Source organism: Mesorhizobium sp. WSM4312 (assembly GCF_002294875.1).
In the GTDB taxonomy this organism is placed as follows: domain Bacteria; phylum Pseudomonadota; class Alphaproteobacteria; order Rhizobiales; family Rhizobiaceae; genus Mesorhizobium.
Window position 1 is genome coordinate 56,624 of the sequence record NZ_NSFU01000003.1, and the last position, 226,644, is coordinate 283,267.

Annotated in this window: 207 protein-coding genes, 1 tRNA gene, 1 other RNA gene and 1 pseudogene (1 of these 210 running past the window's edge); 100 read left to right on the top strand and 110 right to left on the bottom strand. The window is 64.0% G+C overall.

The window, feature by feature from the left end:
- Positions 1-83 precede the first annotated feature (83 nt).
- From CK228_RS05565 to CK228_RS05600, 8 genes are all read right to left on the bottom strand, one after another.
- Positions 84-653, bottom strand: coding sequence for a NifU family protein (locus tag CK228_RS05565; RefSeq protein ID WP_095771677.1), 570 nt, complete (start codon positions 651-653; stop codon positions 84-86).
- Positions 654-799: 146 nt separating this feature from the next.
- A complete protein-coding gene (locus tag CK228_RS05570) occupies positions 800-1,291 on the bottom strand; it encodes a universal stress protein (RefSeq protein ID WP_010913128.1) in 492 nt (163 codons plus the stop codon).
- Positions 1,292-1,572: 281 nt separating this feature from the next.
- The gene (trpS, locus tag CK228_RS05575) at positions 1,573-2,640 is read right to left on the bottom strand and encodes a tryptophan--tRNA ligase (protein WP_095771678.1); all 1,068 of its coding nucleotides are present in this window, start codon (positions 2,638-2,640) and stop codon (positions 1,573-1,575) included.
- A gap of 150 nt (positions 2,641-2,790) precedes the next feature.
- Complete coding sequence (locus CK228_RS05580) at positions 2,791-4,092, bottom strand: glycosyltransferase (RefSeq protein WP_095787176.1); 1,302 nt, start codon at positions 4,090-4,092, stop codon at positions 2,791-2,793.
- Positions 4,093-4,094: 2 nt separating this feature from the next.
- Positions 4,095-4,625: a dTDP-4-dehydrorhamnose 3,5-epimerase family protein gene (locus tag CK228_RS05585; RefSeq protein ID WP_095771680.1), complete on the bottom strand. Its 531-nt coding sequence runs from the start codon at positions 4,623-4,625 to the stop codon at positions 4,095-4,097.
- A gap of 165 nt (positions 4,626-4,790) precedes the next feature.
- Positions 4,791-6,371, bottom strand: coding sequence for a murein biosynthesis integral membrane protein MurJ (gene murJ, locus CK228_RS05590; RefSeq protein WP_095771681.1), 1,581 nt, complete (start codon positions 6,369-6,371; stop codon positions 4,791-4,793).
- A 150-nt stretch (positions 6,372-6,521) separates the two neighbouring features.
- Positions 6,522-9,323 carry a [protein-PII] uridylyltransferase gene (locus tag CK228_RS05595; RefSeq protein WP_095787177.1) on the bottom strand — a complete coding sequence of 934 codons (2,802 nt, stop codon included), beginning with the start codon at positions 9,321-9,323 and terminating at the stop codon, positions 6,522-6,524.
- Positions 9,324-9,413: 90 nt separating this feature from the next.
- Entirely contained in the window at positions 9,414-10,211 is a 798-nt protein-coding gene (locus CK228_RS05600) for a glycosyltransferase family 25 protein (protein WP_095787178.1), read from the bottom strand.
- 418 nt (positions 10,212-10,629) lie between these two features.
- On the opposite strand from CK228_RS05600, the gene CK228_RS05605 reads away from it, so the two are divergent.
- From CK228_RS05605 to CK228_RS05615, 3 genes are all read left to right on the top strand, one after another.
- Complete coding sequence (locus tag CK228_RS05605; protein ID WP_095787179.1) at positions 10,630-13,149, top strand: heavy metal translocating P-type ATPase; 2,520 nt, start codon at positions 10,630-10,632, stop codon at positions 13,147-13,149.
- A 58-nt stretch (positions 13,150-13,207) separates the two neighbouring features.
- A complete protein-coding gene (locus tag CK228_RS05610; RefSeq protein ID WP_095787180.1) occupies positions 13,208-13,600 on the top strand; it encodes a DUF305 domain-containing protein in 393 nt (130 codons plus the stop codon).
- 90 nt (positions 13,601-13,690) lie between these two features.
- Positions 13,691-14,536, top strand: a complete 846-nt coding sequence (locus CK228_RS05615; RefSeq protein ID WP_095787181.1) for an aldo/keto reductase — start codon at positions 13,691-13,693, stop codon at positions 14,534-14,536.
- Here the strand turns inward: CK228_RS05615 and mutS are convergent, their stop codons facing one another.
- A complete protein-coding gene (gene mutS, locus CK228_RS05620) occupies positions 14,537-17,266 on the bottom strand; it encodes a DNA mismatch repair protein MutS (protein ID WP_095787182.1) in 2,730 nt (909 codons plus the stop codon).
- Positions 17,267-17,481: 215 nt separating this feature from the next.
- Here mutS and CK228_RS05625 point away from each other — a divergent pair, with 215 nt between their 5' ends.
- Together CK228_RS05625 and CK228_RS05630 are read left to right on the top strand one after the other, a co-directional pair.
- Positions 17,482-19,761 carry an NADP-dependent malic enzyme gene (locus tag CK228_RS05625; protein WP_095771688.1) on the top strand — a complete coding sequence of 760 codons (2,280 nt, stop codon included), beginning with the start codon at positions 17,482-17,484 and terminating at the stop codon, positions 19,759-19,761.
- Positions 19,762-19,937: 176 nt separating this feature from the next.
- Positions 19,938-21,023, top strand: a complete 1,086-nt coding sequence (locus CK228_RS05630) for a sensor domain-containing diguanylate cyclase (RefSeq protein WP_095787183.1) — start codon at positions 19,938-19,940, stop codon at positions 21,021-21,023.
- Positions 21,024-21,076: 53 nt separating this feature from the next.
- Here CK228_RS05630 and CK228_RS05635 read toward each other — a convergent pair whose 3' ends face one another.
- Positions 21,077-21,769, bottom strand: coding sequence for an antitoxin Xre/MbcA/ParS toxin-binding domain-containing protein (locus CK228_RS05635; RefSeq protein ID WP_095787184.1), 693 nt, complete (start codon positions 21,767-21,769; stop codon positions 21,077-21,079).
- Positions 21,770-22,000: 231 nt separating this feature from the next.
- Positions 22,001-22,993 carry an adenosine kinase gene (locus tag CK228_RS05640; RefSeq protein WP_095771691.1) on the bottom strand — a complete coding sequence of 331 codons (993 nt, stop codon included), beginning with the start codon at positions 22,991-22,993 and terminating at the stop codon, positions 22,001-22,003.
- 246 nt (positions 22,994-23,239) lie between these two features.
- Here CK228_RS05640 and CK228_RS05645 point away from each other — a divergent pair, with 246 nt between their 5' ends.
- Both CK228_RS05645 and CK228_RS05650 read left to right on the top strand, forming a co-directional pair.
- Positions 23,240-24,142, top strand: coding sequence for an EamA family transporter (locus CK228_RS05645; protein ID WP_095787329.1), 903 nt, complete (start codon positions 23,240-23,242; stop codon positions 24,140-24,142).
- 88 nt (positions 24,143-24,230) lie between these two features.
- Complete coding sequence (locus CK228_RS05650; protein WP_095787185.1) at positions 24,231-24,929, top strand: sulfate transporter family protein; 699 nt, start codon at positions 24,231-24,233, stop codon at positions 24,927-24,929.
- 27 nt (positions 24,930-24,956) lie between these two features.
- On the opposite strand, the gene CK228_RS05655 is transcribed toward CK228_RS05650, so the two are convergent.
- The 5 genes from CK228_RS05655 to CK228_RS05675 all read right to left on the bottom strand — a co-directional run bounded on the left by CK228_RS05655 (position 24,957) and on the right by CK228_RS05675 (position 28,471).
- Positions 24,957-25,760, bottom strand: a complete 804-nt coding sequence (locus tag CK228_RS05655) for an oxaloacetate decarboxylase (protein WP_095771694.1) — start codon at positions 25,758-25,760, stop codon at positions 24,957-24,959.
- Positions 25,761-25,833: 73 nt separating this feature from the next.
- On the bottom strand, positions 25,834-26,688 hold the full coding sequence (locus CK228_RS05660) for a hypothetical protein (RefSeq protein ID WP_095787186.1): 855 nt from the start codon (positions 26,686-26,688) through the stop codon (positions 25,834-25,836).
- Between the two features lie 71 nt (positions 26,689-26,759).
- Entirely contained in the window at positions 26,760-27,419 is a 660-nt protein-coding gene (locus CK228_RS05665) for an HAD family phosphatase (protein WP_179295825.1), read from the bottom strand.
- A complete protein-coding gene (gene dut, locus CK228_RS05670; RefSeq protein WP_095787188.1) occupies positions 27,419-27,904 on the bottom strand; it encodes a dUTP diphosphatase in 486 nt (161 codons plus the stop codon). The genes CK228_RS05665 and dut overlap by 1 nt, the downstream gene beginning before the upstream one ends.
- Positions 27,905-28,000: 96 nt before the next feature.
- Positions 28,001-28,471 carry an Lrp/AsnC family transcriptional regulator gene (locus CK228_RS05675; RefSeq protein WP_095771948.1) on the bottom strand — a complete coding sequence of 157 codons (471 nt, stop codon included), beginning with the start codon at positions 28,469-28,471 and terminating at the stop codon, positions 28,001-28,003.
- A 113-nt stretch (positions 28,472-28,584) separates the two neighbouring features.
- Here CK228_RS05675 and CK228_RS05680 point away from each other — a divergent pair, with 113 nt between their 5' ends.
- The 3 genes from CK228_RS05680 to CK228_RS05690 all read left to right on the top strand — a co-directional run bounded on the left by CK228_RS05680 (position 28,585) and on the right by CK228_RS05690 (position 31,202).
- Positions 28,585-28,833 carry a DUF6356 family protein gene (locus tag CK228_RS05680; RefSeq protein WP_095787189.1) on the top strand — a complete coding sequence of 83 codons (249 nt, stop codon included), beginning with the start codon at positions 28,585-28,587 and terminating at the stop codon, positions 28,831-28,833.
- Between the two features lie 15 nt (positions 28,834-28,848).
- Positions 28,849-29,649, top strand: coding sequence for a class II glutamine amidotransferase (locus CK228_RS05685; protein ID WP_095787190.1), 801 nt, complete (start codon positions 28,849-28,851; stop codon positions 29,647-29,649).
- Positions 29,650-29,828: 179 nt separating this feature from the next.
- The gene (locus CK228_RS05690) at positions 29,829-31,202 is read left to right on the top strand and encodes an amidase (protein WP_095787191.1); all 1,374 of its coding nucleotides are present in this window, start codon (positions 29,829-29,831) and stop codon (positions 31,200-31,202) included.
- Here the strand turns inward: CK228_RS05690 and CK228_RS05695 are convergent.
- Positions 31,196-32,269 (bottom strand): FAD-binding oxidoreductase, encoded by a 1,074-nt coding sequence (locus tag CK228_RS05695; RefSeq protein ID WP_095787192.1) that lies wholly within the window; start codon positions 32,267-32,269, stop codon positions 31,196-31,198. The genes CK228_RS05690 and CK228_RS05695 overlap by 7 nt on opposite strands.
- 128 nt (positions 32,270-32,397) lie before the next feature.
- Here CK228_RS05695 and CK228_RS05700 point away from each other — a divergent pair, with 128 nt between their 5' ends.
- From CK228_RS05700 to CK228_RS05710, 3 genes are all read left to right on the top strand, one after another.
- Positions 32,398-32,994, top strand: a complete 597-nt coding sequence (locus CK228_RS05700) for a TetR/AcrR family transcriptional regulator (protein ID WP_095787193.1) — start codon at positions 32,398-32,400, stop codon at positions 32,992-32,994.
- Positions 32,991-33,920, top strand: coding sequence for a haloalkane dehalogenase (locus tag CK228_RS05705; protein ID WP_095787194.1), 930 nt, complete (start codon positions 32,991-32,993; stop codon positions 33,918-33,920). The genes CK228_RS05700 and CK228_RS05705 overlap by 4 nt, the downstream gene beginning before the upstream one ends.
- 100 nt (positions 33,921-34,020) lie before the next feature.
- A complete protein-coding gene (locus CK228_RS05710; protein ID WP_095787195.1) occupies positions 34,021-35,613 on the top strand; it encodes a peptide chain release factor 3 in 1,593 nt (530 codons plus the stop codon).
- Between the two features lie 48 nt (positions 35,614-35,661).
- Here CK228_RS05710 and CK228_RS05715 read toward each other — a convergent pair whose 3' ends face one another.
- Entirely contained in the window at positions 35,662-36,132 is a 471-nt protein-coding gene (locus tag CK228_RS05715; RefSeq protein WP_095787196.1) for a VOC family protein, read from the bottom strand.
- Positions 36,133-36,399: 267 nt separating this feature from the next.
- Here CK228_RS05715 and ilvD point away from each other — a divergent pair, with 267 nt between their 5' ends.
- Positions 36,400-38,244, top strand: a complete 1,845-nt coding sequence (gene ilvD, locus CK228_RS05720; protein WP_095787197.1) for a dihydroxy-acid dehydratase — start codon at positions 36,400-36,402, stop codon at positions 38,242-38,244.
- 163 nt (positions 38,245-38,407) lie between these two features.
- On the opposite strand, the gene CK228_RS05725 is transcribed toward ilvD, so the two are convergent.
- Positions 38,408-40,162 (bottom strand): ABC transporter ATP-binding protein, encoded by a 1,755-nt coding sequence (locus tag CK228_RS05725; RefSeq protein ID WP_095787198.1) that lies wholly within the window; start codon positions 40,160-40,162, stop codon positions 38,408-38,410.
- Positions 40,163-40,314: 152 nt separating this feature from the next.
- Here CK228_RS05725 and CK228_RS05730 point away from each other — a divergent pair, with 152 nt between their 5' ends.
- The 3 genes from CK228_RS05730 (at position 40,315) to CK228_RS05740 (ending at position 43,365) form a co-directional block, all read left to right on the top strand.
- A complete protein-coding gene (locus tag CK228_RS05730; protein ID WP_095787199.1) occupies positions 40,315-41,595 on the top strand; it encodes an amidohydrolase family protein in 1,281 nt (426 codons plus the stop codon).
- A 107-nt stretch (positions 41,596-41,702) separates the two neighbouring features.
- Positions 41,703-42,626, top strand: a complete 924-nt coding sequence (locus CK228_RS05735) for a DMT family transporter (protein ID WP_095771710.1) — start codon at positions 41,703-41,705, stop codon at positions 42,624-42,626.
- Between the two features lie 265 nt (positions 42,627-42,891).
- Positions 42,892-43,365: a DUF805 domain-containing protein gene (locus CK228_RS05740; RefSeq protein WP_095787330.1), complete on the top strand. Its 474-nt coding sequence runs from the start codon at positions 42,892-42,894 to the stop codon at positions 43,363-43,365.
- Positions 43,366-43,393: 28 nt separating this feature from the next.
- Here CK228_RS05740 and CK228_RS05745 read toward each other — a convergent pair whose 3' ends face one another.
- Positions 43,394-44,296, bottom strand: coding sequence for a phosphotransferase family protein (locus CK228_RS05745; RefSeq protein WP_095787200.1), 903 nt, complete (start codon positions 44,294-44,296; stop codon positions 43,394-43,396).
- Positions 44,297-44,399: 103 nt separating this feature from the next.
- On the opposite strand from CK228_RS05745, the gene CK228_RS05750 reads away from it, so the two are divergent.
- Positions 44,400-45,032 carry a class I SAM-dependent methyltransferase gene (locus tag CK228_RS05750; protein WP_095787201.1) on the top strand — a complete coding sequence of 211 codons (633 nt, stop codon included), beginning with the start codon at positions 44,400-44,402 and terminating at the stop codon, positions 45,030-45,032.
- Here the strand turns inward: CK228_RS05750 and CK228_RS05755 are convergent.
- On the bottom strand, positions 45,029-47,482 hold the full coding sequence (locus tag CK228_RS05755) for an FAD-dependent oxidoreductase (protein ID WP_095787202.1): 2,454 nt from the start codon (positions 47,480-47,482) through the stop codon (positions 45,029-45,031). The genes CK228_RS05750 and CK228_RS05755 overlap by 4 nt on opposite strands.
- On the bottom strand, positions 47,479-48,366 hold the full coding sequence (locus CK228_RS05760; RefSeq protein WP_095771714.1) for a phosphotransferase family protein: 888 nt from the start codon (positions 48,364-48,366) through the stop codon (positions 47,479-47,481). The genes CK228_RS05755 and CK228_RS05760 overlap by 4 nt, the downstream gene beginning before the upstream one ends.
- A 412-nt stretch (positions 48,367-48,778) precedes the next feature.
- On the opposite strand from CK228_RS05760, the gene CK228_RS05765 reads away from it, so the two are divergent.
- A complete protein-coding gene (locus tag CK228_RS05765) occupies positions 48,779-49,555 on the top strand; it encodes a DeoR/GlpR family DNA-binding transcription regulator (protein ID WP_095787203.1) in 777 nt (258 codons plus the stop codon).
- On the opposite strand, the gene CK228_RS05770 is transcribed toward CK228_RS05765, so the two are convergent.
- From CK228_RS05770 to CK228_RS05785, 4 genes are all read right to left on the bottom strand, one after another.
- The gene (locus CK228_RS05770) at positions 49,552-50,451 is read right to left on the bottom strand and encodes an NAD(P)/FAD-dependent oxidoreductase (protein WP_095787204.1); all 900 of its coding nucleotides are present in this window, start codon (positions 50,449-50,451) and stop codon (positions 49,552-49,554) included. The genes CK228_RS05765 and CK228_RS05770 overlap by 4 nt on opposite strands.
- Positions 50,441-50,890: an Rrf2 family transcriptional regulator gene (locus tag CK228_RS05775; RefSeq protein WP_095787205.1), complete on the bottom strand. Its 450-nt coding sequence runs from the start codon at positions 50,888-50,890 to the stop codon at positions 50,441-50,443. The genes CK228_RS05770 and CK228_RS05775 overlap by 11 nt, the downstream gene beginning before the upstream one ends.
- Positions 50,891-50,958: 68 nt before the next feature.
- Positions 50,959-52,320, bottom strand: coding sequence for a HAMP domain-containing sensor histidine kinase (locus CK228_RS05780; RefSeq protein ID WP_095787206.1), 1,362 nt, complete (start codon positions 52,318-52,320; stop codon positions 50,959-50,961).
- Between the two features lie 10 nt (positions 52,321-52,330).
- Positions 52,331-53,005 carry a response regulator transcription factor gene (locus tag CK228_RS05785; RefSeq protein WP_095771717.1) on the bottom strand — a complete coding sequence of 225 codons (675 nt, stop codon included), beginning with the start codon at positions 53,003-53,005 and terminating at the stop codon, positions 52,331-52,333.
- A 291-nt stretch (positions 53,006-53,296) separates the two neighbouring features.
- Between CK228_RS05785 and CK228_RS05790 the strand changes: the two genes are divergently transcribed.
- The 3 genes from CK228_RS05790 to CK228_RS05800 all read left to right on the top strand — a co-directional run bounded on the left by CK228_RS05790 (position 53,297) and on the right by CK228_RS05800 (position 55,490).
- The gene (locus tag CK228_RS05790; RefSeq protein ID WP_095771718.1) at positions 53,297-53,896 is read left to right on the top strand and encodes a methyltransferase domain-containing protein; all 600 of its coding nucleotides are present in this window, start codon (positions 53,297-53,299) and stop codon (positions 53,894-53,896) included.
- On the top strand, positions 53,893-54,510 hold the full coding sequence (locus CK228_RS05795) for a DedA family protein (RefSeq protein WP_095771719.1): 618 nt from the start codon (positions 53,893-53,895) through the stop codon (positions 54,508-54,510). Before CK228_RS05790 ends, CK228_RS05795 begins: the two co-directional genes overlap by 4 nt.
- A gap of 74 nt (positions 54,511-54,584) precedes the next feature.
- The gene (locus CK228_RS05800; protein ID WP_095771720.1) at positions 54,585-55,490 is read left to right on the top strand and encodes a LysR family transcriptional regulator; all 906 of its coding nucleotides are present in this window, start codon (positions 54,585-54,587) and stop codon (positions 55,488-55,490) included.
- 4 nt (positions 55,491-55,494) lie between these two features.
- Here the strand turns inward: CK228_RS05800 and CK228_RS05805 are convergent, their stop codons facing one another.
- Positions 55,495-55,977, bottom strand: coding sequence for a helix-turn-helix domain-containing protein (locus CK228_RS05805; RefSeq protein ID WP_095771950.1), 483 nt, complete (start codon positions 55,975-55,977; stop codon positions 55,495-55,497).
- A 31-nt stretch (positions 55,978-56,008) separates the two neighbouring features.
- Here CK228_RS05805 and CK228_RS05810 point away from each other — a divergent pair, with 31 nt between their 5' ends.
- From CK228_RS05810 to CK228_RS05835, 6 genes are all read left to right on the top strand, one after another.
- Positions 56,009-56,899 (top strand): class I SAM-dependent methyltransferase, encoded by an 891-nt coding sequence (locus CK228_RS05810; protein ID WP_245437977.1) that lies wholly within the window; start codon positions 56,009-56,011, stop codon positions 56,897-56,899.
- A 214-nt stretch (positions 56,900-57,113) separates the two neighbouring features.
- Positions 57,114-58,268 (top strand): ABC transporter substrate-binding protein, encoded by a 1,155-nt coding sequence (locus CK228_RS05815; RefSeq protein ID WP_095787331.1) that lies wholly within the window; start codon positions 57,114-57,116, stop codon positions 58,266-58,268.
- Positions 58,269-58,468: 200 nt separating this feature from the next.
- Positions 58,469-59,467, top strand: a complete 999-nt coding sequence (locus CK228_RS05820; protein WP_095771722.1) for an ABC transporter ATP-binding protein — start codon at positions 58,469-58,471, stop codon at positions 59,465-59,467.
- Between the two features lie 14 nt (positions 59,468-59,481).
- Positions 59,482-60,432, top strand: a complete 951-nt coding sequence (locus CK228_RS05825; protein ID WP_179295831.1) for an ABC transporter permease — start codon at positions 59,482-59,484, stop codon at positions 60,430-60,432.
- Positions 60,422-61,237, top strand: a complete 816-nt coding sequence (locus CK228_RS05830) for an ABC transporter permease (protein ID WP_095771724.1) — start codon at positions 60,422-60,424, stop codon at positions 61,235-61,237. Before CK228_RS05825 ends, CK228_RS05830 begins: the two co-directional genes overlap by 11 nt.
- A gap of 26 nt (positions 61,238-61,263) precedes the next feature.
- Complete coding sequence (locus CK228_RS05835) at positions 61,264-62,691, top strand: gamma-aminobutyraldehyde dehydrogenase (RefSeq protein ID WP_095771725.1); 1,428 nt, start codon at positions 61,264-61,266, stop codon at positions 62,689-62,691.
- A 171-nt stretch (positions 62,692-62,862) separates the two neighbouring features.
- Here CK228_RS05835 and CK228_RS05840 read toward each other — a convergent pair whose 3' ends face one another.
- The 10 genes from CK228_RS05840 to CK228_RS05885 all read right to left on the bottom strand — a co-directional run bounded on the left by CK228_RS05840 (position 62,863) and on the right by CK228_RS05885 (position 73,031).
- Entirely contained in the window at positions 62,863-63,177 is a 315-nt protein-coding gene (locus CK228_RS05840; protein WP_010913185.1) for a hypothetical protein, read from the bottom strand.
- A gap of 37 nt (positions 63,178-63,214) precedes the next feature.
- On the bottom strand, positions 63,215-63,577 hold the full coding sequence (locus CK228_RS05845; protein ID WP_095787332.1) for a nuclear transport factor 2 family protein: 363 nt from the start codon (positions 63,575-63,577) through the stop codon (positions 63,215-63,217).
- A 75-nt stretch (positions 63,578-63,652) separates the two neighbouring features.
- The gene (locus tag CK228_RS05850) at positions 63,653-64,132 is read right to left on the bottom strand and encodes a carboxymuconolactone decarboxylase family protein (RefSeq protein WP_095771726.1); all 480 of its coding nucleotides are present in this window, start codon (positions 64,130-64,132) and stop codon (positions 63,653-63,655) included.
- Positions 64,133-64,240: 108 nt separating this feature from the next.
- Entirely contained in the window at positions 64,241-65,833 is a 1,593-nt protein-coding gene (locus CK228_RS05855) for an alpha/beta fold hydrolase (protein ID WP_245437978.1), read from the bottom strand.
- 77 nt (positions 65,834-65,910) lie between these two features.
- Entirely contained in the window at positions 65,911-66,219 is a 309-nt protein-coding gene (locus tag CK228_RS05860) for a formate dehydrogenase subunit delta (RefSeq protein ID WP_095787208.1), read from the bottom strand.
- Complete coding sequence (gene fdhD, locus CK228_RS05865) at positions 66,209-67,039, bottom strand: formate dehydrogenase accessory sulfurtransferase FdhD (RefSeq protein ID WP_095771729.1); 831 nt, start codon at positions 67,037-67,039, stop codon at positions 66,209-66,211. The genes CK228_RS05860 and fdhD overlap by 11 nt, the downstream gene beginning before the upstream one ends.
- Before the next feature lie 2 nt (positions 67,040-67,041).
- Complete coding sequence (gene fdhF, locus CK228_RS05870; protein ID WP_095787209.1) at positions 67,042-69,954, bottom strand: formate dehydrogenase subunit alpha; 2,913 nt, start codon at positions 69,952-69,954, stop codon at positions 67,042-67,044.
- 10 nt (positions 69,955-69,964) lie between these two features.
- Positions 69,965-71,521: an NADH-quinone oxidoreductase subunit NuoF gene (locus CK228_RS05875; RefSeq protein WP_095787210.1), complete on the bottom strand. Its 1,557-nt coding sequence runs from the start codon at positions 71,519-71,521 to the stop codon at positions 69,965-69,967.
- Positions 71,518-71,997, bottom strand: coding sequence for a formate dehydrogenase subunit gamma (locus CK228_RS05880; protein WP_095787211.1), 480 nt, complete (start codon positions 71,995-71,997; stop codon positions 71,518-71,520). The genes CK228_RS05875 and CK228_RS05880 overlap by 4 nt, the downstream gene beginning before the upstream one ends.
- 134 nt (positions 71,998-72,131) lie before the next feature.
- The gene (locus CK228_RS05885; protein WP_095771952.1) at positions 72,132-73,031 is read right to left on the bottom strand and encodes a LysR family transcriptional regulator; all 900 of its coding nucleotides are present in this window, start codon (positions 73,029-73,031) and stop codon (positions 72,132-72,134) included.
- Between the two features lie 169 nt (positions 73,032-73,200).
- Between CK228_RS05885 and CK228_RS05890 the strand changes: the two genes are divergently transcribed.
- Together CK228_RS05890 and CK228_RS05895 are read left to right on the top strand one after the other, a co-directional pair.
- On the top strand, positions 73,201-73,842 hold the full coding sequence (locus CK228_RS05890) for a DUF47 domain-containing protein (protein ID WP_095771953.1): 642 nt from the start codon (positions 73,201-73,203) through the stop codon (positions 73,840-73,842).
- Between the two features lie 3 nt (positions 73,843-73,845).
- Entirely contained in the window at positions 73,846-74,850 is a 1,005-nt protein-coding gene (locus CK228_RS05895) for an inorganic phosphate transporter (protein ID WP_095787212.1), read from the top strand.
- 16 nt (positions 74,851-74,866) lie between these two features.
- Here the strand turns inward: CK228_RS05895 and CK228_RS05900 are convergent, their stop codons facing one another.
- Positions 74,867-75,244: a VOC family protein gene (locus tag CK228_RS05900; protein ID WP_095771734.1), complete on the bottom strand. Its 378-nt coding sequence runs from the start codon at positions 75,242-75,244 to the stop codon at positions 74,867-74,869.
- 211 nt (positions 75,245-75,455) lie between these two features.
- Between CK228_RS05900 and CK228_RS05905 the strand changes: the two genes are divergently transcribed.
- Positions 75,456-76,625 (top strand): Mrp/NBP35 family ATP-binding protein, encoded by a 1,170-nt coding sequence (locus tag CK228_RS05905; protein WP_245437985.1) that lies wholly within the window; start codon positions 75,456-75,458, stop codon positions 76,623-76,625.
- Between the two features lie 99 nt (positions 76,626-76,724).
- Here the strand turns inward: CK228_RS05905 and CK228_RS05910 are convergent, their stop codons facing one another.
- Positions 76,725-77,174 (bottom strand): carbon monoxide dehydrogenase subunit G, encoded by a 450-nt coding sequence (locus CK228_RS05910; RefSeq protein WP_095787214.1) that lies wholly within the window; start codon positions 77,172-77,174, stop codon positions 76,725-76,727.
- A gap of 149 nt (positions 77,175-77,323) precedes the next feature.
- On the opposite strand from CK228_RS05910, the gene CK228_RS05915 reads away from it, so the two are divergent.
- Positions 77,324-79,129, top strand: coding sequence for an IlvD/Edd family dehydratase (locus tag CK228_RS05915; RefSeq protein WP_095787215.1), 1,806 nt, complete (start codon positions 77,324-77,326; stop codon positions 79,127-79,129).
- 161 nt (positions 79,130-79,290) lie between these two features.
- On the opposite strand, the gene CK228_RS05920 is transcribed toward CK228_RS05915, so the two are convergent.
- From CK228_RS05920 to CK228_RS05930, 3 genes are all read right to left on the bottom strand, one after another.
- Positions 79,291-80,418 (bottom strand): MFS transporter, encoded by a 1,128-nt coding sequence (locus CK228_RS05920; RefSeq protein WP_245437986.1) that lies wholly within the window; start codon positions 80,416-80,418, stop codon positions 79,291-79,293.
- Positions 80,419-80,812: 394 nt separating this feature from the next.
- A complete protein-coding gene (locus CK228_RS05925; protein ID WP_095787216.1) occupies positions 80,813-81,283 on the bottom strand; it encodes a chromate resistance protein ChrB domain-containing protein in 471 nt (156 codons plus the stop codon).
- The gene (locus CK228_RS05930) at positions 81,280-82,245 is read right to left on the bottom strand and encodes a Fe-Mn family superoxide dismutase (RefSeq protein WP_095787217.1); all 966 of its coding nucleotides are present in this window, start codon (positions 82,243-82,245) and stop codon (positions 81,280-81,282) included. The genes CK228_RS05925 and CK228_RS05930 overlap by 4 nt, the downstream gene beginning before the upstream one ends.
- A 108-nt stretch (positions 82,246-82,353) precedes the next feature.
- Between CK228_RS05930 and CK228_RS05935 the strand changes: the two genes are divergently transcribed.
- From CK228_RS05935 to CK228_RS05945, 3 genes are all read left to right on the top strand, one after another.
- Positions 82,354-83,340: a chromate resistance protein ChrB domain-containing protein gene (locus CK228_RS05935; RefSeq protein WP_179295826.1), complete on the top strand. Its 987-nt coding sequence runs from the start codon at positions 82,354-82,356 to the stop codon at positions 83,338-83,340.
- A 17-nt stretch (positions 83,341-83,357) separates the two neighbouring features.
- Positions 83,358-84,773: a chromate efflux transporter gene (gene chrA, locus CK228_RS05940; RefSeq protein WP_095787218.1), complete on the top strand. Its 1,416-nt coding sequence runs from the start codon at positions 83,358-83,360 to the stop codon at positions 84,771-84,773.
- 102 nt (positions 84,774-84,875) lie between these two features.
- Positions 84,876-85,274 carry a hypothetical protein gene (locus CK228_RS05945; protein ID WP_095787219.1) on the top strand — a complete coding sequence of 133 codons (399 nt, stop codon included), beginning with the start codon at positions 84,876-84,878 and terminating at the stop codon, positions 85,272-85,274.
- A 40-nt stretch (positions 85,275-85,314) separates the two neighbouring features.
- Here CK228_RS05945 and CK228_RS05950 read toward each other — a convergent pair whose 3' ends face one another.
- On the bottom strand, positions 85,315-86,904 hold the full coding sequence (locus CK228_RS05950; RefSeq protein WP_095787220.1) for a trimethylamine methyltransferase family protein: 1,590 nt from the start codon (positions 86,902-86,904) through the stop codon (positions 85,315-85,317).
- 192 nt (positions 86,905-87,096) lie between these two features.
- A complete protein-coding gene (locus tag CK228_RS05955) occupies positions 87,097-88,590 on the bottom strand; it encodes a PLP-dependent aminotransferase family protein (protein WP_010913204.1) in 1,494 nt (497 codons plus the stop codon).
- Positions 88,591-88,893: 303 nt separating this feature from the next.
- On the opposite strand from CK228_RS05955, the gene pgi reads away from it, so the two are divergent.
- Positions 88,894-90,537 (top strand): glucose-6-phosphate isomerase, encoded by a 1,644-nt coding sequence (gene pgi, locus CK228_RS05960; protein ID WP_095787221.1) that lies wholly within the window; start codon positions 88,894-88,896, stop codon positions 90,535-90,537.
- Positions 90,538-90,542: 5 nt separating this feature from the next.
- The gene (locus CK228_RS05965) at positions 90,543-91,265 is read left to right on the top strand and encodes an HAD family hydrolase (protein WP_095787222.1); all 723 of its coding nucleotides are present in this window, start codon (positions 90,543-90,545) and stop codon (positions 91,263-91,265) included.
- Here CK228_RS05965 and CK228_RS05970 read toward each other — a convergent pair.
- Positions 91,249-92,079: a methyltransferase gene (locus tag CK228_RS05970; RefSeq protein ID WP_245437987.1), complete on the bottom strand. Its 831-nt coding sequence runs from the start codon at positions 92,077-92,079 to the stop codon at positions 91,249-91,251. The genes CK228_RS05965 and CK228_RS05970 overlap by 17 nt on opposite strands.
- A 17-nt stretch (positions 92,080-92,096) precedes the next feature.
- Positions 92,097-94,115 (bottom strand): long-chain fatty acid--CoA ligase, encoded by a 2,019-nt coding sequence (locus tag CK228_RS05975; RefSeq protein WP_095787224.1) that lies wholly within the window; start codon positions 94,113-94,115, stop codon positions 92,097-92,099.
- A gap of 466 nt (positions 94,116-94,581) precedes the next feature.
- Here CK228_RS05975 and CK228_RS05980 point away from each other — a divergent pair, with 466 nt between their 5' ends.
- The 5 genes from CK228_RS05980 to CK228_RS06000 are packed head-to-tail and all read left to right on the top strand — an operon-like array spanning position 94,582 to position 99,822.
- Positions 94,582-96,180 carry an ABC transporter substrate-binding protein gene (locus CK228_RS05980; protein WP_038651939.1) on the top strand — a complete coding sequence of 533 codons (1,599 nt, stop codon included), beginning with the start codon at positions 94,582-94,584 and terminating at the stop codon, positions 96,178-96,180.
- Between the two features lie 45 nt (positions 96,181-96,225).
- Positions 96,226-97,233, top strand: coding sequence for an ABC transporter permease subunit (locus tag CK228_RS05985; RefSeq protein ID WP_095771743.1), 1,008 nt, complete (start codon positions 96,226-96,228; stop codon positions 97,231-97,233).
- Positions 97,234-97,259: 26 nt separating this feature from the next.
- Entirely contained in the window at positions 97,260-98,144 is an 885-nt protein-coding gene (locus tag CK228_RS05990; RefSeq protein ID WP_245437747.1) for an ABC transporter permease subunit, read from the top strand.
- Complete coding sequence (locus CK228_RS05995) at positions 98,144-98,995, top strand: ABC transporter ATP-binding protein (protein WP_095771745.1); 852 nt, start codon at positions 98,144-98,146, stop codon at positions 98,993-98,995. The genes CK228_RS05990 and CK228_RS05995 overlap by 1 nt, the downstream gene beginning before the upstream one ends.
- Positions 98,992-99,822 (top strand): dipeptide ABC transporter ATP-binding protein, encoded by an 831-nt coding sequence (locus CK228_RS06000; protein ID WP_095771746.1) that lies wholly within the window; start codon positions 98,992-98,994, stop codon positions 99,820-99,822. The genes CK228_RS05995 and CK228_RS06000 overlap by 4 nt, the downstream gene beginning before the upstream one ends.
- Before the next feature lie 121 nt (positions 99,823-99,943).
- Here the strand turns inward: CK228_RS06000 and CK228_RS06005 are convergent, their stop codons facing one another.
- The 4 genes from CK228_RS06005 to CK228_RS06020 all read right to left on the bottom strand — a co-directional run bounded on the left by CK228_RS06005 (position 99,944) and on the right by CK228_RS06020 (position 104,045).
- Entirely contained in the window at positions 99,944-101,218 is a 1,275-nt protein-coding gene (locus tag CK228_RS06005; RefSeq protein ID WP_095787226.1) for a cysteine desulfurase-like protein, read from the bottom strand.
- 48 nt (positions 101,219-101,266) lie between these two features.
- Positions 101,267-101,941 carry an amino acid ABC transporter permease gene (locus CK228_RS06010; protein ID WP_095771748.1) on the bottom strand — a complete coding sequence of 225 codons (675 nt, stop codon included), beginning with the start codon at positions 101,939-101,941 and terminating at the stop codon, positions 101,267-101,269.
- 148 nt (positions 101,942-102,089) lie between these two features.
- Positions 102,090-102,887, bottom strand: a complete 798-nt coding sequence (locus CK228_RS06015) for an ABC transporter substrate-binding protein (protein WP_019862988.1) — start codon at positions 102,885-102,887, stop codon at positions 102,090-102,092.
- Positions 102,888-103,283: 396 nt separating this feature from the next.
- On the bottom strand, positions 103,284-104,045 hold the full coding sequence (locus CK228_RS06020; protein WP_095787336.1) for an HpcH/HpaI aldolase/citrate lyase family protein: 762 nt from the start codon (positions 104,043-104,045) through the stop codon (positions 103,284-103,286).
- Positions 104,046-104,168: 123 nt separating this feature from the next.
- Here CK228_RS06020 and CK228_RS06025 point away from each other — a divergent pair, with 123 nt between their 5' ends.
- Positions 104,169-105,263, top strand: a complete 1,095-nt coding sequence (locus CK228_RS06025) for an LLM class flavin-dependent oxidoreductase (RefSeq protein WP_095787227.1) — start codon at positions 104,169-104,171, stop codon at positions 105,261-105,263.
- Here the strand turns inward: CK228_RS06025 and CK228_RS06030 are convergent.
- The 13 genes from CK228_RS06030 to CK228_RS06095 all read right to left on the bottom strand — a co-directional run bounded on the left by CK228_RS06030 (position 105,260) and on the right by CK228_RS06095 (position 119,217).
- On the bottom strand, positions 105,260-105,673 hold the full coding sequence (locus tag CK228_RS06030; protein ID WP_095787228.1) for a RidA family protein: 414 nt from the start codon (positions 105,671-105,673) through the stop codon (positions 105,260-105,262). The two genes, CK228_RS06025 and CK228_RS06030, sit on opposite strands and share 4 nt — an antisense overlap.
- A 65-nt stretch (positions 105,674-105,738) precedes the next feature.
- Complete coding sequence (locus tag CK228_RS06035; RefSeq protein ID WP_095787229.1) at positions 105,739-106,887, bottom strand: acyl-CoA dehydrogenase family protein; 1,149 nt, start codon at positions 106,885-106,887, stop codon at positions 105,739-105,741.
- Between the two features lie 236 nt (positions 106,888-107,123).
- Positions 107,124-107,936 carry an enoyl-CoA hydratase family protein gene (locus CK228_RS06045; RefSeq protein WP_095771753.1) on the bottom strand — a complete coding sequence of 271 codons (813 nt, stop codon included), beginning with the start codon at positions 107,934-107,936 and terminating at the stop codon, positions 107,124-107,126.
- On the bottom strand, positions 107,933-108,403 hold the full coding sequence (locus CK228_RS06050) for a MarR family transcriptional regulator (protein WP_010913223.1): 471 nt from the start codon (positions 108,401-108,403) through the stop codon (positions 107,933-107,935). Before CK228_RS06050 ends, CK228_RS06045 begins: the two co-directional genes overlap by 4 nt.
- On the bottom strand, positions 108,397-109,170 hold the full coding sequence (locus tag CK228_RS06055; RefSeq protein WP_095787230.1) for an SDR family NAD(P)-dependent oxidoreductase: 774 nt from the start codon (positions 109,168-109,170) through the stop codon (positions 108,397-108,399). The genes CK228_RS06050 and CK228_RS06055 overlap by 7 nt, the downstream gene beginning before the upstream one ends.
- Complete coding sequence (locus tag CK228_RS06060; RefSeq protein WP_095787231.1) at positions 109,167-111,461, bottom strand: bifunctional salicylyl-CoA 5-hydroxylase/oxidoreductase; 2,295 nt, start codon at positions 111,459-111,461, stop codon at positions 109,167-109,169. Before CK228_RS06060 ends, CK228_RS06055 begins: the two co-directional genes overlap by 4 nt.
- Positions 111,462-111,603: 142 nt before the next feature.
- Positions 111,604-112,203, bottom strand: a complete 600-nt coding sequence (locus tag CK228_RS06065; protein WP_095771756.1) for a VOC family protein — start codon at positions 112,201-112,203, stop codon at positions 111,604-111,606.
- A 77-nt stretch (positions 112,204-112,280) separates the two neighbouring features.
- Complete coding sequence (locus CK228_RS06070; RefSeq protein ID WP_095787232.1) at positions 112,281-113,117, bottom strand: ATP-binding cassette domain-containing protein; 837 nt, start codon at positions 113,115-113,117, stop codon at positions 112,281-112,283.
- On the bottom strand, positions 113,110-113,988 hold the full coding sequence (locus CK228_RS06075) for an ABC transporter ATP-binding protein (protein WP_095787233.1): 879 nt from the start codon (positions 113,986-113,988) through the stop codon (positions 113,110-113,112). Before CK228_RS06075 ends, CK228_RS06070 begins: the two co-directional genes overlap by 8 nt.
- Positions 113,985-114,833 (bottom strand): ABC transporter permease, encoded by an 849-nt coding sequence (locus tag CK228_RS06080; protein WP_095787234.1) that lies wholly within the window; start codon positions 114,831-114,833, stop codon positions 113,985-113,987. Before CK228_RS06080 ends, CK228_RS06075 begins: the two co-directional genes overlap by 4 nt.
- A complete protein-coding gene (locus tag CK228_RS06085) occupies positions 114,826-115,833 on the bottom strand; it encodes an ABC transporter permease (protein ID WP_095787235.1) in 1,008 nt (335 codons plus the stop codon). The genes CK228_RS06080 and CK228_RS06085 overlap by 8 nt, the downstream gene beginning before the upstream one ends.
- 168 nt (positions 115,834-116,001) lie before the next feature.
- Entirely contained in the window at positions 116,002-117,531 is a 1,530-nt protein-coding gene (locus CK228_RS06090; protein WP_095787236.1) for an ABC transporter substrate-binding protein, read from the bottom strand.
- Between the two features lie 111 nt (positions 117,532-117,642).
- Complete coding sequence (locus CK228_RS06095) at positions 117,643-119,217, bottom strand: NAD(P)/FAD-dependent oxidoreductase (RefSeq protein WP_095787237.1); 1,575 nt, start codon at positions 119,215-119,217, stop codon at positions 117,643-117,645.
- Between the two features lie 118 nt (positions 119,218-119,335).
- Between CK228_RS06095 and CK228_RS06100 the strand changes: the two genes are divergently transcribed.
- The 5 genes from CK228_RS06100 (at position 119,336) to CK228_RS06120 (ending at position 126,123) form a co-directional block, all read left to right on the top strand.
- Complete coding sequence (locus CK228_RS06100) at positions 119,336-120,127, top strand: cyclase family protein (RefSeq protein ID WP_095787238.1); 792 nt, start codon at positions 119,336-119,338, stop codon at positions 120,125-120,127.
- 174 nt (positions 120,128-120,301) lie between these two features.
- Entirely contained in the window at positions 120,302-121,873 is a 1,572-nt protein-coding gene (locus CK228_RS06105; RefSeq protein ID WP_095787239.1) for an NAD(P)/FAD-dependent oxidoreductase, read from the top strand.
- A complete protein-coding gene (locus CK228_RS06110; RefSeq protein ID WP_095771765.1) occupies positions 121,873-122,355 on the top strand; it encodes a MarR family transcriptional regulator in 483 nt (160 codons plus the stop codon). The genes CK228_RS06105 and CK228_RS06110 overlap by 1 nt, the downstream gene beginning before the upstream one ends.
- A 44-nt stretch (positions 122,356-122,399) precedes the next feature.
- On the top strand, positions 122,400-124,553 hold the full coding sequence (locus CK228_RS06115; RefSeq protein WP_095771766.1) for an indolepyruvate ferredoxin oxidoreductase subunit alpha: 2,154 nt from the start codon (positions 122,400-122,402) through the stop codon (positions 124,551-124,553).
- Positions 124,546-126,123 carry an indolepyruvate oxidoreductase subunit beta family protein gene (locus CK228_RS06120; RefSeq protein ID WP_095787240.1) on the top strand — a complete coding sequence of 526 codons (1,578 nt, stop codon included), beginning with the start codon at positions 124,546-124,548 and terminating at the stop codon, positions 126,121-126,123. The genes CK228_RS06115 and CK228_RS06120 overlap by 8 nt, the downstream gene beginning before the upstream one ends.
- A gap of 60 nt (positions 126,124-126,183) precedes the next feature.
- On the opposite strand, the gene CK228_RS34635 is transcribed toward CK228_RS06120, so the two are convergent.
- Positions 126,184-126,402, bottom strand: coding sequence for a hypothetical protein (locus tag CK228_RS34635; RefSeq protein ID WP_143750573.1), 219 nt, complete (start codon positions 126,400-126,402; stop codon positions 126,184-126,186).
- Between CK228_RS34635 and CK228_RS06125 the strand changes: the two genes are divergently transcribed.
- The gene (locus CK228_RS06125; RefSeq protein WP_095787241.1) at positions 126,391-129,798 is read left to right on the top strand and encodes an acyl-[ACP]--phospholipid O-acyltransferase; all 3,408 of its coding nucleotides are present in this window, start codon (positions 126,391-126,393) and stop codon (positions 129,796-129,798) included. The genes CK228_RS34635 and CK228_RS06125 overlap by 12 nt on opposite strands.
- Before the next feature lie 67 nt (positions 129,799-129,865).
- On the opposite strand, the gene CK228_RS06130 is transcribed toward CK228_RS06125, so the two are convergent.
- From CK228_RS06130 to CK228_RS06175, 10 genes are all read right to left on the bottom strand, one after another.
- On the bottom strand, positions 129,866-130,084 hold the full coding sequence (locus CK228_RS06130) for a hypothetical protein (RefSeq protein ID WP_095787242.1): 219 nt from the start codon (positions 130,082-130,084) through the stop codon (positions 129,866-129,868).
- The gene (locus CK228_RS06135) at positions 130,081-131,340 is read right to left on the bottom strand and encodes a DUF1501 domain-containing protein (RefSeq protein WP_095787243.1); all 1,260 of its coding nucleotides are present in this window, start codon (positions 131,338-131,340) and stop codon (positions 130,081-130,083) included. Before CK228_RS06135 ends, CK228_RS06130 begins: the two co-directional genes overlap by 4 nt.
- A gap of 39 nt (positions 131,341-131,379) precedes the next feature.
- Positions 131,380-132,861 (bottom strand): DUF1800 family protein, encoded by a 1,482-nt coding sequence (locus tag CK228_RS06140; RefSeq protein ID WP_095787244.1) that lies wholly within the window; start codon positions 132,859-132,861, stop codon positions 131,380-131,382.
- Between the two features lie 115 nt (positions 132,862-132,976).
- Complete coding sequence (locus CK228_RS06145) at positions 132,977-133,255, bottom strand: hypothetical protein (protein ID WP_095787337.1); 279 nt, start codon at positions 133,253-133,255, stop codon at positions 132,977-132,979.
- Positions 133,256-133,364: 109 nt separating this feature from the next.
- Positions 133,365-133,820, bottom strand: a complete 456-nt coding sequence (locus CK228_RS06150) for a periplasmic heavy metal sensor (protein WP_095771770.1) — start codon at positions 133,818-133,820, stop codon at positions 133,365-133,367.
- Positions 133,817-134,263: a hypothetical protein gene (locus CK228_RS06155; RefSeq protein ID WP_245437733.1), complete on the bottom strand. Its 447-nt coding sequence runs from the start codon at positions 134,261-134,263 to the stop codon at positions 133,817-133,819. The genes CK228_RS06150 and CK228_RS06155 overlap by 4 nt, the downstream gene beginning before the upstream one ends.
- Positions 134,264-134,382: 119 nt before the next feature.
- On the bottom strand, positions 134,383-134,919 hold the full coding sequence (locus CK228_RS06160) for an RNA polymerase sigma factor (RefSeq protein ID WP_095787246.1): 537 nt from the start codon (positions 134,917-134,919) through the stop codon (positions 134,383-134,385).
- Between the two features lie 45 nt (positions 134,920-134,964).
- A complete protein-coding gene (locus tag CK228_RS06165) occupies positions 134,965-135,423 on the bottom strand; it encodes an acid-shock protein (protein WP_095787338.1) in 459 nt (152 codons plus the stop codon).
- Positions 135,424-135,645: 222 nt separating this feature from the next.
- On the bottom strand, positions 135,646-135,834 hold the full coding sequence (locus CK228_RS06170) for a YodC family protein (RefSeq protein WP_019863018.1): 189 nt from the start codon (positions 135,832-135,834) through the stop codon (positions 135,646-135,648).
- A 142-nt stretch (positions 135,835-135,976) separates the two neighbouring features.
- A tRNA-Thr gene (locus CK228_RS06175) sits at positions 135,977-136,052 on the bottom strand.
- Positions 136,053-136,341: 289 nt separating this feature from the next.
- Between CK228_RS06175 and CK228_RS06180 the strand changes: the two genes are divergently transcribed.
- Complete coding sequence (locus CK228_RS06180) at positions 136,342-137,487, top strand: hypothetical protein (protein ID WP_095787247.1); 1,146 nt, start codon at positions 136,342-136,344, stop codon at positions 137,485-137,487.
- A gap of 3 nt (positions 137,488-137,490) precedes the next feature.
- On the opposite strand, the gene CK228_RS06185 is transcribed toward CK228_RS06180, so the two are convergent.
- Positions 137,491-139,092 (bottom strand): cisplatin damage response ATP-dependent DNA ligase, encoded by a 1,602-nt coding sequence (locus CK228_RS06185; protein WP_095787248.1) that lies wholly within the window; start codon positions 139,090-139,092, stop codon positions 137,491-137,493.
- A gap of 241 nt (positions 139,093-139,333) precedes the next feature.
- Positions 139,334-140,341 carry a ligase-associated DNA damage response exonuclease gene (locus tag CK228_RS06195; RefSeq protein ID WP_095787249.1) on the bottom strand — a complete coding sequence of 336 codons (1,008 nt, stop codon included), beginning with the start codon at positions 140,339-140,341 and terminating at the stop codon, positions 139,334-139,336.
- A 123-nt stretch (positions 140,342-140,464) separates the two neighbouring features.
- Between CK228_RS06195 and CK228_RS06200 the strand changes: the two genes are divergently transcribed.
- The 3 genes from CK228_RS06200 to CK228_RS06210 all read left to right on the top strand — a co-directional run bounded on the left by CK228_RS06200 (position 140,465) and on the right by CK228_RS06210 (position 142,447).
- Positions 140,465-141,382: a class I SAM-dependent methyltransferase gene (locus CK228_RS06200; RefSeq protein WP_095787339.1), complete on the top strand. Its 918-nt coding sequence runs from the start codon at positions 140,465-140,467 to the stop codon at positions 141,380-141,382.
- Positions 141,383-141,490: 108 nt separating this feature from the next.
- On the top strand, positions 141,491-141,853 hold the full coding sequence (locus tag CK228_RS06205; protein WP_095787250.1) for a hypothetical protein: 363 nt from the start codon (positions 141,491-141,493) through the stop codon (positions 141,851-141,853).
- 66 nt (positions 141,854-141,919) lie between these two features.
- Complete coding sequence (locus tag CK228_RS06210; RefSeq protein WP_095787251.1) at positions 141,920-142,447, top strand: AAA family ATPase; 528 nt, start codon at positions 141,920-141,922, stop codon at positions 142,445-142,447.
- Between the two features lie 9 nt (positions 142,448-142,456).
- Here the strand turns inward: CK228_RS06210 and CK228_RS06215 are convergent, their stop codons facing one another.
- The 7 genes from CK228_RS06215 to CK228_RS06245 form a co-directional block, all read right to left on the bottom strand.
- On the bottom strand, positions 142,457-143,398 hold the full coding sequence (locus tag CK228_RS06215) for a glyoxylate/hydroxypyruvate reductase A (RefSeq protein ID WP_095787252.1): 942 nt from the start codon (positions 143,396-143,398) through the stop codon (positions 142,457-142,459).
- A gap of 30 nt (positions 143,399-143,428) precedes the next feature.
- Complete coding sequence (locus CK228_RS06220) at positions 143,429-145,060, bottom strand: ABC transporter ATP-binding protein (RefSeq protein WP_095787253.1); 1,632 nt, start codon at positions 145,058-145,060, stop codon at positions 143,429-143,431.
- A complete protein-coding gene (locus tag CK228_RS06225) occupies positions 145,057-146,202 on the bottom strand; it encodes an ABC transporter permease (RefSeq protein WP_095787254.1) in 1,146 nt (381 codons plus the stop codon). Before CK228_RS06225 ends, CK228_RS06220 begins: the two co-directional genes overlap by 4 nt.
- Complete coding sequence (locus CK228_RS06230; protein WP_095787255.1) at positions 146,202-147,296, bottom strand: microcin C ABC transporter permease YejB; 1,095 nt, start codon at positions 147,294-147,296, stop codon at positions 146,202-146,204. Before CK228_RS06230 ends, CK228_RS06225 begins: the two co-directional genes overlap by 1 nt.
- Before the next feature lie 30 nt (positions 147,297-147,326).
- Positions 147,327-149,195: an extracellular solute-binding protein gene (locus CK228_RS06235; RefSeq protein WP_095787256.1), complete on the bottom strand. Its 1,869-nt coding sequence runs from the start codon at positions 149,193-149,195 to the stop codon at positions 147,327-147,329.
- Positions 149,195-151,072 carry an extracellular solute-binding protein gene (locus CK228_RS06240; protein ID WP_095787257.1) on the bottom strand — a complete coding sequence of 626 codons (1,878 nt, stop codon included), beginning with the start codon at positions 151,070-151,072 and terminating at the stop codon, positions 149,195-149,197. Before CK228_RS06240 ends, CK228_RS06235 begins: the two co-directional genes overlap by 1 nt.
- A 170-nt stretch (positions 151,073-151,242) precedes the next feature.
- Positions 151,243-151,896 carry a cytochrome c family protein gene (locus CK228_RS06245; protein ID WP_095787258.1) on the bottom strand — a complete coding sequence of 218 codons (654 nt, stop codon included), beginning with the start codon at positions 151,894-151,896 and terminating at the stop codon, positions 151,243-151,245.
- 193 nt (positions 151,897-152,089) lie between these two features.
- Here CK228_RS06245 and CK228_RS06250 point away from each other — a divergent pair, with 193 nt between their 5' ends.
- Positions 152,090-152,818 carry a 3-deoxy-manno-octulosonate cytidylyltransferase gene (locus CK228_RS06250; protein ID WP_010913277.1) on the top strand — a complete coding sequence of 243 codons (729 nt, stop codon included), beginning with the start codon at positions 152,090-152,092 and terminating at the stop codon, positions 152,816-152,818.
- A gap of 37 nt (positions 152,819-152,855) precedes the next feature.
- Positions 152,856-153,719, top strand: a complete 864-nt coding sequence (locus CK228_RS06255) for a prephenate dehydratase (protein WP_064984594.1) — start codon at positions 152,856-152,858, stop codon at positions 153,717-153,719.
- Positions 153,720-153,749: 30 nt separating this feature from the next.
- On the opposite strand, the gene CK228_RS06260 is transcribed toward CK228_RS06255, so the two are convergent.
- From CK228_RS06260 to CK228_RS06280, 5 genes are all read right to left on the bottom strand, one after another.
- Positions 153,750-154,175, bottom strand: coding sequence for a type II toxin-antitoxin system VapC family toxin (locus CK228_RS06260; protein WP_095787259.1), 426 nt, complete (start codon positions 154,173-154,175; stop codon positions 153,750-153,752).
- Positions 154,175-154,426, bottom strand: coding sequence for a type II toxin-antitoxin system Phd/YefM family antitoxin (locus tag CK228_RS06265; RefSeq protein ID WP_095787260.1), 252 nt, complete (start codon positions 154,424-154,426; stop codon positions 154,175-154,177). The genes CK228_RS06260 and CK228_RS06265 overlap by 1 nt, the downstream gene beginning before the upstream one ends.
- A 162-nt stretch (positions 154,427-154,588) precedes the next feature.
- Positions 154,589-154,894 (bottom strand): Dabb family protein, encoded by a 306-nt coding sequence (locus CK228_RS06270; protein WP_095771792.1) that lies wholly within the window; start codon positions 154,892-154,894, stop codon positions 154,589-154,591.
- 21 nt (positions 154,895-154,915) lie between these two features.
- Positions 154,916-155,863, bottom strand: coding sequence for an NAD(+) diphosphatase (nudC, locus tag CK228_RS06275; protein ID WP_095787261.1), 948 nt, complete (start codon positions 155,861-155,863; stop codon positions 154,916-154,918).
- Between the two features lie 69 nt (positions 155,864-155,932).
- Positions 155,933-156,352: an HIT family protein gene (locus tag CK228_RS06280; protein ID WP_095771794.1), complete on the bottom strand. Its 420-nt coding sequence runs from the start codon at positions 156,350-156,352 to the stop codon at positions 155,933-155,935.
- A 144-nt stretch (positions 156,353-156,496) separates the two neighbouring features.
- On the opposite strand from CK228_RS06280, the gene ffs reads away from it, so the two are divergent.
- The 12 genes and pseudogenes from ffs to CK228_RS06340 all read left to right on the top strand — a co-directional run bounded on the left by ffs (position 156,497) and on the right by CK228_RS06340 (position 168,066).
- An RNA gene (gene ffs / locus CK228_RS06285) (signal recognition particle sRNA small type) lies at positions 156,497-156,593 on the top strand.
- A 105-nt stretch (positions 156,594-156,698) separates the two neighbouring features.
- Positions 156,699-158,516: a DNA polymerase III subunit gamma/tau gene (locus CK228_RS06290; RefSeq protein WP_095787262.1), complete on the top strand. Its 1,818-nt coding sequence runs from the start codon at positions 156,699-156,701 to the stop codon at positions 158,514-158,516.
- A 23-nt stretch (positions 158,517-158,539) separates the two neighbouring features.
- The gene (locus CK228_RS06295) at positions 158,540-158,863 is read left to right on the top strand and encodes a YbaB/EbfC family nucleoid-associated protein (protein ID WP_095787263.1); all 324 of its coding nucleotides are present in this window, start codon (positions 158,540-158,542) and stop codon (positions 158,861-158,863) included.
- A gap of 76 nt (positions 158,864-158,939) precedes the next feature.
- Entirely contained in the window at positions 158,940-159,347 is a 408-nt protein-coding gene (locus tag CK228_RS06300) for a hypothetical protein (protein WP_095787264.1), read from the top strand.
- Positions 159,348-159,575: 228 nt separating this feature from the next.
- Complete coding sequence (locus CK228_RS06305; protein WP_095787265.1) at positions 159,576-160,571, top strand: cell wall hydrolase; 996 nt, start codon at positions 159,576-159,578, stop codon at positions 160,569-160,571.
- A 90-nt stretch (positions 160,572-160,661) separates the two neighbouring features.
- On the top strand, positions 160,662-161,267 hold the full coding sequence (gene recR / locus CK228_RS06310) for a recombination mediator RecR (RefSeq protein WP_095771799.1): 606 nt from the start codon (positions 160,662-160,664) through the stop codon (positions 161,265-161,267).
- A 26-nt stretch (positions 161,268-161,293) separates the two neighbouring features.
- A pseudogene (locus CK228_RS06315) lies at positions 161,294-162,588 on the top strand (lytic murein transglycosylase).
- A gap of 261 nt (positions 162,589-162,849) precedes the next feature.
- On the top strand, positions 162,850-164,493 hold the full coding sequence (locus tag CK228_RS06320; protein WP_095787266.1) for an ABC transporter substrate-binding protein: 1,644 nt from the start codon (positions 162,850-162,852) through the stop codon (positions 164,491-164,493).
- An 18-nt stretch (positions 164,494-164,511) separates the two neighbouring features.
- Entirely contained in the window at positions 164,512-165,573 is a 1,062-nt protein-coding gene (locus tag CK228_RS06325) for an ABC transporter permease (protein ID WP_095771802.1), read from the top strand.
- Entirely contained in the window at positions 165,570-166,490 is a 921-nt protein-coding gene (gene nikC / locus CK228_RS06330) for a nickel transporter permease (RefSeq protein ID WP_095771803.1), read from the top strand. The genes CK228_RS06325 and nikC overlap by 4 nt, the downstream gene beginning before the upstream one ends.
- Positions 166,487-167,323, top strand: coding sequence for an ABC transporter ATP-binding protein (locus CK228_RS06335; RefSeq protein ID WP_095771804.1), 837 nt, complete (start codon positions 166,487-166,489; stop codon positions 167,321-167,323). Before nikC ends, CK228_RS06335 begins: the two co-directional genes overlap by 4 nt.
- Complete coding sequence (locus CK228_RS06340) at positions 167,320-168,066, top strand: ABC transporter ATP-binding protein (protein WP_095787340.1); 747 nt, start codon at positions 167,320-167,322, stop codon at positions 168,064-168,066. Before CK228_RS06335 ends, CK228_RS06340 begins: the two co-directional genes overlap by 4 nt.
- A 39-nt stretch (positions 168,067-168,105) precedes the next feature.
- Here CK228_RS06340 and CK228_RS06345 read toward each other — a convergent pair whose 3' ends face one another.
- From CK228_RS06345 to CK228_RS06355, 3 genes are read right to left on the bottom strand one after another with little or no spacing between them, the layout of a single operon-like run.
- On the bottom strand, positions 168,106-171,201 hold the full coding sequence (locus CK228_RS06345) for an efflux RND transporter permease subunit (protein WP_095787267.1): 3,096 nt from the start codon (positions 171,199-171,201) through the stop codon (positions 168,106-168,108).
- Positions 171,201-172,271, bottom strand: coding sequence for an efflux RND transporter periplasmic adaptor subunit (locus tag CK228_RS06350; protein ID WP_095787268.1), 1,071 nt, complete (start codon positions 172,269-172,271; stop codon positions 171,201-171,203). Before CK228_RS06350 ends, CK228_RS06345 begins: the two co-directional genes overlap by 1 nt.
- A complete protein-coding gene (locus tag CK228_RS06355) occupies positions 172,268-173,404 on the bottom strand; it encodes an efflux RND transporter periplasmic adaptor subunit (protein ID WP_245437979.1) in 1,137 nt (378 codons plus the stop codon). Before CK228_RS06355 ends, CK228_RS06350 begins: the two co-directional genes overlap by 4 nt.
- 236 nt (positions 173,405-173,640) lie before the next feature.
- On the opposite strand from CK228_RS06355, the gene CK228_RS06360 reads away from it, so the two are divergent.
- Positions 173,641-174,918, top strand: a complete 1,278-nt coding sequence (locus tag CK228_RS06360) for a 4-aminobutyrate--2-oxoglutarate transaminase (protein WP_095787270.1) — start codon at positions 173,641-173,643, stop codon at positions 174,916-174,918.
- 118 nt (positions 174,919-175,036) lie between these two features.
- On the opposite strand, the gene CK228_RS06365 is transcribed toward CK228_RS06360, so the two are convergent.
- Positions 175,037-176,290, bottom strand: coding sequence for an FAD-dependent oxidoreductase (locus CK228_RS06365; RefSeq protein WP_095787271.1), 1,254 nt, complete (start codon positions 176,288-176,290; stop codon positions 175,037-175,039).
- A gap of 435 nt (positions 176,291-176,725) precedes the next feature.
- On the opposite strand from CK228_RS06365, the gene CK228_RS06370 reads away from it, so the two are divergent.
- The 18 genes from CK228_RS06370 to CK228_RS06460 all read left to right on the top strand — a co-directional run bounded on the left by CK228_RS06370 (position 176,726) and on the right by CK228_RS06460 (position 193,990).
- Positions 176,726-178,015, top strand: coding sequence for an imelysin family protein (locus tag CK228_RS06370; protein ID WP_095787341.1), 1,290 nt, complete (start codon positions 176,726-176,728; stop codon positions 178,013-178,015).
- Positions 178,016-178,127: 112 nt separating this feature from the next.
- Complete coding sequence (locus CK228_RS06375) at positions 178,128-178,439, top strand: (2Fe-2S)-binding protein (protein WP_095771809.1); 312 nt, start codon at positions 178,128-178,130, stop codon at positions 178,437-178,439.
- On the top strand, positions 178,405-178,890 hold the full coding sequence (bfr, locus tag CK228_RS06380; protein WP_019863056.1) for a bacterioferritin: 486 nt from the start codon (positions 178,405-178,407) through the stop codon (positions 178,888-178,890). The genes CK228_RS06375 and bfr overlap by 35 nt, the downstream gene beginning before the upstream one ends.
- 12 nt (positions 178,891-178,902) lie before the next feature.
- On the top strand, positions 178,903-180,507 hold the full coding sequence (locus tag CK228_RS06385; protein WP_095787272.1) for a di-heme oxidoredictase family protein: 1,605 nt from the start codon (positions 178,903-178,905) through the stop codon (positions 180,505-180,507).
- Positions 180,507-181,586, top strand: coding sequence for an imelysin family protein (locus tag CK228_RS06390; protein ID WP_095787273.1), 1,080 nt, complete (start codon positions 180,507-180,509; stop codon positions 181,584-181,586). Before CK228_RS06385 ends, CK228_RS06390 begins: the two co-directional genes overlap by 1 nt.
- A 2-nt stretch (positions 181,587-181,588) precedes the next feature.
- A complete protein-coding gene (locus tag CK228_RS06395) occupies positions 181,589-182,692 on the top strand; it encodes a DUF1513 domain-containing protein (RefSeq protein ID WP_095787274.1) in 1,104 nt (367 codons plus the stop codon).
- A 96-nt stretch (positions 182,693-182,788) separates the two neighbouring features.
- Positions 182,789-183,466 (top strand): tRNA (adenosine(37)-N6)-threonylcarbamoyltransferase complex dimerization subunit type 1 TsaB, encoded by a 678-nt coding sequence (gene tsaB / locus CK228_RS06400; protein WP_095787275.1) that lies wholly within the window; start codon positions 182,789-182,791, stop codon positions 183,464-183,466.
- Positions 183,466-183,960 (top strand): ribosomal protein S18-alanine N-acetyltransferase, encoded by a 495-nt coding sequence (gene rimI, locus CK228_RS06405; protein WP_010913305.1) that lies wholly within the window; start codon positions 183,466-183,468, stop codon positions 183,958-183,960. Before tsaB ends, rimI begins: the two co-directional genes overlap by 1 nt.
- A gap of 27 nt (positions 183,961-183,987) precedes the next feature.
- The gene (locus CK228_RS06410) at positions 183,988-184,788 is read left to right on the top strand and encodes a 1-acyl-sn-glycerol-3-phosphate acyltransferase (RefSeq protein WP_095771814.1); all 801 of its coding nucleotides are present in this window, start codon (positions 183,988-183,990) and stop codon (positions 184,786-184,788) included.
- Positions 184,789-184,863: 75 nt separating this feature from the next.
- Positions 184,864-186,273 (top strand): tRNA (N6-isopentenyl adenosine(37)-C2)-methylthiotransferase MiaB, encoded by a 1,410-nt coding sequence (gene miaB / locus CK228_RS06415; protein WP_095771815.1) that lies wholly within the window; start codon positions 184,864-184,866, stop codon positions 186,271-186,273.
- Positions 186,274-186,356: 83 nt separating this feature from the next.
- Positions 186,357-187,349, top strand: coding sequence for a PhoH family protein (locus CK228_RS06420; RefSeq protein WP_245318074.1), 993 nt, complete (start codon positions 186,357-186,359; stop codon positions 187,347-187,349).
- A gap of 19 nt (positions 187,350-187,368) precedes the next feature.
- Complete coding sequence (gene ybeY, locus CK228_RS06425) at positions 187,369-187,869, top strand: rRNA maturation RNase YbeY (protein WP_095771817.1); 501 nt, start codon at positions 187,369-187,371, stop codon at positions 187,867-187,869.
- A 27-nt stretch (positions 187,870-187,896) separates the two neighbouring features.
- Positions 187,897-188,991, top strand: a complete 1,095-nt coding sequence (locus CK228_RS06430) for a hemolysin family protein (RefSeq protein ID WP_095771818.1) — start codon at positions 187,897-187,899, stop codon at positions 188,989-188,991.
- Between the two features lie 13 nt (positions 188,992-189,004).
- Complete coding sequence (locus tag CK228_RS06435) at positions 189,005-189,475, top strand: VOC family protein (protein ID WP_095787276.1); 471 nt, start codon at positions 189,005-189,007, stop codon at positions 189,473-189,475.
- Between the two features lie 201 nt (positions 189,476-189,676).
- On the top strand, positions 189,677-191,269 hold the full coding sequence (gene lnt / locus CK228_RS06445; protein ID WP_095787277.1) for an apolipoprotein N-acyltransferase: 1,593 nt from the start codon (positions 189,677-189,679) through the stop codon (positions 191,267-191,269).
- A gap of 138 nt (positions 191,270-191,407) precedes the next feature.
- Positions 191,408-191,827, top strand: a complete 420-nt coding sequence (locus CK228_RS06450; protein ID WP_095787343.1) for a helix-turn-helix transcriptional regulator — start codon at positions 191,408-191,410, stop codon at positions 191,825-191,827.
- A 168-nt stretch (positions 191,828-191,995) separates the two neighbouring features.
- Positions 191,996-193,261, top strand: a complete 1,266-nt coding sequence (gene metK, locus CK228_RS06455) for a methionine adenosyltransferase (RefSeq protein WP_095771821.1) — start codon at positions 191,996-191,998, stop codon at positions 193,259-193,261.
- 27 nt (positions 193,262-193,288) lie between these two features.
- Positions 193,289-193,990 carry a tRNA (guanosine(46)-N(7))-methyltransferase TrmB gene (locus tag CK228_RS06460; protein WP_095771822.1) on the top strand — a complete coding sequence of 234 codons (702 nt, stop codon included), beginning with the start codon at positions 193,289-193,291 and terminating at the stop codon, positions 193,988-193,990.
- 20 nt (positions 193,991-194,010) lie between these two features.
- Here the strand turns inward: CK228_RS06460 and CK228_RS35195 are convergent, their stop codons facing one another.
- Positions 194,011-194,175, bottom strand: coding sequence for a hypothetical protein (locus CK228_RS35195; RefSeq protein WP_095771969.1), 165 nt, complete (start codon positions 194,173-194,175; stop codon positions 194,011-194,013).
- A gap of 286 nt (positions 194,176-194,461) precedes the next feature.
- Here CK228_RS35195 and rimP point away from each other — a divergent pair, with 286 nt between their 5' ends.
- The 10 genes from rimP (at position 194,462) to CK228_RS06515 (ending at position 206,907) form a co-directional block, all read left to right on the top strand.
- Entirely contained in the window at positions 194,462-195,109 is a 648-nt protein-coding gene (gene rimP / locus CK228_RS06470; protein ID WP_095771823.1) for a ribosome maturation factor RimP, read from the top strand.
- Between the two features lie 49 nt (positions 195,110-195,158).
- The gene (nusA, locus tag CK228_RS06475; protein WP_010913320.1) at positions 195,159-196,754 is read left to right on the top strand and encodes a transcription termination factor NusA; all 1,596 of its coding nucleotides are present in this window, start codon (positions 195,159-195,161) and stop codon (positions 196,752-196,754) included.
- Between the two features lie 38 nt (positions 196,755-196,792).
- Complete coding sequence (locus tag CK228_RS06480) at positions 196,793-197,443, top strand: RNA-binding protein (RefSeq protein WP_095771825.1); 651 nt, start codon at positions 196,793-196,795, stop codon at positions 197,441-197,443.
- Positions 197,440-200,019, top strand: coding sequence for a translation initiation factor IF-2 (infB, locus tag CK228_RS06485; protein WP_095787278.1), 2,580 nt, complete (start codon positions 197,440-197,442; stop codon positions 200,017-200,019). Before CK228_RS06480 ends, infB begins: the two co-directional genes overlap by 4 nt.
- Positions 200,020-200,192: 173 nt before the next feature.
- Positions 200,193-200,648 (top strand): 30S ribosome-binding factor RbfA, encoded by a 456-nt coding sequence (gene rbfA / locus CK228_RS06490; RefSeq protein WP_095787279.1) that lies wholly within the window; start codon positions 200,193-200,195, stop codon positions 200,646-200,648.
- Positions 200,648-201,625, top strand: coding sequence for a tRNA pseudouridine(55) synthase TruB (gene truB / locus CK228_RS06495; protein ID WP_095787280.1), 978 nt, complete (start codon positions 200,648-200,650; stop codon positions 201,623-201,625). Before rbfA ends, truB begins: the two co-directional genes overlap by 1 nt.
- Positions 201,626-201,669: 44 nt before the next feature.
- Positions 201,670-202,764 (top strand): magnesium/cobalt transporter CorA, encoded by a 1,095-nt coding sequence (gene corA, locus CK228_RS06500; protein WP_095787281.1) that lies wholly within the window; start codon positions 201,670-201,672, stop codon positions 202,762-202,764.
- 78 nt (positions 202,765-202,842) lie between these two features.
- Positions 202,843-203,217 carry a 30S ribosomal protein S15 gene (gene rpsO, locus CK228_RS06505; RefSeq protein ID WP_269465810.1) on the top strand — a complete coding sequence of 125 codons (375 nt, stop codon included), beginning with the start codon at positions 202,843-202,845 and terminating at the stop codon, positions 203,215-203,217.
- A gap of 408 nt (positions 203,218-203,625) precedes the next feature.
- A complete protein-coding gene (gene pnp / locus CK228_RS06510; RefSeq protein WP_095771830.1) occupies positions 203,626-205,773 on the top strand; it encodes a polyribonucleotide nucleotidyltransferase in 2,148 nt (715 codons plus the stop codon).
- A 123-nt stretch (positions 205,774-205,896) separates the two neighbouring features.
- A complete protein-coding gene (locus CK228_RS06515) occupies positions 205,897-206,907 on the top strand; it encodes a class I SAM-dependent methyltransferase (protein WP_095771831.1) in 1,011 nt (336 codons plus the stop codon).
- A gap of 5 nt (positions 206,908-206,912) precedes the next feature.
- Here CK228_RS06515 and CK228_RS06520 read toward each other — a convergent pair whose 3' ends face one another.
- The 4 genes from CK228_RS06520 to fabA form a co-directional block, all read right to left on the bottom strand.
- Entirely contained in the window at positions 206,913-208,457 is a 1,545-nt protein-coding gene (locus tag CK228_RS06520; RefSeq protein ID WP_095787282.1) for a bifunctional diguanylate cyclase/phosphodiesterase, read from the bottom strand.
- A gap of 163 nt (positions 208,458-208,620) precedes the next feature.
- Positions 208,621-209,424, bottom strand: coding sequence for an enoyl-ACP reductase FabI (gene fabI / locus CK228_RS06525; RefSeq protein WP_010913330.1), 804 nt, complete (start codon positions 209,422-209,424; stop codon positions 208,621-208,623).
- Positions 209,425-209,455: 31 nt separating this feature from the next.
- Positions 209,456-210,676, bottom strand: coding sequence for a beta-ketoacyl-ACP synthase I (fabB, locus tag CK228_RS06530; RefSeq protein ID WP_095787283.1), 1,221 nt, complete (start codon positions 210,674-210,676; stop codon positions 209,456-209,458).
- A 49-nt stretch (positions 210,677-210,725) separates the two neighbouring features.
- Positions 210,726-211,241 (bottom strand): 3-hydroxyacyl-[acyl-carrier-protein] dehydratase FabA, encoded by a 516-nt coding sequence (gene fabA / locus CK228_RS06535; protein ID WP_095771834.1) that lies wholly within the window; start codon positions 211,239-211,241, stop codon positions 210,726-210,728.
- A gap of 242 nt (positions 211,242-211,483) precedes the next feature.
- On the opposite strand from fabA, the gene irrA reads away from it, so the two are divergent.
- On the top strand, positions 211,484-211,915 hold the full coding sequence (gene irrA / locus CK228_RS06540) for an iron response transcriptional regulator IrrA (protein ID WP_010913333.1): 432 nt from the start codon (positions 211,484-211,486) through the stop codon (positions 211,913-211,915).
- The gene (locus tag CK228_RS06545; protein ID WP_245437980.1) at positions 211,912-212,379 is read left to right on the top strand and encodes a DUF4260 domain-containing protein; all 468 of its coding nucleotides are present in this window, start codon (positions 211,912-211,914) and stop codon (positions 212,377-212,379) included. Before irrA ends, CK228_RS06545 begins: the two co-directional genes overlap by 4 nt.
- Here CK228_RS06545 and CK228_RS06550 read toward each other — a convergent pair.
- Positions 212,369-212,929 carry an SH3 domain-containing protein gene (locus tag CK228_RS06550; RefSeq protein ID WP_095771836.1) on the bottom strand — a complete coding sequence of 187 codons (561 nt, stop codon included), beginning with the start codon at positions 212,927-212,929 and terminating at the stop codon, positions 212,369-212,371. The two genes, CK228_RS06545 and CK228_RS06550, sit on opposite strands and share 11 nt — an antisense overlap.
- Positions 212,930-213,077: 148 nt before the next feature.
- Between CK228_RS06550 and CK228_RS06555 the strand changes: the two genes are divergently transcribed.
- Complete coding sequence (locus tag CK228_RS06555; RefSeq protein WP_019863085.1) at positions 213,078-214,079, top strand: D-glycerate dehydrogenase; 1,002 nt, start codon at positions 213,078-213,080, stop codon at positions 214,077-214,079.
- Positions 214,080-214,126: 47 nt separating this feature from the next.
- Here CK228_RS06555 and CK228_RS06560 read toward each other — a convergent pair whose 3' ends face one another.
- The 9 genes from CK228_RS06560 to CK228_RS06600 form a co-directional block, all read right to left on the bottom strand.
- Positions 214,127-214,603, bottom strand: a complete 477-nt coding sequence (locus tag CK228_RS06560) for a GNAT family N-acetyltransferase (RefSeq protein ID WP_095787344.1) — start codon at positions 214,601-214,603, stop codon at positions 214,127-214,129.
- A gap of 14 nt (positions 214,604-214,617) precedes the next feature.
- Positions 214,618-215,370 (bottom strand): molybdopterin-synthase adenylyltransferase MoeB, encoded by a 753-nt coding sequence (locus tag CK228_RS06565; protein ID WP_095787285.1) that lies wholly within the window; start codon positions 215,368-215,370, stop codon positions 214,618-214,620.
- Positions 215,371-215,401: 31 nt separating this feature from the next.
- Positions 215,402-216,541, bottom strand: coding sequence for a DNA replication/repair protein RecF (gene recF / locus CK228_RS06570; RefSeq protein ID WP_095787286.1), 1,140 nt, complete (start codon positions 216,539-216,541; stop codon positions 215,402-215,404).
- Between the two features lie 83 nt (positions 216,542-216,624).
- The gene (gene dnaN, locus CK228_RS06575; protein WP_010913340.1) at positions 216,625-217,743 is read right to left on the bottom strand and encodes a DNA polymerase III subunit beta; all 1,119 of its coding nucleotides are present in this window, start codon (positions 217,741-217,743) and stop codon (positions 216,625-216,627) included.
- 306 nt (positions 217,744-218,049) lie between these two features.
- Positions 218,050-219,594 carry a chromosomal replication initiator protein DnaA gene (gene dnaA, locus CK228_RS06580; protein ID WP_095787287.1) on the bottom strand — a complete coding sequence of 515 codons (1,545 nt, stop codon included), beginning with the start codon at positions 219,592-219,594 and terminating at the stop codon, positions 218,050-218,052.
- Positions 219,595-220,446: 852 nt separating this feature from the next.
- Complete coding sequence (gene rpsT / locus CK228_RS06585) at positions 220,447-220,713, bottom strand: 30S ribosomal protein S20 (RefSeq protein ID WP_010913342.1); 267 nt, start codon at positions 220,711-220,713, stop codon at positions 220,447-220,449.
- Between the two features lie 181 nt (positions 220,714-220,894).
- Positions 220,895-221,668: an enoyl-CoA hydratase gene (locus CK228_RS06590; protein WP_095787288.1), complete on the bottom strand. Its 774-nt coding sequence runs from the start codon at positions 221,666-221,668 to the stop codon at positions 220,895-220,897.
- Positions 221,669-221,700: 32 nt separating this feature from the next.
- Positions 221,701-222,591, bottom strand: coding sequence for a bifunctional DNA-formamidopyrimidine glycosylase/DNA-(apurinic or apyrimidinic site) lyase (gene mutM / locus CK228_RS06595; RefSeq protein WP_095787345.1), 891 nt, complete (start codon positions 222,589-222,591; stop codon positions 221,701-221,703).
- Positions 222,584-223,825, bottom strand: coding sequence for a phosphopentomutase (locus CK228_RS06600; protein ID WP_095787289.1), 1,242 nt, complete (start codon positions 223,823-223,825; stop codon positions 222,584-222,586). The genes mutM and CK228_RS06600 overlap by 8 nt, the downstream gene beginning before the upstream one ends.
- Before the next feature lie 273 nt (positions 223,826-224,098).
- Here CK228_RS06600 and CK228_RS06605 point away from each other — a divergent pair, with 273 nt between their 5' ends.
- On the top strand, positions 224,099-225,022 hold the full coding sequence (locus CK228_RS06605) for a phosphate/phosphite/phosphonate ABC transporter substrate-binding protein (protein ID WP_179295828.1): 924 nt from the start codon (positions 224,099-224,101) through the stop codon (positions 225,020-225,022).
- Positions 225,023-225,028: 6 nt separating this feature from the next.
- Here the strand turns inward: CK228_RS06605 and CK228_RS06610 are convergent, their stop codons facing one another.
- From CK228_RS06610 to CK228_RS06620, 3 genes are all read right to left on the bottom strand, one after another.
- Positions 225,029-225,652 (bottom strand): TadE/TadG family type IV pilus assembly protein, encoded by a 624-nt coding sequence (locus CK228_RS06610; protein ID WP_095771844.1) that lies wholly within the window; start codon positions 225,650-225,652, stop codon positions 225,029-225,031.
- Positions 225,653-225,686: 34 nt separating this feature from the next.
- A complete protein-coding gene (locus CK228_RS06615) occupies positions 225,687-226,277 on the bottom strand; it encodes a TadE/TadG family type IV pilus assembly protein (RefSeq protein ID WP_095771845.1) in 591 nt (196 codons plus the stop codon).
- Positions 226,278-226,417: 140 nt separating this feature from the next.
- On the bottom strand, positions 226,418-226,644 hold the 3' portion of the coding sequence (locus CK228_RS06620; protein WP_095771846.1) for a pilus assembly protein N-terminal domain-containing protein. The gene runs 196 nt beyond the window's last position; 227 of the gene's 423 nt are visible here — the last part of the coding sequence; its start codon lies off the right edge, out of view; it ends in the stop codon at positions 226,418-226,420.

Below are 226,644 nucleotides of genomic sequence, written 5' to 3' on the forward strand. Positions count from 1 at the left end.
ACGGACGTCCCAAACAGAAAACCGGGCAATTCGGCCCGGTTTTTTGTTTTTTACGACTGAAGCCGTGCTGGCAACGGGGGCGGTCAGGCGACCTGTTCGACCTGCTGCACTTCCGGCACGAAATGCCGAAGCAGGTTCTGGATGCCGTGCTTCAGCGTCGCCGTCGATGACGGGCAGCCGGCGCAGGCACCCTTCATGTGCAGGAACACCGTGCCGTTCTCGAAGCCGCGGAAGGTGATGTCGCCGCCATCCTGGGCCACCGCCGGGCGCACCCTGGTATCGAGCAGTTCCTTGATGGTGATGACCAGTTCCTCGTCCGCCTTGTCGTAGAACTCGCCGGTCTGGCTGGTCTCCGCGGCCGGGCCGCTTTTCGCCATGACAGGCGCACCCGACATGAAATGCTCCATAATGGCGCCGAGGATCGCCGGCTTCAGGTGCTGCCAGTCGGGACCGTCCTTGGTCACCGTGATGAAATCGTAACCGAAGAAGACGCCGGTGACGCCGGGGATTTCGAACAGCCGGCCGGCCAGCGGCGAGGCTGTTGCCGCGCTGTCGGCATCGCGGAAATCGGCGGTACCTTCCACCAGCACTTCCTTGCCGGGCAGGAATTTCAGCGTCGCCGGATTGGGCGTCGATTCGGTCTGTATGAACATGGCCGTCTCCGTGCCCGCTACGGGCAGATAGTTTGGAATAGTTCTAAATAGGCTTTATCGGCTGGACATTCAAGCGAAACGCATCGCCCGAACGGTTGGCTGGCGGAATGTTTTTGCTGGCTGGGGGACAGAATCCCGGGCGGGCGTCAGGCGAGGCTGTCGATCTCCTCGTCCGACAGATTCTGCGGCACCACCGTGACCGGAATGGGGAAGGCGGCGCCCTTGCCGGCCACGGCACCGACCAGCGGTCCGGGACCCTCCTTGCCGGCGCCGGCCGCCAGCACCAGGATGGCGATGTCCTGGTCCTCCTCGATCAGTTTGTGGATCTCTTCCGTCGGCTTGCCTTCACGCACCACCATCTCCGGCTCGATGCCGAGCTTCTGGCGTACCTTGTTGGCGTAGCCATCGAGAGCCGCCCGCGCCGTGGCGTTCGCCTCCTCGCGCATGATCTTCTCGACGCCCAGCCAATGCTGGAAATCGTCCGGCACGATGACATAGAGCAGCACCAGCGTGCCGCTGGTGCTCTGCGCCCGCTTCGAGGCGTAGGCGACGGCGCGCTCGCACTCGGGCGTATCGTCGATGATCGTCAGGAATTTCCTGCGATGACCGGCTTCGCGGCTGAGGCGTTTGGAGACCATGTCTATCTACCTAGTGTCGTGATTTCGAAGTTCGCCTGCTTTCGATATCGCGCTCCGAGCGAACTTCGAAATCAAAAACGACACTGGAAATCAATAGTTTGCTCGTGTCCCTGATTTTGAAATTCGCATTGCCCTTGATATCCAACTCTGGCGAATTTCAAAATCGGTGACGCGAGTGCGTTTTCGGCCGCAATCTGCCACCGCCGCCGACCGGCGGCAAGCCGCCGACCTTAGGCCAGTATGTCTTGCGCCGGAATGGTGCGCTGCACTGACGATGCGGATCAGTTCTGAAGCAGCCCGATGATGTCGCGCACCGTCGTCATCGTCGCCTCGGCGAGCACGCCGGCGCGTTCGCCGCCGTCCCTGAGCACCGCGTCGACATAGGCGCGGTCGCCTTCGATGCGGCGCATCTCGCCGGCGATCGGCGCCAGCTTCTCCACCGCAAGGTCGGCCAGTGCCGGCTTGAACACGGAAAACTGCTGGCCGCCGAATTCCTTCAGCACGTCGGCCTTCGACATCTCGGCCAGCCCGGCATAGATGCCGACCAGGTTTTCCGCTTCCGGCCGGCTTTCCAGCCCGTCGACTTCGCTCGGCAAAGCCTCGGGATCGGTCTTGGCCTTGCGGATCTTCTTCGAGATGGTGTCGGCATCGTCGGTCAGGTTGATGCGTGACAGGTCCGACGGGTCCGACTTCGACATCTTCTTCGAACCGTCGCGCAGGCTCATGATGCGCGCCGCCGGGCCGCCGATCACCGGTTCGGTGATCGGGAAGAAGCCGTTCACCGTCTCCTCGCCGACCTGCATCTCGACGCCGACGCCAAGCCGGGCGATGCGGTCGGAAAAATCATTGTTGAATTTCTGGGCGATGTCGCGGGTCAGCTCCAGATGCTGCTTCTGGTCCTCGCCCACCGGCACATGCGTGGCGCGGTAGAGCAGGATGTCGGCAGCCATCAGCGAGGGATAGGCGAGCAGGCCCAGCGAAGCATTTTCGCGGTCCTTGCCGGCCTTGTCCTTGAACTGCGTCATCTTGTTCATCCAGCCGATGCGCGCGACGCAATTGAAGATCCAGGCAAGCTCGGCATGCTGCATCACCCGCGACTGGTTGAAGACGATGTGCTTCTTCGGGTCGATGCCGGAGGCAAGGAAGGCGGCGGTGATCGAGCGCGTCTGGTCGGCAAGGTCGTCATAAACGAGTTGCGCGGTCAGCGAATGCAGGTCGACGACGCAGTAGATGCAATCGGAGGTGTCCTGCAGGGCGACGAATTTCTTGATGGCGCCGAGATAGTTGCCGAGATGCAGGTTGCCGGTCGGCTGGACGCCGGAAAAGACGAGTGGCTTGAAGGCGGACATGGGTTCCTCATGGCTTGTGGAGGGCCGTATAAGCATGATTCCAAAAAGTTGCAGACTTTTTGGAGCCAATCACGCGGCTGGAAACCGCGCGCGGCGAAAGTCTTGCGACGGCGCGCTTATGGACGACGGGTGAAAAACCGGCAAGAGGTATCAGCGGGCTGGGCGGAACTTTGCCAGCAGCCGCGTGCCTTTTGCAACAATGCTTCGCCACCCCAACGGGGTCACCACTATGTCGGCAACGCCGATGCCGCTGCGTCCCGCGGGTCTTTGCAATCTGGTGAGATGAAGTTCCAGAATCGTATGATCGTGCCTTCGTAGCGCCGTTTCAAACGTCGCTTGTGCGTTCCAGAGATTGCCTTCCTGGCGCACGTTGCAAAGGCTTGCCACAGCCGGCTGTCCGTTTGCGGACAATTTGAGCTCGGTCAGCGCCTCGCGTAGGGGGTGCCGGATGTCCAGGCGAATCCGCGCCTTGCCGGCATATTTGAACGGCACAAGCAGCTTTGGGCGCGGATTGCAGCCGACCCACAATACCCAGTCGCCGCCCGCTTCGAGTGGAAACCAGTCGAGCGCTCTTGGCGAGTTGTCCTGCTTGATGACCTCGCGCTGTCTGAGCTTGCGCAGATCCGGGCGGACGACGCCCTTGGCCATCGCATTCTGACTCGAAACCTGACCATTTTCATAGCGCTCGTAGTCCGGATGAACGACGATCATGTAAGCGCCGGCGGCCTTCGCCTTGGCCAGTTCGGACGCCAGATAGCCGTCATATCCCGGCCGGGCTATTCGCCGGACCATTCGCTCCTGCTCGTCCGAAGTGTGGCTCGTATAACTCAGGTAGCGGTGGCCGGCCGCGAACTTGTGGACAGTGACCCGCTGTGTCGAGACAAAATTCATCCCGGACCTTGCCGCCCGCAAAAGGAAATCCGCGTCAACGGGCGCTGTGATCTCTTTGGCATGGCGCCATTTCCCAATTCGATCGGTGACGTCGCGTCGGTGACCGAAACTGGAAGGCGGGAAGAAGTGCCTGAGAGCGGTGTCCGATTCGTCGAAAATGCCGGTCACCCACCGAAAATTGCTTGCCCTGGGGCCATGAAAGATCGCGCCGCTCACGACAAAGTCCGGCTGCGGGTTGTGCCGGAAAAGATCTGCCAGTGCCTGGAGATGGTCCGGAGCCCAGATATCGTCATGACCGAGATAGGCAATGTATTGCCCGCGCGACATCTCTATGCCCGCATTGTTGGGGAAGGCTTGGCTGCCGCCGCGCTCGGGCAGGTTCAACCAGCGGATTTGCGGAGACGCGAGCGCCCGAACCACATCGGCGGTATCGTCAGTGCAGCAATCGCCTACCACCAACAGCTCGAAGTCCCGACAGGTCTGGCGCAGCACCGATTGTATCGACGGAAGAATATGTCTGCCGCGATTGTAGGTGGCCATGATTACGGAAAACGTGGTCATGTTTATCCGAATTTGTAAGGGATGCCTGGATGATCGTAGGGGATTCGTGATTTGTCCGGATGTTTAGGATCGTAGACGGTTGTCGGCATGTTGATGAATGTCGCGATGCTCTTGCCCCGATTCTGAATCCCGTGAACGACACAGGGCGGAATCGTCAGCAGGATCTTGTTCGCCGCACCGACGTCGAGGACCTCCAGTTTTTGGTATGTCGGGCTATCCTCGCGCAGATCGTAGAGTACGACCCTGAGGTCGCCATTTGTATAGGCGAGCCGGTCGAACTGTCGTTTGTGATAGACCCACGCCCTGATCGATCCCGCCTCGGCCGATACCAGATAGACATGTGGCGGCGGACTTATGGGCTCCAGCAGTGCCGACATGAGGACCGTAAGCTCGCCACGCTTGTCGCCCCTTGTAACCAGCCGCTGCATCCGCACGCCCGCTATCGGATTTTCAATGGAAATGTCTTCCAGAAGCGGAACGTCGTCTCCCCAAGGCTGATCATCAACAAAATCTTCGAGTGATAGCCTGTCCATCGAGCCCTCCAACGTTAGTGGCAACGCAATCTAGGCTTGTCCTGCTGTCAGTCGGCGCCAAAGGCAATACACGAAGAGGCGATGGCGCCTCAGCACTCGCATATCCACAGGGTTCAAGGCGGTCGCACGGCATCCGCGGCGGCAGTATCAAGAGTCCGGTGATCGTCAGCCGACAGGCGGCGATCCCTTACGCCCGATATTTCTCCGGATCATGCCGAAATCAGCGCCGCCGGTGGCAAAGGCGGTGACGAAGTAGAGCAACGCCCCGCCGGCCACCAACGCCAGCAGCGTCGTCGCCTTGACGACCAGCGGCGAGCCGGGACCGAGCCTGGCGGCCAGCCAGTGCTCGGCGAAATACAGCGCCACCGCCATCACCGCCGCCGACAGCACCAGTCGGGGAATGCGCTTCAGGAGCGGCACGTCGCGGCCCCAATGGCCGCGCCGGATCAAGACCGCAAGCAGCATCAGCGCGTTGACCCAGCCGGCCACGGCCGAGGCCACCGCAATGCCGGGTGCGCCCATCCTGGGAAACAGCGTCAGCGCGGTGGCGACGTTCACCGCCACCGAGATGGCGGCGAAGATCATCGGCGTGCGCGTGTCCTCGCGGGCGAAATAGCCCGGGGTGAAGGCCTTGATCAGCACGAAGGCCGGCAGGCCAAGGCCGAAGATCGCCAGGATCGCCGCCACGGTCGGCGTCGAATGGTTGGCGGCGAACGCGCCGCGCTCATAGACCAGCCGCACGATCGGCTCCGACATCACCCAGAGCGCCGCCGCCGCCGGCAGCGTCATGAACAGGGTGAATTCGACGGAGCGGTTCTGCAGATTGGCCGCCTCGATGAGATTGCCCGATTTCAGCGCCCGCGACAGTTCCGGCAACAGCACGATCGCCACCGCCACGCCGACGACACCGAGCGGCAGCTGGTAGACGCGGTCGGCATAGGCGAGTGAGGACACCGCACTGTCCTGCGCCGACGCGATCGCCGTGCCGATCAGCTGGTTGATCTGGGTGATGCCGCCGGTGATCGCCGCCGGCAGGGCCAGGATCAGCAGGCGCTTGACGTTCGGCGTCATCTTCGGCCGGCGGAAGCCGATCGAGATGCCGGCATTGCGCACCGCCACCCACACGATGGCGAGCTGCACAAGCCCCGCAGCCAGCACGCCCCAGGACAGGCTGAAGCCTACGGCATGCGCGTCCAGCCCGCGGTACCAGGCATAGCCAAGCACGCTGATCAGGATGATGTTGAGGAAGGCGGGCGCGATCGCCGCCGCGAAATAGCGGCGCAGCGAATTCAGCATGCCGGCCATCATGGCCGCCAGCGACATGCAGATGAGATAGGGGAACATGATCGTCGCCAGCAGGACGGTCGTCTCGAACTTGCCCGGCGTGTCGGCAAAGCCAGGCGCCACCAGGTAGCGCACGAGCAGCGGCATCGCCAGTTCCATGGCGATGGTCAGCGCCAGCAGTGCCGAGAACAGCACGCCGAACACTTCCTCGGAAAAACGTTTGGCGCCGTCGGTGCCGTGCGTCTCGATCTCCTTGGCAAACAGCGGTACGAAGGCGGCGTTGAAGGCGCCTTCCGCGAACAGCCGGCGAAAGGTGTTGGGGAATTGGAACGCCGCGTTGAAGGCGTCGGCCACCGGTCCGGTGCCGAGCGCTGCCGCCATCAGCATCTCGCGGCCGAAACCGAGCGCGCGGCTCATCAGCGTGCCGGAAGCGACGGTAGCGAATTTCTTGACGAGGCTCATGCGTTCGAAGACTGCCTTAGAGCGGTTTTCCCGGAAAAAGCGCGTCGCGCTTTGCCTCGGGAATTGCGTTGGAACAAAAAGCTGGAGCGGTTCGCCGTTTCCATGAAACAATGAACAGCCCTGGAGCGTGGGACAAGGTGGGGATGGCAGTCACTCGGCGGCCGCCTTGGCCTTGCCGCCGCGTTCGGGCGAGATGCCTTCGAGCGTTGTCGTCAGCCGGTTGCGGATGGTGGCGATGCGGGTCGGGCTGTCGATCTTCTGGCCGGTGAGGTCCGTGACATAGAAGGTGTCGATGACCTTTTCGCCGAAAGTGGTGATGTGTGCCGATGCGATGTCGAGCGACAGGTCGGACAGCGTGCCGGTGATCTCCGACAGCAGGCCCGGGCGGTCGAGCCCCTCGACCTCGATGACCGAAAACCGGTTCGAGAGCGTATTGCGGATTTCGGCGCGTGGCGGGATCTTGAACACCTTGGCGCCGCGCTTTGGCTTGGTGCGCTTCTCGATCATCTCCGGCAGCCAGCTCTTGCCCGACAGCACGTCCTCGATCAGCCGGCCGACACGCTCGGCGCGCCGGCGTTCGTCCTCGTCACGGTCGAATTCCCTCGAAATCAGGATGGTGTCGAGCGCGCGGCCGTCGGCGGTGGTGAAGATCTGCGCGTCGACGATATTGCCGCCGGCGCCGACGCATGCCCCGGCAATGACCGAGAGGAGACGGGGATGGTCCTGCGCCAGCACGGTGATTTCGGTCACCGCCTCGAACTGGTGGGTCTTGACCATGGTGGCGAGCTTCTTGCCGGCGGCGTCGGCCTCGCGGACGAATTCGGCGTGGCGCAGCTGATCCGGCAGGTCGACGGTCAGCAGGTAGTTCTCGTAATGCAGCCCGACATAGCGCTTGCGGTCCTTGTTGGACCAGTCGGCGAGCGCCTCGGCCAGGCGTTCGCGCGCCGCCGCCGTGCGCTTGGCGCGCGACACTTCCGAAAAACCGCCGGTCAGCAGCAGTTCTGTCTCGTAATAGAGCGTGCGCAGCAACTGGCCCTTCCAGCCGTTCCACACACCCGGCCCGACACCCCTGATGTCGCAGATGGTGAGGACCAACAGCAGCTTCAGCCGCTCGACCGACTGCACGATCGAGGCGAAATCCTCGATGGTCTTGCGGTCGTTGAGGTCGCGGGTCTGCGCCGTCATCGACATGACGAGGTGGTTCTCGACCAGCCAGGCGACGGTTTCCGTGTCCGCCACCGACATCCCCATATGCGGGCAGATGCGCCGTGCGATGCGGGCGCCGGCCTCGGAATGATCTTCCGGCCTGCCCTTGGCGATGTCGTGCAGCAAGACGGCGACATAAAGCGCCTCGCGGCTCTTCTTGAGGCCGGGCATCAGCGAATGCGACAGCGGATGCACCTTTTCGCCATCGCCGCGCTCGATCTCGGCCAGCACGCCGATGCAGCGGATCAGGTGCTCGTCGACGGTGTAGTGGTGGTACATTGAGAACTGCATCATGGCGACGATCTTGCCGAAATCGGGGATCAGCCTGCCGAGCAGCCCGGCCTCGTTCATGCGCCGCAGATTGAGTTCGGCATTGCGGTCCGAGGTCAATATGTCGAGGAACAGCCGGTTGGCCTCTTCGTCGCGCCGCAGCGATTTGTTGACCAGGCCGAGCGAGCGGGTGAGCAGTTTCAGCGCATCGGGATGGAATTCCAGCCCGTGCTTGTCGGCGAACCAGAACAGCCTGAGCAGGTTGACCGGATCGCGCTCGAACACCTGGTCGTCGGCGATGTTGATGCGGTGGTTGTCGACAATGAAATCGGAAGTGCCGGCAAGCTTGCGCTTGCGGCGCTGGAAGGTGAGGAAGATGCGGTTGAAGCCGGGAACGTGCTTGGCTTGTTCCTCCTCGAGCGCCGCGCAGAAGATGCGGGTCAGGTCGCCGACATCCTTGGCGACGAGGAAATAGTGCTTCATGAAGCGCTCGACCGCCGACAGGCCGGGATGGGTGGTGTAGCCGAGCCGCTCGGCGATCTCGCGCTGGATGTCGAAATGCAGCCGCTCCTCCGCCTTGCCGGTGAGGAAATGCATGTGGCAGCGCACTGCCCACAGGAAGTCCTCGGCCTTCTGGAACTCGCGGTACTCGGCCTCGGTGAAGACGCCCTTTTCGACCAGTTCCTCGCCGGTGCGCACGCGGTAGAAATACTTGCCGATCCAGAACAGCGTCTGCAGGTCGCGCAGGCCGCCCTTGCCATCCTTGACGTTGGGCTCGACCAGATAGCGGCTTTCGCCGGCCTTGGCATGGCGATCGTCGCGTTCGGCAAGCTTGGCCTGGACATATTCGGGGCCGGTCGTGCGCACCACCTCGTGGTCGAAGCGCACCATCAGTTCGTCATAGAGCTTGCGTTCGCCCCACAGGAAGCGCGCTTCGAGGATCGAGGTGCGGATGGTGATGTCGGTGCGCGACAGCCGCAGGCACTCATCGATGTTGCGGGTGGCGTGGCCGACCTTCAAGCCGAGATCCCACAGCATGTAGAGCATGTATTCGACGGTCTGCTCGCCCCATGGCGTTTGCTTGTAGGGCAAGAGGAACAGAAGATCGATGTCGGATCCCGGCGCCAGTGTGCCGCGGCCATAGCCGCCGACCGCCACGACGGCCATGCGTTCGGCCGACGAACGGTTCTTCACGCGGTACACATGCGTCGCGGCGAAATCGTAAAGCGCCCGGATCAGCTCATCCATCAAATGCGACAATCGCTCGGCGCAGGCATTGCCGCCGCCATCCTGCTTCAGCATGGCCTCGGCAATCCTTCGGCCTTCGGCGAGCCGGGCCTTGAGAAGCTGCAGCACGCCGGCGCGGGCGGCGGGTCCCGAACCATCACCCGCCGTGGCCGTCGTCAGCGCGGTCATCTCGCGGCGCAAGGCTTCGCCGTCGATCAGTTCGTCGAGCTTCAAGGAGATTTTCGCCATAGGTATCAGTCGGCCTTGCCATTTGGGCGGCGTCTATAGCGTGTTTTCGCGGCGCTGGGTATGGGGCCTGCTGGTGGCCCGGCAAGCGACCTAGTCCGATGCCTCGACCGGATCGAGGGGAACGATGATCCGTTGCCGGAATCTGCAGAAATCGGCGATCCACCGTGCGGTTCGCCCGGCCTCTCTGCTGATTCTCACGGCCATCGGCTTCCTCTGCCTTGCCATAAGCCCGCTCGCGGTCCGCGCGGCATCGCGTTCCTGGTCAAGCAGGCTTGCCAGCCTTCCGTCGACGAATTGATCCTGTGCGCAGAGCGCCGGAACAAGTTGGTAGATGGTCTTGCCGGCCGACATGATGGGGTTGAAGATGAGATCATCGACAGCAATGTTGGCCTGCGCCGTTGCCTCCAGAAAATCGCGTGCCGTTCGCCGCGAGAGCAGATAACCGCCGGCCCCCGGATGGCCCTTGCGAAGCCGGAACATGGAAAAACCATGCCCGGCAGGGGTCCTCTTCCTCTGGATCACGGTTCTGGAGAAGAACGTTTCCAGCTTCACGACATCGGCGTCCGCCGGCACCCAACTCGTATCGCCCAGCAACGCCCCGGCCTTACTGGAGAACACCATGTCGTCCTCGAACACGGCGCCGTATGGGGCCTCGTCCTGCGCAATGATCGTCCAGCAGGCTCGATGACTGTGCAGGCAGGCGATTTCACTGCCGGAGAGCGGCCGGGTGGCGTGTATTGCATGCTGCGGCTGCAGCATCAGGTCGGGATGTTGCTTGCCATCGATCCCCGCGACCCGCTCGAACCCAATGCCGATGCGAGCGAATTCCCTCGACATGTGAGCAAGCCGCTCGGGAGATCGATCGAGGTTGATGACCAGACGCTTCATTTTCACGAGTTATTTTTTCGAAACCCTTGCTTCCACGGAACCGGCGCGAACCGCCAATCACCGCGGGAGCCTTCTAGCACGGGTGACGCTACGGTTTGTTGATCTTTTGTGGCGTGAATATCATGCCGCAAGGGGAGAGCCAACAGAGAGCCAAGCTCTCAAGGCCAGCCTGATTTCCCGGGAGATTGCGCCCGATGTCGGGAACGCCGGATTGAAGACGAGATCATCGGGTACGCGCAGGCCGGTGCGGTAGCGTCGAGGACGTCGCGTGCCATTTGCCTCGACATGATGCAGCCGCCGGTAACGGGGCGAGCGGCCAATGCCGGGCTGGAAACGAAAAAATCGGAACAGCCCTTGACCTTCCAGTTACTGGAAGCACTACCTCCGCAATCAGGCAGAGGCATAGAGGCATTTTGGCATGACGCACCCAGACCATGACCACCGCGGCGATCACCACGCACATGGCCCGCACGGCAGCTGTTGCGCGCCGAACGGTGCCGATGCGCCAGCCGTTCTGCGCGATCCGGTCTGCGGCATGACCGTGGATCCAGCCGCCGGCAAGCCGACATCGGAGCATGGCGGCCGCCTCTACCATTTCTGCAGCGAGCGCTGCCGTTCGAAATTCCAGGCCGAGCCGGAACAATACCTCACGGCCACCGACCCCGTCTGTGGCATGAGCGTCGACCGTGCCACAGCCAGGCACTTCGTGCGCCATGAAGGCCAGGGCTTCTATTTCTGTTCCGCCGGCTGCAAGGCGAAATTCGAGGCGGCACCGCAGACCTATCTCGGCGACAGGCCGGCACCGCCGCCCGCGCCCAAGGGCACGCAGTATACCTGCCCGATGCATCCCCAAATCGTCCGCGACAAGCCCGGCTCCTGCCCGATCTGCGGCATGGCGCTTGAGCCGATGGGCGTGCCATCGGGCGATGAGGGGCCAAATCCCGAACTGGTCGATTTCACCAGGCGGTTCTGGGTCAGCGCGGTCCTGTCGATCCCGCTTCTGATCGTCGCGATGGCGCCGATGATTGGTGTGTCGTTCGAAAGCTGGGTCGATGATCGCACAAAGGTCTGGATAGAATTGCTCCTGGCAAGCCCGGTGGTGCTCTGGGCCGCTTTTCCCTTCTTCCACCGTGGCTGGGAGTCTGTCCTCAACCGCAGCCCCAACATGTGGACGCTGATTTCGCTGGGCGTCGGCGCGGCCTACCTCTACAGCGTCGTCGCCACCCTGTTTCCCGACATCTTCCCGCATCAGTTCCGCGGCCATGGCGGGGCTGTGCCGGTCTATTTCGAGGCCGCCGCCGTCATTGTCGCGCTGGTTTTCCTCGGCCAGGTGCTGGAACTGCGTGCCCGCGAAAAGACCGGCTCGGCAATCCGCGCCTTGCTCGATCTGGCGCCGAAGACCGCGCGGCGTATGGCCGAAGACGGTTCCGAGACCGATGTGCCGCTGGACAGCGTCAAGGCTGGCGATCGCCTGCGCATCCGGCCCGGTGATGCGGTGCCGGTCGACGGCACGGTGCTCGAAGGCCGCTCCTCCATCGACGAATCGATGATCACGGGCGAGCCGCTGCCGGTCGAAAAGGCCGAGGGCGATGCTCTCACCGGCGGCACGCTCAACAGGCAGGGTTCGCTGATCATGCGCGCCGAACGGATCGGCGCCGAGACCACGCTGGCGCGCATTGTCGAACTCGTCGCCAAGGCACAGCGCTCGCGCGCGCCGATCCAGGGATTGGCCGACCGCGTTTCCTTCTACTTTGTCCCGGCCGTCGTCCTTGTCGCCGTCGTGGCCTTCATCGCCTGGGCCGTCTTCGGTCCGGAGCCCAGCCTGATCTTCGCCATCGTCTCGGCGGTCTCGGTGCTGATCATCGCCTGTCCCTGTGCGCTTGGCCTCGCCACGCCGATGTCGATCATGACCGCCACCGGGCGCGGGGCGCATGCAGGCGTGCTGATCAAGGAAGCCGCCGCGCTCGAACGCTTCGCCTCCGTCGACACGCTGATCGTCGACAAGACCGGCACGCTGACCGAGGGCAGGCCGAAACTGACGGATGTCATCGCGGCAGACGGCTTTTCCGAAGACGATTTGCTGCGGCACGCCGCGAGCCTGGAGAAGGGCTCGGAACATCCGCTGGCCGAGGCCATCGTCGAGGGCGCCGCGGCGCGCGGAGCGGCCGTCACCGACGCCGGCGATTTCGAGGCGGTTACCGGCAAGGGTGTTTCCGGCACGGTGTCGGGCAAGGCCATGGCGCTCGGCAATGCCGCGATGATGGGCGATCTCGGCGTCGATGTCTCTTTCCTTGCGGCCAGCGCAGAAGCGCTGCAGGGCGACGGCAAGACGGCGATGTTCGTCGCTGTCGGCGGCAGACTGGCCGGCATCGTCGCCGTCGCCGATCCCATCAAGGCGACCACCGCCGAGGCGATCAAGGCGCTGCATGACAGCGGCCTCAGGATCATCATGGCGACCGGCGACAATGAGCGCACGGCCAACGCAATCGCCAAAAGCCTTGGCATCGACGAGGTTCGCGCCGGCCTGTTGCCGGAACAGAAGGCAGCCCTGGTCGAGGAACTGCGCGGCAGGGGCGCCGGTGTCGCCATGGCCGGCGACGGCGTCAACGATGCGCCGGCCTTGGCCAGCGCCGATGTCGGCATCGCCATGGGCACCGGCGCCGATGTCGCGGTCGAAAGCGCCGGCATCACCTTGGTCAAGGGCGACCTCAACGGCATCGTCCGCGCCCGCACCTTGGCCCAGGCGACGATCGGCAACATCCGCCAGAACCTGTTCTTCGCCTTCCTCTACAATGTGCTTGGCGTGCCGGTCGCCGCGGGCGTGCTCTATCCGATCACCGGCATGCTCTTGTCGCCGATGCTGGCGGCGGCGGCGATGAGCCTGTCCTCCGTCTCGGTCATTGCCAACGCATTGCGGCTGCGGACGTTGAAACTCTGATCCAAACCCCCAAATACGAAACCCCCAGATACCGAACCAAAGCAACAGGAGACCATGAATGACCTTGGCCAAGAAACTCGTGCTTTTGCTGATGGCGGCCGGAATGCTGATCGCCGTCTTCCTCGAAAGCGTTCCGGCGCAGAGCGAAGAGATGAAACACGACATGGCTGGGATGTCGATGGGCACCACCGGCCCTTCGACCGAAGGCTACAAGGCGGCGATGGACAAGATGCATGCCGACATGATGGCGTCGCAATACACCGGCAATGCCGATGTCGATTTCGTCCGCGGCATGATCCCTCACCATCAGGGCGCCATCGACATGGCCAAGGTCGAGCTTGCCAACGGCAAGGACCCGGAAATCCGCAAGCTCGCCGAAGGCGTCATCGCCGCGCAGGAAGCCGAGATCAAGCAGATGCAGGACTGGCTCGCCGCGCATCCGGTCAAGTAAGCCTTTCGCGACGGTGAGATTTGGGCGAGAAACGCCTCTGGATTTTCTCGCCCGCCCTGTGATGCGATTTAGCCTCGAACGGAGCCTGCCATGCCATCGACCATCAGAACCACCACGTTGCCCTCTGGCGAAGCCGTTCAGGTGCTCGGCCAGGGCACGTGGAAGATGGGTGAGGATTCGCGCCGCCGTGCCGATGAGGTCGACGCTCTCAAACTCGGCCTCGACCTTGGCCTCACGCTGATCGACACCGCCGAAATGTATGCCAGCGGCGGCGCCGAGGAAGTGGTGGCGCAAGCCATTGCCGGGCGCCGCGCCGAGGTCTTCGTGGTCTCGAAGGTTCTGCCGTCGAACGCATCGCGCGCGGGCGTGCAGCGCGCCTGCGAGAACAGCCTCAAGCGCCTGCGCACCGACCGCATCGATCTCTACCTCCTGCATTGGCCGGGCAGTGTGCCTTTGGCCGAGACGGTCGAGGCCTTCGAGGCCTTGAAGAAGGCCGGCAAGATCCGCCATTGGGGCGTCAGCAATTTCGACACCGAGGACATGGAGGACTTGGCCGGCTTGCCCGATGGCGGCAACGTCCAGACCAACCAGGTGCTTTACAATCTGGTCCGGCGCGGCCCCGAATTCGATCTGGCGCCCTGGAGCCGCAGGCGCGGCATTCCCCTGATGGCCTATTCGCCGGTCGAGCAGGGCGCGCTGGCGCGCAATGCCAGGCTCGATGCCGTCGCCGCCCGCCGCAATGCGACCGCGGCACAAATCGCCCTGGCCTGGGTGATGCATCAGGAGGGCGTCATCGCTATTCCGAAGGCCAGCAGCCAGGAGCACGTCCGCCAGAATTTCGCGGCGCTCCACATCGAGCTTACGGGCGAGGATCTCGCCGACCTCGACCGCGCCTTTCCGCCGCCAACACGCAGGCGCGGCCTGGAGATGATCTGACTACTTCCCCGCCAGTCCCTTCAGCCGGTAAAGCGCTTCCAGCGCTTCCCTTGGGGTCATCTCGTCCGGATTGATGTCGCCGAGGGCGGCGCCGAGCGCGTCGCTCTTCACCGGCTTCGGCGCCTCCCGCTTCACCGCCACGGAAAACAGCGGCAGGTCGTCGACCAGCCGGTTGGTCTTGCCGGAAACCTCGCCTTCCTCCAGCTGGTGCAGCACCTGCTTGGCCCGGTCGACCACCGCTTCCGGCAGGCCGGCGAGCCGTGCCACCTGGACGCCGTAGGAGCGGTCGGCGGCACCCTTGCCGACCTCGTGCAGGAAGACGACGTCGCCTTCCCATTCCTTGACCCGCATGGTGACGTTGTGGAGCCGCGCCAGCTTGCCGGCCAGCGAGGTCATTTCGTGGAAATGGGTGGCGAAGATCGCCCGGCAGCGGTTCTTCTCATGCAGGTATTCCACTGCCGCCCATGCGATCGACAGGCCGTCGAAGGTGGCGGTGCCGCGGCCGATCTCGTCGAGGATCACCAGCGCTCGTTCGCCGGCCTGGTTGAGGATCGCCGCCGTCTCGACCATCTCGACCATGAAGGTCGAGCGGCCGCGCGCCAGATCGTCCGAAGCGCCGACGCGCGAGAACAGCCGGTCGACGACGCCGATATGGGCCGATGCCGCCGGCACGAAGGAGCCGGTCTGGGCCAGGATGGCGATCAGCGCGTTTTGCCGCAGAAACGTCGATTTACCGCCCATGTTGGGGCCGGTCAGCAGCCAGATCGCGCCGTTCTTGGCGTTCCCTTCCGGCGACAGGTCGCAATCATTGGCGACGAACGGTCCCTCGCCCGAACGGCGCAAGGCCTGCTCGACGACCGGATGACGGCCACCTGATATCTCGAAGGCAAGGCTCGAATCCACCACCGGCCGGCACCAGGCTTCGCTTTCCGAAAGCAACGCAAGTGCCGCCGAGACATCGATCGCTGCCAGCGCATCGGCGCCGGCACGGATCTTTTCCGCCTCGCCGACGGCTTGCGCCGCCAGCGCATCGAACGCTGCCAGTTCGATGCTGAGCGCCCGGTCTGCCGCGTTGGCGATCTTGGTCTCGAGTTCGGCAAGCTCCGTCGTGGTGAAGCGCATGGCATTGGCCATGGTCTGGCGGTGGATGAAGCGCGCCTTGGCGCCATCGCTGCCGGTCATGACCGCGTGGTGGTTGGCGGTCACCTCGATGTAGTAACCCAGCACGTTGTTGTGCCGGATTTTCAGCGAACGGATGCCGGTCTCCTCGATCAGCGAGCGCTCCAGGCCGGCGATCACTTTTCGCGATTCGTCGCGCAGCGCCCGCATCTCGTCGAGTTCCGCGTGATAGCCGCCGCGCAGGAAGCCGCCGTCGCGCTTGAGCAGCGGCAATTCCTCGCTGAGCGCCTGCGTCAGATGCTGGGCAAGCGCCTGAGGCAGCGCCTGGATGGCGGCCATCGCCTCCGCCAATTCCTGGGGCAGGGCGGTCGCGGCGAAGATTTCGACGATGGCGCCGGCCGCCTCGAAACCGGCGCGCAACGCGCCGAGGTCGCGCGGGCCGCCGCGGTTGAGCGCCAGCCGCGACAGCGCGCGCGGCATGTCGGCGACGCTTTTCAGGCTCGTCCGCACCACCTGGCAAAGCCGGGTTTCGGAGCGGAAGAACGACACCGAATCCAGGCGCGCGCCGATCGCCGCCGGGTCGGTCAGCGGCGCCATCAGCCGGTCGGCGAGCAGCCTTGCGCCGCCGCCGGTCACCGTGCGGTCGATCGCCTTGAACAGCGAGCCCTCGCGACTGCCCGACAGCGTGCGTAAGAGCTCGAGATTGCCGCGCGTCGCCGGATCGATGAACAGGGTCGAGCCCTGCTCCTCGCGCTCGGGCCGCGACAAAGGCGGGCGCTCGGCTTTCTGCGTCTTCTCGACATAGGCGATGGCGCCGGAGATCGCCGACAGTTCGGCGCGCGAAAACGTACCAAAGCTGTCCGGCGTCGCCACCTCGAAGAAGCGGGCGATGCGCCCGGTGGCCGAGGCCGAATCAAACAGCGATGGCGGCTGCGGGTTGGCGACGCGGCCGAGCACGTCGAACACCGGCCTCAGCTCGGGATCATGGAACACCGGCTCGGCGACGATCAGCTCGCGCGGATCGACGCGGAAGATGTCGGCCAGCAGCCGGTCGGCGGTGGTCTCGGCAACGCGGAAGGCGCCGGTCGAGATGTCGATCCAGGCAATTGCGAAGGCATGGTCGCTGCCGCCCTTCACCCGCCCCAGCGCCATCAGGAAGCTCGATTCCGACGGCGCCAGCAATTTGTCCTCGGTGATGGTGCCCGGCGTCACCAGCCGCACCACGTCGCGGCGCACCACCGATTTGGAGCCGCGCTTCTTCGCTTCGGCCGGATCTTCGATCTGCTCGCAGACGGCGACGCGGAATCCCTGGCCGATCAGCTTCTGCAGATAGTCGTCGGCCGCATGCACCGGCACGCCGCACATCGGGATATCGTGGCCCTGGTGCTTGCCGCGCTTGGTCAGGACGATGCCCAGCGCCCGGCTCGCCTTTTCGGCGTCGTCGAAGAACAGCTCGTAGAAATCGCCCATGCGGTAGAACAAGAGCGAATCCGGGTTCGCCGCCTTGATCTCGATGAACTGCTCCATCATCGGCGTGACGGCGGCCGTGCCGGGCTGGGGCGGCGTCATCACCTCGGGGGCGTCGGGCTCATTGGCTATGTGCATGTTCATTGCGCGGCACGCTAGCAGATGTGGTGGCCGGGTTTAATGCCGGGGCTTCGAAAAGCAGGGGAAGACCGAGGCGATGGTTTGCAGGCAATTGCCCGTCGGCCTGCGATTCCCGCGCGCTGGCGGTTTACACGCGGCGGCGCGTGGTCTTAATTCGGACCGAAACAAAGCACCCGCTTCAAGGAGGTGCTGCACCGGCGAGGAAATCGAAAAGCATCATGGCCAGGAAAACCGAGAACAACGGTCCGTCCGTCAGCGCGCAGGAAGCGCTCGAATTTCACGCGATGGGCCGGCCCGGCAAGCTGGAGATCGTCGCCACCAAGCCGATGACGACGCAGCGCGATCTGAGCCTCGCCTATTCGCCGGGCGTCGCCGTGCCGGTACGCGCCATCGCCGAGGACCCCAGCCGCGCCTTCGACTACACGACGCGCGGCAACATGGTGGCCGTCATCTCCAACGGCACCGCCATCCTTGGCCTCGGCAATCTCGGCGCGCTGGCCTCCAAGCCGGTGATGGAAGGCAAGGCGGTGCTGTTCAAGCGCTTCGCCGATGTCGATTCCATCGATCTCGAGGTCGACACCGAGGATGCCGACGAGTTCATCAACTGCGTGCGCTTCCTCGGACCCTCCTTCGGCGGCATCAACCTGGAAGACATCAAGGCGCCGGAATGCTTCATCATCGAGCAGCGCCTGCGCGAACTGATGGACATCCCGGTCTTCCACGACGACCAGCACGGCACCGCCATCATCTCGTCCGCCGGGCTGATCAACGCGCTGGAGATCACCGGCCGCGACATGAAGACCACGAAGATGGTCTGCAACGGTGCGGGTGCCGCCGGCATCGCCTGCATCGAGCTGATGAAAGCGATGGGCTTCGCGCCCGAAAACATCATCCTGTGCGACACCAAGGGCGTGGTCTTCCAGGGCCGCACCGAAGGCATGAACCAGTGGAAATCGGCGCATGCGGTCAAGACCGAGGCACGCAGCCTTGCCGAGGCGCTCGACGGCGCCGACGTCTTCCTCGGCCTCTCGGCCAAGGGGGCGCTGACCACCGCCATGGTGCAGTCGATGGGCAAGAACCCGATCATCTTCGCCATGGCCAACCCCGACCCGGAAATCACCCCGGAGGAAGTGGCCGAGATCCGCACCGACGCCATCATGGCGACGGGCCGTTCGGACTATCCGAACCAGGTCAACAACGTGCTCGGCTTCCCCTACATCTTCCGCGGCGCGCTGGATGTGCGGGCCACCACCATCAATGACGACATGAAGATCGCCGCGGCCCGCGCGCTCGCCGAGCTGGCGCGCCAGGACGTGCCCGACGACGTCGCCGCCGCCTATCAGGGCAACCGGCCGAGATTCGGCCCCAACTACATCATTCCGGTGCCGTTCGACCCGCGGCTGATCTCGGCCATTCCGCTAGCGGTGGCCAAGGCGGCGATGGAGTCGGGCGTCGCCCGCAAGCCGATCCTCGATCTCGACCGCTATGCGCAGGAACTGTCGGCTCGCCGCGACCCGATCGCCTCTACCCTGCAGCGCATCTACGACCGCGTGCGCCGCCAGCCCAAGCGCATCGTCTTCGCCGAGGGCGAGGAGGAGCAGGTGATGCGCGCCGCCGTCTCCTATGTGAACCAGCGCCTCGGCACCGCCATCCTGCTTGGCCGCGACGATGTCATCAAGGAAAACGCCAAGCACGCCGGCATCGACCTCAACAAGCAAGGCATCGAGATCATCAATGCAAGGCTGTCGCGCCGCAACGGCATCTACACCGACTATCTCTACGAGCGCATGCAGCGCAAAGGTTTCCTGTTCCGCGATTGCCAGCGGCTGATCAACAACGACCGCAACCATTTCGCCGCCTGTATGGTGGCGCTGGGCGACGCCGACGGCATCGTCACCGGCGTCACCCGTAACTATTCCACCGCGCTCGACGACATCCGCCGCGTCATCGACGCCAAGCCCGGCCACCGCGTCATCGGCGTCTCGATCGTGCTGGCGCGAGGTAAAACCGTCCTCGTTGCCGACACCGCCGTGCACGACATGCCCAATGCCGAGCAGATCGCCGACATCGCCGAGGAGGCGGCAGGCTTCGCCCGCCGCATGGGCTATGAGCCGAGGCTCGCCATGCTCGCCTATTCCACCTTCGGCCACCCGCAAGGAGAGCGGTCCGAGCGTGTCCAGGAGGCCGTGCGCATCCTCGACAAGCGCCGCGTCGATTTCGAATATGACGGCGAAATGGCCGCCGATGTCGCGCTGAATGCCCGGGCGATGGCGCAATACCCGTTCATCCGCCTCACCGGCCCGGCCAATGTGCTAATCATGCCGGCCTTCCACTCGGCCTCGATCTCCACCAAGATGTTGCAGGAACTCGGCGGCTCGACAGTAATCGGCCCGCTACTGGTCGGCCTGAACAAACCGGTGCAGATCGTCTCGCTGAATGCCAAGGATTCGGACATCGTCAACATGGCCGCGATCGCGGCCTATACGGCGGGGACTTGAGGGGCAGTCCGCGTGGAAGGCGGAAGCTAACGATCTGGCTCTTCGAACCCGGCGGCTCGAAACGCCGCCGGCTCCCCATAACAGATTGATAAGATTCAGCTGATATAGGGAAGCTCTTGCCGACATGCCGTAACGGCATCCACGGCGCGCTCAGACCGCTAAATGGGGGTGCGGCCATGAAGCATGACGGAGTTTCCGTATCCACGGTCGGCCCAGTGGTCCACCACGACGAGCGGCTGGACGCCTTGCTCAGCATCACCGGCCGCATGGACGGTTATCTCTATCGCTGCCGCAACGACGCGTCCTACACCATGCTCTATATCAGCGACGGCATCTTCACCGTCAGCGGTTATCGGCCGAGCGATTTCATCCACAATGCGGTGCGCGACTACGTCTCGGCCATCCACCCGGATGACCTCCCGTCGGTCTATGCCGCCGTCGACGCCGCGCTCGAGGCGCGCCGCAATTGGAACGTCGACTATCGCATTGTGCCGAGGGCCGGCGAACCGCTCTGGGTCCGCGAGATCGGCGGCGGTGTCTGGGACAAAGCCGGCGAACTCGAATTTCTGGAGGGCTTCGTCGTCGACATCAGCGACCGCAAGGTCGTCGAGGACCTGAACGCCCAGTTGGTCCTGGATCTGAAGATCGCCAACGAGGAACTCTCGGCGCAAAAGCGCGAGATCGAGGTGGCGAAGCAGCAGAGCGACCATTCGGCCAACCACGATGCCTTGACCGACCTGCCCAACCGGCGTGCCTTCCACAACGAGATCAGATCGGTCGTCACCCGCTGCGGCGCCACCGGCGAGGCGGCCGGGTTGCTGTTCATCGATCTCGACCGGTTCAAGGAAGTCAATGACACGCTTGGCCACGAGGCCGGCGATGCGCTGCTGCAGCGCGTGTCGAGCCAGCTTCGCTCGATCCTGCGCAGCGCCGATTTCGTCGCCCGGCTCGGCGGCGACGAGTTCGCCTTCCTTTTCTCGGCCGACACCGAGCTGGCACGGCAGAAGGCCGTGCGCGTCGCCGAACGCATCCTGGAAAGGTTGCGGATCAAGGTTCCCACGCCCAATGGCGCCATCCAGGTCGGCTGCACCGTCGGCGTGGCCATGTATCCGGCGGAAGCTGGCGACTCCGAAGCGCTGATCGCGCTCGCCGACCGGCTGATGTACATCGGCAAGAAGAGCGGCCGAAATCGGCTGGTCACCGCCAGCGAAATGGCGCCGCAACAGCCGTCGTCCAGGCCTCGCCTTCGCAAGACGGCCTAGTTATCGCCAAGAACTGTGCCGACTCCAAAATCCAAGGGATGACCGCGCCGGCTTCAGCCCGGCGCGAACGCCCGTGCCGCTTCGACGACGTCCTCGATCTGGTCCTGCCGCAGCAGGTCGATCGGAATGCGGCCGTCGAGTTGTGCCGCCGGGCGCGTCAGCCACAGCCAGGCGAGCCTCGCATTGCCGATCAGCGACTGCACGTCGCTTATGCCCGCGACCGGCCTGCCGTCGACAAATTGCGCCAGCGGAAAAACGTGCTTGCGGCCGCCCTTGCGCAAGGCGATGACATCGCCGCGCCTTTGCCAGCGGTGCAGGGTCGAGCGGGCGATGCGCAGATTCTCTTCCAGATAGGTCGAGCCGGCGACACGGCCGGCCCAGTCCTCGATCAGCATCGATTCCAGGTCGTCGGACCGTGGCGGCGCGGCAAGCGTTTCATCGGCCGGCAAAGCCGTCGGCATATCGGTGGAGCCGGCCTCGTTGCGGCGCGCGGCTTCCGCCGCCAGAGCGCGCACGAATTTCGAGGCAAGGCCGGGAAGGTCGGCATGGATGGCGTCGATGGCGCGCTGGTGCTTCGGCGACAGCAAGGTGACGGCGGATGCTATGCTGCCGGCGATCTTGCCGACCGAGACCACGGTGGACTGGTTTATGGCCTCGTCATAATGGGCAAGCGCGCGTTCGACGTCCTCCGCGACCATCTCCGCGAAGTCGTCCTGTCCAAGACCGGTTGTCTGAAATCTGCTCATGCACATGTCTTCCGGCCGCGCGCTCCTCCCTCAGCCGAGGCCGATTGCTGAATTTCTACTGCGGAAAACGGAAATCATGGCGGCGACGGGTCACGCCGCCCGACAGCTTGCTGTCTTGCATCTTTTCAACATCCCATCTGACTGCGGGCGCCCCGAAATGTCAGTCACGGGACGCTCTCGATTTCGTCTAGGAGCGGTATGTGACAACTGCGCGACGGTGAGAAGCGGCTGCTACAGCAACCCAGCCAGTTCCGCCTCGCGGCGCAGGTTCTGCCTCGGCCTTGGGCCGATCTGCTGGATCACAAGACCGGCCGCCAGTGAGCCAAGGTCGCCGCAGGTCTTGAGGTCGCGGCCTTGCGTATAGCCGTGCAGGAAACCGGCGGCGTAGAGGTCGCCGGCGCCCGTCGTGTCGACTAGTTCCCGGATCGCCGTCGCCTGGATCACCACGGTCTCGTCGCCGCGCACGATGACCGAGCCTTTTTCCGACCGCGTGACGGCGGCTATTCCGCAGTCCTTGCGGATCTTGGCCAGCGCCTCGTCGAAGGACGATGTCTGGTAGAGCGACTTGATCTCGTGACTGTTGGCAAAGACGATGTCGACCGTGCCCGACCGCATCAGCTCGAGGAATTCGTCGCGGTAGCGGTCGACGCAGAACGAATCCGACAGCGTCATGGAGACTTCGCGGCCTGCGGCGTGCGCCAGCCGGGCCGTCTGCCGGATCGCCTCCTTGGCGCGCGGCGGGTCCCACAGATAGCCTTCGAAATAGGTGACCTTGGCCGCAGAGGCCTTGTCGGCCTCGACATCCTCAGGCCCAAGCTCGACGCAGGCGCCGAGATAGGTGTTCATCGAGCGTTCGCCGTCGGGTGTGACGAAGATCATCGAGCGTGCCGTCGGCGGCTCGCCCTGGAGCGGCTTGGTGTCGAAGGCGACGCCCTGCGCGCGGATGTCGTGCGCGTAGATTCCGCCCAGCGCATCGTTGGAGACCTTGCCAAAGAAGGCGGCGCGTCCGCCGAAGGAGGCAACACCGGCCGCCGTGTTGCCGGCGCTGCCGCCAGAGGCTTCGATCGCCGGACCCATCCGGCTGTACAGCAGTTCGGCGCGGTGGGTGTCGATGAGGTTCATCGCGCCCTTGATGATGCCGTTGGTTTCGAGGAATGCCTCCTCGCACTGGGCGATGATGTCGACAATGGCATTGCCGATGCAAAGCACGTCATAATCCGGCATCAATGTCTCCGCCAAAAACCCGAGCCGGCTTCTTGCCACGCTGGCCGGGCGCGGGTTTAGCGATTCGCGGCGGCTTTGCCTAGGGTGTGTTGCTATTGAGGTGCTGCCGGCCTGACCTGCATTGCAACGAACCCTGGAGCGCGGCACGCCAGGCGCTACGACAATTCGACCGTGGACGAAGCATTTCGTCTGGCCGTCGCTTACAAGCTGGCTCTGCCGATCACCATCAAAGGCGAGCCAGTCCCCATGTCTGCAAAGAGCGACACGACCACCGACCTGGCCTTGCTCGGCGTGCTGGCTGTGCTGTGGGGCGCCTCCTACACCTTCATCAAGATCGGCGTCGAGACCATCCCGCCCGTCACCTTCATCGCCGCGCGCACCTTGATCGCCGGCGGCATCCTGTTCGCCATCATCCGCTGGCGCGGACTTGCCATGCCACGCGATGGAGCCACCTGGCGCCGCTTCGCCTTCCAGGCCTGCCTCAACAGCGTTATACCGTTCACGCTGATCGCCGCGGCCGAGCGCTCGGTCGATGCCGGCCTCGCCACCATTCTCAACGCCACCTCGCCGATCTTCACCTTCCTGCTCACCGCTCTGATCACCCGCCATGAGCCGGTCACGGTGCGCAAGTTGATCGGTGTCGGCGCCGGCATAGCCGGAATATGCCTCATCGTCGGCACCGAGGCGCTGGGTGGCATCGGCCACGAGCTGTGGGCGCAGGTCGCCATCGTCGCGGCAACGATCTGCTATGCCGGTGCCGCCATCTTCGGCCGCGGCTTCAAGGGTCTCGATCCGATGCTGCCGGCGGCAGGCTCGATGCTGTGCGGCTCGGCCATGCTGGTGCCGCTCAGCCTGGTGGTCGACCAGCCCTGGGCGCTCGCGCCATCGACGGCGTCGATCCTGGCCCTGCTCGGCCTATCGGTGTTTTCGACCGCGCTTGCCTTCGTCATCTATTTCCGCCTCATCCACACGCTGGGTTCGGTCGGCACCACGTCGCAGGCCTATCTGCGCGTGCCGATCGGCGTCGGCATCGGCGCCGTCTTCCTCGGCGAAAGCCTGGGGCCGACGGCATGGCTGGGCATGGCTTTTGTCGTGGCCGGCGTCGCGGCCATGACCATCCCGGTTGGAAAGCCGGCGTTCGCCCGATAGCGATATGCTTGTGCTCGCGGCCCGCGCTGCCTATCTCGGAAGCGTCCCGCCTGTCGGCGGTGTCCGCTGACCCGGGGGTTGAAGCACGGTGATTTTCGACGCTGCCCGCATCGCGGTCCTCGAGCTGCTCTCGCCGCCGTTTCGTGCCGTGTTCATCAAGACGCTCGGCCTGACCGTGCTGGCGCTGGTAGCCTTGTGGTTTGGCCTGACCAGTCTTGTCGAGTGGCTGGCTTTGCCATGGCTCCAGACATTGCTGCCGGGCATGCCGTCCTGGGCCGGCTGGCTTGGCGGCATCATCGCGGCCATCGCCCTTGCCTTCGGCATGGCCTTGCTCGTCGCCCCGGTCACGGCGGTGATCGCCGGCCTGTTCCTCGACGATGTCGCCGAAGTGGTCGAGCGCACCGACTATCCCCGCGACCCCGTCGGGCACGCCATGCCGGCATTGCGCTCGCTGGTGCTGGCGATAAAATTCCTTGGCGTCGTCATCCTCGGCAACATCGTGGCGCTCATGCTCCTGCTGGTGCCCGGTATCAACATCGCCGCCTTCTTCATCGTCAACGGCTATCTGCTCGGCCGCGAATTCTTCGAATTCGCCGCGATGCGCTTTCGCCCTGAGGACGAAGCCAGGGCCCTGCGCCGGCAGTATGCCGGCACGGTGTTTCTCGCCGGGCTGGTCATAGCGGCCTTCCTTGCCGTGCCGCTGCTCAATTTGCTGACGCCGCTCTTCGCCGCCGCCATGATGGTGCATCTGCACAAGGCGGTCTCGGCACGGGAAAGCCGCCGCTGACCGTGGTCGCCATATGACGGCCGCCGTTTAATCGGCGGATTTGCCGAACAGCGCCTGCAATTTGCCGAACGGCATGGCGGCGCGGGTGAAGCCGAACGTGCCGTCCTGCTGGATTTCGCGCGTCGCCGTCTCCAGCATGCCATAGGCGAAATTGGTCAGCCAGGGCCCGAGCGAAATGCGCTTCACGCCAGCCTTTGAGAGATCGGCGATGGTGAAGCCCGGTTTCGCCATGACGTTGACCGGCTTGCTGACCGCCGAACACAACGTTTTCACCATCTCGACATCGCCGATCCCAGGCGCATAGAGCACATCGGCGCCGGCCTTCTCGAAGGCCTGCAGCCGCTTGATGGTGTCGTCGAGATCGGGCTTGCCCCACAGAAAATTCTCGGCCCGCGCCGTGAAGACGAAATCGCGTTTCAAGGCCCGAGCCGCCTCCACCGCCGCCGCGACGCGCTCGACCGCGTGGGAGAAATCATAGATCGGCCTGTCGGGATCGCCGGTGTGGTCCTCGATCGAGCAGCCGGCAAGGCCGGCCGCTTCCGCCGCGAAGATGGTTTCGGCGGCCCGCTCGGCGCTGTCGCCCTTGCCCTTCTCGAGATCGGCCGAGACCGGCAGGTCGGTCGCCGCCGTCACCTCGCGGCAGTGATGGATCATCTGCTCGAAGGTCACCGCGCCGTCCGGCAGGCCGCGCGAAAAGGCAAAGCCGGCGCTGGTCGTCGCCAGCGCCTTGAAGCCGAAGGATCCGAGCAGCTTGGTCGTGCCAGGATCCCAGGGATTGGGCATGACGAAGGTCGAGGCATGCAGGTCGCGAAAGATCTTGCCCTTGTCCATGAATGCTCCCCATCAGAAGTGTCGGGCGGATGCTATCGCGCCGTCTTCGGCCGGGCAAATAAATGCGCTTGGTTCAGAAGCGTTTCTCGTTCTCTGCTGCCAATTTCTCGAATGCGTCGGAATCCTTGACGTAGCGCGACGTCTTCTTGTCCCAATGATAGGTGACGGAAATGTCGTGCGACGACGCTTCGGGCGGCGCGTCATCGCAGCTTTCATCGCTTGGCACGGTGCTGTCGGTGACCGTCGCCTTGACGGCGGCATAGGGCTGGCCGTCGGCGATGGTCTGGAAGGCCACATCCTGCTTGCGGCTGTAGGCGCAGAGCCTTTCGTCGAACGTGTAGATCATGTCGATCAGCTCGAATTTGTCGTCGCGGACCATGATCAGCGGGGTGATCACATAGCCCTGGCTCGAATTGAAATGCGTGCTCATGGTGATGAGCATGTCGTCGCCGGCGCCGATCGAAAGCTTGTTCGGCTCGCGGAAATAAGTGCTGCGGTCGACCGCGACATTGGCCGCATCGAGCAGTTTCGGCTTGGCCGTGACGTCGTAGAGCGCCAGCACCGCATAGCCCTCGGCGCTGTCGGGAGAATCGCCGAGGTCGAACAGCATGGCCATCCGGTCCTTGCCGCCGGCCTTGATCAGAAGCACGGCGGCGTTGGGGAAGCTGGATGTCTCGGGCGGCGAACCGCCGCTATCCGGTCCCTCGATGTGGCGCATCTCGATCGGCAATCCGCCCTTGTAGAAACCGTCTCCGTCCGCGGCGAGGCTCGGAATGACCATTCTGGCCAGGTCGAGATAGGTAACATCGCTGCGGCCGGGCAGCGAGCTGCCGAGATCCGGGAAGCTGACGGCTTGCGCGCCGGCCGCGGACCACAGGAACGGCAGCAGCATCACGGCGAGGATGAAGCGGAAAAGGTTCGTTGGCATGAGCGCCCCCCAAGATCAGGCCACTCACGCTAGCACGGGTTCCAGCATCGCGCAGCCGTGCTGGACCCGGATCAGTGGATCGGCACAAGACCAGCCAGTTCGCGCATGTCGTCGAACAGGATGCCGCCGGCCTCGATCAGGCCGTCGCGATCGGAATAGGGATCGCCATGATAGGAAAACACCCGCATGCCGGCGGCGATGCCGGCCTGCGTGCCGGCGACGCTGTCCTCGATGACGATGCAGTCGGCCGGCGCGAAGCCCAAGGTCTTGGCCGCATGCAGGAACAGGTCGGGGAACGGCTTGCCGCGCCCGACCATGGTCGAGGAAAACATCGCATGTTCGAACAGCGGCAACAGCCCGGTCTGGCCGAGCGTGATGTGCATCTTCGAAATCCGGGCCGAGGTGGCGACGCAATAGGGGATGCCGGCCGCGCGGACCGCCTCGATGAACTCCCGCACGTAGGGGATCGCTTCGACGCCATGGGAGAACAGGTCCGGCAGGCCGGCGTTCCAGCGATCGACGAAATCGGCGCCGAGACGAACCTCGGTCCGCTCTTCGATCTCCTTCTGCACCGAGGCCATGCTGCGGCCGGAGAAATTCCTGCGGCAATATTCGAAGCTTGTCGGATAGCCGGCGGCCGTCAACCATTCGGCGAGGCGCCGATTGGCGAGATTTTCCGTGTCGACGAGAATGCCGTCACAGTCGAAGATGACCAGCTTTGGTATTTGCATCAGGCGGTGCCGGTCGATCCGAACCCACCCGAACCACGCGCCGTGCCGCCGGCCAGCGAACGCTCTTCGACGGCCACCTGCGTCACCGCGGCGAAAACGATCTGGGCGATGCGCATGCCGCGCGTCACGGCAAAATCCTCGTCGCCGAGATTGATCAAAAGCACCTTCAACTCGCCGCGATAGTCGCTGTCGACCGTGCCCGGTGAATTGAGGACGGTGAGGCCATGCTTGAAAGCGAGACCGGAGCGCGGCCGCACCTGGCCTTCCATGCCTTCGGGGATTTCCAGGATCAGTCCGGTCGGCACCAAGGCGCGTTTGCCAGGCAGGATCAGCAGCGGCCGGTCGTCGGGTACCGCCGCGCGAAGATCCATGCCGGCCGCGCCGGCGCTTTCGTAGGCGGGGAGGGGAAGTCCTTCAGCATGCGGCAATCTGACGAAGCCGACGGTCGGACCGATGACGGAGGAGTTTTGGAGGGCAGCGCGCATAAAATCGATCCTATCGGCGCGATTGCCGATTCGGTCAATTCGCCCACGCCGCTATCAACGGCTTTCTTTCAGGCATCACTATGGCCTGAGCACGCTTTAGCGCACTTCCATTGGAACAACCGTCGTCTCCTTGATTTCCTCCATGACGAAGGAGGCGGACACATCGGACAGCGCCACCTTGGCGATCAGCCGCTGGTAGAGCCGGTCGTAAGCCTTCACGTCGGCAACGCGGGCACGCAGGACATAGTCGAGGTCGCCGGACATGCGATAGACGCCGGTGATCTCGGGAAGGCTGGTCACCGCCGCCCGAAACTTTTGCAACCAGTCGGGATCATGGTTGGACGTACGGACCAGGATGAACACCGAAAGGCCAAGCCCGAGCTTGTCGGCATCGACCAGCGCCACGCGGCCGGTGATGACGCCATCCTCCTCCAGCCGCTTGACGCGCCGCCAGCAGGCATTGCGCGACAATGCCACCCGTTCCGACAGCTGGTCGACCGACAGCGTGCCGTCGCGTTGCAATTCGGTAAGCAGTTTTCGGTCTATTTCATCGATATCCAGCGCCATGTTGGGATGTGTGTCCCACAGAGTGACAAAATACAAGGACATTTTGAGACCGATGAACCGGCGAAGCGTGTCAGGATACTCATATCTGAACGCAAGCGCTGAAGGGGACCTCAATGTCGGTTGCAAGGATCTTCACTTCCCATCCCGCCAAGGTCGGCGAAACCTATTTCGGCCATATGGCCTTTGCCGCCTGGTTCTCCTCGCGCCTGCTGCTGGCGGCCGGCGCCGCCCTCGTTCACGCTTTCTTGCCATTTCTCTTCGAGACTACCGCCAGCCGAATCGTCCGCGAGCTTTACGAACGGACGCACAACAGAGGCACACACGCGACCAAGGAGCCGGCGGCTCTCATGGATCGCGCCTAGAGGACGACAGAAGCGATGTGCCGGTGGGCGGCCTATCTCGGGGAAGCGGTCTTTCTTGAAGACATTCTCACGGCGCCCTGCCACTCGCTGATCGCCCAGAGCCATTGCGCCCAGGAGGCCAAGTCGCCGACCAATGGCGACGGTTTCGGCCTCGCCTGGTATGGCGACCGGCCGGAGCCCGGCCTCTACCGCGACATCCTGCCGGCCTGGTCCGATCCCAATCTGAAGAGCCTGTGCCGGCAGATCAAATCCGGCCTGTTCCTCGCCCATGTGCGGGCCTCGACCGGCGGCGCCACCAGCCGCATGAACTGCCATCCCTTCATCTCCGGTTCCTGGTCGTTCATGCACAATGGCCAGATCGGCGGCTTCGAGAAAATCCGCCGCGCGCTGGAGAATTCGCTGTCCGACGCCGTCTTCGACCAGCGCGAAGGCACCACCGATTCCGAATTGTTCTTTCTCCTGATGATCGACGAGGGCTTGGCCGGCGACCCGCAAGGCGCGGTCTCGCGCGCCACTGCCCGCGTGCTCGAAGCCTCGCGCCGGGCCGGCCTCGAACCTGCACTGAAACTCACCGCCGCCTTCTCGGACGGGCAGGCGCTGCACGCTGTGCGCTATGCCACCGACGCCCATGCGCCGACGCTCTACACCTCCTCCTTGCGCAAAGGCGGCGGCCGCTGCATCGTCTCCGAACCTTTCGATCGCGAGGGCGGTGACTGGCAGGCGATCCCGCCGTCGAGTTTCGTCACCATGACTGGGGACGGGATCAGCATTCGGCCCTTTGCCCCGACGGCGGCGAAGTTGGCCTTGGTCGGGTAAATCCTTCTCTAAGTCGGCACCGCCGCAGGACAGGGGGCGCCGTAGAGCGCAGACCTCAACGGACGGTCGGCGCAATTTCGATCAAACACCACTAGGCCGCGAATGCTCAACTCTGCTTGAAGCCGCGCCGCTCTCCGCCATCTTGATCTGATGAGCGCGGCCAAGCCGGAGCATTCGCCATGGACATCGTTTTCTCCTCAACCGTCGAACTCGCCGCCGCCATCGCTCGTCGCAAAATCTCCGCCGTCGAAGCCCTCGACGCCCATCTGGCGCAGATCGACCGGCACAATGAAGGCGTCAACGCCGTCATCTCGCTCGACCGGGAGGGAGCGTACGAACGCGCCGGGAAGGCCGACGCGGCACTTGCGCGCGGGGCCACACCCGGGCCGTTGCATGGCGTTCCCTTCACGCTGAAGGACATGCACGAAACCATCGGCATGAAAACCACGGTGGGCTTCCCGCCCTTCGCCGACTATGTCGCGAGCCGTGACAGCCCGGTCGTTGCGAGACTGAGGGCGGCCGGCGGTGTGCTGATGGCCAGGACCAATGTCGCCACCATGCTGTCGGACTGGCAGTCGAACAATCCGCTGTTCGGGCGCACGTGCAATCCATGGAACCTTGAGCGCACGGCGGGCGGCTCCAGCGGCGGCGCCGCGGCGGCGGTGGCGGCCGGCATGACGCCGTTCGATGTCGGCACGGACATGCAGGATTCCATCCGGCTGCCGGCCGCCTTCTGTGGCGTCTACGGCCTGAAGCCGACCGAACACCGCGTCTCGCTGGCCGGCGCCTTTCCAAATCCTGGCAATGCCGCGCGCAGCGTGCGGCTGATGTCTTGCCTCGGTCCGCTGGCGCGCTGCGTGGACGATCTGTCGCTGATTCACCGAATCATCGCCGGGCCGGACGGGCGTGACACCGATCTGGCGCCGGTGCCGGTCGAGATCACGCCGAAGTTCAGCCTGAAGACCCTGCGCATTGCCTTCGCGCCGTCCTTGCCCGGCTTCCCGGTGGCCGGCGCTATCGGCGCCGCGGTCGAAAATCTAGCAAGGCAGCTGCAATCGGCGGGGGCCATCGTGGAGCAGGCGAAGCTGCCCGAGTTCGACCTGCACGACGATCTCGCACAGGGCGGCGCTCTTATCGGCATGATGATGGAGGCCGCGCAGCCGGAGCCGCCGGAGCGGCCGACGTCAGTCTCGCGCTGGTTCGAGGCGCTTGCCCGCCGCGACCGATCCATTCTCGCTTGGGACCGGTTCTTTGACGACTGGGACGCGCTGCTCTGCCCGGTCGCGATGACCACGGCCTTTCCGCATTGCGAGCCGGGCACGCCGATCAGGATCGATGGCAAGGATCAAGACTACTGGATGCTGCCGGCCTATGGCGCCGTCTTCAACTACAGCGGCCATCCGGCACTTTCGATGCCGTGCGGAGAAGATCGCGACGGCCTGCCGATCGGTCTGCAATTGATCGGCAAATGCTGGTCGGAGGCGCGGCTGCTTGGTGTCGCGGCTGCCATCGAACCGCTTACCCGTGGCTTTCGCCGCCCGCCGGCTTATTGAGCAAAGCGCGACAGCCCATAGGGGGCCAGCAGCGGGTCGCGCTCGCCGTCGAGGATTTCCCGGGTCGCAAACAGGCCGACGGCCGGCGCCAGCGTGATGCCCGAATGCATCACCGCGACATAGAGCCCGTCCATGCCCTCGGCGCGGCCGATGATCGGAAAGCCATCGATCGGATGCGGACGGTAGCCGATGGTGTGGAAATCGAGCTCCAGCCCTTCGGCGCCGCGCAATGCCGCCTTCGTCACCGCGAACAGGTCGCGCGCCGTCGCTTCGGGGTTTTGGCCGGGATCGCCGCCGGCGAAATCCGAGCCGGCGATGATGCGGCCCTCCGCCGTCTGGCGCATATGCAGTCTCTCGACGTGCACCAGACCGTTGAGCAGCTTCTTGTAAGGCCGCGAATGGACGATCAGGCCAGGCGGCGTTTCGATCGGCAGCTTGATGCCGGCCGTCGCGGCAATGTCGGGCGAGCCGACGCCAGCGGCGATCACCACTTCGTCGGCGGCAATCAGCCCATGCGATGTGTCCACGCCGGTCGTCCTGCCGTTGGTCTGGGCCAGCGCCGAGACCGTGCTGGCAATGACCCGCGCGCCATGCCGTCCGGCATCCGCCAGCAAGGCCCTGGCCGTCGCGACCGGCTCGGCCACGCCTTCCTCCGCGACATGAACAGCGAATTCAGGAGGCTCGACGAGGTTGGGTTCGATTTGCGCCGCCCGCTCGCGGCCAACGCGTTCGATGCCGTAGCCCCATGAAGAATGTTCGGCCGCGTAGGCTTCGAGCCGGTCGGCCGGCAGGTCCCAGCACAGCCCGCCGCACCAGGCGAGCGGCAGCCCAGGCAGTTCGTTCGCCAGTCGCCTCCACTCGGCCATGGCGCGGGTGCGTAGCCGGAAATAGATTTCGGGGTTACCCCAGCTGGCGTTGATCCAGGCAAAGGAATTGGGCGTCGCCACGCCACCCGCGCCGCTTTCGGAAACGACCGTGACCTGCGCGCCTGCCCTGGTCAGATGCCAGGCGATCGAGGCGCCGATGATGCCGGCGCCGATGACGATCACTTGTTTCGCCGCAGCCATGTTCGCTCCTTTACCTGGTTGTCCGCCGAGGACGCTCTTGCAGTGCCATCCCGTTCGTCACTTGCCAACATCGGACATCGGCAAAAATATGTGCTTGACATCAATACGTACGTACGTATTATTTGACGATGGCTAGACAATCACTCCGCGAAAAACTTCTCGACGCCGGTTTCCAGACCATCTGGAATTCAGGCTATGCCGCCGCCGGCGTGCGAGACATCGTTGCCGCCGCCGACGCGCGGCCGGGATCCTTCACCAATCATTTCGCCTCCAAGGAGGCGTTCGTCGGCGAGGTGCTGGACCGCTACTTCACCTATGTCAGCGGGCTGGTCGAGGCTGCGCTGGCGCAGGACGGCACGCCGCCCACAGGCAGGCTGCACCGCTACCTCGACGTCATCACCTCGAAGCTCGAGGCGCATGACTGGGCGCGCGGCTGCATGATCGGCAATCTCAGCCTCGAGACAGCCGTGCACAGCGAGCCGTTGCGCTTGCAACTCGTCGCCATCTTCGAGCGCTGGCGCCAGCCATTCGCCGTCTGCATCGCCGAAGGCCAGGCGGCCGGCGACATCGCCAAGACCTTCGAGGCCGAGGACCTCGCCGACTTCCTGCTGTCGTCCTGGCAGGGCGCCATGCTGCGCATGAAGGTCGAGCGCAGCCCCGAACCGCTCGAGCGGTTCAAGAAAGTCATCTTCAGCACAGTGTTTGCAAAGGAGCCGATCCCATGAGTTCGAAAGCCAACCCGCCTCAGCCCGTCGCCACCGCGCCGAAACGCTTGCAGATTCCCGTACTCGATTCGACCATGTCCTATGTCGAGGCGGGAGCGTCCGGCCCGACCGTGCTGTTCCTGCACGGCAACCCGACCTCGTCCCATATCTGGCGCAACATCATCCCGCATGTCGCGCCGTTCGGCCGCTGCATCGCGCCCGACCTGATCGGCTATGGCCAGTCCGGCAAGCCCGATATCGACTATCGCTTCTTCGACCAGGTCCGCTATCTCGATGCCTTCCTCGACGCCCTCGACATCAGCGATGTGGTGCTGGTCGCGCAGGATTGGGGCACGGCACTTGCCTTCCATCTCGCGGCAAGGCGGCCGCAGCGCATCCTCGGCCTTGCCTTCATGGAATTCATCCGGCCCTTCGAGCGCTGGGAGGATTTTCACCAGCGCCCGCAAGCCCGCGAAATGTTCAAGGCGCTCCGCGCGCCCGGCGTCGGCGAAAAGCTGGTTCTGGAGGACAATGTCTTCGTCGAGAAAGTGCTGCCGGCCTCGGTGCTGCGCACGATGAGCGACGAGGAAATGGCCGCCTATCGGGCGCCGTTCCCGACGCCGCAATCGCGCAGGCCGGTGTTGCGCCTGCCCCGGGAAATGCCCATCGAAGGCCAGCCCGCCGACGTCGCCGCCATCAGCGCGCACGACCATCGCGCGCTGCGGCTGTCCACCTATCCGAAACTGCTGTTCGCGGGTGATCCGGGCGCGCTGATCGGGCCGCAGGCCGCGCGCGAATTCGCGGCCGGTTTGAAGAACTGCGGTTTCATCGATCTCGGGCCTGGTGCGCACTATCTTCAGGAGGATCATGCCGACGCGATTGGCGGCGCTATCGCCAGCTGGCTTCCGGAGGTGGTTTTGGCGAACCGGATGGGCGAGTTGGCCTGAGGCAAGCCATGGCATCCGGCGGCGTCCGCGCCGCCGGACCGGTCGACAGCCCGGCACTACGCTGCTAGAAGCCCGGCCTGTCACACGGAAATCCCAGAGAATGCCCGAAACAATACCAGAGGAAGTGGCGCGCCGCCGCACCTTCGCGATCATCGCGCACCCCGACGCCGGCAAGACGACGCTCACCGAAAAGCTGCTGCTGTTCGGCGGCGCCATCCAGCTTGCCGGCGAGGTCAAGGCCAAGAAGGACAAGATCCAGACGCGCTCCGACTGGATGAAGATCGAGCGCGAGCGCGGCATTTCGGTCGTCACATCGGTGATGACCTTCGAGTATGAAGACAACGTCTTCAACCTGCTCGACACGCCCGGCCACGAGGATTTCGCGGACGACACCTACCGCACGCTGTCGGCGGTCGACTCGGCCGTCATGGTCATCGACGCCGCCAAGGGCATCGAGCCGCGCACGCTGAAGCTGTTCGAAGTCTGCCGGCTGCGCGACATCCCGATCATCACCTTCGTCAACAAGATGGACCGCGAAAGCCGCGATCCGTTCGAGATTCTGGACGAGATCGAGCAGAAGCTGGCGCTGGATACCGCACCCATCACCTGGCCGATCGGCCGCGGCAGGACGTTTTCCGGCACCTATCACCTGGCGTTGAACGCGGTGCGCAAGGGCGACGACGAGAAGGAACGCACGCCAGTGAACGGTCCCGATTCCAACCGCGTCGCCGGGCTGCTGCCGGAAAACGAGCGCGAGGCCTTCATCGAGGAACTGGAGCTCGCGCGCGAAGCCTGCCGGCCGCTCGACATCGACGCCTTTCGCGAGGGCCATCTGACGCCGGTCTATTTCGGCTCGGCGCTGCGCAATTATGGCGTGCGCGACCTGATCGAGGCGCTCGGCGCCTTCGGGCCTCCGCCGCGCGCGCAGGAGGCCGACACCCGCAAGGTCGAGGCGACCGAGGACAAGATGACCGCCTTCGTCTTCAAGATCCAGGCCAACATGGATCCCAACCACCGCGACCGTATCGCTTTCGTGCGCGTCTGCTCGGGCAAGCTCGAGCGCGGCATGAAAGCCAAGCTGGTGCGAACGGGCAAGCCGATGAGCCTGTCGGCGCCGCAGTTCTTCTTCGCCCGCACCCGCGTCACGGCGGATGAAGCCTTTGCCGGCGACGTCGTCGGCATTCCCAACCATGGCACGCTGCGCATCGGCGACACGCTGACCGAGGGCGAGGAGATTCTTTTCAGGGGCGTGCCGAACTTCGCCCCGGAAATCCTGCGCCGCGTGCGCCTCGGCGACGCCATGAAGGCCAAGAAACTCAAGGAAGCGCTGCACCAGATGGCCGAGGAAGGCGTCGTGCAGCTGTTCTCGCCCGAGGATGGCTCACCGGCCATCGTCGGCGTCGTCGGCGCCCTGCAGCTCGATGTGCTGAAGGAGCGGCTGAACTTCGAATACACGCTGCCGGTCGAATTCGAAATGTCGCGCTTTTCCGTCTGCCGCTGGATCTCGGCCGACGACAAGGCCGAGACGCTTCGCTTCATCGAGGCGCATCGCGGCGACATCGCCAGGGACCTCGACAACGACCCGGTATTTCTGGCCCAGCACGCTTTCTCGCTGAACTACGAAGCCGAGCGCTGGAAAGCGATCCGCTTCGCCACGATCAAGGACTATCAGGTCCGCGACAAGGCGGCTTGAGCGCCAGTTTCCCTTCTCCCCCTTGGGCAGAAGGGAAGATCACGGCTCTCACCCTTTCGCCGCCTCTTCCAGCTTGGCGATGTCGATCTTGCCCATCTGCATCATCGCATCCATCACCCGGCCGGCCTTGGCCCGGTCCGCATCCCCGAGCAGGCGCGGCAGCTGTTCCGGCACGACCTGCCAGGAAACGCCGAACTTGTCCTTCAGCCAGCTGCATTGCGATGGTTCGCCGCCGCCTTCGATGAGCTTGTCCCAGAAATAATCCACCTCTTCCTGTGTCTTGCAGTCGATCGACTGTGACATCGCTTCGTTGAACTTGAATTGCGGTCCGCCGTTCAGCGCCTGGAACTGCACGCCGTCGAGCTCGAACGTGGTCACCAGCACTTTGCCTTCATCGGCGTGGCCTTCGGGCCAACGCATCACGCTCAGCACCTTCGAATTCTTGAAGATGGAGACGTAGAAATTCATCGCCTCTTCGGCTTGGTCGTCGAACCACAGGCAGGTGGTGATCTTTTGCATGTCGTGCTCCTCGGTTGCTTTTGCTGTTACGATGAAACGGTTGACTCCGAGAATGGTGCCATCTCCGTACCGTCCGCCCAAGGACGGTCCTGCGCGACGCGATCCGACAGCCGCATGTAATTTCTTTCGGGAGCTCGCGTTTTTCGGGAGACTCTGGCGCATTGCAAAAATGTGGCCAGACCATACTTGCGCGTCTATAAAGCCAGCGATCCGAATTCAGCTCCGCCGCGTCGTTCCCGGGCTGCGGCCAGCCACCAAGGAAAAAACATGCCTGCCTATCGCTCCCGCACCACCACCCATGGCCGCAACATGGCCGGCGCCCGCGGCCTGTGGCGCGCCACCGGCATGAAGGATTCGGATTTCGGCAAGCCGATTATCGCGGTGGTCAATTCCTTCACCCAGTTCGTGCCGGGCCATGTGCATTTGAAGGACCTCGGCCAACTGGTGGCACGCGAGATCGAGAAGGCTGGCGGCGTCGCCAAGGAATTCAACACCATCGCCGTGGATGACGGCATCGCCATGGGCCATGACGGCATGCTCTATTCGCTGCCGTCGCGCGAGCTGATCGCCGACTCCGTCGAATACATGGTCAACGCCCACTGCGCCGACGCCATGGTCTGCATCTCCAATTGCGACAAGATCACCCCCGGCATGCTGATGGCCTCGCTGCGCCTCAACATTCCGACCGTCTTCGTCTCCGGCGGGCCGATGGAAGCCGGCAAGGTGGTGCTGGCCGGCAAGACCCAGGCGCTCGACCTGGTCGACGCCATGGTCGCGGCCGCCGACGACAAAATCTCCGACGAGGACGTCAAGGTCATCGAGCGCTCGGCCTGTCCGACCTGCGGCTCCTGCTCGGGCATGTTCACCGCCAATTCGATGAACTGCCTGACCGAGGCGCTCGGCCTGTCGCTGCCGGGCAACGGCTCGACGCTGGCCACGCATGCCGACCGCAAGCGGCTGTTCGTCGAGGCCGGCCATCTCGTCGTCGATCTGGCCCAGCGCTATTACGAGCAGGATGACGAAACGGCACTGCCGCGCACCATTGCCTCGAAAGGCGCCTTCGAAAACGCCATGACGCTCGACATCGCCATGGGCGGCTCGACCAACACCGTGCTGCACATCCTGGCCGCCGCCCATGAGGGCGAGGTCGACTTCACGATGGAGGATATCGACCGGCTGTCGCGGCGGGTTCCGGTGCTCTGCAAGGTGGCGCCGGCCAAGTCCGACGTCCACATGGAAGACGTTCATCGCGCCGGCGGCATCATGGCCATCCTCGGCCAGCTCGATAATGCCGGGCTGATCAACCGCGACCTGCCGACCGTGCACACATCAAGCCTCGGCGAGGCGCTCGACCATTGGGATATTTCCCGCACCTCCAGCCAGAATGTCCGCGACTTCTTCCTCGCCGCCCCCGGCGGCGTGCCGACCCAGGTCGCCTTCAGCCAGGACCGCCGCTGGGAGGAGCTCGATCTCGATCGTGAAAAGGGTGTCATCCGTTCGGCGGAAACGCCATTCTCGAAAGATGGCGGTCTTGCCGTGCTGAAAGGCAATCTGGCGCTCGACGGCTGCATCGTGAAGACGGCCGGCGTCGACGAGTCGATCCTGAAGTTCACCGGCCCGGCGCGGGTGTTCGAAAGCCAGGATGCTTCGGTCAAGGCCATCCTGTCCAACGAGATCAAGGCCGGCGATGTCGTCGTCATCCGCTATGAGGGCCCGCGTGGCGGCCCCGGCATGCAGGAGATGCTCTACCCGACCAGCTATCTGAAGTCGAAGGGCCTCGGCAAGGCCTGCGCGCTGGTCACCGACGGCCGCTTCTCCGGCGGCACGTCGGGCCTGTCGATCGGTCATGCCTCGCCGGAAGCCGCCGAAGGCGGCACGATCGGACTGGTGCAGGAAGGCGACACGATCGAGATCGACATCCCCAACCGCACCATCCGCCTCGCTGTCAGCGACGCCGAACTTGAAGCGCGCCGGGCGGCGATGGAAGCCAAGGGCGCCCTGGCCTGGAAGCCGGAGGAAAAGCGTAAGCGCAAGGTGACGACTGCGCTGCGCGCCTACGCCGCCTTCGCCACCAGCGCCGACAAGGGCGCCGTGCGGAAAGTGCCGGAATAGCACGTTTCTTCCTTCTCCCCTTGTGGGAGAAGGTGTCGCCGAAGGCGACGGATGAGGGGTGTTCCAGGGAACGCCAACGTCTCACTCCGCTGGAACACCCCTCATCCGTCTCGGCGCTGACGCGCCGATCCACCTTCTCCCACACGGGGAGAAGGAAGAATCCTCACGGCATCAGCTGATATTCATAGAGCTTCTGGTAAAGCCCGCCCTGCGTGAGCAGGGCACGATGCGGCCCGCTCTCGACCACCTTGCCGCCTTCCAGCACCACGATCGTGTCGGCCTGGTGCACGGTCGACAGGCGGTGCGCGATGACGATCGTCGTGCGACCTTCGGTCAGCTGCTGCAGCGCGTCGCGGAACAGCGCTTCGGATTCGGCGTCGAGCGCGCTGGTCGCCTCGTCCAGCAGCAGGATTTCGGCGTTGCGCAGCATGGCACGCGCGATCGAGATGCGTTGGCGCTGGCCGCCCGACAAGAGGCCGCCATTCTCACCGACATCGGTCTCGTAGCCCTTCGCCTGCGCCACAATGAAGTCATGCGCGTTGGCGGCCTTGGCGGCGGCGATCACCTCGTCATCGGTCGCGTCCTGCCGCCCGAGCCGGATGTTGTGCATGATGGTGCCGGCAAACAGGAACGTGTCCTGGCTGACATAGGCGATCTTTTCCCGCAGCGAGGCGAGGGTGGCATGCGAAATGTCCTGGCCATCGAGCAGCACCTTGCCGTTCTTCGGGTCATACATGCGCATGATCAGGTTCAGGATCGTCGACTTGCCGCCGCCGGAGGGCCCGACCAGCGCCGTCATCTTTCCCGGCTCAAGGGTGAGGTCGAACCGGTCGAGCACTGGCGGCCCATTCTGGTAGGCGAAGCTGACGGCGTCGAACTGGATCTCGCCCGGTCCGGCCCGAAGCGGCTTTGCATCGGGCTTCTCGGCCAGTGTCAGCGGCTCGTCGGCGAGCTGGAACATCATGCGCACGCCGACAATGCCGCTTTCCAGTGAGATGCGCACGCGCGCCAGGCGCTTTGCCGGTTCATAGGCGAGCAGCAGCGCCGCGATGAACGCCATGATGTTGCCGGGCATCTGGCCGCCCTGCAGAACCAGGAGGCCGCTGACCATGACGGCGCCGGCGATCGCCAGCCCTGCCAGCGTCTCCATCACCGGGCTGGTCACCGCCTCCAGCGCGGCAATGTTGTTGGCCCGATCCTCGACGTCTGCCACCGCTTTGTACATGCGCTTGCGCATCAAGCTTTCGAGGTTGAAGGATTTGACCACGCGCACGCCGATAGCGGTTTCTTGCATCACCTGAACGATCTGGCCAACCGAGCGGAACTCCATGGCGGCGAACTTGCGCACACGCTTCAGGATGCGGTTGACGCCATAGATGGCCACAGGCCCGGCGACGAAGCAGATCAGCGACAGCACCGGCTGCTGCCAGACCATGACACCAACCAAGGCAAGCAGGGTCACCAGATCGCGCACATAGGAGGTGACGATCAGGTCGAGCACGTTGCGTGCCGCCTGGGCATTGTTGGTCATGCGGGTGATCAGGTCGGATGACGAGGTCGAATGGTAGAATTCGATGCCTTGCGCCAGGATGCGGTCGTAGATCTTGCGCTGCCGGTCGGCGATGATGGCATTGCCGACCCGGCTCATGAAATAAGCCTGGACGAAATTGGCGAGGCCCTTGAGGATGAAGATCCCGGCGACCGCCACGGCAATCATGTTGACGCGGTCGACCCGCTTGTCGATCACGAATTCATTGGTGATTTCGCGCAGGATCCAGGCGCTGGCGGCGGTCATGCCGGCCACCACCAGCATCGAAAGAATGGCCGCGCCATATCCGAACATATGCTCCCGGAACGATTCCTTGACCAGCCTTGCGACGAGGCGCTGGTTTTCCGTCGAGCGGAAGAAACGAAACAAAGGCTGATCCTTGGTGGCGCAATGACGAAGGCGGCTTATAGAGGGAGTTGTCGCCGGATGGAACCATTGGCGGCTTCTGGAAAGAAACCACTGCGTCATGCTGTCTTTTGCGACACGATGGCAAAGTGATTCTTCAGGCGAGATGACGACAGATGGATTTCGACCTTATCGTTCGTGGCGGCACGCTGCCGGATAGCAGGATTGCCGATATCGGCATCAGCGGCGAGACGATCGCCGCGATCGAGCCCAAATTGCAGGGTTCCGCCCGGGCCGAGGTCGATGGTCGCGGGAATCTGGTCTCGCCCCCCTTTGTCGATCCGCATTTCCATATGGATGCCACGCTGTCCTACGGCATTCCGCGCATCAACGCCTCGGGCACGCTCTTGGAAGGCATTGCGCTATGGGGTGAGCTGAAGCCGCTTTTGACGCATGAGGCGGTGCGCGACCGGGCGCTCGCCTATTGCGACTGGGCGGTGTCGATGGGCCTGCTCGCCATCCGCACCCATGTCGACGTCTGCGACGACAGGCTGCTGGCGGTCGAGGCCCTGCTCGACGTCAAGAAAACGATCGCGCCCTACATCGACCTGCAACTCGTGGCCTTTCCGCAGGACGGTTTCTACCGCTCGCCGAAGGCGCGTGAAAACACCATCCGTGCGCTGGACATGGGCGTCGACATCGTCGGCGGCATTCCGCATTTCGAACGCAGCATGGCAGACGGCACGCGCTCGGTGACAGAACTGTGCGAGATCGCGGCCAAACGTGGCCTGATGGTCGACCTGCATTGCGACGAGACCGACGACCCACTGTCGCGCCACATCGAGCAACTGGCTTATGAAACGCAGCGCCTTGGCCTGCAGGGCAAGGTGGCCGGCTCGCACCTCACCTCCATGCATTCGATGGACAATTACTATGTCTCGAAGCTTCTGCCGCTGATCGCCGAGGCCGGCGTTTCAGCTATCCCCAATCCGCTGATCAACATCATGCTTCAGGGCCGCCACGACACATTTCCAAAGCGCCGCGGCCTGACCCGGGTCAAGGAGATGCAGGCGCTCGGCATCCGTGTCGGCTGGGGTCAGGATTGCGTGCTCGATCCCTGGTACTCGCTGGGCACCGCCGACATGCTCGACGTCGCCTTCATGGGCCTGCACGTCGCGCAGATGTCGAGCCCGGCCGACATGGCGCGCTGCTTCGACATGGTCACCAACGTCAACGCCGCCATCATGGGTCTGGACCATCTCGGCCTCGCCGTCGGCAAGCGCGCCAGCCTCGTCGTCCTCGACGCCGGCAATCCGATCGAGGCCCTGCGCCTGCGCGCCGAGCGCATCTGCGTCATCGCCAGCGGCAAGGTGGTGGCGCAACGGACGCGGCAGGATACAAGGCTTTCCATCCCGGGCAGGCCGGCATTGGTCAACCGCAGGCACAAAGCCACGTAGGCCCAGCCGATTCCCGGTCCTGATCTGGCGATTTCCCGGATTCCTCTCGTCAAAGCCGCCGCTTCCGTCTACGACGCGACTTGAGCGAGGGAGGAATCGGGATCGACATGACGCAACCCGTTGCGCAGAATTCCACAATCAGGAACGTGCTTCTGGCCGGCATTCTGCTGATGCTGGCCGGCGACTTCCTGTTTGCGCTGAACGATGCGATGGGCAAGTGGCTGGTCGCCAGCTTCTCCGTCGGCCAGGTGGTTCTGATCCGGTCCATCGGCGCCTTCTTCGTTCTCGGGCCGATGATCGCGCATCAGGGCACCGCCAGGCTGTTTCGCATGGAACGCCCTGAACTGCAGATCTTGCGTGTCGTCATGACCACGCTCGACACCGCACTCTTCTATGCCGCGGTCGTCTATCTGCCGCTTGCCGACGTCATGAGTTTCTACATGGCGGGGCCGATCTATGTCGCGGCGCTCTCGCACCTGCTGCTCGGCGAAAAGGTCGGCTGGCGCCGCTGGGTGGCGATCCTGCTCGGCTTCTGCGGCGTGGTGATCATGCTGAAGCCCTCCTCGGCCGCGTTCTCGTTGTCGTCGAGCTTCGCGCTTGCCGGCAGCATCGCCTTTGCCTTCGCCATCATCCTCAACCGGCGGCTGCGCGGCACCAGCGACACCAATCTGGTGACATGGCAGACGATAGGCACGCTGCTGGTCGGCGGCGTGCTGACCATTGGCGCCTGGCAAACCCCCTCGGCGCTCGATTTCGGCGCCATGCTGCTGCTCGGCATCGTTTCCTGCAGCGCCCATCTGATGATCACGCGGGCGCTCAAGCTGGCACCGGCCTCGACGCTGGCGCCACTGCACTACACGCTGCTCCTATGGGCGGTGGTGTTCGGGCTGGTGTTCTTCGGCGACGTTCCCGGTCCGCGCATCCTGATCGGCTCCGGCATCGTCGTGCTGGCGGGCCTGTTCATTTTCCATCGCCAGAAGGTGGTCGACACCACTGTGCCGCCCGAAAACGTGCCGAAGGGCGTGAATTAAGGCGGTTCCAGGAAAGTGTAAGAAGGCTTTCCGTCCGCGATTGCGTCGAAACAAAGCATACGGCGCGTCACAGGCTGCCGTTTCGAAGCTCCGCATCCAGCGGCGGAAGGCTATCATGCGGAATTGTTGGAGTTTCCGGTCAGAAAATCCGATATTTACATCGATACTTTGCGGTGTACGTTGTCTTTCGGGCGCAATACGGGATTGATTCTTGCCTGGGAGAGGCAGGATCGACACTCAAGAAAACTGCGGCAGAGGGGTGATGATGGGAAGTTTTTCCATATGGCATTGGCTGATCGTTTTGATCCTGATCGGCTTGCCGCTGGTGTTTGTTCTAAGAGCAGCGCCAGCCGGTGCCAACCGGTTCGGAGAAATGCCGCCTTCGATGAATTTCGGTGAAGCCGTTTCAAGCTTCTTTCGAAATTATGTGAATTTTTCCGGCAGGGCCAGCCGCTCGGAGTTCTGGTATTCCTATCTCTTCATTTTCATTGTCGGCGTCGTTCTTGTCATAGTCGATGCCATTGTGAAGAATGAAATCATCTCATCGATCTGGAATCTTGCCATCCTTCTGCCGACCCTTGCCATGACCGCTCGCCGGCTGCATGACATCAACAGAAGCGGTTGGCATCAACTCCTTGCGGGATTGTTCCCTATCGGCACCATCGCGCTGATCATTTGGTATTGCAAAAAGTCAGACGACACGGTGGCTTTGACCGAAATAGAGAGGGTTTTCAGGTAGACTGGAGCCCCTGCCATATGGATTTGCCTTAACCCATACGCACAGCCGCCAAGTGCCTTGAAAACTCCGGCGTCTCCATCAACGCCTTGCAGCGGGCGAAGCGGCCGTCGGCATAGGCGCGGAAATCGTCGACGGGATTTTCGGTGGCAAGCTGGATCAACCCCCAAAGCGTCCAGAGCAGATCGCACATCGCCTTGTAGATGACGACGCGGCCGCGTTCCGCCGGCCTCGCCTCGCCGCCGAAATAGGCGCGCATCAGCTCTTCGTCCTGGTCCGCATCGAACTTGCCTTCCACACTGAGGTCGCCGAGATCCCAGAGCGGGTCGTTCATCCCCGAATATTCCCAGTCGACGATCCACATCCGCTCGCCCGTATCCAGGAAGTTCTCGCACAGCGGATCGCAGTGGCAGGCGACGAGGGGGAGCGGATGAGCGGCCAGCGCCGAGCGCACGCTGCCGGCCTCGCGCACCACGTCGTGATAGCCGGCAGGCAGGGTGACGTCCTTGGTCGACAGCACCTTGAGGTAATCGTCGATCATCGAAAATAGTTCGAAGCGGAAGGGGAACACCGCACCGGACGCGTGCAGCTTGCGGAAGGCTTCGCCGGCCCGGGCGGGGCTGCCCGGCCTCTCCCTGAATTTCTCCGGCGACATGGTCTGCGCGCCGGCGATGAAGCGCGTCACCATCACGCCGGTATCGGCGTCGGCATGCAGCACTTGCGGGCTGACGCCGGCTTTAGCGGCCTCGCGCGCGGCCACCGCTTCGTTGGCGCGGTTGATGTATTCCGCAGTGCCTTTGCCCGGAATGCGCAGGCAGAGATCGCCGGCCCTGAAGACGAGATTGGTGAGGCCGCCAAGCCGCTCCAGCGGCCCGGTATAGCCGGCAAGCATGGGAATGGCGGCCAGCTTTGCCCGCGCTTCGTCTGTCACCATGCCCGCGCCCCCACGCCGTTATTTCTCACCGCAACGGTTCCACAATTTTCGCCGTTTGGCTATCATCCGATCAAAGGCAACTTGATCAGGCGACACAGCGGCGATGACGGACGGTAAACACTTGGACGCGCTCAGCGCGGCCTACGCAGCCAAACGCCCGGAGGAGGTGGCCGCACTCTATGATCGCTGGTCGCAGACCTATGACGCCGACATGTCTGCCGCCGGTTATCGTCATCCGACGATCTGCCTTGCCCTGCTGGCCCGCCATCTGCCGCGCGGCGCGGCGCCGCTGCTCGATGCAGGCGCGGGCACCGGGCTCATCGGCGAATGGCTCGATATATCAGGCTATCCTGAAGTCGAGGCGCTGGACATCTCGCAAGGCATGCTGGACCAGGCCGCCCGCAAGGGTGTCTATTCCGCGCTGCATTGCCTCGCGCTCGGCGGCACGCTGCCCTTTGCCGACGATGCCTATGCCGGGATCGTCTCGGCCGGTGTCTTCACTTCAGGCCATGTCGGCGTCGAAGGGCTGGATGAGCTGATCCGCATCTGCCGGCCCGGCGGGATCATCGTGCTGACGGTCAAGAACACGCTGTGGGATCAGGGTTTTGCCGCACGCATCGCCGAACTCGAAGCACAAGGCGTCGTCACCCGTGCCGAGGAAACGCGCCCTTACGTCTCGATGCCGGGCGAGGCCGACACCGTGCCCAGCCGGGGCCTCGCTCTGCTAGTGAACTAGGCCTTTACCCTCTCCGCCGTCGGGTCGAACATCGGCTCGAGATGGATCCTGGCCGGCGTCCGCTCCATCGCGACAACCAGCTCGTAGTCGCCCGTGGCGAGGAAATCGTCGCTCACCCCGTCGCCGTTGCGCACATAGCCGTAGCCGATGTTCTTGCCCAGCGTGTAGCCATAGCCGCCGCTGGTCAGATAGCCGACCGGCTCACCATTGCGCAGGATGGTCTCCCGGCCGAGCAGCACGACTTCAGGACTGTCGACCGTGAAGCCGGCAAAGCGCTTCTTCAGCGGCGCGCCGACAACCGTCTCGAGCGCGCGCCGGCCGACGAAATCGGTGTTCTTCCTGAGCTTGACCGCCCAGCCGAGCCCGGCTTCCTGCGGCGTGTCGTTGGGTGTGATGTCGGAACCCCAGGCGCGGTAGCCCTTTTCCAGCCGCAGCGATTCCAGCGCCCGGTAGCCGACCGGGCGGATGCAATGCGTCTTGCCGGCCGCCATCAGCGCGTCGAAGACTTCGCCTGTCGCCGCGATCGGCACATGCAGTTCCCAGCCGAGTTCGCCGACATAGGTGACACGCAGCGCCCGAATCGTGTGGCCGGCAATGGTGACCTCGCGCACATGGCAGAACGGGAACGAAGCGTTCGACACATCGGCATCGGTCACCGCGGCGAGCACGTCGCGCGCCCGCGGACCCATCAGCGACAGCGTGCCGAAATCCTCGGTGACATCGGTCAACTCCGCATCGTGACCCTCGCCTATATGGTCGCTGATCCACGAGGCATCATGCGTGCGGAAGCCGGTGCCTGTGACGATGTAGAATTTCTCCTCGGCCAGCCGCGCCACGGTCAGGTCGGCCTCGATGCCGCCGCGCGTGTTGAGAAGCTGCGTGTAGGTCAACCTTCCGACCGGCTTGCTGACGTCGTTGGCGCAAATCCAGTCGAGCGCCTTGGCCGCGTCGGGTCCGCTCAATTCGTATTTGGCGAAGGACGACTGGTCGAAGATGGCGACCTTCTCGCGTACATGCCGGTGCTCGTCGCCGACCGCTGAAAACCAGTTCTGCCGGCCCATTGAATAGATGTCTCGCGGCTCGACGCCCTCCGGTGCGAACCAGTTCGGCCGCTCCCAGCCGAGCTTCGAGCCGAACACGGCGCGCTGCTGCTTCAGCCTGTCGTAAAGCGGCGAGACGATGCGCGGCCGGCCGCTGGCATACTCCTCGTGCGGGAAGCCGATCGTGTAATGCTTGCCATAGGCTTCCAGCGTCCGCTCGCGCACCCATTGCCGGTCGCGGTGCAGGTTGGAGAAGCGCCTGATGTCGACCACCCACAGGTCGAGCGGCGCCTCGCCGTCCACCACCCATTGCGCCAGCACCCAGCCGGCGCCGCCGCCAGAGGCGATGCCGAAGGCGTTGAAGCCGGCGCCGACGAACATGTTGGCGCATTCTGGTGCCGTGCCGAGGATGAAATTGCCGTCCGGCGTGAAGCTTTCCGGCCCGTTGATCATCTGCTTGACGCCGACGGTTTCCAGCGCCGGCACACGCGCGATCGCCTGTGTCATATGCTGCTCGAAATGGTCGTAGTCGTCGTCGAACAGCCGGAACTCCCAGTCGTTGGGCACGTCGCCGCCGGGGAGATCGGTCGCCCAGGACTGCGGGTTCGGCTCATAGCCGCCCATCACCAGTCCGCCGACCTCCTCCTTGAAATAGGTGCGCCGGTCGGGGTCGCGCAGCGTCGGCGCGTCGGTCGCCAGGCCATCGATCTTCTCGGTGATGATGTATTGGTGCTTCACCGGCTGCAGCGGCACGTTGATGCCGGCCATGGCGCCGACCTGCCGCGCCCATTGTCCGGCGCAGTTCACCACCTTGTCGCAGGCGATGTCGCCTTGATCGGTCTTCACCGCCGTGATGCGGCCGCCCTCCATCTCGAAGCCGGTGACGCGGACATTCTCATAGAGCTTGGCGCCATGCATCCGCGCGCCCTTGGCCAGCGACTGCGTGATGTCGGAGGGGCTGGCCTGTCCGTCTGTCGGCAGCCAGGAGGCGCCGACGAGATCGCCGGTTTCCATCAGCGGCCACATCGCCTTGACCTCGGCCGGGGACAAAAGATGCATGTCCATGCCGAAGCTCTTCGCCGTGGTCGCCAGCCTTTTGTACTCGGTCCAGCGGTCGGCATTGGTGGCGAGCCGCAGGCAGCCGGTCATCTTCCAGCCGGTGGCAAGGCCGGTTTCGGCCTCCAGCCCCTTGTAGAGGTCGACCGAATATTTGAGCACGCGGGTGATCGAGGCGGACGAGCGCAATTGCCCGACCAGGCCGGCGGCGTGCCAGGTCGAGCCCGAGGTCAACTTACCCTGTTCGAGCAGCACGACGTCGGCCTTGTGGTCGCGCGCCAGATGATAGGCCGTCGAGCAGCCGATGATGCCGCCGCCGATGACGACGATGGCGGCCTGGCTGGGCAAGGTCATGATTTCAGGATCCCGTATTTTGTCCGGTAGTTTTCCAGCGCCGCGTCGAGCCGCACCAAATTTTCCTCGGTGTAGGCGACGTAGTCGATGCCGGGCGCGTCGAGATAGAGTTCCGAAACCATGCTCCACATCGCCTCGCGCAACAGCGAGGCGCATTGCATGGCGGCGTGCGAGCGGCGGATCGCCTCGTCCGGCTCCTTCATGAAATAGGCGGTCAGGAAGGCGAAGGATTCCGCGTCGCTCATGCCGGCGTTCGAGGCGACGCCGGCGAGGTCGAACATTGCCGTGTTGAAGCCGGCATATTCGAAATCGATCAGCCACAGCCTGTTGCCGTCGTCGAGAATATTAGCCGGCAATAGATCATTGTGACCGAAGACGATCGGCAGCAATTTCTGCGCCCGCTCCAGTTCGTCGGCCAGCGTCAGCAGACGCGGCAAGTCGTTGCGCTTGCGGCTGTTGCCCTCCTCGAGCGTGCGCGCATAGTCGCGGATGACGTGGAACACCCAGAACATGAAGCCGGCGCCGGAGACATGGTTCGGCATCTCGCGATGGAAGGATCGCAGCAGGGCCGCCACGCGCCCGAGATTGGCGCGCACGTCTTCGGCGAGATAGGTCCTGGCGCCGAGAAACTGCGTCACCAGGATGCCAGGTTCGGAATAGCGCACGGCCGGCGCGAAGCCGGCGGCATGGGCCGCCCGCGCGGTCATCACCTCGCGCTCGCGGAAGACATGGTGGAAGGGATAGTCCTGGCCGAAGCGCACGACATGTTTGCCGGCAGCGTCACTGACCACATAATTGGCGTTGCTCAGGCCGCCGGGGAGGGGGGCGATCTCGATGGCGCCGGTCCAGCACGGCAGGGCGCGGATGCGATCTTCGGCAATCACGGGATCATCCCTGGTTTGCTGGGCTTCGACAAGGCGCCATGGACAGCGCGACGAGAGCGGGGAGAAACGCAAATAATCTCGTCGGTGCGGGACGCCAGGATCGGTATCCCGCACCGCACCGACGAGCCCCTTGGCCAGGATTCTGATCCCGGCATCCGCCCCCGCGGATCTGAAAATTCCTTACCCCAGACGCGTTCAAGACCGCCTGGCCAGTGAGTTGCGGCTCTGCCATCGCCCTCCCGTTGCAGCTCCGAACCCTGCTGATGCGTTAGATTTCACGCCAGGGTTGCCCGGTTGTCAATAAAAAGATGTGACTTTTTTTGGGTGTTTTGCCCGAAAGCAAGGGGCGATATCTTTAAAACTGCTTGAATTACCTTAAAACCGGTCAAAAAGGCGAAGTCCGGGAAACCCAATGGTCCATTCCAAACGCCACGGCGAGATCCTGCGGCTGCTGCAGGAAGAAGGAACCGTCACCATCGCCAGCCTGGCGGATCGGCTGGGTGTTTCGCTGGAAACCGTGCGGCGCGACGTCAAGCCACTCACCAGCGACGGCTCGGTGCTGAAGATGCATGGCGCCGTCGGCCTGCCGTCCATGGTCGGCGAGGCGCCGTTCGAACGGCGCATGCGCGAGAATGCCGATGCCAAGCGCATCATTGCCCGCATGGTCGCCGCCACCATCCGCGACGGGGAATCGGTCATGCTCGACACCGGCACCACCACCTCGTTCCTGGCCCGGGAACTGCTCGGCCACCGGCGCCTGACGGTCGTCACCAATTCGTCCGACATCGCCCGCACGCTGGCCACCATCAACGGCAACAAGGTCTATATGGCCGGCGGCGAATTGCGTAGCGATTCAGGTGCCGCGTTCGGCACTTCGGCCATCGACTTCGTCAGCCGCTTCTCGGTAAGCCATGCCATCATATCCACCGGCGCCGTCGATGCGGTGACGGGCGTCATGGACTATGATCTGGAAGAGGCCGAATTCGCCCGCATGGTGCTGTCGCGTGGCCAGCGCTCAATCGTCATCACCGACCACACCAAGTTCGGCCGCCAGGGCCTGGTCCAGGTCTGCGGCTTCGACGGCTTTTCCGAACTCGCCACCGACCGTTCGCCGCCGCACGATATCACCACTGCGCTGGTGCAGGCCGGCGCGCGGCTCAGCATTGCCGGCGGCGAAGCCGGATTCTAACTGAACACCAGCGATTGGTGGGCGCACACGCCCGCGAAGGTGCCACCCGATACCGCGAAGGCGATGTTGTGCATCGCGCGTGCGGCGTCTCCGGCGGCATAGACGCCGGGAATTGTCGTCTGCTGCCGGTCGTCGACGGATATTACCGGGCCGAGCAAGCCTTCCGTGAAACCGCAGCCGAGCTGCTCGGCCAGCGGGCTCGCCATCGTGTTGCGCGGCGCGGCGAACATCGCCCTGACGCCGGCCGTTCGGCCGCCCTCGAGATGGACGATCAGGCCGCCGGAGCCGTCTTCCCTGAGTTCGCTGACGATCGCGGATTCGAACGTGATAGTCTTGCTTTCAAGGGCGAGCATCTGCCCGGCGTCGGGTTCGATCTGGCCGTTGCCGAACAGCGTGACGTCGCCCCAGTCGGCGATCAACTGCGCCTGATGCATGGACATCGGGCCGGTCGCGAGCACGCCAAGCGGTCCGCCGGAAACCTCGTAGCCGTGGCAATAGGGGCAGTGCAACACCGTCTTGCCCCATTCTCCGGCTAGCCCGGGAACCTCCGGCAGGATGTCGCGCACCCCGGTGGCCAGCACCAGCCGCGCGGCGCCGAATGTCTCGCCACCATCGGTGGTGATCTCGAAATCGCTGCTGCTGTTGGCGACGGCTCTGTCTGCACGGGCATTGACGAGCCTGGCTGTGGGATAGGCCAGCAATTGCCGCCTTGCATCATCGAGGATGGCGCCGGGCGTGCGCCCGTCCTGGCCGAGAAAGCCATGCGAATGCGCGGCGAAACGGTTGCGCGGCCGGCCGGCGTCGATCACCAGCACGTTGCGCCGGGCCCGCGCCGCCTGGATGGCGGCGGACAGGCCGGCAAAGCTGCCGCCGATGACGGCGAGATCATACTGCATGGCTGGAGACTCCAATGAGGTCGTAACGGCGGCGGAAATCGGCGGTCAGGTCGGCCAGCGTGATGCGGCTGAGCTTCTCCGCCAGCAGCTTTTCGGCCGCGACGCGAAAATCGTCGAGCACGGCGATCACCGCTTGCTCGACAAGGCAGCCCGGGCTTTCCGGCTCGGTGCCGAACGGTAGCAGCGTCTCGCCAAGCGCGGCGCTGATCTCGGCCAGCGAGATGTTTTCGGGCGCGCGCCCGAGCAGCCAGCCACCACCATGCCCGCGCGACGAGGTGACGATGCCGGCGTCTCGCAAGCCGGCGATGGTGCGGCGCACCACCACCGGGTTGGTGTGAATGAAGGTGGCAAGCTGCCCGGAGGTCAGCGCGTGCTCTGGCTTCTCGGCCATGTGGACGAGAATGTGCAAGGTGGAGGACAGTCGGCTGTTGCGCTTCATGTAACTTATTTAGTTACGATATCGGCGATGTCAAACACGCCAGCGCAATTTTGTCGTTGAGGCCGGTGTTATGCCGGCAAGGCGCGAAAACTCATCCTGAAGCACGCGCCGCTCGGCTTGCCGTCGAGGATCTCGATGCGCCCACCATGCAACTGCATGATTTCCTGCACCAGGTTGAGCCCGAGCCCGGCGCCGTGATCCTGCGGGCGCAACCGGTAGAAGGGCTCGAAGATGCGTTCGCGCTCGGCTGGCGGCACGCCGTCGCCTTCGTCCCGCACCTCGATGACGGCCGGAGCGGTGACACTGACGGTGATCTTGCCCGTGCGCCCGCCATGCTCGATGGCGTTCTGGACGATGTTGGTCACGGCGCGCTCGATCGCGGTGCGATCGCCGGTGGCGAAAACCGCTTCCCGTTGCGGCTCGAACGACATCTCGTATCCGGCCGAAAACGCCATCGGTGCGAGGTCGACGATAACGCCGCGCGCGATCGCCACGAGATCGACTTTCTCGAACGGCGAGGTCTGCCGGTCGAGGCGTTGCAGGTCGAGCAACTGGTCGGTCAGCGTCGAAAGCCGCGCTGCGTCCTGCAGCAGCCGGGCCCGCTCCGGTGTCGCCGGCAGCGAGGCCAGGCGCGTGTTGAGGATGGCGACCGGCGTTCGGAGTTCATGGGCGGCGTCGGTCAGGAAGCGCTTGTGGCGCTCGTAGCCCTTGTCCAGGCGTGCAAGGGCGGCGTTCACCGCCTTGACCAGCGGCGTGACTTCCTTTGGCACATCCTTCAGTGGCAGTTGCACGCCGCGCTGGTCGATGTCGATGCGTTCGGCTTCGGCGGCGGCATGGCCAAGGCCCGACAGCGCGCCGCGCACCACCCATGGCGTCGCGAACAGCGTGGCCAGCGCCATCAGGCCGGCGAGCGGCAATATGCCTTGTAGGAAGAATTGCGGCGCTTGTCCGAGCAGGCGCAGCAGCGAAAGCCCGCCCTTGGTGCCGGTGAAGATCTGGAGGTCGCCCGCGGCCGTTTCGGTCCAGCGGATCTTCGCATCCGGCGGCGCGCTCTCGCCGATGGAATGGTCGATACGCGCGTCGCTGATGGTGTCCAGCAGTCCGGCGAAAGGCTGGAAGATGGCCGGCACCGTGCCTTCCTGCAGCCGCTGCCCCTGTCTGTCGCGGATGATGAACCAGAGGTCGGGGACTTCGAATCGCAGCTTCGTCAAGTCCGAGGTTTCGCGCAGCACAAGCTTGCCGCCAGCGTCACGCGCGACCGCATCCGCCAGCACGTCCATCGTGCCGTCCTCATAGTCGTGCGGAATGAGGCCGGTGGCGAGCAACGCGCCGAGAATGCCGACGATGATCAGCGTCAGCATCGCGCATTGCAGCAAGGCGATGCGCAGCACCAGGCTCCATTTGAGCGAACGCGGGCGTCTGAGGCTCATCGATCGAGGCTCACGTCGTTTCGCGCAGCAGATAGCCGACGCCGCGAATGCCGTTGATCGTCACCCCGGCATCGGCGTCGGCGAGCTTGCGGCGCAGGCGCGAGACATGGGTGTCGAGCGCATTGGACTGGATCTCGTCGTCGAGGCCGAACACCGCTTCCATCAGCGCCTCGCGCTGCACCATACGGCCGGTGCGCCGCATCAGCGCCTCCAGCACCAGGAGTTCGCGGCGCGGCAGGCTGAGCGGCTCGCCGCGGATCGCAGCCTCGCGGTGTCCGACATCGAGCACCAGATGGCCGGCGCGGATGAATTGCGACTGCATCGGCGCCGGCCGCCTGAGCAAGGCGCGCAAGCGGGCCAGCAATTCCTCGAAGGCGAACGGCTTTGCCAGATAGTCGTCCGCGCCCATGTCCAGCCCATCGACCTTGTCGGACGTGTCGCCCTTGGCCGTCAGCACCAGCACGGGCGTGGTGTTCGCCGCCGAGCGCAATCTCGGCACCAGCGACAGCCCGTCGCCGTCAGGCAACTGGCGGTCGAGCAGGATGGCGTCGTAGCTGTCGACGGCAACGAAGCCTTCCGCCTCAAGCAATGTACCGGCGTGATCGACCACCATGTCGTGGCGCTTCAGCGCGGCACGCAGCGCCGAGACCATCTCGGACTCGTCTTCGACCAGCAAGATACGCATCCACACTCCCCGGCGACGAGCACACCGCATCGGGCGCTACCGCGCCAACATTGCGTGGACATGGCAAAGCCGAACGGCCGGCGGCCGGCAAGCTCTTTCTTTGCGTCCAGGCTATTGCGCAATGTCTATGCAATCCAGCCACGGCAAACAGCGCCGGTCGGCAGGAACCGCCCATGCCGGCGTCAAGGCGTCGGGCCCGACGATGCAACAGGTTCGGGTCCGACGCCGAAACGAAATCAAGCGGCCGCGCCGAATTGGTTGGCGTGCCGTTGTTCCGGATTGAGGTTGGTTATGCCTGCACATGATGCCCTGTCTTTTCTCATGGCGTGGACCGTGGCGCCGTTCAGGGTCGGCTCCGTCACACCGTCCAGTTCCAGCCTGGCGGCCTTGATGACGCGCGACATCGGTCCCGAGACCGGCCCCGTGCTGGAACTCGGTCCCGGAACCGGCCCGTTCACGCGGGCGCTGCTGTCCCGCGGGGTGCAGCAAGAGGATCTGACGCTGATCGAATCCGATCCGGATTTTGCGGCACTTCTCATGCGGCGCTTTCCCACCGCCCGCATTTTCGAGATGGATGCCGCCGGCCTGCGCCATCTGTCGCTGTTTCCCGGGCCGGTGGTTGGCGCCGCCGTCAGCGGACTGCCCTTCCGCTTGATTTCGCCACGCAAGACGCTTGCCATTCTCGAAGGTGTTTTCGCAAACCTTCGCCCGGGTGGGGCGCTCTACCAGTTCACGCTCGGCCGGCGCTGCCCGTTCGACCAGTCGCTGCTCGACCGGCTCGATCTCGAAGTCACGCGGGTCGGCCACACCTTTCGCAATTTCCCGCCGGCGACGGTCTATCGCGTCGCCAGGATCAAGACGCTTGGAACCTATGACTGGCGCTTTGCATGACCGGTCCGTTGTCGGCCATTCTCGGCTTCGGCCTGTTCGGCGTCTTCTGCCTCGCCTTCACCGAGAAGATCCTGCCGATACCGCCGTCCCATGTGCTGCTGCTGTTCCTCGGCATGACGGCGGCGCCGAATGGCGCGGCGCTGCTGGTCCTGCTGGCGGTGACGACGCTAGCCTCCTTCGCCGGCTGCCTTGTCTGGTATGCGGTTGGCCGCCGGATCGGATTTGACCGTGCCGACCACCTGATCGAACAGATCGGCAGATATGTCTTCCTGCGCCCGGCAACCTACCGCAAGCTTGGCCAGGCCTATCGCCGCAATCATGTCCGGGTGTCGCTGTTGGCGCAGTTCATCCCGACGGTGCGCAACTATCTGCCGATCGCGGCCGGCGCGCTTTGTCTGCCGGCGCTGCCCTTCGCGATGGCGACGCTGCTCGGCGCCACCATCTGGAATGCGGGCTTCCTCCTGACCGGCTACCTCTTGCGCGGCAGCGGCCAGGATTCCTTCACGGTGGGCTTGCGCATCATCGTCATTGTCGTGGTGCTGGAGACGGCCTTCATGCTTGCATTGCGCTATGGCCCCGCATGGCGGCGGCGCATCAGGCTGGCGCTCGGCTGAGCACCAGTCTCCAGCCATGGGATAAGTTCCGCCGTCGGCTTTCCTTCGCTCGGCCGCCGGTGTTTAGTCCGGCCATGGCCTTCACCATCCGCCAGCTGCAGTTCTTCATCGCCGTCGCCGAACAAGGCACGGTGTCGGGCGCCGCACAGAACCTCTCCATCTCGCAATCGTCCGTCACCGAAGCGATCAAGGAACTCGAAAGCGATCTTGGCGTCGAACTGTTCGAACGCCATCCGCGCGGCCTCAACATCACGCATAAGGGCCACCAGTTCCTGCGCCATGCGACCAAGATCCTGGCCGACGTGTCCGACGCCCGCCGCTCTTTTTCCGGCGAACAGGCCGTGGCTGGAGGGCGGCTGCAGCTTGGCGTCACCTCGCTGGTCGCCGGCTATGTGCTATCGGATCTGCTTTCCCGCTATCGCCGCGCCTATCCGGGCGTCGAGGTCTCGGCCATCGAGGACAATGGCGACTACCTCGAACATCTCCTGATCGGCGGCAAGCTCGATATCGCCGTCATGGTGACCTCCAATCTGCGCGACCGCACGGCGCTGCAATCGGAAATCCTCGAGGTCTCGACCTACCGCCTGTGGCTGCCGCTCGGCCATTCCCTCGTCGGCGCCGACATCATCAGCATTGGCGATATCGCCGGCGAGCCTCTGATCATGCTCACCGTCGACGAGATCGAGGAAAACACGGGAAAACTGCTGGCGGCGATCGGCGCCAAGCCGCATGTCGCCTTCCGCACCCGTTCGGTGGAAGCGGTGCGCAGCCTGGTCGCTACCGGTGCCGGCGTGGCGCTGCTGCCCGACCTCGTCTACCGGCCATGGTCACTGGAAGGCGACCGCATCGAATCGCGCGATATTTCGGGCTCCTTGCCAGTGGTGCAGGTCGGCATGGTCTGGCGCCGCGGTTCCAGCTTGCCGCAGGCGGCGCGCGACTTCATCGGCCTTGCCCAGTCTCAGCGGACGGTCCGGCGCTAGTGGCCTACTCCAGCCTGACGTGGCCAGTCCTACGCTTGCGCCTTGTGACGGAAACCGCCTCCGCCTTGAACGGTGCGAGCGGAGCAACCTCGAAGCGACCGGCACCGGCAAGCCTGACGGCGCGGCGGAACGTCGGACACTCCATCGGCCGGGTGGCCGGACATTTAGCGGCGTGACGCAAAGCCTCTCGGATCGCCGTCAGGCGTTGGATGATTTGGTCCAGTTCGTTCGCCTTGGCATCCAGGCGCCCTCGATCCATTTTCGGCAGGCCGTCGGGCGTTAGTATCGAGGAAATCTCGTCCAGTGCGAATCCACCGGCGCGTCCGAGCGCGATCAAGGCGAGTCGGTCCAGGACGGCAGGGTCGAACAGGCGGCGCTTGCCGCGACGGCCGATCGAGGCGACGAGGCCCCTCTCCTCGTAGTAGCGAAGGGTGGAGGCGGGCACGCCGGTGCGGCGCGACACTTCGGCAATGTCCATATCTTTCATGCTTGACCTCAAGTCGGCTTGAACTCGTAGAGTGCTCGCGACGATCAGCGAGAGCAACACGAAAGCGAGGTCCGTTATGCCGCAATCCGTGCCGCCAAACACACGCCAAGCCGCGCTCTGGAACGATGTCAGCGGAAAGACCTGGGTCGAGATGCAGCCGATCCTCGACGAGATACTGGCGCCGTTCGAGCGGCTGGTGGTCGATGCCGGCTATCCCGGGGAAGGGGGCAATGTCCTGGACATCGGCTGCGGTGCCGGCGCCACGACTCTGGCGATGGCGCGCCACGTGGGCAACGACGGAAAGTGTGTGGGGCTCGACATCTCGCAGCCGCTTGTCGCCCTGGCGACGGAGCGCACGAAGGTGGGAGGGGTAGCAAACGCAAGTTTTGAAGTGGGCGATGCCCAGGCATATGCGTTCGAACCGGGGTACTTCGACGCTGTTATCTCGCGCTTCGGTGTCATGTTCTTCGATGATCCCGTGGCCGCGTTCACCAACATAAGAAAGGCCGCGAGGCGCGGCGGCAAACTCGCCTTTGTTGCCTGGCGCAGTCCGCTCGAGAATGATTTCATGACGACCGCCGTGCGAGCGGCTGCGCCCTTCTTGCCGCCCGCACCCACGCCGGACCCCGATGCGCCGGGTCAGTTTGCCTTTGCCGACGGCGCCAAGGTGAGGCGGATCCTTGAAGCGGGCGGCTGGGCTTCAATCGCAGTCGAACAGGCAGACGTCCCGTGTCGGATCGCCCAACGCAATCTGATGACGTTCGTCACCCGGCTAGGGCCGGTCGGCGCCGCGCTGCGTGAGGTTGACCGGGCGACGGCCGAAAAAATCACCACGGTGTTGCCGGCTGCGTTCGCGCCTTTCGTTGAGGACGGTGAGGCTCGCTTTAACGCCGCCTGCTGGCTGGTGACGGCGCTTGCTTGAAGCGGCGGCCGTCTATCGGAAAAACCGATATCGTCTTTCTGATAAATGAATTTGCGAAACCGGGATTTTCCAAGCACTTTCGGTGTCAGGGACCAAAGCCGCCAGCAGAGCGACATCAAGTCCACAGGACGAACTGATATGTTTTTCAGTCCGCGCGTGATCTGGCGAAAACCGGAGCGGTTTCGGGGGCATGCGCCAAAATGGGAGATCGATGATGAATTCATTTCTGAAGTCGTGCACGGCGCTGACGGTCGCGCTGACCTTCTCCGGTCAGGCCATCGCCCAGGTAAAGGAACTCGGCAAAGGCGAGGGCCAGGTCAACATCGTTGCCTGGCCGGGCTACATCGAGCGCGGCGAGACCGACAAGGGCTATGACTGGGTCACCGCCTTCGAGAAGGAGAGCGGCTGCAAGGTCAACGTCAAGACCGCCAACACGTCGGATGAGATGGTCTCGCTGATGAACGAGGGCGGCTTCGACCTCGTCACGGCTTCGGGTGATGCCTCGCTGCGCCTCGTCGCCGGCAAGCGCGTGCAGCCGATCAACACCGATCTGATCCCGAGCTGGAAGACGGTCGACGACCGGCTGAAGGACGCGCCCTGGTTCACCGTCGACAAGGTGCATTACGGCGTTCCTTACCAGTGGGGACCGAACATCCTGATGTACAACACCGAGGTGTTCAAGGAAGCGCCCAAGAGCTGGAACGTCGTCTTCGAGGAAATGAAGCTGCCGGACGGCAAGTCCAACAAGGGCCGCGTCCAAGCCTATGACGGGCCGATCCACATCGCCGACGCCGCCAACTATCTGATGTTCCACAAGCCGGAACTCGGCATCAAGGATCCCTACGAACTGAACGAGGACCAGTACAAGGCAGCCCTCGAACTGCTGCGCGTCCAGCGCACGCTGGTCGGCCGTTACTGGCATGACGCCGCCATCCAGGTTGACGATTTCCAGAATGAAGGTGTCGTCGCCTCCGGTTCATGGCCGTATCAGGTCAGCACGCTGGTCGCCGCCAAGAAGCCGGTTGCCTCGACCGTGCCGGAAGAAGGCGTCACCGGCTGGGCCGACACCACCATGATGGAAGCCGACGCGGCTCACCCGAACTGCGCCTATATGTGGCTCGAACATTCGCTGTCGCCGAAAGTGCAGGGCGATGTCTCGGCCTGGTTCGGATCGCTCCCCGTGGTTCCTGCCGCCTGCAAGGGCAACGAGCTCTTGACCGACGAAGGCTGCAAGACCAACGGCTACGACAATTTCGACAAGATCAAGTTCTGGAAGACGCCGGTCTCGAAATGCGCCACCCAGAACGACCAGTGCGTGCCTTACTACCGCTGGGTGTCGGACTATATCGGCGTTATCGGCGGACGGTGATTTCGCTTACCCTCCCCCTTGTGGGGAGGGTCGACGCGCAGCGTCGGCGTGGGGGCTGCCCGAAACGTCGGCGCCGTCACCCCTACCCGCGGCTTCGCCGCGACCTCCCCATCGAGGGGGAGGTGGACTGTCGCTCCGGTCCTAATCGGGCGGCAAGAGCCATTTCGACCAAAGACAAACCGGCAACAGACTGAGAGCCCATGACATCAGCCGTCTCCTTTCAGAAAGTCTCGCGCCATTTCGGCAGTGTGCGCGCCGTCGATGCTGTCGATCTCGACATTGTACCGGGCGAGTTCTTCGCCATGCTCGGTCCCTCCGGTTCCGGCAAGACGACATGCCTGCGCCTGATCGCCGGCTTCGAGCAGCCGACTTCGGGTTCGATCTCGATCTTCGGCGAGCGCGCCGAGGGCGTGCCGCCCTATCGCCGCAACGTCAACACGGTGTTCCAGGACTACGCGCTGTTCCCGCATCTCAATGTGCTCGATAACGTTGCCTACGGGCTGATGGTCAAGGGCGTCGGCAAGGCCGGACGGCACAAGGCGGCCGAGGAAGCCCTGTCGCTGGTGCGGCTGCCAGGCTACGGCGCCCGCCGCCCCGGGCAGCTTTCCGGCGGCCAGCGCCAGCGCGTCGCGCTCGCCCGCGCTCTGGTCAACCAGCCCAAGGTACTGCTGCTCGACGAGCCGCTCGGCGCGCTTGACCTGAAGCTGCGCGAGAACATGCAGGAGGAGCTGAAATCGCTGCAGAAGGCGCTCGGCATCACCTTCGTCTTCGTCACCCACGACCAGGGCGAGGCGCTGTCGATGGCCGACCGCGTCGCCGTCTTCAACGACGGCAGGATCATGCAGATCGGCACGCCGGAGGATATTTATCAGCGGCCGAGAACCCGCTTCGTCGCCGATTTCGTCGGCTCCTCCAACGTGCTGCCGCCGGATTTCGTCCAGCGTTATTCCGGTCAGCACTGCTGGGGCAGTCTCCGCCCCGAATCCATTCGCGTCAGCCGCGCCGCAAGCGGCGAAGGTGTCGCCGCCCGCCTCGTCTCGACCAACTATCTCGGCGCTACCACCAGGCTGGCTCTCGATGCCGACGGACTGAAGCTGCACGCCGTGGTCCCGGCTGGCACGGCGCTGCCTGCCGAGGGCGAAGCGGTGGTGCTCACCTTCAATCGCGAGCACCTGCATCTGATGGATGAGCCGGCATGAGCGTCGACGTCACCATGCCGCGCGCCACGGCCCCCGCCATCCTGCCCGGCAGCGGCGGCATGCGCGGCGCGCTGTCGGACCTGTTCTGGCGCCGGCCGCAACTGCTTCTGCTGCTCATGCTTTTGCCGCCGGTGCTGTGGCTCGGCATCGTCTATATCGGCTCGCTCTTCGCGCTGCTGGCACAGAGCTTCTTCTCCATCGACGAGTTTTCCGGCCTCATCAACCGCCAGTTCACGCTGAAGACCTATGGCGACCTGCTGCAGGCCGCCAATCTCGACATCATCCTGCGCACCGTCACCATGGCGGCCTTGGTCACGCTGGCCTCGGCCATCGTCGCCTTTCCGATCGCCTACTATGCCGCGCGCTATGCCCGTGGCCGCTGGAAGGCGCTGTTCTATCTCGGCGTCATGCTGCCGCTGTGGTCGAGCTACCTGGTCAAGATCTATGCCTGGAAGCTGATCCTGGCCAAGGAAGGCATCCTCACCTGGCTCTTCGCCAAGCTGCATTTGCTGTGGCTGCTCGATGCCTGGCTGGCGTTGCCGGTCGTCGGCGGCAACTCGCTGTCGGTGTCGTTCACCGGCACCTTCATCGTCTTCGTCTATGTCTGGCTGCCCTTCATGATCCTGCCCGTGCAGGCGGCGCTCGAGCGCGTGCCGGGCAATCTGGTCGAAGCCTCCTCCGATCTCGGCGCTTCGCCCGGCCAGACCTTCCGCAACGTGCTGTTTCCGCTGGCGCTGCCCGGCATTGTCGCCGGCTCGATCTTCACCTTCTCGCTGACATTGGGCGATTACATCATCCCTCAGATTATTGGCACCTCGCGCCTGTTCATCGGCCAGGCCGTCTATTCGCAGCAAGGCACCGCCGGCAACATCCCGCTTGCAGCCGCCTTCACCGTGGTGCCCATCGTCATCATGGGTTTCTACCTCTGGGGCGCCAAGCGCATGGGGGCTTTCGATGCGCTCTGACCGTGGTCAATCGGCTCCGCTCGGCTTGAGGATCGCTGCCGCCTGCGGCCTGCTCTTCCTGCATTTGCCGATCCTGCTGATCTTCGTCTACGCCTTCACCACCGAGGAGAAGAGTTTCGTCTGGCCGCCGCCGGGGCTGACCACGCAGTGGTTCGCCGTCACATGGAACCGGCCTGACGTGTGGGAAGCGCTGTCGCTGTCGGTGCGCGTCGCCACCATCTCGACGGCGATCGCGCTGGTGCTCGGCACGCTGTGCGCCGCCGCAGTGTCACGGACGAGATTCTTCGGCCGCGAAACCATCTCGCTGCTGGTCATCCTGCCGATCGCGCTGCCCGGCATCATCACCGGCATCGCGCTCCGCTCGGCCTTTTCGCTCGCCGACATTCCTTTCTCGTTCTGGACGATCGTGCTCGGCCACGCCACTTTCTGCGTGGTCGTCGTCTACAACAATGCGGTCGCCCGTTTCCGCCGCACATCCGGTTCGATGATCGAGGCCTCGATGGATCTCGGCGCCGACGGTTTTCAGACCTTCCGCCATGTCGTGCTGCCCAACATCGCCACCGCGCTGCTTGCAGGCGGCATGCTGGCCTTCGCTTTGTCTTTCGACGAAGTCATCGTCACCACCTTCACCGCCGGCCAGCAGCAGACCGTGCCGATCTGGATGCTGGAGGAGCTGATCCGCCCGCGCCAGCGCCCGGTCACCAATGTCGTGGCCATGGTCGTCGTGCTGGTGACGCTGCTGCCCATCCTGTTTGCCTATTACCTCACCCGCGACGGCGACCAGATCGCCGGTTCGGGCAAATAACGTCAGTTCGTAAGGGAGAGACGCCCATGGACACCCAGATGCTGATCGGCTCGAAATTCGAGAACGGCGCCGAGACCGAGGAGCCGATCCTCAATCCGAAGACCGGGGCGACCATTCTCAACCTGCCCGAGGCCAGCCAAGCACAGATCGAGGCGGCGGTGGCGGCCGCCGAACAAGCGTTCGTCCTGTGGTCGCGCACCACGCCGGCGCAGCGCTCTGGTTATCTCCTCAAGATCGCCGACCGCATCGAGGCCGAGGCCAAGGACTTCGCCGCTCTCGAGGCGCTGAACTGCGGCAAGCCGATCAATTCCGTGCTCAATGACGAGATTCCGGCCATCGTCGACTGCTACCGCTTCTTCGCCGGCGCGGTCCGTACGATGCCGGGCGTCGTCGCAGGCGAATATCTGCCCGGCCACACCTCGATGGTGCGACGCGACCCGATCGGCATCGTCGCCTCGATCGCGCCCTGGAACTACCCGCTGATGATGATGGCCTGGAAGCTGGCGCCGGCGATCGGCGGCGGCAACACCGTCGTCTTCAAGCCGTCGGAGCAGACGCCACTGACGACGCTGAAGCTGGCCAGGATCCTGGCCGAAATCCTCCCCGAAGGCGTGGTCAATGTCGTGCTCGGCCGTGGCGACAGCGTCGGCAACGCGCTGATCAACCATCCCAAGGTCAACATGATCTCGATCACCGGCGACGTCGCCACCGGCAAGAAGGTGCTGCAGGCGGCCGCCAAATCGGTCAAGCGCACGCATCTCGAACTCGGCGGCAAGGCCCCGGTCATCGTCTTCGACGACGCCGACCTTGGCGCGGTAGTCAATGGCCTGCGCGCCTTCGGCTACTACAATGCCGGCCAGGACTGCACCGCCGCCTGCCGCATCTATGCCGGCAAGAAGGTCTACGACAAGCTCGTCGCCGACCTCTCTTCCGCCGTCTCGACCATCAGATACAACCAGCCGGACGACACCGAAAACGAGATCGGCCCGCTGATCTCGCGCCGCCAGCGCGACCGCGTGTCGAGCTTCGTCGAACGCGCCTCCGAGCTGAAGCACATCGAGATCACCACCGGCGGCAAGCCGGGCGAGGGCACCGGCTTCTACTATCAGCCGACCGTCGTCGCCGGCGCCTTGCAGGAGGACGAAATCGTGCGTCGCGAAGTGTTCGGCCCGGTCGTCTCGGTCACCCGTTTCACGGAAGTCGACGAGGCGGTCAACTGGGCCAATGACAGCGACTACGGCCTGGCGTCATCGGTTTGGACCAAGGACGTCTCGCGCGCCATGGCGACGGCGGCCCGCCTGCAATATGGCTGCACATGGATCAACACCCATTTCATGCTGACCAACGAGATGCCGCATGGCGGGTTGAAGCAGTCCGGCTACGGCAAGGACATGTCGCTCTATGCACTGGAAGACTATACCGCCGTGCGGCACGTGATGGTGGCGCACGCATAGCGCAGTTTCCCTTCTCCCCCTGCGGGAGAAGGTGGATCGGCGCGCAGCGCCGAGACGGATGAGGGTGTTCCAGCTTGGCGCCAAGTCACCCCTCAGCCGGATTGCCAGCCGAATTGCGAAGGGCAATTCGGGGCAATCCGACCTCTCCCACAAGGGGAACAGGTAGCGGTGCTACTCGACGATACGATAGATGTTCCACAGGCTGGTGCCTGACACGACATAGGGCTCCATTTCCTTGCCCCATTTGGCGTGTGCGTCGATCTTGCTGATCTTGGCGAACATCGCCTCCAACTGGGCCAGGCTTTCGACCTGATGGTGCGACTCGACCGTCGCTTCGCGTGCGCCGATCGATCCGGTCATGATCTGGAACTTCAGCTCGGCGAGGCCGACCTGCGAGCCGATCTCGCGTTCCCATTTCTTCAACAGGTCGAGCACGGTCTGTTTATGCCCGAACTTCGCGTCGATCTGCCATCTAGCGCTGAACATGCTGGTTCCTCCCAAGGTTGAGTTGGCGGCTGCTTGCCTATTCGTCCCAGGCCTGCACGACGGTCTGCCTTGCGATTTGCCCGTTCTTCAGCTCCAGCATCGCGGCGGCGAACACCTTTGTGCCGTCCGGATAGGCGCAGGCCTGGGTGAAGGCCAGGCTGTCGCCGTCGGCGATCGTGGTGTCGACCTTGTGGGTCATCGCCCGGCTGCAGATGTCGTCCCAGAAGGTGGTGATCGCCGCGCGCCCGCGGATCTCGCGCGGCTTGCTCGGCGGGTTGTTGCGGTCGATCACCCGTACCAGCGCGTCGTCGGCATAGAAGCCAGACAGCATCTTGCCATCGCGGCTCTCGATCGCCTTCTTGATCGCCGCGCCATCCACGACTTGAGTCTTGGTCAGCATCTCATCCTCCATGGCCCGCTTTCGGGCGGTTGACGTTCGGAAATCTGCCCGGCGCTTATCGACGGACAGTGCCTTTCACTGCGACTTCGCCTTGACGGCCGCGAAGACGTCGTCGGTCTGCTTCTTGAAAGTGGCGAGATCGACCTGGCTTCCATTGAGCATCGTCGACCAATGGCGCACGATCGCCGCCATCGCGATCGTCTCCTTGATCTCCTCGTCGCTCGCGCCGTTGAGCTTGGCGGCCTCGGTATGGAAATAGATGCAGTACTGGCAGGGTATCTGCGCGGCCACCGCAAGACCTATCAGTTCCTTGGTCTTGCCATCGAGCGCGGTCTTGGGATTGAGCTGCACGCCCTTGATTTCGGCCCAGGCGCCGGCGACCGCCACGTCAGGCAGTGTCTTGAACATGTCGGGCACCGAGCCGAGCGTCGCCTGGATGTCCTTGTAGGCGGCTGTCGCCGATGCATCCTCGGCCTTTGCGGGAGTGATCGTGAACAGCGCGCCAATGCCTGCCGCGATCACAAATGATCTGACGTTCAGTTTTGACTCGAGCATTTCATCCTCCGTTCGCAGTGCCTTCCCGGCGGTATCCGCCTGGCCTGCATGGGGGAATTGATAGCGCTTGGATCGGCGTGCCCGCTTCGCCCGAAAGCGCCATGGCTGTCATGGCCCGTCCGGGCCAGCGTGCCTGGCGGAGAATGCCGCCGCCGCCGCACGCGATGGCAGGTCGAGCTTGAGCAGAATGTTGGCGACGTGACGCTTGACCGTGTGCTCGCTCAGCCTGAGCTCGCCAGCGATCGCCGCATTGCTTTTGCCATCGGCGATCAGGTTCACCACCTCGCTTTCCCGTGCCGTCAACACGGCGGGTTCAGCCGGCTTGGATTTCGAGCGGCAGGCCGGTTCCAGATGCTGCTCCGACGTCGCATGCATCACCGGCAATGGCTCGTCGAGTTCGCCGAGGCTGACACGGCCGGCGTCGACGAAATGCAGGCCGGATCCCACCGCCAGGTCGGCAACCAGCCGGGAGGCCAGAATCTCGCCACGCCCGGCATGGTTCGCCAATTGCATGGTCACGCGTGCCGTCAGTCCGACCGGCGGGCCGCGCGCTTCGATCTCGCCGACATGGACCCCTTGCGCGCTCGCCACGCCGATCTGCTGCGCCGCCTCGCGCAACGCCGCCGCGCAGCGTATGGCGCGCGCCGGCCCGTCGAAGCGCGAAATCATCAATTCACCATGCGTACCCGTCGCGCGTCCGCCATGACGCCCGACCAGCAGCCGCCAGCTCTCCTGAAAGCGCTGACTGCGCTCGTGCCACATGCGATCGCCAAGCTTGGCCGTGTCGTAGATGCGCGTCACCAGCAATGCGGCAAGCACGCGCTCGGTGTCGGCCACCGCCGGCTGGCCGGTCAGAAATTCCTCGATCAGGTCGGCGACGCGGTCGACGTCGCCGGTCCAGATCGGATGGTCGCGCCCGGCGATCTCGACCAGCCGCGCATTCGGGATATTCTTTGCCAGGAAGCGGCTGGCTTCGGGATCGACGCGAACATCGTTGCGGCGATGGATCAGCAGTGTCGGCGCGTTGATCGCGCCGAGGATGTCCCGCACGTCGATCCCGGCATTCATGCGGGCAAGTGCTGCCGCTGCGGTCGGGCTTGCCGACAAGCGCTCGAAGCGCGCCCACCACCGGGTGAAATGCGGGTCGTCGAGCCGGCCCGGCGCGAAGCTGGGCAAGGTGACACCCGTGCCCCATGACGTTTCCGTCGTCTCGATGAAGGCGCCGAGGCGTTCGGGCGACATCACCCATTTGTGGAAATGCGCATAGCCGCCATAGAGCGCCAGCGCCCGCGTCCGTTCCGGATAGGTGGCGGCGAACAGCATTGCCATTGGTGCGCCTTCCGAGGCGCCAAGTAGCGCCGCGCGGCCGCTGCCGGTTGCGTCCATCACCGCGCGCACATCGTCCATGCGGGTTTCGAGGCTGGGCAAGTGATGGACATCGACACGGTCGGAAAGACCGGTGCCGCGCTTGTCGAACAGGATCAGCCGCGAGAATGCCGAAAGCCGCCTCAGGAGCCTTGTATAGCCCTCGTCTTCCCAATGCAGGTCGAGATTGGAAATGAAGCCCGGAACGAAGACAAGATCAAGCGAGCCCTGGCCGACCACCTGATAGGCGATCCGCGCCTCGCCACTGAGGGCATATCGGGTCTCGATCGGCCTCACGAGTTTCTTGCGCCCGGCCTGACGATTTCTGATCGGCAACCATAGCAGAGCCGCGTCGATAGCGGCAGCTCAAACCTTAGTGGAAATGATTATAGGCTCGCGCAGCCGGCTTGCGGCTACTTTTGCGACGCGGCGGCGTCGGCCGGGAAGGGTTTGAGCCCGAGCTTGAGATCGGCCTCGGCTGGCGTGATCGGCCGCTTGATCCTGGCCGATGCCGCCACGACGAGTTCGTCGAAGCCTTCGCCGCTGTCCAGCAGTTCGAAGAACTGCCGCCGCATCCTCGGTTCCCAGAATTTGTTGATGTGCTCGGCGACGCCGGCAACACCTTCCTCGCGCGACTTGGAATGGAAGAAGGCCGCGATCTGGTTGGCCATCCGCACCAGCTTTTCACTGGTGCTCGTGATGTGGTCTTCGTCATGCGACATGCTGGGCAACTCCCAAAACCACCCGATCGGGGTGGGTGAAAACATCGAAATCCTCGCCGCGCACCAGCGCCACCAGCGTCATGCCGGCCTCATCGGCCGTGCGGATGGCAAGCGCGGTCGGCGCCGAGACGGCGATGATGAAGGCCGAGCCGACCGCCGCCGTCTTCTGCACCATTTCGACGGACACGCGCGACGTCACCACAACGGCTCCCGAGGCGCCGTCGATGCCGGCTTTGGCCAACGCGCCTGCGAGCTTGTCCAGCGCATTGTGGCGGCCGACATCCTCGCGCGCCATGACGACGCCCTTGCCAGGAATATAGAAGCCGGCGGCATGTACGGCTCCGGTTTCCTGATGCAGCGGCTGCACCTTCGACAAAAGCTTGACGGAGCGGACGATGTCGTCGGCATCAAGCGTAAGTTTTGACGCACCAACGGCGTCGACGGACCGCATCGCTTCCTCGATGGACTCAATACCGCACAGCCCGCAGCCAACCGGCCCGGCAAGCCTGCGCCGCCGCGCCTCGAAGCGTGTATTGGCCTGATCCTTGAGCCGGATCTGGATATCGATGCCGGCGCCATGATCCTCGACTTCGATCGCCTCGATCTCTTGCGGGTCGGCAATGATGCCTTCCGTCAGCGAGAAGCCGAGCGCGAAATCCTCGAAGTCGGCAGGGCTCGCCATCATCACCGCATGCGTGGTTCCGGCAAAGGAAAACGCCACCGGCGTCTCCTCCGGCACCATGCGGTTGGCAACAGTCGTACTGCTGGCGCGGTGCGCCAGGCGCGATATCTCGGTCGTGGCTTTGCGGCGCGCGGCCACGGCTACTCCGCTGCCTGCAGCGAGGCGATGCGGCGGCTGTTCCTGGCCTGCTCGTCATACTCGCGTTGCCAATCCGACGGGCCGTTCGAGGCGCCGACCTGCACCGCCGTCACCTTGTACTCCGGACAGTTGGTCGCCCAGTCCGAGAAGTCGGTGGTGATGACGTTGGCCTGCGTGTCCGGATGGTGGAAGGTGGTGTAGACCACGCCAGGCGACACACGGTCGGTGATCAGCGCCCGCAGCGTCGTCTCGCCGGAGCGGCTGGTCAGCCGCACCCAGTCGCCATCGCGCAGGCCGCGGTTCTCGGCATCGTGCGGATGGATCTCCAGCCGGTCTTCCGAGTGCCACATGACGTTGTCGGTGCGCCGCGTCTGCGCGCCGACATTGTACTGGCTGAGGATGCGGCCAGTGGTCAAAAGCAGCGGGAAGCGCGGCCCGGTCCTCTCGTCCGTCGCCACATATTCGGTGCGGATGAACTTGCCCTTGCCGCGCACGAAGCCGTCTATGTGCATGATCGGCGTTCCGAGCGGGGCCTTCTCGTTGCACGGCCATTGCACCGATCCGACGCGGTCGAGCAGCTCGAAGGAGACATTGGCGAAGCTCGGCGTCGTCTGGGCGATCTCGTCCATGATCTGCGAGGGATGCGTGTAGTTCCAGTCGAGCCCGATCGCGCGGGCAAGCTCCTGCGTCGCCTCCCAGTCGGCATAGCGCGCCTTCGGTTCCAGCACCTTGCGCACCATGTTGATGCGCCGCTCGGCATTGGTGAAGGTGCCGTCCTTTTCCAGGAAGGTCGAGCCCGGCAGGAAGACATGCGCGTAATTCGCCGTCTCGTTGAGGAAGAGATCGTGCACGACCACGCACTCCATGGCCGCGAGACCGCCCGCGACATGCTTGGTGTCGGGATCGGACTGCAAGATGTCCTCGCCCTGGATGTAGATGCCCTTGAAGGAGCCGTCGACGGCGGCGTCCAGCATGTTGGGAATGCGCAGGCCGGGTTCGTCGTCCAGCTTCACGCCCCAAAGGCTTTCATAGATATCGCGCACGGCTTCGCCGGAGATGTGGCGATAGCCGGGCAGTTCGTGCGGGAAGGAGCCCATGTCGCACGAGCCCTGCACATTGTTCTGGCCACGCAGCGGATTCACGCCGACGCCCGGGCGGCCGATATTGCCGGTGGCCATGGCGAGGTTGGCGATCGCCATCACCGTGGTCGAGCCCTGGCTGTGCTCGGTGACGCCGAGGCCGTAATAGATCGCGCCATTGCCGCCCTTGGCGTAGAGCCGCGCGGCACCCCGGATCAGTTCCGGGTCGACGCCGGAAAGCTTGCCGACGATTTCAGGGCTGTTCTCCGGCAAGGCGACGAAGGAGGCCCAGTCCTGGAACTCCGTCCAGTCGCAGCGTTCGCGGATGAAGGCTTCGTCGAAAAGCCCTTCGGTAACGATGACATGCGCCAGTGACGTCAGCACCGCCACGTTGGTGCCGGGCTTCAGCGGCAGGTGATAGTCGGCGTCGATATGCGCCGACTTGACCATCTCGGTGCGGCGCGGATCGAGCACGATCAGCTTGGCGCCCTGGCGCAGCCGCTTCTTGAGACGCGAGGCGAACACCGGATGGGCGGAAACCGGATTGGCGCCGATGATGACGGCGACGTCGGTGAATTCGACCGAGTCGAAATCCTGCGTGCCGGCCGAGGTGCCGTAGGTCTGGCCGAGCCCGTAGCCGGTCGGCGAATGGCAGACGCGGGCGCAGGTGTCGACATTGTTGTTGCGGAAACCCTGCCGCACCAGCTTCTGCACGAGATAGGTCTCCTCGTTCGTGCAGCGCGAGGAGGTGATGCCGCCGATCGAGGTGCGACCGTACTGATACTGGATCCGGCGGAATTCCTTGGCCGTGTGCGCGATCGCCTCTTCCCAGCTCACTTCGCGCCACGGATCGGAGATCTTCTCGCGGATCATCGGCGACAGGATGCGGTCCTTGTGGGTGGCGTAGCCATAGGCGAAGCGGCCCTTGACGCAGCTGTGGCCGTGGTTCGCCTTGCCGTCCTTGTAGGGCATCATGCGGATGACTTCGTCGTCCTTCACCTCGGCCTTGAACGAGCAGCCGACGCCGCAATAGGCGCAGGTGGTAACGGCCGAGCGTTCCGGCATGCCCTTCTCGAGCACCGTCTTCTCGCGCAGCGCGTCGGTCGGGCAGGCCTGCACGCAGGCTCCGCATGACACGCATTCGGAAGCGATGAAATCCTCATGCATGCCGGCGACCATGCGCGATTCGAAACCGCGGCCCTCGATGGTCAGCGCGAAGGTGCCCTGCACTTCTTCGCACGCCCGCACGCAGCGCGAGCAGACGATGCACTGCGCCGGATCATAGGTGAAATAAGGATTGGATTCGTCGCGGGCAATGTAGTCGACCGCCAGCGAGCCATGGCCGGGCGCCACGCCGTCTTCCTGCTTGACGTGGTTGCGGCCCTCGACGCCGTAGCGGTTCTCGGTCAGACCGACCGACTTAGCCACCGTGTCGAATTCGCTGGCGCCGGTGCCGGCCTTCTCGTTCCAGCCGGTCGGATGGTCGGAGACGTAAAGCTCCATGACGCCGCGGCGGATGGCGTCTAGCCGGTCGGACTGCGTGCGGACCACCATGCCTTCGCCGACCGGCGTCGTGCAGGACGCCGGCGTGCCGCCGCGCCCTTCGATCTCGACCAGGCAGACACGGCACGAGCCGAATGAGTCCAGCATGTCGGTGGCACAGAGCTTCGGGATCTCGACGCCGCCTTCCATAGCGGCGCGCATGATCGAGGTGCCTTCCGGCACCGTGATGCTGCGGCCGTCGACGCTCAGCGTGACCTGCTTTTGCGCCCGCGATTCCGGGGTTCCGTAGTCGATCTCTTCGACGAGCAATGGGAAGTCGGCCTTGATGTTCATCTGCCAGCTCCTACTCAGCAGCCACGCGCGCTGGCGCGGGCTTGAAATCTTCGGGGAAATGCGTGATCGAACTCATCACCGGGTAAGGCGTGAAGCCGCCCAGCGCGCACAGCGAACCGAACTTCATCGTGTTGCAGAGGTCGGTGACCAAAGCGAGATTCTTTTCCGGCTCGATCCCGGCGGCAAGCCTGTCGATGGTCTCGATGCCGCGCGTCGAGCCGATGCGGCAGGGCGTGCACTTGCCGCAGCTTTCGATGGCGCAGAACTCCATCGCGAAGCGCGCCTGCTTCAGCATGTCGGCCGTGTCGTCGAACACGGTGATGCCGGCATGGCCGATCAACCCGTCGCGCTTGGCGAATTCTTCATAGTCGAACGGCGTGTCGAACAGGGCGCGCGGGAAATAAGCGCCGAGCGGGCCGCCGACCTGTACTGCCTTCACCGGACGGCCAGTGGCCGTGCCGCCGCCAATGTCATCGACGATCTCGCCGAGCGTCAGGCCGAAGGCGGTCTCGAACAGGCCGCCATGCCTGACATTGCCGGCGATCTGGATCGGGATGGTGCCGCGCGAGCGGCCCATTCCGAAATCCTTGTAGAAGGCCGCACCCTTGTCCATGATGATCGGCACCGAGGCCAGGCTGATGACGTTGTTGATCACCGTCGGCTTGCCGAACAGGCCTTGGATGGCCGGCAGCGGCGGCTTGGCGCGCACCACGCCGCGCTTGCCTTCGAGGCTGTTCAACAGCGAGGTTTCCTCGCCGCAGACATAGGCGCCGGCGCCGACGCGGATTTCCATGTCGAAGGCGTTGGGCGAACCCAGTACGTTGACGCCGAGCACGCCGGCCTTGCGGGCGATTTCGACGGCCTTGTTCATTGTCGCCACCGCATGCGGATATTCCGAGCGGATATAGACGAAGCCCTTGGTCGCTCCGGTGGCGATGCCGGCGATCGTCATGCCCTCGATCAGCACGAAGGGGTCGCCCTCCATGATCATGCGGTCGGCGAAAGTCGCGCTGTCGCCCTCGTCGGCGTTGCAGACGATGTATTTGCGCTCGGATGTCGTATCCAGCACCGTCTTCCACTTGATGCCGGTCGGGAAGCCGGCGCCGCCACGGCCACGCAGGCCTGAGTCGGTAACCTGCTTGACGATGTCGGCCGGCGCCATGGCCACGGCGTTCTGCAAACCCTTGAGCCCACCAAGCGATTTGTAGGCGTCGAGCGACAGCGGGTCGTTGATGCCGCAGCGGGCAAAGGTCAGCCGGGTCTGCTTGGCCAGGAACGGGATCTTGTCGGGCGCGCCGAGCCAGCGCTTGTGGTGGCCACCGGTGAGGAAGCCGCTGTCGAACAGGCTCCTGACGTCGGAAGGCTTGACCGGTCCGTAGGCGACACGGCCGTTGGCGGTCGCCACTTCGACCATCGGCTCGAGGAAATAAGCGCCGCGCGAGCCGTTGCGGACGATCTTGGCCTCGATGCCACGCTCGGCGAGTTCCGCGCGAACAGCCATGGCGACCTTCTCGGCGCCGAGCGCCAACGCGCCGGAATCGCCGGGAATGTAGATGCGGGGGATCATGAGCGCACCTCTGCAAGGATCTCGTCGATCTTCTCGCTGTCGAGCCGCCCGATCACCTCGCCGTCGAGCATCGCGGACGGCGAACAGGCGCAAAGCCCGAGGCAATAGACCGGCTCGAGTGTAACCGATCCGTCGCTTGTGGTCTCGTGGAAACCGATGCCCAGCAACTGTTTGATCTTGGCGGCGACGGAATCCGAGCCCATCGACTGGCAGGCTTCCGCCTGGCACAGCTTGAGGACATGCCGCCCGGCCGGCCGGGCACGGAAATCATGGTAGAAGGTGACGACGCCGTGCACCTCGGCCCTGGAGAGATTGAGCCCATCGGCGATAACAGGCAGTGCCGCCTGCGGCACATGGCCGAACTCTTCCTGGATCTCGTGCAGGATCGGCAGCAATGGGCCTTCGAGGCCCTTCATCTCTTGGATAATCGCCGCCGTGCGCGATGCGATCTCGGTACTTGCAGGCTGCATCGTCATGCAGCGCCCTCCCTGGTCGGTGCGCTCTAGCGCTAAGTCGTTACAAAAACAGAGGAAACCAGCGAAATCAATAAAGCTGATCCGTCGCTTGATAGAAATCTTCTATCAAGCACGCTCAGCCGCCATTCTCTACCCTAGTGATGGGCGCGGAAATCGTCTGCCAGCGCCATTGCCTCGTCCAGCAGCGCCTGCACCAGCGGCGTGTGCGGCTCACGCGGCGCGGCCACCAGGCCGACCGTGTGGCTGGCGTCGGGCTCGACGATCGGAATGGCCCGGATCGGCTCTGAAAAGCCGAATGTTTCCGCAAGGTTGAGCGGCATGACCGACGACCATTTGCCGGTGTGGATGTGCGAGAACAGCACGATCATCGAATTGGATTCAAGCGTCGGCCGCACCTCCACGCCGGCCTCGGCCAGATGCTGGTCGATGATGCGGCGGTTCTGCATGTCCGGCGTCAGCAGGCACAGCGGCAACCGGCTGATCTCGGCCCATGTCACTTTGTCGCGGTCAAAATAGGGGTTTCCGACCGCCGTGATCAGCTGATAGCGCTCGTCATACAGCGGCACGCTGGTTACCCGCCCGAGCGGCTCATTGTCGAGATAGGTGATACCGGCGTCGATGTCGAAATTGCCGAGCAGCGACAAGACTTCGATCGAGGTGCGCGACAGCACCGAAAAGGTGACGCCCGGGTGCTTTTCGCGAAACGGCGTCGTCAGCCGCGCCACCATGGCGAGTGCGGTCGGGATGGCGGCAATGCGGATGCGTCCGGAAAGGCCGTGGCGCGCCGCGCGCATCTCCTCGCGCATGCTCCTTGAATCACCGACGATGCGGCGCGCCCAGACCAGCACCTGCTTGCCTTCCGGCGTCAGCCCCTGGAACCGCGACCCGCGATTGACCAGCATGACGCCGAGTTGCCCCTCCAATTGCTTGATACCGGCCGACAAGGTCGGCTGGGTGACCCCACAGGCCTCAGCCGCCCGGCCGAAATGCTCTTCCTTGGCCAATGCGATGAAGAATTCGAGTTTGTCGATCATGCCATCCTTCCGGTCGTCATGCGCAGGCTCGGGGAAATTCGCCTTTGCCGCAAGCGCCATGCGTAATCGTTCCGCATCCACATCTTTCAGCCGGCTTACTGTTTCCTGCGGCGTCGTGCGGCGCTATGTCAATGAAACGGTCGTGAACCGGGCGCGACGGGAGACTGACATGCTGGGCTGGTTCCGCAAGCTGCTGCCGCGCGAAGATCGTTTCTTCGAGCTGTTCGAGCGGCATTCCCGCACGGTGGTCGGCGGCGCGGAAGCGCTGCAGCAACTGCTTCAGGGCAAGGACATCGATCGCTGGTGCCAGAAGATCGTCGATCTCGAGGACGAGGCCGATCATATCACCGCGGAGGTCCTGCTTGCCGTGCGGCGCTCTTTCATAACGCCTTTCGATCGCGGCGACATCAAGGATCTGATCCAGTCGATGGATGACGCCATCGACATGATGCACAAGACCGTCAAGACGGTGAGGCTGTTCGAGAAGCGGGAGTTCGATCCGCTGATGCAGGAAATGGGCGCCGTCATCGTCGCCGCCGCCCGGCTGGTCGCCGAAGCAATCCCGTTGCTTGCCAAGGTCGGCGCCAACAGTGCACGCCTCAACGCTATTGCCGAGGAGGTAATGCGCGCCGAAGGCCGGGCCGACGATTTGCATGAGCAGGGCCTGAAGGATCTGTTCAGGCGCCATGGCCGCGATGACGCGATGGCCTATCTGATCGGCAGCGAGATCTATGGCCAGCTGGAGAAGGTGGTCGACCGTTTCGAGGACGTTGCCAACGAGATCAGCGGCATCGTCATCGAGAACGTCTAGACGATGGATGCCGCGATCGCTTTCCCCCTGCTGGCCGGCCTCGTCGCCGTCGCGCTGTTCTTCGATTTTCTCAATGGCCTGCACGATGCGGCCAATTCCATCGCCACCATCGTCTCCACACGCGTGCTCAGGCCGCACTATGCCGTGCTGTGGGCGGCCTTCTTCAACTTCATCGCCTTCATCTTCTTCGGCCTTCATGTCGCCGAGACTGTCGGGAAAGGCATCGTCGACGTCAGCATCGTCACGCCGGCGGTGATCTTCTCGGCCCTCGTTGGCGCCATCGTCTGGAACATCGTCACCTGGATCGCCGGCATTCCCTCGAGCAGTTCGCACGCGCTGATCGGCGGGCTGGTCGGTGCCGGCGTTGCGAAGGGGGGCATCGGCGCCATCGTCTGGTCTGGACTTGGCAAGACGGTCGCCGCGATCGTGCTCTCGCCGGCGACTGGTTTTGTCCTGGCGCTCGTCCTGGTCCTGGTGGTTTCGTGGCTGTTCGTACGCCAGACGCCGTTCGCCGTCGACAGCACCTTTCGCGTCCTGCAGTTCTTCTCCGCTTCGCTCTATTCGCTCGGCCATGGCGGCAACGATGCGCAGAAGACCATGGGCATCATCGCCGTGCTGCTCTATTCGCAAGGCATGCTCGGCGAGAAATTCTACGTGCCGCTCTGGGTCGTCCTGACCTGCCAGTCGGCGCTGGCGCTTGGCACCCTATTGGGCGGCTGGCGGATCGTCCACACAATGGGTTCGAAGATTACCCGGCTCAATCCGATGCAGGGCTTCTGCGCTGAAACCGGCGGCGCCATAACGCTGTTCGCCGCCACCTGGCTCGGCGTTCCCGTATCGACCACGCATACGATTACCGGCGCCATCATCGGCGTCGGCGCCGCCCGCCGTGTCTCGGCGGTGCGCTGGGGCATCGCCGGCAACATCGTCATTGCCTGGATCGTCACCTTGCCGGCGACGGCGGCGATTTCGGCTTTTACTTATTTCGTCACAAGCCTGGCAGGCTGACGCGGAGCGCCGAAGCCTATTTGTCGACGAGGTTCAGGATGTTGCCGTCCGGGTCCTTGAACCAGGCGACCTTCATGTCCTGGCCGACATGGATGTCGCCCTTGATCGTCAGGCCGGGCATTTCGTAATGCTCGAAGACAACGCCTTTCGATTTCAATGATTTGACGACAGTCTCGATCCGATCGCCCACCGTCCACGTCACCGCCGTCGCCTTGTTGGTACCTGCGAATTGGGAATGGTAGACATTGATGAGCGTGTCGCCGCTTTTGTAGACGACAAGCTCGCCGCCCATGTCGTCGACCTGCTTGAGGCCCAGCGTGCCTTCATAGAAGGCCTTTGCCTTTGCCAGGTCCCTGACGGCCAGATTGGCCGTTGCGTTGCTGTTTTCGAGCATGACCGTCTCCTTCCTGGATTGTCGTGTCCTCGCTCAGGCAAACGAAATAGGGCACGCGGCCCGTTTGGCCATCGGCAATCGGCCGGAAGCGTCATCCGGCAAGAAACCGACAGCATCGGTCGTTTTCCGTGGCACGCCAGGCAAGCCTTTGCGTCACGGCTTGGTTCTCGCTGGAAACTGCACTATCTGGATTGCCAAACGCCGAGGAAAGATCATGTCCGTCACCAAGGAAATCGTCATCGAGCGCCTGAAGACGGTCAACGGGCCGGACTTCACAGGCAACATCGTCGATCTCGGCATGGTTTCCGAGATTTTCATCGCCGATTCGAAAGTCTTCTTCTCGATCACCGTTCCCGCCGCCAGGGCGCAGGAAATGGAACCGCTGCGTGCCGCCGCGGAGCGCGTGGTCAAGGCAATTCCAGGGGTTGCCGGCGCCGTGGTGGCGCTGACTGCAGAGAAAAAAGGCGGCGGCATGGAGGCGCCGGTGCCAGCGCGCCCCGCGGCCCGACCGGCACCACCCGCCGCTCCGCGCCCCGCGCCGCATGCTCCCGCGTCGCAAAATTCGGGCAAGCGCGGCGTGCCCGGTATCGAGGCGATCATCGCGGTTGCTTCCGGCAAGGGCGGCGTCGGCAAATCGACCACCGCAGTCAATCTGGCGCTTGGCCTTGCCGCCAACGGCTTGCGGGTCGGCGTGCTCGATGCCGACATCTACGGCCCGTCCATGCCGAAGCTGCTCAACATTCATGGCCGGCCGCAGACGGTTGACGGCAAGATCCTGAAGCCGATGGAGAATTACGGCCTCAAGGTGATGTCGATGGGCTTCCTCGTCGATGAGGAGACGCCGATGATCTGGCGCGGGCCGATGGTGATGTCGGCGCTGACGCAGATGCTGCGCGAGGTCGAATGGGGCCGGCTCGACGTGCTTGTCGTCGACATGCCGCCTGGAACCGGCGACGCGCAGCTGACCATGGCGCAGCAGGTGCCGCTGGCCGGAGCCGTCATTGTCTCGACGCCGCAGGACCTGGCGCTGATCGATGCCCGCAAGGGGCTGAACATGTTCAAGAAGGTCGACGTACCGCTGCTCGGCATCGTCGAGAACATGAGCTATTTCATCGCGCCCGATACCGGCAAGCGGTATGACATTTTCGGCCATGGCGGCGCGCGCCGCGAGGCCGAACGCCTCGGCGTCACCTTCCTCGGCGAGGTGCCGCTGGAAATGGGCATCCGCGAAAGCTCGGATGCCGGGGCGCCAGTGGTTGTCTCGAAGCCCGATGGCGCCGAAGCGAAAACCTATCGCGACATCGCCGCCAAGGTCTGGGACAGGGTCAATGAAGAACGCGGCGCGGCCGAAGCGGCGGTGCCGAGCATCGTCTTCGAGTGACCTCTTTTTGGTTTTGACGCAAATCCCAAGGGAAAGCCCTACGCGCTTTTCCCGGGAAAACCGTTTCACACTTTTCCTGGCATTGCTCTGGCGGGAGGGTCAGCCGCCGACCTTCTCGCCAAAGCTCGAAAAGAACTGCCCGGCCAGTTTCTTCGACGTCGATTCGATCAGCCGGCTGCCGAGCTGGGCAATCTTGCCGCCGACATCGGCCTTGGCCGCGTATTTGAGCACCGTGGCATCCGGCCCATCCTCGTTCAGCGTCACGTCGGCGCCGCCCTTGGCGAAGCCGGCAATGCCGCCCTTGCCTTCGCCCTGGATGGTGTAGGAATGCGGCGGCTTGAGATTTTTCAGCGTCACTTCGCCGTTGAAGGTCGCCTTGATAGGCCCGATCTTCAGCACCACCGTCGCGGCCATCTCGGTCGGCGACTTCATGTCGAGGCTCTGGCAGCCGGGAATGGTCGCCTTCAAAACCTCGGGATCGTTCAGCGCTTCCCAGACTTTTTGCAGGGGTGCGGCAATGCGTTCCTCGCCTTCGATCACCAAAGCCATCAAGAACCTCCCGGAAACAATGGTTCGAAGCCCTAGCGCAGAGGCGCTGTTGTGTCTATCGCACCAAAGTGCGGGTTGGGAACGCGCGTGCCCCTTGCTTGCATTGACGCGTTGTCATATCGATTTGTCATACAAATACGGAGACCGTGATGGCCGGCGCCCCCACCAAGAAGAAAAAATTCCGCTCGCAGGAGTGGTTCGACAACCCCGACAACCCCGGCATGACGGCGCTCTATCTCGAGCGCTACCTGAATTATGGGCTGACGCGTGCCGAACTGATGTCGGGCAAGCCGCTGATCGGCATCGCCCAGACCGGCTCGGATCTGTCGCCGTGCAACCGCCACCATATCGAGCTCGCCAAGCGCGTGCGCGAAGGCATTGTCTCGATGGGCGGCATCCCGTTCGAATTCCCGTGCCATCCGATCCAGGAGACCGGCAAGCGCCCGACCGCGGCCCTTGACCGCAACCTTGCCTATCTCAGCCTCGTCGAGGTGCTCTACGGCTACCCGCTCGACGGCGTCGTGCTGACCATCGGTTGCGACAAGACGACGCCGGCGCTGCTGATGGCAGCGGCCACCGTCAACATCCCGGCCATCGCGCTGTCGGTCGGTCCTATGCTCAACGGCTGGCACAAGGGCAAGCGCACCGGCTCCGGCACCATCGTCTGGGAATCGCGCCAGCGCCTGTCGGCTGGCGAGATCGACTATGATGAGTTCATGGATATCGTTGCCTCCTCGGCGCCCTCCACCGGTTACTGCAACACGATGGGCACCGCCACCACGATGAATTCGCTGGCCGAGGCGCTCGGCATGCAATTGCCGGGTTCGGCCGCTATTCCCGCCCCCTATCGCGAGCGCGGCCAGATTTCCTATGAGACCGGAAAACGCATTGTCGAGATGGTGCATGAGGATTTGAAGCCGTCCGACATCATGACGAGAGAGGCTTTCGAGAACGCCATTGTCGTCAATTCGGCCATTGGCGGCTCGACCAACGCGCCTATCCATCTCAACGCCATCGCCCGCCACCTCGGCGTCAAGCTCGACAATGACGACTGGCAGACGGTCGGCCTCAATGTGCCGCTGCTGGTTAATTTGCAGCCGACGGGCGAATATCTGGGCGAGGATTACCATCATGCCGGCGGCGTGCCGGCGGTTATCGCCGAACTGATGAAGGGCGGGCTGTTGCCGCACCCCGGCGCGCGCACGGTCAACGGCAAGTCGATCGGTGAGAATAGCGAGGGCGTCGCCAACGAAAACACCGACGTCATCCGCAGCGTCGACAAGCCGCTGAAGGTCAATGCCGGCTTCATCAACCTCAGCGGCAATCTGTTCGATTCGGCGATCATGAAGACCAGCGGCATCTCGCCAGAATTCCGGGAGCGCTACCTCTCCAATCCGAAGGACCCGGAAGCCTTCGAAGGCAACGCCATGGTCTTTGACGGGCCGGAGGATTACCACGCCCGCATCGACGATCCGGCGCAAGGCATCGACGAGCACACGATCCTGTTCATGCGCGGCGCCGGCCCGGTCGGCTATCCCGGCGGTGCCGAGGTCGTCAACATGCAGCCGCCGGCATACCTCATCAAGAAGGGCATTCATGCGCTGGCCTGTATCGGCGACGGTCGCCAGTCGGGCACGTCGGGCTCGCCGTCGATCCTCAACGCCTCGCCGGAAGCCGCCATTGGCGGCGGGCTGGCGCTGCTCAAGACAGGCGACCGTGTCCGCATCGACCTGAACAAGGGCACCGCCAACATTCTGGTCAGCGACGAAGAGATCGCCAAGCGGCGCGCGGCGCTGCAGGGCAATGGCGGCTACCACTATCCGCAGCACCAGACGCCATGGCAGGAAATCCAGCGCGGCATGGTCGACCAGTTCGACCAGGGCATGGTGCTGAAGCCGGCGGTGAAATACCAGGATGTCGCTCACACGAAGGGCATTCCGCGGGACAACCATTGAGCACATCGCGGTGCTCATGCGGCGGCTTGATCCCGGTCAAGCCGTCGCTGATGGCTGGATTGTCTTAGCCCCTTGCTGGAAAATGGCTGATGATTGCTTGCCGGATGCCGTGCTGAGACCGGATATCGATGCCGTCGTCCAGCACATTTCGGGCATTTGTCTTACTGCTCCTCCGGCGGCTTGATGTGCCGAAGGCTCCAAAGCAGGGCAAAATCATAGATGATCTTGAGGACGCCGCAGATGATCAAAGGCCATGCCTCGTAGCCGGCTTCGAAGAGCGCGCCGGCAATGGCTGGGCTCGCGGCCGCCGCGAGGCTTCTCGGAACTGAGGTCACGCTTGCGGCCGCCGGCCGTTCCGGTGGTGTGACGACTGCCATCACGTAGGAGGATCGCGTCGGGACATCCATTTGGGAGAGCGCGGCACGTATCAGCAGCAGCAAGAGCGCCAGCTGGAGATTTGGCACGATCGCCGCCAGGATCAGGCAAACGCTCGAAGGGGCATGCGTGAACACCATGGTGTTGATGAGGCCGAAGCGCTCGGACAGTCGCGCCGCCGCCGGCAGTGAGAACGCGGAAAGTAGTCCAGTGCAGAAGAAGAACAATCCCGCGGCCGAAAGCGATAGCCCGAACTTATCGAACAGCCAGAGAGCGACAAGCGACTGCACGGCAAATCCTCCGGCAAAAGCGTCGATGCTGAACAAGGCCGCCATCTTGTAGACGATACCGCGAGACTGCCCGAGCGCAGCCGCCGGCTTGCCTTCCATCTTCTTCGTTTCGACGGGAACGCGCAGATAAAGCGCGCCGCCCGCGACGCCGAGAACCGCGTAAAATACGAACATTGCTCTGAGGGCCGCGAGGCGCGTCACTCCGAAATCGCTCAGAAGATCGGGGCTGGCCGAAGCGAGTGCACCTGCCGCTGCAGCGAGCGCCCCGATAAGGCCGTAGCGCGCAAACATCCTCGTGCGGGTTTTGTCCAACACCAAACCTGCAAGAACCGCATGTTCGAGCGGTACAAAAATGCTGACGCTGCCCGCGGACGGATTGATTGTTCCAACAAAGGCGACGAGCATAACAACAGCCGTCGTGCTGGAAGACGCGAATAGGAGGCCGGTCGCGGTCATCAAGGCCGCCGCTCCGATCAACAATCGACGTAGGTTGGTTCGGACACCAAGAAACCCGATACCAAGAGTGATCAAGGCTGATCCCAGGAGGGCAAGCGTGGCGACCACCCCGATCTCGAATGCGCCAAGCCCGAGCATCGCCAGGTAGACCGGCAACAGCACGGCCACGAACCCGTCCCCGAAGTCGCGGAGCGCGCGTGCGGCATAAAGGTAGACCGTCGGCGGCCGCTCCCCGGTTTTGCTCTGCTCGTTGGTTTCGCGAAGACCTGTGACCACCAATAACTCCCCGCTGGTCAGGCGATCCCTTCAGGGACAAAGAATATCGCCTGTCATCGCTGTCCACCGAGCAGCGGCCCGGCCAGTCGAGGGACCTCGGCAGGCGCATAACGCTCGGTCAAAACGCCGATATGCAGCAAGGCCCCTCAACTCTTCCTGACATCGACTTGGTCCAACGCACATGACGTTCTCCGGGTTGTTGCCCCCGATGGCGATAGGTCGTGAACTCCGCCTTTTGCGACCCCACGAGCAGAGTTTCGGCCCGCAGGCTTCCGGGGCGGCCTCCTTAAGCCGCAGTCGGCTTCGTTGCTGGCGGCCAGCTATGCGTCTCTGACTTGCGCCGTGAGGCCCAGGCGTAGAGCGCGTCGTAGATGACAAAGCCGTGCTTCAGCACCTCATGGTCATCGGGCGTCACGTCCCGCAAGCCCATCGAAATCGCCAGCAGTCCAGCCGATTGTGGGGTGAGGTCATGTCGATCAGTGTCGGCGCCGCGCACGATCGCGGCGATCGTAACGATCGCAGCATCGCGATCGAGGCCGTATTTCGAAACGAAGGTGTCGAAGCTGCAGCCTTCGCCAACATGCGTGAATTCGACGCCTGGCACATCGTAGGGTGTTGCCCCGGTCTCCTTGGCAACCCGCATCACTTCGGCGGGTGGTACGAACAGAAATTCCGGTTCCTTGTCGATGAAGCGGGCAATCAGCCAGGGACAGGCAATGCGATCGATAACCGGACGTTCGCGCGTGACCCATTTCATGACTTTACCTCCCTTTGGTGAGTGAGCGGGACCGTTGGCGCGCCTATGGCGTGCCAAGCGGCGATGCCGCCGGAGAGCATCAGTGCATTGAAGCCGCGACGGCGAAGTTCGGCGACGGCATCGCCACTGACCTGGAAGCCATAGACGCAGTAGACGACGATCGGCTTGTCCTTGGGTAGCTCGCCGGCCCAATCGGCGATCGTCTCTGGAGCGCGGATCAACGCGCCTGGCAGCATGTCGCTGCGTTTCGCCAAATCTTCGGCGAGGCAGACGTCAAGCACGACGATATCCTCACGGCGCTCGATACAGCCGCGCAAATCCTCCGGGGCGACTATATGATCGTTTGCAGCAGCAGTGGTCGCGCCGCCTTGCTTCCTGGTCACGCGCCGGTAGCGCTCGCCGACTCGCCCCCAATGGATGTTCTTCATGAAGGCGTCGACATAGGCGCCCGCCCTGGCGCCGAAATCGAGATGATAGGCGTGCTCGTACATGTCGAGCGCCAGGATTGGCATACCGCCAGCCAGACAGTTGGTGTGATCCGCAGCCCATTGGATCGTCAGCCGGCCATGGCGCTCGGACCAGGTGAGCAGCGTCCAGCCCGAGCCGCCGGCTTGAGCCTTGGCGCACGCCGTGAACTGGGTGCGCCAGGCAGCAACGCTGCCAAAGTCGCGCTCCAAGGTGGAGGCCAGATCGCCCGCCGCATCTCCCGAACCGCCAAGGCCGTCGAAATAGATCTCATGCAGGATCGCCGAGTTGGCCGCGACCAACTCCTCCCGTTTCAACCCGTTGATCTCGAATACCGACGCCGCTCCCCAATCGAGCCCATCGAGGCGACGCTCGATTGCGTTCAGGCGCCGGACCGCGCCGCCGTAATTGTTTTCGTAATGACTTGCCAATAGCCGTTCAGAAAGCCCGTCGAGACGGGGCGGCTTGAGGGGCAACGGCATGATCTGGTGCTGCATCATATCCTCGCTCGGCGGTACGCAACGTCAGTGAGGAGGCGAACGCTACGCCCGAATCTAAAATGATACAAGTGTTGCTTTTTCGATATCTGATGATACGGTATCCCTATGAATGAAGGCGGAATATCAGCGGAGCAGCGTTGGCTGCTCCTGATCCATCAGCTGCCCAGCAAGCCGGCTTATTTCAGGGTCAAGATCTGGCGGCGACTGCAAGGTATTGGGGCGGTGGCCGTAAAGAGCACGGTCTACGCGCTGCCCTCGAATGCCGAGACGCAAGAGGATTTCGAATGGCTTCTGAAAGAGATCGTCGAGGGCGGCGGCGAGGCCATGGTCTGCGAAGCGCGCCTTGTAGATGGTCTGTCGGATCCTCAGGCACGGGCGCTGTTCGATACCGCGAGAGATGCCGACTACGAGGAGATTGCCAGGGATACCAGATCGCTTGCCGCGAAGCTCGAAACGGCCATCACGCCGGAGGAACGGGCCGAGGCACGGACGCAGATTGGCCGCCTGCGCAAAAGGCTCAAGGATGTCGTCACCATCGATTTCTTCGGCGCCAATAGTCGCCTGCCGGTGGAGGGCCTGATTGCGGGAGTGGAGGCCCAACTGACGGAGGACAAGAAAATGACCGAAGGGCCGGCCAACACCGATGCAGGGACGCTTGCCGATCTCAAGGGGCGGACCTGGGTCACGCGCGAAGGTGTCTACGTCGATCGCATAGCCTGCAGTTGGCTGATCAGTCGATTTATCGATCCAGCGGCTGTGATCCGTTTCGTGTCGGGCAAAGGTTACGTCCCGAACCCGGGGGAGCTGCGTTTCGACATGTTCGAAGGCGAGTTCACGCACGAGGGTGATCGTTGCAGCTTCGAAGTGTTACTGGCTCGCGCGGGTCTCACCGATCCCGCCCTGCAGGCGATCGGGGAGATCGTCCACGATATCGATCTAAAGGACGCCAAGTTCGCACGCGAAGAGGCAACAGGCATTGCCAGTCTGATCGCGGGGATCGCCATGGCCAATCAGGACGATGAGCAACGCGTCGCCCAGGGCGCTCCCGTCTTCGACAATCTCTATCAATATTTCCGCAACAAGCGCGGGTAACAAACGGGGACGAGCCGATGAACAAGGCCGAGAGCATCAAGGCGACGCCGGCGGGACCTTCCGGAACGCCGGCTCATGGCATTCCGTTCGGCGAAGCCGTCCGCGTTTGGGCGCGGGTCGCGGCACTGAGCTTTGGCGGGCCGGCGGGGCAGATTGCAGTGATGCACCGTATCCTCGTCGAGGAGAAACGCTGGATCGGCGAGACGCGGTTCCTGCATGCGCTGAACTACTGCATGCTGCTGCCAGGCCCCGAGGCTCAGCAACTCGCGATCTATATCGGCTGGCTGCTGCACAAGACCAAAGGCGGGCTCGTCGCTGGTATCCTGTTCGTGCTGCCGGGCGTCGTCGCCATCATGGCACTGAGCTGGATCTATGCCATCTTCGGCAATGTCGGCGCGGTCCAGGCTCTGTTCTTCGGATTGAAAGCCGCCGTGCTGGCCATCGTGCTTGAGGCTGTGGTGCGGATCGGCAAGCGGGCCCTCAGGAACAACGTCATGGTGGCGCTGGCCGCCGCCGCCTTTGTCGCGATCTTCTTCTTCCGCCTGCCATTCCCGCTGATCATCCTCACAGCCGCAGTGATTGGGTATATCGGCGGTCGGGCCGGATTGGCGCCGTTCATGGCCGGCAACGGGCATGGCAAGGTCGGCGGCAAGCAGGTTGCCGATGCCGATACAGCTCTGGGCGAAGACACACCGGCTCATGCGAGGCCGACCCTTGGCTGGTCGCTCAAAATCGCCGCCGTGTTTCTGGTGCTATGGTTCACGCCCGTCCTCGGCCTGTTGGCCTTGTTCGGGCCCGGGAATGTCTTTACCGACATAGCCATCTTCTTTTCGAAAATGGCAGTGGTGACCTTCGGTGGCGCCTATGCGGTGCTCGCCTATGTCGCGCAGCAGGCCGTAACGACCTATGGCTGGCTCAAGCCTGGCGAGATGCTCGATGGTCTCGGCATGGCCGAGACCACGCCTGGCCCGTTGATCATGGTCACGCAGTTCGTCGGTTTCATGGGTGCGTTTCGCGCGCCTGGCACGCTTCATCCGCTCGTTGCCGGGACCCTGGGTGGGCTGTTGACGACATGGGTCACCTTTACGCCGTGCTTTCTCTGGATCTTTCTCGGCGCCCCCTACATCGAGAACTTGCGAAGCAACAAGGCTTTGTCCGCCGCGCTCGCGACGATCACCGCTGCTGTCGTCGGGGTGATCCTGAACCTAGCGGTGTGGTTTGGGCTCCACGTGCTGTTTCGCGAGCTGCATGAAAGGCAAGGATTCGGCATGAACGTCGACGTGCCGGTGCTGAGTTCAATCAACATCCCCTCGCTGGTCCTGACGATTGGCGCATTGCTGGCCGTATTCCGCTTCAAGGTTGGCATGCTGCCGGTGTTGGCAGTCTGCTCGGTGCTCGGCGTGCTCTATGGCTTCGCCACCGGCGGGATATAGGCGGAGCGATCTCAACTGCGCCGTAAGTTTGGCCCGTGCCGTTCGCTGACTTTGTATTCCTTTGGCCAACCACCTAAGTGGTTGCAAACGGATTGGAACATCATGGCGCAACGACGTTCTTCCCTCGGCTTTCTCGGCATGTTCGGCCGCTCGGGTGATCTGAGGCAGCTCGATACCGCATTGCGCGGCGCCGACCTGCATCCCGCCCTCGTGCCGGAGGGCGTGAAGCTCACAATCGTCAATCTGATGAAGGATCGCTGGCCCGACGAGCCACCGCCACAGGCCTATCCGGACGTGGCGCGGCTGTTCAGCTATTGCATCGCCGGTCCGGAAACCTTCGAAAGCTCGCATGGCTTGCAGCAGCGGCAGGACGTCGAACGCCGGATCGAGGCCGCGGTGGAAGCCGGCGACAGTTTCGACGCCCAGATCGTGCTGATGGCCCTGCACGCCAAGCTGATCAATGCGGAGGTCGTCGAGCGCTTTGGGCTGGGCGCCGACTAGGGCATTGATATTCAGGCGATGATGCCGGTCCGCAAACCGGCTATCCACCCATATTGGCGCGCGGCAGCTTGATCATGTCGCCGAAGCGGGCGCGCAGTTTGTCGTCGAGCAGTTTTGCGACATGGCGCGGGAAACGCTCGGCGAGGATGCGCTTCTTCTCGATGATCGCGCGCTGCAATATGTCGGGACGGCCCTTCTCATTCCATTCCTTCGGCGAAAAGCGGTCGCCGACGGCCGGGTAGAAATACTCCGTCTGCATCAGCCGCAGCGTCTGCTCGTTGCCGAGATAGTGGCCCGGTCCATTCAGGCAGACTTCGGCGATGGTAGCGATCGACAGCGCTTCGTCGGTCACCTCGATGCCGCGCACGCAGCGCAGGCAATGGCCGAGCATGTCATTGTCGATGATCAGGCTTTCCAGGCAGAAGCCGAGCAACGAGGCATGCATGCCGGCTGATTCATAGACGAGGTTGAGCCCGGCAAGACCGGCCATCACGTCGGTGATGCCCTTTTCGTAGCCGGACTGGATGTCGGGCAGTTTCGAATCCGTCATGCCGGCGGCCGAACCGCCCGGCAGGTCGTAGAACTGCGCCATCTGCGCGCAGGCCGCGGTCAGCACCGCCTGTTCGGCGGAGCCGCCCGACATGGCGCCGGTCCGCAGGTCCGACACGAACGGCCAGGTGCCGAAGATTGCCGGATGCCCCGGCTTGATGGTGTTGACATAGACCAGGCCGGCCAGCACTTCGGCCACGGCCTGCACCACGGCACCGGCAATCGCCGCCGGAGCGGTCGCGCCGGCCTGGCCGGCCGACAAAAGCAGGATCGGGATGCCGCCTTCGACGCAGGCCTCGAGCACGCCGCAGGCGTCCTCGGCGAATTTCATCGGCGGCACGACGAAGCAGTTGGAGTTCGACACGAACGGCCGGGCGCGGAAATTCTCCTCGCCGCCGGCAATGGCATAGAGCATTTCCAGCGCCGGCTGCACGTTCTCGCGCACCGTGAACGAGGTGCCGACATGCTTGGACGTGCCCATCACGCAGGCATAGAGCGTGTTGAAGTCCATTTCGAGCGGATCGGGAATGTCGCGCGGCACCATCGGCCGCTGGAAGAAATGGATGTTGTCGAGCCCGTCGACAATGCGGGCGGCGTCATAGATGTCCTGCAGCAGCGACTCGCGGTATTCGCGCTTCTCGACATCGACCAGATGCACGGCGGCGCCGGCCGTGCCGTAGTGCACGCGCTTGCCCTGGATCACCATGTCGTGTTTCGGATCCTGGCCGTGCAAGGTGAAATTGCGTGCCGCTTTTTTGATGGTATCGAGCACCAGGGCGCGCGGGAAACGGATACGGCCGTCATCGCCATAGGTGGCGCCGGCCTTGGTCAGCGCCTCGATGCAAGAGGGAATGGCATTGGCGAAACCGACCGTCTCCAGCAGCGTCAGCACCGCCTCGTGGATGCGCTCCTGGTCGCTGCCGCGCAACGGTCCGTAGCTGCCGCCCTCGAGGCCGGCGCGCACCGGCCTGATGTCGTCGGCGAGCGGCGCTGCCCGCATCGCGCGGCGCGCTTCGCGTCCACCGGAGCGGCGCGAGCGCTGATCCGCCGCCGCTTCCTGCTTTTCAAGAACCACTGACATGGAGGCACTCCACCTTTTCTCGGAAACAGGGCGGTGGTTGGTCCACCATCGGCTGCTTCTTCCCCTTTGTGCCACGACTATGCCGCCGGCATTGGCCCAGACCATGAGCCAGCCGGTCTGGTTGCATATGCCAGCGCTAAAGGAAACGGGGCCGCGATTGGACGGCCCCGGTCAAAGGATCGGATAAGTGGATCAGGCGGCGGCGGGCCTGCGTCCGGCGGCCGTCGCCAGTTCCCGGATGCCTGGCTCGATGTGCTGCAGCGCGATCGAGGAAATGCCCAACCGCATGAAACGCGAAGGCTTTTCGGTGCGGTCGAAGAAGCGGTCTCCCGGCTCGATGATGACGCTGCGCGAGGCCGCGGCCTCGGCCAAACCGCGGGAATCGGTGCCGCGCGGGCCTTCGAGCCAGAGCGACGTGCCGCCGGCCGAGTCGGTCGAGCGCCATTCCGGCAGGAAAGCGGAAATCGCATGGACCAGACGCTTGCGCCGCTCGTCGAAGGCGCTCGACAGACGCCGCACCAACGCCTCGTGATGGCCGAGCGACAGGAAGAGCGCCACGGCACGCTGGTTGTTGGCCGGCGGATGGCGCAGCATGAAACGGCGCAGTGCCCTCAGCTCCGAGATTAGTCCAGCGGAGGCCACGATGTAGCCAAGCCGCAGGCCGGGAGCCAGCGTCTTGGACATCGAGCCGACATAGACGACGCGGCCCGAACGATCGAGGCTCTTCAGCGCCTGCTGCGGCGCCTCGTCGAGAAGCTGGCTGTCATAGCCGTCCTCGATGATGATCTGGTTGTGCCGGTTGGCACGCGCCAGAAGGTCCTGCCGCCGCTCGGCCGACAACGGCACCATGGTCGGGCAATGATGGCTGGGCGTGACGAAGACGAAGCCGGAATCGTTGGGGATAGAAGAAGTTACGATGCCGGATTGGTCGACCGGCACCGGCTGGATGTCGGCGCCTGCAAGCCGGAAGATCGAGCGTGCGTCGGGGTAGCCGGGGTCTTCCATCGCCACCTTCGAGCCCTTGGTCATCAGCAGCGAAGCCAGCATGTAGAGCGCGTTCTGGGCGCCGAGCGTGACGATGATCTCGTCGGGATTGGCGAAGATGCCGCGCCGGGGCAAGAGCCGCGCCTGGATCTGCTCGATCAGCAGCGGATCGTCGCGGTCGACCATGTCGGACGCCCAGTTGCGGATCTCGAGCACCGCCAACGCCATGCGGTTGCACTCGCGCCATTCGGCGGTCGGAAACAGCGCCGGGTCGAACTGGCCGTAGACGAAGGGATAGGACGACTTGATCCAGTTCTCGTGCTTGGCCGGCGGCGGCATGTCGCTGGCGGCGATCTGCCGGCGGGCCTTCCAGTCGATCTCATTGGCCTGGTCGGGCGCCTTCTGGTGCGGCTTGGCCGGTGTTGCCAGCACGTCGGGATTGACGAAATGGCCGCGCCGCTCGCGCGCCACCAGGAACCCCTGGTCGACGAGCTGCTGGAAGGCCAGCACCACTGTCCCGCGTGCGACGCCCAGCTTCTCGGCCAGGATGCGGCAGGAGGGAAGCGGCATCGAGGCGGCGATCTGACGGTCGAGAATGGCGGCCACGATGGCCTGGCGGATCTGCGCCTGCAGGGTTTGGCCGGATTCGGCCGAAATCCGGAACAGGCCGGACCATATGGCCGTGTCGTTGCGCTGTGGCATGGGAAATCTTCCTCGGATGGCCAGCCATTTTCATTTGGCTGGACCAGTCGAGTGTATGGGTGGCACAAGGGGTTGCGCCAATCAATTTTTCTGATCTTTGGGATTTATGCCAGTGATCCTTCAACCGAAATGGAGCCCGGTGGCCGCCCGGATCGACACATTGTGTCATCGCATCGTGATGCGATGCGGCATCGCCGCGTATTGACCGCACGGAATTCGGCTCAATAGGTTTGTCGCGACGACACGCGCCGGAAACATCCGGTCTGATAAAGTACGTCGAAAAACGCCAGGAGCTCCCCGCCATTGGATAAGTCAGCCTTCCAGAAACAGCTTGCCGCCTTGCGCGATCATCGCACCGCGGCGCCTGCCAGCATGCGCCAGGCCTTCGCCGACGATCCACGGCGTTTCCAGACATTCTCAGCCACCGACGGTGAGCTTTTGCTCGACTGGTCGAAATGCGCCGTCGATGCCGTCACCATGGACTTGCTGGAGAAGCTCGCCGCTGCTGCCGATCTCGAGGGCCGCCGCGCCGCCATGTTCGCCGGCAAGAAGATCAACATCACCGAGGACCGCGCCGTGCTGCACACGGCGCTGCGCAATCTCAGCGGCAAGGGCGTCACGGTCGACGGCCAGGACGTCAAGGCCGACGTCATTTCCGTGCTCGACGCGATGGGCGCCTTCGCCGATGCCATCCGTTCCGGCAAGGCGCTAGGCGCCACCGGCAAGAAGATCACCGACATCGTCAACATCGGCATTGGCGGCTCCGACCTCGGCCCGGCCATGGCGACGCTGGCGCTGGCGCCCTATCATGACGGGCCGCGCGCGCACTATGTCTCCAACATCGACGGCGCCCATATCCATGACACGCTGAAGGACCTGAAGGCCGAAACCACGCTGTTCATCATTGCCTCCAAGACCTTCACCACGGTCGAGACGATGACCAACGCGCAGACAGCGCGCGACTGGGTGCAGAAGGCGCTCGGCAAGCAGGCGGTCGGCAAGCATTTCGCCGCCGTTTCGACGGCGCTCGACCTGGTGGCCAAGTTTGGCATCGAGCACGACCGCGTCTTCGGCTTCTGGGACTGGGTCGGCGGCCGTTATTCGGTCTGGGGCGCCATCGGCCTGCCCGTCATGATCGCCGTCGGCCCGCGGAATTTCCGCGCCTTCCTCGAGGGCGCGCACGAGATGGACGAACATTTCCGCACCGCGCCGCTCGCCGGGAACCTGCCGGCGCTTCTGGGGCTGGTCGGCTGGTGGCATCGGGTGATCTGCGGCTATCCGGCCCGCGCGGTCATCCCCTATGACCAGCGCCTGTCACGGCTGCCGGCCTATCTGCAGCAGCTCGACATGGAATCGAACGGCAAGGGCGTCACCCTTGAAGGCACGCCCGTGGCGACGCCGACCGGGCCGCTGGTCTGGGGCGAGCCGGGCACCAATGGCCAGCACGCCTTCTTCCAGCTCCTGCACCAGGGTACCGACTTCATCCCGGTCGAATTCCTCGCCGCGGCCGTCGGCCATGAGCCGGAGCTGAAGCACCAGCATGATCTGCTACTCGCCAATTGCCTGGCGCAGTCGGAAGCGCTGATGAAGGGCCGCACGCTGGACGAGGCGCGCGCGCAGATGCTGGCCAAGGGCATGAAGCCCGCAGACGTCGACAAGATAGCGCCGCACCGTGTCTTCTCCGGCAACCGGCCTTCGGTGACCATCCTCTATCGCAAGCTCGACCCGCGCACCTTCGGCCGGCTGATCGCGCTCTACGAGCACCGCGTCTTCGTCGAGGGCACGCTGTTCAATATCAATTCCTTCGACCAGTGGGGCGTCGAGCTGGGCAAGGAGCTGGCGACCGGCCTGCTGCCTGTCGTGGAAGGCAAGGAAAGCGCCGCAAACCGGGACGCCTCGACCAGGGGCCTTGTGGAACGCATCCACCAATTGCGCGGTTCGGAGTGACTGATTTGGCAGACATCAAGGGTATATTGTTCGACAAGGACGGGACACTTGTCGACTTCAACGCGACCTGGCTCGGCGTCGCCGATTTCATGGCCATGGATGCCGCCGATGGCGACCGCTGGAAGGCCGACAGGCTGCTTGCGGCCGCCGGCTTCGATTTCGCCAACCGGCGCTTCAAGCCCGATTCGATCTTTGCCTCGGGCACCAACATGGATGTCGTCGAGCTGTGGTTCCCGCGTCTGTCCGACGAAGACCAGATGCTGGCCGTCGCCCGCTTCAACGAGATCACCTCGGTGCAGGGTTCGACGATGGCGGTGGCGCTGCCGGGCATCGTCGATACCTTGGCGGTGCTGCACAAAAGATCCTACCGGCTTGGCGTCGCCACCAACGATTCCACCAGCGGCGCGGAAAAGACCTTGGTCACGCTGGGCGTCGCCCAACTGTTCGACGCCGCCTATGGCTACGACGCGGTGGCCAATCCCAAACCCGCGCCCGACACCATCCAGGCCTTTTGCGACCTCACCGGCCTGAAGCCGGCGGAGGTCGCCATGGTCGGCGACAACCGCCACGATCTCGAAATGGCGCGCGCCGGCGGCTGCGGCCTGGCGGTGGGCGTGCTGTCCGGCACCGGCACGCGCGAATCGCTGGCCGGCATTGCCGACGTCGTCCTCGATTCCGTCGCCGACCTGCCGGACTTCCTGTCGACGCGGGTCAAGGAGACGGTTTGATCGCTCCTGCCAGCGCAGGTGCGGTCTCGGCCTCAAAACGAAAGACGCCGCTCGGCTTCAGTGCGGCGTCTTTTGCGTCGCCGAAATCCGGCACCTGATATTCGGCGAGCAGTCGCAGCCGGGACAGCGGCAGGTCATGGCGACGGGGATCGCCGACCAGCACCTCGATACCGGCTGCCAGGCAGCGATCGAGGAACGGGGTAACACGCAGGGCAACCTCGTGGCCGTAGAACACGTCGCCGGCAAGCACGAGGTCGACGGCCGGCGGCGGACCCGTGGTGATATCCTGGTGGACGATCCTGATCTCGACGCCGTTGGCTTCCGCGTTGAGGCCGATGGCGGCAACGCCGTTGCGGTCGATCTCGGCGGCGATCACCTCGCTTGCGCCGGCCTTGGCGGCGGCAATGCCGACAATGCCCGAACCCGCCCCCAGGTCCAGCACGCGACGGCCCGCCATGGTCATCGGATTGTCGAGGATGTGGCGCGCCAGCACCGCTCCGCCGGCCCACGCATAGGCCCAGTAGGGCGGTTGCGGCTCTGGCGCGTCGTCGTCCGCGTCAGCATCGTCTTCAGCATCGACGAGCCGTCTCAACCCACTGCCGGGGTGGGCGGTGTAGAGCCGGATTTCGGCAAGCCCGGGCACCGGCACCAGGCGCATGTTCGCCTTGATGAATTCCGCCGGGTCGAGGCGCGGGCGGCGGCTTGGCAAATCCTTGCTCGGTCCCTCGTCGCCGGAGTGACGGCCCCTCGCTAAAACGCGCTGCGCTTCAGCTCTTTGTTTTGGTGCATGTCGTTCTCCCAAAACCGAGGTCACTTTTTGGGCGATGTGCATCAGGCGCGCAGAGCCCGCCGCAGGATCTTGCCGACCGGCGTCTTCGGCAATTCGGTCCTGAACTCGACATATTTGGGCCGCTTGTAGCCGGTCAGGTTCTCGCGGCAAAAAGCGGTGATGGCTTCCACGGTCAGGGCCGGATCCTTCTTGACGATGAACAGCTTCGGCACTTCGCCCGAATGCTCGTCCGGCACGCCGATCGCCGCCACTTCGAGCACGCCGGGATGCATGGCCACGACCTCTTCGAGTTCGTTCGGGTAGACGTTGAAGCCCGACACCAGGATCATATCCTTCTTGCGGTCGACGATCTTGGTGTAGCCGCGCTCATCCATGAAGCCCATGTCGCCGGACTTGAAGTAGCCGTCCTTGGTCATCACCTTGGCGGTTTCGTCAGGCCGGTTCCAGTAGCCCGCCATCACCTGCGGTCCCCTGATGCAGATCTCGCCGACCTCGCCGAGCGGCAAATTGTTGCCGTCATCGTCGCGAATGGCGATTTCCGTCGACGGCAACGGCAGGCCGATCGTGCCGGTGAAGTCGCCGGAACTGAACTTGTTGGCCGTCGCCACCGGCGAGGTTTCCGACAGGCCGTAGCCTTCAGTGACAGGGCAGCCGGTCAACGCCTTCCAGCGTTCGGCGACGCCCTTCTGCACCGCCATGCCGCCGCCCAGCGTCAGCACCAGCGGCTTGAAGTCGAGTTTGCGGAAGTCCTCATTGTTGAGCAGCGCGTTGAACAGCGTGTTGAGGCCGGGAAAGATGTGGACCGGATACTTTGCCAGTTCCTTGACGAAGCCCGGAATATCGCGCGGATTGGGAATGAGCACGTTGCGAGCGCCTTGCTGCATGCCCATCAGCGCGTTCACCGTCAGCGCGAAGATATGATAGAGCGGCAGCGCGCAGATGAAGTTCGGGTGCGCGGGCTTCGGCTTGATCGTATAGGCGTCTTCCATCCACTGCGCGTTCTGCACGACATTGGAAAGCACATTGCGGTGCAGCAGCGTGGCGCCTTTCGACACGCCCGTGGTGCCGCCCGTATACTGCAGGAAGGCGACATCGTCGGCCGCAACCTTGGCCGGCTTGAAGCCAAGGCCGGCGCCGGCCTTCATCGCCGCGTTGAACTTGACATGCCCGGGCAGCGACCATGCCGGCACCATCTTCTTCACGCGGCGCACGACGAAGTTGACGATCGTGCCCTTGAGGCCGCCAAGCATGTCACCCATGGCCGCCAGCACGACATGCTTGACCGCGGTCCTGGCGATTACCGCCTGCAAGGTGTTGGCGAAGTTTTCCAGGATGACGATGGCTTGCGCGCCGGAATCCTTGAGCTGGTGCTCCAGCTCGCGCGGCGTGTAAAGCGGATTGATGTTTACCACGACATAGCCGGCGCGCAGGATGCCCATCATCGCCACCGGATATTGCAGAACGTTAGGCATCATGATGGCGACGCGCGCACCCTTTTGCAGACCCTTCGATTGCAGGTAGGCACCGAAGGCCGCCGACAACTGCTCGACCTCGGCATAGGTGATGGATTTGTCCATGCAGGTGAAGGCCGGCTGGGCGGAAAACTGCTTGCAGGCGGCGACCAGGAAATCGCCGATCGAACTGTAGGGCAACGCACCGATCTCGGCCGCCACGTTCTTTGGATAGCTCTTGAGCCACGGCTTTTCGGGCAGGCCGGCGGCAAGTTCGGTAAGCGCCTTCGGCAACCGCTTCGCGACAGCCGTGGCCGGTTTCGATGGCGGCGCTGCCTTTGCTGGCGATGCGGCCCCAGCCTTTGCGGGAGAAGCCTTTGCTGGAGTCTTCGTCGGCGAAGTTTTCGTCGCTGAGGTCATTGCCGGGGCGGCTTTTGCCGCCGGCTTCGCAACGGCCTTGGCGGTGGCCGCCTGTGCCGTCTTGGCAGGCTTTGCGCCTGTGCTGGCGGTCGAGGCCTTGGCACCGGCTTTACCTTGGCCGGCGGCGGCGGCTGGTTTCGAGGCTGCCTTTGCCGACGCCTTCACCGGCGCCTTTGATGCTTTTGCCACCCGTTCCTCCTCGACAATTCCTGTTCGCCCGTTTCGGTCGCCTATGCCGCGCCCGCCTCCGAATTGACAGAGACGTCCTCCGTGCCGCCAGCATATCCATCTATGTATTGCCTCTATCGGCGGCGGTGCAAGTCTTGCCCTAGCGGCAAGGCGCCGAAAGATTTGCCGTCGAAAATCTTTCCCGCTGGCGACCCTGGAACCGCTATCTTTCCGCATCGATGATCGGATGAGGGCGGACGCGGCGTCCATGTCGCCATATGTCAGATCAATAAAAAAATGCGGTCGTTAATAATCTCGTGAGTGGAAAAAACTGCTAATTTTTTCTGCCATTTAGCAAAACGGCGGATTTTTTTCCTGCTTCCCGAGGGGTAAGCAAACGGGGTGTTCCAAAGCCGGAAAAACGGTGCTTATATGCGCGCTTCGCGAGCCTGCTAGAGGGGCTTGGAAGAACATCAGGGAGTGCTCAATGAAAAAGAAACTCGCTTTTGCGGCCGCTTTGCTGGCCGCAAGCGTTCTCAGCGGCATGGCCAATGCAAAGACGCTCGTCTATTGCTCGGAAGCGTCGCCTGCCAATTTTGATCCGGGTACCACGACCGGCGGCAACGACTTCGATGCCTCGTCGCGTACCGTCTATTCGCGTCTGGTCGAATTCAAGCATGGCGGCACCGAAGTCGAGCCCGGCCTTGCCGACAAGTGGGAGATTTCCGACGACGGCCTGGTCTACACTTTCCACCTGCATCCGGGCGTCAAGTTCCAGACCACCGACTATTTCAAGCCGACGCGTGACCTCAACGCCGACGACGTCGTTTTCTCCTTTGATCGCCAGTTCAACAAGGCGAACCCCTGGAACGGCGACAAGTATCTGCCGAACCTGACCTGGGACTATTACACCGGCATGGACATGCCGAAATACGTCGCCAAGTGGGAAAAGGTCGACGACCTGACCGTCAAGCTGACGCTGACCGAGCCGAACGCGCCGATGCTGGCCAACCTTGGCATGGACTTCGCCTCGATCGTGTCGAAGGAATATGCCGACCAGCTGGAGAAGTCCGGCAAGATGGCCGATTTCTCGACCAAGCCGATCGGCACAGGTCCGTTCCAGTTCGTCGACTACCAGCTGGATTCGGTCATCCGCTACGCGGCCCACCCGGATTATTTCAAGGGCAAGGAAAAGATCGACGATCTCGTCTTCGCCATTACGCCTGACGCCACCGCCCGCACCCAGAAGGTGCTCGCCGGGGAATGCGACATCGCGCCCTATCCGAACCCGGCCGACATCGCCACCATCAAGGCCAACAAGGACGTGACCCTGATGGATCAGGCCGGCCTGAACATCGGCTATATGAGCTACAACACCACCATCCCGCCGCTCGACAAGCCTGAGGTGCGCCATGCGCTCAACCAGGCGATCGATCGGGAATCGCTGATCAAGTCGCTGTTCCAGGATGCCGGCGCCACGCCTGCCGAAAACCTGATCCCGCCGACCATGTGGTCGTGGAACAAGGATGTGAAGACCGACGCCTACAATCCGGAAGCGGCCAAGAAGGTGCTGGCCGACGCCGGCCTGAAGGAAATCCAGCTCTGGGCATCCGACCGCGTTCGCCCGTACAACCCGAACTTCCAGCGCGCTGCCGAACTGATCCAGGCCGACTGGGCCAAGGTCGGCGTCAAGGCGGAGATCGTCAACTACGAGTGGACCAAGTATCGCTCGGAAGGCAAGAAGAAGGACCGTCCAGGCGCCTTCCAGATCGGCTGGACCGGCGACAATGGCGATCCGGACAACTTCTTCGCCACCCTGTTCGCCTGCTCGGCCATCGGCGTGTCGAACTACTCGAGCTGGTGCGACAAGGACTTCGAGGATCTGATCCAGAAGGCCAAGAAGACCAGCGACCAGGCCGAGCGCACCAAGCTCTATGAGCAGGCGCAGGTGATCTTCGCCAAGGAAGCGCCCGCCTTCCTGCTGGTCCATAGCCAAGTCTATGCGGTCGTGCGCAACAATGTCAGCGGTTTCAAGATGGATCCGCTCGGCATTCACCGCTTCGACGGCGTTGACAAGGCCGAATAAGACTATAGAGCGGGGCGGCGCAATGAAGCGCCGCCCCCCTACATCATGCTAAAATATATCCTCCACCGAATTGCACTTTTGATCCCGACGCTTGTCGGCATCACCATCTGCGCCTTCGCCTTCGTCAGGCTGCTGCCCGGCGATCCTATTCTTGCCATGGCCGGTGAACACGGCGTGGCGCCGGCGCGTTATGAAGAGCTCAAGGAGCAGTTCGGCTACAATCTGCCGATCTGGCAGCAATACACACGCTATGTCGGTGAGGTCGTGACCGGCGATTTCGGCGTCTCGATTTCGTCCAAGCGCCCGGTGCTCGAAGAGTTCAAGACGCTCTTCCCGGCGACGCTGGAACTGTCGTTCTTTGCCATGATCTTCGCCATGGTACTGGGCATTCCGGCCGGCATCTTCGCGGCGGTCAAGCGCGGCTCCTGGTTCGATCAGTCGCTGATGGGCACCGCGCTCGTCGGCTATTCCATGCCGATCTTCTGGTGGGGCCTGCTGCTGATCATCTTCTTCTCCGGTTACCTCGGCTGGACGCCGGTTAACGGCCGCATCGACCTGCAGTACTTCTTCAAGCCGATCACCGGCTTCATGACCATCGACACCTTGCTCTACGGCAAATGGGCTGCATTTCGCTCGGTATTGCGCCATCTGGTGCTGCCGACGATTGTGCTCGGCACCATTCCGCTGGCTGTGATAGCGCGCCAGACGCGCTCCGCCATGCTCGAGGTGCTGGGCGAGGACTATGTGCGGACAGCCCGAGCCAAAGGGCTCTCGTCGGCCCGGGTCATCGGCGTGCATGCCCTGCGCAACGCACTCATCCCGGTGGTCACCACCATCGGCCTGCAGGTTAGTACGCTGCTCGCCGGTGCCATCCTTACCGAAACGATCTTCTCGTGGCCCGGCATCGGCAGGTGGATGGTCGAATCCATATCCAAGCGCGATTATGTCGTCGTGCAGTCTGGCCTGCTCTTGATCGCGCTTATCGTCATGGCGGTGAATCTGATCGTCGACGTGCTCTATGCCGTTATCAACCCACGCATAAGGGCGGCGTGATGAGCCAGTCGACCGAAATCGCCCCGATGGCCGCCGGCAACCCGGATCGCCTCACCGGTCTCAGGACCTTCTGGTTTTATTTCTCGGTGAACCGGGGCGCCGTTATAGGCCTGTTCGTCTTCCTCCTTTTGGTGCTGGCGGCGCTCTTTGCGCCGCTGCTGGCCCCCTACGCGCCAGACATCCAGGACAAGACCGCATTCTTGCGGCCGCCTGCATGGCAGGCAGGCGGCAGCTCGCAATATCTGCTCGGCACCGATCCGGTTGGGCGCGACATCCTTTCACGCCTGCTCTACGGCGCGCGCTTCTCGCTGCTGATCGGCGCGGTCGTGGTCTCGCTGGCGCTCATCGGCGGCATCACGCTTGGCCTGCTGGCCGGTTATTTCCGCGGCTGGGTCGACGTGGCGATCATGCGCGTCATGGATCTTATCCTGGCCTTCCCGTCGCTGTTGCTGGCGCTGGTGATGGTCACCATCCTCGGTCCCGGCCTGTTCAATGCGATGCTGGCCATCGCGCTCGTGCTGCAGCCGCATTTCGCGCGGCTGGTGCGCGCCGCGGTGATGGCCGAGAAGAGCCGCGAATATGTCGTGGCGGCGAAGGTCGCCGGCGCCGGGCATCTCAGGCTGATGCTTCGCACCATCCTGCCCAATTGCCTGGGACCGCTGATCGTCCAGGGCACCTTGTCTTTTTCCAACGCCATCCTCGAAGCGGCCGCCCTCGGCTTCCTCGGCCTCGGTGCCCAGCCGCCGACGCCCGAATGGGGCACGATGCTCGCCTCGGCGCGTGAATTCATCCTGCGCGCCTGGTGGGTGGTGACCTTTCCTGGTCTGGCGATCCTGATCACCGTGCTTGCCATCAATCTGATCGGCGACGGTCTGCGCGATGCGCTCGATCCGAAATTGAGGAGGTCGTGATGGCCCTGCTGGACATCCAGAACCTCGTCGTCGAATTCCAGACCGCATCAGGTATGTTCCGGGCGGTCGATGGCGTTTCCTTGCATGTCGACGAGCGCGAAGTGCTGGCGATCGTCGGCGAATCCGGTTCCGGCAAGTCGGTCTCGATGCTCGCGGTGATGGGCCTCTTGCCATGGACCGCCAAGGTCACGGCCGACCGCATGAGCTTCAATGGCCGCGATCTTCTGAAGCTGAGCCCTGCCGAGCGGCGCAAGATCGTCGGCAAGGACATGTCGATGATCTTCCAGGAGCCGATGGCCAGCCTCAATCCCTGCTTCACCGTCGGCTTCCAGATCGAGGAGGTGCTGCGTTTCCATATGGGCATGGACGGTGCGCAGCGCCGGGAGCGCGCCATCGAACTCCTCACCCAGGTCGGCATTGCCGAGCCGGCGGAACGGCTGAACTCGTTCCCGCACCAGATGTCGGGCGGCCAATGCCAGCGCGTCATGATCGCCATTGCCATCGCCTGCAATCCGAAGCTTTTGATTGCCGACGAGCCGACTACCGCGCTCGACGTCACCATCCAGAAGCAGATCCTCGATCTCCTGGTCTCTCTGCAGGCCAAATACGGCATGGGCCTGATCATGATCACCCACAATATGGGCGTGGTGGCCGAGACCGCCGACCGCGTCATCGTCCAGTACAAGGGCCGCAAGATGGAAGAGGCCGACGTGCTGTCGCTGTTTGAGCAGCCGAAGAGCAATTACACCCGCGCGCTTTTGTCGGCGCTGCCGGAGAACGCGGTGGGCGACCGGCTGCCGACCGTCTCCGACATGCTGTTCGAGCCGGCGCCCTCGGGAGCCGCCGCATGAGCGTCAAGGTCGTCGAAGGCAAGAATATCGTGCGCGACTACCATGTCGGCGGCGGGCTGTTTCGCGCGCAGCGCACCGTGCATGCGGTTAAGGGTGTCTCGTTCAGCGTCGACAAGGGCAAGACGCTGGCCATCGTCGGTGAAAGCGGCTGTGGCAAGTCGACGCTCGCCCGCATCATCACGCTGATCGATCCGGCGACTTCGGGGGAGCTGTTCATCGACGGCAACAAGGTCGACATCGCCAGGAGCGGATTGACCAAGGAGATGCGCCGCAAGGTGCAGATCGTCTTCCAGAACCCGTACGGCTCGCTCAACCCGCGCCAGAAGATCGGCGACGTGCTGGGGGAACCGCTGCTCATCAACACCAACAAGCCGGCCGAGGAACGGCGCGACCTCGCAATGAAGATGCTGAAGAAGGTCGGCCTTGGCCCCGAACACTACAACCGCTACCCGCATATGTTCTCAGGCGGCCAGCGCCAGCGCATCGCCATCGCCCGCGCACTGATGCTCAATCCGAGCCTGCTGGTGCTGGACGAGCCGGTCTCGGCGCTCGACCTTTCGGTGCAGGCGCAGGTGCTCAACCTGCTCGCCGACCTGCAGGACGAGTTCCAGCTGACTTATGTCTTCATCAGCCATGATTTGTCGGTCGTGCGCTACATCGCCGACGACGTGATGGTGATGTATTTCGGCGAAGCGGTCGAATACGGCCCGCGCGACGAGGTCTTCGCCGACCCCAAGCACAGCTACACCAAGACGCTGTTCGCCGCGACGCCGCGCGCCGACGTGGCGAGCATCAAGGCCAGGTTGGCGAAGAAGAAGGCCGCCTGAACCTCGGATTTCGTCATCCTATGGTCTGCGCCGCGTCGCTTCGCTCCTGCTTCGCCATAGGATGACGACGTCGAGGAACCGCAACCGACTCCCATGCAAGGGTCGGACCAAAGGTCCAGGCTCAAGACAGCCTGGCGATAATCGCGCGCAGCGCCTCGCCGAATTTGTGCACTTCCTCGACCGTGTTGTAATGCACCAGCGAGGCGCGGATGGCGCCGCTGTCCATCGACAAATTGAGGCGCTTCATCAGTCGCGGCGCGTACATGTGCCCGTCGCGGATGCCGATCTGCATCTCGGCCATCTCCTCGACGATCCGTTGCGGTGAGAGCTTGCCGATGTTGAAGCAGAAGGTCGGCACGCGCTCATTGATGCGGGCCTCGTCGGCGACGCCATAGATCGTCGCGCCGCAGCCCTTCAGCACGGCAAGCATCTCGCGCGCCAAAAGCAGTTCGTAGTCGCGGATGGCGCCCATGCCGGCGACGATGTTTTCGCGCCGCGAGCGGTTGTTGGAGGGGGCCAGGTTGCGGCCGATCAGTTCCAGATACTGCACGGCCGCATCCATGCCCGAGACGTTCTCGTAGATGAAGGTGCCGGCCTCGACCTTGTAGGGCGGCTCGTCGGGGATGAAGTCCTCGCGAAAAGTCGGCAGCCGCTTGAGCGTATCGAAGCGGCCCCAGAGAAAACCCATATGCGGCGAGAAATTCTTGTAGCCGGAGCAGACGAGATAGTCGCAATCCCAGGCCTGCACGTCGATCAGCCCGTGCGGACCGTAGTGCACGCAGTCGAGGAACACTTCGGCGCCGGCCGCATGCGCGATCCTGGCGACCGAGGCGACGTCGACGATCGAGCCGATCGAGTGCGCGGTGACCGTGCAGGCGACGAGGCGGGTTCGGTCGGAAACCAGCGGGCGCAAATCGTCGACATGCAGATTGCCGTCCTCGCGCATGCGCCACCATTTGAACTTGGCGCCGGCGGATTCCAGTGCCAGCCAGGTCGCGATGTTGGCGTCGTGGTCCATGTCGGTGATGACGATCTCGTCGCGTTCCGAGAGCATCTGGCCGATGCCGAGGCTGACGAGGCGGATGAACGAGGTGGCGTTCATGCCGAAGCAGATTTCCGCCGGGCTATAGGCGTTGATCAGCAGCGCCACGCTTGTCCGGGCGTCGGCGACCGACTGGTCGACGGTGACGCTGCGGCCATAGCGGCCGCCGCGCTGTACATTGTGCGAAACCAGATGGTTGGTCACCGCGTCGAGCACGCTCTGCGGGATCTGCGCGCCGGCGGCATTGTCCATGAAGATGAAATCGCCGGCCCGCTGCAGGGCGGGAAACATGGCGCGGATGGTGTCGACGGGGAACGCGGCGGCGTTCGCGTTGTCGGTTTGGTGCTTGTTCACGGGCAGGCTCCTGCGAAGAATTTGGCGGGTGGAGAACGGTTGGCGAGGTCAGCGCGCCTTCTCGGTCTTGAAGCGGTCTTCAAGCAGGCTGACGAGGCGCACCATCGGCCAGAGGAAGATGAGATAGACCAGTGCAGCGCCGATCAGCGGCGAGGGATTGGCGTAAAGCGACTGCGCGTTGGTCGCTTCCTTCAGGAGTTCCGGCAGCGCCACGGTGGAGGCGAGCGAGGTGTCCTTGAACATCGAGACGCAATTGCTGGTCATCGGCGGGATGACGACGCGGATCGCCTGCGGCAGCACCACCTTGCGCAAGGTCAAGAGGAACGGCAGGCCGAGCGCCTGCGACGCCTCGAACTGGCCTTTCGGAATGCTTTCTATGCCGGAGCGGAACACTTCCGCCGAATAGGCCGACATGATGAAGGCGAAGGCCGTCACCGCGGACGCCCAGGACGACAGGCGGATGCCGAGGAAGGGCAGCGCGTAGTAGATCAGGATCAGCACCACCAGCACCGGCAGCGCGCGAAAAATGTCGGTGTAGGCGACCGCCAGCCAGCGCAGCGGCTTCGGCGCATAGAGCCGCACCAGGCTGATCAGCAGGCCGATGGGGATGCCGATGCCGATGCTCAAAATGCCAAGCAGCAGCGTGTTCAGGAAGCCGCGCAGCAGCGCAGGCAGGCTGGCCATGATGACGTCGGGATTGAAGAAGGTGTCGATCAGCGACATGGGAGCGTTCCCGAACCCCAGAGCAAGGGGTGCTCAAAGTTGAAACCAATCGACCTCGCCCATGGCGAGACGGTCCGCGCGGCAGTGCGAAAGCGTGAAATGAATCGTGCCGGCCTGGAAAGCCGGCACGATTTCAGTGCATCTCCGCTCAGGCCTTCGGCAGCGGCATTTCCTTGACGGTCGAAGAATCGGCCGGCGCGTCGCTGCCGAACCACTTCTTGTGGATCGCGGCCAGCGTGCCGTCCTTCTTCATCGCGGTCAGCGCGTCGTTGAGCTTGCCGAGCAGCGGGTGGTCCTTGGTCATCATCAGCCCGTACTGTTCACCGGTCTTGATGCGCTGCTTGACCTTCAGATCCTTCATCTTGGTGAAGGAGTATTCCATGCCCGGAATGTCGCTGACGGCGGCGTCGACGCGGCCGGCGCTGAGGTCGAGCAGCAGGTTCTGCTGCGTGTCATAGCCCTTCACATCGCTAAAGCCGTCGGCTTCCTGATGAGCCTTGACCCAGGTCTCGCCGGTCGAGCCGGAGAGCACGCCGACGATCTTGCCCTTGAGGTCGGCTTCGGTGTTAACAGCGCTGTCGGTCTTCGTCGCAATGCCCATGTCGGAATCATAGTAGGGCTGGGTGAAAGACTGCGACTTCAGCCGCTCGGCCGTGATGGTGATCGACGAGATGGCGACATCGATGCGCTTCGACGTGGTGGCCGCGAACAGCGCCTGGAAGCCGAGATCGGCGATATCGGTGGTCATGCCGATGCGCTTGGCGGCTTCGTTGACGATGTCGACTTCAAAGCCCTCGAAGGTGCCGCTCTCGTTCTTGTACTCGAAGGGCGGATTGGTCGGATAGGCGCCGACATTGAGCACATCGGCGGCGTAAGCCGTGGCGGGGCCGGCGGCGATGCCGATGGCGGCGGCAAGCAGAATGAGATTGCGACGTGTCAGGTTCATTTGGTGTTCCCTCTGGGGTATCCCCTCTGGTTGTTGATCGGGCGGGCTCGCCCCGCACGGTTTCTTGCCGTCCCACCTCCCAGCGGGGCGTCAATTCATGGCAGCGACCTGCGCGCGTGGTTGGCGATGGTCTCTGTACGCGGATCGCGGATCTGGCAGCGCACGCCGTCGAAAGCACAGCGCGCGCTGGATGATGACTGGGGCAGCATGAACGACAAGGACTGAACCCCCCGAAGCACCACGATGGACTGGCCGGCAACCCCTGCGGCACGGCCGCCGTCATCGATCTTGAATGCTTATCCAAAGTGGGACGCATTTCAAGGCGAAAGTTTTAAGCTTAAAAAGCTTGGCTTGCGTGTTGCTCCGGCGATACGCCTTTTGTCTGGCCGCGCCTGTCTATGCCAATTCGTCGCGCGCGGCGGCAGCGTTGGCCGCGGCGCCGGCGCCCAGAAACATCGTGTCGCTGGCCAGCACGAAGAAACTCGCGCCGATGGCTGCCCACCGGCTGACGGCCTGCGGACTGGCGCAAAATATGCCTGATGTCTTTCCGCGTGCGACCGTCGCGCCGATGACTGTCCGGATCGCCGCATCGAGCTTGTCGGCGCCTTGCGGTCCGATCGCGTCGATCGACACCGAAAGATCGCCCGGGCCGACGAAGATCACGTCGACGCCGTCGGTGGCCGCGATCGCATCGACGTTGGCGAGCCCCGCCGCTGTCTCGACCTGAACCGCGACGACGGTTCTGTCGTTGGCGCCGGCAAGATATTCGGGAATGCGATAACCATAGCCGGCGGCTCGGCCAGGCCCGACGCCACGCTCGCCCAGCGGCGGATAGCGCGAGGCTTTCACTGCTGCTTCGGCCTGCGCGACGGTCGAGACGCGCGGCACCAGCACGCCTTGCGCGCCGCTGTCCAGCGCCGCCTGGATGGCTTCCGGTGCATGGCCGGGAACGCGCACCATCGCCGGCACGCGGTGAACGTCGGCCGCGCGCACCATGGTCTCGATCATGCCGCGCGAGATCTGCGCATGCTCCCAGTCGATGCAGAGGAAGTCGAGGCCCGACAGCGCCATCACTTCGACCGCGACCGGATGGGGAATGGCGGCAAACGAACCGACGAGATTTGCCTTGCCGATGCATTTCTGGCGGAATTCGCTCATGCCGATCCCCTTTGTCGTCTGGCCCAAACTCATATCCGCAAACGGCGGCGAGGCGAAGCTATTTCAGGCTTGAAATATTTTACCGCGAGCCTAGCGTGTGGCCTCCCGCCGCGAGTTCCCGAGATGATCAAAGCGCATCCCCTGCACGGCCCGAACAAACTGAAGCTCGGCGTCTTTTCGACCAACGCCGACGGCGGGCTCGCCATCACCGATGTGCCGGAACGCTGGACGGCAAGCTGGCAGGACAATCTGACGGCGGCGCAAATCGCCGACCGCGCCGGGCTGGAATTCATGCTGCCGATCGCGCGCTGGCGCGGCTTTGGCGGCCGCAACAAGGTGCGCGAATGGTCGTTCGAAACCTTCACCTGGGCGGCAGCTCTGGCGGTGGCCACCGACCGGATCGGCCTGTTCATGACCGTGCATGTGCCGTTGGTGCATCCGCTTTATGCCGCCAAGGCGCTGGCGACGGTCGACCACATCAGCCAGGGCCGCGCCGGGCTCAACATCGTCTGCGGCTGGAACCCGAAGGAATTCGGCATGTTCGGCACGCCGCTGGTCGAGAAGGGCTACGACCAGGCGGCCGAGTGGATCGAGATTCTTGAAAAGCTCTATGCATCGGCCGGGCCGCTCGACTATGAAGGCACCTATTATCGCCTGAAGGAAGCGGTGAGCCGGCCGGCCAGTCTGCAGCTTCCTCGCCCGGTGACTATGAATGCCGCTTTCGGCGGGCCGGGCCGCGACTTCGCCGCCGCCCGGTGCGATTATCTGTTCACGACCTTTTCCGAGATGAGCGATGCCGGCAAGCATGTCGCCGATATCGGCGAGCGCGCCGACAAGGCCGGCCGCGATGTCGGCGTCTACACCGTTGCGCATGTCGTCTGCCGCCCGACCATGGAGGAGGCGCAGGCCTATTACACGCGTTACGCGGTCGATCTGGCCGACCATGACGCGGTCGACGCCCATATGGCCGGCAAGAAGGAATTCTCGCAGTCGCACGACCCGCATGCCTATGACCGGTATCGTCAACGCTTCGCCGGTGGCGCCGGCACCTATCCGCTGGTCGGAACGCCGGAAACGATCGCCGCCGAAATGGCCGCCATATCAGGGCATGGCTATCAGGGCATCGCGCTCTCCTTCGTCAACTACACGCAGGAGCTGCCCTATTTCTGCGACCACGTGCTGCCGATTTTGAGAAAGGCGGGCCTGCGGGTAACTTAGTCCGGACGAACGAGTTCGTCCGGTATCACAGCGGTGGCCTGGATCTCCACCTTGGCGCGGTCCTCGACCAGCGCCATCACCTGCATGGCGGCCATCGCCGGGAAATGCCGGCCGATGACCTCGCGATAGGCTTCGCCGAGCCCCCTGAGATTGGCGAGATACTCGGCCTTGTCGGTGAAATACCAGGTCATCGAGGTGATGTGCCGCGGCTCGGCACCGGCCTCGGCCAGCACAGCGACGATGTTTTGCAGCGTCTGCCGCACCTGGCCGACGAAGTCGTCGGTTTCGAACTGGCACTGCCCGTTCCAGCCGACCTGTCCGCCGACGAAGATGAGCCGTCCACGCGCCGCGACGCCATTGGCGTAGCCGACCGGTTTGGCCCAGCCTTCCGGCTGCAGAATCTCATGCATTTGAAGCCTCCCGGTATTCCTGAAAACCAAGTCTCAAAATCGAATGCCCGTCAATTTTCCCGCCGTCAGGCCGCGCCCATCACTTGCCGCGCGATGACCACCTTCTGCACGTCGGAGGCACCCTCATAGATGCGCAGCGCGCGGATCTCGCGATACAGGCTTTCGACGATGTGGCCTTTGCGCACGCCGTCGCCGCCATGCAGTTGCACCGCCCTGTCGATCACCTCCTGCGCCTTGTCGGTGGCGAACAGTTTTGCCATCGCCGCCTCGCGTGTCACCCGCGCCGCGCCCATGTCCTTGGTCCAGGCGGCGCGGTAGACCAGAAGCGCCGCCGCATCGACGTCGAGGGCCATGTCGGCGATGTGACCCTGTACCATCTGCAATTCGGCCATCGGTGCGCCGAACAGTTTGCGCTCGGCCACTCTGCTGATGCTTTCTTCCAGCGCCCGGCGGGCAAAGCCGAGCGCTGCTGCACCGACGGTCGAGCGGAACACGTCGAGCACCGACATGGCGATGCGGAAGCCGTCACCTGGCTTGCCGATCAGGGCCGAGATGGGGACACGGACCTGATCGAAGGAAAGCCGCGCCAGCGGATGCGGCGCGATCACTTCGAGGCGCTCGGCGATGCCGAGGCCCGCAGTGTCGCCAGGCACGATAAAGGCGGAAAGCCCCTTGGCGCCCGGCGCCTCGCCGGTGCGGGCAAAGACGATGTAGAGATCGGCGATGCCGCCATTGGAGATCCAGGTCTTTTCGCCGGTGAGCACATAGCTGTCGCCGTCGCGGGTCGCCGTCATTTCGGTGTTGGCGACATCCGAGCCCGAGCGCGGTTCCGACAGGGCGAAGGCCGAGATCGCCTTGCCGGCCCTCGTCTGCGCCAGCCATTGCTGCTGATCGGCCGTGCCGAATAGGCTGAGCGCGCCGGTGCCCAATCCCTGCATGGCGAAGGCGAAATCGGCAAGCCCGTCATGGCGGGCAAGCGTCTCGCGCGTGATGCACAAAATGCGGACATCGAGCGGGCCGGGATTGTCGGTGTCAACAGCGGTCGGCTTCAGCCAACCGTCGCGGCCAAGTTTTTGCACCAGCGCGCGGCAGGCGGCATCGACGTCGTGGTGATCGACGGGGAGATTTCTTGCGCACCATGCTTCCAGGCTCTCGGCGAGTTCGCGATGGCGGTTCTCGAAAAAGGGCCAGTTGAGGAAGGAACGGTCAGGCATGCTGGCCTCCGCAGTACATGGAGTGTTGCGCTCTATGACGCCCCCCTCTGTCCTGCCGGACATCTCCCCCACAAGGGGGGAGATCGGCTATTATTGCCGCATTCGCCAATCGCCAGCGTTGCAAGACGGGAGCCGGCGCCCAAGCTGCCAATCTCCCCCCAAGTGGGGGAGATGTCCGGGAGGACAGAGGGGGGCGCTGCCCCGCCGGCAAGTCCTTCTTGAGCGACGAAAACATCTCAATTCCCCTCGAACACCGGCTTTTCCTTGGCCACGAACGCCTTGTAGGCGCGCTCGAAATCGCGCGTCTGCATGCAGATCGCTTGTGCCTGCGCTTCCGCCTCGATCGCCTGGTCGAGGCCCATCGACCATTCCTGATTGAGCTGCGTCTTGGTGATGCCGTGGGCGAAGGTCGGGCCGGAGACGATGCGCGCCGCCATGTCGAGTGCGTCCGCCTCGAGCGAGGCCGCATCGACCAGCCTGTTGTAGAACCCCCACCGCTCGCCCTCGGCGGCAGTCATGGTGCGGCCGGTGTAGAGCAGTTCGGCGGCGCGGCCCTGGCCGATGATGCGCGGCAGGATCGCGCAGGCGCCCATGTCGCAGCCGGCAAGGCCGACGCGGGTGAACAGGAAGGCGGTCTTGGCCTCCGGTGTGGCGATGCGGATGTCGGAGCTCATGGCGATGATGGCGCCGGCGCCGACCGCGACGCCGTCAACGGCGGCGATGATCGGCTTGCCGCAGTTCAGCATCGCCTTGACGAAATCGCCGGTCATGCGGGTGAAGGCGAGGAGCTGCTTCATGTCCATCTTGACCAGCGGGCCGATAATGTCGTGGACATCGCCGCCGGAGCAGAAATTGCCGCCATTGGAGAGGAACACCACGGCGTCGACATCGTCGGCATAGACGAGGTCGCGGAAGGTGTCGCGCAGTTCGGCATAGCTGTCGAAGGTCAGCGGGTTCTTGCGCTCCGGCCGGTCGAGCCGGATCTTGGCGATCCTGCCTTCGACCTCCCACAGGAAATGCTTCGGCTTCAGCCCGGCCATCCCGGTCATTCGCGTCCCTCCCAGTTGCTGCGGAACGAGGTCAACATGCCGGTCAGCCGGCGCGCATCCTCCTCGCTGACCTTGCCCAGCAATTCGCCGATCCAGCCCTCATGGGCGGCGGCGATGGTGGCAAAGGATTTGGTGCCTTCCTCGGTCAGCCGCACCATGGAGGTGCGGCGGTCGCCATTGCGGCGGGCCCGAGCGACCAGTCCTTCGGAAACCAGCCGGTCGACAATGCCGGTGACATTGCCGTTGGAGACCAGCAGAAAGCGCGACAGGTCGCTCATCAGCATGCCTTCAGGCACGCGATAGAGGGCCGCCATCACGTCGAAGCGCGGCAGGGTCGTATCGAATTCCTTCTTCAGGCGCTCGCGCAGTTCGGCCTCGATCGTGCGCGAGGCGCGCAGCAGCCTGATCCACAGACGCAGTCGGTCCTTGCCGGGTCCCGACGGTGCGGGCAGGGGGCCGGCTACCATGTTTCGCCTCCTGAGATGGAAATTGCCTGTCCGGTGATCGATGACGCTGCCTCGCCACACAGCCACAGCACGGCGGCGGCGACTTCCTGCGGCTGGATGAAGCGGCCTTGCGGGTTGGTCGAGGCAAGGCTCGCCCGCGCCTCGCCAGCCGAGCGGCCGGTCTTTTCAACGATGCGCTGGATGGATTCTTCCAGCATATCGGTCTCGACGAAGCCCGGGCACACAGCGTTGACGGTGACGCCGGATTTCGCGGTCTCCGCCGCCAGCGCCCGCATCAGCCCGACGACGCCATGCTTGGCCGCCACGTAAGGCGCGACATAGGCGTAGCCTTTCAGCCCTGCCGTTGAGGCAATGAAGATGATCCGTCCCGCCTTGCGCGCGGCCATCCCGGCCAGCGCCGGCTTCACCGTCAGGAAGGCGCCGGTCAAGTTGACGTCGAGCGTCATTTGCCAGTCGGCGAGCGTGGTCTTGTGCGCTGGTGTGCTGCCGGCCATGCCGGCATTGGCGATGACGACGTCGAATGGCCCGCGCTCGGCTTGCGCCGTCTGATAGAGCGAGGCTATCGACACCTCATTGGTGACATCGGCGGCGATGCCGAAGATACGCTCGCTTTCGCCGGCCACTTTGGCAAGCTCGGCGTCGCGCCGGCCGCAGATGGTGACGTCGATGCCGGCATCCGCCAGTCCCAGCGCGATGGCCCGGCCGACGCCGGAGCCGCCGCCAGTGACCAGCGCATGCTTGCCGGAGATCGCTGGTGCCGCCGTCATACTTTCAGCCCCGCGGCGGCATCGCGCTCGGCCAGCCGGTAGATCTGGTCGCGTCCGGGCAGATAGGGATCCGGCCATTTCACGCCGCGGTCGCCGAGCGTCACCGCCGCGTGCAGCGTCCAGTACGGGTCGGCAAGATGCGGCCGCGCCAGCGCCACCAGATCGGCGCGGCCGGCCATCAGGATCGAATTGACATGGTCCGGCTCGTAGATGTTGCCGACTGCCATCGTCGCCATGCCGACTTCGTTACGGATGCGGTCCGAGAACGGTGTCTGGAACATGCGGCCGTAAACGGGTTTTGCCGCCGTTGAGGTCTGGCCGGCGGACACGTCGCAGATGTCGACGCCGGCCTCATGCAGCAGCCGCGCGATCTCGACCGCGTCGGCGGGTGTGACGCCTTCGATGCCGACCCAGTCATTGGCCGAAATGCGCATCGAGATCGGCTTCTCCGTCGGCCAGGCGGCGCGCACCGCGTGGAAGATTTCGAGGGGATAGCGCATGCGATTATCAAGCGAACCGCCATATTCATCCGTGCGCCGGTTGGTGACAGGCGTGATGAAGGACGACAGGAGATAGCCGTGCGCGGCATGGATCTCCAGCATGTCGAAGCCGCAGCGGCCAGCCATCTCGGCCGAGGCCACGAATTGGTTGCGCACCAGATCCATGTCGGCGCGGTCCATCGCCTTCGGCACCTGGTTCTGCGGCGACCATGCGACAGCCGATGCCGCCATGACAGGCCAGTTGCCCGAGGCCAGCGGCACGTCGGTGCCTTCCCAGCCGAGCCGGGTCGAGCCCTTGGCGCCGGAATGGCCGATCTGGGCGCAGATCTTGGCCTCGGTCTCTGTGTGGACAAAGTCTACCAGCCGCTTCCACGCCACCTCGTGTTCGGGCGCGTAGAAGCCGGGACAGCCGGGCGTGATACGGCCTTCCGGGCTGACGCAGGTCATCTCGATATAGACGAGCCCGGCGCCGCCCTTGGCGCGCTCGGCATAATGGGTGAAATGCCAGTCGGTCGGGCAGCCGTCGACGGCCTTGTACTGCGCCATCGGTGAGACGACGACGCGGTTCTGCAGCTTCATGTCGCGCAGCTTGAACGGCGCGAACATCGGCGCCCGGCGCAGCCTGTTGCCGCCGGCACCCGCCTGGCGCTGGAACCATTCTTCGGCACCCCCCAGCCATTCGGCATCGCGCAGCCGCAAATTCTCGTGGCTGATGCGCTGCGAGCGGGTCAGCAGCGAATAGTTGAACTGCACCGGATCGAGGCCAAGATAGCGCTCGACCTCCTCGAACCATTCGAGCGAATTGCGCGCCGCCGATTGCAGCTTAAGCACCTCGGTGCGCCGTGCGTCCTCGTATTTGCGGAACGCGGCATCGAGATCCGGCTCGGTCTCCACATACTCGGCCAGCGCCACCGCGCTTTCCAGCGCCAGCTTGGTGCCGGAGCCGATCGAGAAATGCGCCGATGCCGCCGCATCGCCCATCAGCGCCAGGTTCTTGTACGACCAGCGTTCGCACAGAACGCGCGGGAAATTGATCCAGGCCGAACCCCTGATGTGGTTGGCATTGGTCATCAGCGCATGCCCGCCGAGATGGTTGGCGAAGATGCGCTCGCACACCGCGATCGATTCCTGCTGCGTCATCGCGCCGAAGCCGAAGGCAGCCCAGGTCTGCTCGCTGCATTCGACGATGAAGGTCGCGGTCTCGCTGTCGAACTGATAGGCATGCGCCCACACCCAGCCATGCTCGGTCTTCTCGAAGATGAAGGTGAAGGCGTCGTCGAATTTCTGGTTGGTGCCGAGCCAGACGAACTTGCATTTGCGGGTGTCGATGTCCGGCTTGAAGATGTCGACGAAGGTGTTGCGCGCCCTGGAATTCAGCCCGTCCGCGGCGACGACTAGATCATGAGACTCCATGTAAGGCTTGGGATCGGCGATATCGGTCTCGAACATCAGCTTGACGCCGAGCTCGCGGGCGCGACGCTGCAAAAGGATCAGCAACCGCTTGCGGCCGATGCCGCAGAAACCGTGACCTGACGAGACCGTGCGCACGCCGTCATGAATGACGGCAATGTCGTCCCAATAGGCAAAATGCTTCTTGATCCAGACGGCGCTGACCGGATCGTTCTTGGCGAGGTTCTCAAGCGTTTCGGCCGACAGCACGACGCCCCAGCCGAACGTGTCGTCGGCGCGGTTGCGCTCGAACACCGTCACATCGTGCGCGGCGTCCCTGAGCTTCATCGATATGGCAAAGTAGAGGCCGGCTGGACCGCCGCCGAGAACCGCAACCTTCATCTGTGCGATCTCCTCTTCGCTTGCTGTCTGGTGAGTATCGCGCCGGCGGCAAAATATTTCAAGCTTAAAGTTTTATGTCGAAATCATTGTGCCGATACCGGGCAGCGCGCTTGCGTGTCGCCCCGCAAGCGCACGCCAAGGGTCACTTTTCCGGGTTCTTCGGGCTCCACAGAACCGTCTCGGCACCCTTCTCATAGGCCATGCCGTCGGGGTAGCTGATCGCTTCCAGCTGCAATCCCCAGGGCGCCTGGAAATAGAGAATGGTCTGGCCGGCGGCGGGCCCTTGCTTGACCGGCAGGGGCCCCATGCGTGTCTTGACGCCCTTGCCATCGAGATAGGCTTTGGCGGCGGCAACGTCGTCGACATAGAGGGCGATATGGAAGCCGCCAATGTCGCTGTTCTTCGGCGTCAGATCCTTCTGGTCGGGCGCGGTGTATTTGAACAGCTCGATGTTCGAGCCATAGCCGCAACGCACCATGGTGACCTGCTCGATGACGGCCTTGGGATCGACGCCCAGAAGGTCCTGCATGAAGGTACCCTTGTCATCGGCGAACGGGCCGAACGACATTGCCTTCTTGCAGCCGACCACCTCGGTGAAGAAGTCGACCGCCTGCTTCATGTCGGGGACGGTGATGCCGGTGTGATCGTGGCCGCGCATGCCGGGGATCGAATCGGCCGAGGCCATGCCGGCGCCGCCAAGGACAGCGGCGGCAAGCGTTGCATTTCGAAGTATCGTCTTCATGTCAGTCCTCTCCATTGGCGGGACCTGGGTCTTTGCGGTCGCATGTCCGAACCCCGCTTTTCGGCATGTGTATGCATTCATGTCGGGGCCTTGGCGGCGGCAGGAATGTCCAGCCAGCCGGCGTCGATTTCGGGCAGCGGAATGGCTGCGATGAGGTCGCGCGTGTAGGCCTGCCTGGGATTGTCGAACAAGGCGTCGGTGGCGCTGGCCTCGACGATCACGCCTTCGCGCATGACGATGACTTGCCGGCACAGCCGCCGGATGACCGACAGGTCGTGGCTGATGAAGGCGACGGTCAGGCCCATCTCCGCGGCCAGCTTCTCCAGCAGGGTCAGGATCTGCGCCTGCGTCGACACGTCGAGGCCGGAGACGATCTCGTCGGCCAGCACGAATTTCGGCGACAGCGCCAGAGCGCGCGCAATGCCAACGCGCTGGCGCTGGCCGCCCGACAGTTCGTGGCGGTAACGGCCGGCAAAGCTCTGCGGCAGGCCGACCCGCTGCAGCGCCTCGGCGACGCGCGCCTTCAGATTGCCGCCAAGCCCGTTCTGCTTGAGCGGCGCGGCGATGATGCTGGCGATGGTGCGGCGCGGATTGAGCGACGACATCGGATCCTGGAAGATCATCTGCAGATTGCGGCGCAACGGCCGCAACTCCGCTTCCGGCAGATGCGTGATGTCGCGGCCGTCGAAGCTGATGCTGCCGGCGCTGGGCTCCAGCAGGCGCACCAGGGCACGACCGAGTGTCGACTTGCCGGAACCGGATTCGCCGACGATGCCGGTCACCGATCCCTTCGGCAAGTCAAAGTCGAGCCCTTTCAGGATTTCAGCCAACGGCGCACCGCCGATCAGCGGCTTGCGCGTCATGTCGGGCAAGGCGACCTTCAGCCCGCGTACGGAAAACAGCGGCTCAACCATGCGGCCGCCTCCACGCCAGGTCTGCTGCTGCGATCTCGGCGGCAAGCCCAGCCAGCACCGCTCCGTCCACGGGTTTCAGCGAGGCGAAAGGGTCGGTATAGCGCGGCGTCGCCGCCATCAGCGCCCGCGTATAGGCGTGCTGAGGGGCGGCGAAGAGCGCTGCCGTATCGGCTTCCTCCACCACCTTACCGGCATAGAGCACCGAGACCTTCTGGCTGATCTTGGCGACGACGCCGAGATCGTGGGTGACGAACAGGATCGCGGTGCCGTGCTCGCGCTGCAACGCGGCGATCAGGCGCAGGATCTGCTTCTGCACGGTGACGTCGAGCGCCGTCGTCGGCTCGTCGGCGACGATCAGCCGGGGTTCGGCGGCGAAGGCGGCCGCGATCAGCACGCGCTGGCGCATGCCGCCGGACAGCTCGTGCGGATAGCTTTTCAGCACGCGCTCGGGATCGCGGATCTGCACCTCGTCCAGCAACTGCCGGGTGCGCCGATCGGCCTTCTCGCCGCTCCAGCCGAGAATGCGCACCAGCCGGTCGGTCATCTGCGGACCGATGCGGCGCGACGGGTTGAGCGCGGTCAGCGGATCCTGCGGGATCAGCGCGGTGCGGGCGCCGATCAGCGTGCGCCGTGCCTTGGGCTGAAGCCTGCCGAGGTCTTCGCCCTCGAGCAGCATGTCGCCTTCGACGAGCCGCACGCTCGACGGCAACACGCCGAGCACCGCCTTGCCGATCATCGTCTTGCCGGCGCCGCTCTCGCCGACCAGTGCGCGCACCTCGCCGGGTTGCACGGCAAGCGACACCGAGCGCAGCACGCGCTGGCCGTTCTGCAGCACGGCGCTGAGATTGGCGATGTCGAGACAGGCGCTCATCGCAGCACCGGGTCGAAACGGGCCTTCAGCGCTTCGCCGAACTGGCTGAACGACAGCACGGTGAGGATCAGCGTGATCAGCGGAAACACCAGCACCCACCAGGCCTGATGGATCGACAGCCGGCCCTCGGCGATGATGCTGCCCCAGGTCGGATCGTCGGTCGAGATCGACAGATTGACGAAGGACAGGATCGCCTCGACGATGACGGCGATGCCCATCTCCAGCGACAAAAGCGCCACGATCGACGGCACCACATTGGGCAGCACTTCGCGCAGCATGATGCCGATGCGGCCATAGCCGGCGATGCGGGCATTCTCGACATAGTCCATGCGCGACTGGCCCATCGCCTCGGCGCGGATCACCCGGCAGAAACGCGTCCAGTCGATGATGGCGATGGCGAGAATAACGGAGCTGAGGCCGGTGCCCAGCACAGCCACCAAGAGGATGGCGAACAGCACCGGCGGAAACGCCATCCAGATATCGACGATGCGCGAGATGATGCGGTCGGCCCAGCCGCCGAAATAGCCCGCGACCAGCCCGAGCGTCGAGCCGACGAGGCAGGCGGCGATGGCCGCCGCGAAAGCGACGATGAAGGCGATACGGCCGCCGAAGATCAGCCGGGACAACAGATCGCGGCCGAGGCTGTCGGTGCCCAGCCAATAGCCGGGCTCGGCGCCATCAAGCCAGAAGGGCGGCAGCCGCTCCAGCATCAGATCCTGCGCCAGTGGATCCTGCGGCGCCACCAGCGGCGCGAAGATCGCCGCCAGCAGAGCCAGCAGCAGCCAGCCGCCGGCGAGCCACAGCCTGGGGCTCGGTCCGCGTCTTGATGTGCGGGCCTCATCCATGGCGCAGCCTCGGGTTGAGCAGGGCATACATCATGTCGACCACGAGATTGATCAGCACGAACAGCAGCGCGAAGACCAGCACGATGCCCTGGATCAGCGGCAGGTCGCGGTTGATGACGGCATCGATCGCCATGTTGCCGAGGCCTTCATAGGAAAACAGCCGCTCGACGATGACGGTGCCGCCGATCAGGAAGGTGAACTGCACGCCGACCAGGGTCAGCGTCGGCAGGGCGGCGTTCTTCAGCGCCTCTCGCAGGATGACCTGCGTCTCGGAAAAACCCTTGACCCGCGCCAGCACGACATAGTCGAGGTCGAGCACTTCCTTCAGCGACTGTTTCAGCAGTTGCGAGATGATCGCCGCCAGCGGCAGCGCCAGCGCCACCGCCGGCATCAGCATGTGCTTCAGCAGGTCCCAGGTCAGGTCGAAGCGCAGCCGCAGCAGGCTCTCGAAGAAATAGAACTGGGTGGCGAAGGGCAGGTCGAGCTGCGGCGACACGCGGCCGGAAATGTCGAAGATCGGCACCAGCACGCCGAACAACAGGATCAGCACCAGCCCCCACAGGAAATCGGGAATGGAAAGCGCCGCCCCGCTGGTGATGTCGATGCCGGCTTCCACCGCCGTGCCGCGTTCTCTGGCGCCGAGGACCGCCGTCGTACCGCCGATCGCCACCGCCATGATCAGCGCGACGATGGCCAGTTCCAGCGTCGCCGGCAGCCGGTTGAAGACGAGGCCGAGCACGTCCTGCCGCAGCGAAATCGAGGTGCCGAAATCGCCCCGGACAACGCCGGACAACCAGATGAAGAATTGCTGCACGATGGTCTTGTCGAGCCCGTAGAGCGCGCGCAGGCGGGCGATGTCGTCATCCGTCGCGCCGGGCGGCAGCATCATGGCGATCGGATCGCCGGGCGCGACGCGGATCACGACGAAAACGACGATGGCCACGCCGAACAGCGTGATCAGCATCGTCAGAAGACGGATCAGGAATCTTTGCAGGAGCATGCTGGCTGAAGCCCGGCCTGTCTCAGTGATCGGTTAAGCGAAACGCCCCCTCATCCGGCCGCTTGGCGGCCACCTGCTCCCCGAGGGGAGAAGGTGGCCCGAAGGGCCAGATGAGGGGGCCTGCGTAAGTTGCACGCTGTCTTGGAACAGCGTGCCTTGTCGTCAGTCTCAGGCCGGGGTCATCAGTGCCGGCAGCAACGCGCCGGAGACATGCTGCACCACCTTGACGCCCTTGGCATGCACGATCGGCTGCGCATACTGCATCAGCGGCAGCACATAGGCCTGCTCGGCGATGTATTTGTCGACCGCCTTCCAGCCGGCGATGCGCTTGGCCTCGTCCTTCTCGCCCCACAGCGGGTTGATCATGTCGATCAGGTCCTGGCTGTCCCACACCGAGTGCGGGCTCGGCCCGTACATGGCAAAGCCGGTCGAGGTCGTCGGGTCGCCGATGGCGTTGCCCCAGTTGTAGAAGGCCGCCGGCGCCAGCTTGTCGGCGGCGCGCAGTTCGTAGTGCTTGGCGATCTCGTAGACTTCGATCGTCGCTTCGATGCCGACCTTGCGCCACATGCCGACGATCGCCTGGATCATTTCATAATCCTTGGGCTTGAAGCCCTTGGTCGTCTGGATGGTGAACTTGACCGGCTTTTCCGGCGAATAGCCGGAGGCTGCAAGCAATTCCTTGGCCTTTTCCGGATTGTGCTCGACCTTGATCGACGCATCGTAGGCCGTGTATTCCGGCGTTTCCAGCGTGGCGATTGGCTGGCCGTAGCCGCGCAGCAGCCGTTTGACCAGAAGTTCCTTGTCCACCGCCATCACAGCCGCCTGGCGCACGTTCTTGTCCAGCATCGCCTCGATGTCGTTGAAGAAGATCATGCCGATGTCGGAAACATTCTTGATCGAGCCGGCAAGTCCGTCCTTGGCGATCAGGCGGTCATACTCCTCATAGGGGATTTCGAGCGTCACCTGCGAGGAGCCGGATTCGATCTCGGCGACGCGGCTCGCCGCGTCGGTGACGAACTTGATCGTCACATTCTCGAAAGCCGGCTTGCCGCCCCAATAGTTCGGATTGGCCTTCAGCCGCAGGAAGGCATTGCGCTCGAACTTTTCCACCATGTAGGGGCCGGTGCCGATTGGCGCTTTCTCGAAGCCTTCGGCGCCGACCTTCTCGTAATAGGCCTTCGGCAGGATGTAGCCGGTCAGGAACGACATCCATTTGAAATAGACCGGGTCGAACTGCACCACGTCGCCAGTGATCTTGTTGCCGTCGATCTTGAAGTTGCTGACGTTCTTCCAGACGAACTGGATCGGGTTGCCGGTCTTCTCGTCGCCCGCGCGCTGCAGCGACCAGACAACGTCCTCGGGCGTGAAGGGTGAGCCGTCATGCCATTTCACGCCCTCGCGCACCGTCATCATCACCTTGGTGCGGTCGTCGTTCCAGCCCCATTCGGTGAGCAGGCCAGGGGCGAAGGACAGGTCGGGCTTCTGCGGGATAAACTGGTCGAACACCGACTGGTAGAGGCCCTGGATCGTCGGGTTGACGGCCGAGGGCCCAGTGGTCGGATCCCAGGACGGCAGGTTGACATTGTATGCGATGGTCAGTTCGCCGGCCGCCGCCTTGGCTATTTTCGGCAGGCCAACCGCGGCCACGCCGAGTGCCGCGGCACTGTATCCCAGCAATTCGCGTCTGTTGATTTTCATGGTCGTTCCCCTTGTTGGTTATTGTCTTTGCGCGGCACTATCCGTTCATTGGTTCAGGCTTCGTGGGCAGCAGCGCCTTGCCCCTCGTCACCTCGATAAAATCGTCGGAGCCTACCTCCCGCCAAGCTGTTGCGCGAGCATGAAACCCGAGGCCGCACCGGTCCCGGCACCCGGCCATGTCGCGGCTCCCGTCAGATGCAGATTGCCGACCGGCGTGTTCCAGCCGGCATAGCCGCGCGCCGGGCGGAACAAGAAGTTCTGCGCCAGATGGTGGCTGCCGCAAACCTGGTCGCCACCGACCAGGTTCGGGTTCTCGCGCTCGAGGTCGATGGGCGAGAACACGGACCGGCCGAGGATTTTGGCGCGCAGGCCGGGCGCATAAGTCTCGATGATGTCGAGCACGCGATCGCCATAGGCGTCCTTGACCTGATCCCAATGCGCGGGCGCAATCTTGCCGGCAGCATCGCCTGTTATCTCGGCGGGCAGCATGCGCACCTGCACCCACAGCACATGCTTGCCCCGCGGCGCGCGTGACGGATCGATCGCGCTTGGCTGGCCGACGACCAGCACCGGTTCGTCCGGCAGCATGCCGGCCATTGCCTGCTGATAGGTGCGCGACATGGCGTCGAGCGAGGGCGACAGATGCACATAGGCGAACTGCCGCAACTCAGACCCGGCGCGCCAGTCCGGCAGGTCGTCCAGCGCCAGGTGGATCATCATCGTACCCGGCGCATACCGAAACTTCTTCATCGCCGTATCGAAGCCGGCATTGCCGGAACCCCCCGGCAGCAGCGTGCCGGTCAGCGCCTTTGGCGCGACGCCGGCGATGACGGCCTTGGTGGCTGTATGGGTCTCACCGGAAACAAGCCGCACCCCGGTCGCCTTGCCGGCGGAAACGGTGATCTCGGCCACTTCCGCGCCAGTGACGATCTTGCCGCCGGCGGACGTCACCATGCCGGCCAGCGCCCGGATGATGGTGTCGGCGCCGCCCTTGCCCAGCACCATGCCGAAGCTCTGGTTGGCCATCGATTCCAGATAGGGGAACACCGCACCGCCGGCGATGTCGGGGGCGAAGTCGAGATGCATGCCCCAGGTGGCGAGCGTCGCCCGCACATAAGGCGACTCGAAAGTCTCCTCCAGCCACGCGCGGGGTGACGACAGCAACAGCCTTCCCGTGTCGAGCGCGCCGGATATGCCCTTCTTGCGCCACAGCTTCCACGCCGAGCCGGCCAGCGCGCGGGCGCTCATCGGCGAGCCCAGCAGCCGGAACAGATGTTCGGCCTCGGCCGGGAAGGCGGCAACAAGCCCGCGCCATGTCGCGGCATCGGCGGTGGAGAAAGCGGCCATGCGCGTGGCGGTCTTTTCCAGATCGTTGCTGACGCCGAACCAGCGTCCGTTCGGAAAGGCGCTGGCGAAACAGTCGGCGACCGGAGCGAATTCCAGGCCCTGCGCTTTCAATTCATTTGCATATTTCCGGTGGAAGACAGAGCCGGCAAAGAGGCTCAGATTCATCGCGCCGAAGTCGTGGCGGAAACCGGGAAGGGTGAATTCGCGGGTCTGGACGGCGCCGCCAATCGTGGAATTGCGCTCGAAAATCCCGGTTTTCCAGCCTTTGAGCGCCAGATGCGCGGCGCATGCCAGACTGTTGTGGCCCGCCCCGACAAAGATCGCGTCGAACTCGCTCACGCCCCGTTCCCATTTCCTTTATGCTTAAAGATAATTGCAGATGCATATGTTTTCGTCTAGTAGGATATTAAGGGCCGAGACGAGCCTCGATCATCACCACAAAAGAGGGAACACAAACATGGATACGCAAAAACTCCTCGGCGAAGTCGCCGGCCGGCTGCTTTCAGGGGCCATCAAGGTGGTCGACCTGTCGGCGCCGCTCGGACCGGACACGCCGCTGATCAAGCTGCCACCGGAACTCGCCGTCGACACGCCCAAGGTCGAGATCCATTCGATTTCCCGCTATGACAAGAACGGCCCTTGGTGGGCGTGGAACTGGCTGAAGCTCGGCGAGCATTCCGGCACGCATTTCGATGCGCCGCAGCATTGGATCACCGGCAAGGACTATCCGGACGGCGCCACCGATACCATTCCGGCGCAGAACTTTGTCGGCCCGGTCAATGTCATCGACTGCTCCAAGGAAGCCGCCGCCGACCACGATTTCCTGCTCACCGTCGACCACATCAAGGCGTGGGAAGCCAAGCACGGCGCCATCAACGACGGCGAGTGGGTGGTGATGCGCACCGACTGGTACAAGCGCAACGGTTCGGAAGCCGAGTTCCTCAACGCCAACGAGACCGGCCCGCATACGCCCGGCCCGACGGCCGAAGCCATCCAGTATCTGATAGCCAAGGACATCAAGGGCTGGGGCTCGGAGACGATCGGAACCGACGCCGGCAAGGCGGGCGGCATGGAGCCGCCATTCCCGGCGCACACGCTGATGCACAAGGCCAACCGCTACGGCCTCGCCAGCCTGTGCAACCTCGACCAGCTGCCGCCGAAGGGCGCCATCCTGATCGCGGCGCCGCTCAAGATCGAGCACGGCACTGGCAGCCCGATCCGCGCGCTGGCGCTGGTCTCGGGGCAATAGGCGAGGTGGCGGTCTTCGGGAGAAGATCATGGTCGAGGGCAAAACTTCGATGACGAAGTGGGGAAGACCGTCTTGTGACGTCAGCGTTCTACGGCGCCCCCCTCTGTCCAGAGGGGGGCGCGAAGGAACGCGGCTTAGCCCGATTGGCCTCCCGTCATCCAAGGGTACTCCCCAATGAAAGCGCCCGATCACATCATCGTCGGCAGCGGCATCAACGCGCTGGTCTGCGCGGCGATGCTTGGCGGCAAGGGCGCCAAGGTGCTCGTCCTCGAACGCAACGACCGCATCGGCGGCTGCATGCGCACCGAGGAGATCACCGCGCCCGGCTTCATACACGATGTGATGGCGACGACCTTCGTGCTGTTCATCACCTCGCCGGCCTTTGCGGCATTGGGCGGCGACCTCGCCCGGCACGGGCTGGAGTTCTGCCACACGGCCACGCCGACCGGCGTGCTGCGGCCGGACGGCAGCCACGCGGTGCTCAGCACCGACCGCGCCGCCAACGTCGCCGCACTCAATGCGATCGCGGCGGGTGATGGCGACCGCCACGCCGACGATGTCGGTGGCATCGAACGCAATGCCGGCCTGCTGTTCGGCCTGCTCGGCGGCAGCCTGTGGTCCTATCCGACGGCCAAGCTTTTGGCCGGCGATGCCTGGCGGCGCGGCCCGCGCGGCCTTGCCGCCTTTCTCGGCGACGCTCTGGCGCCGGCACGCGGCTGGCTGGAAAGCACCTACCAGTCCGAAACCATCCGCGCGCTTTGGGCGCCCTGGGTGCTGCATGCCGGGCTCGGGCCGGAAGATGCCTTCTCCGGCCAGATCGCCAAGGTGATCGCCTTCGCGCTCGAAGCCGCGGGCGCCCCGATCGTCAAGGGCGGGGCAAGGAACCTGCTGTCGGCCTTCGAGGCATTGATCATCGAGCGCGGCGGCGTCATCTCCACCGAAGCGGACGTCGCCTCCATCATCCTGGCTGGTGGTCGCGCCACCGGTGTGCGGCTGGCCTCGGGCGAAACGGTCCATGCGAAGAAGAGCATCATCTGCTCGGTGACGCCGACGCAGCTTTATGGCCGGCTGCTAGGCAGCGAGGCGCCCAAAGCCGACATCGAGGCAACGCGGAAATACCGCTACGGCAAAGGCAACTTCCAGATCCACTACGCCCTCGACAAGCCGCCGGCATGGCGCGGCGTAGGACTGGACAAGGTGGCGTTGTTGCATCTGACGCCGGGCGTGGATGGCGTGTCGAAAGCCTGCAACGAGGCGGTGCGCGGCATGCTGCCGGAAGTGCCGACCATCTGCGTCGGCCAGCCGCACGCGCTCGACCCGTCGCGCTGTCCGCAAGGCAAGGCGATCCTCTGGCTGCAACTGCCAGAGGCGCCGCGCCACATCAAAGGCGATGCCGCCGGTAAGCTGGAGGCCCCGGCTGATGGGCAATGGACCGACGCATTGCGCGAGGCCTATGCCGACCGCGCTGGAGCGATCCTCGCCAGCCACATCGATGGCTTCAAGGACAGCGTGATTGCGCGCCGAGCGTATTCGCCGACCGACCTTGAAGCGATGAACATCAATCTGGTCGGCGGCGATCCCTATGGCGGATCCTCGACCATCGACCAGTCATTCCTGTGGCGGCCGTTCAAGACCAGCCGCAACCACCAGACCGGCATAAAGGGGCTTTATCATATCGGCGCCTCGACCCACCCGGGCGCGGGTCTCGGCGGCGGTTCCGGCTTTCTCCTGGCGGGGAGGCTGTGATGGAACAGAAGGTGGCGGAAAAGCGCCAGCGCATTTCGACGCTCGGGCAGATCGGCCTGCAGCAATTCGCGCCCTATCTGATGAACCGCATCATGGGCCGCTACAACGCCACCTTGCGCGATGATTTCCGCAAGCAGGGCCTGACCATTCCGCAGGTGCGCACGCTGGCCGTGCTGTCGGTCACCGATGGCGTCACCGTCAACGACCTCTCGGTCTATACGGTGATCGAGCAGTCGACCTTGAGCCGCACGCTGGACACGCTGGAGGGGCAAGGTTTCGTGCGGCGCGAACAGGGCGTCACCGACAGCCGCATCCGCCATGTCTTCCTGACCGATGAGGGCCGCGCCGAGTTCACTCGCGCCTGGCCGGCCATGCATGACGCGTTCGAGGCGATGTTCGACGATATCGACGACGCTGAATATGCGGCACTCATCGCCACGCTTTTGAAGATGCTCAAGAACATTCGCAAGCACGACATCTAGACGTACGCGCCGCCGGTTCTCGGCGGCAACGGAAGGAGGCAGAGATGGCCGAACGGTCTTTCGCCAAGGAAGTTGAAAAACTCAGGCTCGGCGCCGGAGAGGAGTTTGCCGGCGAGGGCATCCTCGCCATCACCAAGGCGCTGCTGCAATGCGGCGTCGGCTATGTCGGCGGCTACCAGGGCGCGCCGATCAGCCACCTGATGGATGTGCTGGCCGACGCGCAGGACATTCTGGGCGAACTCGGCGTGCATTTCGAGGCGAGCGCCTCGGAAGCCACCGCCACCGCCATGCTCGCCGCCTCCGTGCATTATCCCATCCGCGGTGCCGCGACCTTCAAATCGACCGTCGGTACCAATGTCGCCTCCGATGCGCTCGCCAATCTTGCCTCCGGCGGCGTCACCGGCGGCGCGCTGATCATCGTTGGCGAGGACTATGGCGAGGGCTCCTCGATCATGCAGGAGCGCAGCCATGCCTTTGCCATGAAGAGCCAGGTCTGGCTGCTCGATCCACGCCCCAACCTGCCGTCGATCGTCAAGGCGGTGGAGGACGGCTTCGAGCTGTCGGAATCCTCCAACACGCCGGTCATGCTGCAAGTGCGCATCCGCTGCTGCCACGTTCACGGCCATTTCACCGCCAAGGACAACAAGCGGCCGCCGATGACGGTCGCCGATGCTCTCGAAGCACCGCGCCGCGACACCGGCCGCATCGTGCTTCCGCCCGCCTCCTTCCTGCATGAGAAGGAGAAGGTGGCGAAGCGCTGGCCGGCCGCCGTCGATTTCATAAAGAGCCGCAAGATCAACGAATTCTTCGGTTCGGACCACGGCTCGGTCGGTATCGTCATGCAGGGCGGCATGTACAATTCCGTCATCCGCGCCTTGCAGCGTCTCGGCCTTGCCGACACCTATGGCGAGACGGACGTGCCGCTCTACGTGCTCAACGCCGTCTATCCCTTGATCGACGACGAGTTCCTGTCCTTCTGCGAGGGCAAGCAGGCGGTGCTGGTCGTCGAGGAGGGCCAGCCCAATTACATCGAGCAGGCCTTCGCGGCGATGCTGCACAAGGCCGGGCGTGGCTCCAGGCTGGTCGGCAAGGAATATCTGCCGATGGCCGGCGAATACACCGGCCAGGTCATGCTCGACGGCATCGGCGCCTTTCTGCGCGCCGAGGCGCCGCATCTGCTGCCCGGTGAAGTGCGCGCGCCCAACAAGGTCGGCGACGGCGTCGACACCGCGGACCTGATCAATGTGGTGCCGGGCCGTCCGCCGGGCTTCTGTATCGGCTGCCCGGAGCGGCCGATCTTCGCCGCGACCAAGCTGGTCGAGCAGGAACTCGGCAAGCACCACATCGCCTCCGATATCGGCTGCCATCTGTTCTCGATCATGCCGCCCTTCGAGCTCGGCGCCACCACCATGGGTTATGGGCTGGGGCCGGCCTCGGCGTCGGCGTTCAATTCGCCCGACGCCAAGCGCCGCTCGATCTCCTTCGTCGGCGATGGCGGCTTCTGGCACAACGGCCTGACCTCCTCGATCGGCAATGCCGTGTTCAACAAGAATGACGGCGTCATCGTCATCGTCGATAATTTCTATTCGGCCGCTACCGGCGGGCAGGACATCCTGTCATCGCGCGCCGGCAACAAGACCAAGTCGACAAAACATCCGATCACCGAGGCGGTGAAGGGCATGGGCGTCAAATGGCTGCGCCATGTCGACCGCACCTACGATGTCGGCAAGATGCAGGACACGTTGCGCGAGGCGCTGACGACGGAGGAGAAGGGGCCGAAGGTCATCGTCGCCTCGTCAGAATGCATGCTCAACCGCCAGCGCCGCGAAAAGCCGCTGGTCGACAAGGCGATCAAGGGCGGCGAGCGCGTGATCAAACCGAAATTCGGTGTCGACGAGGACATCTGCACCGGCGACCACGCCTGCATGCGGTTGTCGGGCTGCCCGTCACTGTCGGTGAAGTCGCTCGACGATCCGCTGCGCGACGATCCGGTGGCATCGATCGACCAGAACTGCGTCGGCTGCGGCAATTGCGGCGAGGTCGCCGATGCCGCCGTACTCTGCCCGTCCTTCTACCGCGCCGATGTAGTCCACAATCCGAGCCGCTGGGACCGTTTCCTGGAATCCGCGCGTCGCGCGGTGATCAGCCTTCTGCAGCGCCGCCGCGAAAGCCGGCGCCTGACGTTCGCCAATGCTTGACGCTGTCCCGCCATTCCGCGCCAAGGACGACCAGCGCGTCATCAAGCTCGCCGTGCTGGCGGTCGGCGGCCAGGGCGGCGGCGTGCTGGCCGACTGGATCACCGATGTCGCCGAACGCAATGGCTATGTCGCGCAATCGACCTCGGTCGCCGGCGTGGCGCAGCGCACCGGCGCCACCATCTACTATGTCGAAATGGCCCAGGACACCGGCCGGCTGCCGGTCTTCGCGCTGTCGCCCTCGCAAGGCGATGTCGACATATTGATCGCCGCCGAATTGATGGAAGCCGGCCGTGCCATCATCCGTGGTTTCGTCACGCCGGAGCGCACCACGCTGATCGCCTCTTCGCACCGCATCGCCGCGGTATCGGAGAAGATCGAGCCGGGCGACGGCCGGGCCTCATCTGCCAAGGTGCATGCGACGGCGGAATCCGCATCGAAGCGCTTCATCGCCTTCGACATGGAAAAGATCGCCGCCGACAATGGTTCGATGATCTCGGCCAGCCTGCTTGGCGCGCTGGCGGGCTCGGACGCACTGCCCTTCACGCGCGAAAGCTACGAGCAGGCGGTCAGTGCCGGCGGCCGCGGCGTCAAGGCCAGCCTCGCCGCCTTTGGCGCCGCCTATGACCGGGCGCGCGGCACGGCCGCACCGGCGCCGAGGCCAGCAGGGCCGGCCATTGTCGAATCCGCATTGGGCGCAGGGCGCGTGAGCGGCCCGCAAAACCTGCTGCAGGGCTGGCAGGCGCTCGCTGCCCGCATCGACCTGATGCCCGCGGCGGTGCGTGACATGGCGTTGCGGGGCCTGAGGAAGGTCGTCGACTATCAGGACATCGCCTATGGCGGCGAGTATCTTGACCGGCTGGACAAGGCCGTCGCGGTGGATCGCGCCGACCATGCCCATGCGCTGTCCATCGCCGCCGCCAAGCACCTCGCCAACGCGCTGTGCTATGACGACATGATCCGTGTCGCCGACCTGAAAACACGGTCGACCCGTGACAGGCGCGTGCGCAAGGAAGTCGGCGTCAAGGAAGGTTCGATCCTGCAGGTCACCGAATATTTTCATCCGCGCATCGAGGAGTTCTGCGGCACGATGCCGGCGGGGCTGGGCAGCTATATCGAGAGCCGGCCGAAGCTTGCCGCCTTCCTCGACCGCCGCATCAACCATGGCCGCCGCATCCGCACCGACAGCTTTGCCGGCTTTGCGGCACTCTGGTTTATCGGCGGCCTGCGCCGCTGGCGCCGCGGCCTGCTGAGGCACAAGGTCGAGACCGCGCATCTCGATCGCTGGTACGCGCTGGCGCTCGCCCATGTGCCCCAGGACTATGCGCTGGCCGTCGAAATCCTCAACTGCCGCCGGCTGATCAAGGGCTACAGCGACACCCATGTTCGCGCCCAGTCCAAATTCGACCGCGTGCTGTCGGCGCTTGCCATGCTCAAGGGCCGCGACGATGCCGCCGACTGGATCCGCCGCCTGCGCGAGGCGGCGCTGAAGGACGAAAACGGCGACATGCTCGACGGCGCGCTGAAGACAGTGGCGACGCTCGGGCCAGGTCCGGCAACCTCGGCGCCCTAACCCGAGATACCAGAGGCATCACCGGTTCCGGGTTCCGTTTCCAGGCGCAATGAACGACGTTCATTTTTTGCTTGAACAATGTTCAAGATGTGATAGGGTGCGCTTATGAACGATGTTCATTTCTGGCGAACCGAAAGCCGCGATATGGACATCGGGCACTGTAAGGAAGTTTAACCAGCTCATGACTATCACTGAGCTTGAAATAGCGCCTGCAACCCGCAGGGCCTCCGGCGAATAGCCGTAGGGTTCCGCCAAGTGGAAATCGCCATGAACACGCATCTGATGTTGTCCCGGCGCTTTGCGCCTCTGTTCTGGACGCAGTTCCTGTCCGCCTTCAACGACAATTTCCTCAAGAACACGCTGGTGTTCCTGATCCTCTTCACGCTGGCAGCCGACCAGGCGGCCTCGCTGGTCACTTTGGCTGGCGCCGTCTTCATGGCGCCCTTCCTGTTGTTGTCGGCGCTTGGCGGCGAGATCGCCGACCGCTTCGACAAGGCGCTGATCGCGCGCCGGCTGAAATTCGCCGAGATCGCCGCCGCGGGTGTCTCCGTCGTCGGCATCGCGCTGTCGTCTATTCCCGTGCTGATGACGGCGCTGCTGATGTTCGGCATCATCTCGGCGCTGTTCGGGCCGATCAAATACGGCATCCTGCCCGATCACCTCGAGCGCAAGGAACTGCCTAAGGCCAACGCCTGGATCGAGTCGGCCACGTTTGCCGCCATCCTCGGCGGCACCATCGCCGGCGGCGTCGTGTCGGCCGATGGTATCGGCGTCACTGTGTTCGGACCAATCATGATGGCCTTGGCCGTCGGCTGCTGGTTCGTCAGCCGCTACATTCCGCCCACGGGTTCCGCGGCACCTGACCTTGTCATCGACAGGAACATCTTTCGCTCGACCTGGCGCCAGGTCAGCGAGCTGCGGACCGACACGCGGATCTGGCGCGCCGGCCTGATGACCTCATGGTTCTGGCTGATCGGCGCCATCGTGCTTTCGATCCTGCCGACCTTGATCAAGGATTCGCTCGGCGGCAACGAGATCGCCGTCACCGTCTATCTCGCTGTGTTCGCCGTCTCGATCGCCATCGGCTCGGCGATTGCCGCATGGATGTCGCAGGGGCGTATCGTGCTGCTGCCCGCACCGGTCGGCACGGCGCTGCTGGCGCTGTTTGGCCTGCATTTGGCCTGGACCATCTGGAGCATGCAGCCTTCGCCGAAGGCGCAAACTCTTGCCCTGTTCTTTGCCGGGCCAGACACCATCCGTGTGGCGATCGACCTCGCCGGCATGGCCATCGCCAGCGCCTTCCTCGTGGTGCCGACCTTCGCCGCCGTGCAGGCCTGGTCGCCCGAGGCGCGCCGCGCCCGTGTCGTCGCCGCGGTCAGCATCGTCAATGCCGGCTTCATGACCGTCGGCGGCATCCTCGTCGCCGCGATCCAGACGAAAGTCTCGACCGGCGGCATCCTGTTCGGCCTCGCCGCGGCCAATGCCGTCGCCGCCTGGCTGATGCTGAAATTCCTGCCGACCAACGCCTTCCGCGATTTCGTCTCCATCCTGTTCCGCGCCTTCCTGCGCCTGGAGGTCGAGGGCATGGAGAACCTCAAGGCGGCCGGCACGGCGCCGATCCTGGCGCTCAACCATGTGAGCTTCCTCGACGGTCCGCTGGCGCTGACGCTGACCGACGAGGAGCCGGTCTTCGCCATCGACTACGCCATAGCCCAGGCCTGGTGGATGAAGCCGTTCATGAAGCTCGCCCGTGCCTTGCCGCTCAATCCGGCCAAGCCGATGTCGACCCGCACGCTGATCAAGATCGTGCAGGGCGGCGATCCGCTGGTCATTTTCCCCGAAGGCCGCATCACCGTCACCGGCGGGCTGATGAAGGTCTATGATGGCGCCGCCATGGTGGCGGACAAGACCGGCTCGATGGTCGTGCCGATCCGCATCGACGGGCTGGAGAAAAGCCCGTTCTCCCGGCTGACGTCGCAGCATGTGCGCCGCCGTCTGCTCCCGAAGGTCAAGGTGACCATACTGGAGCCGGTCAAGCTGCAAGTGCCGCCGGAGCTGAAAGGCCGCAAGCGCCGCGCCGCGGCGGGGTCTGCACTCTACCAGGTCATGTCGGATCTCGTCTTTCGCACCCAGGACATCGACAGGACGGTGCTGGAAAAGATCATCCTGACGGCGAATGAACGCGGCATGAAACGGCTCGCCGTGCAGGATCCGGTCACCGGCTCGCTGAGCTATGGCAAGCTGCTGACGGCGGCCGCCGTGCTCGGCGAGAAATTCCAGAACCTTTATGCCGATCAGCAGACGCTCGGCATCATGCTGCCCAATGCCAACGGCTCGTGCGCCACGCTGCTCGGCGTGATGTCGTCCGGCAAGGTGCCGGCGATGATCAACTTCACCGCCGGTGCCGCCAACATCCTTTCCGCCTGCAAGGCCGCTGAGGTGAAGACCGTGCTCACGTCCCGCGCGTTTGTCGAACAGGCCAAGCTTGGCGCGGTGGTCGAGGAGATCGGCCGGTCGGTTGACATCGTCTGGCTCGACGATCTGCGTGCAACCATCGGTCTCAAGGACAAGCTGCTTGGCCTGTTGCGCAAGTCGACACCGCGCGCGCCGCGCAAGCCTGACGACCCGGCGGTAATCCTGTTCACCTCAGGCTCGGAAGGCACGCCGAAGGGCGTCGTGCTCACCCATCGCAACATCCTGGCCAATGCCGCGCAGGCGGCCTCGCGCATCGACTTCCACTCGGGCGACAAGGTGTTCAACGTTTTGCCGATCTTCCATTCCTTCGGCATGACGGCCGGCACGGTGCTGCCGTTGATCTCGGGCGTGCCGGTCTATTTCTACCCATCGCCGCTGCACTACCGCATCGTTCCGGAACTGATCTACGCCTCCAACGCGACGATCATCTTCGGCACCGATACGTTCCTCAGCGGCTATGCCCGCACAGCGCACCCCTACGACTTCCGCTCGATACGCTATTGTTTTGCCGGCGCGGAACCGGTCAAGGCAGCGACGCGCATGACCTACATGGAGAAGTTCGGGGTGCGTATCCTCGAGGGCTACGGCGTGACCGAAGCGGCGCCGGTGATCGCCATCAACACGCCGATGTACAACAGGTCCGGCAGCGTCGGCAAAATCATGCCCGGCATGGAATACCGCCTGGATCCGGTACCCGGCGTGGATGAAGGCGGGCGTCTCTACGTGCGCGGCCCAAATGTCATGTCGGGCTATCTGCGCGCCGAGAAGCCGGGTGTGCTGGAACCGCTGGTCGACGGCTGGCATGACACCGGCGATGTCGTCTCGGTCGACGAGGGCGGCTTCATCACCATTCGCGGCCGCGCCAAGCGTTTCGCCAAGATCGGCGGCGAGATGATTTCCCTTGCCGCCGTCGAGGCGCTGGCGGGTGAATTGTGGAAAGGCTCGTTGTCGGCGGTCGCTTCCGTGCCGGATGCGCGCAAGGGCGAGAAGCTCATTCTCATCACCGAGGCTCCCGGCGCCACACGTGCCGAGTTCCTGGCCTTCGCCAAGGCCAATGGCGCCATGGACCTGATGGTGCCCGCCGAAGTGCGCGTCGTCCCGAAAGTGCCGGTGCTCGGCTCCGGCAAGCTCGACTTCGCCGGCGTAACCAAACTGGTGCGGGGGCAGGAGGCGCCGGCCGCCAAGGTCGAGGCCGCCTGACCGAGGCGACATGCTCGACGCTCGACGACGCCGCGCTGAAAGTCGCGGCGTCGCTTGGAGGACTCGATCATGCTCGCAGATACATTCTGCCGATTGCCGTCGCCGCAGGCGCATTGATGCTGTCGAGTGTCAGCTCGCAGGCGCTGCCCATGGCCAAGCCCAGTGCCGCCGCCGCTTGATAATCCCATCGCTGGTGATCACGGAGCGGATCGACACGGCGGTGGCTGCGAAGCGGGGTGGGCGCTTCCCCAAGGATGGCGGTCGTGACGCCATCGTGCTTCTTCAAGCGATGAGATCCCGCATCGGCTTCACCCCCGCCGACTCGGGAAACACCTTGTCGCCGAGCACGGCTGCGGACAGGCCGAACTGGTCGGCGAGCAGGCCTTTCAACACCGCCCTGACATCGCTGGTCGGGGCGAGGTCGCGTTGCTGGTAGAGTTGCGCCGGCTTCAATCCCGGCCAGTCCGCGATGACGCGGCCGCCCTTGATCGCGCCGCCGGCGAGCAGCACTACCGTGCCGGTGCCATGATCGGTTCCGACCGTCCCATTGATCCGCGCCGTGCGCCCGAATTCGGTGACGGCAACGATCGCCGTGTCCTTCCAGCGCTCGCCGAGACCCTTTTCGAATTCCTCGAAGGCGCCGTCGAGGCCGCCGAGCAAGGTGGCGAGCCGGCCCGTGGCGCCGCCTTCGTTGACATGCGTATCCCAGCCGTCGAAGGCAAGCGCCGCAACACGCGGCCCGTCATCGGCCGCGATCAGCCTGGCCGCACCTTGCGCGGCCTGCCGCATGCCGGCGACGCTGCCGAGGCCACCCTTCGGCTTCATCGCCCCATCCTTCGGCTTAATCGCGTTGCCGCCGGGCCGGTCGTCGAGCGCCATGCGGTCGGCATCGAGGCCGTTTTGCAGCGCCATCGCCAGGACCAGGTCGCGATGCTGGTAGAGGTCGAGAACCCGCGCCGCGAGGTCGCCGGCTGGCGCCGGCATCGATTGCGGCGCCCAGCCGAGCACGGGAGCCGCGCCGCGGATCACCAGCGGCGTCGATGGTCCGACGGCCAGCCCGCCGAGCGTCGCCACGCGGTCGCCCGCCGGCAGGCTCTCCAGCGCCCGGTTGAGCCATCCGGTGGCGACGTGGCCCGGCCCGGCGAAACCGCTTTCCAGCACGTCCTGGCCGTCGAAATGCGAGCGTTCGCGATAGCCGGTCGCGGCCGCGTGCACCACCGCCGCCTGCTTGTCCTTGAACAGCCGCGCAAAGACCGGCATCGCCGGATTGACCGCGAAGAAACCATCGAGCGGCAATGCCGCGTGCGGGCCGGCAAGCGACAAAGCGATGTCGCCATGCAGGCCGGCATAGTCGGAATCGCCGATCGGACCGACCGCCGACAGGCCGTCGAGCGCGCCGCGCAGCACGATGACGATCAGGCGCGGGTCGCGATTGTCGGCGGCGCGGGCAAAGCGCGGCAGATAGGCCCAGGCAAACAGCGCGCCGCCGGTCATCAGCACGGCACGGCGGGAAGGGTGAGGGGTTTCACACAGCAGGCTCATGACTTGGTCTCCATGTCGGCGCCGGACCTGTCGCTCGCGCTATCGTCTCTGGAATTCGGGCGCCATCAAGAGCAGCGCCAGGCCTTGCTGCTTGGACTCGGCGCGGGCGACCGCTTGCCGCGTTTCCGGCGAGGCGGAGGGACCGATGACGGCGTCGAGCATGTCGTTGGGATTGCCGATATCCTTGACCTGGCGGGCCGCCTGCCAGGCGATGTCGAGGCGGATCTTCATGCCTTCGGCCGAGGCCCAGCTGTCCGCCTGGTCGGAAAAACCGTTCGGCCCCGGCGGTTGCCAGAGCGGCTCGCCCAGCGCATTGAGCCAATTGAGCGACTGGCCGGGATCGTTCGCCGGACCCGGACCGGCCGCCCGGCGGATGGCGGCGATATAGTCGAAAGGCGAGCGCATCTTGGCCAGAGGCGCCGACCAGGCCTCCGGCATGTCGATGAGGGTCGCCGCCAATGCCCGGAGATTGCCGTCGCTCTTGGCGAAAACCTTGGCGAGGCGCGCGACAGCCGCGGGCGGCGGATCGTCGGCTATGAAATGTCGGGCAAGTTCCGTGGCGATGTGCTGCGCCGTCGCCGGATGGCGGGCGATGTCGTTGAGCGCCGCCTCGGCCTGACCCATGCCGCCGGCCGGATAGGTCTTGCCCAGCAGCACCGCATCGCCCGGCTCATGCGCGTTAGCGTTGAAGACGGAACTGCCGGGTTCGCCCAGCCGGCCTTTGCGCCCGGCCATCGTCCAGCCGGTGAGGATGCGTGCGAAACTGGTGACGTCGGCCTGGGTATAGCCGCTGCCGACGCCCAGCGTGTGCAGTTCCATGATCTCGCGGGCGAGGTTCTCGTTGAGGCCGCGCCGGCGGTTCTTGCCGGCGCGCGAATCAGGGCCGATTGATTGCTGGTTGTCGAGATAGAACAGCATCGCCGGATGCCGCTCCACCGCCATCAGCATGTCGGCGAAACGGCCGAGCACGAAGGGGCGGATGGCTTCCCGCTCGAAGGCGCCGGCGCTCGCCCGCACGATGTTGTCCTTCGCCACGGAGACGCAGAAATGGTTCGACCAGAAATACACCAGGCGTTCGACGAAGCCGGCCTCGGCGCCAAAAGCCTTGTCGAGGCGCGCCTGGGCTTCGGCGCGAAACAGCGTGGCCTCGATTGGCGGAGCGGGTTTGGCCGGTGGCGCGGGCGGCGGAACAGGTTGGGCAGGCGCAACCGGTTCCGGCGTGGCCTGGGTGCTCGCCATTGCGGGCTGCGCCGTGGCTGCGGCCATGTGCTCGCGGTCGAGCTTGCGTTGGAAGTTTGCCGCCATGCTGGCCTGGATGGCCGGCGTGCTGCCCGGCAGGCTCGCATAGGCCGGATCGTCGAGCGGGATCAGGGCGATGTCGGGCTGCCGCAGTTCCGCCTTCAGATAGCCCCGCGGGTCGTGGGCCACCCTGTCGCGGTCGCCGGGCCTTGCCCCGAGCCCGAAGCGGTTGAAAGCGACGAGCACTGGATCTGGCGGGGAATTGGAGGCCGGGATATCCAAGTCAGCTCTCCATTGCTGGGGCTTCTCGCGCACGGCGCCGGAAGCCCGTTCGAGCCGTTTCGTGCCTGTTCAACTGAGGTCGTGGGGCCGACGAAGTTGTCGGCCCCCGAAGCCCCTACCAGCGATGCCAGCGGTGCCAGTGACGGTGCGGATGCCACCCATAGAAGACCGGGCGATGCCAATAATGGTAACCGGGGTAGACGACCACGCGATTGGGGACGCAGCGCCCCCAGGGATTGGGATGCCAGCCAGGTCCGCAACCCCAGGCGACGTGCTCGACCAGCGCCGGGGCGGCAACCGGCGCCAGTGGCATTGCCGAGGATGCCGCGACCGTAGCCACCGTTCCGGTCATCGCGAGAGCGGCGGTGGCCGCGTATTTTGTCAGATAGTTCATGACCATGCTCCGAAGTTGTCCGAGGTTGAAACCTGTCGGCGCCAGATGGCCCGGCAGATCCTGCCCTTCATCTCGTTAAACGGGCGCCATCGGCATTTTCCGTCGGTCGTCACGGCGATTTTTTTGGCGGTGTCGACGGCTGCGGCCCGGCGCGCCTTGAGAGCCCTTCCGCCAGCAGGCTGCGATCCTCGGCGGAGCCTGCCGCCGCGAACTCGATGATGCGCTGCTCCAGCCGCGTGCGCACGGTGACGTCGGCATTGCGGGCTCGCTCCAGGGCGGCGGCCAGGGCCGCCGTGTCGAGGACGGGCTGCCGCAGCAGATCCGCCGCATCGCGCCTGGCCTGCTGGCCGTCGCGAATGATTTCGCGCGACTCCTGGCGGACTTCGCGCAGCGCCTTGCGGAACAGCGTGCGTTGCTGGTCGGGAAGCCGGCCGCCTGCCGCCTCCAGCGAATAGCCCTGGGCCGGCTTGCCGCGTTTTATCCAGACGGCCCCGCCGGCAAGCGCGCCGGCCAGGAAGACGTTCAGCACCACCGATGCGATGAGGAGATTGCGGCCGGTGCTCATAGGTCTTCCTCGATCGTGTCGGGTCCGGCATCGCCGAACGCCGTCGCATTGGCGTCGAGCACATAATGGTCGGGCTGAACTTCGGGCGTGACGACGGTCACCAGGGCCAGTCCGGCAATGGCGCCGGCCAGCCCTATGCCGGCCAGCCCCAGCCCCAGCCACCAGAAGCGCTGATGCCGCCGCCGGACGATGTACCGGTCGGCGGTCCGCAGGATCGTGTCGTGCAGCGCCTTGCCGGGGTGCGGGACGCGATAACTGTCGAGCACGGCGTCAAGCGTATCGGCCCGTCGCGAGATGGCCTGGCCTGTCTCGCTTGAGGCAAAGGCGGTGGCGGCGTCGCGCTCCGCTTGTGGCCAGCGCCGCAGATCGCCGCCATAGGCTTCGGCGAGCGCCGCGAAACGCCTGGCGTCCATTGCCGGTCCGTCCTCGATGTCTTCAGCCATCTGTCTTCCCCTTGCCCCTTGGTGCCGCGTGCCCACGCGGGTTGGAAACGAGGCCGGCCGGCCCCCGCCGGACGTCCATAAAGCGCGGTGAATGTCCGCCATTCATGGTCGCGGTCTTCTCAGTCATGGACGCCATCCCTGGCCAGGATCATCTGCAAGGCCCGCCGGCCGCGCGAAAGCAGGCTCTCCAGCGCATCGACGCTGATCTCCAGGGTCGCGGCCGCCTCGATGTTGGACATCTCCTGATAATAGACCAGGATGATCGCCTCGCGCTGGCGTGGCGCGATCGCCTGCAAGGCCTGCTCGATCCCCTGCGGCTCTTCGCGGGCGTCGGGAAGCGGGGCAGGGTCGACCATGTCCGGCAAATCGTCGGTCACCAGTTCCCGGCGCCGGCGCAGCCGGTCGTAGCAGAGGTTGAGCGTCACCCGATGGATCCAGCTGTCGAAGCGTGCATTGCCGCGCCGCCAGCTCGAGGCGTGGCGCCAGATGCGCACGAAGGTCTCCTGTGCGACATCCTCGGCCTCCGCCGCATCGCCCAGCATGCGCACGGCGAGCGAAAGGATGCGCGGCAATTTGCGCGCGACGAACGTCTGCACGGCCGCCGGGTCGCCGGCACCGACCCGGCGAACCAACTCCTCGTCCGGATCGGCGCTCATCGGCTGGCGCACTCCCGATTTCCATCACGTGTCATGGCCTCTTGGTCATTGCTCGGGCTTGGGAGCGGATTTGTGGCCTGGCATCTCGTCGGCCGTCAGAACGCCGTCGCCATTCTTGTCGAGCTTGGCAAAGCGCTTGGCGAAGAACGCATCGACCTCGGCACGATCGATGAAGCCATCATGGTTCGAATCGATGCGCGCGAAGGATTTGGCCGCATCGCCCTTGACGGTGCGCTTGGCCTGAAAAGCCTCCCACTCCAGCAGGCTGATCTTGCCGTCGCCATCCGTGTCGGCGGCCATGATCGCCTTCTCCCGCCGCTTCTGGAACTTGGCCAGCGTGATGTCGGACTTGGCCCTTGGCGCGGCCGGGGCGGCGGCTGGCGGCGTGGCGCCGGGAGACGCGACGCCAGGAGGCGGAGCAACTGGGGCCTGCGTCGCCGTCTGGGCGAGGGCTGAAACGGTCAGCAGGCTCAAGGCGGCGGCAAGGATTGAACGGCTTATCATGCTTCGGCGTCTCCGGTTGGCGCGTCGGCCACGGTCCATGCCGCGGTCACGCTTCAACCGTTAAACGCAGCGACGACGGAAATCCGTCGGTGGCCTGTGCCGATCATCCGGTTCGGCGATGCCGCCTCAGTGTCGGTGCCAAAAGCAGCGGCCATGACACCCCATCCGGCGTCATCCGAATGCACGCCGGTTTGGCCACCGCCCTTGGCGAACGGGCGGGAGCTATGCCGATGGGTCGGCGGCCACCAGCTGGTCCGGTTTGAACCCCGCATGCTGCGGAATCCAGACATCGCCCTCGCGGTTGAACCAGTGGCACAGATACATGCCGGAAGCGGCACCGTCGCTGACCGTCATCTTCGGCCCTCCCGACTTCAGCTTGACGACGTCTCCGGTCTTGAAAGTGTTGGGCATTTTCGACCTCCCATGCTGAGGCCCGCGAGTTTCCCACCAAAGCTGAGTCTCGACAATGGCGGATATGGGAAGCCATTGCGCGATCCACCGCACAGGCAGTGGTCGAGTGTCGATTGCGGCACATGGAGGATAGGAAGGGAACTGGTGCCGCTTAGGTGACTCGAACACCTGACCCCATCATTACGAATGATGTGCTCTACCAACTGAGCTAAAGCGGCCCGGGAGGCCAGGGCCTCCAAGATGGGCTGGGTGATAGACTCAACCGGCGGCGAATTCAAGATGCCACTTGGCAAATCATGCAAGAGCGCCTGCCGCCACCGAAACCAAAGGCTCGCACCTCCCCGCGCATGAGAATTGCCGGCATGTTCCGATTTTGTTTGCCGGAATATCGCCGAGATGGACTTTGGACGGCCCGTCGAGGCAGAATGCGGCCGCCCGCCCGTTGATTGATTGGTCGCCTACGGCTAACCATCACGGAAGTTTGGGCAATTTGCAGAGGGATCCCGCTTGGACGCGATCGAAAAAGCGATCCGGAACGCCTTGGAGAAGGGCAATGCCGAGGACCGCGCGTTCCGCGAGAAGGTCTATCGGTCGGCCTTTGCCGCGCTTGACCGTGCGCTCCAGGCCAATCCCGGGGTGACCGTGGAAGTCGCCATCAAGCGCCGCAAGGCGATCCAGGCGACGATCACCGAAATCGAATCCGAGTTCCTGCCGGCCGTGCCGGATGTCGGCCTGGAGGTCGACGACCCGGCGGCCGAGCCCGCGGCCGCCGCGGCGCCCGCCATCGAGATCGGCGACAAGGCGCCATTGCCCGCCGTCACCGTCGACGGTCCCGCGCAGCCGGCATCCGATGCGCCGCGATCGCGCGTGCTACCGGTCGTTCCCGACATCATGCCGGACGCGACGCTTCCTGGCGCGCCGGCCATCGACATGTCCGCTCCCGCCGCTTCGGGTACCGCGACGGAGGTGGCGCCCGATCGCGATGAGCGGCGCATTCGCGGGCGCCGCCTGCCGCTGACCGCCATTTTCTTCACCGTCACCCTGCTTGCGGCGCTCGGCATCGGCGCGTTCTTTGCCATGCAGACCGGCGTGTTCAAGACGGCGGCGCAGCTCGACACGGCGCCGCCAGAGGCGCCGCCAACCGTCGAGGACGACGATTTCTCCCCGGCCAACGGCGCCAACGCGCCGGCCAAGCCTGGCGCCGCGGACCAGTCACGCAACTGGATCAATGTGTTTTCGCCGACCGACCCGACGCATGTCGCAGCCCCTTCGGACGCCAAGGCCTCGGTGATGAAGGACGATACCGGTCCGTTCCTGCGCATCCAGTCCGGCCCCTCCGGTTCGGCGATCGCCTTCGATGTCGGGCAGGGCGTGCTGGAGAAGCTCGCCGGCAAGCACGCCGTGTTCGACATCATCGCGCGTGCCGAGGACGGCAAGGACACGCAGATCTCCGTCGACTGCAATTTCGGCGAGCTCGGCGATTGCGGCCGCAAGCGCTACGCGGTCGGCCAGCAGCGCAACGAATATCTGTTCGACGTGCAGTTCCCCAACAAGCATCCGGGCTCGGCCGGAACCATCGCCGTCAATTCCGATTTCGACAAGCAGGGCAAGGCGGTCGACATCTACGAGATCCGCGTCTCGATCGAGCCGTAAGGCTTAGCGGTCGAGCAGCGCCTGCAGCGTCTCGATGCGGTCGGCCTCGTTGGCCGGCTTGTCCCAGCGCAGCCGTGAAATGCGGGGAAAGCGCATGGCGACGCCGGATTTGTGCCGGGTCGAACGGTTGAGCCCCTCGAAGGCGACTTCCAGCACCAGGCCATTGTCACGATCCGCCCGCACCGAACGCACCGGGCCGAAACGCTCGACCGTGTTGTCCCGGACATATTTGTCGATCTGCTTCAGCTCCTCGTCGGTGAAGCCGAAATAAGCCTTGCCGACCGGCACCAGTTCCTCCTCGCCCGCGGCTCCGGACCAGACGCCGAAGGTGTAGTCGGAGTAGAAACTCGAGCGCTTGCCGTGGCCGCGCTGGGCGTACATCAGCACAGCGTCCACCGTGTGCGGATCGCGCTTCCACTTGAACCACGGGCCTTTCGGCCGGCCGGCGACATAAGGCGAATCCCAGCGTTTCAGCATCACGCCCTCGATGATCGGGTGCGGCGGCGCGCGGCGCAGGTTCTCCAGCGCCTGCCAATCCGCGAAGTCGACGAAGGGCGACAGATCGAAACGGCTGGGGTCAAGCGCTTTCATGAGGGCTTCGAGGCGGCCACGCCGTTCGCGGAACGGCAATGCGCGAAGGTCTTCGTCGCCGAGCTGAAGCAGGTCGTAACAGCGCATGAAAGCCGGATATTGCTGCTGCATCTTCGGCGTCACCGTCTTGCGGTTCAGCCGCTGCTGCAAATCCGAGAAGGTTCCCGTCGCCTCTCGCGGGTCGCCGACCAGCAATTCGCCATCGAGCGTGGCGGAAAAATGCATGGCGTCGGCTAGGTCGGGAAAGGCGCCCGAGACATCGTCGCCGGTGCGCGAATAGAGCCGGTGGATGCCGCCTTCCGCCACCGCCTGGACGCGGATGCCGTCCCATTTCCATTCGGCCGCGTAGTCCGCCGGATCGAGTTTTTCGAGATCGCCGTCGCCGACCGGATTGGACAGCATCACCGGACGGAACAAGGCCATCGCCGTGTTGCGGGGTTTTTCGGCCTTGCCTTCCAGCCAGGCGAACAGCGCCATATAGGGCGGCGACAGCCCGTGCCATAGCTCCTCGATCTCAGCGACGTCGACCTTGCCGAAATCCGCCAGCGCCTGTTTGGCGAGACGCGCCGAGACGCCGATGCGCAGGCCGCCGGTGACCAGCTTGATGATGGCAAAGCGCGCCGAGATGCCGGCGCTGTCGAGCAAGCCGGCCAGCACTTTCGGTCCGTCCGAGCGGCTTGCCGCCTGTAGTTTGGCCACGACCTCGCCAAGCGTCGGCTCGCGGTTGGGGATCTTGCCCGGCGTCTGTGGCCAGACCAGCGACACCGTTTCGGCGAGATCGCCGACATAGTCGTAAGAGTAGCCGAACAGCACAGGGTCCATGCGTTCGGTGACCAGCATGCGCAGCATCGCCGGCTTGACCGCGGCTATAGTAAGGTCCCCGGTGATGGCCGCCAGCGCCAGCCCGCGATCCGGGTCCTCGACAGTTCGGAAATAGTCGACCAGCAGCGTCAGCTTGCCGTTGCGCGACGGCGTCAGCACCAGGCGGTCGAGGAGTTCGGCGAAGCGGTTCATGATGGTATGAACCACGCCATTGATGGAGGTTTGCGCTCTACGGCGCCCCCCTCTGTCCTGCCGGACATCTCCCCCACAAGGGGGGAGATTGGCAGCTTCGGCGCCGGCTCATCTTCGGCAACGATGGAGATTGGCGAACGCCGACGCGACGTCCGATCTCCCCCCTCGTGGGGGAGATGGCCGGCAGGCCAGAGGGGGGCGCCACAGTGCTCGGAGGTGGTGATTGACGAGCAATACTGCATCAATCGCCCTCGTCCTCATAGCCCACCAGATGCAGCGGCCGGGCGGCGATGCCTTCGAGTTCGCACCAGCGAACCAGCGCTTCCTCGCGGCCATGCGTCACCCAGATCTCCTCGGCGCCGGTCTCCTTGATGGTGGCCGTGAGCTCGTCCCAATCGGCATGGTCCGAGATGATCAGCGGCAGTTCGACGCCACCTTGCTTGGCGCGCTGGCGGATCCGCATCCAGCCCGACGCGAAGCACGAGATCGGATCGGGAAAGCGCCGCGCCCAGCGATCGGCGAAGGCCGATGGCGGGCCGACGACGATGGCGCCAGTGAAGTCGTCCTTGCCGTCTTCGACCGTTGCCGGCTCGAGGATACCCAGGTCGATGCCCTGGCTCTGATAGTATTCGCTGAGCCTGGCCAGCGCGCCATGGATGTAGAGCGGCTTGTCATAGCCGGCATCGCGCAACAGCCGCATCACCCGCTGCGCCTTGCCCAGCGCATAGGCGCCGACCAGATGCGAGCGTTCGGGAAACTGCGCTGCCGATTTCAACAGGCGGGCGATCTCCCCCGTGTCCGGCGGATGGCGAAACACCGGCAGGCCGAAGGTCGCTTCGGTGATGAACACGTCGCAACGGATCGGCTCGAACGGCACGCAGGTCGCATCCCTTTGTCGTTTGTAATCGCCGGAGGCGACGATGCGCGTGCCCTGATGCTCGACCGATATCTGCGCCGAACCCAGCACATGGCCGGCCGGATGGAAGCTGACGCTGACGCCGTCCAGCGCGATCGTCTCGCCGACCCGCGCGGCTTGCGTCGTTCCGGCAAAGTCCTCGCCGTAGCGCAGACCCATAATGTCGAGCGTCTGCTGCGTCGCCAGCACCGAGCGGTGGCCGGAGCGTGCATGGTCGGAATGGCCGTGCGTGATCAGCGCGCGGCCCACCGGCCGCACTGGGTCGATGAAGAAATCGCCCGGCGGGCAGTAAAGGCCCTCGGGCCGGGGATGAAGCAGGTCGGCGGCGCGCATGGTCCCCAAGATAGGATATAATTCCGCTGCGGGAAGCCGTCTGTCGGAGACTGCTGACTCTCAGGCCAGCTTTGCTCTACAGAGATGGCGGCCCGGCTGCCATCCGCCGGCGGAAACATCATCATGAAACCGCTTCAGACATCGTCCGGCGATTTGAACGCCGATCGCCGTGCCGACTATGCCGAGATGCTCTTTGCCTCAGGCGATCCCACGGCGTCGGCCGAACTGCTGCTCGGCGCATTGGAGCTGGCGCCGCAATGGGCAATGGGCTGGTTCCGCCTCGGCGAGATGCACGAGGCATCGGGCAGGCTCGACCTGGCGGCGCAGGCCTGGGCGATGTCGCTGAAACTGGATGCGGCCGATCGCCAGGGCGCCGCCCTCAAACTGCAGCTGATCGGCAAGGCTCCGGTTGCCGCCGCGCCGCCCAGCGCCTTTGTCGAAGCGCTGTTCGACCACTATGCCGAGACATTCGAGGAGATGCTGGTCGGCAAGCTCGACTACCGGCTCCCCGAATTCCTCGAGCAGATGATTCGCAAGGCAAGGCCGGGCCGCTTCCGCCTGGCGCTCGACCTGGGCTGCGGAACCGGGCTGATGGGCGAGAGGCTGAGGCCGATCGTCGACCGGCTGGAAGGGGTCGATATCTCGGCCAGGATGCTGAAGAAGGCGCAGGCGAAAGGCATCTACGACACGCTGACGAAAGCCGATCTGCAGGGATTCTCTCATTCAGGCGAAAAGCCCGATCTGGTGACATCGGCCGATGTCTTGATCTACATCGGCGCGCTCGACGGTCCGGTGGGCACCGTTGCCGGCCTGCTCGCCGAAGGCGGCCTGTTTGCCTTTTCCGTCGAGACCCTTGCAGACGACGGTGACTTCGCGCTGCAGCCCTCGCGGCGCTACGCTCATTCGCAACCCTATGTCAGGCGGACACTCGAAGCCAACGGGCTTGCGATCCTGGCGCTGGAGCCAACCACCATCCGGCAGGATCGCCGCGAGCCCGTCAAAGGGCTGGGCGTTGTGGCGTGGAAGCCTCACGCCGTTTGAAGCGTGCATGAACACCATCCCGCTGCTGCGAAAAAGTCCGATTTGCGTGCGCGACTGATATTTGCGATCTGGTCGCATCAGTGCGGGATATCAGGAGGAGCATATCGGATGCGCTGGAACATGATGATCTTGGCATCCTGCCTGGCAACGGCCGGCTGCGTCGGCAACTCGATGTCCGAGCGGCAGGACGCCAACGTAGAATCCTCCCTGCAATACGATACCGTGCCGTGCGACCAGTTGCTGGCGCAGCGCAATGGCCTGGCGCAGCAATACAACCTTCCGGTGACCGCGAAGCCGACCTTCTCCAATCCCGCCATGGGTTTCGGTCCGTTCACGCCCGACATGCGCTCCAAGGCCAAGCGCGACAGTGACAAGGCGTCAGGCGAGATCGATGCCATGAACCGGTCGATCGAGCGCCGCGACTGCGGCAAGCCGGACAATCAGAAGAAGAAGTTCGCCCTGCCTGCCTGAAGATAGAAGCAGCAGCCGACGAGAGCGATCGCCGGCAGCATGCTCGCGTCCGCATGGGGGCGATCAATGAAACTCTCGGACCTAGGCGACCGCATCTGCATTCTGGGGCCGTCCAACAGCGGCAAGTCGACCCTGGCCGTCGCGATTGCCCGCAAGCGTGGCCTTGACCCCGTTCACCTCGATCTGCTTCATCATCTGCCCAACACAGACTGGGAGGCGCGTCCAAAGAGCGAATTCATCGCCATGCATGACGCCGCGATCGCCGGCGAGCGCTGGGTGATGGACGGAAATTACTCGATCTGCATGCCGCAACGTTTTCGGCGGGCGACGGGAGTGATCCTGCTGGATATCTCCACGCCGGCAAGCCTGCTGCGTTACTTCAGGCGAAGCTGGTTTGAGAAGAACAGACGCGGAGCCCTGGAGGGCGGACGCGACAGCGTCAAATGGGACATGATCCACCATATTGCCGTGACCACGCCGAAAAACCGCAGAAGATACCAGGCGATGTTCGAGGAACTCGACCTGCCGAAGCTCCAGCTGTCCTCGATGGGAGCAATCAAGCAGTGCTTCAGGCAATGGGACCTGGCTATATAGGACGCCTGGCTAATATCCCGCCTTGCGATCCACCAGATTCTCGAGCTTCTCGCCGCGCTCGAAGGCGTCCATCTGGCGCAGCATGGTCGGCACCAGATGCATGGGATCGGAGGTCGCCGCGGCGTGCGGAGTCACGAACACCTTCGGATGGTTCCACAGCGGGCTGGTCTTCGGCAGCGGTTCGACCTCGAACACATCGAGGCTCGCCTCCTTCAGCGTGCCGTCGTCCAGCGCCCGCACGATGTCGGGATCCTTCTGCAGGCGGCCGCGTCCGGCGTTGATCAGCACCGAGCCGCCGAGGCCGTTGCGCTTGCGCAATTCCTTCAGCACGCCGTAATTGATGATGCCTTGCGTGTCCGGCGTCAGCGGCAAAAGCACGACAAGGATATCTGTTGCCTTGAGGAAGGGGATCAACCCGGCCTCGCCGGAATAGGTCGCCACCCTTTGCATCGGCCGCTCGGTGCGCGACCAGCCATTGACCGCGAAGCCGAGCGACAGCAGCACCGAGGCCGCCGCACGGCCGAGATTGCCGAGCCCCATAATGCCGACGGAGATGTCGCCGGCTGGCCGCTGCGGCGGCTCGTGCCAGATCTTCTTTTGCTGCTGCTGCCGGTAGAGCAGGCCCTGGCGATGATGATCGAGCACCCGCCAGACGACATATTCGGTCATGTATTGCGTAAGATTGTCGGCGACGACCTTGACGATCGGCACGTCGGGCAGGCCTGGATCGGCGAAAATATGGTCGACGCCGGCGCCGATGGAGAAGATGGCGCGCAGATTGGGTAGCGAAGACAACAAATTGGGCTTCTGCTTCCACACCACCGCATAGGTGATCGACGGATCCTTGGCGCCATCCGGCTCCAGCACTACCTCGCGCTCGGCCGACAGCAACTCGCGCCAGCGCTGCGGATGAAAGCCGGTGACGGCAAGCAGGATGCGGCCTTTTTCCATCGCGATTCGTCTAGTCCCTCTTTACGCAAATTACTGGCTGACGATGCCGACCGGCGCCGTCTCTATCTTGAAGGCGGCCGAGATCAGCGCCCGAGTATAGTCGGTTTGCGGATTTTCAAAAATCTGCTGGGAGGGGCCGGCTTCGACGATCTGGCCGTTGCGCATGACGATGACATCGTTGGCAAGCGCCCGGATGACCTTGAGGTCATGGCTGATGAAGAGATAGGCGAGGTCATGCTTGGCCTGCAGATTGCGCAGGAGGTCGACGACCTGCGCCTGCACGCTCATGTCGAGCGCCGATGTCGGCTCGTCCAGCATGACGAAGCGCGGGTTGAGCACCATGGCGCGCGCGATCGCGACACGCTGGCGCTGGCCGCCGGAAAACTCGTGCGGATAGCGGTTGCGGGTCGCCGGATCGAGGCCGACCTCCTTCAGCACGTCCGCGACCTTGTCGTCGCGTTCATCGGGCGACAGTTTCGGCTCGTGGATCTTCAGCCCTTCCTCGATGATCTCGGCGATCGACATGCGCGGGCTGAGCGAACCGAACGGGTCCTGGAAGACGATCTGCAATTCGCGCCTGAGCGGCCGCATGGCGTTGAAGGTGAGCTGGTTGATGTCGCGGCCGTTGAACCGGATGGTTCCCGTCGACGAGATCATGCGCGCAAGCGCCAGGCCGAGCGTCGTCTTGCCGGAACCGGATTCGCCGACCACGCCCAGCGTCTGGCCGGCGCGCACGGTGACATCGATGCCGTCGACCGCCTTCACATGGTCGACCGTGCGGCGGAAGAACCCCTGCTTGATCGGGAACCAGACCTTGATGTCCTTTCCGGTCATCACCGGCTTGGCGTCGGCGTTGGCGGCCGGCGGCTTGCCCTTCGGCTCGGCTGCCAGCAGGTGGCGCGTATAGGGGTGCTGCGGATTGGCGAAGATGTCCTTGGTCGGTCCGGTCTCGACGATCTTGCCCTTGGTCATGACGCAAACCCGGTCGGCGATCTTGCGCACGATGCCGAGATCGTGGGTGATGAACAGCATCGACATGCCTTTGCGGCTTTTGAGGCCCGCCAGCAGTTCGAGGATCTGCGCCTGCACGGTGACGTCGAGCGCCGTCGTCGGCTCGTCGGCGATCAGCAGTTCCGGCTCGTTGGCCAGCGCCATGGCGATCATGACGCGCTGGCGCTGGCCGCCGGACAGCTGGTGCGGATAGGCGTCGAGCCGCTTCTGCGGATCGCGGATGCCGACCTCGTTGAGCAGCGCCAGCGTGCGCGCCTTGGCCGGGCGGTCGGCCATGCCCTGATGCAGCTTCAGGATCTCGACGATCTGCTGCTCGATCGTGTGCAGCGGATTGAGCGAGGTCATCGGCTCCTGGAAGATCATGGTGATCTTGTTGCCGCGCACCTGTCGCAATTGCTTCTCGCTCATCGCCAGCAGGTCGGCGCCCTCGAACAGGATCTTTCCCGAGGGGTGGCTGGCACTGGGGTAGGGCAGGAGTTTCAACACCGACAGCGCCGAGACCGACTTGCCGGAGCCGGACTCGCCGACCAGCGCGATCGTCTCGCCCTTGGCGATGTCGAAGGAGATGTGGTCGACAGCGACAGACTGGCCGCCGCCCTGGCCGAAGGCGACGCTGAGGTCCTGGACGCTGAGCAGAGGCGCTTCGCTCATTTGAACGTCTTGCGCGGATCGAAGGCGTCGCGCGTCGCCTCGCCGACAAAGACCAGCAGCGACAGCATCAGCGAGATGACGACGAAGCCGGAAATGCCGAGCCACGGCGCATTGAGGTTGCGCTGCGCCTGCTTCAGCAACTCACCGAGCGAGGCGGACCCCGGCGGCAGGCCGAAGCCGAGATAGTCGAGCGAGGTCAGCGTCGAGATCGAGCCAGAGAGCAGGAAGGGCAGGAAGGTCAATGTCGCCACCATGGCATTGGGCAACAGATGCCGGAACATGATGGTGCGGTTGGGCACGCCGAGCGCGCGGGCGGCGTTGACATATTCGAAGTTGCGGGCGCGCAGGAACTCGGCCCGCACCACGCCGACCAGCGCCACCCAGGAGAACAACAGCATCAGCCCGAGCAGGATGAAGAAGCCCGGCGGCAGGATGGCGGCGACGATGAGCAGCAGATAGAGCACCGGGATCGCCGACCAGATTTCGATGAAGCGCTGGAACAGCAGGTCCGTCCAGCCACCGAAATAGCCCTGCAAGGCGCCGGCGCCGACGCCGATCAGGGCCGAGCCGGCGGTCAGGATCAGCCCGAACAGCACCGAGATACGGAAGCCGTAGATGACGCGCGCCAGGACATCGCGCGCCTGGTCGTCGGTGCCGAGCCAGTTCCAGTTGCCGACGATGCAGGCGGGGTCGGCGGCCCCTTGCGGATACTGGTTGCAGCGCTTCGCGGCGTCATACTGCCAGGACGGCTTGGCCGGTGCCGCTTCCGGAATGGCATTGTTGACGGTCTGGTAGGAATAGCGGATCGGCGGCCAGATCATCCAGCCATTGGCGTTGATCTCGTCCTGGATCACCGGATCGCGATAATCGGTGACGGCATAGAAGCCGCCGAATTTTTCCTCGGGGTAGGCGACCAGCACCGGAAACAGGATTTCACCCTTGTAGGACGCGATGATCGGCTTGTCGTTGGCGATGAATTCGGCAAACAGCGACAGCGCGAACAGGACGAGGAAAATCCACAACGACCAGTAGCCGCGCCGGTTGGCCTTGAAATTCTGCAGGCGGCGCTTGTTGAGCGGCGACAGGAACGGCCGTGGCATCCGCTCCGGCACCACGCCGGCAGTGACGCTTGCCTCCGACATCAGACGTCTCTCCGCTCGAAATCGATGCGCGGATCGACCCAGGTGTAGATGAGGTCGGACAGCAATCCGACGAACAGGCCGAGAAGCGAGAAAATATAGAGATTGGCGAACACCACCGGATAGTCGCGCTCGACCACCGAGCGGAAGCCGAGCAGGCCGAGGCCATCGAGCGAGAAGATGTTCTCGATCAGCAGCGAACCGGTGAAGAAGGCCGAGATAAAGGCGCCGGGGAAGCCGGCAATGACGATCAGCATGGCATTGCGGAAGACATGGCCGTAGAGCACCTGTCGCTCCGACAGGCCCTTGGCCCGCGCCGTCACCACATACTGCTTGCGGATTTCCTCCAGGAACGAGTTCTTGGTGAGCAGCGTCGTCGTGGCGAAGGCCGACAGCACCAGCGCCGTCAGCGGCAGGGTCATGTGCCAGAAATAGTCGGCGATCTTGCCTGGCCAGGACAACTGGTCCCAATTGTCCGAGACGATGCCGCGCAACGGGAACCAGTCCCAGAAGGATCCGCCGGCGAACAGCACCATCAGCATGATGCCGAACAGGAAGCCCGGAATGGCATAGCCGACGATGACGACGCCGCTGGTCCAGACGTCGAAAGGCGTGCCGTCCTTCACCGCCTTGCGGATACCGAGCGGGATGGAAATCAGATAGGACAAGAGCGTGATCCAGAGCCCGATCGAAATCGACACCGGCATCTTCTCGAGGATCAGGTCGAGCACCGAGATGTCGCGGAAGTAGCTGTTGCCGAAATCGAACCGGATATAGTTCCACAGCATCATGCCGAAGCGCTCGAGCGGCGGCTTGTCGAAGCCGTACTGCTTCTCCAGCTTCTTGATGAATTCCGGATCGAGCCCCTGCGCGCCGCGATATTTCGAGCTGACGTCGCCAGCGACGTCGAAATTGGAACCGCCCGCATCGCCGCCGCCGCCTCCGAGGCGGTCGCTGCCGCCCTGATTGGTCAGCTTGGCGATCACCTGCTCGACCGGGCCGCCGGGCGCGAACTGGATGACGGCGAAGGAAATCGCCATGATGCCGAACAGGGTCGGGATCATCAAAAGGATGCGGCGCAGTATATAGGCGCCCATCAGGCTTCCTGCCCTCTGCGGACCGATACTTTAACCTTTGCCAATTTTTGCCGCCTTGCCCTTATCAAACCACCACAGCGTCTCGACCGGAAAGCCGAAATCGGGCTTTTGCTCGACAAAGCCGAACATGTCCCAATAGGCGACGCGGTGATTCGCCAGATAGTATGTTGGAATCCAGTCTAGCCGCGCGCGCAAGACCCGGTCGAGCGCTCTGAGCGCGGTGACGAGTTCTGTTCGGCTGCGCGCCTTGCCGGCGGCCACGATCAGCGCGTCGATGGCCTTGCTTTCGGTCCCCGGATAATTTCGCTGCCCCGGTGTGTTCGCCATGCGGGAATCGTAGAGCATTTCCAGGCTGTCGGCCGTGGGCGTTGCTCCGATCGACCAATGCAGGACGTTGAGGTCGAAATCGAAATCACTCTGCCGCTGTTCATATTGCGCCGAATCGACCTGCCGGATCGAAGCATCGATCCCGATCGCCTTCATGTTCTCGGACCACGGAGTGAAAATGCGAACGATGCCATCGTCCTCCGCCAGCATTTCCACCCGCAGCCTCTCGCCCTTGTCGTTGACGACGAAACTGCCCGTGCGTTTCCAGCCGGCTTCGGCAAGCAGTTTCGAAGCCGCGCTCAGCAGCTTGCGGTCATGACCTGAACCGTCCGAGAGCGGCTGCGTTACCGCCTCGCCAAAGACCTCCGGCGGCAACTCGGCCCGCAATGGCTCCAGTAGGGCCAATTCGCCTGGCGAGGGCAGGCCCTCGGCCTTGTAGTCCGAACGTTCGAAATTCGATTGCGCGCGCTCGTACGAGCCGTAAAACAGCGCGCGCTTCATCCATTCGAAATCGAAGCAGTTGGCGATCGCCTGCCGCACCCGCTCATCGCGGAATTGCGGACGGCGCTGGTTCAGCGCGACGCCCTGCATGTCCGGCGTCTTCTCGCCGGGAAATTCCCTTTTGACGACCTTGCCGTCGTTCAACGCCGGAAAATCATATCCGGTCGCCCATACACGCGAGGTGAATTCCTCGCGAAAATGCGTATCGCCTTTCTTGAAGGCCTCGAATGCGGCCTGCCGGTCGAGATAGAAGTCGATGCGGATGCGGTCGAAATTGTACTGGCCGCGGTTCACCGCGAGATCGCGGCCCCAATAGTCGGCGAAGCGTTCATATTCGACGGCCTGTCCGGCGACCACACGTCCGATCTTGTAGGGTCCCGAGCCAAGCGGCGGTGTCATGGTCGAGGCATCGAACTCATTGGCCGTATAATAGGCCTTGGACACGATCGGCATGGCCACGACCGCCAGGATGTTTTGCGCCGACTGTTCGCCATTGAAGGTCAGCTCAAGGGTGACGGGGTCGACCGCGACCGCGTCGGTCATGTACCGCAATGCCTTGGAAAGGTTCGGGTGACCCTTGTCCTTGTAGAGCTTCAACGCGAAGACAACGTCTTCGGCGGTCAGCGGCGAGCCGTCGTGGAAGCGCGCCTGCGGACGAAGCACGAAGCGAAAGCCATTACGGTCCGACGACAAGGTGACGGACTCGGCGAGCAGGCCGTAGACCGTGTCCGGCTCATCGAGCGCGCTTGCCATCAGGGAATCGAAACAGAGTTCGGCGCGCGGCGGCGCCTCCCCCTTCAACACCAGGAAGTTCAGTGTGTTGAAAGTCAGGAAGCTCTGATTGAGGGTTGCGCTGGGCGGCGTGAAATTCATCTGGCCGCCCTTGGGCGCGTCCGGATTGACATAGTCGAAATGCGCAAAATCCGGTCTGTATTTGAGGTCGCCGAAGGCCGACAGGCCGTGCAATTTCACGCCGGTCGCAATGTCGGCGAAGGCTCTTCCCGGCAGCAGGGCCCCGGCAGCGGCGGCCCCGCTCAGTGCCAGGAAATCGCGGCGCGGCAGCCTCGCCATCAATTGCCGCCCTTGTATTTGGCCGCCAGTGCCTTCTCCTTGTCGAGGTCAATCCACCAGGAATCGATGTCGACACCGACATAGGCGGGCTGCTTGTCGGGGAATTTGAACTTGTCCCAATAGGCCAGCCAGACCGCCGACCGATAATATTGCGGCACGACGTAGAAGTTCCAAAGCAACACCCGGTCGAGCGCATGGGTGGCGGCGACAAGATCCTCGCGGTCGGTGGCGAAGATGACACGGTCGACCAGCGCATCGACGGTCGGATCCTTTATGCCCATCAGATTGCGCGAGCCCGGCGTGTCAGCGGCTTTCGAGCTCCAGAAATCGCGCTGCTCGTTGCCGGCCGAGTCCGATTGGCCGAACAAGCCCGTGACGACATCGAAATCGAAATTGTTGACGCGGTTGATGTACTGGGTCTGGTCGATGATGCGCAGCGAAGCGTCGACGCCGATCTTGCGCAGATTGGCGATGTAGGGACTGGCGATCACCTGGTCGGTGTCATTCCAGCCAAGGATCTCGAACTTGAACGGGGCGCCTGTCTTGGCGTTGACCATCTTGCCGCCCTTGATCACCCAGCCTGCCTTGGCGAATAGATCGACCGCCTGTTTCAGGTACTTTCGCTCCGCTTGTGGCGAATCGTAGACCGGCAGCTTGAACTCTTGCGTGAAGAGCTCGGGTGGTAGCTTGTCGCGATATTTCTCGAGGATCTCCAATTCCTTGCCTTGCGGCAGCCCGCTCGACGCCAATTCGGTACCCTGGAAATAGCTCGACGTGCGGGTGTTGAAGCCGAAGAACAGCGTGCGATTCATGCTCTCGAAATCGAATGGGATGGTCAGTGCCTCGCGAACAAGCCGGTCCTGGAACAGCGGCCTTCGCTGGTTGAGGACAAAGCCTTGCATCGGCTGCGGCGATTGGGTCTGGAAGTCCTTCTTGACGACGTCCCCGGCCTGGATGGCCGGGAAATTATAGGCGGTCGCCCATTTGCGGGAGCTGTACTCGCGGTTGATGTCTTCCAATCCGCCCTTGGTGAAGGCCAGCCAGGCGGCATTGTCGTCGAGGATGTAGGTATATCGGCGCGTGTCGAAATTCTCGCGACCGATCTTCACCGGCAGCTTGGCCGCCCAATAGTCCGGCACGCGCTGCCAGACGATTTCCGAGCCCGGCTTGAAGCTGGCGATCTTGTAGGCCGCCGATCCCAGCGGAATTTCCAGCGTCGGCTTGGTGACGTCGCGCTTCTTGCCATTGGCGTCGGTGCCTTCCCACCAGTGCTTCGGCAGCACGGCGAGGTCGCCGATGATCTTCGGCAGTTCCCGGTTGCCCTTCTGGTTGAAATGGAACTCGACCTCGCGGTCGGAGATCGCCACTGCGTCGGTGACATTCTCGAAATAGCGGCTGTATTGCGGGCTGTTTGCCTTCAACACCTGGAACGACCAGATCACGTCGTCGACGGTGATCGGCTGGCCGTCATGCCATTTCGCGCGCGGGTCGAGCCGGTAGGTGGCCGAGGAATAGTCAGCCGGATATTTGTAAGCGTCGGCGATCAGTGGGTGGCTGGTGCTGCCCTCATCGGTCGCCTGCTCCATCAGCGTGTCGTAGAGCAGGCCGCCGCCGAAACCGACGAGGCCCGCCGCCGGCGATCCCTGCACGATGTAAGGGTTGAAGCTGTCATAGGTGCCGAGCAGCACCGAATTCAGCGTGCCGCCCTTGGGCGCGTTCGGGTTGACGTAGTCGTAGTGCTGAAAATTGTCGCCGTATTTCGAGTCGCCGATCAACGATGAGGTGGTTCGCCACTCGTCGGCCCGGGTCGCCTGCAGTCCCGCCACCAGAAGGGCCGCCGCCAGCAGCGACCTGAGAAGCGTTCGGCCAACCGTCATGCACTATCCTCTTCGCGATGCGTTTCTCCGGACCATCCAGAAAAGGCAATCTAGATGATTTGGCGCTCCTGGAAACCGCCATGCGCGGCTTTGTCGCCGCATATGCGTTTTTCCTAACAAAAAGCCGGGCAGAACCCGGCTTTTCTATGAACGCTTTGATGACAATTCGGTTATTTGGCCGGCGCGGCTGGTGCCGGAGCCGCGGGCGCGGCAGGCTTGGCCGGCGCCGCGCCGTCAGCCGGCTTGGCCGGAGCGCTGGCGTCGGCGGCGGCGCCCGGTGCCGGCAGCGGCTTGGGATTGTCCGACAGCGTGCGCAGATAGGCGATGACGTTGGCGCGGTCCTCGTCCTTGGGCAGGCCGGCGAAGCCCATGGCCGTGCCCTTCACGAATTTCTTCGGCGAGGTGATGAAGTGGTTGATGTTGTCGTAGGTCCACTTCTCGGTGCCGCCCTTGGAAAATTCCTTCATGCCGGCCGAGTAGGCAAAGCCTTCATGTTCGGCGACAGGACGATCGACGAGATCCCACAGATCGGGGCCGACCTTGTTGGGGCCACCCTTTTCACCGGAATGGCAGGCCTGGCATTTCTTGAAGACCGCAGCACCCGCCTCGACATTGGCGGTCGCCAGCAGGTCGGCGATCGGCTTGGCTTCGGCGGCCGGGGCGGCCGGGCCACCTTCGGCCGGCTCGGCTGCCTCGATGGCAAAACCGGGCTTTTCAGGAGCCGGCGAGGCAAACAGCGCGTCAGATACCAGGCCGACCGAGAAAACGACGAAAACGGTTCCGAGCAATCCGGCAAGCAGCTTGTTGACTTCGTTGGAATCCATACGCCCCTTGCTCCCTTTTCCGGCGGACCGAACCGTCCACTCCGTCCGTCGGTATCGAGACCCGCCCTCCAGAGCCGGTCAAATCGGGCGGAAACTAGGTCTTTTGCTCCGGCGTTGCAACACCTATAAGGGCGCTGCCAGTGAGACCTTTTGCCACTTTTCCCCTCCTCTTTTCGAACGCCTTGCCACCGCCATGTCCACCCTGATCCTGATACCGGCCCGCATGGCCTCCACCCGCCTGCCGGGCAAGCCGCTGGCCGACATATCCGGCGCGCCGATGATCGTCCATGTCGCCCGTCGCGCGGCCGAAGCCGGCCTCGGCCGCGTGGTGGTGGCGACTGACACGCAAAGCGTCGCCGAAGCGGTGCGCGCGCATGGTTTCGAGGCGGTGATGACGCGCATCGACCACGAATCCGGCTCCGACCGCATCCACGAGGCGCTGGCCGCGCTTGATCCCGGACGCAAGGTCGAAACGATCGTCAATGTGCAGGGCGACCTGCCGACCATCGATCCCGGCATCATCGCCGCCTCGCTCAGGCCGTTCGAGGACGCGGCGGTGGATATCGCCACGCTTGGTGTCGAGATCGTCCGCGAAGAGGAAAAGACCAATCCGAACGTCGTCAAGATCGTCGGTTCGCCGCTGTCAGCCACGCGGCTGAGGGCGCTCTATTTCACCCGCGCCACAGCGCCTTGGGGCGAGGGGCCGCTCTATCACCATGTCGGCCTCTACGCCTATCGCCGCTCGGCACTCGAACGCTTCGTTGCACTGAAACCGTCGCCGCTGGAGCGCCGCGAGCGGCTTGAGCAGTTGCGGGCGCTGGAAGCCGGCATGCGCATCGATGCCGAGATCGTCCGGTCGCTGCCGCTCGGCGTCGACACGCCACAAGACCTCGAGCGCGCCCGAACCATCCTTTCAAACTGAGAAATCCCTTCGACACCCGTGAATCGAGACCCGGCCCATGCCTGAAAAGACCAACAGAATATCCTTCCAGGGCGAGCCGGGTGCCAATTCCGACACCGCCTGCCGCAACGTCTATCCCTCGATGGAGCCGTTGCCATGCCCGACCTTCGAGGATGCCTTCAACGCGGTCGAGACCGGCAAGGCCGACCTCGCCATGATCCCGATCGAGAACACCATCGCCGGCCGCGTCGCCGACATCCATCATCTTCTACCGGAATCGCGGATGCACATCGTCGGCGAGTATTTCCTGCCGATCCATTTCCAGCTGATGGTGCTGCCCGGCGTCAAGCGCGACGAGATCAAGACGGTTCACAGCCACATCCACGCGCTTGGCCAGTGCCGCAAATACATCCGCAAAAACGGCTGGAAGGCGGTCGTCGCCGGCGATACGGCCGGTGCCGCTAAGATGATCTCCGAGGTCAAGGACCGCACCATGGCCGCGCTGTCGCCGGCGCTGGCGGCGACGCTCTACGGGCTCGATATCATCGAGGAAAATGTCGAGGACACGGACTCGAACGTCACCCGTTTTGTCGTCCTGACCAAGAGCAAACAATGGGCCGAGCGGCCTTCAGCCGACACCAAGATGATGACGACTTTCATCTTCCGCGTCCGCAACGTGCCGGCCGCCCTCTACAAGGCCATGGGCGGCTTCGCCACCAACGGCATCAACATGACCAAGCTGGAGAGCTACCAGCTCGGCGCCTTCACCGCGACGCTGTTCTACGCCGACATCGAGGGCCATCCCGACGATCCGCTGGTCAAGCTGGCGTTGGACGAGTTGCGCTTTTTCTCGCGAGAGGTGCGGATCCTGGGCGTCTATCCGGCCAGCGAGTCGCGTGAGCAGTGGAAAGTGGCGGATTAGAGCAATCCCAGGAAGCCATGACTTAAAAGCCTACGCCTGGATGTCCCACGGATTTACCAACGTTACTCCCGTTCCCTCGAAATCGCTAATGTTGCGCGTCACCAGCGTCATCCGCCGGGTGAAGGCCGTGGCCGCGATATAGGCATCATTGATCGGTTTGGGATTGGGCACATGCCATTGTGCCGCCTGAACGGCCGCTGCGTCGTCCAGCGGCAAGATACGACCGGAAAATGTTGTGAGAACCGCATTTTCCAACCAATTGCGCAGCACTTTGCCAGCAACGGCGTCGTTGTGTTCTACTAATCTTACGGCAATCTCCAGTTCGTGCAGGACTACGGACGAAATGAAGGTTTCGGCAGGATCGACGGTTTCGTTCCAGAGCACGACATTGGGATGCGCCCTACCGCTCGATACCTTGCGCAATTCGGACACGACATTGGTATCGAGCAACAGCATCAGGACAGGTCTACTGGTTGGGCGTGTTCCGTGCGGGGCGGCAGCGGCAAGTCAACGTCACCCGCCTCCGGTGTGGCAAGCACGTCACCGAGCGACCGCGTTTTACCGGTGAGCCGTTTATATTCATCGAACGACAAGAGGACATGCACTGGCCGCCCTCTGTCGGTGATGATCACGGGGCCGTCCTTGGCAGCGCGTTTTGCGCGGCCTAGATCCTGATTGAGTTCGCGACCTGAAAGCGTGGTGATCATACCAATTCCGCAAATGTGGTTACGTAACCACATTTAATCCGTTTGAGCGGAAATTGCAAGGTTGAGCGCACGAATGGCAACCCATCGCAAGTTCACGGATAGGGTTGCGTCGCCCTTGCCAGGAGCGCTATCGCGCTTGCTGTTGTTCAACGCTGGCTGCGCTTAAATCACTGCACCCAGCGGCACATAGTCGATCTCGAGAAATTTCTCGACCTCAGGCACCCAGCGGTCGCGCACGAAGGCGACATGGTCGGGATGATCGTTGTATCTGGTGTAGGCGGCCTGGTCGGCGAACTCCATCGAGAAGCCGAACTGATAGTCGTTCTTGGGGCTGATCTGCCGCAACTGTTCGAAATGCGTGACGCCCCGGATCGTCGAGAGGGCTTTCTTGGCATCGACCAGGAAACGCTTTTCCTCCAGCGAATGCGGCGGATGCTTCAGCGTGAAGACGACGGTGTGACGGATCATTTTCTACTCCTGCAATGACTTTTAGTATTCGCTGTCGACCCAGGCGCGGATGAGATGGTGCGCGATCGCCCCTTTCGGCGGCGTGACCAGATTGTCGGCATGCTCCCTGGCCAGCATGAGGCGCACCTCGTCGCGGCCGAACCAGCGGCAGTCCTCTAGCTCGTTGAGGTCGGCCTGGATGTCCTCATTGAGCGGCTCGCCGAAGCAGCCGATCATCAGCGAATAGGGAAATGGCCAGGGCTGGCTGGCGTGGTAGACGACGCGGCCGAGCCGGATGCCGGCCTCCTCCAGCGTTTCGCGGCGCACCGCCGCCTCAATCGTCTCGCCCGGCTCGATGAAACCGGCAAGCGCCGAATACATGCCCGGCGCGAAATGCCGGCCGCGTCCGAGCAGGCATTTTTCCCGTGTCGCCGTCAGCATGATGGCCACCGGGTCGGTACGCGGAAAATGTTCGGTGCCGCAATTCGGACAATGGCGCTTGTAGCCGCCGGCCCGCATTTGCGATTGCGTGCCGCATTTGCTGCAAAAACGATGGCTGGCGTGCCAGGCAAGCAGGGCCGCCCCTTGCGCCATCGCTCCCGCCGCCGCTTCGTCGATCAGCCCCTGCATGTAGACAGACCGGTAGTCGATCGCCTTGACGGTCTCGGGCAGCTGTTCGGCCTCGATCCCCACAGGCACCGCCAGTACCGGCCCCTGTTCGGAAAAGCCGAGCAGCACAGCCCCGGCGAGGGACGGCTTGAAGGGCTCGCTCCCGGCGGCGTCGAACCAGGGATCGAGACTGCCGCTGTTACCAAGCTTCAGGTGGAGCCGGCCGCCATTCATCAGCAAAAGCCGCGTCGTCGGATCCGCCAGCGCCTTGTCGACCGAATCGTCGGCTCGATTCTCGGATTGCCGGTCGATCATGTTGCCGGCAAAGCCGACGAACTGGCTCGGCTCGCGCAAAGGCGCGTCAAACAGGCGGAAGCTCATGCGGTCTCTGATGCTTTGGAATGGACATGTCCGGGAATGAACGTGTTTCGGAACAACACCGGGGAAGGCTTATAGCGCCGCCCTTACGGTTTCGGCAAACCGCCGCAGGTCGGAACGCTGATAGGGCTCGCGCAGGCCATACCCCCACACCGGGCCGGGCCAGCCGGGATCGCCTTCGGACCGTGCGACGATATGGATATGCAGTTGGCGCACGATATTGCCGAGCGCGCCGGTGTTGATCTTGGTGCAGCCGCTGACTTTCTTGAGCGCCTGCGCCACCATATTGGTCTCGAAGGTCAGCATCGCCTGGTCGAGCGGCGTCATGTCGTGGATTTCTTCCGCGCCCGGCCGCTGTGGCACCAGGAGCAGCCATGGCCAGCGGCGGTCGTTCATCACCCGCAATTCGCACAGCCCAAGCCACATCAACTGCTCGCTGTCCGCCTCCAGCCGGGCATCCAGCGTGAATCCGGCCTTCAGGCCCGGCAGCATCGGCGTTTCCCTTGCTTTTCTTGTTTTCATCAAACCACGAACGCTAGAGCGGCTGCATCGGGGCTGCAAGCGAATCTCTCTTGTGATGGCGCCGATTTGCCTGCGCACTTGCATTTCGTCGCGCAATTGCCGATATGGACATCGGGAGGTTGGTGGTGGACGATCCACTCGCCAACCGGGTCAGGTCCGGAAGGAAGCAGCCCTAACGAGCCCGGAACGGGTCATTGTTCCAGCCTCCCACCTCATCGGCCCTTCCTCGCGACATTGACGACGCATTGCAGCGCGGGCGAGACTATGCGCAGGAATCGGCGCCTTTGGGCGCGGCCTTTTGGAGCTTAACGGGCGAATGAGCGAAGCCGGAAATTCGGGGCCAAAAAGCCCGGAGAATGGAAAGGCCGCCGCCTACCGCGTGCTGGCGCGCAAATACCGGCCGTCGAATTTTTCCGAGCTGGTCGGCCAGGAGCCGATGGTGCGCACCCTCACCAACGCCTTTGCCACCGGCCGCATTGCCCAGGCCTGGATGCTGACCGGCGTGCGCGGTGTCGGCAAGACCACCACGGCGCGCATCCTGGCGCGGGCGCTGAACTACAAGACCGCGACCGTCGACCAGCCTTCCGTCGACCTCGCCGTGCTCGGCGAGCATTGCCAGGCGATCATGGAAGGCCGCCATGTCGACGTCATCGAGATGGACGCCGCCTCGCACACCGGCATCGACGACATCAGGGACATCATCGAGCGCGTGCGTTACGCGCCGGTCTCGGCCCGCTACAAGGTCTACATCATCGACGAAGTGCACATGCTGTCGACGCAGGCCTTCAACGGCCTGCTGAAAACGCTGGAAGAGCCGCCTCCGCACGTCAAATTCATTTTCGCCACCACCGAGATCCGCAAGGTTCCGATCACCGTCCTGTCGCGCTGCCAGCGCTTTGACCTCAGGCGCATCGATGCCGGCGCGCTGGTGGCGCATCTCTCCTCGATCGCCGCCAAAGAAGGCATTTCGGTCGACGACGACGCGCTGGCGATGATCGCGCGCGCGGCCGAAGGCTCGGCTCGCGATTCGCTCTCCATCCTCGACCAGGCGATCGCGCACGGCGGCGGCGCCGTCAGCGCCGAAGCGGTGCGGACCATGCTGGGCCTGGCCGACCGCGCCCGCATCGTCGATCTGTTCGAACATGTGATGAAGGGCGACGTGGCGGCGGCACTCGCCGAATTCCGCGCGCAATACGACACCGGCGCCGATCCGGCCGCGGTGCTGACCGATCTTGCCGAGTTCAACCACCTCGTCACCCGGTTGCGTTTCGTGCCGACCGCCATGGACGATGCATCGCTGTCGCAGGACGAGCGCCAGCGCGGCGCCGATTTCGCCAGGGCGCTGTCGGTCCGTGTGCTGTCGCGGACCTGGCAGATGCTGCTCAAGGGAATTCCCGAGGTGCAGTCCTCCAACCGGCCGGTCAGTGCCGCCGAAATGGTGCTGATCCGGCTGGCGCATGCCGCCGACCTGCCGACTCTGGACGAGGCGTTGCGATCACTGGACGGGGCAGCAACAGTTCAGAATGGCGCATCGCGCCCGAATGGCGCCCCTGCCGGTCCTGGCAATGGCGGCGCGGCCAGCGCGGTGGCGCAGGCGCGCATGCCATCCGGTTCCGGTGGCGCGCAGACCATGCGGCTGGTCGAGGCCACGCCGGCGCCGGCCGCCTACGTCGCGCCGCCCGCGCCGGTGTCCGAGCCGCAGCAGGTGCCGGTCAGGTCGCTGGCCGACATCGTTGCGCTTGCCGACGCGCAGCGCGACATAGCTTTCAAGGTGCTGGTCAAGCGTTGCATCCGTCCTGTCCGCTTCGAGCCCGGCCGCATCGACGTCAGCCTGACCGACGATGCGCCCAAGCTGCTGCTCAACGACCTGACGACGAAACTGCGCGCCTGGACCGGCCGCAACTGGCTGGTGTCGCTGTCGAAGGAAGAGGGCGGCCAGACACTGGCCGAAATGGAATCGACCAAGCGCGAAAACGCCTTCCTCGATGCAAAGAGCGATCCGACGGTTGCCGCCATCCTGGCGCGCTTCCCCGGCGCGAAGATCATCGACGTGCGCATTCCCGACGCGCCGGAGGCAGACGCGACCGAAGCCGAAGTGCCGGTCGAGCCGCCGGCGGATGACGACGAGACCTGATAAACCAAGACAAGGATCGGACCATGAAAGATCTTCTCGGCCTGATGGGCAAGGCGAAGGAAATGCAGGCCAAGTTCCAGACCATGCAGGATGAAATCGCTACGGTCGAATCCGTCGGCCAGGCCGGCGGTGGCCTGGTCAGCGTCACATTGAGCGGCAAGTTCGAGATGAAGTCGCTGAAGATCGACCCGTCCCTGTTCAAGGAGGATGAGGTCGAGATCCTCGAGGACCTGATTCTGGCCGCCCACAATGACGCCAAGGCCAAGGTCGAGCAGATCATGCAGGAAAAGACCAAGGCGCTGACATCAGGCCTGCCGATCCCGCCGGGAATGAAACTGCCGTTCTGATGCGTCTCGCTCAAGACCGTGCAGCGGTTTTGGGGTAACGGCATGCATGAAAGTTTAAACCAGCGGCGATGCGCCCATGACCGAAGAGCCGTCCGAAAGACTGATCGAGCAGCGTATCCGCAACAGGATCTACGAGATTCTGGAAATTCTCGCCGATTGCGATGCCGGCGTCGATATTGTCGGCATCAAGGGCTACTTCTACCTGTTCGAGGATTTCGTGCACCGGCCGTCGATCGAGGCCGGCACGTCGGCGCTTTCGAAGGACGAACGCGCTGTCGTGCTGGAGATCGCCGAATTCCTCGAGGCGGCCTCCGAAACAAATCCCGATTTCACCAGGGCCGAATTCATCGACAGCGACTGGCCGGGAAAGATCGCGCCGGCGGCCAGGGACGCGCGGGCGCTGTTTCTCAGGCGCGGCCTGTTTTCGGAGAAGGTCGAGGAGGCTGAGCCTGGCCAGCCGGCGGCGATTGCGACCGCGCGGTAGCGATTCCCGGAAAAACGGGACGAGATTTTCCCTCGGCAATTGCGGCGAAACCAAGAGAGAGCGGTCATCGCTTTCGTGAAATGACGGCTCGATCTATCTGGAAAGGCTCAAAATTGTGCCTTTTCGGCAACAGTACTTTGTTAATAACGTTTTGGCCATCATTTTGCCCGAAAGTGTCTCATTCTTGCCGCAGCCCGGGGGCGGGCATCGAAGTGAGAGGGTAGCCTGTTGATCGTCACGCGATGGAAGACGCCGCTGTTGCTCGGCGTCATCACGTCTCCCCTGTTTTTGGCCGCCTGCAGCCAGACCACTTCGCACGGCATGTCCGTTGCAGGCCTGACCGATGCCATCACGCCGAGCTTCCTGACGTCGCGCGCCTCCAGCCACTCGCCGAAGGACAGGGAGTGCCTGGAAAGGGCGATGTTCTTCGAATCCAACCGCTCGAGCCGCGATGGCATGATCGCTGTCGGCACCGTGGTCATGAACCGGCTGCGCTCGGGCAACCACGGCAGCACCATCTGCCAGGTGGTCGGAGAGCCGGGGCAATTCGCGCCGGGTGTCATGACCAGGCCGATGAATTCGCGTGCCATGCCCGATGTCGAGGAAGCGGCCGATGCCGTGCTCAAAGGCGAGCGCAAGGCCAAGCTGAAGAACACGATGTATTTCCACACCGCCGGCCTGCGCTTCCCCTACAAGAACATGCACTACACCATGGTTGCCGGCGGCAATGCCTTCTACGAGAAGCGCGGCCGCAACTGGCAGCCGCTGCCGGATGAACCAATGGTGGCGGTTGCCTCGGCCGGGTCCGAGATCGTGAAGCCGGCCGCGCCGGTGACGATGGTTGCCTCGACGGAGCCGGCGCGCCCCGCCAAAACGTCCCGAACCGCTCCGGCGCAGCAGGCCTATATGACCGCCGCCGCGGAACCGGCTCATCAGCCCAAGATCAGGACCGCCGCCCCGGCTCAAGAGACCTATGTGACCGCCGCCGCGGCGCCCACGGCCAAGTCGGCGCGGGTGACCGTGAAGCCGACAATGGTCGCGATGCAGGAGCCGATGGAAGAACCGGACGCCGCCCGTTTCGGCGGAACCTTGAACACCCGCGTCATTTCCTCGGTTCAGGATGCTCCGCAAGAGGCGGCGATGGGGTTCCAGTCGACGCCTGAGAACACCGACGCCATCGGTGCCATGATCGCCAGCCAGTCTCGACCGCTCGAGGTCAACTGATTCGCATCGCACGGCTTCGATTGGCAGTATGGCGACCATGCGCGAACGCGGGATGTTCCAAAGCGCTCTGAAAAACCCTAGATCAGAGCAATGTCCAAGCGAATCGCCGGTCCCGAGATCGAACGCCTGATCCAGCTCCTGGCCAAGGTGCCGGGACTTGGCCCGCGTTCGGCCAGGCGCGCGGCGCTGCATCTGATCAAGAAGAAGGAACAGTTGCTGTCGCCGCTCGCCGCCGCCATGGGCGAAGCCGCCGACAAGGTGCGCATCTGTTCCACTTGCGGCAATGTCGACACATCCGACCCGTGCATGATCTGCACCGATCCGCGCCGCGACGCCGCCACGCTGATCGTCGTGGAGGACGTGTCGGATCTCTGGGCGTTGGAGCGGGCAGCCGCCATGAACGTGCGCTACCATGTGCTCGGCGGTACGCTGTCGCCGCTCGATGGTGTCGGCCCCGACCAGCTCAACATCCGCTCGTTGATCGACCGCGTCGCCGGCGGCGAGGTCAAGGAGATCATCCTCGCCGTCAACGCAACGGTCGAGGGCCAGACGACCGCGCACTACCTCACCGACCAGCTGTCCGGCTTCGACATCAAGGTGACAAGGCTGGCGCATGGCGTGCCGGTCGGCGGTGAACTCGACTATCTCGACGAGGGCACGCTCGCCGCCGCGCTGCGCGCACGGACGGCGTTTTGATGCAATTGGCGGGAAGGGTGCGGATAATGATTATTGCGCGTCCTTCGAGGCTGGTGCCAAGCACCGACACGGAACACGGACTTCGCCAGCTCTGCCTTGCATTTTTCCTGGCTGCGCTTGCCTTCCTCGTCTTTTCTGCCCCCGCCTCGGCCGCCAAGATCGACGACCAATTCCGCGCCTGGCTGCAGAACGACCTCTGGCCCGAGGCCAAGGCCAAAGGCATTTCCAAGCAGACTTTCGATGCCGCCTTCGACGGCATAAGGCCCAATTTGAAGCTGCCCGACCTTGTCATGCCCGGCGAGAAGCCGAAGACGCCGCAGAAGCAGCATCAGGCCGAGTTCGGCTCGCCCGGCGCCTATTTCGCCGAGAAGACGGTTCGTGCGGTGACGTCGGGCGGCCGCGCGCGCGAAGCCGCCAACGCCAGGACGCTTGCGGCGATCGAAAAGCGCTACGGCGTGCCCGGCGAGATCCTTCTGGCGATCTGGGGCCGCGAGACCGGCTTCGGCGCGGCAAAGATGCCTTACGACGCCTTCGAGGTGCTGGGCACCAAGGCGTTCATGTCGACGAAGAAGGATTTCTTTCGCACCGAGCTGTTGGCCGCGCTGGAAATCGTCCAACGCGGCCTCGCCCCGGTCGGCGCGATGAAATCGTCCTGGGCCGGTGCGCTTGGCCAGCCGCAATTCATGCCGACCTCCTTTCTCAAGCACGCGGTGGATTTCGACGGTGATGGGCGCGTCGACATCTGGAACTCGACGCCCGACGTGCTCGCCTCGATCGCCAATTATCTCGTCCATTATGGCTGGGTGAGGGGACGCGGCTGGGGCTTCGAGGTAACCGTGCCCGACAGCGTCTCCTGCTCGCTGGAAGGTCCCGATCAGGGCAAGAAGATCTCCGAGTGGGCTGGCATGGGCATCAAGCGCGTCGGCGGCAAGCCGTTTCCGGCGAGCGAGCTGAAGGTGGAGGGCTTCCTGCTGATGCCGGCCGGCCGCAGCGGGCCGGCTTTTATATCGCTACCCCCAATTTCTATGTGCTGAAGGAATACAACACCAGCGACCTCTACGCGCTGTTCATCGGTCACGGCGCCGACCGCATTGCGCATGGCGACCAGAATTTTGCCGGCAACTGGGGTCCGGTCGGCGATCTCCATCGCTCCGACATCGCCGCCTTGCAGCGGGCGCTGGAGGCCAAGGGCTATGATGTCGGCAGCGCCGACGGCTTGCCGGGCTTCAAGACCCGCCGTTCGATCGGCAAGTGGCAGTCCAAGAACGGCCAGGCAGCGACCTGCTTTCCCGATGCCGGCCTGGTCGCCGTGCTGAAATAACTCGAAGAATTGGCAGATTTTCTCGTCCGGCGGCCCCGATCGGCTGGCCCGTGCGTCGACGTGCTGCCCGCCATTCTGCTCCAATGGGCCGTTCTGCAAATGCTCGTTGCCCGTCACAAAGCGGCCGGATATGCTGTTGACCAATTGGACAAAAACCACGACGGTAAGGGGCTTGAGGGCTGTCGTTCGGCCCCGACAAGAATTCTGCAACCCTGAGCCGGGAACTCAGGTCAACAACCAACAAAACAGGGAACAATCACGATGATGATGGAAAAGTTTGCTCTTCGCTCGCGTGCCTTGCTGGCGGGCGCGGCGGTGTCCGCGTTGCTCATTGGCGCAGCGCCTGCCTTCGCCGTCACGCCCGCCGACACGCTGGTCGAGGGATTCGCCATCGACGACATCATCTCCATGGATCCGGGCGAAGCGTTCGAGCTGTCGACCGCCGAAGTCACCGGCAACACCTATGACCTGCTGGTCCGTCTCGACCTCGGCGACACCTCCAAGGTCAAGCCGGATCTCGCGGAGAGCTGGACCGTCTCCGACGACGGCCTGACCTACACTTTCAAGCTCAAGCCGGGCCTCAAATTTGCCTCGGGCAACCCGATCACCGCGGCTGACGTCGCCTATTCGTTCGAGCGCGCCGTCAAGCTGGACAAGAGCCCGGCCTTCATCATCGACCAGTTCGGCATCAGCGGCGACAACGTCACCGAAAAAGCCAAGGCAATCGACGACACCACATTCCAGTTCACCGTCGACAAGGCCTATGCGCCGAGCTTCGTGCTGAACTGCCTGTCGGCCACCGTCGCTTCCGTTGTCGACGCCAAGCTGGTCAAGGAGCATGTCGCCGCGGTGACGCCGAGCGCCGACTACAAATGGGACAACGACTTCGGCAATGCCTGGCTGAAGACCGGCTATGCCGGCTCCGGCGCCTACAAGCTGCGCGAATGGCGCGCCAACGAAGCTGTCGTCATGGAGCGCAACGACAACTATCACGGTGAAAAGGCCAAGCTCGCCCGCGTCATCTACCGCAATATGAAGGAGAGCTCGGCCCAGCGCCTGGCGCTCGAAGCCGGCGACATCGACGTTGCCCGCAACCTCGAGCCGAATGATCTCGACGCCATCGCCAAGAACGACAAGCTCACCACCACCAGCGCGCCGAAAGGCACGGTCTACTACATCAGCCTCAACCAGAAGAACCCGAACCTCGCCAAGCCCGAGGTGCGCCAGGCCTTCAAATATCTGGTCGACTACGATGCGCTGAGCTCGACCATCCTCAAGGGTATCGGCGAAATCCACCAATCATTCTTGCCCAAGGGCGATCTCGGCGCCATCGACACCAATCCCTTCAAGCTCGACGTTGCCAAGGCCAAGGAATTGCTGGCCAAGGCCGGCCTGGCAGACGGCTTCAGCGTCACCATGGACGTGCGCACCGGCCAGCCGACGACCGGCATGGCGGAATCGATCCAGCAGACGCTCGGCCAGGCCGGCATCAAGCTGGAAATCATCCCCGGCGACGGCAAGCAGACGCTGACCAAGTACCGCGCCCGCAACCATGACATCTATATCGGCAATTGGGGCCAGGATTATTTCGATCCGAACTCCAACGCCCAGACCTTCGCCTCCAACCCCGACAATTCGGATGCCGGCAAGTCGCACACGCTTGCCTGGCGCAATTCCTGGGACATTCCGGACCTGACCAAGGAAACCGAAGCGGCACTGCTGGAGAAGGATACGGGCAAGCGCGCCGACATGTACAAGGATTTGCAGCAGAAGATCCTCGACACCAGCCCCTTCGTCATCATCCATCAGCAATTGGAAGTGGCCGGGCTGCGCAAGAACCTCAAGGGCTTCGCGCTCGGCCCGAGCTTCGACACCAACTTCGTCGGGCCGGTCTCGAAAGAATAGCGCGCGCGGACGCGCCGCATGAGCGCGGTTGAAAACGAGAGCGGGCGCGGCAGCGCCCGCGCCGTCGCCATTGCGTCGGCGATCGGCCGTTTCCTGGTCATCGCGGTGACGACCTACCTTGGTCTTCTCGCGGTCACCTTCTTCATCGGCCGTGTCATCCCGATCGACCCGGTGCTGGCGGTGCTCGGCGACCGGGCGCCGGCCAATGTCGTCGAGCGCACGCGCCGCGAGATGGGCCTCGACCTGCCGTTGATCGAACAATTCTACATCTATGTGAAGAATGCCCTGAGCGGTGATTTCGGCACCTCGGTGCTGACCACCAATCCGGTCATGACCGACATCCGTCGTGCTTTTCCCGCAACCATCGAACTGGCGACGTTGGGAACACTGATCGGCTCGTTCATCGGCGTGCCGCTCGGCGTGCTGGCGGCGGTCAGGCGCGGCAGCATCATCGACCAGATCGTGCGCATTATCGGCCTGATCGGCTATTCCGTGCCGATCTTCTGGCTCGGCCTGCTGGCACTGGTGCTGTTCTACGCCAAGCTGCAATGGGTGGCTTTCCCGGCGCGGCTCGATGTCGTCTACGAATACACCTTCACGCCGATCACCGGTTTCTACCTTCTCGATTCGGCGATGCAGGGGCAATGGGATGTCTTCTGGGACGCCTACCGCCACATTGTCCTGCCGGCCTCGCTGCTCGGCTATTTTTCGCTCGCCTATATCAGCCGCATGACGCGTTCCTTCATGCTCAACGAACTCGCGCAGGAATACATCGTCGCCGCGCGTGCCAAGGGCTTGTCGGAACGGCGCATCATCTGGGCCCACGCGCTGCGCAACGCCGCCGTGCCGATGGTGACAGTGATCGCGCTCTCCTATGCCAACCTGCTCGAAGGCTCGGTGCTGACCGAAACCGTTTTTTCCTGGCCCGGCATCGGTCTCTACATCACCAATTCGCTGCAGAATGCCGACATGAATGCCGTGCTCGGCGGCACCATCGCCATCGGTTCGGTCTTCATTGGCATCAATCTTCTGTCCGATCTTCTGTACCGCGTGCTCGATCCAAGGACGAAGGCAGGATGAGCGCCGAGGCGATCCAGAGCCGTCGCGATTGGCTGCTCAGCGAGCGGCCGGCCTCCCGCATGCAGGCAAGGCTTGGCCGCGCCTATGTCGCGTGGCGTCGTTTTTCCGCCAACCGGCTGGCTTTTGTCGGGCTGCTGATCATCATCGCCCTGCTGGTCATCGCGGCCCTCGCCGGCGTGCTGGCACCCTATTCGCCGACCTTCGGCGACCTGAAGAACGCGCGGCTGCTGGCGCCGAGTTCCGGGCACTGGTTCGGCACGGACGACCTCGGCCGCGATATCCTTTCGCGCATCCTCTACGGCTCGCGCTGGACGCTCTACGTCGTCATCCTGGTCGCCATCATCGCCGCACCCATCGGCCTGCTGGTCGGAACCGTCGCCGGTTATGCCGGCGGCTGGACCGATGCCATCTTGATGCGCATCACCGATGTCTTCCTCGCCTTCCCCAAGCTGGTCCTGGCGCTGGCCCTCGTCGCCGCGCTCGGCCCCGGCATCGAGAACGCGGTGCTGGCGATAGCCATCACCTCCTGGCCGCCCTATGCGCGAATTGCGCGCGCGGAAACGCTGACGGTGCGCAATTCCGATTACATCAAGGCAGTACAACTGATGGGTGCCTCGCCCTTCCGCATCGTGCTGCGCCACATCATGCCGCTCTGCATCTCCTCGTTGATCATCCGGGTGACGCTCGACATGGCCGGCATCATTCTGATCGCCGCCGGCCTCGGTTTCCTCGGCCTCGGTGCGCAGCCGCCGCTGCCCGAATGGGGCACCATGATCGCGTCGGGCCGCCGCTTCATTCTCGACCAGTGGTGGGTGGCCGGCGCGCCCGGCTTCGCCATCCTCATCGTCAGCCTCGGCTTCAACCTGCTTGGCGACGGCTTGCGCGATGCCCTCGATCCGCGGAGCGGTGACCAATGAGCGACACCCTGCTCGACGTCGACGATCTTAGGGTCGATTTTCCGACGCGCACCGGCCTGGTCCGGGCGGTGCGCGGCGTGTCCTTCACGCTAGGCCGCGAGCGGCTCGGCATCGTCGGCGAAAGCGGCTCGGGAAAATCGCAGACCGGCCGCGCCATCATGGGCCTGACGCCGCCGCAGGCCAGGATATCGGCCAAAAAATTGGCCTTCGACGGCATTGACCTGCTCGGCATCTCGCCGCGTCAGCGCCGGGCATTGCGGGGCAACCGCATCGCCATGATCCTGCAGGATCCGAAATATTCGCTCGACCCGGTGATGAGCATCGGCCGGCAGATCGTCGAAACCCTGCGGACGCATGAGAGGGTCTCCAAGGCCGAGGCGCGCGAGCGCGCGCTGGCCATGCTGGAGGCGGTCCAGATCCGCGATCCCAAGCGGGTCTTCGACCTGCACCCGCACGAAGTCTCCGGCGGCATGGGCCAGCGCGCCATGATCGCCATGATGCTGATCGCCGGACCGGAAATGATGATCGCCGACGAGCCGACCTCGGCGCTCGACGTCACCGTGCAACTCGACGTGCTCGGCATCCTCGATAAATTGGTCAGCGATCGCGGCATGGGCCTGATCTTCATTTCGCATGATCTGCGCCTGGTCTCGTCCTTCTGCGATCGCGTCATCGTCATGTATGCCGGCAAGGTGGTCGAGCAACTCAAGGCCTCCGAACTCGGCCAGGCCCAGCATCCATACACGCGCGGCCTGCTCAACTGCATGCCCAGGATCGGCTTCGAGCGTCACCCCCTGCCTGTGCTCGACCGCAAGCCGGAGTGGGCGGCATGACAGCTGCGATCACCGTCGACGGGCTGGAAGTGATCTTCGACCGGTTTCGCGCGCTGAAAGGCGTCAGCCTCGAAGTCAGGTCAGGCGAATCCTTCGGCCTGGTCGGTGAGAGCGGTTCCGGCAAATCGACGCTGCTCAGGGCGATCGCCGGCCTTGCGCCGGTCGCCTCGGGCAGCATCACCGTCAACGGCAAGACGCTCGGCGCGCGCCGCGACAAGGCCTTTTATCGCGAAGTGCAGATGGTCTTCCAGGATCCTTATGGCTCGCTGCACCCGCGCCAGACCGTCGACCGGCTGCTGCAGGAGCCGCTTGCCATCCATGGTTTTGCCGATGGCGAAAAGCGCATAGAACGCGCGCTCGATGAAGTCGGTCTCGGCAACGGTTTCCGCTTCCGCTACGCACATCAATTGTCGGGTGGCCAGCGCCAGCGTGTGGCGATCGCACGCGCGCTGATCCTCGAGCCGGCAATCCTGCTGCTCGACGAGCCGACCTCGGCGCTGGATGCCTCGGTGCAGGCCGAAGTGCTCAACCTGCTGGAAGAGGTCCGCCGACGGCGCAAGCTGACCTTCCTGATGGTCAGCCACGACCTCGCCATCATCACCCATATGTGCGAGCGGTTGATGGTGATGCAAAGCGGCGAGGCGGTCGAGAACCTCACGGCAGCCCAACTCGTCGCGCACCGCGTGACCGAGGATTATACACGCAATCTGCTGAGAGCGAGCGATGGCTTCGTGAGGGCGTAGCCAAATTTGATAAATCGACTTCTTGGCGCCACGCGAGCGTCAGGCTGCTCCGCCCTCAGGCAAGACTTCGCTGTGTCCAGCCTGGCTCGATTGCTTCGGCTCCTTGATCCTGAACCACGTCACATAAAGCGCCGGCAGGAACAGCAGCGTGATCGCTGTGCCCGCGATGATGCCGCCCATCATGGCGTAGGCCATCGGGCCCCAGAACACTTCGCGTGCGATCGGGATGAGCGCCAGGCTGGCGGCGGCCGCCGTCAGCGCGATCGGCCGCATGCGGTGTTCGGTCGCCTCGATGACGGCCGCCCAGCGGTCCTTGCCCTCGGCGACGAGGTCCTCGATCTGCACGATCAGGATGACCGAGTTGCGTATCAGGATGCCGATCAGCGCCAGCACGCCGAGGATGGCGACGAAGCCGAGCGGCGCGCCGCTCGGCACCAGGGCCGCGACCACGCCGATCAGCCCGAGCGGCGCCACCGCCACCACCAGGAACAGGCGCTGGAAGCTCTGCAACTGGATCATCAGGATCGTGGCCATGACGAAGAGCATCAGCGGCACCACGGCCGCGATCGGACCCTGGCTCTTGGCGCTTTCCTCGACCGAGCCGGCGGTCTCGACAGAATAGCCCGGCGGCAGCTTGGCGACGAAGGCATCGACCGATGGCTTCAGCTCGTTGACCACGGTGGCCGGCAGCACGTCGCCGACCAGTCCGGCGCGCACGGTGATCGTCGGAATGCGGTCGCGTCGCCATACTGTCGGCTGCTCCAGCTCGTAGCGGAAGTTGGCCACCGCCGCGAGCGGGATCGCCTCGCCGGTGCTGGTCGGCAACTGCATGTTCTGCAGCGTCCCGATCGAGCCGCGTTCGGCATCGCGTGAGCGCGCCACGACATTGATCAGATAGGTGGCGTCGCGCACCTGCGTGATGGTGGCGCCGCCGACGGTGCTGTTCAGCGCGCTGGCGATGTCGGAAGAGGTGATGCCGAGCTGGCGGGCCTTGTCCTGCAGCACGTCGACCCTCAGCACGCGTTGCGGCTCGTTCCAGTCGAAGGTGGGTGCTGCCAGCTTCGGATTGGCCGAGATCACGCCGGCGAATTGTTGCGCCAGCTCGCGCACCGTCTGTATGTCGGGACCACCGACGCGGTACTGCACCGGACGGCCGACCGGCGGCCCGAGTTCGAGCAATTTGACGAAGGCGTCGGTGCCGACGAACTCCTCGCGCAGCAGCTTTTCCAGCGCCGGCTTGACCCGGTTGCGCGCCTCGATGCTCTTGGTGACGATCACGGTCTGGCCGAAATAGGGGTTGGCCGGCTGCACGTCATAGGCCAGCACGAAGCGCACCGCGCCCTCGCCGATATAGGACGAGAAATGGTCGATATCGGGATTGCCGACCAGCGCCCGCTGCTCGAAGCGCTCCATCTGGTCGCGCGTCTCGGCGATCGAGGAATTCTGCGGCAGGTTCCAGTCGACGATCAGCTCGGGCCGGTCGGAGGGCGGGAAGAACTGCTGCTGGACGAGACCGAAGCCGGCGATCGAGGCGGCAAACAACAGCACCGTGGCGATGATGGTCAGCCAGTGGTGGCGCACCGAGCCGACAAGGACGCGCCGGAACAGCGAAGTGAAGCGTCCCGGCTGGTCATGGTGTTTCGTCTTCATCGTCGCCGGCAGGATGGTGACGCCGAGCAGCGGCGCGAACAGCACCGCCACGATCCATGACACCAAAAGCGACACGGCGATGACGACGAACAGGGTGAAAGTGTATTCGCCGGCGGCACTCGAATTGAGCCCAATCGGGATGAAGCCGGCGACCGTCACCAGCGTGCCGGTCAGCATCGGGAAGGCGGTCGAGGTGTAGACATAGGTGGCCGCCTTGCGCAGATTGTCGCCGACCTCCAGCCGCGCCACCATCATCTCGACGGCGATCATCGCGTCGTCGACCAAAAGGCCGAGCGCGATGATCAGCGCGCCGAGCGAAATGCGCTGCAGCGAAATGCCGAGATAGGCCATGACCGTGAAGGTGATGGCCAGCACCAGCGGGATCGACAGCGCCACGACGAAGCCGGCCCGCATGCCGAGGCTGATGAACGATACTGCGAGCACGATGGCCACCGCCTCGAACAAAGCGCGGGTGAAGCCCGAGACGGCCTCCTCGACGATGACCGGCTGGTCGGCAACCAGATGCACGCCGACACCGACCGGCAGGTCGGCCAGCACCTTGTTCATCTCCTCATGCAGCGCCTCCCCGAACTGCAGCAGATTGGCGTTGGGCTTCATGCCGATGGCGAGCCCGATGGCATCCTGGCCGTTGAAGCGGAACAGCGCCGTTGGCGGATCGGCATAGCCGCGCGTGATCGTCGCCACGTCGCTCAGCCGGAAGAAGCGGTCGTTGACGCGCAGGTTGATGGCGCGAAGGCTGTCCTCGGAGGTGAACTGGCCGCCGACGCGCACGCTGATGCGCTCCGGTCCAGACTGGATGACGCCGGACGGCGTGATCGCGTTCTGCGCCTGCAGGCTTGCCACGATCGCCTGCTGGTTGAGGCCGAGGGCGGCGATCTGGCGGGTCGAGAACTCGAGATAGATGGCTTCGTCCTGCGCGCCGACGAGATCGACCTTGCCGGCATTGGGCACGGTCAGGACCTTGGCGCGGACATCCTCGACATAGTCGCGCAATTGGCGCGGCGTCAGCCCGTCCGATGTGAAGGCGTAGATGTTGCCGTAGACATCGCCGAAGCGGTCATTGAAGAACGGTCCCTGCACGCCTTGCGGAAGCTGTGCCTTGATGTCGTTGACCATGTTGCGCACCTGAATCCAGTTCGGCACGACATCGCGCGCCTTGGTGGTGTCCTTCAGGTTGACGAAGATGACGGTCTGGCCGGCGGTGGTGACGGATTTGGTGTAGTCGAGGCTGTCGAGTTCCTCGAGCTTCTTCTCGATGCGGTCGGTGACTTGCTGCAAGGTCTCCTTGACGGAGGCGCCCGGCCAGTTGGCCTGGATGATCATCGTCTTGATGGTGAAGTTAGGGTCTTCCTCACGGCCGAGATTGAGGTAGGAGAAGATGCCGGCCACCACGAAGACCAGCATGAAATACCAGACCATGGAGCGGTGGCTGAGCGCCCAGTCGGAGAGATTGAAGCCCTTCATCAGACGCCGCCCTCCGGCACTTTGACCTTCTGGCCTTCGCTCAGGCTGTGGACGCCTGCGGTGACGACGCGCATGCCGGCCTCCAGCCCTTCGGCGACGGTAAAGGTTGCGGCACCCTTGGCGGCCACCTTGATCTCTTTCGTGCTCACGCTCGATGTCTGCGGATCGACGATCCACACCTTGTCCGCACCGTTCTTTTCCAGCAGCGCCGAGATGGGCAGTTCGATCGTCGGCGCCACCTTGGTCACGCGGGTCGCCGTCACCGTCGAGCCGAGCCGGAAGGCCTGCGGCGGATCGGTGAGCGTCAGCTTGACGCGCCGGGTGCGGGTCGAGCCCTCGGCCTGCGGCGCGATCTCGCGCAGCTTGGCCTGGGTCTCGATCGTCGGCAGCGACTGCAGGATGACCTGGAACGGCGTGCCGGCCGTCAGATCGCCGGTCAACTGATCGGGAATATCGACCACGGCTTCGCGCAGATCCGAGCGTGCCACGGTGACGACCGTCTGGCCGGCCGAGACGGTCTGCCCGACTTCGGCGCCGACAGCGGTGACGACGCCGTCGAAATCCGAGAACAGCCTGGCGTAGCCAAGCTGCTCCTGCGATTTGGCAAGCGAAGCCTTGGCCCGCTCGACATTGGCTTCCGCGGCCTTGCGTGCCTGCTGCGCGGTGTCGAAGACCGCCTGCGAGGCGTTGGCCGAGGCAAGCAGCTGGCGCTGGCGCTCCTCGCTGGCGGCGGCGTTGGCGAACTGGGCCTCTGCATTGGAGAGCTCGGCCTTGGCTGCTTGCACCGCCAGCTCCAGCGCGGTCGGGTCGAGTGCGGCGATCGTCGTGCCCTTGCTGACGATGTCGCCGACCTTGACGTCGCGCGAGACGACCCGGCCAAGCAGGCGGAAGGCAAGGTCGGCGCTGACCTGCGGCTCGACCGAGCCGGCAAAGCCGAAGGTCTGCGTGGTGCGCGGCTCGACCACTATCGACAGGACCGGCCGGATGACCTCCGGCGGCTTTTCCTCCGATTTCGAGCAGGCGGCGAGCGCGCCAAGCGCGAACAGGCCAAGCATGACAGGCCGGTTCATTGGGCCGCTCCCGATATCTCGACCGTCTGGCCAGGACTGAGCAACTGCCCGCCCGCGGTCACGACGCTCTGGCCCTCGTTCAGTCCGCCGGTGATGACGACCGTGCCTGAATCGAAGGCCTGCACCTCGACCGGCGTCGGCGCCACCGCCTTGGTCGAGGGGTCGACGATCCACACCGCCGGCTTACCGGCGCTGGATGTCAGCGCCTGCCAGGGCAGCAGGATCGCCTTCGCCGGCTTGGCGCTGACCGAGCCGATGACGGCCGCCCCCAGCGGCATGCCGGCTGGCGTGCCGGCAATGCCGACCTTGACCCGGATCGAACCGGAAGCCTGGTCGACCGCCGGCGAGATTTCGCGCACCTTGCCTGTCGCCCGGACCTGCGGGTCGGACAACAATGTGATCGTCACCGCCGGCGAGGCCGGCGTCCTGGCGACCAGCGTCTCCTGCACGTTGAACACCGCATCGCGGTCACCGTCCTCGGCGACGGTGAAGACGGTTTGTGCCGCCTGCACTACCTGGCCGGTTTCGACCTGGCGGGCGGTGATGACGCCGGCGGCACCCGCCTTGAGCTCGGTGAAGGACAGATTCTGCTGGGCGTTGGCGAATGCGCTCTGCGCGGCATCGACGCTGCCTTGCGCCACCTTCAGCGCCTGGTCGGCGGCGTCATAGTCGCGCCTTGTGGTGAAGCCCTGGGCAAGCAGCGTCTTCTGCCGGTCGAAGGCGGCGGCGGACTGGGTCAGCTGCGCTCGTGCTGCATCGAGATCGGCCTGTGCGGAACGCAGGTCGGATTGCTGCTCCTGCGGATCGATGCGGGCAAGCACCACCCCCTGGTCGACATGCTGGCCGACATCGACAAGCCGCTCGGCAATGCGGCCGCCAACCCTAAACGACAGATTGTTCAGCGTGCGCGCGGCGATCACCCCGGTCAGCGAGGTTCTCGGCGCATAGTCGGCCATCGCCACCGTTTCGATACGCACCATGATCGGCAGTTTCTTGTCCGCCGCTTCCTGCTTCTGGCAGCCGGCCAGCAGCAATGCGGCTGCGCAGGCGCACACTGCCGAGGCAATTGGAAATGACAAAAGGCTGGAGGTTTTGACGGATGGCGGCGAGACGGACGATGTCGCGTTCCTCATCATGGGCTCCCCCAGCCGCAGGTCGCTGATCGCGATGCCTCGCGGATGTCGGGAGGATAATCGATCCCCGCAAAAAGGAAACCGGCCTCGTACGCGTATCGTCCGACTGGTTAAGGCCCGGATCTCCTCGTCGCAGGCCCAATCGCCCGCCGGTGGTGCCGACTTGAGGAAAACGTGAAATAAGGTCAGAAGACACCTGATCAACGAGGACGGGCGCCGGCCCGATGAGGGATATCATGAAGAATTCAGCCATTTCCGAACGCAAAAACCAGTCGATCTCGCGCGGCGTCGGCATGACCACGCAAATCTATGCCGACCGGGCCGAAAATTCGGAAATCTGGGATGTCGAAGGCCGTCGCTATATCGACTTTTCCTCTGGCATCGCCGTCGTCAACACCGGCCACCGCCATCCCAGGGTGATCGAAGCGGTCAAGGCGCAGCTCGACCGTTTCACCCACACCTGTCACCAGGTCGTGCCCTATGAAAGCTATGTCAGGCTGGCCGAGCGGCTGAACGCAATGCTGCCCGGCAAGTTCGACAAGAAGACCATCTTCGTCACCACCGGCGCCGAGGCGGTCGAGAACGCAATCAAGATCGCCCGCAATGCCACCGGACGCCCGGCCGTCATCGCCTTCGCCGGCGGCTTCCATGGTCGCACTTTCATGGGCATGGCGCTGACCGGCAAGGTCGTGCCCTACAAGGTCGGCTTCGGCGCCATGCCGGGCGACGTCTATCACGCGCCGTTCCCGGTGCCGCTGCACGGCGTGTCGGTTGCCGATTCGCTTGCCGCACTCGACCGGTTGTTCAAGGCCGATGTCGATCCGGCCCGCGTCGCCGCCATCATTGTCGAGCCGGTTCAGGGCGAGGGCGGTTTCTACGAGGCGCCGCGCGAATTCCTGACCGCGCTGCGCAAGCTCTGCGACCAGCACGGCATGCTTTTGATCGCCGACGAGGTGCAGACCGGCTTTGCTCGCACCGGCAAGATGTTCGCGATGGATCACCACGACGTCGCGGCCGACATCACCACAATGGCCAAGAGCCTGGCCGGCGGCTTCCCGCTGTCGGCCGTCACCGGCCGCGCCGAGATCATGGATGCGCCCGGCCCCGGCGGCCTCGGCGGCACCTATGGCGGCAGCCCGATCGGCATTGCGGCCGCGCATGCCGTGCTTGATGTGATCGAGGACGAAAAGCTGTGCGACCGTGCCAACACGCTGGGCGCGCGGCTGAAGCAGCGCCTGCAGTCGATCCGCGACGACGTGCCCGAGATCGTCGATATAAGAGGCCTCGGCTTCATGAACGCGGTCGAGTTCAACGACGTCAAGAAGGGCCTGCCGTCGGCCGAGATCGCCAACGCCATCCGGCTGAAGGCGCTCGACAAGGGCCTGATCCTGCTGACCTGCGGCGTCTACGGCAACGTCATCCGTTTCCTCGCGCCGATCACCATCCAGGATGAGGTCATGAACGAGGCCCTCGACATACTGGAGAGCTCGATCCGTGAAGTCTGCGCTGCCTGAACCACCTTACCTCCCTCTGGTGGGGAGGTCAGACCGCAGGTCCGGGTGGGGGCATTGCGCCGACCCCCACCCCGCTGCTTCGCAGCGACCCCTCCCCACAAGGGGAGGGTAAGCGCGGCTATCCCGCAGCTCTTGCCGGCTCATCCTGCTGAAAGGCAGCCAGAGCCGCCTTCAACCCTTCGGGACCCATTGCCACGGTCTCCGGCGTCGGCGAGAAGCCGGCGCCGAGCATCTTGCGACCAAGCATGTGGTCGCCGGGGCGGTTGACGGATTCGATGCCGAGCAACCGGTCGCCGGCATAATGGTAGATCGAGAACTTGTTGTCGGGCAGTTCGCCCAGCACGACTTGGCTGTCGCCGCCGGCGGTCAGTCCGACCATCTGCAGCTTCATGTCGCCAATATCGGACCAGAACCATGGCACCGCCGAATAGGCATCCGCGTGACCGGTGATCGTGCGCGCCGCGAGGCGGGCCTGGTCGGTGGCGTTCTGCACCGATTCCAGCCGCACATCGCCGCCGGTGAACCAGTGCCGGTAAGAGGCGACGTCGCCGATGGCCAGGATTTCTGGCACCGAACTGCGCATCTGGTGATCGACACGGATGCCGTTGGCGATGGCAAGGCCGGCGTCCTGCGCCAGTTCGACATTGGGCACGGCGCCGATGCCGACGATGACCATGCGCGCCGGCAGCCTTTCGCCTGACGAGGTGATGGCGGCGACGACATGGCCGTTTTCGCCTTCGAGGCTTGAAATCGAGGTGCCAGTCAGGATGCGCACGCCGGTCGCTTCCAGCCTTTGCCGGACATGGCTCGCCACCACCGGCGCCACGGCGCGGCCAAGCAGCCGGTCCACCGCTTCCACCACCGTCACCGTGCGGCCGGCCGCGCGCAGCGTCGCGGCGATCTCCAGCCCGATGAAGCCGCCACCGAGGATGACGACATCTTCGCTCCGTGCGCTCAGGTCGCGGATCCGCCGTGCATCGGCCAGCGAGCGCAGCGACAAGACGCCGGCCAGATCAGCGCCTGGCAGCGGCAGGAGGCGCGGGCGCGACCCGGTCGCCAGGATCAGATGGTCGAAGGCAAGCATGCCGCCGCCTGATATCTCCAGGCTGCGGCCGCCGACATCGATGCGCTCGATCCGCACGTCCGACCGGTAGTCGATGGCGCTGCCGGTATAGAAGGCCTCACCCCGAAGCGGTTGCGGCTTGGCGTCGGCATCCTTGATGAAGGTCTTCGACAGCGGCGGCTTATGGTAGGGCAGTTCGTTCTCGTCACTGATGAGGATCACCGGCCCGTCATAGCCGTCCTCGCGCAGACTGGCGGCCGCTTGCACGCCCGCATGACCCGCACCGACAATGACCACGCCGTTCTTCATCGCGTCCCAAATCCTGATTCGATCCTAGGATCTCTCGGCAGGTGGCAATTGTCTGGCGCCGCCGCAAGAGAGCGTTTGCGGGTCGCACCCGGAACGGCGGCTGTCAATCGTACAGTTCGACAGCGAAGCCGGTGCAGCCGAGGTGTAAAGTTGACTTCTGTAGTTTAGAATAATTCTAAACTATTGTTTCAATTGGCTTTTCCCGCAGATTTTCGTTGACTTCCATCGGCGTCGAAGCTTTATGGGAACCCTGCGTATTGGCGCATCCCTTTGATGTCTGGGCCTTGAACCCGTTCGATTGGAGGCATTTTGGTGTCTTTCTTCCCTGAACCGCGCAATGGCGCGGCAAGTCTTGGCGCTCTTGGCAACGACGTGGCCCCGCGCCGGTCGCCGCGCGCGCCGCTTATGGAATTTCCGAGAAACTGGAGAGTGATGATGACAGCACGATATGGCGGCAGGCTGGCGGCGATTGGTGCCACGGCGCTGCTGACGGCGGCGGTGTTCGTGCTGCCTGCCAAGGCGGAAACCGACGCGAAAGCGGTCATCAGGACCTATTCCGACATCGCGCTTGCCAAATATGAGGATTCGTTGACCACGGCGCAGGCTCTCGACGAGGCGGTCGATGCGCTGCTGGCCAACCCGTCGGCGGAAACGCTCAATGCCGCCCGCGCCGCCTGGAAGGCATCGCGCGTTCCCTACCAGCAGACCGAGGTCTACCGCTTCGGCAACAAGATCGTCGACGACTGGGAAGGCGAGGTGAATTCCTGGCCGCTGGACGAAGGCCTGATCGACTATGTCGCCAAGAGCTACGGCACGGAATCGGACACGAATTCGCTCTATACGGCCAATGTGATCGCCAACAAGGAAATCGAGATCAACGGCAAGAAGGTCGATGCCTCGAAGCTTTCGCCGGAATTCCTCTCCGGCACGCTGCAGCAAGCCGGCGGCGTCGAGGCCAATGTCGCCACCGGCTATCACGCCATCGAATTCCTGCTCTGGGGCCAGGACCTGCACGGCACCGGCCCGGGCGCCGGCGAGCGCCCTTACACCGACTACGACCTCAAGAACTGCACCGGCGGCAATTGTGACCGCCGTGCCGAATATCTGAAGTCCGCCACCACCCTTCTGGTTTCGGACCTGCGGAAGATGGTCAACGACTGGAAGGCAGACGGGGCCGCACGCAAGAACCTCGCCGATGGCGAGCCGAACACGGCGATCTCGGTCATCTTCACCGGCATGGGCTCGCTGTCCTACGGCGAACTGGCCGGTGAACGCATGAAACTCGGCTTGATGCTGCATGATCCCGAGGAGGAGCAAGACTGCTTCTCCGACAACACCTACAATTCCCACCTCTATGATGCGATAGGCATCCGCGCCGCCTACCTGGCCAGCTACACGCGCCTCGACGGCACCGTCGTTTCCGGACCTTCGGTGCATGACATGGTCAAGGCGGCCGATCCTGCGATCGACAAGGAGCTGTCTGACAAGCTCGACGTCACCGTCGCCAAGATGGAGGCGATCAAGGCGCGGGCCGAGGCCGGCGAGGCCTATGACCAGCAGATCGCCGAGGGTAACGCTGCGGGCAACGCCACCGTGCAGGCGGCGATCGACGCCCTGATCGATCAGACCAAATCGATCGAGCGTGCCGTCGGCTCGCTGAAACTCAACGCCATCGCCTTCGAAGGCTCCGACAGCCTCGACGCACCCGACAAGGTGTTCAAGTAAGCGCCGAAACCTGGAGCCCGGTCGGAAGCTGATAATCGGCTTCGAAATGGGCTCCGGGACCAGAACAAGCCACACGGCGCGGGAGGCGCCGTCAGCCATCCGAGCCCTGTAAATGCTGATCTGCCATTGCAATGTCATCACCGAGAAGGAGATCGAGCAGACGATCATCGGGCTGCTGGACCTGGACCCCTGGCAACTCATCGTGCCGGCCAAGGTCTATCACGCGATGCAAAAGCGTGGCCGCTGTTGCGGCTGTTTCCCAAATGTGGTCGAAACGATCATTCGGGTTACCGAAAATTACCACGCCCGCTCGGAGGCGAGCGGCGCCGATGTCGTTTCACACCTGGATCGCGTCAGAGGCCTGCGCGTCCAATACGGGAGCAGAACCCATGAAGGGCGAAAGTCTGATCATCGAGCGGCTTAACGAGGCGCTTTTCCTGGAGCTTGGAGCCGTCAATCAATATTGGGTGCATTTCCGTCTGCTGGAGGATTGGGGGTACACGAAGCTGGCCAAGAAGGAGCGGGCGGAATCGATCGAGGAGATGCACCACGCCGACAGGCTCATCGCCCGGATCATCTTCCTTGAAGGCCATCCGAACCTGCAGTCCGTGGCGCCGCTGCGCATCGGGCAGAATGTCAAGGAAGTGCTCGAATCCGATCTTGCCGGCGAATATGACGCGCGCACGGCCTACAAGCGTTCGCGCGAAATCTGCCATGAGGTGGGCGACTACGTGACGATGAAACTGTTTGAGGATCTGCTGGCTGACGAGGAAGGTCACATCGACTTCCTCGAGACGCAGCTCGACCTGCTCGCCTCGATCGGCGAGGAGAAGTACGGCCAGCTCAACGCCGACTCGGCCAACGAGGCGGAGTAAAGGCATGCGGGAATGCGGCGCCTGCTAGAATTATCCCGCCGCTTGCGGCGGGCCGATGGCTCGCCGTTTCACCTGAAGAGACCAGCCGGACTGGCTCGTCGGCGCTGCACCATTCTCGTGTTGGCGCTGACATCGCCCGCGATTGCCGGCGAGCTTCAGCCGGCCGGACTTGCCACGACGCGCAGCGACCTCAATGCCAAGGATCAGGCGCGCGTCACCGCCGTCACCAGGTTGACCACGGATTTCTCCAAACCCGAGCCGTTCGAACTGATGCAAGGCGGCGCCGGCACGTCTGAGAAAGACGTCAGCCGCGACGCCTTCTCGCAATCCTCGGCCAACATCAGCTTCGAGCAACAGGGCACTTTCAAGCTCGGCGACGCCCTGTTCCGCAAGAACTGGGTGTCGTCGCCATCTTCGACGCAGGCGTCGGACGGGCTGGGTCCTCTGTTCAACGAACGCGCCTGCCAGAACTGCCATCTGAAGGACGGCCGCGGTCGCCCGCCGCAAGGCGATATCGGCACCACCTCGATGTTCCTGCGGCTGGCGCGCGACGCCAGCAGCGCCGACGAAAAGTCGGCCATTGCCGACCGCGATCTGCCCAATTTCCCTGACCCGGTCTATGGGACGCAGTTGCAGGAGCTGGCCGTGCCCGGCTTGCGCGGCGAAGGCCGGATGCGCGTCGATTATCAGGAACGGCAGGTGACGCTGGCGGACGGCACGGCGGTTTCCCTGCGCAAGCCCAGCTACTCCGTCACCGATCTCGCTTATGGGCCGCTTGATCCGCGTACCACGCTGTCGCCGCGCCTGACGCCGCCGATGATCGGCCTTGGCCTGATCGAGCAGATCGCGCCGGCTGACATTCTTGCTCATGCCGATCCGGAAGACCGCGACAATGACGGCATCTCCGGCAAGCCGAACATCGTGCGTGACAGGCTGAGTGGCGAACTGACGCTTGGCCGTTTCGGCTGGAAAGCACAGACCGCGACGATCCGCCAGCAGGCGGCGGACGCCTTCGCCGGTGATATCGGCATCTCGACGCCGGAACAACCAAAGCACTGGGGCGATTGCACCACCGCAGCACAGGCAAAATGCCTGGCCATGCCGAATGGCGTGCAGGCGCGCCTCGGTCCGGTCGAGGCGCCGCCGCCAGTGATGGATCTCGTCACCTTCTATTCGCAGAACCTGGCGGTGCCGGCGCGCCGCGATCTCGCCGCGCCTGGCGCGCTCGCCGGCAAGAAGCTCTTTTACGAGATCGGCTGCGTTGCCTGCCACACACCGAAATTCGTCACTCGTCGCGATGCGCCCAACAAGGCGCAGGCCTTCCAGCTGATCTGGCCCTATTCCGATTTCCTGCTGCACGACATGGGACCCGACCTGGCCGACGGCCAGGCGGTGGGCGATGCGACGGGAAGCGAATGGCGCACCCCGCCGCTGTGGGGCATCGGCCTCACCGAAACCGTCAACGGCAATTCCTTCTTTCTGCATGATGGCCGCGCGCGCAGCCTGACCGAGGCGATCCTGTGGCATGGTGGCGAGGCGCGGAAGGCGCGCGACCGCTTTGCCGCCGCCAACGCGGCCGAGCGCGATGCGCTGGTCAAATTCCTGGAGTCACTGTGATGCTGAAGCGCTCTGCACTGGTTCTCGTTCTTCCGCTGGCTCTGCTCGGTGTTTTCCCGGCCTCGGCGGCGGTGAAAGCCTCCGACATCATCCAGCGGGCAATCGACGGCTTTGTCCGTCCGGCCTATGCCGATCTGCACCAGCATGCGGAAGCGTTGACGCATGCGATGCACAAGCTCTGTGAAGCGCCCTCGCAAGGGGAGCTGGATGCGGTGCGGGCCGAATTCTCGGCCACGGTCTATGCCTGGTCGTCGGCCGAAATCATCGGTTTCGGCCCGATCAAGGAGAACAATCGGCTGGAGCGCATCCTCTACTGGCCGGATCGCAAGAGCATAGGCCTGAAACAGGTGCAGGCGGCGCTGGCGGACAAGGATTCGACGGCGACCGATCCGAAACAACTGGCCGGCAAGAGCGTCGCCATGCAGGGGCTCGGCGCGCTGGAGTTCGTGCTTTTCGGCGACGGCGCCGACGCGCTGGCGGGCAAGGACGATCCCTATCGCTGCGCCTATGGCGCGGCGGTTGCCGGCAATATCGAAACCTTGGCCGGTGACGTCAGCGCGGCCTGGAACAAGCCGGACGGCTTTGCCGCGCTTTGGGCCAATCCGGGACCGCAGAACGCGCTCTACCGCGACGGCAACGAAGCGGTCACCGAACTGGTCGGCGTTTTCATCAACGAGCTGGAGATGGTCAGGGATGTCCGCCTGAAAGGTTTCCTTAGCGGCAAGCCGGATTCGGACAAGCCGAAACAGGCGATCTATTGGCGCTCGCAAAACACCGCCAATGCGCTGGCCGGAAATCTCGCCGGCGTCGACGCGCTGTTCCAGGCCTCGAAACTTGGCGATACGCTACCGCCCGATGCACGCTGGATGGCGGAGTCCATCCACATCCAGCTGGTCAACGGCGTCGCCACCGCGAAGTCGATCCAGGGTCCGATCGACAAGACGCTCGCCGACCCCGCGCTGCGCGAAAAGCTCGAGCATTTCGCGCTGATCACCTCCAGCCTGTCGACCCTGATCGGCACCCGGCTGACCGCCGAATTCGGCCTGACCGCCGGGTTTTCGTCATTGGATGGGGACTGAGCATGCGCACGCCGCTCATCGATCGCCGGGATTTCCTGAGGGTTGCGGGCATCGGCTTCGCTGCCGCGATGGCGCCGTCGGCCTGGGCGAAGACGCTTGCCGTCGACGCCGTCTTCGCCACCGCTTTCCTCAAGCGCGACGGCGGTTTTGGCGCCGCCGTGCTGTCCGAGGCCGGCAAGGTGCTGCATGCGATCGACCTGCCCGATCGCGGCCACGACGTCGCTTTTGATCCCCTGTCGAAGCGCTCGGTGGTCTTCGCCCGCCAGCCCGGTACCTTCGCCGTCGTTTTCGATCATTCGGGCCGTGAGGCGCCGCAGACCATCGCCAGCATCGCCGGCAGGCATTTCTTCGGCCATGGCGTGTTCTCGCCCGACGGCGCCCTGCTCTATGCCACCGAGAACGATTTCGACAATGCGGCCGGCGTTGTCGGCGTCTACGATGCACGCGCGAAATTCAGTCGCATCGGCGAATTCCCGACCTATGGCGTGGGCCCGCACGAACTCCTGCTCATGGGCGACGGCCGGACGATTGCGGTCGCCAATGGCGGCATCGAGACCCATCCCGACTATGGCCGCGCCGAGCTCAATATCGCCACCATGAAGCCGTCCTACGTGCTCATCGACCGCGTCACCGGCGACCTGATCGAAAGGCATGAATTGCCGGCTTCCCTGCACCAGCTGTCGATCCGCCACATGGATACCGACCCGTCCGGCACCGTCTGGTTTGGCTGCCAGTACCGAGGGCCGGGCACCGATCGTCCGCTGCTGGTCGGCCGCGCCGTGCGTGGCAAGGAGTTGCAGCTTGTCGACATGCCGCAGGACGTGCTGTCCGGCTTCCGCAACTATATCGGCTCGGTCGCCACCAACGCGACCGCCGGCACCGTCGCCGTCTCGTCGCCGGAAGGCAATTCGCTTGTCGTGATCGACGCGGCCAGCGGCCGGGTCGTCTCGTCCAGCGCGCTGGTCGAGGTCTGTGGCCTGGCGCCGGACGGATCGGGCTTCATGGCCACCACCGGCGCCGGCGAGATTATCGAGGGCAGCGGCGCGACACGGTCAGAGCCGGACTATGTCTGGGACAACCACATGCTGCGCATCGAACAGGTCTGACAGCGCGCTGGCGGAACCGAAGCCGCTTAACAAATTATGCTTGCGGTGGCGCGCCCTGGCGGGCACAGGGAAGTGTTTCTCGGAACCGGTCGTTTCATGAAAGTGCTTGCCATCGACTGTGCCGCCAGCCTCTGCGCCGCCTGCGTCTACGACGCGGCGGCCGGGCGGGAGCTTGGCCGCGCCGTGCTCGATCTCGGCAAGGGCCATGCCGAGCACCTGATGGCCGTCATTGCCGAGGCGCTGGACGCCGCCGCAACCGACTACCCCGGCCTTGGCGCCATTGCCGTTTCCGTCGGCCCCGGTTCCTTCACCGGCCTGCGCGTCGGTGTCTCCACGGCGCGTGGCCTGGCGCTGGCGCTGAAAATCCCGGCGATCGGCGTGACGACGCTCGAAGCTTTGGCCGCCGAGGCCGCACTGGCATTTCCCGGCCGCGCCGTGCTGGCGGCGCTGGATGCCGGTCGCGAGGAAATCCATGCAGCACTGTACGATAGAGCGTTAGTTTTGACGTACGGTCCAGCAGTGACCACGCTGCCGGAAGTCAGTGCCTTGGCGAGGGAGACCTCTGCGGCGCTTGCCGGAACTGCGGCAGTGCAGATCGCCGAATCGGTGGGCCGGCGTTCCGATATCGGGCCTCAGACGGCGACCGCTGATATTCTCACCTACGCCCGTCTGGCCGCCGCCAAAGGCGAGGGCGAAAGGCCGAAACCACTTTACCTTCGCGGCGCGGATGCAAAGCCGCAAGCCGGATTTATTCTTTCGAGGCAACAAAATTGATGCGCATACCTTTTCTGCAGCCGCGCCGCCGGGACTATGCTCTCGAGCCGCTCAGGATCACCGACAGCCCTGCGGTCTCGGTGCTGCATCGCGAGGACTTTGTCCGTCCGTGGACCGATGGCGAGTTCGCCGCCCTGCTCGAGCAGGACACCGTGTTCGGTTACGCCGCGCGCGAGACCGGGCAGGGGGCCAAGCCGCCCGTCGGCTTTGTGCTCGCCCGCCTGGCCGCCGGCGAGGGCGAGATCCTGACGGTCGCGGTGGCGCGATCGCACCGCCGCCAGGGACTGGGCTGGCAATTGATGGATGCGGTGCTGCGCGAACTGCACGCCCAGCGCGCCGAAGCGCTGTTCCTCGAGGTCGACGAGACCAATGTCGCCGCCATTGCCCTCTACCGTCGCTTGGGCTTCCGCGAAGTCGGCAAGCGCCCGGACTACTACAAGTCGCCCGATCGCGGGCCGACCGGCGCGCTTGTCATGCGCCGCGATCTTCGCTAGCCAGAGGTCGGGTAGGGCCAGGACAGCATGATCGGAAAAATCAGGATTTTCCTGGCCCTGGGCCTTGTCGTCGCCGGCTCGCTGGTCCTGGTGCCATTGCAGATCCTGTCGATGAAGACCGGCTGGTGGCCGGAAACCGTCATTCTCAAGATCTGGCACCGGCTGATCCTCAGGGCGCTCGGCATGCGCGTCCATGTCAAGGGAACGCTGTCCGACAAGCGCCCCTTGCTGGTGGCCTCCAACCACATCTCCTGGACCGACATCATGGTGCTTGGGTCCTTTGCCGATGTGAAGTTCATCGCCAGGGCCGATATGGAAGGCTGGCCGCTGATCGGCATGCTGTCGAAACTGCAGCGAACCGTCTTCATCGAGCGCGAACGCAAGCGTTCTTCCGGCGACCAGGCAAGCGAGATCGCCAGTCGCATGGCCAAGGGCGATGCCATGGTGCTGTTTGCCGAGGGGTCGACCGGCGACGGCAATGCCGTCCTGCCGTTCAAGAGCACGCTGTTCGGTGCGGCCTCGATGGCGCTTTCGGAGGGCGCGGCCGAGCAGGTGTTCATCCAGCCGGTGGCGATCGCCTATACGCGCCTGCACGGCGTGCCGCTCGGCCGCCGCCATCGGCCGATCTCGGCCTGGATCGGCGACGAGGATCTGATGCCGCACCTCAAGGTGCTGATGGCGGAGGGCGCGCTCGACGTGGAAGTGCATTTCGGCGAACCGGTCGCCTTTGCCAAGGGCTCGAACCGCAAGGAAACGGCCAGGCTGATGGAAAGCCAGGTGCGCGGGATGATGCAGGCGGCACTCGCCGATCCGCGCCCGAGCCGCTAGCCTGGATCCTGCGCCTGCGCGTGCACGCCGAGAATCGTCTGTTTTTTGTCACGGAAAGGCGTTAGAAGCCGCCGGATGGACTTGAACACGATTGAAAGCGACGACATCGGCAGTGTGGCCGGCCAGCCGGCAGTGCGCGCCAAGGCAGCGAAGAAGGTCTTCATCAAGACCTATGGCTGCCAGATGAACGTCTATGATTCACAGCGCATGGGCGATGCGCTGGCCGCCGACGGCTACACCGCGACCGATGCCATCGACGAGGCCGACCTGGTGCTGCTCAATACCTGCCACATCAGGGAGAAAGCGGCGGAGAAGGTCTATTCCGAGCTCGGCCGCATCCGCGACATGAAGGCGGAGCGCGCCATTGCCGGCCGCGAAATGCTGATCGGCGTCGCCGGCTGCGTGGCGCAGGCCGAGGGTGCCGAGATCATCAGGCGCTCGCCGGCCGTCGACCTTGTCATCGGGCCGCAGACCTATCACCGTCTGCCCGACGTGCTGGCGAGGGTGCGCGGCGGCGAGAAGATCGTCGAGACCGACTACGCCATCGAAGACAAGTTCGACCATCTGCCGCAGCCCAAGCGCGCCGAGGTCATCAAGCGCGGCGTCACCGCCTTCCTCACCGTGCAGGAAGGCTGCGACAAGTTCTGCACCTTCTGCGTGGTGCCCTATACAAGGGGCTCGGAAGTGTCGCGACCGGTGGCGCAGATCGTCGCCGAGGCCGAGCGGCTGGCGGAGGCTGGCGTGCGCGAGGTGACGCTGCTCGGCCAGAACGTCAATGCCTGGCACGGCCAGGGCGCGAATGGCGAGGAATGGGGCCTTGGCCGCCTGCTGTTCCGGCTGGCCGAAATTCCTGGACTGGCGCGGCTGCGCTACACCACGAGCCACCCGCGCGACATGGATGACGAGCTCATATCAGCCCACCGCGACCTGCCGTCGCTGATGCCTTATCTGCATCTGCCGGTGCAATCGGGGTCCGACCGCATCCTCAAGGCGATGAACCGCAGGCATACGGCCAGGGATTATCTGGCCCTGCTCGATCGCATCCGTGCCGCACGTCCCGATATCGCTTTGTCCGGTGACTTCATCGTCGGCTTCCCCGGCGAGACGGAGGCCGATTTCGAGGCGACGATGGACCTGGTGCGTCAGGTGAATTACGCCTCGGCCTTTTCGTTCAAATATTCGCCGCGCCCCGGCACGCCGGGCGCCGAAATGGCCGATCATGTGCCCGAAACAGTCAAGGACGAGCGCTTGCAGCGGCTGCAGGCACTGCTGTTGAAGCAACAGCAGGACTTCGGTTCCAGCCTGGTCGGCAGCACCATCGACACGCTGATCGAGAAGCCCGGCCGGCAGGCCGGCCAGAAGGTCGGCCGCTCACCTTGGCTGCAGCCGGTTATTGTTGATGAAAAGGCCGGCGAAATCGGTGACATTATCCAGGTGCGAATCACGAAGACGGGCTACAATAGCCTGTTCGCCGAATTGGCCTGATGGTCTCGGCAGATGAGGAGAGACGGTTGAGCGCAGCAGAGCTGAAGAACCTGCCCCCGGTACCGGCATCTGGGGCTTCTGACATGGCGCACATCGTTCTGACTTTCGACAACAACAAGCTTGCCAGCGCCCTTTACGGTCAGTTCGACGAGAACCTCGCCCGGCTCGAGCAGAAGCTCGGCGTCGACATCCGCTCGCGCGGCAACCAGCTGACCATCAAGGGGTCGGCTTCGGCCGCTGAACAGGCGCGCCGTGCCTTGGACAATCTCTATGGCATTCTGCAGAAGGGCGTCGATATCGGCCAGTCCGACGTTGACGGCGCCGTGCGCATGGCGGTCGCCGCCGACGATCAACTGACCCTGCCGACGCTGGAGCGCAAGGGCAAGGTCTCCGCTGCCCAGATCTCCACCCGCAAGAAGACCATCTATGCCCGTTCGCTGAACCAGGACGCCTATATGCGGGCCCTGGAGCGGTCGGAATTGGTGTTCGGCATCGGTCCGGCAGGCACCGGCAAGACCTATCTGGCGGTTGCGCATGCGGCGATGCTGCTCGAGCGCGGCATGGTCGAGCGCATCATCCTGTCGCGGCCGGCCGTCGAGGCCGGCGAGCGGCTGGGCTTCCTGCCCGGCGACATGAAGGAGAAGGTCGATCCCTATCTGCGGCCGCTCTATGACGCCCTCTACGACATGATGCCGGCCGACAAGGTCGAGCGCGCCATCGCTGCCGAAGTCATCGAAATCGCGCCGCTCGCCTTCATGCGCGGCCGCACGCTGGCGCATGCAGCGGTCATCCTCGACGAGGCGCAGAACACCACGCCGATGCAGATGAAGATGTTCCTGACCCGTCTCGGCGAGAATTCGCGCATGATCGTCACCGGCGATCCCACCCAGATCGACCTTCCCCCGAGCACGAAATCGGGCCTGGTCGAAGCCTTGCGCGTCCTCGACGGCGTGGCCGGCGCGGTCACCGTGCGTTTCAACGATGTCGATGTCGTTCGCCATCCGCTGGTGGCGGAAATCGTCAGGGCCTATGACCGCGACGCCAAGCTGGCGCGCGGCCTCGGCGCCGAGAATTGATTTTTGACGATGCCGCTTCATGCCTGAGGACAATTTATCCGGCGACGGGGAGCCTCCCGTCGACATCGATATATCGGTCGAAGCGGGTGACTGGCCCGATGAGGCAAGCCTGACACGGCTGGTCGATCGTGCGGTTGGCGCTGCTTTCACCGAGACCGGCGTGACTGGCCGTTCCGAACTCAGCGTCGTTTTTTCCGACGACGCTCATATACGTACGCTCAATGCCGAATGGCGGGGTAAGGACAAGCCCACCAACGTCTTGTCTTTCCCGGCTTTTCCGTTTGTACAAGGCGGCCCGCTGCCGCCGATGCTGGGCGATATCGTGCTCGCCGCCGAGACGGTTTCTCGCGAGGCGGCACTGGAAGACAAGCCAGTGCAGAACCATATCACCCATCTCGTCATCCACGGCCTGCTGCATTTGCTGGGCCATGATCACGAGACCGACGCCGAGGCCGAGGAGATGGAGGCCATCGAACGCGCAGCGCTCGCAAGACTTGCCATTCCCGATCCCTACGCGTAACTACATCTGACAATTGACCGGACGACGATGAACGACAAACCAGAGACTGCCGCCCGCCCTGACGCCGGCAGTGCGCCCAAGGCTTCCGATACGTCGGAAGAGGGATCAAGTCCGAGTACCGTTACCTCTGGTGCTGCCAGCGCCGGCAGTGCAGCCAGCGAGCCTTCGCCTGCCGGACCCTCCCTGTTCGATCGTGTTTTGGGCCTGTTCAGGCAACGTAATGGCACCAGCCTGCGCGAGGAAATCGCCGACGCTCTGGCCGAGACGGCGAGCGATGCCGGCGCCTTCTCGCCCGGCGAGCGCGCCATGCTCAACAACATCCTGCGCCTGCGTGAAGTGCGCGTCGAGGATGTCATGGTGCCGCGCGCCGATATCGAGGCGGTCGAGATCACCACGACACTCGGCGATCTCCTGGGCACCTTCGAACAATCCGGCCATTCCCGCATGCCGGTCTATTCCGAGACGCTCGATGACCCGCGCGGCATGGTCCATATCCGCGACGTGCTGGCCCACATCACCAAGCTCGCGCGCGTCAAGAAGGGGCGCACGACCAGGAAGACGCCCGTCGCCACGCAACTCGATCTTGCCCAGGTCGACCTCGCGCGCACCATCGGCGAGCTCAATCTGATCCGCCAGGTTCTGTTCGTGCCGCCCTCGATGCTTGCTTCCGACCTGATGGGCCGGATGCAGACAACGCGCACGCAGATGGCGCTGGTCATCGATGAGTATGGCGGCACGGACGGGCTTGTCTCGCTCGAGGACATTGTCGAAATGGTCGTCGGCGACATCGAGGACGAGCATGACGACGACGAGCCGATGATCACCCAGGCCGGAGACGGCGTGTTCATCGTCGACGGCAAGGCCGAGATCGACGAGGTCGCCAAGATGATCGGCGAGGATTTCGCCGCCGGCGAACATGGCGAATATGTCGACACCATCGGCGGCATGATCTTCAACACGCTCGGCCGCGTGCCGGCGCGCGGCGAGGTGGTGCAGGCCATTCCGGGCTTCGAGTTCCATGTCCTCGATGCCGATCCGCGCCGCGTCAAGCGCGTGCGCATCGTGCAAAGCCAGAAGGGCGAACGCCGTCGCCGCGCCACGGCCCGCACCGAACAGGCTTGAGTTTCCGCTGCAGATGACGGTGGACGACCCGTTCAAGCATTCAAGTCTGGGTTCCGGTGTCTTCTACAGAGATCCGCGCGCAGCGCTGGCGTGGCTCGAAGCGGCTTTCGGCTTCGAGCGCAGCATGGTGGTGAGCGATGCCGACGGCAACCTCGTCCACGCCGAGATGCGGTTCGGCGACTGCTACATCATCGTCGATTCCGAATGGAGCGATTATGTCGCGAGCCCGGCTTCGGTCTCGGGCAAGAATACGCAGTCGGTCTATGTCAGGCTCAGGGATGGCCTGGAGGCGCATTGCGAGCAGGCGCGGGCGGCTGGCGCCGACATAATCCAGGAGCCGACGGACCAGTTCTACGGCGAACGCCAATATCGGGCTCGCGATCCCGAGGGTCATGTCTGGACCTTCACCCAGCCCATCCGTTGCGTTTCCAGCGAAGAGGCCGAGCGGCTGAGCGGCCTGCGCATCGATGGCTGGCACCGTTAATGCACGTCGCCCAAAAGTCACCTCGGTTTTGGGAGAACGACATGCATAAAAACAAAGCTCTAAAGCGCGTCGCATGAATCCGTTTCAACGCGACGCCCTCCAGAGCGCGATCGGATCATCGCGGCTGACAGGCAGGCGTTTGGAGCGCGGACCGCGGCCTGATAAATCTTACGTCCTGATTCGCGCGACTCGGAAGCATGCATGGAGCGCCTGACCGGCCGGATAATTCTGCTTTGGGGTTGGCGGCGTGCGCTCCTGGCCTTTCTTGCCGGGGCGCTGGCGGTGCTTGGCCAGGCGCCCTATGATTTCTTCGCTGCCTGCTTCATCTCGTTTCCGCTGCTGGTCTGGCTGCTCGACGGCGCGACCGGCGAAGCTTCAGGCAGCCTTTTCAGACGCTTGCGGCCGGCCTTCGCCGTCGGCTGGTGGTTCGGCTTCGGCTATTTCCTCGCCGGCCTCTGGTGGATCGGCTCGGCGTTGCTGGTCGAGGCAGACGACTTTGCCTGGGCGCTGCCCTTCGCCGTGGTCGGCATTCCCTTCGCGCTCGCCTTTTTCTACGGCTTCGCGACGATGGTCGCCCGGCTTCTGTGGAGCAGCGATATCGGCCGCATCGCCGCCCTTGCCTTCGGCTTCGGGCTGATGGAGTGGCTGCGCGGCTTCCTGTTCACCGGTTTCCCCTGGAATGCCATAGGCTACGCAGCAATGCCGGTGCCTCTCCTCATGCAGAGCGTGTCGGTGACCGGCATGATCGGCATGAACGTGCTTGCCGTGTTCCTCTTTTCATTGCCGGCGCTGCTAGCGGCGCGCCGGCATCTGCGCCTGGGTGCGGTGCTGTTCGGCCTGCTTGCATCGGCCCATGTCGGTTTCGGCTACATCAGGCTTGCCGCTCCTGAAAAACCGGCGGAGCGCAGCCTCGATGTCCGCATTGTCCAACCGGCCGTCGACCTCAGTGAAAAATGGGATGCCTCGGTGCGCGACCGTATCTTCGCCACCTTGCTCGGCCTGTCCGCCAAGGCGCCGGACCCCGGTCACGCCAAGCCACAGCTCATTCTTTGGCCGGAAACCTCGGTGCCGTTCCTCTTCACCGAGCGCCCCGACGCGTTGACGGCGCTGGGCGACATGCTGGCCGATGGCCAGATGCTGATCGCCGGCGTCGTTCGCGAGGAAGGCGGCTCGGCGGCCAGCACTGACAGCCGCTATTACAATTCCGTGGTGGCGATCAACGACAGGGGCGAAATCGTCGATGCCGTCGACAAGGTCCATCTGGTGCCGTTCGGCGAGTACCTGCCTTTCGCCGACCTGCTCAACCGTTTCGGCATCGCGCAGCTTGTCGCCGGACCGGTGACGTTCGCTGCCGGCAACGAGCGCCACGCCACCACACTGCCGGGCGGCATCCGTGCCCTGCCTTTTATCTGTTACGAGGTGATCTTTCCCGATCTTGTGGCAGTTGACGCTACGTCAGCACAGCTTATTGTGAACGTTACCAATGATGCCTGGTTCGGGGACACACCGGGACCGTATCAGCATTTCAGGCAGGCCCAGATTCGCGCGGTGGAGAACGGATTGCCCTTGCTGCGTGCTGCCAACAACGGCATCTCGGCCGTCGTCGATCCACACGGACGCATCGTCGATGCACTGGGCATCGACGCGCGCGGAGCCATCGATGTGAAGGTGCCGATTGCCGGACAGACGGTCATTTCCTCGGGCCAGAGGCGCATTAACGGAATGCTGATCATGTTGCTGTTTGCGCTCGGGGGAGCGCTGTTGAGCGTAAGGCAAAGGCTACGGGTGAATTGACAGTCGACACATTAGAAACTCATACTGTATCGCCTGAAAATTTCTCGAAGTCGGTGGATCGGTCTGTTGGGGCAGTCGCCTCCGGCTTTTTTTGGGCGGGAAAAAATCACAAAGCCGAAAAAATTCGGCGAGGAAAAAATGACAGAAGAAAACAAGAAGAAACCCAATCCCATAGACATTCACGTTGGAAGCCGCATCCGGCTTCGCCGCAACATGCTCGGAATGAGCCAGGAAAAGCTGGGCGAAAATCTCGGCATCACATTTCAACAGATCCAGAAATATGAAAAGGGCACCAACCGCGTCGGCGCCAGCCGGCTGCAGGCGATAGCCTCGATACTCGGCGTGCCCGTCGCCTTCTTCTTCGAGGATGCGCCGGGCCAGGAGGCGGCGGTCGGCCGCGGCTTTTCCGAGGATGCGTCGATGGCTTTCGCCGTCGAATTCTGCGGCAGTCCCGAAGGCCTTCAGCTCAACCGGGCCTTCGTCAAGATCGCCGACGTCAAGGTCCGCCGCAGGATCATCGACCTGGTGAAGTCGCTCGCCGCCGAAGATCTCGACTGACCCTCGATGCACCTCGAACCGGCGGCATTCGCCGCCGGTGGCACAAGATATCGACATCGACAGTCGTGCCAGCATGGCGGCAACGCTTGACGAGCGACGCTTTGCCCCGCTAACACGTGGCGCGCCAAAATCGGCAGCCTGCCGATCGTTTTTCAAGAGGGGACACCCGTGACGCGGCAGAACTACTTCTTTACCTCGGAATCCGTTGCCGAGGGCCATCCCGACAAAGTCTGTGACCGGATCTCCGACGAGATTGTCGATCTGGTCTACCGTGAGGCCAAAAAGACCGGCATGGACCCATGGAAAGTCCGTGTCGCCTGCGAGACGCTCGCGACCACCAACCGCGTCGTCATCGCCGGCGAAGTGCGCGTTCCCGAGACGCTGCTGAAGAAGGACAAGGCTGGCAACATCCTCAAGGACGCCGCGGGCCACCCGGTGGTGAATCCGGCAAAATTCAAATCCGTCGCCCGCAAGGCGATCCGAGAGATCGGTTACGAGCAGGCCGGGTTCCACTGGAAGACGGCCAAGATCGAGGTTCTCCTGCACGGCCAGTCGCCCGACATCGGCCAGGGCGTCGACAACGCCGCCGACCGCCAAGGCGAGGAAGGTGCGGGCGATCAGGGCATCATGTTCGGCTATGCCTGCCGCGAGACGCCGGACCTGATGCCGGCGCCGATCTACTATAGCCACAAGATCCTCGAACTGCTGGCCGCCGCCCGCCACCAAAACAACGGCGAGGCCGGCAAGCTCGGCCCGGACGCCAAGAGCCAGGTCACCGTCCGCTACGTCGACGGCAAGGCCGCCGAGGCAACGCAGATCGTGCTGTCGACCCAGCATCTCGACGCGACGTGGGACTCCAAGAAGGTCCGCAAGGTCGTCGAACCCTACATCCGCGAGGCGCTTGGTGAGCTCAAGATCGCCGACGATTGCATGTGGTACATCAACCCGACCGGCAAGTTTGTCATCGGCGGCCCGGACGGTGACGCCGGCCTCACCGGCCGCAAGATCATCGTCGACACTTATGGTGGCGCGGCACCGCATGGCGGCGGCGCCTTCTCGGGCAAGGACACGACCAAGGTCGACCGTTCGGCAGCCTATGCAGCGCGCTATCTCGCCAAGAATGTCGTGGCGGCGAAGCTTGCCGACCGCTGCACCATCCAGCTTTCCTACGCCATCGGCGTCGCCCAGCCTCTGTCGGTCTATGTCGACCTGCACGGCACCGGCAAGGTCGACGAGGCGAAGCTCGAGGATGCGCTGCGCACGGTGATGGACCTGTCGCCGTCGGGCATCCGCCGCCACCTCGACCTCAACAAGCCGATCTATGCCAAGACGTCGTCCTACGGCCATTTCGGCCGCAAGGCCGGCCGCGACGGGTCTTTCTCCTGGGAAAAGACCGATCTCGCCAAGGCGCTCAAGGATGCTGTCGCGGCCTGAACGCTGCGACAGACCCAGCGCCGCCAGATGAGCCCGCAAGACAGGCCAAGCCGTACGACCGAAGCCTTTTTCGGTCGTCGGCGCGGCAAGCCCGTCCGTCCGCAGCAGGCGGCGGCCCTGGAAAGCGGGCTTGGCGCCTACCGGCTCGATCTGACGGCTGATGCGCCGTCGGATCTGCGCACTCTGTTTGAAAGTGACGTTTCGGCCGTCAGGCTCGAGATCGGCTTTGGCGGCGGCGAACATCTTCTGCACCGCGCCATCGAGGCGCCGACAACAGGCTTCATCGGTGTCGAGCCCTTCGTCAACGGCATGGCCAAGATGATGATGGCGGTGCGGGCAACGCCGCTGGCCAATTTGCGGGTCCATGACGATGACGCCACCCGGCTGCTCGACTGGCTGCCGCCGGCCTCGCTCGACGGCATCGATCTTCTCTATCCAGATCCATGGCCGAAAAAGAAGCACTGGAAGCGGCGTTTCGTCAGTCCGGTCAATCTCGAGCGTTTCGCGCGGGTCTTGAAACCGGGCTCAAAATTCCGCTTCGCGTCCGATATCGACACCTATGTGAACTGGACCTTGCTGCATTGCCGGGCGCATGGCGCCTTCGCATGGCAGGCGGCCGAAGCCGCCGACTGGCATCGCCCCTATGAGGGCTGGCCAGGCACGCGTTACGAGGCGAAGGCCGTTCGCGAGGGCCGGCGGCCTGCCTATCTGACCTTTGTCAGGAAATAGGCGCGCCCCTCGCCAGATTTTCAGAAACGGCCGATTCTGTTGAAGATGGCCGGATCCATGCCGAGCTTGCGCAAATCGTCGGCGCGAGGCTTGCGCCCGGCTTCCACCGAGCGTGACGCGGCAACGGCGCCGCCGAATGCGGTGAAGATCTCGCCCAAGGCGGAAAACAGTCTGCGATTGCTCATGATCTTGTCCTTTCGCGCGCCACCGCGCGCCTCTTCTGTTCGTGTCGTGGCTAACAAATAAGAGCGCTCCGCCGGCTCTCACAGGGGGATTGGCGCATGGTGGCCATGCGCCTGGAGCAATGCTGACGCTGCCAGCCCTTTTGGCGGTTCGGCACGGCGGGCTTGAAACACAGGCCATGTTCGTTTATATCAACCTCAAATTCTTGGTCGGTATGACGAAGAGTGGGTCCACCCGGTCCCGCTCTTTTTTATTACCTGCCGATAGGTTCGAAACGACAGGTACTTGATGACTGCAACGGCAAGCGAAGGTGACGACCGCATCATCCGCGAAAGCGGCATCGATGCGCGCATTGCGCTGATCGTTCAGCCGGTGCTGCGCGGCATCGGCTTTCGCCTCGTGCGGGTGCATCTGTCCGGCCAGAACGGACTGACGCTGCAGATCATGGCCGAACGCGAGGACGGCACCATGACCGTCGAGGATTGCGAAGAGGTCAGCCGCGCGGTGTCGCCGGCGCTCGACGTCGATGATCCGATCGAAAAGGCCTATCATCTCGAAGTCTCTTCGCCCGGCATCGACCGGCCGTTGGTGCGCAAATCCGATTTCGTGACCTGGACCGGTCATCTGGTGAAGATGGAAACATCGGTCATCGTCGCGGATCGCAAGCGCTTCAAGGGCAAGATCGCCGAGGCTGGTGAGAACGACGTGCTGATCGAGCGCGACAAGGCGGCCTATGGCGAGGAACCGACGGTGCGCGTGCCTTACGACGCCATTGCCGAAACCCGGCTGATCCTGACCGACGATCTCATCCGCGATGCGTTGTCGAAGGACAACAGGGCGCGCAAGGAAGCCAAGAAACGCCGCGGCGAACCGGATGACGACGCGCCCGAGGGTGCGGAAGCGGACGCCACGGAAGAACACGAACAGGAAAGTTGATTGAGCTGCCGGGCCCAAAAGTCCGGCAAACAGGCTCGGGAGAAAAAACATGGTTGTAAGCGCCAATAGACTTGAACTGCTGCAGATTGCCGACGCCGTCGCGCGTGAAAAGTCGATCGACAAGTCGATCGTCATCGCCGCCATGGCCGATGCGATCCAGAAGGCGGCGCGTTCGCGTTACGGCCAGGAAACCAACATCCGCGCCGACATCAACCCGAACACCGGCGAGATGAAGCTGCAGCGGCTGATGGAAGTGGTCGAAAAGGTTGACGACTACGCCACCCAGATCGCCATTTCCTCGGCTCGCGAGCGCAATCCCGACGCGCAGCTCGGCGACTTCATCGCCGAACAGCTGCCGCCGATGGATTTCGGCCGCATCGCCGCGCAGTCCGCCAAGCAGGTCATCGTGCAGAAGGTGCGCGAGGCCGAGCGCGACCGCCAGTATGACGAATACAAGGACCGCATCGGCGAGATCGTCAACGGCACCGTCAAGCGTGTCGAATATGGCAATGTCATCGTCGATCTCGGCCGTGGCGAGGCGATCATCCGCCGCGACGAGCTCATTCCGCGCGAAAACTACAAATATGGCGACCGCGTCCGCGCCTATGTCTACGACGTGCGCCGCGAGCAGCGCGGCCCGCAGATCTTCCTGTCGCGTACGCATCCGCAGTTCATGGCCAAGTTGTTCACCATGGAAGTGCCGGAAATCTATGACGGCATCATCGAGATCAAGTCGGTCGCCCGCGACCCGGGCTCGCGCGCCAAGATCGCCGTCATCTCGCGTGATAGTTCGATCGATCCGGTCGGCGCCTGCGTCGGTATGCGCGGCAGCCGTGTCCAGGCCGTCGTCGGCGAATTGCAGGGTGAGAAGATCGACATCATTCCGTGGTCGCCCTCGGCCGCCTCCTTCATCGTCAATGCGCTGCAGCCGGCGGAAGTCGCCAAGGTCGTGCTCGACGAGGATGCCGAGCGTATCGAAGTGGTGGTTCCCGACGATCAGCTGTCGCTGGCCATCGGCCGCCGCGGCCAGAACGTGCGTCTCGCCTCGCAGCTCACCGGCTGGGATATCGACATCCTGACCGAGGCCGAGGAATCCGAGCGCCGCCAGAAGGAATTCGTCGAGCGCTCGGCGCTGTTCATGGAAGCCCTCGATGTCGACGAGATGGTCGGCCAGGTGCTGGCCTCCGAAGGCTTCACCAGCGTCGAGGAGGTCGCCTATGTCGACGCCGGCGAAATCGCCTCGATCGACGGCTTCGACGACGACACCGCTTCCGAAATCCAGACCCGCGCCCGCGAGTACCTCGAAAAGATCGAGGCCGAGCACGACGAGAAGCGCAAGGCGCTGGGCGTCAAGGACGAACTGCGCGAAATCCCCGGCATCACCACCGCCATGATGGTGACGCTCGGTGAGGATGGTGTGAAGACGATCGAGGATTTCGCCGGCTATGCCGCCGACGACCTGACCGGTTGGAAGGAACGCAAGGACGGCGAGACCAAGGTCTATCCGGGCGTGCTGGCCAATCACGGTGTTTCGCGCGCCGATGCCGAACAGATGGTGCTCAACGCCCGTCTCAAGGCCGGCTGGATTTCCGAAGACGAGCTTGCGGCCGAAGAAGCATCGGCTGACGAAGCCGTTGGTGCGTGAGGTGAAACCGCATCGCACACAACCCGCCCTTGGACGAGATGAACGATCGCACCTGCATCGTTACCCGCAAGCAGGCCGAACCGGATGAACTGATCCGGTTCGTCGTCGGCCCGGATTCGGCCGTCGTTCCCGATCTCAAGAGAAATCTGCCCGGCCGCGGTTGCTGGGTGAGTGCCGACCGCCTACATATTGAGAAGGCGGCGGCCAAGAACCTTTTTGCCCGCGCCTTCAAGGCACAGGTGGTTGTGCCGTCGGATCTTGGCGGCATGGTCGATGGGCTGCTTTCCAGATCCGCTCTGGGCATGTTGGGTCTCGCCCGCAAGGCAGGCGCAATTTCTCTTGGCGCCACCAAGGTTGAGAGTGCCGTGCGCGGCGGACTGGCGCTTTTCGTGCTCCACGCGACCGAAGCGTCGGACGATGGCGTGCGCAAGATCAGCCAGGCGCGGCGGGCGACCGTCCATATCGGCGGCCCTTCCATCCTTGCCTACAAACTTTTCTCCGAGGCCGAGTTGAGCTTGGCATTGGGGGGTACAAATGTGATACATGCTGCCGTCCTCGCGGGAGACGCGGGTAAGGCGGTCCAGAAGCGCATGGTTGCGCTCGACCGGTATCGGGGCGGTACCCCGGACGATCTGGCAATGCTTGCGGCCGTTGCTGACGAAGATGAGGCCGCAGAGGATATGGAATGAGCGATACGAAATCGGGCGACGACAAGACGTTGAGTGTTACACCTAAGAAGACCTTGACGCTGAAGCGCCCCGGCATGGAACAGGGCACCGTGCGCCAGAACTTCTCGCATGGCCGTACCAAGTCGGTCGTGGTCGAGACCAAGAAGCGCAAATTCTCGCTGCCCGGCGACAAGCCGGAGCCGGCTGCCGCGGCCCCTGTGCCCGTCTTCACGCCGAAGCCGCCGGTCGCGGCGGCCCCCGTCGTGCAGGAAGCGCCGAAGGCTGCGCCTCCGCCTGCCCCGCCGGCTCCGGTCGAGCGCAGCGGCATGGTGCTGAACGAACTGTCGCGCAGCGAAATGGAAGCCCGCCGCAGGGCGCTGGAAGGGTCCAAGGTCCGCGAGGTCGAAGACCGTCAGCGCGCCGCCGAGGAAGCCAAGCGCCGGGCCGAGGACGAAGAGCGCCGCAAGCGCGAGCGCGAGGAATCCGCACGCCGCCAGGCCGAGGAAGAGGCACGGCTGCAGGCCGAGGCCGAATCGCGCCGCCGTGCCGAGGAAGAAGCACGCCGCCGCGCGCCGCTGGCCGCGGAACTGGCAACGGCGGACGAAGAAGAGGTCAAGCCGAAGCGGGCTGGCGCGGGCGCGCCGGTGCGTCGCCTGGTCACGCCCGAAGTGGCGCGTCCGGCCAAGCCGACCAAGGGCGAGGAAGATCGTCGCCGTGGCAAGCTGACGCTGAATTCCGCGCTTTCCGACGAGGATGCGCGGGCCCGTTCGCTGTCGTCGATGCGTCGCCGTCAGGAGAAGTTCAAGCGCGCGATGCACAATGAGCCGCGCGAGAAAGTCATGCGCGAAGTGATCCTGCCCGAGACCATCACCATCCAGGAACTGGCGCAGCGCATGTCCGAACGTGCGGTCGATGTGGTCAAGTTCTTCATGAAGCAGGGTCAGATCCTGAAGCCTGGCGACGTCATCGACGCCGACACGGCCGAACTGGTCGCCACCGAATTCGGCCACACGGTCCGCCGCGTCGCCGAATCCGACATCGAGGAAGGCCTGTTCAACATCGCCGACAACGCCGAGGACCTGGTGCCGCGTCCGCCGGTCGTGACCATCATGGGCCACGTCGACCACGGCAAGACCTCGCTGCTCGATGCCATCCGCAACGCCAATGTCGTCTCCGGCGAGGCCGGCGGCATCACCCAGCATATCGGCGCCTATCAGGTCGAGAAGAACGGTCAGAAGATCACCTTCATCGACACGCCCGGCCACGCTGCCTTCACGGCGATGCGTGCCCGCGGCGCCCAGGCCACCGACATCGCTATCCTGGTGGTGGCGGCCGACGACAGCGTCATGCCGCAGACGATCGAATCGATCAGCCATGCCAAGGCCGCCGGCGTTCCGATCATCGTGGCCATCAACAAGATCGACAAGCATGACGCCGATCCGCAGAAGGTGCGCTCCGAACTGCTGCGCCATGAGGTCTTCGTCGAATCGATGGGCGGTGAAGTGCTTGACGTCGAAGTGTCGGCGACCAAGGGCACCAATCTCGACAAGCTGCTGGAGGCGATCCTGCTGCAGGCCGAAATCCTCGACCTGAAGGCCAATCCGGACCGTACCGCCGAGGGTGTCGTCATCGAAGCGCAACTCGACAAGGGCCGTGGCCCCGTCGCCACCGTGCTGGTGCAGACCGGCACCTTGATGCCGGGCGACATCCTCGTCGCCGGCAACGAATGGGGTCGCGTACGCGCTCTGGTCAACGATCGCGGCGAGCAGATCAAGGAAGCGCCGCCGGCGATGCCGGTCGAGGTGCTCGGCCTTCAGGGCACACCACAGGCCGGCGACCGCTTCGCCGTGGTCAACAACGAGGCCCGCGCTCGCGAGATCACCGAGTATCGCCAGCGTCTGGCGCGCGAGAAGGCGGTGGCCAAGCATGCCGGCCAGCGCGGCTCGCTCGAACAGATGATGTCGCAGTTGCAGACGAGCGGGTTGAAGGAATTCCCGCTGGTCATCAAGGGTGACGTGCAGGGTTCGATCGAGGCGATCAATGCCGCGTTGGACAAGCTCGGCACCGACGAGGTGCGTGCGCGCATCGTCCATGCTGGCGCCGGCGCCATCACCGAAAGCGACGTCTCGCTGGCGGAAACGTCTGGTGCGGCAATCATCGGCTTCAACGTCCGTGCCAACGCACAGGCACGTGCCGCGGCAGCCGCCGCGGGCATCGAAATCCGCTACTACTCGATCATCTACAACCTGGTAGATGATGTGAAGGCGGCTTTGTCGGGCCTGCTGTCGCCGGAGCGTCGCGAGACCTTCATCGGCAATGCCGAGATCCTCGAGATCTTCGACATCACCAAGGTCGGCAAGATCGCCGGCTGCCGTGTCACCGAAGGCAAGGTCGAGCGTGGCGCGGGCGTGCGCCTGATCCGCGACAACGTCGTCATTCACGAAGGCACGCTGAAGACGCTGAAGCGCTTCAAGGACGAGGTTTCGGAAGTCCCCGGCGGCCAGGAGTGCGGCATGGCCTTCCAGAACTACGAGGACATGCGCGTCGGCGACGTCATCGAGTGCTTCCGCGTCGAGATGGTGACCCGGACGCTCTGAGTTCACGTGACTTGTCCATGCCAGGCGGTGGTCGAAAGACCGTCGCCTGGAGTTTATTGTGAAATTGCGCATCGTGCTTTTCGAAACCGAATTCGATTTCGGGCCGATGCGTTGACATATGAGACATGCGGCACGGTCCTATCCCGTGCCTCACGCTTTCAGGATTGAGAAAAATGCCCCGTCCAACCACATCCAGCCCGTCCCAGCGTATGCTGCGCGTTGCCGAACAGGTGCGCCACGCGCTGTCCGAAACGTTGCAGCGCGGGGAGATCATCGATCCGCTGATCGAAAATACCGTTGTGTCGGTCTCGGAAGTGCGCATGTCGCCCGACCTGAGGGTTGCCACCGCTTTCGTTTCGCCGCTTGGCGCCAAGGACGCGAATGCTGTTGTGGAGGCGTTGAACAGGCATGCGAAATTCGTCCGCGGCCGTGTCTCCGGCGCTCTGCGGCAGATGAAGTTCATGCCGGAGTTCCGCTTCAAGCTCGACACCTCCTTCGACAATTTCGCCAGGATCAACGATCTGCTGAAGTCGCCTGAAGTGGCGCGCGATCTCGATGCGGACGACGACAAGACCAGAGACGACAGGGCCAGAGACGACAAGGCCAAAGACGACAGGGACAGCGAATAATGGGGCGCCGCGGCAAGAAGAAGGGCCGGCCGGTCTCCGGCTGGGTGGTGCTGGACAAGCCCGTGGGCATGGGCTCGACCGAGGCCGTGTCCAAGATCAAATGGCTGTTCCAGGCGGAAAAGGCCGGTCATGCCGGCACGCTCGATCCGTTGGCCTCCGGCATGCTGCCGATCGCGCTCGGTGAAGCCACCAAGACCGTCCCCTATGTGCAGGATGGCGCCAAGATCTACCGCTTCACCGTCGCCTGGGGGCAGGAGCGCTCGACCGACGACCTTGAAGGACCGGTGACGAAGAGTTCAGACCTGCGTCCGGCGGAGACCGAGGTCAAGGCGCTGCTGCCGAAATACACCGGCGTCATCATGCAGACGCCGCCGCAATTTTCGGCCATCAAGATCGCGGGCGAACGCGCCTACGACCTCGCCCGCGAAGGTGAGACAGTCGATATTCCCGCGCGCGAGATCGAGATCGGCCGCCTCGACGTGGTCGAACACCACGCCGACCATACCGTTTTCGAGGTCGAATGCGGCAAGGGCACCTATGTGCGTTCCCTGGCCCGTGACATGGGCCGCGATCTCGGCTGCTTCGGCCATATCAGCAATTTGCGCCGGGTCGAGGTCGAGCCGTTTACATCGGAGGATTTCGTCACCATCGCCGAGCTGGAAGCGGCCCGTTTCGGTGTGCAAGGCGAGGACAAGCCGGAGCCTGCCGACGACGCCGATGCGATTGACGTGCCGGTGGACTTCGGCGCGATCGACGCGCTTCTTGTCGACACGTCGGCGGCTCTCGACTGCCTGCCGCAGATCGCCATCAGCGACGATGCGGCGACCAAGATCCGCCTCGGCAATCCGGTCATCATTCGCGGCCGCGATGCGCCTGTCGAGGCCGAGGAAGCCTGCGCGACGGCTCGCGGCAAGCTGGTGGCCATCGGCGCGATCGAACAAGGCATGTTCAAGCCCAAGCGGGTCTTTGCCGGTTGACGGCTCTCGGCTAACTTCACATCGACTCTACGCTCGAGGGGCACATGGCAAAGGCCGAGGCGGTGAAGAAGCGGGCGCCTGTAAAGATGAGGCGGCCGCCGGTAGGCGCTTCGCCGGGCACGCTGATCGCCGATCCGGCGGCGCGACGCTCCGAATTGCGGCTGACCTTGATCTCGCCGCAGAAGTTCAAGACCATCGACAATGCCAGCATCGACGATGTCGAGGCCAATTGCCACAAATGGCCGGTGATCTGGCTCGACTGCACCGGCCTCGCCAACATCCAGCTGATCAAGGAGATCGGCCGCATCTTCAGCCTGCATCCGCTGGCGCTGGAGGATGTCGTCAACACCGGCCAGCGGCCCAAGGTCGACTTCTTCGAGGATCATGCCTTCGTCGTCGTGCGCATGATCGACGATGTCACCGCGCATCGCTACGAGCAGATCGCCGTCTTCGTCGGAGAGAACTTCGTCGTCACTTTTCAGGAGCGCGAGGGCGATCCGTTCGACCCGGTGCGCAAGCGCATCGAGAGTTCGGCGCCCAACCGCTTGCGCACGCGCGGCGCCGACTATCTGGCCTACGCGTTGATCGACGCCATCGTCGACAGCTATTTCCCGCCGATCGAGGCGGCCGGCGACCTGGTCGACGGCATCGAGGATGAGATGCTGCATTCGCCGCACAAGCATCAGATGCGGCAACTGCACGAATTGCGGCGCGACGCCAACGTGCTGAAGGGCGTGCTGTGGCCGATGCGCGATGCATTGGCGACGCTGATCCGCAACGACGTGCCCTATGTTGGAGCCGAGACCAAGGTCTTCCTCAATGACACGCTCGACCACTCACTCAGGCTGATCGAACTGGTCGAGACCCAGCGCGACATGCTGACCGGGCTGATCGAGATGCATCTGTCGCTGAGCCAGGCGCGCACCAACGACGTCATCAGCTATCTCACCATCGTCTCGGTCATCTTCATGCCGCTCACCTTCCTGGTCGGCGTCTGGGGCATGAATTTCAGTCCCGATACCTCGCCATGGAACATGCCGGAGCTGCGGTCTTACTATGGCTATCCGGCGGCACTCGTCTTCATGCTGCTTGTCGCGGTCGGCTTGATTGCCTTCTTCAAATGGAAGAAATGGCTCTGACGCCGATAAAACCGGGCATTTGGGGCTGAAAAGCCGGCTTGGTGAATTGGGCTGGTGTTTTGCCGGGAATTGCACTATATGCGCCGCAGCATAGCGCCACGACGCTTTGCTTGCACCGGCCCCTGCTGGACGACATCCCGGCTGAGGGCGACCCGTTTCCTCAAACAGATAAGGAAAAACACGATGTCGATTACTGCCGAGCGCAAGAAGGAATTGATGGGTGAATTCGCGACCGCCAAGGGCGATACCGGGTCTCCGGAAGTCCAGGTGGCCATCCTTTCCGAGCGCATCAAGAACCTGACCGACCATTTCAAGGACCACAAGAAGGATAACCATTCCCGCCGTGGTCTGCTCGCTCTCGTGTCCCAGCGCCGCAGCCTGCTTGATTACCTCAAGCGCAAGGACGACGCGCGCTATCAGACACTGATCGAGAAGCTCGGTCTGCGCCGTTGACGAATTGACCGGCGGGCTCCCTCAAGGAGTCCGCCGGTCGCGCATTCGAGCACCGGACCAATCCGATCTCGAATGCAGGACTGGAGCGCCGCGCAGCCCATCGGGATGCCGGACGGACGCTCCGAAAAGTTGAATTGCGCATGACGCGTTCCGTAAGCCGTGGGTTTCGGGGTCATGCGCAGGCCGATCGATCGATTGGCCATATCCGGCTTCGAGCGTGCAGAGGGCCACTCGGAGCCGCCCATGGACGGTCATGGGGCAGGATTGCAGGACGCTCGTATGGCCACCGTGCCGACAGACCCGAGCCTCCCGTTGTCTTGCCCGTGGCTGCCCGAGAAAGGAAGCCAGAAGAAAGGGCACCCGCGCACGCTGAAACGGCGCGGCCCTTCCTCATACAAAGGACAAGACATGTTCAATCAGCACAAAGTGGAAATCGAATGGGGCGGTCGCCCGCTCATCCTCGAAACCGGCAAGATCGCCCGTCAGGCTGACGGCGCTGTGCTCGCCACCTACGGCGAGACCAAGGTTCTGGCCACCGTCGTTTCGATGAAGGAGCCCAAGCCTGGCCTCGATTTCTTTCCGCTGACCGTCAACTACCAGGAAAAGACCTATGCCGCCGGCAAGATCCCGGGCGGCTATTTCAAGCGGGAAGGCCGTCCGAGCGAAAAGGAAACGCTGGTTTCGCGCCTCATCGACCGCCCGATCCGTCCGCTCTTCGCCGACGGCTACAAGAACGACACGCAGATCGTCGTCACGGTCGTCCAGCATGACCTCGAGAATGATCCGGACATCCTGTCGATCGTAGCCACCTCGGCCGCTCTGACCCTGTCGGGCGTTCCCTTCATGGGCCCGGTCGGCGGTGCGCGCGTCGGCTACATCAACGGCGAATACGTCCTCAACCCGCACATCGACGAAATGCAGGAATCCAAGCTCGACCTCGTCGTCGCCGGCACCGCCGACGCCGTGCTGATGGTTGAGTCGGAAGCCAAGGAACTTGGCGAAGAGCTGATGCTCGGCGCTGTCATGTTCGGCCACAAGGGCTTCCAGCCCGTCATCGACGCCATCATCAAGCTGGCCGAAGTTGCCGCCAAGGAGCCACGCGACTTCACCGCGCCGGATTATTCCGCGCTCGAAGCCGAGATGCTGAAGATCGTCGGCGACGAGCTTCGTGAGGCTTACAAGATTACCGACAAGCAGCAGCGCTATGCCGCCGTCGACGCCGTCAAGGCGAAGGTCAAGGCAGCCTTTGCTCCGGCCGAAGGCGAAGAGGCCAAGTACACCTCCGAGCAGATCGGCTCGGTGTTCAAGGAACTGCAGGCCAAGGTCGTGCGCTGGAACATCCTCGACACCGGCTCGCGCATCGATGGCCGCGACCTGAAGACGGTCCGCAAGATCGTTTCCGAAGTCGGCGTCCTGCCGCGCACCCATGGTTCGGCGCTGTTCACCCGTGGCGAGACCCAGGCGCTGGTCGTTGCCACGCTCGGCACCGGCGAAGACGAGCAGTATGTCGATTCGCTGACCGGCATGTACAAGGAGAAGTTCCTCCTTCACTACAACTTCCCTCCCTATTCCGTCGGTGAGACCGGCCGCATGGGTTCGCCGGGCCGCCGCGAAATCGGCCACGGCAAGCTCGCCTGGCGCGCCATCCGTCCGATGCTGCCGAGCGCTGACCAGTTCCCCTACACGCTGCGCGTCGTCTCGGAGATCACCGAGTCCAACGGCTCGTCCTCGATGGCCACCGTCTGTGGCACCTCGCTGGCGCTGATGGATGCCGGCGTGCCGCTGGCCAAGCCGGTTGCCGGTATCGCCATGGGCCTGATCAAGGAAGGCGAGCGCTTCGCCGTGCTTTCCGACATCCTGGGCGACGAGGATCACCTCGGCGACATGGACTTCAAGGTCGCCGGCACCGCCAACGGCATCACCTCGCTGCAGATGGACATCAAGATCGAGGGCATCACCGAGGAGATCATGAAGATCGCGCTGGATCAGGCCAAGGACGGCCGCCAGCATATCCTCGGCGAAATGGCTCATGCCCTGACTGGCGCCCGCCCCGAACTCGGCGAATTCGCGCCGCGCATCGAGGTCATGCACATCCCGACCGACAAGATCCGCGACGTCATCGGTTCGGGCGGCAAAGTCATCCGCGAGATCGTCGAGAAGACCGGCGCCAAGATCAACATCGAGGACGACGGCACGGTGAAGATCGCTTCTTCGAACGCCAAGGAGATCGAAGCGGCGAAGAAGTGGATCCACACCATCGTCGCCGAGCCGGAAGTCGGCGAAATCTACGAAGGCACGGTCGTCAAGACCGCCGACTTCGGCGCCTTCGTCAACTTCTTCGGTCCGCGTGATGGCCTCGTCCACATCTCGCAGCTCGCCAACGAGCGCGTCGCCAAGACCTCCGACGTCGTCAAGGAAGGCGACAAGGTCTGGGTCAAGCTGATGGGCTTCGACGAGCGCGGCAAGGTCCGCCTGTCGATGAAGGTCGTCGACCAGGCCACCGGCAAGGAAATCGTGCGCGACAAGAAGGCCGAAGGCGAAGAAGACGCCGCCTGAGCGATCTGACGGAAAAATCGAAGCGGGCGCGGCTTATGTCGCGCCCGTTTTCGTTTGGAGCGGTTCCAGGAAAGTATGAGGCGCTTTCCCTTGGGAATTGCGTAAGACTCTGGGAGCACTTCCATGTCCGCTGAAGCGCTGAAGACACTTTTCCATCCCTTCGAGGCCGAGGCTCTTGCCTTGCCGCGAAAGGGCGAGCGCATCCTCTTCCTCGGCGCCGAGCCCGGCCTGCGCGTGCCGTCGGGTTTCGAGGCCACGCTGCATCTCGTACTGGGCTTCCGGCCATATTTCCGTGCATTGCAGGCAGCGGGCTTTTCCGTCACGCCGCAAACCGAGGGGGACGGATTTGATGCCGCCCTGGTGCTCGCGGGCCGTCACCGCGGCCAGAACGAACTGCGTATCGCCGAGGCCCTCAAGCGCGTGGCGCCAGGCGGGCTTGTCGTCGTCGCCGGCGGCAAGGACGACGGCATTGCTAGCCTTCGCAAGCGCGTCGACGAGCTCGTGCCGCTCGACGGCCATATGCCGAAATATCACGGCATCGCCTTCTGGCTGCGCCGCCCTGTGGATATGCAGGCCGCAGCCACGCTTCGCGCCGCCAATCCCGCTTTGCTGATCGAGGAGCGGTTCCACACCGCACCTGGTATGTTCTCCTTCGATCGCGTCGATGCGGGTTCGAAACTGCTGGTCGACAATTTGCCCAATGACCTGCGCGGCAATGCGGCCGATTTCTGTGCTGGTTGGGGTTATGTCGCGGCTGAGATGGCTGCCCGCTCGTCAGGCCTGTCGGGTCTCGATCTCTATGAGGCCGATTTCGATGCGCTGGAGGCGGCCAAGGGCAACTTGGCCAACACAGTGGCGCAAGGCTTCTTCTGGATGGATCTGCTCGCCGAGCCTGTCGAGCGCCGTTACGACGTCGTCGCCATGAACCCGCCCTTTCATCGCAGCCGTGCTGCGGAGCCGGAGATCGGCGCCGGCATGATCCGCGCGGCGGCCAAGGCGTTGAAGCCCGGTGGCAGGCTGTTCATGGTCGCCAACCGGCAGCTTCCCTACGAGCCCGTGCTGTCGGCCGCCTTTGCCAGCCACGCGGAGCTTGCCCGCGACGGCATGTTCAAGGTGTTTTCCGCTCGGCGCTGACTTGCTCAATGCAGGTTGGCGACGCGCCGGAACTCGTCGGTGGCGTGCTCGTCGCCAAGCCTGAACTGGAGCGGCGCCGGCCGGCCGAACAAATAACCCTGCACCACCTCGCACCCGGCCGCCCGCAACAGCGTCGCCTGGCTCTCGGTCTCGACGCCTTCGGCGATGATGCTGACGCCGAGCGCGCGCGAAAGCCCGACAATGGTCGAGACGACAGCGCCGGAGCTGGAATCGGTATCGATGCGGCTGACGAAGGAACGGTCGATCTTCAGCTTGCCGAATGAGAAGTCGATGAGATAGCTGAGGTTCGAATAACCGGTGCCGAAATCGTCGACGGCAACGGAGATGCCCATTTCGGCAAGCTCTTTCAGGATAGCGGCCGCGCGGTCGCGGTCCTGCATCATCGCCGTCTCGGTGACTTCCAGCTCAAGCCGCGAGGGCTTGATGCCGGTGGCCCGCATGGTGTCGCGCACGATGCCGACGAAGTCCTTGGTCATGAACTGGACCGGCGAGATGTTGACGGCGACGAAACAGTCGTCCGGCAGATGACGGGCATCGCTGCAGGCCTTGCGCAGAACCCATTCGCCGATCGGGTGGATCATCCCGGTTTCCTCGGCGATCTGGATGAACTCCAAGGGTGGGATCATGCCGCGTTCGGGATGGTTCCAGCGGATCAGCGCCTCGTAGCCGATGATGCGGCCGGTCGGCAGGTCGAGCTGTGGCTGATAGTGCAGGTCGAAGTCTCCGCGCTCGAAAGCGGTGTGCAGTTCGGATTCGACCCATTGACGATGATCGGCGACACGCCCCATCTCGCTGTTGAACACCGACCAGTTGCCGACCCCGCCGGCGCGCGCATTCTGCAGCGCCAGGTTGGAGCGGCGCAGGATAAGGACCGGATCGACGCCATCCTTGGGCATGGCCACGATACCCACCGACAGGCTCACCGATTGCTGATGGGTGCTCAGTTCATAGGGCTCCATCATTTCGTCGATGAGCCTTTCGACCATGCTTTCCATCGTTCCCTGGATCTGATGATCCGCAAGCAGCACCGCGAACTCGCCGGCGCCGATACGCCCGACCAGGGCGCGTGCGGGCACGCAGGTCTGCAGCCGCTTGGTGAAGGCGCGGATCAACTCGTCGCCCTGCGTATAGCCGATCGCGTCGTTGATCTGCTTGAACCGGTCGATGTCGATGTCGATCAGGAACACCGGTTCTCCGGTCCGGCTTGTCGCGCATGCCGCCTCGGCGACCTTGCCGACCATCGCCGGGCGCGCCAGTAGTCCGGTCAGCTTGTCGAAATGGGTTTCGTTGAAGACGAAATCCGCCGATTCATCGACGCCGGCGAAGAACGACATGGCCGCCACCGACGCCGCCAGCGCGCAAAGCGCAGCCATGATCGCGACCATCATGTCCATCGATATGCCGGCAAACCCATCGCCGAGGCCGTGCTTCAGGCCCCAGATGCCGAGGACAAAACTGCCAATGCCCGAACTCGCTATCGTGAGCAGTCGGAACACCGGTGTTCGCTTCGGGTTGCTGACGGCAGTCATTCAAAGGTCCCCAGATTGCGGGACTCTATAGCGGAAATCCCCTTAAAATGAGTTTCCGCGAATGTATCCAATTTTACTGGAGAAGATTATTTTCTTTACTGGAAAGAGAGCCATTTCTCCAAACGGTTGCCCAAAGCGTGGCGCCTTGATCCGTAAGGGCCGGTTAGCCATCCGTCTGCTTCAACTCGTCGAGCGTCGGCATGGAGACGATGTGATAGCCGGAATCGACATAGTGGATTTCGCCGGTGACGCCCGAGGCAAGGTCGGACAGCAAATAGAGCGCGGAGCCGCCGACCTCGTCGATGGTCACCGTGCGGCGCAGCGGCGAGTTGCGCTGCTGGTACGAGAACATGTGACGGGCGTCCGAAATGCCGGCGCCGGCGAGCGTGCGTACCGGGCCCGCCGAGATGCCGTTCACCCGGATGCCACGCGGACCGTAGTCGTTGGCAAGGTAGCGCACGCTGGCCTCGAGGCCGGCCTTGGCGACGCCCATGACATTGTAGTTCGGCATGACGCGCACCGAACCGGCATAGGTCAGCGTGATCATCGAGCCGCCTTCCGTCATCAGGGCCGCGGCGTTGCGCGCCACTTCGGTGAAGGAGTAGCAGGAGATCACCATGGTGCGGACGAAATTGTCCCGGCTGGTGTCGGCGTAGAGGCCCTTCAACTCATTCTTGTCGGAAAAGCCGATGGCGTGGACGACGAAGTCCAGTCCGCCCCATTCCTTGCCGAGCGTCTCGAACGTGGCGGCGACCGAAGCGCTGTCCTCGACATCGCAGGGAACGACCAGCGAGGCGCCGAGCTTGTCGGCGAGCGGCTTGACCCGGCGGCCGAAGGCGTCGCCCTGATAGGTGAACGCGAGCTCCGCCCCATGTTCGGACAATTTCTTGGCGATGCCCCAGGCGATCGAATGATCGTTGGCGACACCCATGACAAGCCCGCGCTTGCCCTTCATCAATCCGTCCATGGCAGGCAATCCTTTTAGAAAACCGCTGGCCTTATGCGGCATAGCGCTGGAAAATCAGCGTTGCGTTGGTGCCACCGAAACCGAAGGAATTTGACAGGACGGTATCGATCTTGGCGTTGTCGATGCGCTTGCGCACGATCGGCATGCCCTCGAATTCGGGGTCGAGGGTCTCGATATGGGCGCTTTCGCCGATGAAGCCGCCGTGCATCATCAGGATCGAATAGATGGATTCCTGAACGCCGGCCGCGCCCAGCGAATGGCCGGTCAGCGACTTCGTCGATGTGATGAACGGCATTTTTTCGCCGAACACCTCGCGGATGGCGCCCATTTCCTTGGAATCCCCCACCGGCGTCGAGGTGCCGTGGGTGTTGATGTAGTCGATCGGCGTGGACACCGTCGCCAGCGCCTGGCGCATGCAGCGGACCGCGCCTTCGCCGGAGGGTGCCACCATGTCGAAACCGTCCGAGGTCGCGCCGTAGCCGACGATCTCGGCGTAGATCTTGGCGCCGCGCGCCTTGGCATGCTCCAGTTCTTCCAGCACCAGCACGCCGGCGCCGCCGGCGATGACGAAGCCGTCGCGATTGACGTCATAGGCTCGGGAAGCGGCCGAGGCCCTGTCGTTGAACTTGGACGACATGGCGCCCATGGCGTCGAACAGGTCCGACATCGTCCAGTCGAGATCCTCGTGGCCGCCGGCAAAGACCATGTCCTGCTTGCCCCACTGGATCAGCTCGTAGCCATTGCCGATGCAATGCGCCGAGGTCGAGCAGGCCGACGAGATCGAGTAGTTGACGCCGTGGATCTTGAACCAGGTGGCCAGCGTTGCCGACGCGGTCGACGACATCGCCTTCGGCACCGCGAAGGGGCCGATGCGCTTGGGGCTGCCGTTCTTCAGCGTGGTCTCGGCCGCCTCGACGATGGTGCGGGTGGAGGGGCCGCCCGAGCCCATGACGATACCGGTGCGCTCATTGGTGATGTCGCTTTCGCCGAGGCCCGCATCGGCGATCGCCTGGTCCATGGCGACGTGGTTCCAGGCAGCTCCTTGGCTCAGGAAGCGCATCGCGCGGCGATCGATCATGGCCGAGGGGTCGAGTGTCGGTGCGCCCCAGACCTGGCAGCGGAAGCCGTGCTCGGCAAAGGAATCGGAAAAGCTGATGCCGGATCTGGCGTCATGCAGCGAGGTCTGCACCTCGTTGGCATTGTTGCCGATCGACGACACGATGCCGAGGCCTGTGACTACGACACGTCTCATTCGCAACTCCTTCCAGGGATGCTGGCCAGTGGGTCGGCCAAGGGTGCGGTCAACCGACCGCCGACTGCTTGGACAGACCGACCTTCAGGTCCGTCGCCGCATATATGGGCTCGCCATCCGCCTTCATCCAGCCATCGGCGATGCCCAGCACCAACCGGCCGCGCATGACACGCTTGAAATCCACGCCATACTCGACCTTCTTGACCGATGGCGTGACCATGCCCTTGAACTTGACCTCACCGGTCGACAGCGCCATTCCCTTGCCGGGTTCGCCGAGCCAGCCAAGGTAGAAGCCGGTCAACTGCCATAAGGCGTCCAGGCCGAGGCACCCTGGCATGATCGGATTGCCGATAAAATGGCAGGCAAAGAACCACAGGTCCGGCTTGATATCGAACTCCGCACGGATAAAGCCCTTGTCGAAGGCGCCGCCGGTCTCGCTGATCTCGGTGATACGGTCGAACATCAGCATCGGCGGGTAGGGCAGCTGGGCATTGCCCTCTCCGAACAGCTCGCCGCGGGCGCAGGCCAGCAATTCTTCGTAGTCGTAGCTGGATTTACCCGGCATCAATCTCGTCCCCATATCGTCCGGGCGGTAGCGCGCCCTTGTCGTTGGTGTCCTAACACAATCTGTTTCAGGCCGGAAACCGGCGTTTGCGCTTAACCCGCCAGTCTGCCCGGGTCAATGCGCGCTATTGATCGCATTCGGACGACCGAATATATGTCAACAGGGGTCCGGTTTCGGCAGGCATTCATTTTTTTGCCATTCTGGGCGTGTCTTGAAGCGGGACTGTTGGCTTGGAAGACCAGATGGACCGGGGCTGCCGGAAGGAAAATGTCGCTGTGGACAAGCGGGTACGTGAGGCCGGCCTGAGGCCGACACGGCAGCGCATTGCGCTGGCCGACCTGCTTTTCGCCAAGGGCGATCGCCATCTCTCGGCCGAGGAACTGCACGAGGAGGCGCTGGCCGCCGGCGTGCCGGTGTCGCTGGCCACGGTCTACAACGCGCTCCACCAGTTCACCCAGGCGGGGCTGCTGCGCATCCTCGCCGTCGAGGGCGCCAAGACCTATTTCGACACCAACACCTCCGACCACCATCATTTCTACATCGAAGGCGAAAACCGGATTTTCGACATCGCCAACGGTCCGGTGACGGTCACCAACCTGCCGGATCCGCCCGAGGGCATGGAAATCGCCAATGTCGACATCGTGGTGAGGCTGCGCCCCAAGCGCCAGGAATGACCGGTGAGGCCAGAACAATCGGTGCGGCCGGCAGTGATCTGTCAGGCCAGAATAATCCGTCAGGCCAGAGTAATCTGCCAGGGATGAAGCCCCTCGACCTGATAATCCGCCTCGAATGGGCTGTCGTGGCGGCCGTTGCGATCGTCTTCTACGCTTGGTCAGGCGTTTCCTGGTGGCTCTTCGGATTGCTCATCCTGGCGCCGGACCTGTCAATGTTCGGGTATCTCGGCGGGCCGCGCACCGGCGCCATCGCCTACAACGCCCTGCACATCCTCATCGTACCGGTGCTGCTGCTGCTCGTCGGGTACCTGTCCGGTCATGCGGTCGCGATCGCGGTCGCACTGATCTGGATCGCCCACATCGCCATCGACCGCGCACTGGGCTACGGCCTGAAACTGCCAACCGGTTTTCAGGACACCCACCTCGGCCGCATCGGGCGCAAGCGGGACGGGCTCAGTCCTTGACCCGCTCGCCGGGATAGGCGCCCCAGACCGCGGCCTGGGCGAGCCAGCCGGTGTGGCCGTCGAGCGTCATTTCGCACCACTGTCCGTCGCAGGACTTGATCGTGCCCATGACGCCCGGCTCGACGATCGCCACCACACGGGCATCCTTGTCGGGACTTTTCATAAGGTTGATCTGGGCACCCTTGCCGCGCTGCCAGGGCGCGATGATCGCCGTGCGCCGGCCTGACAGCAGCGACTGGTTGATCCAGCCCTCCGAGCCATCGGCGTCGCGCACGCGGCGCCACGTGTCGAATTCCTGGACGACCTCCATCGGCAGGCCGGCCTTCATATACATCCAGTCAACCGAGTAGTTGGCGCCGGGGCCGACGCGCGAATTGACGCGGCCCGACTTCAGGCTGACGAATCGCGGCAGCGGCAGGCCGCTCGGCCCGAGCGTGACGGCGCTCTGGGCGGGCGCGGCCGCGCCCTGCGCCACGGCAAGCGGGGAATAGAGGAGAGCGCCGAGAAATGCTGCGCTGATGGCCAGGCGAAGCGACGCGAAACCAGACACTTTCGTTCCTTTCGGCGCCGGCCCGGTGGCCTTGGCGCCCCTTTTTCTTTGTCTTCGGCGGCACCGCTTGTTACATGGGTAAATCGGCTACCGCGACCGGCTTTCAGTTTCGCCGGTCTTGGTTAAAGAGGTCTCAACGAGGGAAACAATGGTAGGCAAAAAGAAGCCTCTCGTGGTCATCACGCGAAAGCTGCCCGACCCTGTCGAGACCCGCATGCGCGAGCTGTTCGACGCCAGGCTGAATGTCGAGGACAGGCCGATGACGCAGCCCGAGCTGGTCGCCGCGGTCAAGGAAGCCGACGTGCTGGTGCCGACGGTGACCGACCAGATCGACGCGGCGCTGATCGCCCAGGCCGGCGACAACCTCAAGCTGATCGCCAATTTCGGCAACGGCGTCGACAAGATCGACGTGGCCGCGGCCGCCAAGAGGGGCATCACCGTCACCAACACGCCCAATGTGCTGACCGAAGACACCGCCGACATGACCATGGCGCTGATGCTGGCGGTGCCGCGCCGGCTCGCGGAGGGCGCCAATGTGCTCACCGGCGACAAGAAATGGGCCGGCTGGTCGCCGACCTGGATGCTTGGCCGGCGCATCTGGGGCAAGCGGCTGGGCATCGTCGGCATGGGCCGCATCGGCACGGCCGTCGCGCGCCGGGCCAAGGCTTTCGGCCTGTCCATCCACTATCACAACCGCCATCGTGTTTTGCCGGCGGTCGAGGACGGGCTGGAGGCGACCTATTGGGAGAGCCTCGACCAGATGCTGGCCCGCATGGACATCATCTCCGTCAATTGTCCGTCGACACCAGCGACCTTCCATCTTCTGTCGGCACGTCGCTTGGCGCTGCTGCAGCCGACGGCCTATGTCGTCAACACCGCGCGCGGCGACATCATCGACGAGGAAGCGCTGGTCAAGCTGATCCAGGACGGCAAGATCGCCGGCGCCGGCCTCGACGTCTACGAGCATGAGCCGGCGCTCAATGCCAAGCTGCTCAAGCTTGCTGCCCGGCACAAGGTCGTGCTTTTGCCGCATATGGGTTCGGCGACGCTCGAGGGCCGCATCGACATGGGCGAGAAGGTCATCATCAACATCCGGGCCTTCGTTGACGGTCACCGCCCGCCCGACCGCGTGCTGCCGCTCAGAACCTGACGGTGTCGCGGCGCCGCGCTCCCTGTTCTTCAAATGCAAGCCAAGGCTTACGAAAGGGCCTTGCGCATGGTGATCGATGTCGGCTTGGCGTAGCCCTCATGCGCCGTCCGCCCGGTCTCGTGAAAGCCGAGGCGGGCAAAGGCGGCGTGATTGGCGGTAAGCTCGATGCGCGTCTGCAGTTCCAGCGCCGCCTTGCCGCGATCGAGCGCGAGACGTTCGACCGACTTCATCAGTCGCCGGCCGATGCCTTGCCCCTGGCAGTCCGGGGCGACGGCGAGCTTGCCGACGTAAAGATCGTCGGCCCTTTCCTCAGCGAAGACGCAGCCGACGATCCTGTCGCCATCGATGGCCACGAACCCGGTCTCCCGCCGGGCCTTGTCGCGCAGTGTGTCGATGGTGAGCAGGTGAGCCGAGGACGGAGGGTCGATGACGCCGTCCATGAAGGCGAAGGCACGCATGATCAAGGCAAGCACCTCGTCCCAGCGGCCGAAATCGGCCGGAATGCGGTCGATGGAGAAGGGCATGGTCCGCTCCAAGATCAGCGCCTGGCGTAGCGGATCGTCTCAAAGCGCGCGGCGAGCGCGTCGTAGAGCAGCAGTCGGCCGACCAGCGGCTCGCCAATGCCGGTGATCAGCTTGATCGCCTCCATCGCCTGCAGCGTGCCGACGACGCCGGTGAGCGCACCAAGCACCCCGGCCTCGGCGCAGGACGGCACCAGGCCTGGCGGTGGCGCTTCGGGAAAGAGATCGCGATAGCCCGGGTTAGGCCTGCCATCCTTGCCGACCTCGAAAGGCTTCAGCACCGTCACCGACCCATCGAAGCGGCCAACGGCGGCATGCACCAGGGGTTTCCGCGCGCTCGCACAGGCGTCGGCCACCGTATAACGGGTCTCGAAATTGTCGGAACCGTCGACCACGATGTCATAGCGGGTGACGAGGGCAGGGGCGTTGTCGGCGCTCAGCCGGAACGTGTGCGTCTCGACCGCGGTGTTGGGATTGATGCGGGCGATTGCCGCCCTGGCGCTGTCGGTTTTCAGTTTACCGACCGTATCGGTGTCGTGGATGACCTGACGCTGCAGATTGGAGAGCGACACGGTGTCGTCGTCGACAATGCCGAGCGTGCCGACGCCGGCCGCCGCAAGGTATTCGAGCACCGGCGCGCCCAGCCCGCCGGCGCCGATCACCAGGACGCGCGCTTGCTTGAGTTTCTGTTGGCCCGCACCGCCGACCTCCGGCAGCACGATGTGGCGGGCATAGCGTTCGATCTCGTCGGCGGTGAGCGCAGTGGTCATGTCAGGACAATACAGCGGCCGAAAAACCTTGTCAGGCGTCTTCGGTTGGCCCAACCGTGCCATGGTCGACGGTCAGGAATTGCGCACGCCCCCTGAGGCTGGAGAACAGCGCGGCATCGGTTCCCGTCATGAAGGCCTGGCAGTTCAACTCCTCGAGGATCGAGAACAGTGCCGCCCGCCGCCCTCCGTCGAGATGGGCGGCGATCTCATCCAGCAGCAGGATCGGCGTCATGCCGGACATCTCGCCGGTCAGTCGTGCGTGCGAGAGCACGATACCGACCAGCAAGGCCTTCTGCTCGCCGGTCGAACAAAGCTCGGCCGGCATCGCCTTGGGCCGGTGCCGCACCAGGAGATCGGAACGGTGCGGGCCTTCGAGCGTTCGTCCCGCGGCACGATCGCGATCACGTCCACCGGCGAGCGCGCGGCGGAACCGCTCCTCGACATCGACCGCCGGCGCGCTGGAAACCTCGGCTTCCAGATCGCCCGAAAGGCTGATGTCGGCCTGCGGGAACGGCCCCGTGTCGGGCAGCCTGTCGATCATGGCGGCGAGCAGGCGCACCAGTTCGGCGCGCGCCGCCGCAATGGCGACGCCGGTTTCGGCCATCTGCGTCTCGATCGCCTCGAACCAGCGATCGTCGCGAGATCCATCCGTAAGCAGGCGATTACGGCCGCGCATGGCCTTTTCGTAGTCGAGCGCACGCTGGCCGTGGCCGGGATCGATCGCCAGAACCAGCCGGTCGAGAAAGCGCCGGCGATCCGCGGCCGGTCCGGTGAACAGCGCATCCATGGCCGGCGTCAGCCACACCACGCGCAGCCATTCCAGCATGTCTTCGGCCGATCGGGCGGTCGCGCCGTTGATGCGAACGCGCCTGCCGCCTTCGCCCTCGCCGACGGAAACGCCCGTGCCGATCTCGACCCGGCCGTCGGGCCCATCGAGCCGGGCATGCAGCGCAAAGCCGCCATCGCCGCCTTCGCGCGCGACATCGGCGTAAAGGGCACGGCGCAAGCCACGCCCGGGCGTCAGAAAGGAAATCGCTTCGAGCAGGTTGGTTTTGCCGGCGCCATTGTCGCCGGAAAACACGACTGCGCCCGGGGCGAGATCGATCGCCAGCGCCGCATAGTTGCGGAAATTAGTAAGTGTAAGCTTACTTATATGCGTCTGTGCCGGCAACCGCTATCCGCCTGTAGAAGTGCCGCAATCATTGTTCTTGCCGCCGGTCCTGTCGCAGCGCCGGATCGATGATGCAGCGCCGACTACACCCGCATCGGCATCAGCACGTAAAGCGCGGTCTCGTCGGCCATGTCGTGGATCAGGGTCGGCGAGCCGGCATCGGCCAGCATGAATTTGGCTTCCGTGCCGGTCAGCTGCGCGGCGACATCGAGCAGATATTTGGCGTTGAAGCCGATCTCGATCGGGTCGGACGAGTAATCGGCAGCCAGTTCCTCGGTGGCGCTGCCGGAATCCGGGTTGTTGACCGCAAGCGTCACCTGGCCTTCGCTGATCGAAAGCTTCACCGCGCGGCCGCGTTCGGAGGAAATGGTCGAGACGCGATCGACCGCAGCGGCAAAGCTCTGGCGGTCGAGGATCAGCTTCTTGTCGTTGCCCGTCGGAATGACCCGCTGATAATCGGGGAAGGTGCCGTCGATCAGCTTCGAGGTCAGGACCACGCTGCCGATGGTGAAGCGGATCTTGGTATCGGATAGTTCGGTGGTCACGGCGACATCCGGATCGTCGACCAGTTTCTGCAGCTCGCTCACCGTCTTGCGCGGAATGATGATGCCCGGCATGCCTTCGGAACCTGCTGGCGCGTCGATTTCGGCGCGCGCCAGGCGGTGGCCGTCGGTCGCCACCGAGCGCAGCTTCAGCTTGCCGCCGACTTCATGCGTGTGCAGGTAGATGCCGTTGAGATAATAGCGCGTCTCCTCGGTGGAAATGGCGAACTGCGTCTTCTCGATCAGCCCCTTCAGGGCAACCGAGTCGAGCCGGAAGATATGCGAGAACGATCCGGCCGAAAGTTCGGGGAAATCGGATTGCGGCAGGCACTGCAGGCGGAAGCTCGAGCGGCCCGACGTCACCGTCATGGCGTTGCCGTCCTCGTCCGTTTTCAGCATCACCTCGGCGCCGTCCGAAAGCTTGCGCACGATGTCGTAGAGCAGATGCGCGGGGACCGTCGTCGCCCCACCACGCTCCACCTTGGCTGGCGTTGCTTCCGTCACCTCCAGGTCGAGGTCGGTGGCCTTCATTTCCAGGCTGGCGCCTTCGGCGCTGAGCAGCACATTGGACAGGATCGGTATCGTGTTGCGCCGTTCGACCACACGGTGGACGTGGTTGAGCGACTTCAGGAGATTTGACCGTTCCAGGATAACACGCATGACGAAACAGGCTCGCTTGAAAGGATGAGCGGGTCTCCGGCTGGCGGCGCCCCGCGAAAGGTCTGAACAGGCTCAGAATCTGCGTAAACTGACAGGAAAAAGCTAGCAAACGCAAGCCCGCGACACCGGTTCGGGCCGGCTGCGCGGGCTTTCTGGGGATAAACGCCGCGAAGACCTCCTGCCGGTGTGCTGATTCCGGAATCTGGATCGTCGCCGGTCGATGCCGCGAGCCCATTCCGGACCGACAGCTGGGCAGGCAAGCCGTTGAATTCTAACGCAGTTCCGGCTTGCCTGTTCCGGGCCCGATCAGGCCTGATCGTTGATCAGCCGTCGCAGCAGCTCGAGTTCCTGTGCCAGCGTGTTGTCATTGCCGGAAAGGTCTTCGATCTTGCGCACGGCGTGCAGCACGGTGGTGTGGTCGCGGCCGCCGAAGCGCCGTCCGATTTCCGGCAGTGAGCGGGGCGTCATCACCTTCGACAGGTACATCGCGACCTGCCGTGGCTTGACGATGGTGCGCGTGCGCCGGTTGGAAAGCAATTCGGTCTTCGACACATTGTAGTGGCGCGCCACGATGCGCTGGATGTCCTCGATGCGGACCCGCTTCGGCTCGCCGGTGCGATAGATGTGGCCGAGGATCTCATCGATGCGGTCGATGGTGATCTGCGGCTCGAACGACTGCCGGAACAGCAGCTGATTGAAGGCGCCCTCCAGTTCGCGTCCGCTGCCGGTCACGGTGCGGGCGACGTGATTGAGGATCTCTTCGGAAATATCGAGCGATGCGTCGTCGACCCTGGCCGTGGCCAGGCGCAGCTTGAGCATGCCGAGGCGCATGGCGAAATCGGGCGCCGACATTTCAAGCGCGACGCCGCCATTGAGACGCGAGCGGACGCGCGGCTCCAGCGATTCCAGCTCCGACGGCGGCCGGTCGGCAGCGACAACGACCTGCTTGGCGCTGTCGAGCAGCATGTTGATCAAATGGCAGAATTCATGCTGGATCGACTTGCCCTGCAGGAACTGCATGTCGTCGATGATCAGGAGGTCGATGTCGCGCAGCTGCTCCTTGAGCGTCAGCGCGTTGTTGTCGCGGATCGCCGTGGCGAAGCGCCACATGAAATATTCCGCGGTGAGATAGACGACGCGGGCCTTCGGGTTTTGCTTCAGCGATTCCGCCGCGATGGCCTGCAGCAGGTGGGTCTTGCCGAGCCCGACGGTCGCATGCAGGAATAGTGGATTGAAGCGCACGGCGCTCGACTGCGATTCCGCCACGGCCTTGGCGGCGGCGAACGCCACCCGGTTCGACGGCCCCTCGATGAAGGAGCCGAACGTGTAGCGCGGATCAAGCGGCGACCCCAGAACATTATGGCGGAACTCGCTCTCGACCGCCGCACCCGGGCGCGGTACCGGGGGCCGTTCGACCCTGCCGGGGCTTACGGTGCCGGCGGCCAGCGCCGTCTGCGTCTGCCGTGTCATCTTGCGCGCCGGCGCCAATTCCGGTTCGACATGGCTGCGCCCCTGACGAGTGGCCGTGCGCACCACGATCTCGATCTTGAGGAGATCGGCATCCTCCTGCTTCCACAGTTCGGAGATGAGGTCGAGGTAATGGCCATTGATCCACGAGCGCAGGAACGCGGTGGGGACCGAGATGCGGACAATGCCCTTGGACGCTTCCGCGACCTTCATGCGGCCGAACCAGCTCGAATAGACTTCAGCTCCCAGACGCGCCTTCAACTGGGTCTTGACCCGGTCGAACTTCTGTTCCGCGTCGCTGGAGACCGCCATCTCGTTTGCTCCGATCAAAGTTCCAGGAAATGGGAGGTCGCCCGTAAGCTCCCTTTCGATGCCGCTCTGCATGATCGAGTTCCTTGTCTTTCTGTACCTGTTTTCCGCCGGGGACGCGCCTCCTGCATCCTTGTTCCAGCGACTGTGTCTTCGCTACGATGCCCGTTGCCGCCGCCGGCAATGAACGTCGCCACAATCCGTGGGGAACCGGTGCCGGCCCATGGAAGCCAGTCCGCGTTGGGTATGTCAGGGCAATACAACATCGTCCGGCGAAAAACGCCGGCGCGCTGTCAACCTGCCATGTCTCGTTACGCCAGTCCCCTACCGTATCGAAAAGAGCAAACCAAAGCCGTCCGCGGAATTGATCCGCGTCGCAAATCCCGCCAATTTAAGCTGGCCGCGTCAGGCTGGGTTAAGGGCCAGAGGCCCGTCCCCTTCGATGGATGGACATTACCGAAATCGCTGTGGATAGGGCAAGGCCACGTCTAACGGATTTTTAAGGAATCTGGTTACCTCCGGCGCCTTCGGGCGCCATACCGCAGCGGCGTATTTTGACAAAGCCATTGTGATTCAAACCCTTTTCCGGCGAATATGAAAAAGCCGGGCCGATACGAAATATTCTGAAATAATTCGCTTGACAGCCAGTTGTCCTCCCGTCCCTTTGGAGCGCTGTGGACATGCTGTGGATGACCATTGCTAACTGTCTGAAAAATATTGCTTATTTCTGACAGTCAAGGATTTCCTGGGCGACGCTTTTTAAGCGTGACAACCATCGGCGGGCATGTATGTGCCGGCAAAGCATTTGGAAGCTTGGAAGCCGCCCTAGGCGCCGTTTCCGAGCATTCTTTTTAAGTACTTGCCGGCAAACGAAAAAAACCCGGCGCGATCGGCCGGGTTTTAGACAAGCTAGTCTGTATAGCGATGTTAGGCCGACAGCACCTTGAGCCGTGCGGCCAGGCGCGACACCTTGCGGGACGCTGTGTTCTTGTGGATGACGCCCTTGGTTGCGGCACGCATCAATTCCGGCTCGGCGGCCTTGAAGGCGGCCTGCGCGGCTGCCTTGTCACCGGAGGCGAGCGCCTCTTCGACCTGGCGGACATAGGTGCGCACGCGCGAGCGGCGGTTCTTGTTGATCGCCGCGCGGCGGGCGATCTTGCGCGTTGCCTTTTTGGCCGAGGATGTGTTGGCCATGATGCCTCTCTTCTGATCTGGTCGGCGCACGCGGTATGCCGCAGGGCGCAAAAAACAAACGGGCAGCCACAGGGCCGCCTCGGTTGGTGCGGCTTATAGTTCAGCTTTTCCGGCGCGTCAACGCTGCCTGGCGTTCTTTTTGGCCGACGCCACAGGGTTTCGATCGCGGGCCGGCAAGGCTCTACCGATTGGCGAAATTCGGCTTCCGCTTTTCGGCGAAGGCCGCCATGCCTTCCTTCTGGTCTTCGAGCGCGAAAAGCGAATGGAACAGACGACGTTCGAACCGCAATCCCTCGGCCAGCGTCGTCTCATAGGAACGGTTGACGGCTTCCTTCGCCATCATCACCGACGGCAGCGAGAAGTCGGCGATCTTGGCGGCCGCCTTGACCGCCTCCTCGACAAGCTCGGCGGCGGGCACGACCCGCGACACCAGACCTGAGCGCTCGGCTTCCGCCGCATCCATCATCCGTCCGGTCAGGCACATGTCCATTGCCTTCGACTTGCCGACAAACCGGGTCAGGCGTTGCGACCCGCCCATGCCGGGAATGACGCCGAGCGTGATTTCGGGCTGACCGAATTTGGCCGTGTCGGCGGCAATGATGAAGTCGCACATCATTGCCAGTTCGCATCCGCCGCCGAGCGCATAGCCGGCCACCGCGGCGATAACGGGTTTGCGCACCCGCGTCAGGTCTTCCCAGCCGCCGAACAGGTCCTGCAGATAGGCGTCCGCAAAGGAGATTGCCTGCATTTCCTTGATGTCGGCGCCGGCGGCAAAGGCCTTGTCGGAACCTGTAATGACCACGGCGCCGATGCCGGCGTCGGCATCGAAGTCCTTCACGGCCGCGACCAGTTCGGCCAGAAGCTGAAGGTTCAGCGCATTGAGCGCCTTTGGCCGGTTCAGAGTGACCAGTCCGACCTTGCCGCGCGTCTCGGTGATGATCGTTTCATAGGCCATGGCTGCTTCTCCTCGCTCCACCCCGGTCTAACTCAGCTCTGACACGTCCGGCAATAGAAGGTCGAGCGTCCGCTCTGCACGACGCGCTCGATATGGCCGCCGCAGCCGGGCTTCGGGCAGGGCTCGCCCTCACGGTCGTAGACGGCGAAGGAATGCTGGAAATAGCCGAGCGATCCATCGGTGTGCATGTAGTCGCGCAGCGAAGACCCGCCGGCGGCGATGGCATCCGATATGACCGAGCGGATCGCCTCGGCGAGGCGTTCGCTTTGTTGTCTGGCCTTCTTGCCCGGCTTGGCGATGGTGCCCGCCTCGCGCAAGGGCGACAGGCCGGCGCGCCAAAGCGCCTCCGAGACATAAATATTGCCAAGTCCCGCGATCAGCTTCTGGTCAAGAAGTGCTGCCTTCAGCGGCGATCCGCGGCCTTGCAGCAACGAGGCCAGCAGCGCGCCGTCCAGCCTGTTGCCCGTTGGCTCGACGCCCAGCCCGGCCAGCATCGGATGCGTCTCCGGCGATCCTTCCGCAAACAGCATGAAGCCGAAGCGGCGCGGGTCGTTGAAGATCACGCGCGACCGGGCGCCGTCGGCACCGACCACATCGAACACCACATGGTCGTGTGCCGTGCTTTTCGAGCGCTCGTGGTGGAACACGCCGGGTGTCTCACCGTCGTCGTCGGTCTCGACGCGAAAGGAGCCCGACATGCCGAGATGGCAGATCAGCACGGGGCCGTCCTGCACATGCATGGTCAGATATTTGGCCCGGCGGCCGAGTGCAGTGATGGTCCTGCCCGTCAGCCTTTCCGAAAACCGTTCGGGAAAGGGAAACCGGAGGTCTGGCCGACGCGCCTCGACCCCGGTCAGACGGGCGCCTTCCAGGACCGGCTGCAGGCCACGCCGGACCGTTTCGACTTCGGGCAATTCAGGCATGGCCGCCAATCATCGCATGGAAAGAAGTGCCGTAGCGGCCGGGCACCAGCCCGAGGTGTTCGGCGACGGTTTCGCCGATATCGGCGAATGTCGTTCTCAATCCGATGTCGCCACCTGCCAGATCCGGTCCCATGCCGATCACCGGGATGCGTTCACGCGTGTGATCGGTCCCTCGCCAGGTCGGATCGTTGCCGTGGTCGGCCGTCAGGATGAGAAGGTCGCCCTGCCGCAGCTTGGCGAATGCTTCCGGCAGCCGTCGGTCGAAGGCCTCGAGCGCGGCGGCATAGCCGGCGACGTCGCGGCGGTGGCCGAATTCGGTGTCGAAATCGACGAAATTGGCGAAAACGAGATCGCCGTCGCCGGCATCGTCCATCGCACCGAGCGCCTTGTCGAACATGGCCATGTTGCCGGCGGCCTTGCGCACTTCCGAAATCCCGCGATGGGCGAAGATGTCACCGATCTTGCCGACGGCGATAACGCGGCTTCCCCGCGCCGTCAGCCGGTCAAGCAAGGTTGGCTCCGGCGGTGGCACGGCATAGTCATGGCGATTGTAGGTCCGCTGGAAGGTGGCGGCGGTCTCGCCGACGAACGGCCGTGCGATCACGCGCCCGATTCTGAGCGGATCAACCAGCCGGCGCACCACCTGACAGAATTCATAAAGCCGATCCAACCCGAAATGAACTTCATGCGCGGCGATCTGCAGGACCGAGTCGACCGAAGTGTAACAGATCGGCTTGCCGGTACGGATGTGTTCCTCGCCGAACCGTTCGATGATCTCGGTGCCCGGCGCATGGCAGTTGCCGAGAATACCTGGCACCTCGCCCTCGCGGATCATCGCCGCGGTCAGATCAGCCGGAAAGGCCGGAACCGTATCCGGGAAGTAACCCCAGTCGAAACGCACCGGCAGCCCGGCGATCTCCCAGTGGCCGGAGGGCGTGTCCTTGCCGCTCGAAACTTCCTGCGCCGCGCCATGGAAGGCGTTGGCGACCAGATCCGTCCCGAAATGGGCAAAACCCAACCCTGTCGCCGTCTCCGCTGCCTTGCCAAGCCCGAGCGACGCCATGTGCGGGACAAACAGCGGCCCTTGCCGAAGCCGCTCGCGATCCGCGCGCCCTTCGGCGCAAGCTTCGGCAATGTGCGCAAACGTGTTGGCGCCGGCGTCGCCATAGCGTTCGGCGTCGGTCGCACCGCCGATGCCGAAAGAGTCCAGGACGAAGAGGAAAGCGCGCGCCATCGGTCATTGTTGCCAGTTTGGACGCCCAGACATAGGGTTCCAAGACGGCATTGGCAATTCGGAAACCAAACGGCAACGGCTTGGCGCGACAGTCCAGTCTATGTCGACCGAAAGTGTGCAGCGGTTTTGGGACTACGGCATGGACAAACCAAGAGGGCATGCCGGCCACAAGTGCGCGCGGGTTTGGGGCAACGACGACAGACACAATCCGAGATGGAAAGCACGACGCACGGGCTTGGGCATGGATCGAAGGAAACGCAGGACGGTCTTGTCATGAGCGCCGCGCTGAAGACATATGCTGCCCTCGTGGTCATGCACGGCGCGCTCTGCTGTGGTCCGGCGCGGGCGGACTGGCGCGATGATATCGGCACATTCCGCATTGGCATCGTCGCCGAGCCCGGCGCCGGCAACACTGTTCCGGGGCTGGCGCTGTTGACGCAATCCTTTACCAACGCGCTTGGCATGAAGGTGGAGTTTGTCGTCGCGCGCGACTACGCGGCGCTGATCGAGGCGCAGGCCAACGCCCGGATCGAGTACGCCATCTATTCGGCGACGGCCTACGCGACGGCGCTGCAGCGTTGCGGATGTATCGAACCGCTGGTGGCTCCGGTCGATTCCGATGGTGCGGCCGGCATCCGCTCCGTGCTGTTGACCCGGGACGGCAAGCTGTCTGGCCTGGCGGCGATGGAGACGCACCGGATCGCCATGCCGCCGCCGGACAGCGTCGGGGGCTCGCTTTTGCCGCTGATGGAGCTGGCCGCCGAACACGCTGAGATCGCCGAGGATGCCCCGTTTTTGATCCGTGCCGATACGGCGTCCGCGGCGGAAACCATGCTTGTCGACGGCCATGCCGACGCCACGTTCGGCTGGGTGAGGGCGGCGGCCGACGGCCAGCCGCTGCTATCCGGCGGCACGCAGGCCAGGCTCGAAGCGGCCGGCCTTTCGCCGTCGGCTCTCCAGGTGGTGTGGATGTCGAGCCTGCTGAGATACGGTCCCCATGCCGTGCGCAGCGATCTCGACCCGGAAGCCAGGCGCCGGCTGACCGTATTCCTCACCAACCTCAAATCGACGACGCCGGATGTCTACGATCTCCTGGAATCGAAGCACTCCGGCGGCTTTCTGACCGTGGCCCCAAAAGACTATGCGACGGCGCAAGCCATCGTGCGCCTGGTGTCGGCCGATGGCGGCCGGCAGTAAAAGGCTTCAGCAATCGCCGCAGGGGATGGTCAGGCTTCTGCGCGGACGCAGGTAGTAGGTCTCGCCCATCGGGATCGTGGTGGTAAGGGATTGGGTCAATCCGAGCTTCTGCTGGGTGTCCGTCGTCCAGCCGATGATCGGTGTATAGGCCAGATTGCTCTCGACGCGGATGAGGAAGGTTCCGGCGACCCTGAGCGTTGCCGGAACCGTCGTGGTCGTGCCCGCGGCGGCACCGACGCCGTAGACGCCACCCGCCACCTTGCGCGACCACACCACTTTCACCAGCGGCGTTGCGTCGGTCGTGACCTGTATTGCCGTGATCGTGATGTTCGGCGTCGATCGGTTGTAGGGCTGAATGGTCGAAGTGCCGATTTTCATGATGGCGTCGAGATCCGTCTTGACGATGGTCGGCTGCTGCGTGACGAGATCGGCAACCATGCTGCCGATGCGGCTGACCTTCTTGCTGGTCTCGATGGCCTGCGAAGCCTCCATGGTCATGAAGTACAAGACCAGCAGGATCGGAACGATAAGAGCGAACTCGACCGCCGCGATGCCCTTGCGATTAGACCAGAATCCGATGGCTCTGCTCCAGGACTCCGAGATTTTCAGATGTGCCCCCGCACGCATCATGGCATTTGCCTTTTTCTTGTTGGTCGTTCTGAACTCAATTGTCGAACGGCTCGTTCTGCCAGGTCACCGACGCAAAATGCAGCGTCCTGCCACCACTCAGATTGGCCATCGACTTGGCCATCAGATCGGTCATGACAGGCCATTTGTAGAAGACCCGCAGCATGTTCTTAGATTCCGCCAGGCCAGGCGTGTTTGCGAAAGTCTGTGAGTTCGTGCCTTGCATCAGCACGACATCGCCGTTCTGGATCTTGAAGGTCGCGGTGGCCGCGTCCGCGAAGGTCGGATACTCGCGAAGGTCCACGAGCAGTTGTTGCGGGCAATCCGTGGAGACGATGATCTGCAGCCTGCCGCAGATCAGGGTCGTCAATTTGCTCCCGGCGACATCCGCCGGCCGCAGCTGGCCGGTGCGCAACTGACGCGCGACATCGTCGGTGATGTTGGCCATCACTTCCTGGCCGGCAAACGAGATGCAGCTTTCAAGGATGGCGAATATGAGGAGGGCGAACGGCAATGCAAGTATCGAGAATTCGATGGCGGTGCTGCCACGGCGATTGCGAAGGAAGCGCGTCAGAAACCCGGCGCGCTCCGCCTTGTGCTGATCTGTCGAGCTGAATTCGTTGCCCATGTCCTGTTCCTGCCACCCCTGGACGGTTCCGACAGGTGTACTAGCGCAAACCAATTGAGGCCCGGTTTGAATGATCGTTAAAGTCGGCGCCGGCGCCTTAACCGGCCGGTAACCTGGACAGGCTGGTGGCGCCGCGTAGCCTATTTGCTCACGCTCATCTCGGCCTCGGAGGATTTTTCAGCCTCGCTCTTGTAGGAGCTTTCGCAATAGGGCGTGCAGGACATGGTCTGGACCTCTGCACGCCGGTAAATGCGAACCGACGAGGCCGCCTGCCGCACGACGGTAACCTGCGCGTCGACGATCGGGCTGCCCTCCTGGTCGAGAACGACGAGATTGGTGACGCCGAAACCCTTGCCGGTGAGCACGA

Bases quoted from the DNA above. Each gene is read 5' to 3' on its own strand.
- CK228_RS06145 (WP_095787337.1), bottom strand. From the start codon at position 133,255: ATGAACTATCTGACAAAATACGCGGCCACCGCCGCTCTCGCGATGACC.
- CK228_RS06365 (WP_095787271.1), bottom strand. From the start codon at position 176,290: ATGAAGAACGGCGTGGTCATTGTCGGTGCGGGTCATGCGGGCGTGCAA.
- CK228_RS05610 (WP_095787180.1), top strand. From the start codon at position 13,208: ATGACCTTGGCCAAGAAACTCGTGCTTTTGCTGATGGCGGCCGGAATG.
- CK228_RS06160 (WP_095787246.1), bottom strand. From the start codon at position 134,919: ATGAGCGCCGATCCGGACGAGGAGTTGGTTCGCCGGGTCGGTGCCGGC.
- CK228_RS06605 (WP_179295828.1), top strand. From the start codon at position 224,099: ATGAGCGCCGCGCTGAAGACATATGCTGCCCTCGTGGTCATGCACGGC.
- murJ (WP_095771681.1), bottom strand. From the start codon at position 6,371: ATGAGCCTCGTCAAGAAATTCGCTACCGTCGCTTCCGGCACGCTGATG.
- CK228_RS05635 (WP_095787184.1), bottom strand. From the start codon at position 21,769: ATGAGCAGATTTCAGACAACCGGTCTTGGACAGGACGACTTCGCGGAG.
- pnp (WP_095771830.1), top strand. From the start codon at position 203,626: ATGTTCAATCAGCACAAAGTGGAAATCGAATGGGGCGGTCGCCCGCTC.
- CK228_RS05950 (WP_095787220.1), bottom strand. From the start codon at position 86,904: ATGTCAGTGGTTCTTGAAAAGCAGGAAGCGGCGGCGGATCAGCGCTCG.
- CK228_RS05585 (WP_095771680.1), bottom strand. From the start codon at position 4,625: ATGGACAGGCTATCACTCGAAGATTTTGTTGATGATCAGCCTTGGGGA.
- CK228_RS06065 (WP_095771756.1), bottom strand. From the start codon at position 112,203: ATGAAGACGATACTTCGAAATGCAACGCTTGCCGCCGCTGTCCTTGGC.
- CK228_RS05755 (WP_095787202.1), bottom strand. From the start codon at position 47,482: ATGACCTTGCCCAGCCAGGCCGCCATCGTCGTCATCGGCGGCGGCATC.
- CK228_RS06085 (WP_095787235.1), bottom strand. From the start codon at position 115,833: ATGCTCCTGCAAAGATTCCTGATCCGTCTTCTGACGATGCTGATCACG.
- CK228_RS06355 (WP_245437979.1), bottom strand. From the start codon at position 173,404: ATGAGGAACGCGACATCGTCCGTCTCGCCGCCATCCGTCAAAACCTCC.
- CK228_RS05565 (WP_095771677.1), bottom strand. From the start codon at position 653: ATGTTCATACAGACCGAATCGACGCCCAATCCGGCGACGCTGAAATTC.
- CK228_RS06225 (WP_095787254.1), bottom strand. From the start codon at position 146,202: ATGTCGGAGGCAAGCGTCACTGCCGGCGTGGTGCCGGAGCGGATGCCA.
- CK228_RS06420 (WP_245318074.1), top strand. From the start codon at position 186,357: ATGGCGCACATCGTTCTGACTTTCGACAACAACAAGCTTGCCAGCGCC.
- CK228_RS06385 (WP_095787272.1), top strand. From the start codon at position 178,903: ATGCGGCGCCTGCTAGAATTATCCCGCCGCTTGCGGCGGGCCGATGGC.
- fabI (WP_010913330.1), bottom strand. From the start codon at position 209,424: ATGGACGGATTGATGAAGGGCAAGCGCGGGCTTGTCATGGGTGTCGCC.
- CK228_RS05740 (WP_095787330.1), top strand. From the start codon at position 42,892: ATGGGAAGTTTTTCCATATGGCATTGGCTGATCGTTTTGATCCTGATC.
- CK228_RS05820 (WP_095771722.1), top strand. From the start codon at position 58,469: ATGACATCAGCCGTCTCCTTTCAGAAAGTCTCGCGCCATTTCGGCAGT.
- CK228_RS06390 (WP_095787273.1), top strand. From the start codon at position 180,507: ATGCTGAAGCGCTCTGCACTGGTTCTCGTTCTTCCGCTGGCTCTGCTC.
- CK228_RS05990 (WP_245437747.1), top strand. From the start codon at position 97,260: ATGGCCGCCGGCAACCCGGATCGCCTCACCGGTCTCAGGACCTTCTGG.
- CK228_RS05790 (WP_095771718.1), top strand. From the start codon at position 53,297: ATGCCTGCACATGATGCCCTGTCTTTTCTCATGGCGTGGACCGTGGCG.
- CK228_RS05735 (WP_095771710.1), top strand. From the start codon at position 41,703: ATGACGCAACCCGTTGCGCAGAATTCCACAATCAGGAACGTGCTTCTG.
- CK228_RS05845 (WP_095787332.1), bottom strand. From the start codon at position 63,577: ATGCTGACCAAGACTCAAGTCGTGGATGGCGCGGCGATCAAGAAGGCG.
- rimP (WP_095771823.1), top strand. From the start codon at position 194,462: ATGACTGCAACGGCAAGCGAAGGTGACGACCGCATCATCCGCGAAAGC.
- CK228_RS06070 (WP_095787232.1), bottom strand. From the start codon at position 113,117: ATGGTTGAGCCGCTGTTTTCCGTACGCGGGCTGAAGGTCGCCTTGCCC.
- CK228_RS06265 (WP_095787260.1), bottom strand. From the start codon at position 154,426: ATGATCACCACGCTTTCAGGTCGCGAACTCAATCAGGATCTAGGCCGC.
- CK228_RS06435 (WP_095787276.1), top strand. From the start codon at position 189,005: ATGACGGTGGACGACCCGTTCAAGCATTCAAGTCTGGGTTCCGGTGTC.
- CK228_RS06255 (WP_064984594.1), top strand. From the start codon at position 152,856: ATGCCTGAAAAGACCAACAGAATATCCTTCCAGGGCGAGCCGGGTGCC.
- CK228_RS05775 (WP_095787205.1), bottom strand. From the start codon at position 50,890: ATGAAGCGCAACAGCCGACTGTCCTCCACCTTGCACATTCTCGTCCAC.
- CK228_RS06260 (WP_095787259.1), bottom strand. From the start codon at position 154,175: ATGCTGTTGCTCGATACCAATGTCGTGTCCGAATTGCGCAAGGTATCG.
- fdhF (WP_095787209.1), bottom strand. From the start codon at position 69,954: ATGAACATCAAGGCCGACTTCCCATTGCTCGTCGAAGAGATCGACTAC.
- CK228_RS05595 (WP_095787177.1), bottom strand. From the start codon at position 9,323: ATGGCGAAAATCTCCTTGAAGCTCGACGAACTGATCGACGGCGAAGCC.
- CK228_RS05605 (WP_095787179.1), top strand. From the start codon at position 10,630: ATGACGCACCCAGACCATGACCACCGCGGCGATCACCACGCACATGGC.
- CK228_RS06460 (WP_095771822.1), top strand. From the start codon at position 193,289: ATGAGCCCGCAAGACAGGCCAAGCCGTACGACCGAAGCCTTTTTCGGT.
- CK228_RS06230 (WP_095787255.1), bottom strand. From the start codon at position 147,296: ATGGGCGCCTATATACTGCGCCGCATCCTTTTGATGATCCCGACCCTG.
- CK228_RS06430 (WP_095771818.1), top strand. From the start codon at position 187,897: ATGAACGACAAACCAGAGACTGCCGCCCGCCCTGACGCCGGCAGTGCG.
- CK228_RS05655 (WP_095771694.1), bottom strand. From the start codon at position 25,760: ATGGACAAGGGCAAGATCTTTCGCGACCTGCATGCCTCGACCTTCGTC.
- CK228_RS05825 (WP_179295831.1), top strand. From the start codon at position 59,482: ATGCCGCGCGCCACGGCCCCCGCCATCCTGCCCGGCAGCGGCGGCATG.
- CK228_RS05665 (WP_179295825.1), bottom strand. From the start codon at position 27,419: ATGCAAATACCAAAGCTGGTCATCTTCGACTGTGACGGCATTCTCGTC.
- CK228_RS05890 (WP_095771953.1), top strand. From the start codon at position 73,201: ATGCTGGGCTGGTTCCGCAAGCTGCTGCCGCGCGAAGATCGTTTCTTC.
- CK228_RS05850 (WP_095771726.1), bottom strand. From the start codon at position 64,132: ATGCTCGAGTCAAAACTGAACGTCAGATCATTTGTGATCGCGGCAGGC.
- CK228_RS05705 (WP_095787194.1), top strand. From the start codon at position 32,991: ATGAGTTCGAAAGCCAACCCGCCTCAGCCCGTCGCCACCGCGCCGAAA.
- CK228_RS06220 (WP_095787253.1), bottom strand. From the start codon at position 145,060: ATGAGCGAAGCGCCTCTGCTCAGCGTCCAGGACCTCAGCGTCGCCTTC.
- CK228_RS05900 (WP_095771734.1), bottom strand. From the start codon at position 75,244: ATGCTCGAAAACAGCAACGCAACGGCCAATCTGGCCGTCAGGGACCTG.
- CK228_RS05935 (WP_179295826.1), top strand. From the start codon at position 82,354: ATGAATGAAGGCGGAATATCAGCGGAGCAGCGTTGGCTGCTCCTGATC.
- CK228_RS06170 (WP_019863018.1), bottom strand. From the start codon at position 135,834: ATGCCCAACACTTTCAAGACCGGAGACGTCGTCAAGCTGAAGTCGGGA.
- dnaN (WP_010913340.1), bottom strand. From the start codon at position 217,743: ATGCGTGTTATCCTGGAACGGTCAAATCTCCTGAAGTCGCTCAACCAC.
- CK228_RS06360 (WP_095787270.1), top strand. From the start codon at position 173,641: ATGAAGAATTCAGCCATTTCCGAACGCAAAAACCAGTCGATCTCGCGC.
- truB (WP_095787280.1), top strand. From the start codon at position 200,648: ATGGGGCGCCGCGGCAAGAAGAAGGGCCGGCCGGTCTCCGGCTGGGTG.
- lnt (WP_095787277.1), top strand. From the start codon at position 189,677: ATGGAGCGCCTGACCGGCCGGATAATTCTGCTTTGGGGTTGGCGGCGT.
- CK228_RS05700 (WP_095787193.1), top strand. From the start codon at position 32,398: ATGGCTAGACAATCACTCCGCGAAAAACTTCTCGACGCCGGTTTCCAG.
- CK228_RS05730 (WP_095787199.1), top strand. From the start codon at position 40,315: ATGGATTTCGACCTTATCGTTCGTGGCGGCACGCTGCCGGATAGCAGG.
- CK228_RS06090 (WP_095787236.1), bottom strand. From the start codon at position 117,531: ATGAAAATCAACAGACGCGAATTGCTGGGATACAGTGCCGCGGCACTC.
- CK228_RS06590 (WP_095787288.1), bottom strand. From the start codon at position 221,668: ATGGCCTATGAAACGATCATCACCGAGACGCGCGGCAAGGTCGGACTG.
- fabA (WP_095771834.1), bottom strand. From the start codon at position 211,241: ATGCCGGGTAAATCCAGCTACGACTACGAAGAATTGCTGGCCTGCGCC.
- CK228_RS06600 (WP_095787289.1), bottom strand. From the start codon at position 223,825: ATGGCGCGCGCTTTCCTCTTCGTCCTGGACTCTTTCGGCATCGGCGGT.
- rpsO (WP_269465810.1), top strand. From the start codon at position 202,843: ATGCGCCGCAGCATAGCGCCACGACGCTTTGCTTGCACCGGCCCCTGC.
- CK228_RS06150 (WP_095771770.1), bottom strand. From the start codon at position 133,820: ATGAGCACCGGCCGCAATCTCCTCATCGCATCGGTGGTGCTGAACGTC.
- ybeY (WP_095771817.1), top strand. From the start codon at position 187,369: ATGCCTGAGGACAATTTATCCGGCGACGGGGAGCCTCCCGTCGACATC.
- CK228_RS05570 (WP_010913128.1), bottom strand. From the start codon at position 1,291: ATGGTCTCCAAACGCCTCAGCCGCGAAGCCGGTCATCGCAGGAAATTC.
- CK228_RS05750 (WP_095787201.1), top strand. From the start codon at position 44,400: ATGACGGACGGTAAACACTTGGACGCGCTCAGCGCGGCCTACGCAGCC.
- CK228_RS05685 (WP_095787190.1), top strand. From the start codon at position 28,849: ATGTGCCGGTGGGCGGCCTATCTCGGGGAAGCGGTCTTTCTTGAAGAC.
- CK228_RS06450 (WP_095787343.1), top strand. From the start codon at position 191,408: ATGACAGAAGAAAACAAGAAGAAACCCAATCCCATAGACATTCACGTT.
- corA (WP_095787281.1), top strand. From the start codon at position 201,670: ATGGCAAAGGCCGAGGCGGTGAAGAAGCGGGCGCCTGTAAAGATGAGG.
- nusA (WP_010913320.1), top strand. From the start codon at position 195,159: ATGGTTGTAAGCGCCAATAGACTTGAACTGCTGCAGATTGCCGACGCC.
- CK228_RS06155 (WP_245437733.1), bottom strand. From the start codon at position 134,263: ATGGCTGAAGACATCGAGGACGGACCGGCAATGGACGCCAGGCGTTTC.
- CK228_RS06075 (WP_095787233.1), bottom strand. From the start codon at position 113,988: ATGAGCGCCTGTCTCGACATCGCCAATCTCAGCGCCGTGCTGCAGAAC.
- CK228_RS05680 (WP_095787189.1), top strand. From the start codon at position 28,585: ATGTCGGTTGCAAGGATCTTCACTTCCCATCCCGCCAAGGTCGGCGAA.
- CK228_RS06555 (WP_019863085.1), top strand. From the start codon at position 213,078: ATGGTAGGCAAAAAGAAGCCTCTCGTGGTCATCACGCGAAAGCTGCCC.
- CK228_RS05795 (WP_095771719.1), top strand. From the start codon at position 53,893: ATGACCGGTCCGTTGTCGGCCATTCTCGGCTTCGGCCTGTTCGGCGTC.
- CK228_RS05840 (WP_010913185.1), bottom strand. From the start codon at position 63,177: ATGTTCAGCGCTAGATGGCAGATCGACGCGAAGTTCGGGCATAAACAG.
- CK228_RS05645 (WP_095787329.1), top strand. From the start codon at position 23,240: ATGTCTGCAAAGAGCGACACGACCACCGACCTGGCCTTGCTCGGCGTG.
- CK228_RS06210 (WP_095787251.1), top strand. From the start codon at position 141,920: ATGAAACTCTCGGACCTAGGCGACCGCATCTGCATTCTGGGGCCGTCC.
- CK228_RS05625 (WP_095771688.1), top strand. From the start codon at position 17,482: ATGGCCAGGAAAACCGAGAACAACGGTCCGTCCGTCAGCGCGCAGGAA.
- CK228_RS05945 (WP_095787219.1), top strand. From the start codon at position 84,876: ATGGCGCAACGACGTTCTTCCCTCGGCTTTCTCGGCATGTTCGGCCGC.
- CK228_RS05830 (WP_095771724.1), top strand. From the start codon at position 60,422: ATGCGCTCTGACCGTGGTCAATCGGCTCCGCTCGGCTTGAGGATCGCT.
- dut (WP_095787188.1), bottom strand. From the start codon at position 27,904: ATGCGCGCTGCCCTCCAAAACTCCTCCGTCATCGGTCCGACCGTCGGC.
- rbfA (WP_095787279.1), top strand. From the start codon at position 200,193: ATGCCCCGTCCAACCACATCCAGCCCGTCCCAGCGTATGCTGCGCGTT.
- CK228_RS06020 (WP_095787336.1), bottom strand. From the start codon at position 104,045: ATGAGCGAATTCCGCCAGAAATGCATCGGCAAGGCAAATCTCGTCGGT.
- tsaB (WP_095787275.1), top strand. From the start codon at position 182,789: ATGAAAGTGCTTGCCATCGACTGTGCCGCCAGCCTCTGCGCCGCCTGC.
- CK228_RS06325 (WP_095771802.1), top strand. From the start codon at position 164,512: ATGAGCGCGGTTGAAAACGAGAGCGGGCGCGGCAGCGCCCGCGCCGTC.
- CK228_RS06545 (WP_245437980.1), top strand. From the start codon at position 211,912: ATGACCGGTGAGGCCAGAACAATCGGTGCGGCCGGCAGTGATCTGTCA.
- CK228_RS05925 (WP_095787216.1), bottom strand. From the start codon at position 81,283: ATGAAATGGGTCACGCGCGAACGTCCGGTTATCGATCGCATTGCCTGT.
- CK228_RS05780 (WP_095787206.1), bottom strand. From the start codon at position 52,320: ATGAGCCTCAGACGCCCGCGTTCGCTCAAATGGAGCCTGGTGCTGCGC.
- CK228_RS06100 (WP_095787238.1), top strand. From the start codon at position 119,336: ATGGATACGCAAAAACTCCTCGGCGAAGTCGCCGGCCGGCTGCTTTCA.
- mutM (WP_095787345.1), bottom strand. From the start codon at position 222,591: ATGCCTGAATTGCCCGAAGTCGAAACGGTCCGGCGTGGCCTGCAGCCG.
- CK228_RS06280 (WP_095771794.1), bottom strand. From the start codon at position 156,352: ATGCTGCCGGGCCTGAAGGCCGGATTCACGCTGGATGCCCGGCTGGAG.
- CK228_RS06235 (WP_095787256.1), bottom strand. From the start codon at position 149,195: ATGGCGAGGCTGCCGCGCCGCGATTTCCTGGCACTGAGCGGGGCCGCC.
- CK228_RS06110 (WP_095771765.1), top strand. From the start codon at position 121,873: ATGGAACAGAAGGTGGCGGAAAAGCGCCAGCGCATTTCGACGCTCGGG.
- CK228_RS06410 (WP_095771814.1), top strand. From the start codon at position 183,988: ATGATCGGAAAAATCAGGATTTTCCTGGCCCTGGGCCTTGTCGTCGCC.
- CK228_RS06350 (WP_095787268.1), bottom strand. From the start codon at position 172,271: ATGAACCGGCCTGTCATGCTTGGCCTGTTCGCGCTTGGCGCGCTCGCC.
- CK228_RS06135 (WP_095787243.1), bottom strand. From the start codon at position 131,340: ATGAGCCTGCTGTGTGAAACCCCTCACCCTTCCCGCCGTGCCGTGCTG.
- CK228_RS06120 (WP_095787240.1), top strand. From the start codon at position 124,546: ATGCTTGACGCTGTCCCGCCATTCCGCGCCAAGGACGACCAGCGCGTC.
- CK228_RS05875 (WP_095787210.1), bottom strand. From the start codon at position 71,521: ATGATCCCCCGCATCTACATTCCCGGCGATTCCGGCGCGTTGGCGCTC.
- CK228_RS06030 (WP_095787228.1), bottom strand. From the start codon at position 105,673: ATGCATGAGATTCTGCAGCCGGAAGGCTGGGCCAAACCGGTCGGCTAC.
- CK228_RS06520 (WP_095787282.1), bottom strand. From the start codon at position 208,457: ATGACTGCCGTCAGCAACCCGAAGCGAACACCGGTGTTCCGACTGCTC.
- CK228_RS06215 (WP_095787252.1), bottom strand. From the start codon at position 143,398: ATGGAAAAAGGCCGCATCCTGCTTGCCGTCACCGGCTTTCATCCGCAG.
- CK228_RS05765 (WP_095787203.1), top strand. From the start codon at position 48,779: ATGGTCCATTCCAAACGCCACGGCGAGATCCTGCGGCTGCTGCAGGAA.
- rpsT (WP_010913342.1), bottom strand. From the start codon at position 220,713: ATGGCCAACACATCCTCGGCCAAAAAGGCAACGCGCAAGATCGCCCGC.
- CK228_RS05770 (WP_095787204.1), bottom strand. From the start codon at position 50,451: ATGCAGTATGATCTCGCCGTCATCGGCGGCAGCTTTGCCGGCCTGTCC.
- CK228_RS05860 (WP_095787208.1), bottom strand. From the start codon at position 66,219: ATGTCGCATGACGAAGACCACATCACGAGCACCAGTGAAAAGCTGGTG.
- CK228_RS05745 (WP_095787200.1), bottom strand. From the start codon at position 44,296: ATGGTGACAGACGAAGCGCGGGCAAAGCTGGCCGCCATTCCCATGCTT.
- CK228_RS05885 (WP_095771952.1), bottom strand. From the start codon at position 73,031: ATGATCGACAAACTCGAATTCTTCATCGCATTGGCCAAGGAAGAGCAT.
- CK228_RS06370 (WP_095787341.1), top strand. From the start codon at position 176,726: ATGACAGCACGATATGGCGGCAGGCTGGCGGCGATTGGTGCCACGGCG.
- CK228_RS05985 (WP_095771743.1), top strand. From the start codon at position 96,226: ATGCTAAAATATATCCTCCACCGAATTGCACTTTTGATCCCGACGCTT.
- CK228_RS05675 (WP_095771948.1), bottom strand. From the start codon at position 28,471: ATGGCGCTGGATATCGATGAAATAGACCGAAAACTGCTTACCGAATTG.
- rimI (WP_010913305.1), top strand. From the start codon at position 183,466: ATGCGCATACCTTTTCTGCAGCCGCGCCGCCGGGACTATGCTCTCGAG.
- CK228_RS06480 (WP_095771825.1), top strand. From the start codon at position 196,793: ATGAACGATCGCACCTGCATCGTTACCCGCAAGCAGGCCGAACCGGAT.
- CK228_RS06270 (WP_095771792.1), bottom strand. From the start codon at position 154,894: ATGATCCGTCACACCGTCGTCTTCACGCTGAAGCATCCGCCGCATTCG.
- CK228_RS35195 (WP_095771969.1), bottom strand. From the start codon at position 194,175: ATGAGCAATCGCAGACTGTTTTCCGCCTTGGGCGAGATCTTCACCGCA.
- trpS (WP_095771678.1), bottom strand. From the start codon at position 2,640: ATGTCCGCCTTCAAGCCACTCGTCTTTTCCGGCGTCCAGCCGACCGGC.
- nikC (WP_095771803.1), top strand. From the start codon at position 165,570: ATGAGCGCCGAGGCGATCCAGAGCCGTCGCGATTGGCTGCTCAGCGAG.
- CK228_RS05835 (WP_095771725.1), top strand. From the start codon at position 61,264: ATGGACACCCAGATGCTGATCGGCTCGAAATTCGAGAACGGCGCCGAG.
- CK228_RS06045 (WP_095771753.1), bottom strand. From the start codon at position 107,936: ATGACCGGGATGGCCGGGCTGAAGCCGAAGCATTTCCTGTGGGAGGTC.
- dnaA (WP_095787287.1), bottom strand. From the start codon at position 219,594: ATGCAGAGCGGCATCGAAAGGGAGCTTACGGGCGACCTCCCATTTCCT.
- CK228_RS06105 (WP_095787239.1), top strand. From the start codon at position 120,302: ATGAAAGCGCCCGATCACATCATCGTCGGCAGCGGCATCAACGCGCTG.
- CK228_RS06340 (WP_095787340.1), top strand. From the start codon at position 167,320: ATGACAGCTGCGATCACCGTCGACGGGCTGGAAGTGATCTTCGACCGG.
- CK228_RS06080 (WP_095787234.1), bottom strand. From the start codon at position 114,833: ATGGATGAGGCCCGCACATCAAGACGCGGACCGAGCCCCAGGCTGTGG.
- CK228_RS06000 (WP_095771746.1), top strand. From the start codon at position 98,992: ATGAGCGTCAAGGTCGTCGAAGGCAAGAATATCGTGCGCGACTACCAT.
- CK228_RS05930 (WP_095787217.1), bottom strand. From the start codon at position 82,245: ATGCAGCACCAGATCATGCCGTTGCCCCTCAAGCCGCCCCGTCTCGAC.
- CK228_RS06200 (WP_095787339.1), top strand. From the start codon at position 140,465: ATGAAACCGCTTCAGACATCGTCCGGCGATTTGAACGCCGATCGCCGT.
- CK228_RS06375 (WP_095771809.1), top strand. From the start codon at position 178,128: ATGCTGATCTGCCATTGCAATGTCATCACCGAGAAGGAGATCGAGCAG.
- CK228_RS05695 (WP_095787192.1), bottom strand. From the start codon at position 32,269: ATGGCTGCGGCGAAACAAGTGATCGTCATCGGCGCCGGCATCATCGGC.
- CK228_RS06320 (WP_095787266.1), top strand. From the start codon at position 162,850: ATGATGATGGAAAAGTTTGCTCTTCGCTCGCGTGCCTTGCTGGCGGGC.
- CK228_RS06295 (WP_095787263.1), top strand. From the start codon at position 158,540: ATGAAAGATCTTCTCGGCCTGATGGGCAAGGCGAAGGAAATGCAGGCC.
- CK228_RS06060 (WP_095787231.1), bottom strand. From the start codon at position 111,461: ATGAAGGTTGCGGTTCTCGGCGGCGGTCCAGCCGGCCTCTACTTTGCC.
- CK228_RS06290 (WP_095787262.1), top strand. From the start codon at position 156,699: ATGAGCGAAGCCGGAAATTCGGGGCCAAAAAGCCCGGAGAATGGAAAG.
- recR (WP_095771799.1), top strand. From the start codon at position 160,662: ATGTCCAAGCGAATCGCCGGTCCCGAGATCGAACGCCTGATCCAGCTC.
- CK228_RS06035 (WP_095787229.1), bottom strand. From the start codon at position 106,887: ATGCCTGACCGTTCCTTCCTCAACTGGCCCTTTTTCGAGAACCGCCAT.
- CK228_RS05710 (WP_095787195.1), top strand. From the start codon at position 34,021: ATGCCCGAAACAATACCAGAGGAAGTGGCGCGCCGCCGCACCTTCGCG.
- CK228_RS34635 (WP_143750573.1), bottom strand. From the start codon at position 126,402: ATGCGTGTTCATGGCGATTTCCACTTGGCGGAACCCTACGGCTATTCG.
- CK228_RS05880 (WP_095787211.1), bottom strand. From the start codon at position 71,997: ATGACGATGCAGCCTGCAAGTACCGAGATCGCATCGCGCACGGCGGCG.
- infB (WP_095787278.1), top strand. From the start codon at position 197,440: ATGAGCGATACGAAATCGGGCGACGACAAGACGTTGAGTGTTACACCT.
- mutS (WP_095787182.1), bottom strand. From the start codon at position 17,266: ATGAACATGCACATAGCCAATGAGCCCGACGCCCCCGAGGTGATGACG.
- CK228_RS06300 (WP_095787264.1), top strand. From the start codon at position 158,940: ATGACCGAAGAGCCGTCCGAAAGACTGATCGAGCAGCGTATCCGCAAC.
- CK228_RS06245 (WP_095787258.1), bottom strand. From the start codon at position 151,896: ATGGATTCCAACGAAGTCAACAAGCTGCTTGCCGGATTGCTCGGAACC.
- CK228_RS06560 (WP_095787344.1), bottom strand. From the start codon at position 214,603: ATGCCCTTCTCCATCGACCGCATTCCGGCCGATTTCGGCCGCTGGGAC.
- CK228_RS05980 (WP_038651939.1), top strand. From the start codon at position 94,582: ATGAAAAAGAAACTCGCTTTTGCGGCCGCTTTGCTGGCCGCAAGCGTT.
- CK228_RS05915 (WP_095787215.1), top strand. From the start codon at position 77,324: ATGGCCGGCGCCCCCACCAAGAAGAAAAAATTCCGCTCGCAGGAGTGG.
- CK228_RS05690 (WP_095787191.1), top strand. From the start codon at position 29,829: ATGGACATCGTTTTCTCCTCAACCGTCGAACTCGCCGCCGCCATCGCT.
- CK228_RS05580 (WP_095787176.1), bottom strand. From the start codon at position 4,092: ATGACCACGTTTTCCGTAATCATGGCCACCTACAATCGCGGCAGACAT.
- CK228_RS05910 (WP_095787214.1), bottom strand. From the start codon at position 77,174: ATGGCTTTGGTGATCGAAGGCGAGGAACGCATTGCCGCACCCCTGCAA.
- CK228_RS06515 (WP_095771831.1), top strand. From the start codon at position 205,897: ATGTCCGCTGAAGCGCTGAAGACACTTTTCCATCCCTTCGAGGCCGAG.
- CK228_RS05995 (WP_095771745.1), top strand. From the start codon at position 98,144: ATGGCCCTGCTGGACATCCAGAACCTCGTCGTCGAATTCCAGACCGCA.
- CK228_RS06125 (WP_095787241.1), top strand. From the start codon at position 126,391: ATGAACACGCATCTGATGTTGTCCCGGCGCTTTGCGCCTCTGTTCTGG.
- nudC (WP_095787261.1), bottom strand. From the start codon at position 155,863: ATGAGCTTCCGCCTGTTTGACGCGCCTTTGCGCGAGCCGAGCCAGTTC.
- CK228_RS06115 (WP_095771766.1), top strand. From the start codon at position 122,400: ATGGCCGAACGGTCTTTCGCCAAGGAAGTTGAAAAACTCAGGCTCGGC.
- CK228_RS05895 (WP_095787212.1), top strand. From the start codon at position 73,846: ATGGATGCCGCGATCGCTTTCCCCCTGCTGGCCGGCCTCGTCGCCGTC.
- CK228_RS06395 (WP_095787274.1), top strand. From the start codon at position 181,589: ATGCGCACGCCGCTCATCGATCGCCGGGATTTCCTGAGGGTTGCGGGC.
- CK228_RS06050 (WP_010913223.1), bottom strand. From the start codon at position 108,403: ATGGTAGCCGGCCCCCTGCCCGCACCGTCGGGACCCGGCAAGGACCGA.
- ilvD (WP_095787197.1), top strand. From the start codon at position 36,400: ATGCCTGCCTATCGCTCCCGCACCACCACCCATGGCCGCAACATGGCC.
- CK228_RS05715 (WP_095787196.1), bottom strand. From the start codon at position 36,132: ATGCAAAAGATCACCACCTGCCTGTGGTTCGACGACCAAGCCGAAGAG.
- CK228_RS05600 (WP_095787178.1), bottom strand. From the start codon at position 10,211: ATGAAGCGTCTGGTCATCAACCTCGATCGATCTCCCGAGCGGCTTGCT.
- CK228_RS05630 (WP_095787183.1), top strand. From the start codon at position 19,938: ATGAAGCATGACGGAGTTTCCGTATCCACGGTCGGCCCAGTGGTCCAC.
- CK228_RS06565 (WP_095787285.1), bottom strand. From the start codon at position 215,370: ATGACCACTGCGCTCACCGCCGACGAGATCGAACGCTATGCCCGCCAC.
- CK228_RS06055 (WP_095787230.1), bottom strand. From the start codon at position 109,170: ATGACGGCGGCACCAGCGATCTCCGGCAAGCATGCGCTGGTCACTGGC.
- CK228_RS06195 (WP_095787249.1), bottom strand. From the start codon at position 140,341: ATGCGCGCCGCCGACCTGCTTCATCCCCGGCCCGAGGGCCTTTACTGC.
- CK228_RS06185 (WP_095787248.1), bottom strand. From the start codon at position 139,092: ATGAACCGCTTCGCCGAACTCCTCGACCGCCTGGTGCTGACGCCGTCG.
- bfr (WP_019863056.1), top strand. From the start codon at position 178,405: ATGAAGGGCGAAAGTCTGATCATCGAGCGGCTTAACGAGGCGCTTTTC.
- CK228_RS06250 (WP_010913277.1), top strand. From the start codon at position 152,090: ATGTCCACCCTGATCCTGATACCGGCCCGCATGGCCTCCACCCGCCTG.
- CK228_RS06205 (WP_095787250.1), top strand. From the start codon at position 141,491: ATGCGCTGGAACATGATGATCTTGGCATCCTGCCTGGCAACGGCCGGC.
- CK228_RS06610 (WP_095771844.1), bottom strand. From the start codon at position 225,652: ATGATGCGTGCGGGGGCACATCTGAAAATCTCGGAGTCCTGGAGCAGA.
- CK228_RS06240 (WP_095787257.1), bottom strand. From the start codon at position 151,072: ATGACGGTTGGCCGAACGCTTCTCAGGTCGCTGCTGGCGGCGGCCCTT.
- CK228_RS06015 (WP_019862988.1), bottom strand. From the start codon at position 102,887: ATGAACCTGACACGTCGCAATCTCATTCTGCTTGCCGCCGCCATCGGC.
- chrA (WP_095787218.1), top strand. From the start codon at position 83,358: ATGAACAAGGCCGAGAGCATCAAGGCGACGCCGGCGGGACCTTCCGGA.
- CK228_RS05800 (WP_095771720.1), top strand. From the start codon at position 54,585: ATGGCCTTCACCATCCGCCAGCTGCAGTTCTTCATCGCCGTCGCCGAA.
- CK228_RS05785 (WP_095771717.1), bottom strand. From the start codon at position 53,005: ATGCGTATCTTGCTGGTCGAAGACGAGTCCGAGATGGTCTCGGCGCTG.
- CK228_RS05640 (WP_095771691.1), bottom strand. From the start codon at position 22,993: ATGCCGGATTATGACGTGCTTTGCATCGGCAATGCCATTGTCGACATC.
- CK228_RS06345 (WP_095787267.1), bottom strand. From the start codon at position 171,201: ATGAAGGGCTTCAATCTCTCCGACTGGGCGCTCAGCCACCGCTCCATG.
- CK228_RS05615 (WP_095787181.1), top strand. From the start codon at position 13,691: ATGCCATCGACCATCAGAACCACCACGTTGCCCTCTGGCGAAGCCGTT.
- fabB (WP_095787283.1), bottom strand. From the start codon at position 210,676: ATGAGACGTGTCGTAGTCACAGGCCTCGGCATCGTGTCGTCGATCGGC.
- CK228_RS05955 (WP_010913204.1), bottom strand. From the start codon at position 88,590: ATGCCACAGCGCAACGACACGGCCATATGGTCCGGCCTGTTCCGGATT.
- CK228_RS06025 (WP_095787227.1), top strand. From the start codon at position 104,169: ATGATCAAAGCGCATCCCCTGCACGGCCCGAACAAACTGAAGCTCGGC.
- CK228_RS05805 (WP_095771950.1), bottom strand. From the start codon at position 55,977: ATGAAAGATATGGACATTGCCGAAGTGTCGCGCCGCACCGGCGTGCCC.
- CK228_RS06335 (WP_095771804.1), top strand. From the start codon at position 166,487: ATGAGCGACACCCTGCTCGACGTCGACGATCTTAGGGTCGATTTTCCG.
- CK228_RS06165 (WP_095787338.1), bottom strand. From the start codon at position 135,423: ATGATAAGCCGTTCAATCCTTGCCGCCGCCTTGAGCCTGCTGACCGTT.
- CK228_RS06010 (WP_095771748.1), bottom strand. From the start codon at position 101,941: ATGTCGCTGATCGACACCTTCTTCAATCCCGACGTCATCATGGCCAGC.
- miaB (WP_095771815.1), top strand. From the start codon at position 184,864: ATGGACTTGAACACGATTGAAAGCGACGACATCGGCAGTGTGGCCGGC.
- irrA (WP_010913333.1), top strand. From the start codon at position 211,484: ATGGACCGGGGCTGCCGGAAGGAAAATGTCGCTGTGGACAAGCGGGTA.
- CK228_RS05815 (WP_095787331.1), top strand. From the start codon at position 57,114: ATGAATTCATTTCTGAAGTCGTGCACGGCGCTGACGGTCGCGCTGACC.
- CK228_RS06615 (WP_095771845.1), bottom strand. From the start codon at position 226,277: ATGGGCAACGAATTCAGCTCGACAGATCAGCACAAGGCGGAGCGCGCC.
- CK228_RS05660 (WP_095787186.1), bottom strand. From the start codon at position 26,688: ATGCCAACGAACCTTTTCCGCTTCATCCTCGCCGTGATGCTGCTGCCG.